The sequence below is a fragment of the Streptomyces sp. NBC_01506 genome (assembly GCF_045040295.1).
Lineage (GTDB): Bacteria > Actinomycetota > Actinomycetes > Streptomycetales > Streptomycetaceae > Streptomyces.
In genome coordinates this window covers 4828149-5057325 of record NZ_CP109422.1, presented here as the reverse complement: position 1 = coordinate 5057325, position 229177 = coordinate 4828149, and the positions used below count along the sequence as shown (strand labels likewise).

Below are 229177 nucleotides of genomic sequence, written 5' to 3'. Positions count from 1 at the left end.
CGGCGCCCGAGAAGCCCGCGCCGAAGCCGGAACCGAAGCCGAGCCCCACGCCGACGAAGGCCGAGCCGGCACCCCCGAAGCCCAAGCCCAGACCGCCGACGTCACCGCCGCCCGCCAAGCCCGAACCGCCCGCCCCGAAGCCGCCGCCTCCGCCCGCGCCGGAGGTCTACCAGGTGAACCAGCTCCGGTTCGACGTGACGGGTGACGGGTCCGGTCCCGAGGTGCTGATCGGGCAGAGCAGTTGGCTCTGGCAGCGCCCCGGCATGTCGATCGGCGGCACGCACTACGGGCACGGGGCGTCCATGCACGCCCACGGTTCGGTGACCATCCAGCTCAACCGCCGGTGCGCCACCTATCAGGCGTTGGTCGGCGTCGACGACATGACGCTCGGGCTGGGCGCGCTGCGCTTCTCCGTGTACGGGGACGGCGGCCGGCTCTGGCGCTCCCCGGTGGTGCGCGGCGGCGAGGCTGCGGTGCCGGTGAGCGTGGGGATCGGCGGCGAGAAGCGGATCCGGCTGGTGGTCGAGCCGTACAAGCCGTTCGGCTCGGTGGCGTTGGCCGACTGGGCGCAGTCCAGGATCAGTTGCGGCTGAGGGGCCCGGTGCCGTGACCGGTGGGCGGTGACGGGTTCCGGTGCCGTGACCGGTTCCGGTGCCGTGACCGGTTCCGCGCGGCGGTGGGTTCGTGCTCGTGCTGAAGGGCCGGACAGACCCCGGGTGTCTACGGATGCAGCGTCGGGCGGCGCGGCACCACGCCGCCCGCCACCGCGCGTTGGCGCGGGGCCGCAGTCCCCGTCCAGCAGGTGCCTCGGCGGGAGAGCAGCCGTCTGAGCCACAGCTCCGTGGAGACGAGGTCGGCGATGCCGTCCAGCGGGATCGGCTCGCCCTCCGCCGCCTTGCGCAGCGCCTTGCGCACCACGCGCGCCTCGATCAGTCCGGCGTCCGCCAGCAGCGGCGCGTCGAACAGGGCCATCAGATCGCCGACCGCCGCCCGCATCCCGGTGCGGGTCGCGGCTGCCGCCGTCGCGTGCGTCGTGGCGCCCCAGCCCGGCGGCAGGTCGTGGATGCCCGCCCCGGCGAGGACGGCGCGCAGGACGTCGGCGCGGGCGCCGGGCTGGACCCGTAGCGCTTCGGGGAGTTCCCGGCAGGCCCGTACGACCTGGTTGTCGAAGAACGGCGCGTGCAGCCGCTGGCTGCGGATCTCGGCGGCCTGCTCGAAGATCCGGTGGTCGGCGGCGTGCCGGGCCAGCGCGGACCGTGCGCGGGCCTCTCCGGGGCGCTGGACGGACGTGGGGCGGATCGCCGCCGATGTCAGACGAACCGATACTTCTGCCAGAGCCTCCCCCGTGAGCCAGCGCGCCGCCGGTCCGGGACGCGACCAGGTGAGCGCCGCGAGGGAGGCGCCCAACGGCCCGTCCGCGGCGGGCGCGTCGCGGTCCCGGTGGGCGCCGGGAAGCTGGGCGGCGGCCTCTTCGAGGCCGGTGCGGTACGGCGTACGGGCGAGGCGGCGGGCCGCGCGGTAGACGGTCAGCGGCACGAACAGCGAGCCCGCCGAGGGCCGTTGGGCCTTGGCGAGCGCGGTGGCCGGCCGCAGCAGATCGCGCCGGCGCCGGTCGATCAGGAGGTCGGCCAGGCGCGCGGGGTGGGCGTCCAGGACCTCGCGGGCCCCGGCCCCGGTGAAGTGGTCGGCGCTGCCGGCCGCGAGCCGGCGGCGGTGGCGTTCGGCGGTGACGAGGGAGGGGCCGGGCTCGTCGGTCAGCGGGCCTTCCAACTCGGCGTACGGCAGGGCCTCTTCGCCCGCCGCGACCACCACGTGGTGCAGCCGGGGGTTGGAGGCCATGGCGCGGGCCCGTTCCAGCTCGGCCTCGCGTCCGCCGGTGGCCAGGTCGTTGAAGGTGACGGCCAGGAGCCGTTCGCCGGCGCCGGTGCCGTGGCCCAGGACGGTGCCGGGCGCGCCGGGCAGTCCGGCGGCGAGCAGGGCGAGCGTGCCCGACGCGCTGCCGCCCGACAGGTCGGCGCCGATGCCGGGGACGGGTCCGCCCCGGGCCGCGCGCCGGTCGGCCGGTCCCATGCCCGGGACGGGCCCGGGGTCGGGCGGCGTCGTGTCGGGGGCGTGACGGGGCGCCAGGAGCCTGGCGCGTACGGCTTCGACAAGGGCGTCCCGGACTCCCTCGACGGCCCGCTCGGGGTCGACCTGGGGCGCGGCGACGGCGAGCGAGGCGACCTGTTCGTATCCGGTGATCTCGCGGGAGCCCTCGCGCAGGACGAGCGCGTGGCCGGGCGGGACGCGTTTGACGCCCTGGTAGGGCGTGGAGTCGCGCAGTGCCTCGGGTGTCTCGGGGCAGGCGAGCAGCGCCGCGAGGTGCCCGATGTCGAGTTGTGCCTCGATGAGGTCGGCGAGGGGCAGGGCGGCGGTGGCGTACGCGGTGCCGCTCGCCCACGGCGTGTGGAAGACGGGTCTCGCGCCCGCCAGGTCACCGGCGACGGTGATCCTGCGGCCGATCTGGGCGACGGCCGTGTAGCTGCCGGGCCAGGCGGTGAGATGGCGCAGGGCGCCGCCGCGGGCGGCGAACAGACCGATCTTCAACTGCTCGTCGGTGGCCCCGCAGCAGCCGAAGACGGCGAGCCGGGTGAAGGGGTCGACGCTGACGACGCGGATCTCGTCGTCCCGCCAGTCGCCGACGGCCCACAGCGGATCCGGGTCGCCCCACAGGAGTTGGGAGCCGACGGGGTGGACCGTGCGTCCCTCGGACCGGTCGCCCACGGAGCCCGCCGTGCCCGCCGTACCGGCCGCGCCGTTCGCACCGACCCCACCGGCCCCACCATTCCCGCCGTTCCCGCCCACCGCACCCACCGTGCCGAAGCTCGCGGCGATACTGCTCCACCCCACCAACCAGCGCATCGCCGCCTCCACAGCCTGTGGACAAGAGTCGTACCCGTCGTCACATCAGTCGTTCGTGAACATGCTGCCACGACAACGGCGCACAGGAGTGGCCCACGGGAGGGAGCGCGAAATGCGAACGCGCCCCTGGCAAAGGACAATTGGTGCGGCGACGGGCTCAGGTCGGACAGACAGCATTCAGCCAATCTCCGAGCCCGGTCCACCGACAGAACGTCAGCAAACGTACAGTCCGGGAGGCGCCCTCGCCTCCCGGACCGATCCGCCACCCGCGGGGAAATGAGGCGGCGGTGTCCCCCAGCCCACTGGTTCCAGTACGCAGTGGGCCGACCCACGCAGCACTCATGGAAGCGCTCCCGGCCTCTTTAGGCCAAGAGCGCACGGCCGGGCGCACGGCCACACACCCGGAGCACGTTCGATCCGGGGCGGGTTTCACACGTACTCGCGTACGGACAACAATCCCGCCATCCGGACCACCGCCCCTTAACGGTAGGGATGCGGCGAACTACGCTGGGTTTACGAATGCCACGAGGTTCCTCACAAGAGGAGTCGGCGGGGCGGCCGTCTGTGTGTCGAGGGGTGGCGCATGTCCAGGGAGCTACGCGGGCCGAACGAGAAGCTCGGCACCGTTCTCGCCCTCGCGGGAATCAGCAACGCCGGTCTCGCCCGGCGGGTCAACGACCTCGGGTCGCAGCGCGGTCTGACGCTTCGATACGACAAAACCTCAGTGGCGCGATGGGTTTCGAAGGGGATGATTCCGCAGGGTGCGGCTCCCCATCTGATCGCCGCGGCCATCGGTGCCAAGCTGGGCCGACCCGTACCACTGCACGAAATCGGCCTGGCCGACGCCGATCCGGCGCCGGAGGTGGGTCTCGCCTTCCCGCGCGACGTGGGCGAGGCGGTGCGGTCGGCGACCGATCTGTACCGGCTGGACCTGGCGGGCCGGCGGGCGGGCAGCGGCGGCATCTGGCAGTCGCTGGCCGGTTCCTTCGCGGTCAGCGCATATGCCACGCCCGCCTCACGGTGGCTGATATCGCCCGCCGACTCGTCCGTCGCGCGGGACGCGGCGATGGCCGAGGCGGCACGCAGAGCGCACGCGGCGCACGGCGGACCCGGGTTGACCGCACCGACGGGCGCGCCGGGCTCACCGGGCGCCACAGGGCCGCCGGGGAGCGATGCCGGGGGCGAGCTGTCACCCCTGCGCGTGGGCCACAGCGATGTCGCCAAGCTGCGTGAGGCGGCGGCCGACGCCCGGCGCTGGGACTCCAAGTACGGCGGCGGGGACTGGCGTTCGTCGATGGTGCCCGAGTGCCTGCGGGTCGACGCGGCGCCGCTGCTGCTCGCCGCGTACAGCGACGAGGTCGGGCGCGGTCTGTTCGGCGCGACCGCCGAACTGACCCGGCTGGCCGGGTGGATGGCCTTCGACACCGGTCAACAGGAGGCCGCGCAGCGCTACTACATCCAGGCGCTGCGCCTGGCCCGCGCGGCGGCCGATGTGCCGCTCGGCGGCTATGTGCTGGCCTCGATGTCCCTCCAGGCGACCTACCGCGGCTTCGCCGACGAGGGTGTCGATCTGGCCCAGGCGGCGGTCGAACGCAACCGGGGGCTGGCGACGGCCCGCACCTTGAGCTTCTTTAGGCTGGTCGAGGCACGCGCGCACGCGAAGGCGGGCGACGCGGCGGCGGCCGGCGCCGCGCTCAAGGCGGCGGAGGGCTGGCTGGAGCGCTCGCGCGCGGGCGACGCGGATCCGAGCTGGCTGGGCTTCTACTCGTACGACCGCTTCGCCGCCGACGCCGCCGAGTGCTACCGCGATCTGAAGGTGCCGCATCAGATGCGGCGCTTCAACGAGCAGGCGCTGTCGCGGCCGACCGAGGAGTTCGCGCGGTCGCACGGGCTGCGTCTGGTGGTGAGCGCGGTCGCCGAGCTGGAGTCCGGCAATCTGGACGCGGCGTGCGCGGCGGGCACGCGTGCCGTGGAGGTGGCGGGGCGGATCTCGTCGGCGCGCACGACGGAGTACGTACGCGACCTGCTGCACCGCCTCGAGCCGTACGGCCACGAGCCGAGGGTCGCGGAGCTGCGGGAGCGGGCACGTCCGCTGCTGGTGGCGCCCGCGTAGGCGGTACGGGGGGGGGACCGGTCCCGTCCTCCTTGAAGGACGGTCGTCGGGCCCGCTGCCCGAATGCTTGGTGAACGATGAGGGACACGCGTGGTACCCCGGTGGTTTAAGGGCATTGTCAGTGGGCCAGTGCACTATCGGGGCGGGAGGTTGCGCGGGTGAACGAAGACGGCTCGGGCCGCGTGGGTGGCCGTGGCTACGACTGCGACGTGCTGGTGATCGGCGGCGGCATCGTCGGTCTCTCGACGGCCTACGCCCTGACCCGGGCCGCCCCCGGCACCCGCGTGACGGTCCTGGAGAAGGAGCCCGGCCCCGCGCGGCACCAGACGGGGCACAACAGCGGCGTCATCCACAGCGGTGTGTACTACCGCCCCGGATCCCTCAAGGCGCGATACGCGATCAAGGGCGCCGCCGAGATGGTCAAGTTCTGCGCGGAGTACGGCATCGCGCACGAGGTCACCGGCAAGCTCATCGTCGCCACCGGCCGCGACGAGCTGCCCCGGCTGCACGCCCTGGTCCAGCGCGGCAGGGAGAACGGCATTCCGGTCCGGGAGCTGGGCCCCGCGCAGATCATGGAGTACGAGCCCGAGGTGCGCGGTCTGGCGGCGATCCATGTCGGCTCGACCGGGGTGTGCGACTTCAAGGCGGTCGCGGCGCGGCTCGCGGATTCGGCGCGGGCGTCGGGCGCGTCCGTGCGGTACGGCGCGGAGGTCACCGTCATCGACCGGCGGGCCTGGGGTGTCGCCGTCCGTACGGCCGCCGGCGAGGTGGTCAGAGCGCGCGTCCTGGTCAACTGCGCGGGGCTCCAGTGCGACCGGGTGGCGCGGCTCGCGGGCGACGACCCGGGCATGCGGATCGTCCCGTTCCGGGGCGAGTACTTCGAGCTGGCCCGGCCCGGTCTCGTCCGGGGTCTGGTCTATCCGGTGCCGGATCCGGCCTTTCCGTTCCTCGGGGTGCATCTGACGCGCGGTATCGACGGCGGCGTCCATGTCGGCCCCAACGCGGTGCCCGCGCTGGCCCGCGAGGGCTACTCCTGGTCCGCCGTGCGCCCCCGTGAGCTGGCGGGCACGCTCAGTTGGCCCGGCTCCTGGCGGATAGCGCGCAGACACTGGCGTTACGGCGCGGGCGAGCTGCGCCGCTCGCTGTCCAAGCGCGCCTTCGCCACCGCCGTACGCCGGCTGCTGCCCGCCGTGACGGACGCGGACCTGCGCCCGGCGACGGCCGGGGTGCGCGCGCAGGCGGTGCTGCGGGACGGCACGCTGGCCGACGACTTCCTGATACGGCGGGCGGCGCGCACGGTCCATGTGCTCAACGCGCCCTCCCCGGCGGCGACGGCCTCGCTCCCGATCGGCCGCGAGGTGGCGAGACGGGCGCTGACGATGCTGAGGGACGTGGACGTGGACGGGGACGTGGACGGGGACGGGGTCTAGGTCCTCTCCGGCGGACCTGGGTCGCGGTTCCGTAGAATCGACAGGGTGACCAGCGAACGCGCCGTCGGCGAAGGCGACCGCACCGTCCCCCGGAGCCGGATGTTCCCCGAGGGCACGGGCCCGGCCGCCGATCCCGCCGGATCGCACTTCGAGCGCCGTATCCGCAGCTTCCAGCCGCGCCGCAGCCGTGTGACGACCGGCCAGGCCGATGTCCTGCGGCGGCTGTGGCCGTCCTGGGGCCTGGACATCGACGGACAGCGTGTCCTGGATCTCGACGCCGTGTTCGGCGGGCTGCCGGTCGTCCTGGAGATCGGCTTCGGCATGGGCGAGGCGACCGCGCGGATGGCGGCCGCCGACCCGGGCACCGGGATCCTCGCCGCCGATGTCCACACCCCGGGGCAGGGGAACCTCCTGCGTCTCGCCGAGCGGAACGGGCTGTCCAACATCCGGGTGGCCAACGGCGACGCGATCATCCTGCTGCGGGAGATGCTGCCGCCCGGATCGCTGGCGGGGCTACGCGTCTACTTCCCCGACCCGTGGCCCAAGACGCGCCACCACAAACGGCGGCTGATCCAGCCCGAGTTCCTCGATCTGGCCGCGCCCAGGCTGAGGCCCGGTGCCGTACTGCACTGCGCGACCGACTGGGAACCGTACGCCGAGCAGATGCTCGACGTGCTGACCGCGCACCCCGCCTTCGAGAACACCTCCCCGGACTCCGGCTACGCGCCGCGTCCCGGCTTCCGACCGCTCACCCGCTTCGAGGGCCAGGGCCTCGACAAGGGGCATGCCGTGCGCGACCTGCTCTTCCGCCGGATCGCACCGTCGCGGGTCGCACCGTCGCGGATTGTCAGTGGGGCTCGTTAGAGTCAGTAGGTGTCCGAACCGTCCCAATCACCCCCGCACCCGGCGATCCCCGCGTACGAGCAGCAGCAGCGGCTCGGTGACATGTGGGCCGCCGTGCCGGAGCGCTCCCGCTGGCGCTACCGGCCGCACCGCTCGCTGTGGCGGCACCCCGCCGTCCGCGCGGGTGCGGTGATCATCCTGCTCGCCCTGTGCGGTCTGCTGATCCTGTCGCTCGTACGGGAACAGACCGGCACGCAGGGCTTCCTGGTCGGTCTCGGTCTGGCACTTCTGCCCGTTCCGCTGCTGATGGCGGCCTTCCGCTGGCTGGACCGGGTCGAGCCGGGCCCCTGGCGGAATCTGATCTTCGCCTTCGCCTGGGGCGCCTGTGCCGCCGCCCTCGTGGCGATCACGGCGAACTCCTTCGCGACCGAGTGGATAGCCACCGCCACCGCCGACCCCGGCGGCGCGGAGTCCCTGGGCGCCACGGTGGTCGCGCCGATCGTCGAGGAGAGCGCGAAGGCCGCCGCGATCCTGCTGATCTTCCTCTTCCGGCGGCAGTCCTTCACCGGTCTCGTGGACGGGGTGGTCGTCGCCGGCTTCACCGCGACCGGCTTCGCCTTCACCGAGAACATCCTCTATCTCGGCAGCGCCTTCGGCGAGGACCAGCAGATCGGCAACTCGGGCCTGGTGTCCGTGACCGCGGCGACCTTCTTCGTACGGGTGGTGATGTCGCCCTTCGCGCATCCGCTGTTCACGGTCCTGACGGGCATCGGCTTCGGCATGGCCGCGCTCGCCACCCGGCGTCAGCGCGTGCGCCGGTATGTCCTGCCGGTGCTCGGCCTCGCGCTGGCCATGGGCACTCACGCCCTGTGGAACGGCTCGTCGTCGCTGTTCGGCCCGTACGGCTTCTACGCGGTGTACGCGGCCTTCATGGTGCCCGTCTTCGCCCTGCTCACCTGGCTGGCGATCTGGAGCCGGCAGCGTGAACTGCGCACGGTCTCGGCCGAGTTGCCCGCGTACGCGGCGGCCGGCTGGCTCGCCGAGACCGAACCGCTCGCCCTGTCCTCGATGCGGGCGCGCTCGATGGCGCGCGCTGTCGCGCGGCGGACGTACGGCCCTTCGGCGGCCCGCACGGTCGGCGAGTACGAGGCGTTCGCGACCTCCCTGGCGTTCCTGCGCCACCGCGCGGGACGCGGCACGGCCGGCCCGGACTATGTGGAGCGCGAGCAGGAGCTGCTTCACCACCTGTGGCAGCGCCGGGAGATGGCGTCGCCCGCGCTGGCGTATGCGGCGCGGGCGACGGGGCGGGTGTGGACGCCGCCGCCGTACATCGACTACGGCGGCTACAACCCGTACAAAACCTAGGGCGTGAGGCCCTTGCCGCGCAGCCAGCTCAGCGGGTCGATCCCGCTGCCGCCCGCGGTGTGCACCTCAAGGTGCAGATGCGGACCGGTGACGTTGCCGGTGGCTCCCACGCGTCCGACGGTCTCGCCGGTGGTGACCTTCTGGCCGGTGCTGACCGTCATCGAGGACAGGTGGGCGTACCAGATCTCCGTACCGTCCTCGAGCTCCAGCACCACGCGGTAGCCGTACGACCCCGACCAGCCGGCCGACTTGACGGTCCCGCTGTGGACGGCCTTGGTGGGCGTGCCCGTGGGGGCCGCGAAGTCCAGGCCGGTGTGCTGGCCGGAGGACCACATGGAGCCGGCCTGGCCGTAGGTCGAGGTGAGCGTGTACGAGGAGGTGGGGAGCGAGAAGCTGGCGGCCAGCTTCTCCAGGCGCTCCTTCTCGGCCTTGGCCTCCGCCGCCTCCTTGGCCTTGCGCTTCTCCTCGGCGGCCTTCTCCTCGGCCTCGGTCTGCTGCTTCTTGGCGTCGGCCGCGGCCTTCTCGGCGGCTGCCGCCTCGGCGCTCGCCTTCTGGGCGGCGTCGGCCTCGGCCTGCTGCTGCTCGGCCTGCTGGAGGATGCGGGCGCGCAGCGCCTCGCCGGAGTCGGTGGTGCCCTGCTGGGCGTCCGCGGCGGTGAGGCCCGCCGTGGTGAGCGGGGCGGGCGCCGCCTCTTCGCTCATCTTGTCGCCGTCGGACATGAAAGACCCGACGCCGGGAAGGGACTTGGCGTCGGGAAGATTGTCCGAGATCGCGTCGGGAAGTGATATCGAGACCGCGGGCTTGTCCTGGGCGGAGGCGATGCCTCCCGCGCCGACCGCGGCGATGACACCCACTCCGAGGACCGTGGAGCTGCGGGCGAGAGCGTTGCGCTGTTTGGCGACACGGTGCTTGCCGCGTACGGGACGGATGGAGTCCGCGGTGGGATTCCACTCCTCCCAGTCCCTGTTCGCCTCGCCGTCGGTGAGATCGGAGCCGGCGAACCGGCTTCCGGGGCCGAAACGGGCCGGGGCGGAGGTCTCGGGGGCAGGACTGTTGGACGCCACTGGGGCGCTCTCCTTTCCTTCCTTCTCGCCTACCGGGTTAGCTGACGGGTTCGGAGCAGGAAGGTCTCCTACGAGCGTTCCTTGGCCGCACGAGGCAGCAAGAGACGCCCGATTCACCCCAATTGGTGGTTCCCCGGTTTCCTTGCGGAATTCGGCGCGTGCGCACGGTGCCGTCTCTTTCGACGGCTGGGACAACCGCGCTGCGTTATCGAACGTTAATAGACGACCGGGGCTTATTCCAAGCTGTTCCGGGTGATCGTTAGCGATGACGGCCGGGACCAACCGGGGCACAAGCGGGTGTAATCGGGCGAGTTGATCGACTCTCGGGCCGTGTGCGATCACACACTCGAACTGACGGTGCGTCAAATGTTATGCGGAGGGGTGCGCCTCAACTACGCAGCGTGCCGGGCGAGATGACGTCACGGCACGACCCGCATCGTCCTGCGCCGTTCCGGCTGCCTCGCGGTGGGCCGGCTGACGGCCAGCAGCGCCATGTCGTCCGTCCTGCGGCCACCGGTGTGCCGCCGTACGTCCCCGACGATCGCCTCCAGCAGCTCGTCGGGGCCGGGGAAGATCCGTCCCGCCAGCCGTTCGCGCGGGTTGTAGAAGACACCCGCCGCGTTGCGCGCCTCGGTGAGCCCGTCCGTGTAGAGCAGCAGCGTCGATCCGGAGCTGTACGGCACCTCGTCCGCCCGGTCCGGCCACGCCCCCAGCTCGCCCATCCCCAGCGGCAGCGTCGGGTCGGACGGGGCCAGCACCGTCAGCCCGCCGTCGGCGGCGAGCATCAGCGGCTCCGGGTGCCCGCGGTTGACCACCCGCACCATGCCCTCGACATGCGGGATCTCCGCCAGTACGGCGGTGGTGAAGCCCTCGAACAGATCGATCCCGTTGCGCCGTGTGCCTTCGCGCGCCAGCGCCCGCTCCAGCCGCTGCGCGACCCCTTCGAGTGAACTCTCCTGCTCGGCGGCCTCGCGGAAGGCACCGATGACGACGGCCACGGTCTCGACGGCCCCCATGCCCTTGCCGCGTACGTCACCGACCACCAGCCGTACCCCGTACGCCGTGTCCTGGACGGCGAACAGGTCACCGCCGATGAACGCGCCCTCCTCCGCCGCCTCGTAGCGCGCGGCGACATGCAGCCCGCCGATGCGTGGCTCGGGCGTGGGCAGGACGGCGCGCTGGGCCGCCTCGGCGATGACCCGCGCCGAGGCGAGGCGTTCGCCGCTGCGGCGAACGACACCGTTGATGGCCAGCGCGAGGGCGGAGACCGTGAAGACGGTCAGCGAATCGGTGACCGTCGAGACCTGGGACGCCGAGTTGTAGAGGTGGAGTCCGACCGTGGCGGCGGTCGACAGGATGGCGATGACGAGGGTGCCCGCGAAGGAGAAGAACGGGGCGGCGACCAGCGGTGCCGCCGCGAAGAGCGGGGCGGAGGTGAAGGCGGTCGGGGTCGCCTCGTCCAGGATGATCGCCATCACGATGATCAGGCCGGGCAGGATCTGCACGACCGGATGCGGTGAGCGGGCGGCGTGCCGGCCGCGCCGCCCGGACGGACGGGGGGCGCCGGGGCCGAAGCCGGGTGGATGCTTGTCCGCGGAGCGCGAACCGTTCTCCGTGAGGTCGTCCGGGAGCAGGTCCGCCTCGCGGAAGCCGGCGTCGGCGCGCCGGAAGCCGCGCCGGACCCCGCGGTCGACGCTGTCCTTGAGGTTGCGGAGCCTGGCCCCGGCGGCCAGGCGGGAGCGGACGGCTTTACCGGCGGAACGGTTGTCGCCCGCTCGTCCGCTTCCGCCACCCGCCGTCCCGTCGTCTCCGCTGCCTCTCTGGTGCCCCACCAGTGGCCTCCTGCCCGGTCCGTCGACGGCTGCGGACGGTACCCGCACCCTTCCCAGGCTGGCCCCTTCCGCGCCGGGCGGCTACCCGCCGTCGACCGACTGGGCTATCCGCCCCACTGTCCGCCCCACTGTCGGCCGCACTGTCGGCCGCGCCGCCGAGCGGATTTCCCGGCCCGCCGTACGAGGCGCCGTCAGTCGGTGAGGTGGCGCTCGGCGTACACCTTCATCGCGTCCCGTACGAGGACGGCCGCGCCCTGCTCGTACTTGTCGTAGTTCCGCCCGAAGCGCGCGTCGTCCACGTACATCGCGGTGACATTGATGACGTACGACCTGCCGGGGCTCGTCGTGGCCGCCGACAGCCAGTCGCAGTGCCGGGCGGCGACGGCCTGCGCCCCGTCGCTGTCGGCGGCAAGACCGTCCTTCTTGGCCTGCCCCCAGTCGCGGGCGATGTCCTCGTGCCGGCCCATGAACTCCCGGCGCTCGCCCTCGCTCAGCGACCGCCACCAGCGGTCGCTCTTCTCGTACGCGTCGCGGCCCCACCGCTCGGTCACCTCCTGCTCGTACCGCGTGTGATCGAAGCCGTCGAGAATTTCCTCGGCCATCAGCTCTTCTCCCTTCTCGGTCTTGTGGAGAGTGGTCCGCACCGAGGCGATGAGACGGCCCACCCGCGCGCGCTCCTGTTCGAGCAGCGCGAGGTGGGTGCGCAGGGCGGCGGCCGTGTCCTGTTGGCCGTCGAGGATCCCGGCGATCGCGGGCAGACCGAGACCCAGCTCACGCAGCAGCAGAATCCGCTGCAACCGCACCAGGGCGTCCTGGTCGTAGTAGCGGTAACCGTTGCCGCCGACCCGGCTCGGGGTCAGCAGTCCCAGCTCGCCGTAGTGCCTGAGCGTGCGGCTCGTCGTGCCGGCCTTCTTCGCGATGTCCTGGATCGACCACTCCATGCTGGAAACGGTAAATCTTGACGTTACGTAAAGGTCAAGCGTGTAGGCCCGCACGCGCGCACGACGAAGGCCCGGATCCACTGGATCCGGGCCTTCGTCTTCTGCCAGTAGCGGGGACAGGATTTGAACCTGCGACCTCTGGGTTATGAGCCCAGCGAGCTACCGAGCTGCTCCACCCCGCGCCGTTGAATGCAACATTACGCCATCCGGACCAAGATCATCTCCATTTACCGCCGGAGACTCGTCCAGGGCCCTCGATCGGCCTAAGCGGCCTCCACCACATCCGCGTGGACCGCCGCCGCCCACTCGACCAGGAGCCGCTGATACTCCTCCTGCTCGGCGGGAGACAGCGCCCTGCCCGCCCGCGCCCACAGGGCACGGATCTCCGTGTTGACGACGGCGGCGGGACGGACGGAAGCACGGGCATCAGAGGAAGCTGACATGGAGTAAGGCTACGGCCCGCCACTGACAATCGGCAGAGCGTGTACCCCCACGGCCCCGTATGGCCACCGTCCGAAGCCCCTCAGCACCTACGCTTACACCGGTGATCGAAACCATCGTGTTCGACGTCGGCGAGACTCTCGTCCGCGACGACCGCTACTGGGCTTCCTGGGCCGATTGGCTCGGCATCCCCCGCCACACCATCTCCGCGCTGGCCGGCGCCGTCACCACCCAGGGCAGGGACAACGCCGACGCCCTGCGCCTCATCAAGCCGGGCATAGATGTCGGTGAGGCGTACCGGGCCAGAGAGGCCGCGGGCCGGGGCGAGCATCTGGACGAGTCCGACCTCTATCCCGACGTACGGCCCGCCCTGGCCGGTCTGCACCAGCTCGGCGTACGCGTCATCATCGCCGGCAACCAGACCGCCAAGGCCGGTGAGCTGCTGCGGGGCCTGGATCTGCCCGCCGATCTGGTCGTCACGTCCGGCGAGTGGGGTGTCGCCAAGCCCTCGGAGGAGTTCTTCGCCCGGGTCGTGGAGGCGGCGGACACCGCGCCGGAACGGATTCTGTACGTCGGCGACCACCCCATGCACGATCTGTTCCCCGCCCAGCGGGCCGGTCTGCGGGCGGCGCATCTGCGGCGGGGGCCCTGGGGCTATCTGTCGGCGGACGATCCCGACGTCGTCGCGGCGGCGGACTGGCGGATCGACGCGCTCACCCAGCTCACACCGATCGTGGCGGAGCGGCGGCAGTTGGCCTGAGCGGGCGGACGGCCTGAGGGCGGTTGACCTGAGGGCAGTTGGCCTGAGGGGCGGGCGGCGGCCGGGTCACTCGGAGCCGTACTCGTGCGGCTGCCCGCCCTGCCACTCCACCCAGGCGGGGTCGTCGAGCAGTTCCCACGCGTCGGGCAGCCCGGCGATCCGCAGGAATTCGATCAGATGGTCGTCGCTGTGGGCGAGTCCCATGATCCGGCCGCGGACGGTGACCCGCCGGCCGCCCGTCCCGGACGGCCGGTGCACGACGATCGGTGTGTCACTCATACGGTCAAGAGTGCGACTCCCGGAGCCCGAGCGCAGCCTCGGGGGCCGGTCTTTGCCCGGAGACCTCCGCGAAATGGACCGGTTACCGACTCTTCCACGTGCTTTGTCACCGCCCGGATGCGGGATACGACACACGCCGCGATGCTGGAGGTGAACCCACAAGGGAGGACGAGTCATGTCGATGCTCGACAAACTCAAGGGTCTGCTCAAGGGCCACGAGGACACCGTGCGAAAAGGTGTCGACAAGGCCGGTGACGCCGTGGACAAGAAGACCGGCAACAAGCACGAGAGCCAGGTCGACACGGCCCAGCAGAAGCTCAACGAACAGCTCGGCTCCCAGCAGCGGCCCACGCCGGGCGACGACCGCCCGCCACAGAGCTGATCCGAGGGGTCAGCCGCGTACGGCGACGGCGACGGCGACGCGCGAAGGCTCCGACCGGTCCCCTGCTCCGGTCGGAGCCTTCGCGTGTCGCGGACCGGCCGGCTGACCGGCTGACCGGCGGGCCGCGTCGGCTACGTACCGAAGATCTCGGCGTACTGCTCCGTGAAGTCCCCCACCGGCTCGATCGGCGTGATGATGTCGATCAGCACCCCGGAGGGGTCCGCCACGATGAAGTGCCGCTGCCCGAAGTCCTCGCTGCGCAGGGCGAGTACGGGGGCCAGCCCCTCCTCGTCGACGAGCCGCCGCCACTCCGCGTCCACGTCCACCACCTCGAAGTTGAGGAGCAGCCCCTGGACGGGCTTGCCGTAGCCCTCGGGCAGTGTCGGGTGGGTGGGGTCGAGGAGCGCCAGCTCGTACGGGACGGTGCCCGGCCGGCGCAGGCTTACGTACCAGTCGGCCGCGAACGTCGTCTCGAAGCCCAGAAGCCGGGTGTAGAAGTCGCGGGACTCCTGGAGCCGCGTGGTGGCGATCACGGGATAGAAGCTGGTCAGCTCCATGACGGATTCCTTTCGCATACCATCGGTACGCGAACGACGTTATTCGCATACCACTGGTATGTCAATCGGAGGGGACCGCCATGCCGCAGCAGCACGGAGCCAGGGCCCGGCAGCGGGAGCAGACCAGACAGACCCTGCTGCGCGAGGGCCGCAGGTACTTCGCGGAGGTCGGTTACGGGGCGGTGAGCCTCGCGGAGATCGTCACCGCCGCCGGGGTGACCAAGGGCGCGCTCTACCACCATTTCGACAGCAAGGCCGCTCTCTTCCGGGCCGTACTGGAAGACGTACAGGAAGAGGTGGGCCGGCGCGTCGCGGCGGCGGCCGACGCGCGGGACGGCTCCTGGGACCAACTGGTCGCGGGCTGCCAGGAGTTCATCACGGCGACGACCGCGCCGGACATTCAGCGGATCATGCTCATCGACGGGCCCGCCGTACTGGGCTGGACCGAGTGGCGGGCGATGGACGAGGAGTCGTCGGCCCGTCATCTGACGGAGGCGCTGACCGCGCTCGTGGCCGAGGGCGTGATCGCCGCGCAGCCGGTGGCGCCGCTCGCGCATCTGCTGTCGGGCGCGATGAACGAGGCGGCGCTGTGGCTGGCGACCTCGGCCGACCCGGCGGATCTCACCGACACCAGGGCCGCGCTGGGGCGGCTGCTCGAAGCGCTGCGGACCGGCTGACGGACGACGGACGACAGCAGGCGTTGAGGCCGACCGCGGTCACCGCACCAGGTCGAGTACCGCCTTGGCGACGACGTCCGGTGCCTCCTCGGCCATGAAGTGACCGCAGGAGACGGTGGCGTGCCGCAGGTCCGGCGCCCAGGCGCGCCAGCGCGCGGCGGCGTCGAAGCCCAGGGCTGTACCCCAGTCCTGCTGGAGCACGCTCACCGGCATCCGCAGTCGGTTCCCGGCGTCGCGGTCGGCCTGGTCGTGGGCGACGTCGATCCCGGCGGAGGCGCGGTAGTCCGCGACGATGGACGGGACGGCGGCGCGGGAGGCGGCCAGATACTCGGCGCGGATGTCGGCCGGGATCGCCCGCGGGTCACGCGTCCAGATGTCGAGGAAGTAACCGAAGAACTCGTCCGCGCTCGCGCTGATCATCCGCTCGGGCAGACCGGGCGGCTGGGCCATCAGATAGAGGTGGAAGCCGACAGCGGCGCCGGTGCCGTGCATGACGTCCCACATGTCCAGGGTGGGCAGGACGTCGAGCGAGGCGAGATGGGTGATCACGTCCGGGTGGTCGAGGGCCGCGCGGATCGCCACGAGCGCGCCCCGGTCGTGGCCGACCAGCGCGAACCGGTCGTGCCCCAGGGCGCGGGCGAGCGCGACGGTGTCGGCGGCCATGGTGCGCTTGGCGTACGTGAGGTCATCGGCCGCGTTCTCGGCGGGCTTGTCGCTGGCGCCGTAACCACGCAGGTCGGGGCAGATGACGGTGTGGTGGGCGGCGAGTTCGACGGCGACGTGCCGCCACATGAGATGGGTCTGCGGGAAGCCGTGCAGGAGCATGACGGGGCTGCCCGAGCCTGCGACGGCGACATTGAGGGTGACGTCGTCGGCGACGGGGACGCGCCGGTAGGTGAAGCCGGGGATGGTGGGGGTGGTGGGGTGCATGGTGCGCCCTTCCTAGGGTGACGTACGCGGTGGTGTGCGTTGCTTCGAGCATGTGGGCCGCGAATCAGCAGCCGGTCAGCGCGGGCGGAGGAGGTCGGATGGAGCGGGAACGGTCACCGGTCGTGTTCGGTGTGCTCGGCCCCGTGAGTGCCGGACTTCAGGAGAGCCCGATCGCCCTCAAGGGGCCGCGGCACCGCGCCGTACTCGCCCGGCTGATCGTCGCCCGCCGCCGTGTCGTCCCCGTCGACCGACTGGTCGCCGACCTGTGGGCGGATTCGCCGCCGAAGGGCGCGGTCGGCGCCGTACAGACCTTCGTCGCCGACCTGCGCCGCGCCCTGGAGCCGGACCGTCCGCCCCGCGCTCCCGCCCGGCTGCTCGTCACCGAAGGCCCCGGTTACGCGCTGCGCGCCGAGCCGGACGCGGTCGACGCCTGGCGTTTCGAGACGGCGGTCGGCGAGGCGGCGAAGCTGCCGCCCGCGCGGGCGCTGCCGCGACTGGACGGGGCGCTGGAGCTGTGGCGCGGGCCCGCGTACGCCGACTTCGCACATGAGGAGTGGGTACGGGGCGAGCGTGCCCGCCTCGCCGAGCTGCGGCTGCGTTCGGTCGAGCGCCGGGCCGACGCCCAGTTGGCCCTCGGTCTCGCCGCCGAGGCGGTCCCCGACCTGGACGCCCATCTGACCGACCACCCCTGGCGCGAGGACGCGTGGCGGCTGCTGGCGCTGGCGCTGTACCGGACGGGCCGCCAGGGCGACGCGCTCGCCGTACTGCGCCGGGCCCGGTCGACGCTGGTGGAACAGCTCGGCCTGGATCCGGGGCCGGGGCTGCGCAGGCTGGAGGCGGACATCCTGGCGCAGGATCCGGCGCTCGGCGCGGCAGCCAAAACGGCCACCGAGACGGCTGGTCCCACCGAGACGGCGTCGCGTCTGTGGACGCAGGCAGCGGCGGCGTACGACCGCACGGTCGCGGCCGGCGCCCGCGCCCGTCTGGAGACGACGGTGAGCCTGCTCCGCGACCTCGCGGTGACCGGCGGCGGCGGACTGACCGCCGCCCGTGAGCACCGCATGGCGGCCGTCGCCGCCGCCGAGGAGTTCGGCGACCCGGCACTGACCGGCCGGGTGATCGGCGCGTTCGACGTCCCCGCGATCTGGACCCGGGGCGACGATCCGCAGTTGGCGCGGCAGATCGTCGCCGCCGCCGAACGGACCCTGGCCGCCCTGCCGCCGCCCGGGGGCACCGCCTCGTACGACGCGTACGACGCGGTGCGCTGCCGTCTCCTCGCGACCGTCGCGGTCGAGACGCGCGGCTCGCACTCCGCGCGCGGCCCGCAGGCCGCGGGCCAGGCGGAGGCGATCGCCCGGCGGCTGGACGATCCGGCGCTGCTGGCGTTCGCGCTGAACGGGGTGTTCATGCAGTCCTTCACCCGTGCGGGCCTCGCGCCCCGCCGCGCCGAAATCGGCGCGGAACTGGTCGAGTTGAGCGCGCGCCGCGGTCTGGCGACGTTCGAGGTGCTGGGCCGGCTGATCCTTCTCCAGGCGTACTGCGCGCTGGGCGACTTCGCGTCGGCCGACACCCACGCCGCCGCGGCCGACCGTCTGGCGGACCGTCACGAACGGCCGCTCGTGGGCGTCTTCACCCGGTGGTACGGCGCCCTGCGGCTGTCCGCGTCCGGGGATCTCGCCGGGGCGAGGTCGGCGTACGAGTCCGCCGCCGCCGACCTGCCGCAGGCCGGTATGCCGGGCCTGACCCACGGCCTGCTGCCCCTCGCGCTGCTGTCCCTGCACTTCGCCGACGGCCCGCGCGTCCCCCCGCGTGACGCGATCGACCCGGCGGCGGACTGGGGCCCGTACCGCCCCTGGATCACCCCGCTCGCGGCCCTGGCCACCGACGACCGCGCCACCGCACGCACCGCGCTGCGCGCGCTGCCGGAGCCGGCCCGCGATCTGCTGTACGAGGCGTGCTGCTGCCTGGAGGCGACGGCGGCGCTGGAGCTGGGCGACGACGCCGTACTCACGCGCGTACGCGAACGCCTGCTGCCCGCGTCGGCCGAACTCGCGGGCGCGGGAAGCGGGTTGCTCACCCTCGGCCCGGTGGCCGGCTACCTCACGGCGATGAGCGCGGCGCTACGGAACTGAGCCCGGTCGGCCGCTGGACACCCGGCAGCCCGGCGAGACGCCGGTCGCCCGTACCGTACGGAAGACCCGGCCGTCCGCCGCACGGGCGGTCAACCGGGCCCGCCTCACAGCCAAGGAGAGCACATGGACGACGACCGTACACAGCGCGCCGGCCGTGAACTCGCGGAAGCGAGCGCCGAGGTGCGGGCGCGGGTCCGGGCGAGCTTCGAGCGGCAGGGGCTGATGAGCCATCTCGGTGCGCGGATGACGCTGATCGCGCCGGGGCGTGTGCACATCGTGCTCCCCGGACGGCCCGAAGTGACGCAGCAGCACGGCTACTTCCACGCCGGTGCCACCAGCGCGATCGCCGACACCGCCGGGGGCTACGCGGCTCTCACGCTGTTCGGGCCGGACAGCGACGTACTCACCGTCGAGTACAAGATCAACCTCCTCGCGCCCGCCACCGGCGACCACATGGAGGCGGTGGGCACGGTCCTGAAGTCCGGACGCACGCTGACCGTCTGCCAGTTGGAGGTGTTCGGCGTCCAGGAGGAGGGTCGGCGGCGGACGCTCGTCGCGAACGGGCAGCAGACGCTGATCCGCACGCGCCGTACGGACGCCGCCGCCGCGGACTGACGCGCCGAACGGGCCAATTGCCGCCCGGTCAAACGGCGTTGGCGAGGTTCTTCTCGAACGCGGCCAGATAGTTGGCCAGATGGTGGTCCTTGATCGCGTCGGTCTCCGGGGCGAAGAGATCCGCGCTCAGCCCCTTGGCCCGGTCGAGCAGCCGCGCCGTCAGGGGAAGGGACTCGTGGAGTCCGCCGTCCGCGTCGAAGTAGCGGAGCGAGTCGACGTGTGTGAACACCGGCTCGGGCGGGAGATGGGGGACGATGTCGTTGTTGTTGACGAAGCGGTAACAGCGGCCCTTGAAAGCCTTGTTGTGCATTCCGGCAAGCAGCCGCTCGCAGGTACGCGGCTGGCCGAAGGTGTAGACGCCGTCCGGCAGCAGCCGCGGCTCCTCGAAGTACCAGCGGGCACCGGCGAGCATCGCGAGGGCCCCGCCCAGGCTGTGGCCGGTGAACCAGACGCTCTGCCCGTCGGTGCGCAACTCCTCGACGGTGTCGCGGAGTTGCGGATAGACGGACTGGAGTGCCTGGTTGAAGCCGTAGTGGACGAAGCCCTTGTTCGCCGGTCCGGGGACGGGCGGGGTGTCGACGTCGGTGAGCCAGTCGTAGATCTTCAGGACCTCCGTGCCCCGGAAACCGGCGACGATCATGCGGTCGCCGGCCATCACGTACGCCTGGGTGTCCTCGATCGGGAACGGCATCCGGTGCGTCGACTCGAAGTGCCGCACCTCGTCGAAGCCCCACGCGGTGGCCTGCGCCTCGATGGCGTCCCGGTCCAGCGGGGCGAGCCCGGCCGCGCGGGCCATCCAGTAGGCGTGCGGGAGGGAGTAGCGGGTCGTGGAGTGGTCCAGGGCGGGGATGGCCATCGGTGTCCTCCGGGAGCGGGCGAGCGGGCGAGCGGCGGGGGTCGGGGGTCGGGGTCGTACGCCCGGCAAACGACGACGTGCCGCGCTCCGGCACGCGAAGTCCGCTCCCGGGGCCGCGCGCCCGGTAGGCGCCCGGCGCACTCGTCCTCGCGTACGCGCCCACGTACGCGCCCACGTCCACGCCCACGTCCGCGCCCACACCCGCGCTCGGCTACGTCACGGCGGCGAGCGCCGGGTGCCGCTGGGTGAGCACCGCGGAGCGCACTATCGCCTCCTTGTAGAACGCGGCCGCACGCCCGGTGAGCACCGTCTCCACAGGAGAGTCGTCCGCCCGGACGAACTGGATGAGCCCGTCCCGGCGCCCCAGACTCACGCACTGGTTGAGATAACGGAACCGCAGCGGCCCCGGCTCACGCCCGGCCAGCCGGTCGGCCAGCGCCCGCGTGGCGTGCTGCGCGACCGGCAGACCCGTGGCGCACGCCATACGCAGCGGCTGCCCGTCCACGCGGCGGGCCGCGGCGGCGTCGCCGACCGCGTACACCTGCGGGTGGGAGACCGAGCGCAGTGTCCCGTCCACGAGGATCCGGCCCGTCTCGTCCACGGCGAAGCCCGCGTCGGCGGCGAGGACCGGCACCTCGAAGCCGGTGGTCCATACGACGGTGTCGGCCGCGACGCGCTCGCCCCCGGCGAGGATCAGCCCGTCGCCGTCGACCTCGGCGACGCGTACCTCGTCGGTCACCCGCACGCCGAGCCGGCCGAAGGCGCGCCGTACGTGCTGTCCGCCGCGCGTGGAGAACGCCGACGCGAACGCGCCGCCGGTCACCAGCCGCACGGGGAGGCCGGGGTGCGAATCGGCCAGCTCCGCGGCGGTCTCGATGCCGGTCAGCCCGCCGCCCACGACCACGACGGACCGGCTTTCCCGTAGGCGCCGCCGCAGCCTGTCGGCGTGCGCGACGTCGGCGACGGTCTCGGCGTACGTGTCGACGCCGGGGGTGGTACGCAGGTCGGCGCGGCTGCCGAGGGCGTAGATGAGCACGTCGTACGGGACGCTGTCGCCGCCCGTCTCCAGCGCGACGCTCTGGTCGTCGGCGTCGATGCCGACGACGCGGTCCTTGACGAACGTGATGTCCGTGCCGTCGAGCAGCCGCCGCAGGGGCAGGTCGCGCAGCCGCTGCCCGGCCGCGTGCTGGTGCAGCCGGATGCGCTCCACGAACCGCTCGCCCGCGTTGATCAGCGTGACGCGCGCGTCCGTGCGCCGGGCGGCCAGTTTCGCCGCGAGGAGCCCTGAGTACCCGGCGCCGAGGACGACGACGCGGGTGGTCCGGTTCGACATGGTGAACTCCCTTTGCTGTGCGTGCTTTCGCTACGTCGGCGTTCACCCTCTTCACTTCGCGGGACGGTGGAATGTGACGGGGTGTGACGACGGTCACGCCGTCGTCACGGCGGTCAGTTGCCCGGACACCGCTCCTCGCTCTTGACCACCGTCAGCGAGACCAGAGTGGTCACGGAGTGGCTGCCCGGCGCCGGTATCTGGGAGCACACCTTCCAGTTGTCGCCCAGCAGTTGGGCCCGGTCCTCGCTGGTGGCGTCCTGGGACTCGATGCGGTTGAAGCCCTCGGCGCGGGCCCGGCTCTGGGCGTGGGAGAGGGTGAGGCCGTGCAGGTCGGGCAGGGTCGACTGTTGTTTCTTGGTGTGGTTCGACAAGGTGACCAGGGCGGCGATGATCACCGCGGCGACGAGAAATTTGCGCATCGGGCGCTCTCCCAGTGTTCATCCGGCGGGGTGACGAGACGAGGCGTGGGCGTAGGCGTGGGCGTGGGCAGGCACCGCGACCGGCCGGACGCGGTGACTTGACGGCGGAACGGGCGCGCGCGGTGGGGTGTCCCGTGGTGGGGCGGGAAGCGGTCGAGGGGGAAGCGGTCGGTGGGGAGCGCTCAGCAGTCGGCGGTCAGTGTTTGGGCCGGACGAGCCCGGCGTCGTACGCGAGGATCACGGCCTGGATGCGGTCACGCGCACCGATCTTCGCGAGGACCCGGCTGACGTGTTTCTTCACGGTCGACTCGGACAGGACGAGGCGTTCGGCGATCTCGGTGTTGGTCCATCCGTTGCCGATCGCGATCAGCACCTCGCGTTCGCGGAAGCTCAGCGCGTGCAGCCGGGCGTCCTCGGACGACGCGCGGTCGCCCGGCGCGAGTACCTGATGGGCGTACGCGTCCAGCAGGCGCCTGGTCAGGCTCGGCGCCACGACGGCGTCGCCGGTGGCCACCGCCTGGATGCCCGCCACCAGCTCCTCGGGGTGGGCGTTCTTGAGCAGGAAGCCACTGGCTCCGGCCCGCAGCCCTTCGTACGCGTACTCGTCGAGATCGAAGGTGGTCACGATGAGGACGCGGGTGCGCCCGCCGGTGGCGACGATCCGGCGGGTGGCCTCCAGCCCGTCCATGCCGGGCATACGGATGTCCATGAGGGCGACGTCCGGGCGCAGTTCGGCCACCAGGCGTACGGCCTCGGCCCCGTGCGCCGCCTCGCCGACCGGGGTCACACCGGCGGTGCCTTCGAGGAGCATGCGGAAGCCGAGGCGCTGGAGGGGCTGGTCGTCGACGATCAGCACGGTGGTGGTCATAGCGCGGGTCCGTCCTGCGTCCGGTGAGCGGGATCGCTGGTGTCGTTGAGTTCGACGTCGACGATCCAGCCGGGCCGGTCGTCACGTGGGCCGATGGTGACGGTGCCGCCGTAGAGCGCGGCGCGCTGGCGGATGCCGATCAGGCCCTGGCCGGGCCAGTTCGGCTCGTCGGGCGCCCTCCGCGCCCATGCCCCCGCCGCGACCAGCGCGGGCGACGGCCCCGGCGCGTCGGGCGGCCTGCCGGTGTCGGTGACCCGGATACGTACGGTGCCCGCGTCGGCCGTCACGGTGACCTCCGTGCCGGCGGCCGTACCGGCGTGTTTGAGGGTGTTGGTCAGGGCCTCCTGAACGATGCGGTACACGGCGAGTTGCAGCCCGCTGCCGAGCGAGCCGAGGGGGCCGGTGGTGCGGTAGGTCACCGCGAGGCCCGCCGCGCGGATCCGGGCGAGGAGCGCGTCCAGGTCGCCGATGCCGGGCTGCGGGCTGAGCCTGGGGTCCGTCTCGCCCTCGTCGTCACGCAGGATGCCCAGGACGCGCCGTAGCTCACCGATGGCCTGCCGGCCGGTGTCGCCCAGAATGCGCAGGGCCGGAGCCGAACGCTCGTCGTCGCGGGTGGCCAGGGTCGCCGCGCCGTCGGCGAGGGTGACCATGACGGACAGGCTGTGGCCGACGATGTCGTGCATCTCGCGGGCGACGCGGGTGCGTTCGGCGGCTGCGGCGAGGCGGGCGCGCTGATCCCGCTCTATGTCCAGGCGCCTCGCCCGGTCTTCCAGCGCCGTCAGATACATCCGGCGGGTGCGTACGGTCAGACCGCTGGCGATCACCGCGACCGCCGCCACCAGCGCGGAGATCAGCTCGCTCACCCGGTGGTCCGCGGGCACCCTGACGAAGGTCCACAGCAGACTGTCGGCGACGAACACCGCGCCGGCCCAGCCCAGCAGGACGAGTGAGCCGTGCCGGGCCAGGGCGTACAGGGCGACCAGCGAACTGATGACGGCCGAATTCCCCAGGCCCAGTCCCATCTGCGCCAGGGACACCGCCACGGTCACGCCGAACACGACGGCCGGGGCCCGGCGGCGCCACCACAGCGGTACGACGAACGCGGCTGTCACCAGGTACGGGACGGCGTCCGGCAGCCGGTCGCGGGCCCCGACTTCCTCGTAACCGGTGTTCGTGCCGCCGGAGAGCAGGTCGGGCAGGCTCAGAGCGGCGACGCACAGCACCACCGCGGTGTTCAGCAGCCAGGGATACCGCCCGTCCAGCTCCCGCAGGCGGTGGCCGAGGCGCAGCAGACCGCCCAGGACCGGGTGGCCCGAGGCGCCCTCGGACCCGAGCGGCGGCGGTGCCGGCAAGGGGGGCTGGTCTGCGGCGGAGGTGGTGGCCGCGCGGTCGGGGCGCATGGACCCCATTGTCACCGTTGTCATCCCTGTCATCTCTGTCATCGCCCCCGTCGTCGCCCTGCTCGTCACCCTGCTCGTCAGACGTGTCAGATGTGTCAGACGTGTCAGACGTCGGTCCGCTTCAACCGGACGGCCGCGGCGGTCAGGGCGATGGCCACCCACACGGCGAACACCATGAGGCCCGCGCCGGGCGACAGCGAGTCCGCGCCCTTGTGCAGGGCGTAGATGGCCGAACCGGCGTTGCCCGGAAGGTAGGGATCGACCGAGTCCTGGAGGTCTCCGGGCAGCACCGCCGTCAGACCGGGCAGCAGCAGCACGACACCGACCAGGGCGGCGATGCTCCCGGAGGTGGAGCGGACCAGCGATCCCAGGGCCACACCGAGCACGGCGAACAGCCCGAGGTAGACACCGGCACCGGCGAGGCTGCGCATGACACCCTCGTCGCCCACCGCCATCGCGATCTTCTCGCCGTGCAGACCCGCCTTGCCGAGGCCGAAGGAGATCAGCGCGCCGAGCGTGGTGAGGACCAGCACCAGCGAGCCGATCACGGCGCTCTTCGACGCCAGGACCAGTCGGCGCCGGGGCACGGCGGCGAACGTCGAGCGGACCATGCCGGTGCTGTACTCGCCCGCCGACATCATCACGCCGAGCACGCCGACGATCAGCCCGGCGATGGACGCGCCGACCAGGGCCAGGCTCACGGCATCCGGCGCCCCGGCGCCGGCCGAGCCGCCGGTGGGGGGCTTGTAGACGGCTGCGGCGATCACGCCGAACACGATCATCACGAGGACCGAGGAGGCGACCGTGACCCAACTGGAGCGCAGCGACCAGAACTTGCTCCACTCCGAGCGCAGTACCCGCCGGCCGGTCACCTTCCACCCGCTGCGATCGACGGATACGCGGGGTTCGGCGGATACGGGGGTGAGCGTGACGGGGGCCATCAGGCTGCCTTCCGATCGGCGCCCACGGGGGCGCTCTGGTACTCCACGGCGTCGTGGGTCAGCTCCATGAAGGCCGTCTCCAGCGAGACGGACTGCGGGGTCAGCTCCTCGAGCGCGATGCCGTACTGGGCCGCGACCAGCCCGATGTCCCGGGTCGTCCACCCGTGGACCACCAGTTCCGTGGCGGAGGGGGAGCTGATGGTGACTCCCGGTGCGGTCAGCAGCTCCCGCAGCTTCACGGCCGCGTCGCTGGTGACCTTCACCCCGCCGCCCCCGGCCTGGTGGGTGAAGTCCTTGAGCGAGCTGTCCGCGAGCAGCCGCCCGCGCCCGATGATCACCAGGTGATCGGCGATCAGCGCCATCTCGCTCATCAGGTGCGAGGACAGCATCACGGCACGGCCCTCGTCGGCCAGCCCCGACAGCAGATTGCGCACCCACAGGACGCCTTCCGGGTCGAGACCGTTGACCGGCTCGTCCAGCAGGATCACCGCCGGGTCGCCCAGCAGGGCCGCGGCGATGCCCAGCCGCTGGCCCATACCGAGCGAGAAGGCACCCACCCGCTTCTGGGCCACGCTGCCCAGACCCGCCAGCTCGATCACCTCGTCGACCCGCCGGCGCGGAATCCCGTGCGTGTGGGCGAGCGCCATCAGGTGGCCGAACGCGCTGCGCCCGGGGTGGACGGACTTGGCGTCCAGCAGGGTGCCGATCTCGCACAACGGCGCGGGATGGCGGTCGTAGGGGCGCCCGTTGACGGTGACGGAACCGGCGGTGGGGGCGTCCAGACCGACGATCATGCGCATCGTCGTGGACTTTCCGGCGCCGTTCGGCCCCAGGAAGCCCGTCACCTCGCCGGGCTTCACGGTGAAGGACAGTTGGTCGACGACCGTCTTGTCCCCGTACCGCTTGGTCAGCTCACGTGCCTCGATCATTTACTCGGTCCTCTCGTTCCTCGAACGCGGGCCGCGTACCGCCCGCGACCTGCACTTACGAAGGTACGAGCGGCAGGAGCCCGCTCCCTGGGACCGCGGGTGCCACTTCGGCGCGGCACTGGTACCCCGGTACCAGTGCGCGCTCATCCTCGAGACCGGGGGGCGCACGAACCTCCCGGCGACGGCGGGGCGCCGACCGGTCCACGCACCGTGCGCCGGGCGCGACCCGCCGAGCCGTACGAATGCCTCGTCCGCTCCCAAACGCCTCCCGTACGCTGCCCGTTGTTGGACTGGGGAAGGTTGGCCCCGAGCGATCGGGGGAGGGGGACGACTCCATGTACAGCCTCATCATCGTGCCGCCGTCGTGCGGCGAAGTGGCCGAACAACTGCGGATCGGCGCCGGCGAGCGCGTCGAGTTCGGCAGGGCCGAATGCAGGGCCGGCGCACTGGTCATCGCGCACGCGGGGGTGCCCCGGATCGCCGGGGAGATCACGGCGCACCGGACGTTCTGGCTGCTGAGCAATCTCAGCGAGGACCAGACCTACGTGGTGGAGAACCCGGAGGGCGCCGGCGAGCATGTCAAGGTCGCGCCGGGGCGTGTGGACGCGCCCGTGCCGTTCGAGCTGTCGCGGGTGACCCTGCCCGCCGCGGGTGATCTGCTCGCCTTCGACGTATGGGCGCCGCGGCACGCCTTCCGCAGCGCGGAGCGCCGGGGGCTGGAGGGGGCCGGCACCGTCCCGGCGTTCGCCCTGGACCGCACGAAACGGTACTTCGCGGTCCTGGCCGCCCTGTGCGAGCGGCGGCTGCGCGGTGAGCTGAGCGCCCCGCTGCCCGCCGTCGAGGAGATCGTGGAGCGGCTGCGCCCGAGCTGGCCCAAGGTCAGCCGCTCCGCCGTCTACTGGAACATCGACTATCTGTCCGTCAAGCTGCGGCTGAGACCGGGCCCGGACACGGCCGTGCCCGGCCGGCGCACGCACGGCAAGAAGGAGTCCCTGGCCTCGCTGGCCCTCCGTTTCGACCTGGTGCGCGAGGACGACCTCGTGGTGCTCGCGCCGGTCCCGACCGAGGCGGCGCGATGACGGCGCGGCCGTACGTGGTCCCCGTGCCGAAGGGCTATCGGATCGGGCCGTGGGAGGTCCGCGAGCCGGTCGCGTCGGGGGCGTTCGCCACGGTCTACGAAGGGGTCCTCCGTACCTCTGACGGCGGCGGCAGTGGCGGCGGGCTGCCGCACCGGGTGGCGCTGAAGTTCCTGCCCACCGGCACCCGCACCCCGCGCCAGTTGCACCACCTGCGCGACCTGGCCGAACGCGAGGTGCGGTTACTGCGGCGGCTGCGCTCCCCCCGGCTGATCCGGATGTACGACACGCTGACCGTCGACGACCCGGACCGTCCGGAACTGGACGGCTCGACCGTCCTCGTACTGGAACGGGCCGAGGGCTCCCTGGACGCCTTGCTGGCCCGGACCCCGACCCCGCGGTCCGGACCCGCGCTGCTGGCGCAGATCTGCGAGGGCCTGCGGCAGTTGCACCACGCGGGGTGGGTGCACGGGGACCTGAAGCCGGCCAACGTACTGCTCATGGCGGACGGTTCTGCCCGGCTCGCCGACTTCAACATGGCCGCGGAGATGCAGGGCACCCACGCGTACACGCCCGCCTTCTCCACCCCGGACTACACACCGCCCGAACTGCTGTGGCCCGAGGTCGACGAGCGCGGGACGCGGATCCGCCCGTCCGCCGACGTGTGGGCCTTCGGGGTCCTCGCGCATGTGGTCCTGACGGGGGAGTTCCCGCTGCCCGGCGGCACCTCGGAGGCGCGCTCCGACGCGGCGATGCGCTACGCGCACGGCCGTGAGGAACTGCGCCTGTCCCCCGCGCTCGCCGACGCCTGGCAAAGCATCCTGCGCGACTGTCTGGCCCCGGCCCACGGCGAACGCGCCGCCGCCACCCTCGAGTTGCTGCGCCGGGTGGAGGAAGCGGCGGGCACCTCCCGCTCACCCCGGCTGCCGAGGCTGCGGCCCCGGAGCCGGCGCCCGGCGCTGGTGGCGGCGCTCACGGCGGCCGTGGTGGGGGCGGCGAGTCTGGCGTACGCGAGCCCGTGGGAGTCGCCGCCGGCCGTCGCGGCGCCACCCACCTGCGAGAAGCCGGTGGTGTACGAGGACGCGGCCCACGGCGGCGGATATATGGCGGGTCACAGTGGCACCTGGGACTTCACCGTCAAGCAGGGAGACGGCGGCAGCCAGGTCAGAGAGGTGCAGTGCCTGCTCAGATATCTGCACGGCATCGAGGAGGTCGGCGAAGTGGACGGCGACTTCGGCCCGTTGACCCACGGAGCCGTCGTCACCTTCCAGAAGCGGGCGGGCCTGGACGCGGACGGGATGGTCGGCCCGGACACCTGGCGCGCGCTGCGCGAGGGCGGGGAGTCCTGATACGCACCCTCGCACCCTCGCACCCTCGCGCCGGGGCTTGTGCCGTCCGCGGCGCGCTCACGCCGTCACGCCGTGGGGATGGGCTTGACCTTGCTGCAGTTCTTCCAGTCCACCCACGGGCGGGCGCCGCCGTTCTTGGGCCCGGTGGCGTAGGTGGGATTTCCGGTGATCGTCTGCGACTTCTCCTCATGCGTGATGTCGATCCCGAACAGCTTGAACCCCAGGGTGAACTGCCCGGCGGAGATACCGAAACCGATGCCCAGTGAGGCGTTCCACCAGTCGGTGTTGGCGTTGTAGTCGAGCCTGCTGAGCTTCCCCTTCTCGTACAGGAGCCGTTCGAGCGGGCTCGCGTCCGGGCCCGGTACCTTGGCCGCGTCCGTGGGGGAGGGCAACGGGTTCTTCGCGGGCTGGTCGCCGTTCCCGCGCAGCCAGTCCTCCACGAGGACGCTGTCGGCGTCGTTGTCCAGGACCAGTTCGGCCGTCTCCGTATGGATCTGCGATTGGGTGGATCCGCCACCGCCGCCGACATCGATCGTCACGGGACCGGCGTTGGCGCCTGCTTCGACCTTGACGCCGCCGCCACCCCCGGCCTCCTCGCTGGTGGTGATCACCAGCTTCTCCGGGCGGTGCGCCTTGCCGTCCGCCTCCTCCTGGTCGTACGTCGCCGCGTCGTAGGTGACAGCCACCTGCTGCATCCGCTCGCCCGTGGCGATCCCGCCCGCGCCGCCCGCCCCCTTGACGGTGAAGGTGTAGACGAAGGTGACCTTCCCGGCGTTCGGTCCGGAGTGTGCCCGCATGACGACGACGTCCTCGGTCATCGTGCCGTTGGCCAGCTCGCCGGATATCTTCCCGAGGTCCTTGGGGCCGTCGCCGGAGTCCTTGCCGCCCTTGCCGCCGCTCTTGAACTTTCCGCCGAAGTTGGCGTTGCCGGACGCCTCGACGGAGGTCTTGGTGATGTCGACGTCGGGGGCACGCTCCGGCGGCAGGTCGGGCTTCTTGTTGCCGGCGTGGTAGCTGCAGATCATCTGCAACTCGGACCGTCCGGAGCGCGAGTTGCAGTCGTCCTGCGCCTTCAGATACTCGGTGAACTTCTTGGCGTCCTCAAGATTCAGCTCCAGATCCTTCTGCGGGTCACCGGTCTTGTTCCCGGAGAACAGCCACTGACCGCCGCTGCCGCTGCCCGCCATGTACGTACCGCTCAGTTTGGCGCTGCCGCCCCAGTCCTCGAGGCCCCGAATACCCGCGGAGACGCTGGCCGTGACCCCCGCGCCCGCTTCCTTGACCCGCTCCAGGGTGACGGTCCCGTCGGACCACTGCTGGAGCTTGACCGTCTCCGTACTGCTGATCTTGATGAAGAGGATCTGGACCACGATCGTGGTCTTGGTCTGATCCTGGGACAGCAGGCACCTCGCGGGCTCGAACGGGTCTCCGTTGGGTACGAAGGGCTCCCCGCCCTCGCCACCACCCCCGCCGCCCTCTCCCCCGTCCCCACCGTCCGCGAAGTCGCCGGTGGCACACGCCTCGTCCCCGCTCATGGGGTGCAGGACCCGGCACACCGCGCTCTTGAGCCCGGTCGCCTCCTCCTCGGGCAGGCTCAGCCCGACGATGGCGGCCACGATCATGGCGACGATCCCGAACACCGCCGCGTACTCCGCGCCGCTCTGCCCCCGGTCGCGGTGAAGCGGGTCCCGCCCTCCGCGTTCGTGCGGATGCCACTGCCACCACTGGAACTTACGGACCTTCAGCACCTGTTCTCCACCTCACGCGGTTGTCGCCCACCCCCGAGCGCGAGCAGCGTAAGGACAGGTCAGGGCCCACAGGGCAGGGCCCACGGACCCAGTCGAGGCGTCAGAACGACCGAACCGGCATGCGTTCATCTGCTGGTTGACCAGCGACTCCCGGAAGACCGCCTGAAGTTCCCCGTACGGCCGCGAAGCCCTCCCCGCCACCCGATTCCCCCGCGCACCCCACCCTCACCGACGCCGACCAGCGACCCGCTTGCCTGGGCCCGCGTGGGCCCCCGGGGCCCACGGGCCGGAACCGATCGAGGCATTAAGTGACGGGTCGGCAGGGGTTTCCCCGCGTCATTTGGCGGCAGGCGAATGCGCCCACGCAATCTTCGTTTCCCGGGGGCGGCCACTTCACAATCTGTCTCTGCCACCATGGAGGTATGCGGACAAGCTTCAGTCAAGCAACGGCAAAGCCCTTCTAACACCGCAGCTCGGGAAGGGTGTTCCCCGCGCAGGCGGGGGTGTTCCGTCCTGACCTGTGCGGCGGTTGACCGGAAGGGAGTGTTCCCCGCGCAGGCGGGGGTGTTCCGGTGAAGGGCGCCGCGGTACCGCCGGGCGCAGGCGTGTTCCCGCGCAGGCGGGGGTGCTCCGGCGGCCCGGCGGTGTCTCCACGAGCGTAGGGACATGTGGTCCCGCCCCCGCAGCGAGCACTCTCCTGAAACTGGGTTAGGAACGGTTTGCCATTTCCTCGTACTCCTCCGGGCGGAAGGCGACAAGGGTCAGACCGTCGAAATCAGCCAATGCTCTGCGGCGTTCGCCGGCCGTTTGGAGCGCGTAGCCCTGTTCGTTCGCCTCCGGGTGGATAAGTACAGCGGCACCCGGGCCGATCGAAGCGCTGACCACACGCCAGAGTTCATCGCGGACGCGGGCCGAGAGTGTCCCGACGTACAGGCCGGGGGTGGGTTCGATCATCCAGCGGGTGAGTGCGCCGCGGACGTGGTCAGGGACGGATGTGGTGGAGAGAACCGTCATGGACGGCATGAGTCACCGGTTTCCTCGGGGCGGGCAGAAGTGTCGTTGAAGCCGCGGCTCACGAATGCGTGGGGCTCACCGCGTCTGGCTGGTCAGGGCTCCAGGGATGTGTCCGCCTGCCGGGCGTAGTTGACGCCCGCCGGAACGGAACCGGCGTCCGGATCCCAGAGGTTGACCATCTCCACCGCATTCCCGTCCGGCAATGGTTGCGCCTCGCCCGGTGCCAGGAGAGCCTGTACATCCCGGACGATCCTCGGCATCAGCTTGTAGAGGCGGAGCCCTTCGCGGAAACCTCGGCGAGCCATGGCCTCGGGGTGGGTCGAGTCGTGGAGGGAGAACGCCAGCGGGATCGTGAGTTCCGCTTTGTAGAGGTCGGCGATGTCGTACACCATGGCGTGCTGCTTTCCCTGATGTACGAAGCCGAGCGCCGGTGAGCAGCCGAGGGCGACGAGTGCCGCGTGCACGATGCCGTACAGGCAGGTGTTGGCGGAGGACAGGGCCAGGTTGACCGGGTCCTGGTCGTCCCACGCCGCAGGGTCGTAGTTGCGCCGGAACCGGCCGATGCCGTGCTGCTGGGCGAGGAGCCGGTAGAGAGCCTTGACGCGCTGTCCTTCCAGGCCACGCAGCGTGTTGAGCGGCGTCGCCGCAGGGACGGCCTCGTTGAAACGCATGAGGTACATCTGCCTTGCCACCGCGAGCCGGCGTTCGGGGTCGCTCCACTGGTGAACCTGGTGTTCGAGCCACCGTGTGCTGAGCGCGTCGGACGTGGTCGCGGAGTAGCAGCGGACACCGCCGGATCCCGCGCACACCACTGTGGTGCCGTGCCGGGCGAAGGTGGCCATGGCGGGTTGGGTGATGGAGGTTCCAGGGCCGAGAAGTACGCAGGACAGAGCCGATGTCGGCAAGTAGACGCGAGTCGTCTCGCCGTCCGCGGAGGTCGTCTCGGCGCAGACCCCGGTGTCGTCCTGGACGATACGGACCACGTCCGCGTAGAGGAACGACAGGGAGTCGCCCACCCGGGGAAGCATGGCGAGCGTGGGTGCGGCGATGCGGCGGCGCGCTGTGCCCTTGTCGTGTGGAGAGCGGGAGTCGTTGGAGTCGGTCATGGCGTGCGTCGCCTCACCCCTCCTGGCCGCCGGGCGCGAGGCTGAGCAGCCCGCACCCGTACGACTTGCTGCGGCCGATGCCGTTGAGCAGCGCGTTCCGCAGCGACTGCGCGTCGCGCACGACCGCGGTCCCTTCGAACCGCGTGGCCTGACGGGGCACCAGCACCTGCCCTTCGCGTGAGCGGCGTCCACCGACCACGCCGGCAGCCGCTGCCGACGGGACCTCGCCGCCCTCTTCCTCCTTGCTCCGCACGGCGCTTGGGTCGCGGGCGTCCACGTGCCATGTGCTGAGCGTGTCCGCCGAATCGGAGAGGATCGTACGAAGCGCCAGACCGGCGGCCGTCGCGCGCTCCGTCCACCAGCGGTCGGCATCCTCGCCGTGCAGCGCGATGGCCTGTTTCCACCTGCCCGCCGTGCTGTTGGGACCGCACCGGCGGACCGTGTTGCCGAGAAGCCGGTAGCGCACGACGAGCCCGGGGCGCAGCGCGCCGAAGAGGGCCTGCATCTCCCTGGCATGGACTTCCGCGTATCCCTGGGGAAGCCGGGTCTGGTCCGGAGCGACGCGGCTCTGGACCAGCAGGACCGGAGCTCCGGTGCCGTCCGTGTCGAGCCGGAACAGCACACCGGCCTGAGCGCGCGGGCTTTCGCCGAGCCCGTCCGGCACCAGGCTCATCGCGCGGCGGTGCAGAGCGACGGGGTTACGGAGGTCGCGTTGCACCGGCCGACTGGCGGGGTTGAGTCGCAGCCGGGTGAGCCACGCGCTTCCTGTCGGCGGGGCAGATGTCGCGGGCGCTGCGGTAGTGGTGGTCACGGCACGTTCCGTTCGGGCTGGGACGGGTGGAGATACTTGTCGAGGCGGTCGATGTAGGCGAGGCCGTGCCCCGCGCACAGATCTGCCGGGAGACGGCGACTCGTCGCGTACGCCGGTCGGCTGCGGTAAACCCGGTCGCGGGACATCAGCCGCACCGGCTCGTCGTTCAGCGTGCTCACCGACGATCTGCCGGACGGCGCGGACGGCGCGGACGGCGCGGACGGCGCGGACGGCGCGGGCGGCGCGGGCGGCGCGGGCGCCGATTCAGCAGAGAACTCGGCGCCGAAGTCGGGCGGAAATGGCGTGTCCGCCGTGAACCGCACCACGACCGTGGCAGGTACGTCGGCTGCGTCCCCCGGCTCGTCGTCCCCAGGGCGTACGAAACCCGGCCGGGGCCGGGCCAGCGGGACGGCACCCAGCTCACGGACGGGATCCGGCACCTCGGCGCGCAGCAGGAACAGCGCACCCGGGGGGCAGGATCGTCGCCCCAGGTGGAGCGGCCAGCGTGGGGCGGCGAGCGCCTGCGCGCATTCGGCCGCGAGACCTGGATCGTCCGGAGCTGTGACGGCGACGGTGAAGACGGCGTCGGAGAGATAGCCGCGGTGCGAAACGATGGTGGTCATGCCAGGGCCGCGTCGACCACCCTTGGCTGTCGGCACCGTTCGGTGGGCCGGGTAGCCTCCGCCGACCGTGTGGAAGTCACGCAACCGGGTACCGGGCCGGTCGCACCGCACCGTAAATCGCAGACGGGTCAAACGCCCGAACGCCGTGGGCTGCGCGGAGCCCCCCTCGGCGTCCGTCACATCCGTCACATCCGTCACATCCACGACGGCCTGGTCACGGGGAATGCCGAAGGCAGAAGCGATCATGCCGATGAGCCCCGAACGAGTGGGGTGGGACACCGTATCCCTGTCGGTGAAGGCGCTGTGCTCGCCCCACGACTGGAGGGGGCCGCCGAGTTGCAGCAGGAAGCCGCTCACGACAGGTCGCTCCCGCTTTTCGGCCACGCGGCGGACACAGCGCCGTCCACGAGCGCGGTGTAGGAGTCGACCCGGGTCCCGAGCCCCTGCCACTCGTCGTCATCCACACTCGCGTACGCGCCGTAAGTGACCCCGGCGGTACCCAGCAGCTTCCCCACCCGAGCCGCGTAGGCGTCGAGGGCGACGCGCGAGGGCCGCCCCCACCCGGTGGATTTGGCCCGTACCGGCTCCTCGAAGGCGGCTGCCAGCGACACCGGCCGGTCGGAGCGTACGACGGCGTGAACGAGGTCCGGGATGCTGTGAGGAGCGGTCGACGTCTTCTTCGCGGACGGAAGGCTCTGGATGAACGCGGTGGCGAACTCGGTGGCAAGCTCCCGTGCGGTGTCGGCGTCCGAGATGTTCTTGGCCAGGTCGTGGAGGTCGAGGGTGGCGTAACGGTAGAAGACGCCGCTGCTGTACTCAGCGGTGTTCATATGGGCGCTTCCCGCGTCCGTGGCCCACTGGTCGACGTCGTCCACCGCCGTGAAGAAGTCGGCCTGCACCGAGGTGCCGTGAGTGGTGAAGGCATGGGCCACCTGTACGGCTCCGTCGACCCCCGCCCCGGGAATCTCGGCGAGCATCCGGCCGAAGAGCGCGATGGAGCCGTTGCGCGACCGCAGAACATCATGGATGGGCTCCTTGGGCAGCAGGGGCTTCTCCGCCGCCTTCGTGCCCAGGGCCTTTGCGAGCTTGTCCCTGCTCTCTTCGGCGAGGGTGACCAAGGATCCCACCGCCGTATCGGGCAGGAACAGCAGGGACGCCGTGGACCGGTCCCCCTTGTCCAGGCCCAGCTTGGACTCGGTGGACCGGATGACCTGGGCGCCGGCGAGTTCGGCCAGATCCTCGGGCCAGCCTCGTTCCATCAGGGCTTTGGCGATCTGAAGAGGAAGCCGCCGGGTCCGTTGAGCCCGCTCACCGATCCGGGTCTCGACGGCAAGGCGCGTGGGACGCTTCCATGCCTGGCTGGACACCCTGGTCCTGGTGGCGCCGCCGTAGGTAACCGTCTTCGGTGAACCCAGATCGTCCCTGTTGACGTTGCTGAACGGGAGCGTCTGGAGGATATGGAGGTCGAGGAAGCGGGGACGGGGACTGCCGGGGTCGGCCTCGGCCACCGTAGTCACGGTGGCGGTTCCGTTCGTCGTCATGGTGTGGTTCCTGGTTCTGTGCGGTGGACAAGGGTGGTGAGCGGCAGGAAAAGGGCCGGGACGAGCGCGATGCGCGATGCGCGATGCGCACGATGCCTGCGATGTTCAGTTCTGCGTCTGGCGCGCTCGTCGCAGGACGCGGTAGTAGTCCTCCAGCCAGCGAGTGGCCGTCGTATCGCGGTCGTACTGCCAGCGCCGGACGTCGTAGAGGAGTCGGCCGTAGTCGGCCATGAGCCCGGCCGAGCCGAGTTGGCGGAGTACGGCGGGCAGCATGCGATGCAGCCCGTCGGTCTCCTGCCGCACGAGCAGGTGCAGCCGTGACTCGACGCCGTCCTCCTTGACCGCTTCCTGGCCCCCGCGTGTCACAGCCTGTGCCAGGCCGGCACCAAGGCTGGTCCCCCAGGTGAAGCGGGGCCGACCGTCGGGTTCGTCCGCCGGGTTGTCCACCTGGGTGTCCGCCTGGCTCTCCGCCTGGGCGGGGTCGTCGCTCGCGGCTTCCCGTGTCGCGGTGTCCAGGTCCCGTTCGGCGCGGGGACGCGCCGCGATCAGCGCGGCCACCGCGTAGTAGGCACGGCGTGTGGCTCCGCCGGCTGCGTCGGGAACGAGACCGTTGCGCAGCAGCGCCGCGTGTGTGCGGGCAGGGACCTCGTCCACGTCCTTGGCCAGTCCGCGGCGAAGTGCCTGCTGCGTACCGGAATTGGCGCACGCCTCACGTACTCGGCCGACGAACACGTCACATTCGGCGAGCGCGGGGTGGCGTGGCGCCGGGTCCGTCCCGGCTTCCCGAGGCGGGGCGGTGTTCCTCTCGTCGGAAAGGCTCATCGGTGAGTCCCTTACTGCTTGTTGTCGAGCGGGTGTGTACGGCCCGGCCGTGGCACGCGACAGCGATTCCACGCTGTACGGGGCGGTCGGCCGGTGTGTTCGGACGTGAAGGAGTCGGGTGGTCGGACGGTGGTGATCCGGTCGGGCTCTATCGCTCACGGGCGTGATCGAGCAGGCTCCGTACCAGGCCCCGTGCGCTCTCCCGGGCCTTGGCACCACGTGGCTGGGCGGCCACGGAAGCGGTTACGTCATCGAAGGCGCGGAGCGCGATCCGGCCGAAGGCGGGGACGGCCTGTGCGAAGTCACCCGCGTCCAGCAGTTCCCAGAAGCGTTCTTCGGCGGCCGGCCAGTAGGTGGCCAGCGCGGCTTCGGGCCAAGGCCCGGTCCCCTTGCCCTTCTTGCCGTTACCTTTCATACCGTTCATTCCGCTGTCTCCGCTCTGCGCCCCGGCCGAGCGGTCACCGTGTCGGTCCTCGGGTCGGTCCTCGGCGAACGGTGTCGTATAGCTCCGCCACGCGGTTCGCAAGGCGGCGGTGAGGTGCCACGCTGCCTTCTCGGCCGCCTCCCGCGCTTCCTTCGCCCCATTCGCCAGTGTCGAATCCGCCGCCGTCCGGGACGGGTTGAGCAGAGCGAAGAGCGGCGGGGTCACCGCGCTGAAGTAGGTCCGGTCCCGGGTCTGCCCGTCCTGGTCGAAGCCGTAGGCCATGACCCGCAGCGCCCGGAACACAGGCTCGGGAAGTTCTTCGCCGGCCAGCCCGTCGAAGATCAGCGGCCTGCGGCCGCCGCCGGCCCTGTTCAACAGGACCAGAGAGTCAAGGTCCCGCCACAGCGCCCTCTCCGCCTTGGCGTCGCGGGGATAGAGGGTGCCGTCCTTCTTCTCGTCCCAGATCAGGTACGGGTCGCGGCACGCCGACCGGTTGTAACGGAAAGCCCAGGTGATCACGGCATCCGTGACGCTGTCGCCGTCCGGTCCGGGCTCCAGGAGTACCGCGTGCTGGTACTGCTCCGTCAGCATGGAGAGCGGGCCGGTGGCAGGAGCCGGAGGGGACAGCGGCACGGGCAGTTCCGTACGTTCCCAGGGGCAGCCGTCAGCACTCCGATCGGCGGCCTGGGGCCAGGTGCCGGGTTCTGGGACACCCAGCACCAGAGTTTCGTACAGCGTTCGTCCCACGGGGTGGCAGGAAAGGACCCGGCGTAAGGGCCCGGCCATCGTGTTCCCGTACCGCCGCCCCTCGACGGTCCGCGGTGTGCACTGTCCGGACGGCCCGTAGTAGAGCTGCGCGATCAGATGAAGTACGGCCTCCTCGGGGGCGAGGGCCATCTGCTCGGCATCGCTGAAGTGCCCGAAGAACACTTGATTGTTGCCCGCCGGACGGGCCATCACCAGCTTGTTCACGCCGGACGACCCGGAGCACTCGGCGCTCAGGCGGGGATCTTGAAGAAAGGGGCGAACCGGGTCGTGCAGCCACAGACCGTCCACGTGCCGGTCGAAGTACTCGTGAACCGCTTTGGAGTTGAACCCGGCCCCGTCCTCAAGCAGGTCGTAACGCCGGTCGAACCACTCGCCGCTGTCCGCTGCCTCGTACAGGCCGGTGATACGGGCGGCCATGGCGCACAGTATCCGCATCAGGCCGGAGGCGGCCGGAGGGAGAGCGATGGCAAGGCCATCGAACTCGCTTGCGCGGAGGAAGAGTTCACGAAAGCCGACTCGCTCGGTGGCTCCGCCCGCGAACACGGGGATCCACGGCCTTACGTCAACGGGGAAACGGTCATTGCCGGTCGAATCTGACGGCATGGGATAAGACCTCAATCAAATGAAGACGTACTGAGGGTGAAGACGGATCAGCAGGGTCGTAGCCTGGAAACCTCCGCGACAGGCGGAGAAACGCTCCGCGCAGGCGGAGGTGAACCCGTGACCGGGTGGGCTGGGATGCCCAGCCTCAACCACTCCTCGCGCAGGCGGGGGTGAGCGTGACCCGTCTGACCTGGCCGGCTGTCAGGTCAGACGGGCTTCGCGATCGCTGGACCCGAGCGTAGTGCCAACCACGGTGATTCCGCAGCGAGTTGGAGAAGGTGACTGGTTGCGCTGGCAGGCAAGGTGACTGGATGTGTTGGAGCCCCGCTCGCAGGACACGCTATGAGCGCTCTTCACGGCGAACGACCAAGCCCAACACCCGATCACAGGTGATCCGGGTCTCCCCCAGCAACGCTCCCTGAGCGATACCGCCCCCAGTTGGGCGATGCGGCAGAACGACGAGACGAGCCAGCCGGGGTTCGTCGCGCCAAGCGACGGGCGGCACGTTCGCCGGTCCGCACTCGGCACGCCACGGGCCGTGTGCGAGAGGAGCGACGTAACCGAGCAGGGCACGGACCTCGGCAGTGGTGAAACGGCCCGCCGGGCCGCACCCAGACTCCGGCAGCGCGACGCTGCACGCGTCGTCCAGCCACAGACCGGCCTCGTTCTCGAAGACCGGCAGCACCTGAACGGACTCCGCACCCAGACGGGTACGGATCAGTTCCTCGTCGGCGTCACTGGTCGTCAGAGCGTGCAACGACCTCACCAAGCGAGGAGGAGGCAACGCGACCATGCCGGCCAAGGCATGACGGGCCATGTCATCGGCCATACGACGGAGGTCCCGCTCCATCAGTTCTTCCGGAGCCGCTGAGGCGAACTCGGGGTCGTACACGGCGTCCACCAACTCCTGGACATCCCCGGGCACGGCCAGGCTCGCTCCGTTCCGTCGCCCCAGCAGTTCCAGTGTGCGATGCAGGAGCGACTGCGCGTAGACGTCGCCCCACGACGCCGGAACCGACAGCTCGCGATCCTTCCCCACGGGCGCCAGCACCACGAGGCGTGGGCCCTCGGACCAGTCGGGCCGCGCCGGTGCGGGGGCGGCGTGACGCCATACCCGCCCCGCTCGCTGAAGCAACATGGCCATGGGGGCAAGGTCGGAGACAACCAGATCGAAGTCGAGGTCGAGGGACTGCTCGATCACCTGGGTGGCGACGAGCACCGCACCCCGTGGGCCGGTCGGCCGACGCACCTCGGGCTTGTCCGTACGCCCGAACCACCTCTCGGCTTCCGCGGTGATCTCCGCCCTGCGCGCGGCAGGGAAACGTGCGTGAAGCAGCCGCAGCCGAGGACCCGCGCCGGCGTCCTCCTGGGCTCGGTCCTCCTCGGACCGGTCGTCCCACCCGAGGTAGCCCTCACCGTAACGGGAGCAGTAGTGGGCACGCAGGGCGTCGTACGTCTGCTGAGCTTCGGCGACCGTCGTACAGATGACGGCCGCGCATCCGCCACTGCTCGCCACGTCGTCGAGAACATCGAGCACAGTGGCCAGACGGCCGCCCTCGACGGTCGGCTCGTAAGTGTGCGTGACGCGTCGAACGTCCACCGCGAGATCGCGCTCCCGCTCGCTGCGCAACGGCTCCGCGGGCTCCAGGACGCGATCGCTGTGCGCGGAAGCGAAAAGCCAGCCCGGGTACGAAGGTGCGGGTACCTCGCGTACCCCGGCATCGGCATCTGCCCCGGACAAATATGCCCGCACCATGCCCCGTGCCGTCTCACCGGTGAGAGTGGCCGACAGCAGCACTACCGGGACCTCCATGGCTCCGAGCCACTCCAACAGCCTGAGCAGCAGGGCATGGGTGTAGGCGTCATAGGCGTGGGCCTCGTCGATCACCACCGTCTTCCCGGAGAGCCCGAGATGACGCAACGCATTGCGCTTCAGCGGCAGTACGCCCATCAAAGCTTGGTCGATCGTGCCGACGGCCAGGGGGGCGAGGATGCCCCGCCCACGCTTCCGCAACCACTGGCTCGCCTCGACGGAGATCTGGCGCGCCCGGTCGCCACCGGACTCGTGGTCGGACAGGACGCGGGGGTCAACGCCGCCGTGAGCTATGCCGTCGGCGGGCTCGATGTAGGGGGCGTACAGATCGGCCGCACCGTGCAGCAGAGTCAACTGAGCCGATTCCAGCAGGTTTTTCTCGGCGAAGCGGACGAGACGCCCGTACATCTGATTCGCCGTGGCCTGTGTGGGCAGAGCGAAGAACAGTCCGGCGGTCCCGCATGCCGCGCCCATCACGGACGCCGCATACAGAGCCGTCTCCGTCTTACCGTCCCCCGTCGGCGCCGTCACCAGCAGAATGCCTGGACCCTCCACCGCTCCGCCCAGTCCTGCCTCGACGCTCAACTGCAGCGGATAGGGCGAGGCGATCTCCGGAAACATGTCACGAAACGCGCCATTACCGAAGGTGGCCCGGCCAAGGCCGGCTTCCTCGACGAGCGCGGGCGCCATACTTTCCGCGCTCCGCGCGTGGGCATACAGCGCGGTCGAGGAACCGACATCCGGGTGGGCGTCGAGAGATTTCTGCTGCTGCTGAATGACATGTTCCTGGCTGGCGATCCAGTCGGAGACAATAACCACTCCGGCAATCCGGACCGCCAGGTGCACGGGCAAAGCACCACGGTCGGGAATCACGGGCCGCCCCAACACCTCATAGAGCGCGGCGACATGCTCCCTCCGTTGTTCGTCCCACGCACCGGCACCGAGCTCCCGCAAGTTGATCAGCGGGTCGCGCAGATCCTGCGGCTCGATCCCTTCGGGATACCGCCCGTGGTGCCCCCCGAGCATCTGTGCCACCTGGGCGAGCAGCAGCCGCGCGATACGCCCTCCCGGCACCGGATAGCCGAGCTGGGCAAGTAACTGTGGAAGTGCGCGATGAGTGGCGTACTCGTGGCGGATCTTCTTGACCTTGCTGTCATTCACTCGGTCATGCGCGTAAGCGGCCTCACGGAGAAAGCCACAGTGGGTCGGCCTCGCCCGGACGGCCAAGTCCTGAAACTGCGGCATGATTTTCCCGAGATCATGAAGCCCGGCCCAGAACATGACAATCCGCCGGGCCTCCTCCAACTCCACATCCAACGACTCCGCGACACGACGGCGTAGACCGGCAGTCAGGACACCATCCCAAACAGCCCCGCAGACCATCGCCGAATCCACGAGATGCCCGATGAGCGAGTACGGCTTCGCAAGCCCGTCGGATTTCCCCCAAAGACGCGCATCGATCACGCTTCACCCTCCACAGTGCGATTTCTCAGTCGTGGGTACTTCACCACACACCTCTGACAACATGGAGTGGTGAGAGAGAACGATGGTCAAGTAACGGCAAAGTCGCTGTAACGTCGCAGCTCAGGAAGAGTGTTCCCCGCGCAGGCGGGGGTGTTCCGCGCCTCGACCTGAAGAAGGCGCGTGCTGCGGCGTGTTCCCCGCGCAGGCGGGGGTGTTCCGGCGCTGTGCGCCAGGACCGGCCGGTCGTCGTGGTGTTCCCCGCGCAGGCGGGGGTGTTCCGAGGGCCTTCATGCCGATGCGTGTTGCTCAGGCGTGTTCCCCGCGCAAGCGGGGTGTTCTCGTTGTGCCCAGCAGCCCCCACTCGCCCGTAAACAACGGAGCGCCCCTGCCGATCGGGACCGGGAGAGGCGCTGCGTAGCAGGTCAGGCGGGGAAACCTCCGCCTGCGAGGAGTAGGCCGTGTGGGACTCGAACCCACAACCAACGGATTAAAAGTCCGCTGCTCTGCCAATTGAGCTAACGGCCCTCGGCGAGTCATCCACGAGCATAGCCCGCCGGGGATGGCGAGCCGATCGGGTATCCCCCGGATCGGGGGTACGGGGCGGGGCCCGTACCGCGGTTGGTCTGTGCGGTACGGGCCCCGTCGTGCGTGGGCCGGGGAGTCCGGGGTGGCGGACGGTCAGCCGTTGCGCTTCCAGCGCGGCTTGTCGTCGCGGCGGCCGAACGAGCCCGTGCTCGTGCCGGTCGTGCCTCCGCGGTGGTCGTCGCGGCGGCCCGAGGGGCGGTCGTGGCCGCCGGAGCGGAAGCCGCCCGAGGGGCGGTCGTCGCGGCGGTCGCGGTTGAACGGGCGGTCACCGGTGGGACGGTGCTCGCGGCGCTCGAACGGGCGGGCGCCGTCGCGGCGGTCGCCGCCCGAGGGGCGGTCGTCGCGGCGGTCACGGTTGAAGCCGCCTTCCTTCCGGTCGTCGCGGCGGAAGCCGCCACCGGCCGGGCGGTCGTCACGACGCTGGAAGCCACCGCCCGCGGGACGGTCGTCCCGGCGCTGGAAGCCACCGCGGTCGTCACGTCGGTCGTCCCTGCGGAAGCCGCCCGAGGGCCGGTCGTCCCGGCGCTGGAAGCCGCCACGGTCGCCGCTGCCGCCGTCGCGAGGGGTGTAACCCTTCGCGCCACCACGGCCACTACGCTCACCGCGGTCGTCCTTGCGGTCGTCCCGACGGCCGTAGTTGCCGCGCTCGTCGCGCGACGCCTGAGCCGGTACGGACGGGGCTGCCGCCGCCGCCTCGATGGCCGCCGCGGCCTCGGCCGCGACCTCCGCCACCGCCGCCTGAGGGTCGTCCCCGCGCTCACGCGCGGCACGGGCGACGAGGCGGTCGGCCTCTTCGCGCAGCTCGCCGGCGCGGCGCTGAAGGCGCTCCAGCTCCTTGGTCAGGTCGGCGACCTCGCGCTCCGCCTGCTTGGCGGAGTTGTTCGCGGAGTCGGCCTGGACCTCGGTCAGCGAACGGGCGCCGGTGATCTCGGCGACCTCCGGCTCGAACGCCCCGGCACCGGCGACCATGTGACGCGCGGCGTCGACGCCCGCGTCCTCCATCAGCCGGAAGATCTGGCGGCGCTGGTGCGGCAGGGCCAGCGACACGACGACGCCGGACTTGCCGGCCCGCGCCGTACGGCCCGAGCGGTGCAGGTAGTCCTTGTGGTCACCGGCCGGGTCCACGTTCAGGACCAGGTCGATGCCGTCGACGTGGATACCGCGGGCGGCCACGTCGGTCGCGACGAGCGCGTTGACGTAACCCTCCTTGAAGTCCGCCAGCGTCCGCGTACGCGCGCCCTGCGTCATGCCGCCGTGCAGCGCGTCCGCCTTCACGCCCGAGTCGCGCAACTGCTCGGCGATACGGTCGGCGCCGAGCTGCGTACGGACGAAGATGATCGTGCGGCCCTTGCGCGCCGCGATCGCGGCCGTGACCGGCGCCTTGTCCTTGGGCTTCACGACGAGCACGTGGTGGCTCATGGTCGTGACGTTGCCCTGCGCGCTGTCGACCTCGTGGTGCACGGGGTTCTTCAGGTAGCGCTTGACCAGCGTGCTGATCTCGTTCTCCATCGTGGCGGAGAAGAGCATGCGCTGGCCGCCGGCCGGCACCAGGTCGAGCAGTTCGGTGACCTCGGGCAGGAAGCCCAGGTCGGACATCTGGTCGGCCTCGTCCAGAATCGCGATCTGAACGTTCTCCAAGGAGCACGCGCCGCGGTTGATGATGTCGCGCAGCCGGCCTGGGGTGGCGACGAGGACGTCGACACCGCGCTCCAGCGCGTAGATCTGGTTGCCCATGGACGTACCGCCGCAGACGACCTTCATCTTCAGGCCGAGCACGTCGCCGTACGGCTGGAGGGCGTCGGCGACCTGCATCGCCAGCTCGCGGGTCGGGGTCAGGATGACGCCGCGGGGCTTCTTCTTCTCGGTACGGCCTTCGGCGAGCGTGGCCAGCAGCGGCAGACCGAAGGCGAGGGTCTTGCCGGAGCCGGTACGGCCGCGGCCCAGGATGTCCTTGCCGGCCAGGGCGTCCGGGATGGTCGCGGCCTGGATCGGGAAGGGCGCGACGACGCCGTTCTGGGTGAGCTTGCGGACGATGCCTTCGGGCAACCCCAGGTCGCCGAAGGTGATTTCGGGGGTCTTCGGAGCCTCGGCCACCTCAGCCACCTCAGCCACCTCGGTGGTCTCGGCGGTCTCGGCGGTCTCGGTGGTCTGCGCCGCGATGCTCTCGATCGAGTCGTCGGAGTCGTTCTCGGGCATGACGGTGTGGTCAGTACTGGAAATGGACATGCGAAATGCGAAACCTTCCGGAGTCTCGGCACGCGCCCAAACTCCGTGATTCGCAATTCGACCGCCTCAATGCGGTCTGCCACGGCAAGGGAGAGTACGCGCCACGCGGCGCTCTTCTGTGTCGGCGCCGGGCAATGATCAAACGATCTACTACCATACGCACCGCTCCCCCTCCCTGGCAAACCGCTTCCCCCGATCCGCCTCCCACCTGCCCATTCATCTTCATCAGCCCTCACACCGGCCCCAACTGCGGCGACGCCATCGGCTCCTTCCGCATCCCGGCCCCGTCGCCCGCCGACAGCGGGTTCATCCGTAGGTCCGCCATCGGCGAGGCCGACGGCGGGTCCGGCGGGCCGCTCGGCTCGGGCGGTGTCGGGGGCTCCGGCTCGGGGTCCGGGTCCGGCGGTGGCTCCGAGGGCGGCGGCGGGGTCCTGGTCGGCTGTTCCGCCGGCGGTACGTCGCCGCCCGGCGGCCTCGATGCGGGAGGCAGCGGCTTGCCGTCCGGCGCCCCGGGATCGCCCGGCTTCGCCGAGGGGCCGCCCGACGCCCGCGGATCGCCCTCCTTCCCCTTCTGGCCGTGCTCGCCGCTGTGCTCGGCACCGTTCGGCCCCGCGCCGCCCCGGCCGTCCTGCGGCAGACCCACGCCGGCGTCCGCCGCCGTACCGCCGTCCGGCTCGGCCACGGCCCCGCGCGGCGCGGCCGATCGTGAGGGGGCCGGCTTCCCTCCGTCGTCGCCGACGCTCACGCAGCCTGTGGAGGTGGCGACCGCCACCGAGGTGACGATCCAGACGGCGAAACGGCCGGGGACGGACAACTGGCGCACGCGGGGCACCTCCGGGGGGCGTGGAACGGCTCACCCCGCCGACGACTGCGCGACAGCGGGGGAATGATTGCCCTGCCCAACTTCCTTTTCCCCACGAGGGACACGCCCCCCAGGGCCCAACTGCGTCACAGCGCGCCCAGCTCCCAGCCCGCCCACACCGCGCCCAGCCCCACCAGCAGCGACGCCGAGACATACGCGCCGGCCAGCAGCGCCTTCCCGCGCTCGGCCAGCCGCAGCGTCTCGTACGAGAAGGTCGAGTACGTCGTCAGCGCCCCGCACAGCCCCGTACCGACAACGGCGTACGTCGCCGACGACACCGTCGCCCCGGCGAGCACCCCCAGCACCAGACTGCCCGCCACATTCACGGCGAACGTCCCCCAGGGGAACAGGGTTTCGTGCCACGTCTGCACCGTACGGTCCGTCAGATAGCGCAGCGGCGCGCCGATCGCGCCGCCCACGACCACGAGAAGCCAGTTCATCTCGGCACCAGCCGCCGCGTCACCTCGGCACCAGCCGCCGCGTCACCGTGGCCGTCAGCCACACCGCCGCCATCGCGCCCACGAGCGTCATCGCCGCGTACCCCAGCGCCGCGGGCGCCTCCCCGTGCCGTACGAGCCGCAGGAAGTCCAGCGTGTACGTCGAGAACGTCGTGAACCCGCCCAGCACCCCCACCCCGAGGAACGGCCGCACCAGCGGATGCACCGACCAGCCGCCCTCGGCGACCAGCACCATGAGCACGCCGATCAGCCCGCAGCCCAGCACGTTCACCGCGAACGTCGTCCAAGGAAAGACCCCGTCGCCGCCGTCTGCCGTGGACCACAGCCGCTCGGCGCCGTACCGCGCGGTCGCGCCCGCCGCGCCGCCCGCCGAGATGACGGCCAGCACCTGCCAGAGCCGGTGCCCGGCCGTCTCGGCGCGCTGACCGGGCACCCGCAGGTCGACATCGGAGTCGACCGGCTCGAGGGAATGAACGGGATCGACGGGATCAACGGGATCAACGGAATCGACGGGATCGTCCCCCGGATTCGCGCTCACCCGTACCCCAGCTCGTGCAGCCGCTCGTCGTCGATCCCGAAGTGGTGCGCGATCTCGTGCACCACCGTGATCTCCGTCTCGGCCACCACTTCCTCGCGCGACTCGCACATCCGCAGCGTCGGCCCCCGGTAGATCGTGATCCGGTCCGGCAGCACCCCCGCGTACCACTCGCCGCGATCGGTCAGCGGAGTCCCCTCGTAGAGCCCGAGCAGATCCGGGTCGAACTCCTCGCCCGACTCCCTCGCGGCGGCGGGATCCGGCTCGTCCTCCACGAATACCGCGACGTTGTCCATCAGCCGCATAAGCTCCGGCGGGACCCGGTCCAGCGCCTCGGCCACCAGTTCTTCGAACTCCTCGCGCGTCATCTCCAGCACCCCGCCATTGTCACGCAGGTCACCAAGATCGGGGAAAGGCGGTGCCCACGCATGACCGCCCGTCGCTCTGGGCATACGCGCCCAATGGCCCGCGACGTACGCCGTGTCCCGTTCCGTACCGCGATCACCGCGATCAGCCGATTCCAGCGGCACTACCGGTCCCGCGGTGACGGCCCGACGAGCACGCTGGTCAGCTCCCCGCACCCCTACAGCCGCGCGCTCGGTCTCGTCGCCGTCGTGCTGATCGGCGCCTGGCTCGGGCTGCTGGTCGTCGGCAGTGTGCGGACGCCGGTCGGCCCCATGGACACGAAGATGACCCTGCGCCCGTCCCTCACCGGCGGCACGAAGATCAACGTCTCACCCCTGGGCGCGCTGGAACTCGACTCGCACACGGCCCCGATCCGCCTCGACGTCGACGTCGACCAGCTCGACCCGGTCCGCTCACAGGCCCTCGTCGAGCACCCGGAACGCCTCTCCGGGCTCCAGGAGGAGGTCGGGCAGGACGTCGCGTCCGGGACGACCGATCTGGCCGTACGGTCCTGTGTCGCCGTCGTCTCGGGCGCCACCGCCCTCGGTCTGGTCGTCTACCGCCGCCCCCGCCGCGCGCTGGCCGCCGGCGGGCTCGCGCTCGTACTGCTGGCCGCGGCCGGCGTCACCGCGTTCGCGACCTTCAACCCGAAGTCCGTGCTGGAGCCCCGCTTCTCCGGGCTGCTCTCGTCGGCCCCGCAGGTCGTCGGCAGCGCCCGCTCGATCGTCACCGAATTCGACGTCTACCAGAAGGAGTTGGCGCGCCTCGTCACGAACGTGACCAAGCTGTACGACGCGACGTCGACCCTGCCCTCGTACCAGCCGGACCCCGGCACCCTGCGCGTCCTCCAGGTCTCCGACATCCATCTCAACCCCGCCGCCTGGGCCATCATCGGCTCGCTCGTGAAGCAGTACAAGATCGACCTCATCATCGACTCCGGCGACACCATGGACCACGGCTCCGCCGCCGAGAACACCTTCCTCGACCCCATCCCCGACCTGGGCGCGCCGTACGTCTGGGTGCGCGGCAACCACGACTCGGCCGACACCCAGAAGTACCTGTCCGGCCTGAAGAACGTCCATGTCCTCGACAACGGCCGCGCCGTCACCGTCGCCGGGATCCGGGTGGCGGGCACGGGCGACCCGCAGTTCACCCCCGACCGCTCACTGGCCACCGGCGGCGACCCCGCCGAGGAGATGGCGGGCATCCGGCTCGCGTCGGCCATCCGCGACCAGGAGCGGGCGGGCACCCCGGTGGACATCGCCGTCGCGCACAACCCGACCGCCGCCAGGGAGACGGACGGCACGGTCCCGCTCGTGCTGGCCGGCCATATCCACCACCGCGAGACGGAGATCATGCCGTTCGGCACACGGCTGAAGGTCGAGGGCTCGACGGGCGGCGGCGGGCTGCGCGCCGTCCAGAACGACGAGCCGGAGAAGGTACGGGCGTCGCTGCTCTATCTGGACAGCACGACGAAGCGGCTCCAGGCGTGGGACGAGATCACGCTGGGCGGTCTGGGGCTGACGACGGCCGAGGTCAGCCGCCATCTTCCTAAGGAGGCGGGGGTGCCGGGCACGGACCCGTCGCCGTCCGCGCCGCCGTCGGGATCGCCGTCCGGCACACCGACGGGATCCCCCTCCGCACCCGCGTCCGGCTCCCGTGCCCCCTCCGCCCCCGCGGGCCCGTCCCCCGCCCCGTAAACCGTTTTGGCGATAGCTCCCCGCATCCCATATGCTTCGGACGTCCCCGACGCGCTGCTGCTAAGCGCCCAGGCGGGCCCTTAGCCCTCATCGTCTAGTGGCCCAGGACGCCGCCCTTTCAAGGCGGTAGCACGGGTTCGAATCCCGTTGGGGGCACGCAACACTGTGTGCGAGACTCGTCTCGCACATTGCTTGGTCCTGTGGAGCAGTTTGGAGTGCTCGCCACCCTGTCAAGGTGGAGGCCGCGGGTTCAAATCCCGTCAGGACCGCTGTGGCTCGCGAGGGCCGCGTGGCTGGGTAGCTCAGTTGGTACGAGCGATCGCCTGAAAAGCGATAGGTCGCCGGTTCGATCCCGGCCCCAGCCACTCTTCTTCTTCCGTACGGATTCCGTACAGATTCCGTACAGCCACCCCTGTCGAGACCTTCGGCAGGGGTTTGCGCGTACCGCGCCGCGAAATGGGTTCGCCACTCGCCGGGCCCGGGTGAGACCCTGGGCTCGGTATGTCTACTTCCCTCGCCGACCTTCAGTCCCTGCTGGCCGAGGTGTCGCTGCGCGACTCGCAGCGCCTCGGCCGCCGTCTCGAAGGCGTCCGGCGCATCCGTAAGCCCGAAGCCCGGCAGGCCGTCCTCGACGAGATCGCGGCCGAGGCCGGCAAGTCCGCCGAGCGTGTGCGCGCCCGCGCGGCCCGGATGCCGGCGATCACGTACCCCGATCAACTGCCCGTCAGTCAGAAGAAGGACGTGATCCTCGAGGCGATACGCGACCACCAGGTCGTGATCGTCGCCGGTGAGACCGGATCGGGGAAGACCACCCAGATCCCCAAGATGTGCATGGAGCTGGGCCGGGGCGTCCGGGGCATGATCGGGCATACGCAGCCCCGCCGGATCGCCGCCCGCACCGTCGCCGAGCGTGTCGCCGACGAGCTGCGGACCCCGCTCGGCGAGGCCGTCGGCTGGAAGGTCCGCTTCACCGATCAGGTGAACCAGGACGCGACCTTCGTGAAGATCATGACGGACGGCATCCTGCTCGCCGAGATCCAGTCGGACCGCGACCTGCGCGCGTACGACACGATCATCATCGACGAGGCCCATGAGCGCAGCCTCAACATCGACTTCCTGCTCGGCTATCTCGCCCAGCTCCTGCCCCGGCGCCCGGATCTCAAGCTCGTCATCACCTCGGCGACGATCGACCCCGAGCGCTTCTCCCGCCACTTCGGCGACGCCCCGATCGTGGAGGTCTCCGGCCGTACGTTCCCGGTCGAGGTCCGCTACCGCCCCCTCCTCGAAGAGGAGGGTGATGAGGGCGACCGCGACCAGATCACCGCGATCTGCGACGCCGTGGACGAACTGAAGTCGGAGGGCCCCGGCGACGTCCTGGTCTTCCTCTCCGGCGAGCGCGAGATCCGCGACACCGCCGACGCGCTCGACAAACGCAAGCTGCGGCACACCGAAGTGCTCCCGCTGTACGCGCGCCTCTCGCACGCCGAGCAGCACCGCGTCTTCCAGAGACCCGGCGGCGGCGCGACCCGCAGGATCGTTCTGGCAACGAACGTCGCGGAGACGTCACTGACCGTGCCGGGCATCAAGTACGTGATCGACCCCGGCACCGCCCGGATCTCCCGCTACTCCCACCGCACCAAGGTCCAGCGGCTGCCGATCGAGCGGATCTCGCAGGCCAGCGCCAACCAGCGCAAGGGGCGCTGCGGCCGTACGTCGGACGGCATCTGCATCCGGCTGTTCTCCGAGGACGACTTCGAGGCGCGGCCCGAGTTCACGGACGCCGAGATCCTCCGTACGAACCTGGCGTCGGTCATCCTCCAGATGACGTCGGCTGGCCTCGGCGAGATCGAGAAGTTCCCCTTCATCGACCCGCCGGACCACCGCAACATCCGTGACGGCGTCCAACTCCTCCAGGAACTGGGCGCGTTCGACGCCGCGCAGAAGGATCCGCGCAAGCAGCTCACCCAGCTCGGCCGCAAGCTCTCGCAACTGCCCGTGGACCCGCGCCTGGCGCGCATGGTCATCGAGGCCGAACGCAACGGCTGCGTACGCGAGGTGATGGTGATCGCCGCGGCGCTGTCCATCCAGGACCCGCGCGAGCGCCCCTCGGAGAAACAGACCCAGGCCGACCAGCAGCACGCCCGCTTCCGGGACGAGACCTCCGACTTCCTGGCCTTCCTGAATCTGTGGCGCTACATCCGCGAGCAGCAGAAGGCGCGCGGCTCCTCCGCCTTCCGCCGGATGTGCAAGGCGGAGTATCTGAACTTCCTGCGGATCCGCGAGTGGCAGGACATCTACTCCCAACTGCGCACGGTGGCCAAGCAGATGGGCATCAAGTTCGAGGAGAGGGACGACAGCGCCCCCGCCCCCGACCAGTCCGTGCACATCTCGCTGCTGGCCGGGCTGCTGTCGCACATCGGCCTGAAGGATGTGAAGGACGGCGCGAAGAACGAGTACGTGGGCGCCCGCAACGCCAAGTTCGCGGTCTTCCCCGGCTCCGCCCTCTTCAAGAAGCCGCCGCGCGTGATCATGTCCGCCGAGCTGGTGGAGACGTCCCGGCTCTGGGCACGGGTCAACGCAAAGATCGACCCCGAGTGGATCGAGCCGCTGGCCCAGCATCTGATCAAGCGCACGTACAGCGAGCCGCATTGGGAGAAGGACCAGTCGGCCGTGATGGCGTACGAGAAGGTCACGCTGTACGGCGTACCGATCGTCGAGCGGCGCAAGGTGAACTTCGGCCGAATCGACGCGGAGGCGTCGCGGGACCTGTTCATCCGCAACGCGCTGGTCGAGGGCGACTGGCGGACGCACCATCAGTTTTTCCATGACAATCGCAAACTTCTCGGCGAGGTCGAGGAGTTGGAGCACCGCGCGCGGCGCCGCGACATCCTCGTGGACGACGAGACGCTGTTCGACTTCTACGACGAGCGGGTGCCCGACCATGTGGTCTCCGGCGCGCACTTCGACTCGTGGTGGAAGCACAAGCGCACGGAGGAGCCCGAACTCCTCGACTTCGAGCGCTCGATGCTCATCAACGAGGCGGCCGGCGCCGTCACGAAGGACGACTATCCGGACTCCTGGCGGCAGGGCCGCCTCAAGTTCCGGGTGACGTACCAGTTCGAGCCGGGGGCCGACGCGGACGGTGTGACCGTCCACGTACCGCTCCAGGTGCTCAACCAGATCACCTCCGAGGGCTTCGACTGGCAGATCCCGGGACTGCGCGAGGAGGTGGTGGTGGAGCTGATCCGCTCCCTGCCGAAGCCGATCCGCCGCCACTACGTCCCGGCGCCGAACTACGCGAAGAAGTTCCTTCAGCGCGCGGTGCCTCTTCAGGAAGCGCTTCCTGTGACGCTGGCGCGCGAGCTTCAGCAGATGGTCGGGGTGCCGGTCACGGCGGACGACTTCGACCCGGACCGGGTGCCGGACCACCTCAAGATCACCTTCCGGATCGTCGACGAGCGGCGCCGCAAGATCGCCGAGGACAAGGATCTGGAGGCGCTGCGGATCGCGCTGAAGCCCAAGGCCCGCCAGGCGCTCTCGCAGGCCGCGGCGGCGGTCGCGGGGCCGACGGGCGAGTCGGTCGAGCGCTCGGGCCTCACGGACTGGACGATCGGCACGCTCTCGCGCACCTTCGAGACCAGGCGGGCCGGCCAGCCGGTCAAGGCGTACCCGGCGCTGGTCGACCAGGGCGCGACTGTGGCCGTACGGCTCTACGACACGCAGGCCGAGCAGCAACAGGCCATGTGGCGCGGCACGCGGCGGCTGATCATGCTCAACATCCCGGTCAATCCGGCCAAGTTCGCCTCGGACACCCTCACCAACAAGCAGAAGCTGGCCCTGTCCCGTAACCCGCACGGTTCGATCCAGGCGCTGTTCGAGGACTGCGCCACGGCGGCGGCGGACCGGCTGATCGCCGAGCACGGGGGCCCGGCGTGGGACGAGGAATCGTTCCGCAAGCTGTACGAGTCGGTCCGCGCCGACCTGGTCGACGTGACCGTGCGCACCATCAGCGACGTCGAGCAGATCCTGGCGGCCTGGCAGGCGTGCGAGCGGCGCCTGAAGACCACGAACAGCCTGGTCCTGATCAACAACGTCCAGGACGTGAGGGACCAGCTCGCGGAGCTGATGCCGGCGGGCTTCGTGACCCGTACGGGACTGCGCAGACTGCCCGACCTGATGCGCTACCTGCTCGCGGCGGACCGCCGCCTCCAGCAGATGCCGACGAACGTCCAGCGCGACACCACGCGTATGGACAAAGTCCACGAGATGCGCGACGAGTACGCGTGGCTGCTCGAACAGCTCCCACGGGGGCGGCCTGTGCCGCAACAGGTCCTGGACATCCGCTGGATGATCGAGGAGCTGCGGGTGAGCTACTTCGCGCACGCGCTGGGCACGGCGCAGCCGGTGTCCGACAAGCGGATCGTGAAGGCGATCGACGCGGCGGCGCCGTAGCCCCCGGCAGGGCCAGGATCCGGTTCGACCGCACCCTGTGAGCTGCTGTACAGTCTGACTTCGCAGCCGCCGGTACGGATCGCACCGGAGCCGCGAATTCTGGTCCTGTGGAGCAGTTTGGAGTGCTCGCCACCCTGTCAAGGTGGAGGCCGCGGGTTCAAATCCCGTCAGGACCGCGTTCGTACGACACGGAGCCCGCATCCTTCTGGATGCGGGCTCCGTCGCTGTGCCCGGCAGACCGAGGCCGCGCCCGCGGCGGAGCCGCAATCGGATACAGCAAATCCCGTCAGGACCGCCTTCCGCCGACCATCCGCATCTTTCTGGATGCGGGCTCCGTCGCTGTGCCCGGCAGGGAAGCCCCGCGTTCCTCGGATGCGGGCCGCGTTGCTGTCCGTTGGGTTGACGGGTCTTCGTGGCGCGGGTAAGCCATCAGCAGGGCCCGAATCCGGGGGTGGCGCGCATGGCGGCATCGGCAGCGACGGCGAAGCATGAGACCCGCGCGCTTCTGCGCGCCCATCTGGCGGCCTCGACGGGCTATCGACATGTCACGCGCCACTGCGCGGTCTGTCATCGCCTCCAGCGGCTCGTCATGGAGCCCGCCGCACCCGCCCCTCCGGACGCCGGGGTGACAATCAACAGCTCCGCCCCGAACCGCACACCAGAAGCGGACACCGACCCCCATTAGGCGCTACGGGGGGAGTTGGCAAGGGGTTGGCGCTGTGACGGGTGTCACCGTCGATGATTCCGGAACGGTTGTACTTACACCCCGCCTACAGGCCACGAATTTTATATGTGCAATTGCACTGCTCCGTAAGCGCTTCCCGGCGACCGCCGACCCAGCCCCCATTCCCACCCCAACTCCCGCCCCACGGCACAAAAAAGATCGCGCTGGACCCGGCGGAGTCCAGCGCGATCAAGATGACTTGCCCCTGTTGCGGGAGCGTGGGACCTGTTGGGGCAGGTGCCCGTCGTGTGGAGCGTTGTGAAGCTATGTGGATCAATGTGGAGCTATGAAGCGGGACGACCGGATTGGGGACCCGGGTGCCCAGTTGGGTTGATTGGTTGTCAGTCGTGCCCTGACGAGGCTTTTACGCCTCGCTGCGCTGCTGCGGAATACCCGCGAGCAGTGCGCGTACCTCTGCTTCGCGATACCGGCGATGCCCACCGAGCGTGCGGATGGACGTGAGCTTGCCGGCCTTTGCCCAGCGTGTGACCGTCTTCGGGTCCACGCGGAACATCGTGGCAACCTCAGCCGGGGTCAGCAGCGGCTCGGCATCAGGGGTGCGAGCGGTCATGAGCGGCCTCCTCGGGAGAACCGAACCATCTCGGTTCTTTCCTCTAAATTCTGCACCTTGACCCACGTTGCCCGAAATGGCGGACGCGGGCCGAGTCGGTTATAGGACGAACGGCTTGTCCTCGGCACTACAACTACACCATCTGTCCAGCCTCGTCGGCCAAACCGATGGAATTGCCCTCTCAGGTGTTCATCAACGACGGAAGCCGATGGACCATGCCATAGCGGACAGTTACGCCGCAGTGACGATCAGTCACAGGAGCAATCAGGCGTCACGACAACCCCCATAGAGTGCAAGGGTGAGCATTCAGCACTTACTTGGACGGAAGGAGCCCTCCCCGGACTCCTTGTCCTATTTTGACACGAGGGTGGGTGATGGGCGCAAGAGCCCCGTAAGTGCGGTCCGTCACCCTTGAGGCTTAGAGCCGGATAGAGGTCTTAAGTCCCGCGTGGTGGGACACAAGACCCCGGACTCCCGTCCCCGCGTGCCCCAGGTCCGTCCTCAGTTGGCGAACTGGCGGTCCCTGACCGCCCGCCAGCGCTCCGCCAGCCGTTCGTACGCCTCGCCCGCCGCCTCGCCGTCACCGGCCCGCAGCGCGGCGATCCCGGCCGCCACGTCCGCCGCCGAGCGGTCGTCCGCGAGCTGCGGCCCGGTCAGGGCGTGCACCAGCCCGCCGTAGTCCAGCTCGACCAGCGAGCGCGGGTGGAACTCCTCCAGCCACCGCCCCACGTCTATGAGGCCCTCGATGAGCGGCCCCTCGTCGACCGACTCCCGCAGCGCCTTCAGCGCGCGGGCGATCCGCCGGCGCGCCTGCACCATCGGGGTCCGGTAGCGCAGGGCGGGCGCCGTGGGGCCCTCCTCCTCGTACGCCCGGTACTCACGCTCGTCGTCGGCGAAGAGCGTGAACCAGCGCACCGGCACCTGCCACACCGCCGTCCTGATCCACGGCCGGGCGTCCGGATTGCGCTCGCGCCACTGCTCGAAGTCGGCCGCCGCCTGCCCCCGGACCACCGGCGGCAGCACCGCGTCGAGCAGCGGCGCCGGCAGCGTGTCGGCCAGCGACTCCAGGGCCAGCCAGCCGCGCAGCCGGGTGCGCCACGGGCAGACGCACACGACGCCGTCGACCTCCGTGACGAACGCGTCGGCGCTCTCGTGGACCGGCACCGGGACGGGCGGTGTGGGCAGCAAGTCGGCCAGGGAGCGCCGGAGTTCGTCCTGCGCGGTGGGCGTACGCTCCCGGGCGGCGTAACGCGCCCAATGGCTTCGCTCCGGCTCCGGAAAGGCCGCCAGGGGCTCGTACACGCGCAGGTAGGAGGCGTAAGGGACGAGGAGTGCAGACACCGCTGGCATGCGCCGAATCGTCCCATGCCCGCACCCCTCGGAAGGGTGATCCTCGGCACTGCGTCGGATCTACGTCGCGGTAGGACTTACCCTCATGCGCAAACAGTTCCTCCCCACCCCCAGGAGGGGCTACTCACCGCTTCGTACTTGGGAGTCACCACCGTGACCGATGTGACCGGAGCCCCTGTCGCAACCGTCGATGTACTGCACACCCTGTTCCACTCGGAGCAGGGTGGCCACGAGCAGGTCGTGCTCTGCCAGGACCGCGCCAGCGGGCTCAAGGCAGTCATCGCCCTGCACTCCACCGCCCTGGGCCCGGCCCTGGGCGGCACCCGTTTCTACCCGTACGCCTCCGAGGAAGAAGCCGTCGCCGACGCGCTGAACCTGTCGCGGGGGATGTCGTACAAGAACGCCATGGCCGGTCTCGACCACGGCGGCGGCAAGGCCGTGATCATCGGCGACCCCGAGCAGATCAAGACCGAGGAGCTGCTGCTGGCGTACGGCCGGTTCGTGGCGTCGCTGGGTGGCCGCTACGTGACGGCCTGCGACGTCGGTACGTATGTCGCCGACATGGATGTCGTCGCCCGCGAGTGCCGCTGGACGACGGGGCGCTCGCCCGAGAACGGCGGCGCCGGCGACTCCTCCGTACTGACGGCCTTCGGCGTCTTCCAGGGGATGCGCGCGAGCGCCCAGCATCTGTGGGGAGACCCGACCCTGCGGGGCCGCCGGGTCGGCATCGCGGGCGTCGGCAAGGTCGGGCACCATCTGGTCGAGCATCTGCTCCAGGACGGCGCCTCCGTGGTGATCACGGACGTACGGGACGAGTCCGTGCTGCGGATCACCGACCGGCACCCCGAGGTCACCGTGGCCGCCGACACCGACGCGCTGATCCGCTCCGAGGGTCTGGACATCTACGCGCCGTGCGCGCTCGGCGGGGCCCTGAACGACGACTCCGTGCCCGTACTGACCGCGAAGGTGGTGTGCGGGGCGGCCAACAACCAGCTCGCGCACCCCGGCGTCGAGAAGGATCTCGCCGAACGCGGCATCCTCTACGCGCCGGACTACGTGGTGAACGCGGGCGGGGTGATCCAGGTCGCCGACGAGCTGCACGGATTCGACTTCGAGCGGTGCCGTGCGAAGGCCGCGAAGATCTTCGACACCACGCTTTCGATATTCGCACGTGCGAAGGACGACGGGATTCCGCCGGCCGCCGCGGCCGATCGGATCGCCGAACAGCGCATCTCGGAGGCCCGCGTCCGCTGACGCCGCGAAGGGGTCGCCTCTCCCCCGCCGCCGCCGCGCGGCCCCGGGGGAGACGAGACTCACCCTGGTCGGCGGGTCGCCCCTCAAGAAGAGGTTAAAATCGCAGTTGACCAGCGAGGACACCCGTTCTCGCCGGTCCCGCGCCGAGGCGCGTCATGCGGGCGGCGTACCGTATGGCCGCGGAAGCAGGTACCGTTGAAGTCCTAAGGACGGGTCTCTTTACGGAGAGCTCGTTCTGAAACATGAACGCGTGTCAAGACTCTGGGGCCGTGGAGCCCCGTCACCGAGGGGGTCGAGCCATGGGGCGCGGCCGGGCCAAGGCCAAGCAGACAAAGGTCGCCCGCCAGCTGAAGTACAACAGCGGCGGGACAGACCTGTCGCGTCTGGCCAACGAGCTGGGCGCATCGCCTTCGAGTCAACCGCCGAACGCTGAGCCGTTCGAGGATGACGACGAGGAAGATGACCCGTACGCACAGTACGCGGAGCTGTACAACGACGACGAAGAGGACGAGGAGTCCGGCCCGTCGTCACAGCGTCGCGGCGCTTGACGTACGTACACCTCAAAAAGAAATCACCCATGTGACCCGGTCCGGGCTCCCCGGACCGGGTTTCACCATGACTCCCGTGCCCCGTCGGCACCGGACACCGCCTAGCGCGCATAGTCCCCGGTGAGCGCCGCGCCCGTGGGCGCCGTGCTCGGCCGGTCGACGATACCGCCGGCCACCCAGGCGTCGACTCCTCGGTCCGCGAGGGTGGTGAGCGCCGTGTCGACCGACTCCTGAGGGACGACGGCGATCATGCCGATGCCCATGTTGAGCGTCTTCTCCAGCTCCGTACGCGCCACCTGGCCCGCCGAGCCGATCAGGTCGAAGACCGCGCCGGGCGTCCACGTCGAACGGTCCACCGTCGCGTGCAGATGGTCGGGGACGACCCGCGCCAGGTTGTTGGCAAGACCGCCGCCGGTGATGTGGCTGAAAGCGTGCACCTCGGTGGTCCTGGTCAGCGCCAGACAGTCCAGCGAGTAGATCTTGGTGGGCTCCAGCAGCTCCGCGCCGAGCGTGCGGCCGAACTCCTCGACCTCGCGGTCCAGCGACCAGCCGAGCCGGTCGAACACGACGTGGCGCACGAGTGAGAACCCGTTGGAGTGAAGCCCGGAGGACGCCATCGCGATCACGACGTCACCCGTACGGATACGATCCGCGCCCAGCAGCCGGTCGGCCTCGACCACACCCGTACCGGCGCCGGCGACATCGAAGTCGTCCTCACCGAGGAGACCGGGGTGCTCGGCGGTCTCACCGCCCACGAGGGCGCAGCCGGCCAGTACGCAGCCCTCGGCGATGCCCTTGACGATGGCGGCGACCCGCTCGGGGAACACCTTGCCGACGCAGATGTAGTCGGTCATGAACAGCGGTTCGGCGCCGCACACCACCAGGTCGTCCACGACCATGCCCACGAGGTCGTGGCCGATCGTGTCGTAGACGCCCGTCCTGCGGGCCAGGTCGACCTTCGTACCGACGCCGTCGGTGGCGGAGGCGAGCAGCGGGCGCTCGTAGCGCTTGAGCGCGGAGGCGTCGAAGAGGCCGGCGAAGCCGCCGAGACCGCCGACGGTCTCGGGGCGCTGGGTCTTCTTCACCCACTCCTTCATCAGCTCGACGGCGCGGTCGCCGGCCTCGATGTCGACGCCTGTGGCGGCGTAGGAGGCACCGGAGGATTCAGCTTGCATGGCGGGAAGCTTTCATGTCATCGCCGCGTGTGTCGACGCTGCGGGGCTTGGTTCGGGGGCGGGGGCGCGGTCCGTGGGCCCTGGGACGTGGCTGGGGGCCGTCGCGACCGGGGGCGGTCGCGACGGGCCGTCGCGGGCACGGGCACGGGCACGGGCACGGGCTCTCACAGCCGTGGCTACGGCCGCCTGAGGGCGTCGGCGGCGTCGGTGCCGCCCGCCAGTTCGGTCTCCAGGAGCTGCTTGCCGAGGAGTTCCGGATCGGGCAGGTCCATCGGGTACTCGCCGTCGAAGCAGGCGCGGCAGAGATTCGGCTTGGCGATGGTCGTCGCCTCGATCATGCCGTCGATGGAGATGTACGAGAGCGAGTCGGCGCCCAGTGACGCGCCGATCTCCTCGATGGACATGCCGTTGGCGATCAGCTCCGCGCGGGTCGCGAAGTCGATGCCGAAGAAGCACGGCCACTTCACCGGTGGGGACGAGATCCGGATGTGGATCTCGGCGGCACCGGCCTCGCGGAGCATCTTGACCAGGGCGCGCTGGGTGTTGCCCCGGACGATCGAGTCGTCCACGACCACCAGGCGCTTGCCCCTGATGACCTCTTTAAGAGGGTTGAGCTTGAGACGGATGCCCAGTTGGCGGATGGTCTGGGAGGGCTGGATGAAGGTCCGGCCCACATACGCGTTCTTCACCAGCCCGGAGCCGTACGGGATGCCGCTCGCCTCCGCGTAACCGATCGCGGCGGGTGTGCCGGACTCCGGCGTCGCTATGACGAGATCGGCGTCGGCGGGCGCTTCCCTGGCGAGTTTGCGGCCCATCTCCACCCGGGAGAGGTAGACGTTGCGGCCGGCGATGTCGGTGTCGGGGCGGGCCAGATACACGTACTCGAAGACACAGCCCTTGGGCTTCGCTTCAGCGAATCGGGAGCTGCGCAGGCCGTTCTCGTCGATGGCGACCAGCTCGCCGGGCTCGATCTCCCGGACATAGGTGGCGCCGCAGATGTCGAGTGCGGCGCTCTCGGACGCCACGACCCAGCCGCGTTCGAGCCGGCCGAGGACCAGCGGGCGGATGCCCTGCGGGTCGCGGGCCGCGTACAGGGTGTGCTCGTCCATGAAGACGAGCGAGAAGGCGCCCTTGGTGTGCCGCAGGACCTGCGGGGCGGCCTGTTCGACGGTGAGGGGCTTGCCGTCGCCGTCCGTCTGGCCGGCGAGGAGCGCCGTGATCAGGTCGGTGTCGTTGGTGGCGGCGACGCGGGTCGCGCGGCCGTTCTCCTTGGGGAGGTCGGCGACCAGTTCGGCGAGTTCGGCCGTATTGACCAGATTGCCGTTGTGGCCGAGCGCGATGGAGCCGTGAGCGGTGGCCCGGAAGGTCGGCTGCGCGTTCTCCCACACCGAGGCTCCGGTGGTGGAGTAGCGGGCGTGACCCACGGCGATATGGCCTTGGAGTGAGCCGAGGGAAGTTTCGTCGAAGACCTGTGAGACAAGGCCCATGTCCTTGAAGACAAGGATCTGGGAGCCGTTGCTCACTGCGATGCCCGCGGACTCCTGTCCGCGGTGTTGCAGTGCATACAGTCCGAAGTAGGTGAGCTTGGCGACCTCTTCCCCGGGGGCCCAGACTCCGAAGACGCCGCAAGCGTCCTGGGGGCCCTTCTCACCGGGGAGCAGGTCGTGGCTGAGTCGTCCATCACCACGAGGCACGCCACCGAGTGTAGGCGAGATCGACCGCTGGTCCGAATGCGGTACGCGAGTGGGCCGTGAGGTGGACGGTGGGGCGGGCCGGCGGCGTGTCGCCACCGGCCCGTGCGGACGGGCCCCCGCTCACCAGGGGGAACCGCGCCGCTACGGCTTCGCGGGGGTGCCGGGGGCGGCTTCGAAACCGTTGTGGTCGGCCGCCCTGATGGTCAGCGAACGGTGGTGCACCTCATACGTCGTCTGCCCCTCGAGCGCCTTCATGAGCTTGCGCTCCACGGACATCGCCGGCTCCGGGCAGAGCTTCTTGGTGGACCTGAGCGGTCCGAAGGTGATCGTGGAGTCGGCGGTGGTCTTCGCGGTCGCGGAGAACGAGTTGCAGCCGAGGCTGCCGCTCACGGTGCCGTCCTTGGCGAAGGTGAGCGTCGCCTTGCCGCTCTCGCCCTGGGCGTCCTTGGGCAGCGAGCTGGTGGTCCGTCCGGTGACGAGGCCGGTCACCGTCCACTCGGTGCCCACGAGCGGGGGCACCTCCTCGGCGGTCATGACGATGGAGTCGCCCCCGGCACCGGTGAGGGTGAGCTTCTTGTCCTCGATCTTGGCCTTGAGCTTGCCCGAGAAGGCGTCGCCGAGCGCGCTCTCGAACGCCCTGATCTCGTCCGGGCAGCCGATCAGTGTCGTGTCCTTCTCGCCGACGGTGATCGTGTCGCCGTCGACGGTGACGTGGCCGCCCATGGAATTGCAGCCGCTGGACGCACGGGCTTTGCCGCTGGATTCGATCTCGATGCTGGCCGCGGCGGGTGCCTCGGTGGTCTTTCCGTCGACGCTGAGGCTGTCGATGCTCCAGGTCACATCGGTCAGGGGCAGATCGGTCCGCACCGCGTCGCCGGCCTCGGCCGCGCCGTCGGATCCTCTGCCGGATTCGGTGCCGCAGCCTGCGAGGGTGAGGAGGGCCAGGGCCGCGAGGGCGGTGACGGTGGTGACTGGCTGTTTCCGCATACCGGTGGGACGGAGCGGCCCCGGGTCCGGTTCCGTGCCGGGGCGCTCGGCGACCGGGCGGCGGGCCCGGCTCAGCTCATGACCGGCAGCAGGGCGGCGAGGTCCGCGCGTTCCCCGCCGGCGCTGACCTTGGCCGATGCCAGCGCCTCGGCCCATGTCGTACGCCCGGTGGCGAGCCGCAGCCAGGTCAGCGGATCCGTCTCCACGACGTTCGGCGGGGTGCCACGGGTGTGCCGGGGGCCCTCCACGCACTGGACGACGGCGTACGGCGGGATCCGCACCTCCGTCGACGCGCCGGGCGCCTTCTGCGCCAGCGCGTCGGCGAGCAGCCGGGTGCAGGCGGCGAGCGCCTGCCGGTCGAAGGGGATGTCGAGCCCGGCGGCGCGGTTCAGGTCGTCGGTGTGGACGACGAGTTCGACGGTCCGGGTGACGAGGAAGTCGCCGAGGCGCATCGCGCCGACCCGGACGGCGATCAACCGGTCGGCGGGGGCGTCGGGCAGCAACTCGGTGATCCGGCCGGCCGTGCGCTCGAACAGCTCGGCGGGTTCGGCGGACGCCGCGTACACCTTGACGTCCTCCGAGATCGGGGCCGCCAGCGCGGCCGTCGCGAACGCCCACTCGGGCAGTCCGATCTCGGCCACCGGCGGGGCGGGCTGCTCCAGCGCGCGGCTGACGTAGTCGACCCCGAAGCTCATGTGCGCGGTCAGCTCGCGCACGGTCCAGTCGCCGAGGCCGGCGGGGAGCGCGAGCTGTTCGGGGGTGAGGGTGGCGACCGCTTCGCGCACGTGCGCGAATTGGGTGAGGACGGCGGTACGGGTCTTGTCGGAGTCGTAACCGCGTTGTCTGCGCTTCTTGGCCGGGGGCATAGCCGGGAGGCTAATCGAGCCGCTCGGCGGGGGCGGCTTCTTTTTCCGGGGTGGATTCGGCTTCCGGGGTGGATTGTTCCGGGGTGAACGACTCGCCGTTGGCCGGGACCCCGATGCCGCGCCAGGTGAAGGGGATGCCGCGCGCCGTGTCCAGGTCGGGACCGTCCATGAGCTGGAAGTGCAGGTGCGGCTCGGTGGAGTTGCCGGTGTTGCCGCAGTCGGCTATTCGCTGTCCGGTGCGCACGGTGTCGCCCACGGCGACGGTCACCGAGCCCTGCTTGAGGTGCGCGTACGCGGCGTACGTACCGTCGCCGAGATCCAGGATCACGTGGTTGCCGACGATCCACGAGGGGCCCGTGGCCTCGCGCACCATGCCTTCGATCAGCATCATCCAGGCGAGCGCGGGAAACGAGGTGCGGGTGAGGTGGTCGCGGCGCCCGTCCAGGACATGGACGACCGTCGCGTCGGCCACGGCCAGCACGGGGGCGCCGAAGGCCGGGTAGCGGCTGTTGCCGCGCGCGAGCGGCCACAGCATCGCGAACGGCGGGCGGGTGTCGGGGTCCGGCGCGACGAGGATGTCGATGGCGTACGTCTGGCCGTAGCCGTGGAGTCCGTGGCTGGGCACCTTGTCCGCCGGGCTGTTGTGCGCGAGCCAGCGGCCGGACACCGGGGCCGCCACCTCGACGGGGGTGCGGGCGGTCCGCTTCAGGGCGGCGGAGGTCAGCCGCCCCAGGGTCACGAACGTCACGATCGGGAACACGGCCAGACCGGCGGCCGGCCAGGGCGGCAGGCGCAGATCGGCGAAGATCATGCCCAGGACGATGACCAGGACAACCAGGAAGCAGCAGCGGGCCAGGATCATGGCGAGCTTGCGGACGGGCATGGTGCGTGTCACCTCGTTCGGAGTGGGAGCGCTTCGGGTGCGGGAGGGGTCAGTTCCTGGCCGCCGACAGCATCACCAGCAGCGGTACGACGCGGGCGGCGGGCACCTCGTAGCGGCCCCGCGCCGTGGTTCGCAGCCAGCCCGCGCCGGTCAGTTGGCGCAGGTGGTGGTAGATCTGGCCGGTGGTGCCGATGTCGTCCAGCTCGGCCAGCTCGGCGGCGGTGCGCAGGCCGCCCAGGATCTCGCGCAGCAGCCGTAGCCGTACGGCGTGCCCGAGCGCCGCGAAGGGGTCGGCGGCCACCGACCAGTCGGCGTCGAGCAGGTCGTCGGTCAGCTCGGTGAACTGCCAGCGGTAGGGGTGGCCGGTCGGCAGCAGCACCGAGCCCGTGTACGTCACGCCGCCGGCGTCCGCCCCCGCCGCCGCGAGCTGCTGCTCCAGGTGCTCCAGCGGCAGGAAGACGTCGTCCGTGGCCCGGCCGCCGGGCCGCTCTGCTCGCGGTGGTTCGGACGGCGTCCCCGTACGCTCCAGCGCCGCGAGCCGGCGCTCCAGCTCGGCGACGCGCTCCTCAAGTTCCATGTGGGGAAGTTACGTAATTACGTAATCAAAAGCAAGCAATCGCCGGAGGGGCTGCCTGCGCAGTCCGTCCGGCGATTGCTTGAGATTGCTTGAAGGTGAGGCCGCTCAGGCCAGCAGCGCCTCGATCGTCCCCTCGTGCGCCGTCCGCAGCTCGCTCAGCGCGATGCTGAACTCGCCCTGGACCTCGACCTCTTCACCGTCCACCACACCGATGCGCGTCGCGGGCAGCCCCCGCGCCCCGCACATGTCGGTGAAGCGCAGCTCCTCGCTGCGCGGCACCGCGACGACCGCGCGCCCGGCCGACTCGCTGAACAGCGTGGTGAACGCGTCCAGCCCGTCCGGCACGACCAGCCGCGCGCCCTTGCCGCCCCGCAGACACGACTCGGTGACGGCCTGGATCAGACCGCCGTCGCTCAGGTCGTGGGCCGCGTCGATCATGCCGTCGCGCGATCCCGAGATCAGGATCTCGCCGAGCAGCTTCTCCCGGTCCAGGTCCACCTTCGGCGGCAGCCCGCCCAGATGGTCGTGGATCACCTGCGACCACGCCGACCCGCCGAACTCCTCGCGGGTGTCGCCCAGCAGATAGAGGAGCTGGCCCTCCTCCTTGAAAGCGATCGGCGTGCGGCGCGTGACGTCGTCGATCACACCGAGCACGGCCACGACCGGCGTCGGGTGGATCGCCGTCTCGCCGGTCTGGTTGTAGAGCGAGACGTTGCCGCCGGTGACCGGGGTGCCCAACTTCAGGCAGCCGTCGGCCAGTCCGCGTGTCGCCTCGGCGAACTGCCACATCACGGCCGGGTCCTCGGGCGAGCCGAAGTTCAGGCAGTCGGAGATGGCGAGCGGCTTGGCGCCGGAGGCGGCGACATTGCGGTACGCCTCCGCCAGCGCGAGCTGTGCGCCCGCGTACGGGTCGAGCTTGGCGAACCGGCCGTTGCCGTCCGTCGCCATCGCCACACCGAGATTCGAGTCCTCGTCGATACGGATCATGCCCGCGTCCTCGGGCTGCGCGAGCACCGTGTTGCCCTGGACGAAGCGGTCGTACTGGTCGGTGATCCATGCCTTCGACGCCTGGTTCGGCGACGCGACGAGCCGTAGCACCTGCTCGCGCAGCTCGGCCGAACTCGTGGGCCGGGCAAGCTTGTTGGCGTCGTCGGCCTGGAGCGCGTCCTGCCAGTCGGGGCGGGCGTAGGGACGCTCGTACACCGGGCCGTCGTGGGCGACGGAGCGCGGCGGCACGTCCACGATCTGCTCGCCGTGCCAGTAGATCTCCAGCCGGGTGCCCTCGGTGACCTCACCGATGACGGTCGCGATGACGTCCCACTTCTCGCAGATCTCCATGAACCGGTCGACGTTCCCCGGCTCCACGACCGCGCACATGCGTTCCTGCGACTCGCTCATGAGGATTTCCTCGGGCGAGAGCGACGAGTCACGCAGCGGTACGGTGTCCAGCTCGACCCGCATACCGCCGGAGCCGGCCGACGCCAGCTCGCTCGTCGCGCAGGACAGCCCGGCGCCGCCGAGGTCCTGGATACCGGCGACCAGCTTCTCGGCGAAGATCTCCAGGGTGCACTCGATGAGGAGCTTCTCCTGGAAGGGGTCGCCCACCTGCACGGCGGGCCGCTTGGCCGGACCGGTCGACTCGAAGGTCTCGGAGGCCAGCACCGACACCCCGCCGATACCGTCGCCGCCGGTGCGGGCGCCGTACAGGATCACCTTGTTGCCGGGGCCCGACGCCTGCGCGAGGTGGATGTCCTCGTGCCTCATCACGCCGATACAGCCCGCGTTGACCAGCGGGTTGCCCTGGTAGCAGGGGTCGAAGACGACCTCGCCGCCGATGTTCGGCAGGCCCAGGCAGTTGCCGTAACCGCCGATGCCGGCGACGACTCCGGGCAGCACGCGCCGGGTGTCGGGGTGGTCGGCCGCGCCGAAGCGCAGCGGGTCCACGACGGCGACGGGGCGGGCGCCCATGGCGAGGATGTCGCGGACGATGCCGCCGACGCCGGTGGCCGCGCCCTGGTAGGGCTCGATGTACGAGGGGTGGTTGTGCGACTCGACCTTGAAGGTGACCGCGTACCCCTGGCCGACGTCCACGACGCCCGCGTTCTCACCGATGCCCACGAGCATCGCGTCGCTGGCGGGGGCCTTGTCGCCGAACTGCTTGAGATGCACCTTGCTGCTCTTGTACGAGCAGTGCTCGGACCACATCACGGAGTACATGGCCAGCTCGGCACCGGTCGGCCGGCGCCGCAGGATCTCGCGGATGCGCGCGTACTCGTCCTCCTTGAGGCCGAGTTCCTTCCAGGGCTGGTCGACGTCGGGCGTCCCGGTCGCGTTCTTGACGGTGTCCAGGTTCTTGATCGTCATCAGGCGCTTACCAGCTTCTTCAGGATCGAGGTGAAGAATCCGAGCCCGTCGGTACGGCCCGTACCGATCAGCGGTTCCACGGCGTGCTCGGGGTGCGGCATCAGACCGACGACGTTGCCCGCCGCGTTCGTGATGCCGGCGATGTCACGCAGCGATCCGTTCGGATTGCCGTCCTGGTAACGGAAGGCGACCCGGCCCTCGGCCTCCAGCTCGTCCAGGACCGGCTCGGCGGCCACGTACCGGCCGTCGATGTTCTTCAGCGGTACGGAGATGGACTGGCCCGCCGTGTAGTCGCCGGTCCACGCGGTCGTGGCGTTCTCCACGCGCAGCTTCTGGTCACGGCAGATGAAGTGCAGATGGTTGTTGCGCAGCATCGCGCCCGGCAGCAGATGCGTTTCGGTCAGGATCTGGAAGCCGTTGCAGATCCCCAGGACCGGCATACCGGCCTTCGCCTGCTCGATGACCGTCTCCATCACCGGCGAGAATCGCGAAATGGCGCCGGCCCGCAGATAGTCGCCGTAGCTGAATCCGCCCGCCAGGACGACGGCGTCGACCTGCTTGATGTCCTTGTCGCGGTGCCAGAGCGAGACGGGCTCGGCGCCGGCGATCCGTACCGCCCGAAGACTGTCCCGGTCGTCCAGCGTGCCGGGAAAAGTGACGACTCCGATACGAGTGGTCACGACTCCACCTTTACGACGAAGTCCTCGATGACGGTGTTGGCGAGGAACGTCTCGGCCATCTCATGGATGCGGGCGAGGGCGGCCTCGTCGACCGGGCCCTCCACCTCCAGCTCGAAACGCTTTCCCTGTCGGACGTCCGCGATCTTGTCGAAACCCAGCCGGGGCAGTGCGCGCTGCACTGCTTGTCCTTGCGGGTCGAGGATCTCCGGCTTGAGCATGACGTCGACTACGACGCGTGCCACTGGCACTCCCGGTGGTGTGGTGCGACTGTGTGGTGCGGCTTGTGCAGCTTCCGCGTGTGTGGTGCGGCTGTGTGCAGCTTCCGCGGCTGTGGTTCCGCCGGGGAATCCCCCGACCCCCCGAGTGCCTTCAGCGTACCCGTACAGAAAATCTACGCGGGTAGATATCCACTCAGTTCGGACTCTCCACCGATCTCCGCAGATATCGCACCGTGAGACCACTCGGAAAAATCCAGGAAAAAACTCGCCCTCACCATTGCAGACGGACACGCTCATGCAATTGGCTGGGCTTCACAATGCGCGGCGGTTCGCTGTACAAAGGAATAGACACGAAAGTCGCATTGCCCCTAAACAGCCGGAAGGCCGGTATCGCCGCACGTCAGCCATGTTCTCGAAGCATGGCCCCGGCACGGCGGTGCCGCATGAAAGGACCGATATCCGTGGCGCAGCGCGTAGTGGTCACGCTCTCCGACGACATCGACGGCGGAGAAGCGGCGGAAACGGTCACGTTCGGCCTCGACGGGAAGTCGTACGAGATCGACCTCAATCCCGCCAACGCAAAGAAACTGCGCAAGGCCCTGGCCCCGTACCTGGAGGCGGGCCGGCGGCAGACCCACGCCGGCAAGAACCGTAAGTCGTTCCGGCACACGGCCCTCGCCCCCGACCCGGCCGCCGTACGCGCCTGGGCGCTCTCGCACCGGATGGAGGTGCCGGCCCGCGGCCGGATCCCCAAGCGGGTCTACGAGGCGTTCCGCGAGGCGAGTTGAGGAATCCTCCGGCCGACGCCGTACGGCCGGGCTCGCCGGGCAACGGAGTTGCACAGCACCCCCGGCCATCGGCTAGAGTCTGGAGCACGCCGAAGGGCAAGGCCGAAAAGCCGAACCTGACGCAGCGTGCGGGTGTAGTTCAGTAGTAGAACGCCCCCTTTCCAAGGGGGAGGCGCAGTGTGCGATCCCTGTCACCCGCTCTGCATCACATCGAAAGCTCGTTGCTTGTTGTTGGTGGACGATGCACTGCGGACGTAGCTCAGTTGGTAGAGCGCAACCTTGCCAAGGTTGAGGTCGCCAGTTCGAACCTGGTCGTCCGCTCCGTATCGAAGGCCCCGGTCACTTGTGACCGGGGCCTTCGTCGTGTTCTCGCGTGTGTGGCGATGACATTTGTCATGAGCAGTGGTGACAGCGCGCACTGCTGCCGGCCCCGATCCGCCGGAAGTCTTGTATCCATGACAAGAACTCGGGGAGACCACGCGGCACAAGCCGCGGACATGGGCTGGAACGTGATCGAGGTGGACCGGCTCCGGCGCACCTATGCCGGAGGGTTCGACGCGGTGAACGAGATCTCGTTCACCGTCGGGGAAGGGCAACTCTTCGCGCTGCTCGGTACGAACGGGGCGGGCAAGACCTCCACCGTCGAGGTGCTGGAGGGCCTGGCCCGCCCCAGCGGCGGCACGGTGCGGGTGCTGGGGCAGGACCCGTACAGCGACCGGGCGACGGTACGGCCACGGACCGGGGTGATGCTCCAGGAGGGCGGCTTCCCGACCGATCTGACGGTCAGGGAGACCGTACGGATGTGGTCGGGCTGTACGAGCGGGGCGCGGCCCGTGGACGAGGCGCTGGGTCTCGTCGGGATGGGCAAGCGCGCCGGGGTGCGGGTCAAGCAGCTCTCCGGCGGTGAGCGGCGGCGCCTGGACCTGGCGCTCGCGCTGCTGGGGCGGCCCGATGTGCTCTTCCTGGACGAGCCGACGACCGGTCTGGACGCGGAGGGGCGGCGCGACACCTGGGAGCTGGTGCGGGCGCTGCGCGACGGCGGTACGACCGTCCTGCTGACCACGCACTATCTGGAGGAGGCCGAATCCCTCGCGGACCAACTGGCGATCATGCACGCGGGCCGGATCGAGGTCGCCGGAACGCCGGCCGAGGTGACGGCGACCAGGCCGTCCCGGATCAGGTTCAGGCTGCCCGAGGGGACGGAGCCGGGGCAGTTGCCGCTCACGCTGCGGGCCGCGGCGGACGGCCGGCAGATCGAGATCCGCACCCCGGAGCTTCAGCGGGATCTCGCCGAACTGCTGCGCTGGGCCGAGGAGTTGGACGTACATCTGGAAGGGCTCGACGCGCGTTCGGCCTCGCTCGAAGAGGCGTTCCTGGACATCGCGGCGCGGCGCGCGGAACCGGCGGGCACGGGAGCGGGGGTCGCCGCATGAGCGCGACGGTCGCACAGAAGCGGGAAGCGGAGCCGGTGGGCGGGACGACGACCAGGTCGGGGCGGCTGGGCGCGCTCGCGCGGGCCGAGCTGACGCTGCTGGTACGCAACAGGACGACGCTGTTCGTGGCGCTGTTCGTGCCCGTCGGGTTGATCGCCTCGGCCCAGTACTCGTTGCGGAGCGCCGATCTGGACGACATCGCGATGAGCGGGCTGGAGATCGCGCTGACGGGCGGGATCGGCATGGTGCTGCTGATGGTGGTGTACTCGAACCTCACCTCTGCGTACACGGCCCGGCGTGAGGAACTGGTACTCAAGCGGCTGCGTACGGGCGAGGTGTCCGATCCGGAGATCCTGACCGGGACCGCGCTGCCGGCCGCCACGCTGGCGCTCGCGCAGTGTGTGCTGCTGGTCGTGGCCGGGGCCGCGTTCCTGGACGTGAGCGCCCCGCAGCGGCCCGAGCTGCTGGTGCTGGGTGTGCTGGCGGGGATCGGGCTGATGGCCGCGCTGGCCGCCGCGACGGCGTCGTACACCCGCACCGTGGAGAGCGCGCAGATCACCACACTGCCGCTGTTCCTGCTCTCGGCGGTGGGATCGGGTCTGTTCCTGCCGCTGGAGGTGCTGCCCGACAAAATCGCCTCGATCTGCGAGCTGCTGCCGATGACCGGGGTCGTGACCCTGGTACGGGTGGGCTGGCTGGGCGACGCGGCGAGCGGCGATCTGGTCGGGGCGGGACTGAATACCCTGGCCTGGGCGGTACTGGCGGTGTTCGCTGTGAAGCGGTGGTTCCGCTGGGAGCCGCGGCGCTGAGCGCGGGTGTTGTAGCGCGGCGCTGGGCGGTGCCGTAACGCGGCGCTGAGTGTGGTGGCGTCACGCCGCGCTGGGTGTGATGGCGTAAGGGAGCGCGCCGGCAGAGGCGGGCGGGAGTGGGAAGGACGGCATGGCGAGCGTGACGGGCAGGCCGCTCGGGTGGGCCGGGAAGAGCAAACCGGCCAAGGTCGAGATCTACACCCGCTGGTCCTTCCACCTCTTCGCGATCGGCGAGATGGTGGTCATGGTGACGGGCACCTTCGGGCGCGCCGACTCGCCGGCCGACGGCTGGTTCCTGCTGCTGGGCTGTGCCCACGCGCTCGTGTCCGCCGCCTACATCTCGTACGCCCTCGACTGGGCGCTCGGCAGGCGGGCCCGGCCGACCCGGCTCATGGCCGCGACGGCCGCGCTGTCCGCCGTCGGTGCCACGGCGACCATGGGGCTCATCGCCGCGAACCCGCCCCCGAGCGAGGGCCAGGCCCAGAGCATCGCCTATCTGCTGGTCGCCTTCGCCGGATTCGGCGTCGGCTCGCTGGTCGTCGGCGTGCGGCGGGTGCGGACCATGCTGCTGGTCGTGCTGGCCGCCGTCGCGGTCGTGGTGCTGTCGGGGGCGGCGTTCGGCATGCCGCTCGGCGCCGTCGTCGGCTCCTCGCTCGGGGTGCTGATCGCGGGTGTGGTCCTGACCATCACCAGCGGCTTCTCGGTCTGGCTGGTCAAGGCCGTGTGGGATCTGGACAGCGCCCGTGAACTCCAGGCCCGGCTCGCCGTCGCCGAGGAGCGGCTGCGGTTCGGGCGGGATCTGCACGACGTCATGGGGCGCAATCTGGCGGTGATCGCGCTCAAGAGCGAACTCGCCGTGGAGCTGGCGCAGCGCGGTGGTACGGAGCGGGCCGCCGAGCAGATGGCCGAGGTGCAGCGGATCGCGCGGGAGTCGCAGCGGGAGGTGCGGGCGGTCGTGCGGGGGTACCGGGAGGTGGATCTGCACACCGAACTGGAGGGCGCGCGGGGGGTGTTGGAGGCTGCGGGGATCGGCTTCCGGCTGGAAGGCGCGGACGGCGCGGACGGGGCGGACGGCGCGGACGGGGCGGACGGGGCGGACGGCGGTGCGGGGTTGGCGGGCGACGTGCAGTCGGCCCTCGGGTGGGTGGTGCGCGAGGCCGCGACGAACGTGCTGCGGCACGGGGACGCGCGGCAGTGCACGGTGCGGCTGACCGTACGGGAGGGGTGCGACGCGGTGCTGATCGTGGAGAACGACGGGCTGCCGGACGCGGAGGGCCCGCCCGGGACGGCGGGGGCCGGGCTCGCCGGGCTGCGCGAGCGGCTGGCCACGCTGGGCGGCACGCTCGACGCGGGCCCGGTGGACGGCACGCACTTCCGGCTCACGGCCCGGGTGCCGCTGTCGGCGGCGGAGTCCGGCGGGACGACGCGGGCGACTGCGGCGACTGCGGCGACCGCGGAGACGGAGGTGACCGCGTGAGTCGGGTGGGCGATCCCGTACGCATCCTGCTCGCCGACGACGAGCATCTGATCCGGGGCGCTTTCGCCGCGCTCCTCGGGCTCGAGGAGGATCTGACCGTCGTCGCCGAGGCGGCCACCGGGCCCGAGGCCCTGGCGATGGCGCTGGCGCACCGCCCGGACGTCGCCGTGCTCGACCTTCAGATGCCGGGCGCCGACGGTGTGAAGGTCGCCACATCCCTGCGTACCGAACTGCCCGACTGCCGGACGATGATCGTCACCAGCCACGGCCGGCCCGGCCATCTCAAGCGCGCCCTGGCGGCGGGGGTGCGCGGCTTCGTACCGAAGACCGTCAGCGCCCGGCAGCTCGCCGAGATCATCCGTACCGTGCACGCCGGAAACCGGCACGTGGACCCGGAGTTGGCCGCCGACGCGATCTCGGCCGGCGACTCGCCGCTGACCGCGCGCGAGGCCGAGGTACTGGAGCTGGCCGCCGACGGGGCGCCCATCGCCGACATCGCGGCCTGGGCCTCGCTGTCGCAGGGCACCGTACGGAATTACCTGTCGTCGGCCGCGTCCAAACTGGGGGCTTCGAGCCGGCATACGGCGGTGCGTCTCGCCCGCGAGCGAGGTTGGGTATAGTGGGCTGCGCGCCATGGCACACGCGGACGTAGCTCAGTTGGTAGAGCGCAACCTTGCCAAGGTTGAGGTCGCCAGTTCGAACCTGGTCGTCCGCTCAGTGTGAGAACCCCCGGCCGGATCATCGGCCGGGGGTTCTTCCGTCTTTGGGGGCGGGGCTACCAGCGGGTGCCGGTGAGGAGTTCGTACGCCTCCAGATACTTGGCGCGCGTCGCGTCCACGATCTCCTGCGGCAGCTCCGGCGGCGGCTGCTCGCTCGCGCGGTCCCAGCCGGAGGCGGGGGAGGTCAGCCAGTCGCGTACGTACTGCTTGTCGTACGACAACTGGGCGTGGCCCGGCTCCCAGGTCGCCGCAGGCCAGAAGCGCGAGGAGTCCGGGGTCAGCACCTCGTCGGCGAGCACCAGCCGGTCGTCGGTGTCGAAGCCGAACTCGAACTTCGTGTCGGCGAGGATGATGCCCCGGTCGCGGGCGATGTCGCGGGCGCGGCCGTAGATGTCGAGCGTCGTACGGCGCAGCAGCGCGGCGGTCTCCGCGCCGACCTGGCGGGCGACCTCCTCGTACGACACGTTCTCGTCGTGGTCGCCGACCTCGGCTTTGGTGGCGGGGGTGAAGATCGGCGCGGGCAGCTCGGAGCCGTCGACCAGCCCCTCGGGGAGGGCGAGTCCGCACACGGTGCGGGTCTGCTCGTACTCGGCGAGGCCGGAGCCGGTGAGATAGCCGCGCGCGACGCATTCGACCGGGGTCATCCGCAGGGGCTCGCAGATGAGGGTGCGGCCGGCCCAGTGGGCGGGGGCGCCGGCCGGGAGGTCGGTGGAGATGACGTGGCTCGGCGCGAGATCGGTGAACTTGTCGAACCACCAGAGCGAGAGCTGGGTCAGGACCCGGCCCTTGTCGGGGATTTCGGTGGGCAGGACCCAGTCGTACGCGGAGATGCGGTCGCTGGCGACCATCACGAGATCGCCCGCCTCGTTCCGGTACAGGTCGCGCACCTTGCCGGTGTGCAGATGTACCAGGCCCGGGACCTGTAGCGGCTCGGGCTTTTCTACGAATCCGGACACGGTTCCTCGTTCCTCGCCGCGGGTGCTTTCCGCTTCCGATTCTCGCGTACGCGAGAAGGGTGGGCGGGCGCGGGGGCGCGGGGGCGCGGCGGGCGGCTGTCAGTCGCGCTTGCAGATGCGGTCGAGGAGATTCGCGGTCGCCCGCTGGACGCGCGGGTCGACATGGCCGGGCCGGTCCAGCGCGGGTGACCAGGCGAACGTCCCCGAGGCGAAGACGAGGGCGCCGGAGGGGGCCCGGTAGAGCGAAGTCTCCTGGTGGCGAAGGGCGTTGGCGCTGTCCCGGTACGGCGAGTGGGCCAGCAGCATCCGCTCATCGTGCTCGGGCAGCGCCGTACGTGGGAAGTAGCGGTCCGCCTCGCCGGCCACCAGGCCCGGGATCTCGTCGCCCTCGATGGCGCCGGTGGCCTCCCAGAACCAGTGCTCCGCGTTCCGCACGACCATCGGGTGCGGCTCGGGGACCCGGCCCACGTACTGGATACCGAGCAGTTGCTGCTCCGGCTTGTCCACCTCCCGCCACAGGGCCGGGCGGCCGGGGCCGTGGCGCTTGCGGCAGGTGAGGAGGCGGTCGGGGACGCCGGAGGGAGACGGGCCCAACTCGATCTGCCAGTAAAGGGTGTTGGCGGAGAGGAAGACCAGCGAGGTGCCGTGCTCGCGCGCCCGCTCGACGGTGCGGCGCATGGGAATCGACCAGTACTCGTCGTGGCCGGGGAAGACCAGGCCCCGGTAGCGGGTCGGGTCGATCAGTCCGGCGTGCAGATCGCGGGCGTCGGCGTAGGCGATGTCGTAGCCGTAGCGCTCGGCCCAGCGGATGAAATCGTAGGCGTGGCCGACGTGGATGGGCAGACCGGCATTCGCGTACGGGCGGTCGAAGGAGACGGTGATCGCCGCGTCCTCCTCACCGAGGAGCCGGCCCTGCTCGTCCCAGGCGTGGTAGAGGCTGGCGCCGAGATGGCCGTCCTCCGGATAGAGGTTGTACGCCTGCCAGGTGATGTCGGGGAGCAGGAGCAGCAGATCGGCGGGGTGGCTGTCGCGGACCGTGAAGGGGATGTGGGAGCGGTAGCCGTCGGTGGTGGTGAGGACGGCGACGTACGCGCCCAGTGACCAGTACGACGGGATCTGGAGCCGCCAGGACATCCACCAGTGGTGGCAGGAGACCGTGCGCTCGGCGGCCAGCGGGGCGGGCTGGACGATGCCGGAGAGACGGGGGCTGGTGGTGATCTTGCGGGCGCCTTCACCGCCGTAATGCCCGATCCGGTAGATGTCCACGGCGAACGGCTGGGGCGGATCGACGGTGACATGGAAGTCGATCGACTCGCCGGGCGCGGCGGCGCCGGCGGAGGCGAAGCCCTTGATCTGGCGGTGGACGTCGTCGGCGGTACGGGGGCCGCCCCGGTCGCGCCCGAGCGTCGGGTCCGCGTACCAGGGGACGACCTGGCCGGTGTCGTCGAAGTAGGTCTCGCTGCCGCGCAGCCAGGGCACCGGTCCCTGGCCGAAGGGGTCTGAGACGGCGTGGGCGAGCGCGCCCGACTCCCACCGCCGGATGTGATCGGCGCACATTGGCGCGCCCCCTCCCTGGAATCCCCGCTCGGGTCTTGGTAGTTGACCGACTGCCGGTGGGCGGACCGCCGTTGGGGCGGACCGTGTCAGCGTCGGTCTCCAGCACATCACATAAAGCACGCACTCCGTCACCGTTCGTCGCGAATGGAAGGAGACGGAAGGAGACGGAAGCGGACGGAACACCCGGCTCCGGATGGGGGGTTGGGTGCGGTGGGGGCGTGACCGGGCTGTTCGCGGCGCTGCGCGGCGGCTCTCGCGGGGCCGCTGGCTGGGCCTTGGACAGGGCCTCGGGCAGGGCTTTTCGCGGTGGTTTTCGGCGGGGCCCGGTACGTCTCGGGCGTGTCCCCGGGGAATCGCGGCGCGCCTTCGGCGCGATTCGGCGTGATTCGGCGTGATTCGGTGGACTTGGGCGGGCTTCGGCAAGCTTGTCGGCGTCTCTTCCGTCCGGTCGGTGGTGACCGACTTCACACCAGACGGACCGGTTTCTCCGGCCGTACGCCCGTGGCCGCCAGCCATACCCGCAGCGGCTCCACGTCGCCGTCCTCCACCAGGCTCAGCACCCCGCCCGCCAGGTCCGTACGGCGCTTGCCGTCCATCAGCAGGGCCGGGCCGTCGAGCCAGTCGAGGCCGGGGGCCGCACCCGCCGTGTCCACGGCGGCGCAGCAGACCATCGCCGTGACATGGTCGGCCAGCAGCTCACGCCCCGTACGCGGCGGCACGAGCGGGAACAGCGGCAGCGGGTCCGTCCCACGGAGCGCCGGGGCGGGCGCGGGGACGGACGGCACGGCCTCGGCCTCCTCGCGCGCCACCTCGGCGCTGATCCCGGCCGCCAGGGCGTCGCCCGTCTCCTCGCCCTGTCCGGCGAGATGGTCGATGACCCGGTCCAGCGTGGGGCCGAGCACGGGGGCGGCCGAGGAGTCGTCCGCGGAATCGGTCAGGGAGCCTGCCGGGGAGCCGGTCATCGAGCCGCCGGGCCGCGCGGAGCGGCGTACGCCCATGTCGTCCAGAACGCGGTGGAGCCTGGCCGCTTCCGTACGCCACTTACGGTCGACGACCTCTTCCGGATACTGCTGCCAGTCGACCGGGGACCAGTCGGGACCGGACACGGCCGGGCCGCCGTGGAACAGGCGCGCGGCCAGCAGGGACGCGGCTTCGTCGATCGCGCCGGGCTCCTCGAGCAGATCGCAGGCGGGCCGCTCGCCGAGCCGGGAGGTGAAACCTTCCGCCAGCCGGTCGCGCCGTGACAGCTCGGTCAGCGCCGATACGACTCCGACGTCGAGCCGGGACGGCCAGCGGCCCATCCGCCAGGCGGGCAGGGCGACGCGCGTCAGCAGCCGGTCCCAGCCCGCGTAGGCGAGACCGACCTGCTCCTGGGCGACGATCCGCAGGCCGTAATCCACACCCTGCGCGCGCTCGGACGCGGCGGAGGCGACACCGCGCTCCATCAGCGCGGCGTGCTCGCCGCAGGCGCGCAGCATCAGACGGGCGATCCGGCCGACGAGGCCGAGCGCGGCCCGGCGTATCAACCCGAGGTCGGGGCGGCCCGAGAGCGCCACCGCGGCGTCCAGGCCCCGCACGAAACGACGGGCGGCGGCTATGTCGGGGTGCGACGCAGGGCCCGTACCGGCCACGACGGGGGCCAGCACGGCGCGCAACTCGGCGACCCGCATCCACCACAGGAAGGGGGAGCCGATGACGAGGACGGGGGCCTGTGCGCGGGCCTGTCCGGAGGACCGTGCGGAGGTCCGTGCGGTGCCGGCTCGGGTGCCGGTCGCGGACGGGCCGGTCCGGGCGTCGGTGCCGGTGCCGGCGTCGGTGCCGGTGTCCGCGAGGGCGTGCGCGGGGTGCGTACGGTCCTCCAGCCAACTGTCGCAGTCGGGTGTCAGCGCTATGGACGAGGGCGCGGGCACATCCAGCCGCTCGGCCAGATCCCGCACCAGCCGATACAGGTCGGGGGCGGACCGCTCGGCGATCTCCACGGTGGGACTGAGGGCAGGTCTGGCCCTGGCGATCACGGCGGCGACGGCCACCGCGCACAGCAGCACGACCACGGCGACAGCCGTCACGACCCAGCGCGCGATGTCCCAACTCGCGCCGTCGAGACGGCCCGTGACACCACCCGCGAGCAGGACCACCGCCACCGCGGCGGGCAGCAGCGCGACGGCCGACGCCCTGCCGCGCACGCGCAGCACAGCGAGAGCCCTGGACCTGGCGCCCTGGGCGCCGATCTCCTCACCGACACCGGAACCGGACACGTCCGGATCTCACCCCCTCTGCCAGCACTGCGGCGGATTTGCTCACTCCCCCACTGTGGCACCCGCCACTGACATCGCAATGCCGGTGAGCCAAGTGCCCGAACGCTTGCGCCGCACCATAGTTGGGGCCCCGGCGGGGGTCATTCGGATGGCCTAACCGTCACTCGATGGAATGGCTTTGGGCAAAGGTGCTGACGCGCCGGTGTTCCGGGGTCCGGGGTCCGGTTTCCGGTTTCCGTAGACGCCGGTTCGGAGTCGGCCCCTTCCCGGCGTCAGGCTTCGGCGGCCTCGCAGGCGATGTCCGTACGGTGCTGGGAACCGTCCAGGCGGATCCGGTCCACGGCCGCGTACGCCCGCTCCCGCGCCTGCCCGAGATCCTTGCCGGTCGCCGTGACCGACAGCACACGGCCGCCGGCGCTCAGGACCGTACTGCCGTCGTCGGCCAGTCGCGTCCCGGCGTGCAGGACGTACGCGTGGGGCGCATCCTGCGCGACGACGTCCGCCAGGCCCTCGATCGGGTCGCCGGTACGCGGCGTGCCGGGGTAGTTGTGCGAGGCGACGACGACGGTGACCGCCGCGTCGTCGCGCCAGACCAGTTCCGGCAGGTCGGCCAGCCGGCCTTCGGCTGCGGCCAGCAGGACACCGGCGAGCGGGGTCCTGAGCCGGGCCAGGACCACCTGGGTCTCGGGGTCGCCGAAACGGGCGTTGAACTCGATGACCCGCACACCGCGGCCGGTGATCGCCAGGCCCGCGTACAGCAGCCCGGAGAAGGGCGTGCCACGGCGGCGCAGTTCGTCGACGGTCGGCTGGAGCACCGTCTCCATGACCTCGTCCACCAGCTTGGGATCGGCCCACGGGAGCGGGGAGTACGCGCCCATGCCACCGGTGTTGGGGCCCTCGTCGCCGTCGAGCGCCCGCTTGAAGTCCTGGGCGGGGCGCAGCGGGAGCACCGTACGGCCGTCGGTGATGGCGAAGAGGGAGACCTCCGGACCGTCCAGGAACTCCTCGATGACGACACGGCCGCAGGCGAGCGCGTGCTCGCGGGCGGCGGCGAGGTCGTCGGTCACGACGACGCCCTTGCCGGCGGCGAGACCGTCGTCCTTGACGACGAAGGGGGCGCCGAAGGCGTCGAGGGCCCTGTCGATCTCCTCGGGGGTCGTACAGACGTAGCTGCGCCCGGTGGGGACGCCGGCCGCGGCCATCACGGCCTTGGCGAACGCCTTGGAACCCTCCAGTCGCGCGGCCTCGGCGGACGGGCCGAAGCAGGCGATGCCCGCGTCCCGTACGGCGTCGGCGACACCGGCGACGAGCGGCGCCTCGGGTCCGACGACGACGAGCCGGGCCTCCAGCTCGGTGGCGAGCCGGGCGACGGCGGCACCGTCCATGGCGTCGACGGGGTGCAGCTCGGCGACTTCGGCGATACCGGCGTTGCCGGGGGCGCAGTGCAGAGCGGTGACGTCGGGATCGAGGGACAGAGAGCGGCACAGGGCGTGTTCGCGGGCACCGCCGCCGATGACAAGGACCTTCACGGGGGGCAGCCTAGCGGGGAGGGGGTCGGCGACCGACCTGGCGTCCGGCGGCCGGACGGCGGCGGGCGTGTGTGTGAGGGACCGCGAGCCCGGCAGGACACTCCCTGGTCGTTCGGGCACTCAGTCGTTCGGATACTCCTCGACCACGGTGGCGCCCAGCTCGCGGACGATCAGGTCGTGCCCGGAGAGGGCGGAGTCGACGAGGTCGGCGTCGTCCTCTTCAGGAGTGTCGTCCTCGGGGGCGACGTGCCGGGGGGGCACTGCTGGCGCGTCCGAGGGGCGGCGCTGTTCGGGCGGCGTGGGGCCGGGGACGGCGGGTGCCTGGGCGGCGGGCGCGTAGGCGCCGTTCATCGCGGAGCCGGAGCCGGAGCCGCCGGAACCGGTGCCGGTGCCGGAACCGGGTCCGGCGGTGGACTGGGCGGGCGGTGCGGGCCGTTGGGAGGGGCCGGGTGCCTGGGGTCTGGCGCCGCCGTCCCCGCCTCCGTAGCCTCCGCCACCTCCGTAACCCCCGCCGCCGCCAGGGGTGTTGCCGCCGTTACCGCCACCACCGGCGCCGTTGCCAGGCGGCTGCGGGGTGCCGCCGGACGGGTCGATGATCGCCTCGATCTTCCACTGCACGTGGAACTGCTCCGAGAGCGCCTGCTTGAGCACTTCCTCGCTGCCGCTGCTGGCGAAGTTGTCGCGGGCGCCCGCGTTGAGGAAGCCGAGTTGGAGGGTCGTCCCGTCGAAGCCCGCCACCTGCGCGTTCTGACTGAGCAGGATCCAGGTGAAACGGCGGCGGTTCTTCACCGCCTCCAGGATGTCCGGCCACATGTTCCGCACCTGTCCGGCGCCTTGCGTCATGACGGGACCGGCGGGCTCCTGGGCCGGTGGGGCCACGGCGGGGGCGGGGGCCGCCGGCTCGGCGGCCTGCGGGCCGCGCCCCGGGGCCGACGCGGTGGGCCACCCACCGGGCTTACGGGCGGGCTCGGGGGCAGCGGGGGCGGGCGTGGCCGCGCCGGGCCAGGCGCCGGGGCGGCCGGCGCTCGGGGGCGGCGCGGGCTCGGCGGCGTGAGCGGGGGCGGGAGCAGGTGCGGGGGGCGGGCTCGGGGCGGGCGGGGGCACCGCGCCTGTCTCGCCTGCCTGTACGGCGGCGCGCGCCGCGGCGGGTCCGTTGCCGGGTGCCACCGCGTGGGCCTCGGGGCCGGGGACGTATCCCATGGCGGGCGCCGGGCCCCCGGTCGAGAACGCCGCCGCCGACACCCCCCGCTCCAGCCTGTCCAGCCGCGTCTGTACGGACCGCTCGTCGTCGAAGGCCGCGGGCAACAGCACGCGCGCGCAGATCAGTTCGAGCTGGAGCCGGGGCGAGGTGGCGCCCCGCATCTCGGTCAGCCCGGTGTTGACGAGGTCGGCGGCCCGGCTCAGCTCGGCGGCCCCGAAGACCGACGCCTGGTCCTGCATCCGCTGCACGACGTCGTCAGGGGCGTCGATGAGCCCCTTCGTACCGGCGTCCGGAACGGCGGCCAGGATGACCAGGTCCCGCAGCCGCTCCAGCAGGTCGGCGACGAACCGCCGCGGGTCGTTGCCGCCCTCGATGACCCGGTCCACGACCTCGAAGGCCGCCGCGCCGTCGCCCGCGGCGAAGGCGTCGATCGCCGAGTCGAGCAGCGAACTGTCCGTATAACCGAGGAGGGCCGTCGCCATGGCGTACGTCACACCGTCCTCGGCGGCACCCGCGAGGAGCTGGTCCATGACGGACATCGAGTCCCGCACGGACCCCGCACCGGCCCGCACCACGAGCGGCAGCACCCCGTCCGCGACCGGGATCCGCTCCTTCGCGCACACCTCACCGAGATAGTCCCGCAGCGTCCCGGGCGGCACCAGCCGGAACGGATAGTGGTGCGTACGCGACCGGATCGTGCCGATGACCTTCTCGGGCTCGGTGGTCGCGAAGATGAACTTCAGATGCTCCGGCGGCTCCTCGACCACCTTCAGCAGGGCGTTGAACCCCGCCGGTGTGACCATGTGCGCCTCGTCGATGATGTAGATCTTGTACCGACTGCCGGCCGGCCCGAAGAACGCCTTCTCGCGCAGATCACGGGCATCGTCCACACCACCGTGCGAAGCGGCGTCGATCTCGATGACATCGATCGACCCGGGACCGGTCCTGGCCAGGTCCTGACAGGACTGGCAGACCCCGCAGGGGGTCGGCGTGGGCCCCTGCTCGCAGTTCAGACAGCGCGCGAGGATGCGCGCACTGGTGGTCTTCCCACAGCCCCGCGGCCCGCTGAACAGGTACGCGTGATTGACCCGGTTGTTGCGCAGGGCCTGCTGCAGCGGGTCGGTGACATGCTCCTGCCCGATGACCTCGGCGAACGACTCGGGGCGGTAACGGCGGTACAGCGCTAGGGACGACACACCTACGACGATATCGGCCCGCTACGACATCCCACCCCCGCGAACGCGAACGCCCCCCACGTACCCGCCAGAGCCAACCTACCCTTGCTGCCTTCCGGCCCTGGGGGAGTTCAGTCAGATAGCGCCACGTGAGGGGCTGCGCCCACAGTACCCGATCCCCACCCCCACGAACGAGTTCGCGAGCACCGCTCCCGGTCTTGTATGGTTCGTCGCGGAGGATTCGCCTAGTGGCCTAGGGCGCACGCTTGGAAAGCGTGTTGGGGGCAACCCCTCACGAGTTCGAATCTCGTATCCTCCGCCATTGCTCTCACCGGGCAATAGTTGAAGGCCCGCCCTCGCTAGCGAGGGCGGGCCTTCGACGTCCGTAGTCTCATCCACAGTCTCAACGAGACTTGGCGGTCCCCTCCCGATCATCCTCTTCGGAGTCCTTGGCGACCTCCCAGATGAGCCCTCCGACGCGCTTCGCTACGTCGCTGAGGATGCCGCCGGTCACATGCTGGTAGCGGGCGGCCATGGCGGTGGACGACCACCCCATGATCTGCATCACGACTCGTTCGGGGACACCGAGGATGAGCAGGACCGTCGCGGCTGTGTGCCTGGCGTCGTGCAGGCGCCCGTCACGAACCTTCGCGTCCACGAGTAACTGCTTCCACGCGTCGTAGTCCGTGCTGGGCACCAAAGGCGCCCCTGCTGGAGACGTGAAGACGAAACCGGTCTCGCGCCATTCCTGCCCGGCAAGCAGGCGTTCACGTTCCTGCTCCTTCTTGTGGAGCTCCAGCAGCCGAACCAACTCACCCGGCACGCCGATGACGCGGCGGCCGGCGCGTGACTTCGTATTGGCCGTGTCCTCGTTCTTCCGAATGCGCTGCTTGCAGTACCCCGGTTTCCGACCACACTCGCCCCCGCAGCCGTGAAGGTAATTCGGTCGCAGCCGATTCTTCCTCACACGCAGAACACCGCTTTCGAGGTTGAGATCCGCCCAGCGGAGCCCCAGGGCCTCCCCCTGGCGCAGGCCAAGAGCGAGGGCGACGGACCACCGAGCGCTATTGCGGAGCTTGGCCGCCTCGGCAAGCAGGCGCTGCACCTCCTCAATGTCGTACGGTTCCACCTCCTCATCCTCAATTCGCGGAGGGACCGCGAGAGAAGCAACGTTCCGAGTGACGTGGCCGCGCCTCAATGCGTGGTTGAGAGCCGTGCGGATCGTGCGGTGAGCTTGATGAGCCGTCGCGGGCTTGCTGCCGTTGGCCTGCATCTTCACGTAGAAGCGGTCCAGGTGCTCGGGCTCCAACTTGTCGAGCCGGTGCGCGCCGAGGCCGGGGATCAGGTGAACTCGAACGGCCACCTCGTAGCCGGCGTAGGTGTTCTCCCGGACCGACGGATAACTTCCGCTTCACTGACCTTGCTCATGACGTGGCGTCGGTCGGGGTTACCGTCATCGCAGACACCGACCGTGACTCGGCCGTGCCAATAGCCGTCTTTACCGAAGTAGATGGACGATGCGCCGTCAGGGCGCTTGGCGCGCTTGGCCATTGCTTCTCCTTATGCGGCTGTGTGCTCGGTGCGGAACTGCATGCGGGGGCCGAGGTATTCGCTGAGTGCTTGGACGGGGACGCGACGTGACCGTCCGATCGGCACGGTCTGCACTGCTCCGTCGCGAATGAGGGCGTACATGGTCGTCCGGCCAACGCTCAGGCGACGGGCGGCTTCCTCCACCGTCAGAGCGAGGAGGGTCGGATCGAAAGTGAGTCCTTCAGGAAGCTCGCGCGGCTGGTCGCCGGTCATGGCTACGACTCCTTGACGAATGGCGAAAGGCAGGGAGAAGAAGACGGACGGGAAGTGTCAGCAGCGTCAGCGGAATTCGTTGACCTGCGGGTTTGATGTGGTGCGGGGCGTCAGCGGGTGTCAGCGGCGTCAGCAACGGAGTGGGGCGTTGCTGACTGTGCGGACGGGCGCTGACCGCGCGTTCACCGGTGGGCTTGCTGGTCGGCGGATTGTGCTGACGCTGCTGACGGTCAGCGGGCATCGGCGCTTCCCTTCTGGAGGGAGGGGTGGACGCGGTACGTCGCCGAGGCGGGTTGGCCGACGCGGCCGGTGCGGTGCGGTTCGTCCGCTCGGAGGTAGCCCTGGGCTTCGAGGAGGGTGAGCGCCGGTTCGACCTGGGCGACGGTGCGGAAGCGGCGGGAGGCGGCGACCGCGTCGCGGCGCTTGATGGCTGTGCGCCAGGTGCCGTTCGTCCTCGGCCGTCGTAGCCAGTCGAGGATCGTCTGGGCGGCCTCGGTGGCGGGGTCAGCGGCGATCAGGTCGAAGACCGCCAGGGCGTGCTGGGTGTAGTACGCGGTGATTTCCGCTGCCCGGTCGATCGTCGTCGCTTCGACGGGCCGGCCCCAGTTGTCGCTCGTGGCTCGGTCCGCGAGGTGGAGGAGCAGGGCGACGCGGGCCGTGTGGCCGACGAGTTTGCCCGCCCAGTCCGGGAGGTGGGCGAGTGGCTGGTCCGGGCGGAGTGAGGCTTCGAGCGTGTCCTGGAGTGCTTCTACGGCTCGGTCGGCCTGTGGTGTGAGGGTGACGGTCGCTGGCTCAGGGAGGGCGTAGAACGTGTGCAGGAGTCGGGTCAGACGGCCGTGGTATCGCTGGGCGACGGATGCGGGGACGGGTGTGGTGCGGGTCTTGCGGTAGCCGAGGTTCGAGGGCGGAAGCGCGTACAGGAAGCGGGCGAGTAGTCCTCGGTCACGGGCGCCCGGTGTGCTGGCGAGGTCTTGCAGCACCGCCGGTTGGGGCGTGATGCCGATGGTGAGCGCGGGCTTGTCGACACTGGGCTGTTCGCGGGTGATGCGGTCCGTCTGCAACCGCTCGCCCTTGTGCGCCTGGAGGAAAACGCCGAGGTTCGGCTTGGCGCTGTAGCGGCCGGCGATGATGTCGAAAAGGTCGCCCTCGGGGGACAGGGCCGCGAGGTAGCGGTGCACGGCGAGTTGCTGGGCGAGCGGTTCGGGCGTGATGTCGCCGGAGACCGTCAGGCGGGGCCGTGGCGGTACGCGGATCTCCTCGGCGAGTAGTTTCGCGGCGGACGCCTCGGCGACGAGCGACGCGCGGTCGATCGAACCGCCGGGCTTACGGGCCTTCGCCATGAGCCCTTCGGCCTCGGCAAGTGCCGCCTCCTTCGCGGTCTCGGCCTCGATGATCGAGGCGCGTGTCTCTTCCTGGAGCTGCCGCTCGACGTCGTAGATCGGCTCGGTCATCGCGGCGAAGACGTCCGACTTGCGCGAGGCAGGGGGCATCGCGCAGACGAGGTAGAGGTTCGACTGCTCGCGCCAACCGGGCCGTACCTCGACCTGGACGCGACCGCCCGCCGCCGTGGCGACGGCCGCGAGCGCCATCGTGGCCGCGAGATCCGGCGGCGTCTGCGTGAACTCGGCCACGGCGGCAACGTGTTCGGCGATCCACGGTGTCAACGCGGCGACGGGGAACGCGGGCAGCGAAGCGTGAGTACCGAGGGGAATCGGGGCGGGCCAGCGTTCGGCGTTGCCGATGGTGGCCAACTCGGAGGTGGCGCGGGCGGCGAGTTGCGCGATGTCGGGCGTGCCTTGACGGCTGTGTGCGACGAGGCGCGTTCCGGTTTCGATCAAGCGGCGCTGCCTGGCCGTGCCCGCAACGATCTGCGCGTAGTACGAGCCGTTCGCCGCGGTGGGCGTGGCCTGTACGAGCGTGTGCAAGTAGCTTGCCCCACCGACGCGTTCAAGGTCGCCGGTCTCGCGCAGGTGGGCGGCGAGGGTGATGGGGTCGACGGGCAGCTCCGCCGAGTGCATCGTCGTGATCGCGGCATGGATGGTCGCGTGCGCCGGGCGGTAGTAGTCGTGCGCGGTGATGAGCGCGGTGACTTCGCCGAGGACGACGTGCGACAGCAACATGGCGCCGAGCGCTGCCTGTTCGGCTTCCTGGTCGTTCGGCGGTGCGGGGCTCGGGTCCTCGTGGTCGGGGAGCGGATCGTTCACAGCGCGAGTGCTGTGGATGTGGTGCATTCTGAGGGCACCTCCTGTGTCCGTGGATGGGATGGGAGGCACCGGGGCAGCGGGCTTCATTGATCCGTCGACCGCTGCCCCGGGCACAGCTACGAGCGCCGGGTGCTACTACCGGCGGGGTGCTCTATTTCGGCGGGTACGACCTTGTGAGTCGCGATGAGATGCACCGGCTCGTCGTCGCTTTGGCCCTCGATCCACTCCCACCGCGTGGCGGCGGACGAGGAAACGTAGCCCAGGCTTGCGAGAACATCTGAGCGTCTGGCCACGCTTGGGATGCCGTCGCCGACGGGGAGCCGCACTTCCGGCCACTCGGACTCGCCGAGGATGACGACATAGATGATCCAGTGGGCCCCGTCGTGAGTACGAGCCATCTGCGCCGCCTGCACTGTGCCTTTGTTCATTGCCGGCCCCCTGCGGTGTCCATCACAGCGGTACCGGTCGCGGCGGAGAGAAGCACGAAGTGCAGGGCGTTTTCGCCGGCCTCTCCATACGCGTACGCACTGTCGGCGAGTCCGGCGGCGCACGCTGTCGCGGTGGTGAGTTCGGCGGTCTCGCAATCCGCCAGATCTTCGTAGAACGCGAAGTCCGATACGAGAGAGCGGGCCCGCTGCCGCTCGATCACGTGCTCTCGGAGCCGGGTAAGTCGCTCGGCACCCGTCCAGTGGTCAAGGGCACTGGGCATCTCGGGAAGGGAACCCGTTGGCAGCTCGTACCGGCCGTCGCGGCGGCCGAGTTCGACGTGCGGCGGACGCTCACCCGCGAGGATGGACCGCACCGCCGAGGTGGCGGCGTACGCGTAGGCCAGCGAGGAGTTCTCGTACAGATCCTTCGTGCCGCTCTCCAGCTCGCTGTACAGGTCCCCGAGCTTCAACAGAGCGTCGTCGTACGGCCGGACGAAGTCCCTTCCAGGGACGTGTAGGGCGCCGTCGACAGGAAGCAGTCGAGCCGGGTCGATGTGCCAGGACGCGACCCGCGCCGCCTGACTGGCTGTTCGGTACTCGCGCGCGGCGGCGCCGAGGGCGTGGACGCTGTCGGTCAGGTGGTGGAACCACGGGATGGTGTCGCTGGTCATCAGTGGTCCCTCTCGCCGAGGCGCGAGGGCCGCCGGGCCGGGTGCGTACTGCTCGTGGTCGTCGAACACGACGGGGGTTCCCTTCTCGTACGTACGAAGTCAGAAGTCAGAAGTCGGAAGTCACGGACGGACGTTGCGGACCGCGTTCGCGAGCGCGGTCATGATCTGGTCGATCGAGTCGGCGGCACCGGTCCGCGAGAGGTAGAAGCCGAAGATCACGGCGACGACAGCGGCGCCGACGCCGAGGGCTCGGAACCGCAGAAGCAGGGCCAGCAAGAGGCCCGTCAAGGCCAGGGCCGAGATGGTGAGAAACACGGGCGGTCTCCTTGAATGCGCGCGGGGAGAAGAGGTCAGTGGGTGCCGTCGCGGTGGAGACGGGAGGCGACGTTGTAGAGGTGTCGGCCGACGCGGATACGCCTGCCGTAACCGCGGCAACGGCGGCAGTCCCGACCGCGCTTGATCCGTCCACGGCGGTTCTGCTTCATGCGGAAGCCCCAGCCGTGGCACTTGCGGCAGATACCGAACGGCGAGACGGCGCACAGCGCCGCGTAGCAGAGAGTGAGGAGTATCAGGGCGGGCATAGCGGTGATCAGGGACGGCATCGAAACCCCTCCCAGGGCAGGAATCAGGGCATGCGCGAGGAAGGCCGCTAGAAGCTAGTGGCCTGCTCAGAGGTGGTTTGTGCTGCTAGCGGGGGTGCTAGACCTAGCGGGTGTCCCCGCTAGGTCCAGCGGCGTCTGCGGGCTACGCCGCGTCGGCCCTTTCGTCACTTTCCGCGACCGCCCGCAGGATGTCGGCGCGTTGGATCCCGCGACGGTTGGCGCCCTTGCCGTCGTCGGTGACGCCCCATACCTGCGTCGTACGGATGCCGAACGGCCGGAGCGCGGACGTCAGTTGCTCGGGTGACCACTGGCCGTAGACGTCCGGCCGGAGTTCGGCGAGCGCGGAGACGAGGGATTCGCCCCACACCTTCGGCTTTCCGGCGGGCATGACTGCGAGGAGATCGGCCAACAGGTCGTACGCGGGGGTTTCGGCGGCTTCGAACGCCTCCCCCAGTGCGTGACCGGAGAGTGTGCCGGCCGCTTCACGGAGAGCGCGGGCGCGCAGGGCGATCCGCTCGGCGGCCACGCCGTCGATGTTCGAGGCGCTGACGATGCGGGCATCGGCGCCTTCACCGACGAAGTAGTGCATGCCCTTGTCGCCCCAGGCGAACATGGTCGCCCGGATGCCCCGGCGGTAGGAGGACGTGCCGAGAACCATGTCGTTCTCCAGTTGGCCCATGACCTTCAGGCACCACCGCGCCGACGCGTTCGCGCTGATGCCGGTGGGCAGTGCCTTGGCGTCCGGGCGCTGCGTCGCGAGCAGAAGTACGAAGCCGAGTGCCGGACCGCGCTTGACCATGTCGGTGCAGATCTCTTCGAACTCCGCGCCATGCTTGGGGTGTTCGAACCACTTCTGGCACTCGTCCGCCCCGATCACGATCGGATGCAGCCCCAGCTTCGCCTTGCTGGCCAGGGCCGAAGTGACCTTCGACTCCGGGCAGATGTCGCGCGGCAGCGACCGAATCACCTTCGCGCGGCGGCGCAATTCCTGCCGCAGCTCGCGCAGGTCCGCCAGGGCGTACTCGAAGTCCTCCTCTTCCTCCCCCGCGCGGTGCCGGTGCGAGACCGCATCGCCCACGGGGTCGAGGTCGCCGGTGCCCTTCATGTCGTACGTATGGAGTTCCGCCCGTACGTCGAGGGCGGCGATCAGCAGCAGGAGCCGCAGGAGGAACGTCTTGCCCATACGCGGGATGGCACCGATGACGCCCGCGATGTACATGAGGGTGATCTCCACCCACCGCCCACGCTGATCGGTGCCGAACCCGACCGGCTTGAACAGGTCGACCGACCCACGCGCGGCCAGTGGCCAGGCGGGTTTCGGCGCCTTGGCCATGTCCTGGTCACCGACCCACAGCCGGAGTCGGCCGGTGTGTGCGTCGGGGACCGCCTCCGGCCATACGCAGCCCAGCGGCCGACGCAGCCTGGATGCCAACTTGTCGCGTCGGTCGACCACGTCCGTCACGGTCACGCCGTACGGAAGGTCCCCCTCCGCCATCCAACCGGGGCCGTCCCGCGTGATGGGCGCGGTGAAGCTGAATCCGGTGCCGCCCTTGGACTGTGCCTGGTTAATGGCAGGGATGCCGAGTGAGCCCAGTGCGCGCAGCACGATGTCACTGGTCAACTTGGTTGCCTTGGGGATCTCGACCGCCCGGCGGATGACCGGAGCGTCGGCCGACTGCCCCAGCCTGCCGAGCGCGAGCGTGGCGGCCGAACTCGCCAGGGCGAGCAGCCAAGCCGGGGCCAGGACGTACAAGGTCAGAGCCGTAGTGAGCCCCACGACCGAGGCGAGGACGGCGACGACCGTACGCCACCGAACCCGCCGGTCCCGCTGACGCGAGAGCTTCAAGTACTCGTCCACGTCCTCGCGGGTGGCCGACGCCTGCCGGAACGGCTCGCCCTCGGTGTCGGCGACCCACCGCAGCGAGCCACTGACGAACTGGCAGGCGCCCCAAGGAGCTTGGAGCGCGAGGCGCATCGTGTACCAGGGAGTGCGCACCGCGTGGTACGCGGCGACGTGCCAGGCGTACGCGGCTACGCCCTTGCCCGCCGACTTGAATTCAGAACGCGACTTCGCCCACGCCGGGACGACCGGTCGCCGCTTCGCACCGGTCACCCGACCCAACAGACCGGAGCCGGTCGGCGCGCCATCGCTGTCGACCATGACGGGCTCGGTCGGGTCGCCCGACTCAGTCGGGTGGTTGGGGTGAGACTCGTCGTCGCCGTTGTCTTCGTGATGGTCGTGCTTCACTGGTTCTTCCTTCCGGAACGGGAGGGAAACCGAGGCCCGGCCCTACCCGCCAAAGCAGCGGCCGGGCCTCAGTTCAAAAGGGCGTTACGGGTGTGGGCTCGGTGCGCGCTCGGACCTCAGTACGTCGCGCAGTTGCCGTGAGCGTTCCTGGCTACAGCCGATGGCCTTGCGGATGGGGTCGGCGTCCAGCGCGGAGTAGGGCCAACTCGCCGTCGCCACACGGGCTTTGGTGACTGCCTCGTCCCAGGTGAGGCGCGAGTTCTTGCGACGGGCTCGGGGCTCTCGCGGCGGCTCCGGTTCCGGGCCAGGGCCAGTCCCGGTCTCGTCCGAGGGCGCCAACTCCCCCAACTTCAGCAACACCAGATCGCGCTCCGGCGCCTTCCTCCGCCACCCTCGGCCGTACCGCTCGCGCAGCTCGGCACGTACGAGCAGTCGCCGCTTCTCCAGCGCGAGCGCTTCGCGGTAGTCGGTGGTCTCCCACAGCACCATCCGGCGCCAGAGCATCAGCGTCGTACGCGGCGCGAACAGCCAGCGCGAGCGCCGGATGCGCTCCATCCGGGCGCCGGTGGCGACGCCGATACGGACCGCGTAGACGTGAGCCGCGATCTCGCTCAGGACCACCCACAGCAGAGGCATGGCGCCGTGGGCGATCTTCGCCGAGAGGGAGGTGCCGGCCGCGATGTTCAGCCAGCACGTGATCAGGGTCAGTCCCCATGGCACGAACCGCACCCACGTCAGCGGCATACCGAGCCGGACCAACAGCAAGTTGGCCGCCGTGAACACGGGGATCGCCAGGTCGATGCCGACCGGCAGCATCCACGCCTCGGTGAAGCCCCAGCGGGTCGCGGCCGTGGACACGGAGTCGTACGAGGCGACGAGCCCGAGGGCGCCCACACCACCGCCGGCGGGAATGACCACTCCCAGCAGCGCCTTGTCGGCCTTACCGAGCGGAGGCGGCGACATCCCTGCCATCGCCACGCTCACGCGGCCCGCCGCACCATCGAACTCGGGCATGGGTTGTTGGCTCGGCGGCTCAGCCGTACGACCGCCATGAGCTGAGCCGCGTAGAGGGCGTTGAGCATCGCGCACTCGTCGTCGTCGCTGCGGTCGATCAGCTCGGCCAGTACGTCGCGGGCCGCCATCTCGCGCGCCGCGCGCTGTTCTTCGGACTCGCCGCTCTCGCCGAGGAAGAGGTCTAGGAAGTCCTCGGGGGCCGCGCCGTCGAAGGCGCTGAAGCCCTCCGGGCCACCGGCGTACACGCGCATCGGTTCTCTCCTCTACGTGGGGATGGGACGGGGGCGGTGTGCTCGGAGGAAGCGCTCAGACGCGGAAGCGCCGGGGGCCGGTCAGATGGCCGCACCACTGGTACGCGGTGAGTACGGCGGTGAAGCCACCGAGGCCGGACAGGAACATCAGCAGCCAGCCGGCGCCCAACGCGTGGGCGGACAAGCAGCCATAGAAGGCGGCGAGCACCGAAAGGACGAGGACGACCAAGGCGAGCACGCGTCGGCCGGTCGAGATCTGCCTGGCGTGACGGGCCAGTAAGTCCAGGTCGTACAGCTCGCTCAGCCGTACCGCATCGCCGGAGACGTACACCGCCACGCGGTTGCCGGTGGCACGGCTGGTGACGCCGACGACGATGCCGACCGCCATGTCGGCGCGATCTCTCACGACATCGCCGATTCCGAGGTACATCGGATCTCCTTCCGGGAGGGAGGCCAGGACGGGTTCGAGATGACCGTTCATCAGGGCAGGGACGAGCGGTCATGACCTCCGACAGCGCCGCACACAGCGGCAGTGCCGAAGATCAAAAACACTCGTTCGTTGAGGCACGCTGTTCAGTTCTCAAGCCACGAGCGCTTCCTTCGAACCCGTTTCACGGGGATCTCCGGGCGCACAGCAAGTCATCAGGAGATGCACTCCTCAACTCCTCTTGAGGAGTTGCGTTGACTATGACCTGCCTCTCCTCCAGTCGTCAAGACCTCTTTATGAGTCGTATGCTGGCGCCGTCATCAGGAACAGGACGGTGAGTGGCTGTGGCCAAGGTGTACGAGCGGATCGCGGACGAGCTACGTCAGTCCATCCGCGCAGGTGAGCTGCTGCCCGGCGACCGCCTGCCCTCGGAGACGAGACTCGCGGCGGAGTACGGGCGCAGCGTGCCGACCATCCGTGACGCGCTTCGGCTCCTCCAGGACGAGGGGCTGATCGAGAAGCAGCACGGCCGCGGCAACTTCGTCCGTCGGTCCCGTACCTCGATTTTCCGGGCGAACAGCAGGCATCAGTGGGAGAAGGAGCGCGTGCGCGCCTCTGAGGCCACGCGGCTGGAGACCGGAGCGACCGAGCATGACACCGGCCTACAGATAGATGATCTCGTCTTCCACGCGGCTTACAGCGACGGCGAGGCGGGCCCGGATCTCGCGGAAGCGCTCGGCGTACCCGAGGGAACGGCGCTCGTGGTGCGTACGTACCGGACGCGGTACGCCGCCGAGAGAGCCCCGTTCAACCTGGTCACGTCCTACCTGATCCGCTCGCTGGTCGAGAAGAACCGGGACTTGCTGGACCAGACGAAAGAGCCGTGGCCAGGGGGCACCCAGAACCAGCTCTACACCGTGGGAATCGAGCTCGACCGCATCGAGGAACGGGTCACGGCCCGGCCGCCGACGCCGGAAGAGGCGGAGGAACTGGACCTGCCGCCGGGGACCTCGGTCCTGCTCCTGCGCAAGACGTCGTTCGACCTCGACAACCGCGTGGTGGAGATGTCGGACGTCACGCTGCCCGGTGACCGCACGGAAATGCTCTTCACCACTCCCCTGGAAAGGTGGTGAGTGCCGTGCGCCGGCGCGTCGCCATCATCACGGCCGTGCACCCACCCTCCGCGCACTTCCTCACTGACGCGTACAAGTCGCTGTGCCAGCAGGAGTTGCCGGACGGCTGGGACTGGCACTGGGTGATCCAGGAGGACGGCAAGAGCGACGAAGTCGCCCCACATGTCCCCGACGACCCGCGCGTGACGTTCCGTCAGGGACGCCCCGGCGGACCGGGCACCGCCCGCACCTTGGCTCTCGCGCACGCAGACGGCGAGTACATGAGGATCCTGGACGCCGACGACCAACTGCCCCCGGGCGCGCTGGCCCGCGACCTGGCCGCGCTGGAAGCCGACCGCACAATCGGCTGGGCGACGTCCCGCGTACTCGACCTGCTCCCCGACGGCACAACGGTCGGCTTCGACGGCGACCCGGAGCACGGACCGGTGGAACGGGGCGCCGTCCTCGACCACTGGTCGTCCCACGACTACCGCGCCCAGGTCCACCCGGCGACGCTTTTCGTCCGCCGCGAACTGCTGCTGGCGCTGGGCGGTTGGATGGCGCTGCCGGCCTCGGAGGACACTGGGCTTCTCCTGGCCCTGAACGCGACGAGCCGCGGCTGGTTCAGCAGCGAAGTCGGACTGCTCTACCGCAAGTGGCCCGGTCAGGCGACGAGCCAGTCGGCTCACACGGACGCGGGCGAACGCGACGCCCGGATGGCAGTGGTGGAGGCACGGGCGCGGGCGCTGGCGTACTTCGGGTGGAAGTACCCGTCTGCAGGGTGAGGCGATCGACGTCGGAGGAACTCGACGTTCACGAGAACGGGCTGCACCCCTGCGAAGACGCTGGCGTGAGTTGTGGCGCTTCCGTGCGTGGAGCGGCCCGTTCCGTCACTTCGCCGTGATCTCGCTCTGGTGAACTCCAGTGCATGGTGCTCCTGCTGTTCCTTGTCGTCGGGCTGATCGCCGTCGTCGGCTTTGTCGGCTACGGTCTCGGCGGACTTGGCCGGGTTGGCCTCCGTCATGCCGACACCGCGGTTTGGCTTCGGAGCCTCACCGCCCTGTTGGGGGGCGTCGCAGCCGCCCTGTATACGTGGGGCTTGATCCATGTCGCCGGCGCGGTCGTGGAGGCGGAGGACGGCGGCACTGGTTCGTCGCCCTCTCCGCCCTGCCGATCATCGCCCCAGGCGGTGCATGTCATCGGCTACACGGTGGACTACATCCCGCTCCGGTTCGTCTGCGAGACGACGGAGTCCGGAGGCTTCGATGCCAAGTCCGTTCCCGGCTACGTCAATCCGGCCGCGCTGGGCTTCGCCCTCGCGTCCGTCCTGTGCGGTGCCACTTTGGCTCTCGGATCGGTCCGTGAGTGATTCGAGGGAGGGCGCGTGTGCGACGCTGCTCGACGCAAGGGCTGAAGTAGCTCTCAGCCCTTGACCGGAACCTCATAGATGATCTCGCAGCTCGCCGCTGGGATGACGATGTCGGCCGTCTCGACCGGGCGGGAATCGTCGCTGTAGTACGTCCTGCGGATGCGCGTGACGAGTGCCCCGCGCTGTACGCCGAGAAGTGTCGCCTCCTCGGCGTCGGCCTGGCCGGGCTCTGGCTGTTCCACGACGTGACTGACCGTGATGCCGATCTCCGCCATGCGGTCGACCACACCCTTGCCCGCGTGGGGTCCGCCCTCCGGCAGTACGACAAGGGTGCCCGACGTGATCTCGTACGGCTCCCAACTCGTCGAGATCTGGGCCGGCTTGCCGTCGACCAGAAACTCGTACGCCGTACGGACACAGAGATCGCCCGCCGAGATGCCGAGCCGCGCGGCGATCCCCGCCGGGGCCGGCACTTTCGCCTCCGTGCGGCTCTCCCACGTACCCCGCTTGCCCAGCGAATCCATGTCGGCGCGGAAGGGCGAGCCGCCGCGCTGCTCGCGGTACTGCGAGCGGACCATACGCAGGCGTTCGCGCGGCTGGGCGACGTACGTGCCCGATCCCGCGCGTCCTTCCAGGACTCCGAGCGAGATCAGAAGCTCCTGCGCGCGCCGGATGACGTTCTCGCCCACGCCGCATTCCTGTGCGAGTTGAGCGCGTGACGGAAGCCGGTCTCCTGGGCTCCACTCCTGGTCAGCGATGCGCCGACGCAGCACGTCGGCGATCCGGAGGTAGGGCGGTTGCTCACGCATGTGGAAAATCTAGTCCACTAGCTCTAATCCAGTTAACCAACTTCACATATAGTGACTGCCTGGCGACGGAGGACATGTGTCCGCACCTGCAATTCGTGCTGGTCGCATGGCCGCGCGTCTCTCCGCCGCCGGGCTCGCACCACACGCGACGGATCTCGCCGACCTCACGTACGTCGAAGCGGACTTACCGGGGCCGATCGACGTCGAAACATGGCGCGAGGTACTGGCAGCGCTGGAGGAGGCCGACTGCTTCGGGCTCGTCACCAGCGCGAACGGTCGCCGGGTGTGGGCCGCTTTCGGCAATGAAGCCCCCGCGACGGTCGACGCCGTCCGGAGGCATGGCCTTCAGCTATAGGGAGCTGATCAGCGTGTTCGACCATATGCGCCGTGCTGCCGTGTGGACCAGACGGCATTTACCGATTCCTCTGCCCAATCCGTCGAAGGGCCGGCATCGCCGCAGGTCCGGGACGAGCACGTACGAAGACCTGGCCTCAACCCCGGCGCTGCGGGTGGGGCGCCCTCTCAGGTACCCGAAGCACGCCGACCCGCTGCGCGCCGAGGACCACGCCCTTGTCCGCCCGTATCTGCTCGCCCACGAAGAACGGGCACGCCAGTGGTACGCCTCGCGCCTCCGAACGCTGCTGGTCAACCCGTACTTCCAGGCACCGAGGGCGAACTGATGCCGCATCCCCGTTGCGACGAGTCGCGGTCGACGGGCCCGCCGGTCGTGCCCCCGCCCGTCGCATTGGGCCCAAGACGAGCCTTCGACACCTTCAACCAGGGGAAAGCAATGGCCAACCGGTACGAGCAGATCGCGGACGACATCCGGAGGCTCATCACGGCGGGAACCTGGCCGGTGGGCGAGCGCATGCCCGCCGAGGCGGAGCTGGCGGCGCGCTACCGCGTCAGTACTCCAACTCTGCGGATGTCACTCGAACTTCTTCACAGCGAGGGCTTGATCGAGAAGCGTCACGGCATCGGCAACTTCGTTCGCCGTCCGGGGCAACGCATCGCGTATGCGAGTGACAGGCGTCCGCCTGACCTCGAGCATGCACCCAGCGTCGGCGACGGCAACAGCGTCAGTCTCGACATCACGATCGTTGAGGCTGATGGGCGGCTGGCCTCGCTCTTGGGACTTCGGGTCGGCAGCCCGCTGACGGAGTACGTCTTCATCAGCCATCAGTGCGCGTCACCGCGGAGTCTGACCCGCATCTACGTACCGCACGCCGTCGCGAGCCCGGGTGTGCCCGAGGCGGGCGGATCTCCCTGGGGCGACAGCGTGCGCGAACTGCTGTCGGCGGACGGGGTGGAGGTGGTGACGACCACCGAGCGCGTCACCGCCCGATTCCCCACGGCGGACGAGGCGCACACGCTCAACATCAGCACCCGCACGCCGGTTCTCGCGGTGGAGCGCACATCGGCCGACGCGAGTGACCGTGTGGTGGAGGGCGCACTCCTGGTGCTGCCGGGCGACCGCATCGAAGTTCTCTTCACCACCCGATCCGAGGCTGACGCGCCTGAAGAAATGGAGACGTCCGGATGACCACACGCACGAACACTCTGCGCCTTCTGCCGTGGACCTCGGATGAGGGGAAGCCGTGTTTCCTCAGCGCGGACGGCGACGGGGGAGTCATGTCGCGGCTCGCCGACAGCGTGGAGGCGTCACAGACGAGTACGGGCACCGAAGTGCTCGGCGGCGCGAGGGCCGTGCTCGCCGATCCGAAGGTGGGCAGCCGTGAACTCCGTTTTGCTCTCGCGCGGGTGACGGAGGTGCTGGGCGACGTACTGCGAGTGGCGGAGAGCCGGGGCGCCCGGCTGTCGGCGCCGGGCGAGTACGAGGACGAGGAGGACCTGGAGGACCTGGAGGACGACGGCGGCGAGGGAGACGGATGAGTACGGTCATGTGACCTCGCAGACGGGTGCGAAGAACGTGACGTACTGCGGATGCTGCGCGGGTCGCGGAGTCATCTGGTGCCCGGACTGCTGCGGCTTCCGAGGCTGCCACACGTGCCGCCGTACCTACCGAGTGCCTTGCCCCGTATGCGCCGGCGGAGAGCTGGACCCCATCCGCTGGTCGTAGTGCCCGCCAACAACCGTGGCCCGGCTCCTCACTTCAAAGAGCCGGGCCGCGGTGCGTTCGCAAGCGCGTCAACCGAGCGTTTCCGCGTCGATCCGGGAGAAGATCAGATCACTCTCTTCGACAACCGGCCCGCGCCAGCGCACCGGTAGTAGCCGTGCCCCTCGAATTGCCGCAGGGTAGGACTCGGGGGCGTAGTCGTTGGCGAGCCGGTAGACGTGGAACCCGTGCTCGAGCATTGTTGCCAGCAACTCATCTACGGAGTCGCCGAGTTGCGCCATGCGGTCGAGGGCCACCTCAACGGTGACCTCGGCATCCGGCCGCAGCTTGTCAAGCATGGGCGCCAGCCCGCGCACGACGGGCCCCTCGGCGCCCTCAACGTCAATCTTGATGACGCGCGCACTGGCGATCTCCGCCGCCGTCAGAATGTCCGGAAGCGGAAGTGCCTCGATCTCGAACGACGACTCCGCCGCCCCCTCGTACGGGACGATGCTGTTCGCCCCCATGTTCGCCGAGCTAGCGAGCACGAAAGTCAGCATCTTCCGCTCATCGGATACGGCCCCGTTCACGGCACGCACGTTGCCGCAGTTGTTGAGCCGTACCTGCTGCTGAAGCTTCTGGTGGAACGCCGGCGACGCCTCGACGGCCACCACCCGGCCCCCGTCCCCGACGAGTCGCGAGGCGAGCACGCTGTAGTACCCGATGTTCGCCCCGACATCGATGAACGTGTCCCCTGGCCGCAGGCGACCCCGCAGCCACCGCGTCATGTGCGGTTCCCAGACGCCGAACATGTAGAGATACCGCTGGATGAGGTCCTGGGTGTCGACAACGAACCGCGCTCCGAACCGCGCCCGTACGACTCGCCGACGCGGGCGCTCACGTAACCGAGGGTTCAGATACCGCCCCGCGAGTGGGGGCTTGCCGAGAAGGCCAGGAGCGTAGCGCACGTACGCACGGCCAAGGGTGACCAGTGAGCTTGCGTTCCCGTCACCCATCCAACTACCTCTCCGCCGAGTCCCACGAGCACCGTAGTCCCGACGGCAACACGTTCAGCGTCGAAGGGGGAGAGGGAACACGAGGGGTGGGGGACTCCAGCGCAGCCAACTCCCCCACCCGTCCGAAGCCCTCCGACAGGGCGCCACTTGCCCCGCGTCAAAGAGTCAGTACGAGGATGATGAGCCCCACACCGGCCGTTGCGACGACGAGAGGTTCAGCAACTCGAGGGTGCTGATCCACCACGTACGCGAGGAAGGCGAAGGTCAGGAGCAGCAGAAGATACGTCTTGGGGTCGCTCGGCATCGGGCATCCTTCAGATTTGGGCATGCGTGAGCCACATGCGTACGGCGGGGATAGTTGCTCCGACCTCATGGCGGGGTGGAGCCGAACAGTGCGCATTGTGCAGAGCGCGGCCGCAAGCGGCGCAACCCCAAGTCCCTTGGCTGTTCGGGTGACCTGACCGGGGATGCCACCCGGCGTCGACGGTTACCTACGACCTCACCGAGCAACGAGCGACACCTAGGCAGTTTCGTTTGGATCAGCCGGTCATTGGTCCGGGTGTGCCGTTGACTGACGCGCAGTGGGCGCGGATCGAGGTGTTACTCCCGGACCGGACGCCGAAACGGGGTGGCCGGTGGAGGGATCACCGCGAGGTGATCGACGCCATCGCCTTCAAGTTCCAGACCGGAACTGGGTCCACCTGCCGGAGAAGTACGGCAATTGGCGAGGCGTCTACAACCGGCTGCGGATGTGGGCCATCAACGGCACCTGGGAGCGGGTGTTCACGACGCTGATGGCCCAGGCCGACGCCGAAGACGACCTGAACTGGGCCGTCTCGGTGGACTCCACCATCGTACGGGCCCACCAGCACGCCGCCGGAGCCCGCAAAAAAGGGCCCCAGCCGACGAGCCCGACGACCATGCCATCGGACGGTCCCGCGGCGGACTGACCACGAAGATCCACCTCGCCGCCGACACTCGCTGCCGCCCCCTGGCCTTCGTCCTCACCGCCGGACAGGCCGGCGACGCACCCGCCTTCCTCGACGTCATGGCCAGCCTGCGCGTTCCCAGGCGCCGCGGACGCCCCCGGACCAGGCCGGACGCGGTCCTGGCCGACAAGGCATACTCCTCCCGCGCGATCCGCGAGCACCTGCGCAAGCGCGGCATCCGAGCGGTGATCCCCGTCCCGGCCGACCAGCAGGGTCACCGACTCCGTCGCGGCAGCCGAGGCGGCAGACCACCGGCCTTCGATCGTGACGCCTACAAGCAGCGCAATACCGTCGAGCGGTGCATCAACCGCTTGAAGCAGTGGCGGGGTATCGCCACCCGCTACGAGAAGACCGCCACCATCTACCTGGCCGGACTCCACATCGCAGGCATCTTCCTCTGGTCCGCCCGGTGATCCAATGGGGACTACGATCTGGCGATCTCTTGCCGGAGCTGTTGGGTAAAGCGACGCAGGAGGTCCACCGTCTCTCGGAACTCGGCCCGGCGGTCGTCCCTGCCGTCGGTGGGCCTGGTGCTCCAGACCCGATGCGCGAGAGCATCGGCGAGATCGACCGTGTCGCTGGCACAGAGCAGGTAGAGAGCTGAGCGTGCTTCCTGCATCTGGTTCGCCAACTCGTTGGCTCCGGGGCCATCGTCACTCAGCTGTGTTTCCTTCAGGTAGTCCAGTAGCTGAACTACGGCCGTGTTGAAGCCGATCCCGGCTTTGAGCTTCTGTTCGCGGAGCCACATGCGGTCCTGTCGGCGCGCGCTGAACCACGAACCGAACACCGCACCTATGAGGCCGATAGCGGCCCCGATGGCCACGGACAGGATGTTCTCCACGGTCAGCTCCCCCCGACATACAGCGCCGCCAGGCTACAGAAGCCGCCCGAGGCGCCGCACTCGACGAGTGCCCTCACATGCCAAGGGTTCGGTGATCCGAACGAAACGGCCTAGCCGCGCAACTGCGCCTTCAGCGCTCTTCCTCACTCTCCTAAGATCCTCTAGAGATGTAGATGACTTCTTTCTCTGGGGGACGAGTTGGGGACCGGCGAGCAACTGGTAACTGTCGCTGCGGTGTTGCTCGGTGCGCTGACGACGCATCTGACCAACTACGTGATGGAGCGCAGCCGCCACCGGCGGGAACTGCTGACGCGGTGGGACGATCGGAAGCTCGACGCGTACGGCGGGTACGTGGACCGGGTGCGGGCCGGCATCTTCCTGGCGGTGCGGCTGTACGAGCATCGGGAAGGGATACGTACGAGCGAGCTGCCCGAGTCGGAGATGCTTGCAGACCTGGCCGAGGCCGAGCGCTACCAGGGGCAGTCGTTCGAGCAAGTCATGCTGCTCGGCGGCGATGTCGTCGTAGAGGCCGCGCACGAGCTGCACAGCGCCGTCCGCGCGATCGACTGGCAGGCGACCGGGAAGACCACCGGCACCTTGGAGGAGTGGCGGGAGCTGCACCGCGTCGCCTTCCGCGAGATCAACGAGTTCCACGAGGCGGCTCGGGTGGACCTCGGCGTGCAGGGGAAGGTGTCTGGCGAGCGGCACCTGGAGCGGGACCTCCTTCTGCCCTCGGCTCGTCGGCAGGGGAACAACACCTCTGGCTAACCCAGAGCGTGCGTATCCTCCGATGCGCTCTCCCCGAGGAGTCCCCCACCAGGGTCCGGGCAGCAGACGTTGGGGGATTTCGTGCAGGTCATCGGCGTACGCCGTCAGACGGATGGATCCTCTTGGAAGCCGTTGAGTTCCAACTACTTCTAGACTTTCAAGTCGTCTCGCTCCGCTCGCCGCGCTCCTCGGCTTCCCGCCGCGCTTGTCTCCGCCCCACTCTGAGGGCGTCGCGCGACCTAAACGAACACCAACGCTGAGGAGAGACCCGCTGTGGCTGAGACGGTCGGCTCGCCTCGACGACCGGTACGGCGGGCTGTAGCCGAGGCGACACAGTCCGCCGTACCATAGTCGAGTCCTGAGCAATGAGAAACTACATGATGAACAGGACGTAATACCCAACGATTGCGACGATGGCAGTCGTCACAATCAGGGACTTGAGGCGGGCGGTCCGGGACTCATCGGCGATGGCGAACCGGACCGTCTGTCCTACTTGGGTGAACATTTCGCGCACTATCAACCTCCATATATTTTTCGGCGGAAAAACCTTCTAACCTTTAGTGCTTGAGACAACAAAAAAGCCCGACTTCTATCAATGTGGGCAAAATCCGGCCACACAAATAGAATCAGGCTTAATTCGTCTTGACTGCATGCAGTTATGAATCTTCGAGCTCTGATACATCGACCATTTACAGGTGAACGCCTGCCAGCGAGTATGAGACCTCGATGTTCGGAAGATGCCGAGCGGGATCTAAGGTACCACAAGGTGATGCCTTGTCAAGAGGCCTGCTCAATGGGGCTCTTGGGAGCTTGTCAGTCTGGTCGTAGGGGCACGAGCCGCAGACTGTGCAGCACCGAAGTACAGCAACCTGAGCAACCGGTGGCGCCCGTCAATGACCCGTCCGCCCTCGACAAGCGGGTGTGACCGCCGTTGACCGATCTGGTTTGGGCTACGGACTAAGGAGCTTGTCGAGCGCGTCCACAGTCTCATCGACAGTCTCGTCCGTGCCTGTTCGCAGCCGTTCAGCAGGAGGCCCTTCCACTGGAGAACCGCTGCCCCGCACGGCTGCGAACCCCGACGAACGGGTCCATGCAGAGTTGGAAAGCGTGTTGGGGGCAACCCCTCACGAGTTCGAATCTCGTATCCTCCGCCATTGCTCTCACCGGGCAATAGTCGAAGGCCCGCCGTCGCTAGCGATGGCGGGCCTTCGACGTACGCGGTCGCAGTTGTGGTTGTGGTTGTGGTTCCGGTTGCGGTTGCTGTGATCGGACTGGGGCCTCGGTGAACGCGGGCAGCCCATGGGGGCGTGGGCATCCGATCGCGGATCGTCCGCACGCCGGCGGCCGTCGGCACGACAGCTCCAGGGACGGAAGCCCGAGGGAGCGGTACCGGGGTCAGCAGGTTTTCGTCGCGGTCCTTCCGGCGAAGCGGTCGGCGAGCCAGGGGATGCCCTCGGCGCTGGTGGCCTCGGTGGCCGCGATGTGGCCGGGGATGTGGTTGCCGGTGAACTTGACGGTCGTGCCGCGGCGGCACCAGTCGGCGGCCAGGTTCTTGCCGACCTGTTGGGGGACGACGTCGTCCAGGGCGCTGTGGGAGAGCAGGACGGGTACGGCGGGCTTGCGCTTGCCGAGTTGTTGGTCGGCCACGATCCTGTCCCACGGGGCGCGCTTGAGGCGTTCGGTGAGCGGGCGCCCGTCCACGGTCAGGAAGCGCGAGTTGAGGAAGGGGTACTTGGCGAGGGCCTGTGTGGTGCACAGGTTGTCGCGCAGGTCGTTCGTCACGCGTCTGCCGTGGGCGGTCAGGTACGGGTCGATGTCGATGCCGTACGCGGTGGCCAGGCCGGACAGGGCGTAGTTGAAGAACGCTCCGTAGGCGGAGCCGTCCATGCTGTCGGCGACCTTGTTCATGTCCGCCGGGGGAGCACCGACGACGGCGCCCTTGATCTTCAGTTCGGGGGCGTAGGTGGGGGCGAGTTCGGCGGCGGACGCTGTGGCGCCGCCGCCCTGGGAGTAGCCGTAGAGCGCGACCGGTCCGGCGTCGGGGAGGTGGGCGGCGTCCAGGCGCTGGGCGGCGCGGACGGAGTCCAGGACGGCGCGGCCCTGGGCCTCGCGGGTCATGTAGGTGTGGACTCCGGGGGTGCCCAGTCCCTGATAGTCGGTCACGACCACGGCGTAGCCCTGGTCGAGGAGTCTCTTGATGGGCAGCGCCTCGTACTCGGTGCCTTCGGCCAGTTGGCGGGAGGGGGCGCACTTGTCCGCGAGGCCCTGGGTGCCGGGGGCGAAGGCGACGATCGGGCGTTGGGCGTGTGGGGAGGTTGTGGGGTTCAGTACGGTGCCGGTGACGGCGATGGGCTTCCCGGCGCGGTCGGTGGTGCGGTACATGATCCGGTGCGCGGTCGCCTTGGCCTTGAACGCCTTGAGCGGATCCAGGTGGAAGACGCCCGGCTCCGAGCTGAGCACGTCGCCGTTGGCGGCGGGCAGGGCCATCGGCCGCTGCTGCGGGCGCGGTTGGCCGGCGGCGACCGCCTCGCCGCACGGCACGGTGAAGGTGAGCACGGCGCAGGCCGCGGCGGTGAACGATGCCGCAGCCCGCCCGCCCAGGACACGACGACAGACCACGAGGGCTCCTCGGTCGGGGAATCAGGAAGATCCCATTCCTATCCGAGGCGCGGCACTCAACGACGCAGATACGCCGAAGCCGCACTTATGGCCTCAATTGCTCCCGCCCTGGCTGCGCGGTGGTGGCCGCTCAGACGGCAGCGGCCGGCGTCGTTGTCGACGCGCCCCTGTTACGCCGTTCACCGGGCGACCGGCTCGCGCTTCAGCTCGATGCCCGCGACGAGGAAGTGCGAGCCGCGCAGTGGGAGTTGGCCCAGGTGAGCGCGGCCGGCGCCGCTGTGAGGAGCACCATCACCATGCCGCCGACCGTCTCGGTCCGCGGCGCCCGGCGACGGCCGTCCGCGCGTGAAAGGGAGACCTCCCGTGTCGCCGAACGGACTTCCCGGCACTCCGGGAGCGTAACTCGCCGTATGGATGACCCTGGTGGCCGAAGCCGTCCGCCGCAGCACAACCGGCAGGTAGGAGCCGGGGCGGCTCCCGGAGAACAGACAGGCGCGGCCGGCTCCGGAATCGGAGCCGGCCGCGCCGGAGCACCGTGAGGGGTCAGGATTCGGAGACGGCCGGAGTCTTCTCCGCGGCCGGGTCCTGGGCTTCACCGCTGTCGCGCCGGCGTACGTACGCGAGGAACGTCTCAAGTTCCTTCTTGACGAACGGGGCCAGGAAGTAGAGGCCGATGATGTTGATGACGGCCAGCGTGAACAGGACGGCGTCGGCCATGTCGATCAGGGTCTGGAGGGTGAGCAGCGAGCCGGCGACGGCGAACAGGGTGTAGATCACTTTGTACGTGGTCTCGCTGGCCCTGCTGCGGCCGAAGAGGTACGACCACGCCTTGAGGCCGTAGTAGCCCCAGGTCAGGACGGTGGAGATCGCGAAGAGCAGCACCGCGACGGTGAGGATGTAGGGGAACCAGGGCAGTACGGTCTCGAAGGCGTCGGAGGTGATCGTCACGCCGCCGATGTCCTGCCCGGTCCGGGCCTCGGCCCAGCTCGCGGGGTTGGCGATCACGATGGTGAGTGCCGTCATGGTGCAGATGATCACGGTGTCGATGAACGGTTCCAGCAGGGCCACCAGGCCCTCGCTGGCGGGGTGCTTCGTCTTGACGGCCGAGTGGGCGATCGGCGCCGATCCGAGCCCGGCCTCGTTGGAGAACGCGGCGCGCCGGAAGCCGATGATGAGTGCGCCGAGCACGCCGCCCGCGACGCCCTCGGGGTTGAAGGCACCCTCGATGATCGTGACGACGGCGGAGGGCAACTCGCCCACGTTGACGAGAATGACGGTCAGGCACGCGGCGATGTAGATCGCTGCCATCGCGGGCACCAGACGGCTGGTCACCGAAGCGATCGAGCGGATGCCGCCGAGCAGGACGACACCGACAAGAACCGCGACCAGCAGACCGAACAGCAGCGCGCCGGCCGAGGAGCCCAGGGCGCCGTCCTCGCCGCCGGTGACGGATACGAGCTGCGCGTAACTCTGGTTGACCTGGAGGAGGTTGCCGCCGAAGAGGCCGAAGAAGAGGATCATCGCCGAGGCGAGCACGGCGAGGATCTTCCCGAAGGAGGCGCCGCGGCTGCCGAATCGTTCGGCCAGGCCCTTGGGGAGGTAGTGCATGGGGCCACCGGAGACGGTGCCGTCGGCGTGCACCTCCCGGTACCTCACGCCGAGGGTGACCTCGACGAACTTGGTTGCCATGCCGAGCAGCCCGCAGAGGATCATCCAGAACGTCGCGCCGGGCCCGCCGATACTGACCGCGACCGCGACGCCGGCTATGTTCCCCAGCCCCACGGTGCCGGAGACGGCCGCCGTGAGCGCCTGGAAATGGTTCACCTCGCCTGCGGCCGACTCGTCGTCGTACTTGCCGCGCACCACGGCGACGGCCAGCCGGAACCGGCGGAACTGCACGAACCCGAACCAGCCGGTGAAGACGAGGCCCGCGATCACCAACCAGGCCACGATCAGGGGAAGTTCCGTGTTCCCGACGGGGACGGCGTAGAACACCACCTCGCCGAGCCAGGAGGCGATCGGTTCGAAGAATCCGCTGACGGATTCGTCGACCGACTCGGTGAGTGAATCAAGTGACATCTGGCTACCTCGGGAGCGCAGGCCGGCGCGTAAGCACACGCCGGGTGGGGGCAGGCATGGGGAGACAGCCATGTCCGGGACCGTCAAGGGTGACCCCGATCCGCGGACCCGGACCGGACTCACCCGGTGGTGTGTACCGGTGCGCACCGGTGAAACCGCCACCGGAAAGAGCGCTTCCGGAAGCGGATTTGTGCAGTCCTACCATGCCCTTTACGCACTTTTTAGTGATGCACGTCACAAGATCGGGCCCATTTGCCGGGCCCGTGGGCCCACTGGGCGTGATCGTTACACGGATCTGAGCCTCAGTTGAGAAAGGACCGCACCATGCGCGCGAACGGTGCGCGGCGCAGGTGAGGGAGGCGGGGAAGGCTGCGACGAGGTCGCGCTCCGACCGGCGGACCGGCGGACCGGCGGACAACCCAAGGACGGCGGCCGAGCGGAGGCCGGGCGGAGGCCGGGCGCGCGCCGGCACGGACACATGGCGTTGCCGCCGCGGAACCGACGAAACCGGCGCTGGAGTAGGGCACTTGGTCCCCGGGTTCGGGACGCGCCCGGTTCCACGGGCGGGTGGTCACGGGTTCTGATGAGTGCCGACAGCCCTTCCGCCTCTGGTCCTGAGTGCGGACGGGACCAGAGGCGGCCGGCTTCCTGTCAGACAATTCAGGCGGTTCAGACGGTGCTGGCCACCCAGCCGACGGTCTCGTTCACGTGGCGGCCGTCGCTTCGTACGCCGGCGTTGACGTTGACCTCGTTGAGACGGATCAGGAATCCCGTGGGGGTGACGTCATGGAGGCGGATGCCGGGCGTCTCCGCGCCGTTGAACGTCTGGGTCTGGGCGAGCACGATCACCTGGGATCCGCTGGGAAACGGGCTGGGGAAGGTGACGCGGGTGAAGGTGGAGGTGTTCCCCCCGGTGGTCTCGATGGGCTGGCCCGACGACAGCTCGAGCTTTCCCGTCTGGAACATGGACATGTGTGACTCCTCGCGGCTTCGGCTTGCCAACGTCACCGACGGTGGCCAGAGGCGTCCTCCCCTGGGCGACATTCACCCATTCGCCCGTCACTCCATCGGATGATCGCTAATCAGTCAACGCGTGTGCTTTCGACGCAAAGCGCGTGCGGAGCTTCCTCTCGAACGGCCCGCGAAATGACGGCAGTTCTCGGGCTCTGGCTCAACTTCTGTGGTCCGTGACTGTAAGTCACCGATTAGATCTCGAACAGGGCTTCCTCTTGTGGCGGGATTGGAGGGTCAAGGACGTTGCGGAGGCGGGTGATGTCCTGGCGCCACTTCGACCAGTTCGCGGCTTCGGCCCACAGCTCGGCGAGTTCAGACCGGTTGGAGATCACTTGGTCCAGGGCGTCGACGGCGAGCATCCGAAGGTCTGCAGGCAACTCCGGTAGCGGCTCTGATGGGCCATAGTTCGAACACGCCGGATCGCCGTCAGGATGCTGGGCGGCGACCAGGGCCGCCGCGCCCACGGCTCGCTCGCCGTCGGAGATTCCCAGGAAGTCCGCAGGCCCGGCGGCGCGCTTGAGCACGCCCCGGATCATGGCTTCGCGTTCTTCCAGTGCTGCCTCGTCCAGGTCACCGGCGAAGTCGGCGGCGGTGTCGTTGTCGAAGGGGCCGATGTCCCAGGTGCCCATGTCTCTCCTCGCGCGGTCGTCTGGGGATCGTCGCACTGGTCACTGACAGTGCGCTCAGGAGGCAAGCAGTACCCGCTTGCGCAGGAGGTTGAAGCCAGCGCGTCCGTACATCTGCCGCTTGATCATTTTGATGCGGTTGACATGGCCTTCGACTGCACCCGAGCTCCAGGGCAGGGTGAGACCGGCGATGACGGCATCGCGGTCGCGGTCGATGCCGGCGGCAAGGGTATGGAGGCTGGGCAGATCGTCTTGCCGGACGGCGGCGAGCCAGTCAGGGAGACGCTCGCCCTGGCGCTCGGTCAGCATGACCGCGAAGGCGCGGACGTGCCGGGTAAGCGCGTCGATCTCGGGGCACTGGGTGCGCACGGTTTTGAGCAGCAGTTGTTCGGCCTCGGGAAGAGTTTCCGGTCGCCGGAGAATCCAGCCGGCGACCGTTCGGGGCGAGGGCGGCCGGGCGACTACCGGTCGCGGTGAGGTGCGCTTCTTGTGCAGGTAGGCGCGGACGCGCTGGTAGCTGCCCTTGTAGCCGAGCGGCACGATCTCTTCCCACAGCTTCCAGGCGTTGGTGCAGCCCTCGTTCCACCGGTCGTCCAGGTAGGGCTTGTAGTCATCGAGGACCGACGGTCGGTTCTGCCACTGCCCGGTGAAAAGCTCCTCCGGCCTCGCCGCGTCGGCGAGTTGCTTGACGGTCCGCCAGGTCATACCGAGCTGCCGCTGGACCGAGCGACGGCTGTGTCCGGCCTCCAGCAGTGCGTGGACGTCGGCGTGCCTGGCGCGGGTGCGGTCGGCGAAACGATGGCCGGTCGGCCATGGTGAGCCAGAGGAATCTTCCTCCGGCGCAGGATCCGGATCGGGTTCGGGGGCGGCCGTGACCAGGGCGCGGAGGCAGCGGCGGTGCTGAGCGACGGCCCGTTCGGCAGCCTCGCTCACGTTGTGCCAGAGGTGTCAGCGGTCCGCGACCTGGACCGCTTGTGGAGCGCCGGCGGTGGCACCTTCGGCGAAGAACGGCGCCCGGTCTCGGCAGATGACCTCAACGCCCGGCCGCGCGGCGAGCCAGGCCGCCAGGCTGGACGCCTCCCGGTCGGGCAACAGGTCGACGGGGCGGCGGGGCGGCGGGTTTCGATGTCGATGAGGACGGTGCCGTAGTGGCGGCCCTTCCGGGTCGCGTACTCGTCGACACCGACCACCCGCGGTGCGACCATTTCGGGCTCGGGAAGCGCGTCCACCAGCCGAAGCACCGTGCTACGGCTGACGGAAACGCAGAGAACGCCGGCGATGCGTGCCCCGGCCCGGCCCGCGAGGGCCAGGCCGACCGACGCCAGGGTCGAGCGCAACCGTTCGGTCCTCTGACTGTGCCGGCGCGTCAGGCCCGGTATCTGCTCGACGAAGGTACGGCGTGCGCAGCTCTGGTTTCCGCAGGTGAATCGCCGGACCCTCAATTGAAGGACGACCCGTCGGCCTCCGCTGGGAACATCAGCGGGAAACCGCAGGTAGGAACCGTAAAACCGGTTCGACCGGGTGCCACAGACCGGGCACACGGCGCCGTCGGCCGTGCATTGCGCATCAACGCGCACTATCGCGATGTTCACGTCTACCGACAGCACCGCGACGTCCGCGATCGACGGGAACAACAACTCCTTCAGCCGGAGCAGGACCTCTTCCACGGCCCTGAACATTCAGCCCGACTGCGTTACCCAGGGATCATTTTCAGGCAACTTCACCCCAGCTCGAAGAGGCCCAGTAGTCACTGAGAGTGGCCGCTTCACAGAAGTTGAGCCAGAGCCGGTTCTCGCGAACATTCGCGTCGTCTCGGACCGCCCGGTGCCACCCGAACGGAAGGACGAACGCTGCCGCTCGAAGTGAAGAAGCCACCCCCGAAGTCGGCGGGTGGCCGTCAGTCCAGAGCGGTGAGGATGTGTTCCAGAGGGATGGGGAGTTCGCGGACGCGGATGCCCGTCGCGTGGTGGACCGCGTTGGCGACGGCCACTGCCATGCCCACGAGGCCCAGTTCGCCGATGCCCCGGCTGCCCAGGGGGTTGTAGCGGGTGTCCGGGTGGTCGAGGAAGTGCACGTCGATTTCCGGCACGTCGGCGTTCACGGGGATCAGGTAGCCCGCCAGGTCCGCGTTGACCAGGTGGCCCGAGGGGTCCAGGTGCAGCCCTTCGTGCAGGGAGGCGGACACACCCCAGATCATGCATCCCAGGCCGACCCCGAAGGCACGCAACAGGTCGCGGACACCGGCATCCCCATGCGCCGGGTCGGAACCGGCGAGGAGATCGCCACCGTCGTCGCGTTCCTGCTCTCCGACGACGCCTCGTACGTCAACGGCAGCCACCTCGCCGTCGACGGCGGCTTCCTCGCGTAACCGCGCCATCAACCGGCGCCCAACCGGCTCGAGCGCCCGGCCCCGCGCGGTCAGGACGTAGCGGAGGCGGGGAGGCCAACCGGCGGTGCGGTGACGTTCGCGGTTCGCGGTCCGGCGGAACGAGAGCGCTGTCCGGGACACTCGGGCTTCGCCGTACGCAACGGCGAAGGCAGCGACGGACGGTGGCTGCTGCACGCGGGCGACGCGTACGTGTACCACGGCGCGATCGAGCACACGCCGCCCTTCTCGCATCCCGTCCACGATCCGGTTCAGCGGGGCGCGCAGACCGACGCCGAGGCGCGCGTCGCGACCCGCGACCGGCTGCGCGCCCTGCGACGCGACCACGCGGATGAGATCACCGTCTTCAGCGCACACGACCCGTGGGAGTTCGCCCGCCTCACCGCCGTCGCGAGGTAGGGATGTGGGGTCGGTCCGCCATTGTTCACCGGGTGGTGGTTGAAGGTTCCGCCGCCGGCGGCGAGCGTCTTCCACGTGTCTGACTACCGGCTTTGAGGAGTGGGTTGATGAGTGAGCCGCCGACCGGCGCGGGGATGGGCGGCGCAGGGCCGGCCGGGGAGTTGCGGCGGCGGTTGGGGCCGGCCGATGCCGTGGTGATCGGTCTGGGGGCGATGATCGGCGCGGGGATCTTCGCCGCGCTCGCCCCGGCCGCGCGGGCCGCCGGTTCCGGGCTGCTGCTCGGGCTGGCGCTGGCCGCCGTGGTCGCGTACTGCAACGCCACCTCCTCCGCCCGGCTCGCGGCCCGCTATCCGGCGTCGGGCGGTACCTATGTGTACGGGCGCGAGCGGCTGGGCGACTTCTGGGGCTATCTGGCCGGCTGGGCTTTCGTCGTCGGCAAGACCGCGTCCTGCGCGGCCATGGCGCTCACCGTCGGCGCGTACGTATGGCCGGGCCAGGCGCACGCGGTGGCGGTCGCCGCGGTCGTGGCGCTGACCGCCGTGAACTACGCGGGGGTACGGAAGTCCGCCCTGCTCACCCGCGCGATCGTGGCCGTCGTCCTGGCGGTGCTCGCGGCGGTGGCCGTCGCCGTCTTCACCTCCGGCGCCCTGGAGGCGGGCCGTCTGGAGATCGGCGGCGACGCCACGGCCGGCGGTGTGCTCCAGGCGGCGGGGCTGCTGTTCTTCGCCTTCGCCGGGTACGCGCGTATCGCCACCCTGGGCGAGGAGGTACGCGATCCGGCCCGCACCATCCCCAGGGCGATCCCCATCGCGCTCGGCATCACGCTCGTCGTCTACGCCGTCATCGCCGTCGCCGCCCTGACGGTCCTGGGCCCGAAGGCGCTGGCGGACGCGAGCGCGCCGCTGTCGGACGCGGTCCGGGCCGCCGGAGCCGACCAACTGGTGCCGGTGGTCAGGGCCGGGGCTGCGGTCGCCGCGCTCGGCTCGCTGCTGGCGCTGATCCTCGGCGTCTCGCGCACGACGCTCGCGATGGCCCGCGACCGGCATCTGCCGCCCGCCCTGGCCGCCGTACACCCGCGCTTCAAGGTGCCGCACCGGGCCGAACTCGCGGTCGGTGCCGTGGTGGCGGTGGTCGCCGCGACGGCGGACGTACGCGGGGCGATCGGCTTCTCGTCCTTCGGGGTGCTGGTCTACTACGCCATCGCCAACGCCTCCGCCTGGACCCTCACTCCGGAGGAGGGCCGCCCGCCGCGCGTCGTCCCCGCTCTCGGGCTGGCCGGCTGCCTGGTGCTCGCCTTCGCCCTGCCGGCGGCCTCGGTGATCTGGGGGGCGGGCGTGCTGGCTGTCGGAGCCGCCGCGTTCGCGGTACGCCGGGCGCCGGGCGCCCGCAGGCCGTAAGCCGTAGGCCGTAGCCGTAAGCCGTCGGTACTTGTGTCACAGATCATCGACAGCGCCAACCGAACAAGCCGGTACCTCTCTCTTGCAGTGCGGATCGCGAGCCCCGTCCGTCACCCCCGCACCAGCCCCAGCCGAGGAGACATCTGCCATGTCCGAGACATCAACTTCCCTGATCCGGCGCCTTCGTGGCCGCGTCATGGGACTCGCCGTGGCCGGTACGGCTCTCGTCCTCGCCGCCCCGATCTCCGCGACCGCCGCGACCGATCCCGTCTCCGTACTGAAGTTCACCGCCAAGGAGCGCCAAGAAGCGCTCGCGTACTGGACTCCCGCCCGTATCAAGGCCGTGGGCAAGTCCGTCGACCTCGGTCCCACCGGGCCCAAGGCCAAGCCGTGGCCGGGCACCGCCATCAAGACCGTGGGGCGCCTCTTCTTCGTCAACTCCAGGGGCGCCGACACCTGGTGCACGGCCACCGCCGTCAAAAGCGCCAACCGTTCCGCCGTGATGACCGCCGCCCACTGCGTGCGCCGGGGCTCCTCTCCCGACAACACCAACTTCTCGATGGTGTTCGTCCCCGGTTACAGCCAGGGCAAGATGCCGTACGGCGCGTTCGCGGTCCGCACCGCCGCGACCCCGCGCACATGGGAGACGGACTCCACCAACGACATGTCCGCGCTGGTCGTCGACAAGGACAAGAACGGCCGCAAGCTCACCGACGTCGTGGGCAGCCAGTCCATCGCCTTCAACCGCCCCGTCGGCGGCTCCGTCTCCGCCTTCGGCTACTCCGCCACCCGCCCCCAGCTCGGCGAGAAGCTTCTGCGCTGCGTCGGTACGGCGAAGAAGGAGCACGGCACACAGGTCATCCCCTGCGACATGACCGGCGGCGCGAGCGGCGGCCCCTGGCTGGCCGACTTCAACGCCACCACCGGCAAGGGCGTCCTGATCTCGGTCAACGGCTCGCTGGACTCGATGACACCGACCAAGATGTACGGAGAGGTGCTGGGCGCCACGGCCAAGAAGGTGTACGACCGGGCCCAGAACGGCTGACGCGCGGACGCGCTGACACGGGGATACGGGGATACGCGGTCCTAGGGGCCGCAGGACGGGCACAGCCCCCGGTACGTCACCTCGGCCCCCGACACCGTGAAGCCGAACCGCTCCTCCGCCGGGAGGGCGGACAGGGGATCGTTCGTCGGGTGGACGTCGCGGATCGTGCCGCAGTCGGAGCACACCAGGTGCTGGTGCGGGTGATGGGCGTTGGGGTCGTAGCGCATGGCGCGGCCCTCGGCGGAGACCTCCATCACCTCGCCCAGGGAGACCAGTTCGCCCAGGGTGTTGTAGACGGTCGCCCGGGAGATCTCGGGCAGCCGCCGCGCCGCGAGGGCGTGCACCTCGTCGGCCGTGAGGTGTACGTGGTCGCCGTCGAGGACCTGTGCGACGACCCGGCGCTGGGAGGTCATCCGCCAGCCGCGCCCGCGCAGTCGCTCCAGCAGGTCACTCATGTGGGTTCACCTGTTCACGTTCAAGTTCAAGTTCATGGTCATGGTCATGGTCAAGCTCGCGAGCGTCCGCGGGCGTTGAAGGACATCAGAGGATGTTGATGGGGCGTTGATGGGGCCGTTGACAGGGCATTCATAATGCATTCGCCGGATATTCGGCGAATATCCGCTTACATCCCGATTGACCCTGGATGTGCACTTAGTGCGCTTCTTGACTTGGACTCTGTCCATCGTAGGATCAGTTCCGGCGAATAGCCAAAGGAACGTCGCGTACAGAGCCGGTCGGCGGGGGCCCCGCCCGACTGCGTCCGACGGCCACAGCCTCCCCCTGAGTACCCTGCTCCGCCTGGTCCGGAAGGATTTCCATGTCTGAGAACCATGATGCAATCGTCGTAGACGCGAAGTCGGAGGACGCGGGTGGCTGCCCCGTCGCCCACGGGCGGGCCCCGCACCCGACCCAGGGCGGTGGAAACCGCGAGTGGTGGCCCGAACGGCTCAACCTGAAGATCCTCGCCAAGAACCCCGCCGTGGCCAACCCGCTCGGTGAAGAGTTCGACTACGCCGCGGCGTTCACGTCCCTCGACCTCCCGGCCGTCAAGCAGGACATCGCGCAGGTCCTGACCACCTCACAGGACTGGTGGCCGGCCGACTTCGGCCACTACGGCCCGTTCATCATCCGGATGGCCTGGCACAGCGCCGGCACCTACCGGATCAGTGACGGCCGCGGCGGCGCCGGTGCCGGGCAGCAGCGCTTCGCGCCGCTCAACAGTTGGCCGGACAACGGCAACCTCGACAAGGCCCGTCGTCTGCTGTGGCCCGTGAAGAAGAAGTACGGCCAGAGCCTGTCGTGGGCCGACCTCATGATCCTCGCCGGCAACGTCGCCCTGGAGACGATGGGCTTCGAGACCTTCGGCTTCGCCGGCGGTCGCGCGGACGTCTGGGAGCCCGAGGAGGACGTCTACTGGGGTCCCGAGAAGATCTGGCTCGACGACAAGCGCTACAGCGGTGACCGGAATCTGGAAAGCCCCCTCGGCGCGGTCCAGATGGGCCTCATCTACGTCAACCCGGAGGGCCCCAACGGCAGTCCGGACCCGCTCGCCTCGGCCCGCGACATCCGTGAGACGTTCCGCCGGATGGCGATGAACGACGAGGAGACCGTCGCGCTCATCGCGGGCGGCCACACCTTCGGCAAGACCCACGGCGCGGGCCCGGCGGACAGCGTCGGCGCCGACCCGGAGGCCGCCGCGATCGAGGACCAGGGCCTCGGCTGGAAGAACAGCCACGGCACCGGCAAGGGTGGCGACACGATCACCAGCGGTCTCGAGGGCATCTGGACGAACACCCCGATCACCTGGGACAACAGCTTCCTGGAGATCCTTTACGGCTACGAGTGGGAGCTGTTCCAGAGCCCCGCCGGCGCCAACCAGTGGCGGCCGAAGGACAGCGGCGGCGCGGGCTCCGTCCCCGACGCCCACGACGCGTCCAAGAGCCACGCCCCGACGATGCTGACGACCGACCTCGCGCTGCGCGTCGACCCGGCGTACGAGCAGATCTCCCGGCGCTTCCTTCAGAACCCGGCCGAGTTCGCCGACGCCTTCGCCCGCGCCTGGTTCAAGCTGACCCACCGCGACATGGGCCCGGCCTCGCTCTACCTCGGCCCGGAGGTCCCGGCCGAGACGCTGCTGTGGCAGGACCCGCTGCCCGCCGTCACCCACGAGCTGGTGGACGCGGAGGACGTCGCGACCCTCAAGGAGCAGATCCTCGCCTCCGGCCTGCCGGTGTCCCAGCTCGTGTCCACCGCGTGGGCGTCGGCCTCGTCCTTCCGCGGCAGCGACATGCGCGGCGGCGCCAACGGCGGGCGTATCCGCCTCGAGCCGCAGAGCGCCTGGGAGGTCAACGACCCCGACCAGCTCGTGACGGTGCTGCACACCCTCGAAGCGATCCAGGCGAGCTTCAACGCGCAGGGCGGGGAGAAGCAGATCTCGCTCGCCGACCTGATCGTGCTCGCCGGATCGGCGGCCGTCGAACAGGCCGCCAAGACCGCCGGCTTCGACATCGAGGTCCCCTTCACACCGGGCCGCGCGGACGCGTCGCAGGAGCAGACGGACGTGGAGTCGTTCGCCGCGCTCGAGCCGGCCGCCGACGGATTCCGCAACTACCTCGGCAAGGGCCACCCGCTGCCCGCCGAGTACCTGCTGATCGACCGGGCGAACCTGCTGACCCTGAGCGCCCCGGAGATGACGGTCCTCGTCGGTGGCCTGCGGGTCCTGGGCGCGACCTACCAGCAGTCGTCGCTGGGCGTCCTGACCGCGACCCCCGGGTCGCTGACCAACGACTTCTTCGTCAACCTGCTCGACCTGGGTACGCAGTGGAAGGCGACGTCCGAGGACCAGAACACGTTCGAGGGCCGCGACACCGCCACCGGCGAGGTCAAGTGGACCGGCAGCCGCGCCGACCTGGTCTTCGGGTCGAACTCCGAGCTGCGCGCGCTCGCGGAGGTCTACGCGAGCGACGACGCGAAGGAGAAGTTCGTGAACGACTTCGTCGCGGCATGGACCAAGGTCACGAACCTCGACCGGTTCGACCTCGTCTGAGCGTCGACTGAGCGTCGTTCGAGTGATGCGGCCAGGTCGCCCGTACTTCACGGGCCGGCCTGGCCGTTTCGCGTTCCACGGTTACGTGCCCGCGTGCACGTACGCCGCCCAGACGTGCGGACGGTCCGGAATCCGGCGGCGCAGCTCTCGTACGGTGTGGTGCAGGGCCTGCGCGGAAGCGGCTGCGGCGGTGGCGGTGGCGGTAGCCGTCTCGGTGCCGTCGTACGTCATACGGCGGTAGAAGTCCCGCGTGACCTGCTCCGCGTGGGTGCTGTCGATCTCCCAGAGCGTCCCGACCGCGGAGGGGAATCCGGCCAGCAGAAAGGCGCTGGTGATGTGGATGGCCTCGTCCGAGAGACGTTCGGACGTACGCGCCGTACCGCAGGCCGCGAGAAACGCGAGCCGCGCCGACAGGGGCCGGGTGCGGCAGATCTCCAGGACGGACAGCGTCTCGCCGTTCGGCAGATGGAGCAGAGCACCGGAGGGTTCGGCCGGATCGGTGGCCGCGTGGCAGCCGAAGTGCACCCACGAGGTGCTGCCGAGCGCGTCCAGCACGGCCTCGCGCGTGGCGGCGGCGCCGATCAACGGCTGGTGCGCGCCGAGGAGTTCGGCGGCGTAGCCGGCCGCGGCCGCGACGCCGGGCAGCTCGTCCTCGGGCGAAGCGACCAGCAGGGCAGCGCCGTTGTGGGCTCCGTTGTCGGTTCGGTTGTCGGCTCCGCCACGGTGCTCGGCCCGGCCGCGCGCGTACGCGAGGGTCTGGAATCCGGGGACGTACGACGACATCACCACGTCCAACGCGGCGCCGCAGCCGCCGAGTTCGCACTCGGGCCGGGTGCACTGCGCCGCGTGCAGCGGCAGGGTGTTGAAGTCCCCCGTTGGCACCCACCAGATCCGTGGCCAGATGCCTTGGTCGGGGACCGGGCCGTACGACCCCGCGATATCGAGGACGGGGCGCACGATGGTGTGCCAGGTCCACGCGAGCGTTTCGCGGATCGTAGCTCCGGCCGTGACGAGTTGTGCCGGGGACGGCCGCGACGAGCCCCGTGCGTTGACGGCGTCGACGGCGTCGCGTAATCGCCGGGTCATGTCGGCGATCTCGTCCGACCCGGTCTGGAGGAGCAGGGCGGTGATCGACCGGTCTGTCACCACCAGGGCCTGGCCGTGGCTCGCCGCCTGGTTGAGCACGACGACCGGTCCGTCGGCCGCGAGTGCGCGCAACTGCTCGGCGGACAGCGGACGCAGGAAGCCGTCGAAGCCGGGGCGGGTACGGATGGTCCCGACCAGCTCGTCAAGCTGGCGTGAGGCGCGGAGCCGGGCGAGCCGGGACCACTCGGCGTGACCTGCGGGGGGCGGGTCCGGCGGGTTCGGCGGGTCCGGATCGGCCGCGAGCTGGTCGGTCAACCGCTCGAACTCGCGGCTCAACTCGGGGTGCGCCGCACGTAGTTCGTCAATATCCGCCCTGGCCTCGATCCGCCGTGCCAGCAGCAGCCCACGCCCGCGCTCCAGCACCGCGGCGGCGCGGTCGATGTCGGGTCCCGCGACCGTGGAGCCGCCGTTAGCACGGTTGAGGACTTCCAGGAGGACCATGGCGACACTCAGCCGGACGCCCCCCTCGTACGTCCGCAGGCCGTACTCGGCGGACTCCTGGTCGCTGCCCCGGTCCGTGATGTCCGCCATGGCGTCGACGGCCGCTTCGAGGTGGTCCAGGGCGACGTCCGTCCTGCCCTTCTCCAGCGCGGTGTACGCCGACACGATTGCCTGACCGACCCGGAACGAGGCCGGGAACGAGGCGGGGCGGGCGGAATCGGCGGAATCGGCGGAATCGGCGATGCCCGGGAAGCCGGCTTGCAGAATCACCGACCAGGCGACCAAGGCACTCTCCGGGGATGGGTACGGGTACGGGTACGGAAGTCGGTCCGAGGAGGCGGCGGGCGAAGACAGGCTTCCCTCGATGGCCCCCACACCCAGGAGGCCCATGGTGGTGCGCATCAGATCGACCCAGCGGGCGGGAACTCCCTCCTCAAGCCCAACGGTGTCGATCAAGCTCTCCGCCTCGCCCACGAGGCCCGCCGCACGCTCCGGCTCGGTGCCGTGGATCGCGACGGCTCGCTGGGCGAGCGCCCACACGAGAGTCATTCCGCTCACCGACCGCGCCTCGTGGGCGACGGGGCACGCCATGAATGTTCGCCGGTACCGGTCGATCTGGTCGTCGGTGATGTCGGACGCCAAGTCACTGCCCAGTCCCGTGGATTCGAGCACGTCGGCGTAGATGTCGCCCACCATGTGCAGCTCCGGCAGCTCCGGCAGCTCCGGCAGTTCGTCCTTGGCCCCGGCGACGCCTGCATCACCGGTGAATTCCCGCAGCCGCCCGGCGATTTCCCGGGCGCGTACGAGCTGGCCCGGTTCGTGGCCCAACACGTAGTTCTGCAAAGCGTTCTGAAACTCGGTAAAGAACGACAGCGTCGCCAGGCCCACGTCGGCGGGCGGCCCTTCCGTCGCCGCTGTGGCGAGCAGGGCAGCGGACTCCCGTGCCGCCTCCGCGTCGAAACGTTCAGCCGACCGGCGAGTGAGCACGAGGGCGAGCTGCTGATCGACACCCTCGACCAGTTCGGACCGGTGCGCGTGTGCGTAGCGCAGCAGTTGGACGATCTCATCGTGGAAGGCGGAATCATCGTGGGCGGAGAGCGCGCCTGCCAGCATCGCGGACAGCGGCGCCCGTACGGAGGACTCGTCCTCACCCACCTCCTCAAGCAGTTCGCGCATGATCACGATGTCGGCGTCGAGCTGTTCGGGGTCTTCGAGGCGGAGGTCGGCCAGACGAGACATCTGGGAGGCCAGCTTGACCATCTCGGCATCCGGTGCACGGGTGGGTACCGACATGACGGCGACCACCAGTGCGCCGTCGTAGAGGCCGGGGCGCAGCAAGCCGAGCGGCAGGAAGCCGGCGGGGGCTTCGTCCGCCACCTCGTCGGTCAACGAGCTTGCCTGAGCGAGGAGTTGATCCGCACGGGCGGGTTCGGTCTCGCGCAGTTCCTGCGCCCGCGCTCCGGTGAGAGCGGCCAGCACGGCGACGTACGCGTAACGGTGCGGGCTGTCGGCGGGGAGGGCGGCCAGCGCCGTTCGGTAATGGGTGATCTGCTCGTCGGACACAGATACATCGGCGTCGGGCTCGGAGTGGAACGACGCTGCCAGGGCCAGGATTTCGAGCTCGATGTCCGGCGGCTTCCCGTCGCGCGCGGCACCCTCCCTGAGTTGTCCGACGATGCCGAGCAGCCTCTCGGGGTCCGTCTCCATGGCCGCCGCGAAGAGTTCGGTCGCCTCCCGTGCCGCCTCCCGTCCCGCCTCGTCGTCGCCCCGCTCCTCGGCGAATGCCTCGAGCGCCTGGCTCAGGGCGACGGCGACGAGAGAACGCGACGGATGGTCGACGGGAGTACGGGTGAGAGCGACACGCAGCCGTCGTATGCCGCAGGCGATCTGGCTCGCGTCGTGCTCGCTCGTGCCCGCCTCGACGATCGACTGGCCGGCCAGCAGGTCCAGTTCCCCCGGCCAGGAGACCGGTTCGGCCGCCATCTGGCGCAGGAATCGCAGCGCCTCGGCGATCTGGGGCGGGTGCGTCGTGTCCGGGGCAGCGTCCGGCACCGCCGCGATCAGGCGCTCGACCTCGGGGAGCGAGGGTTCACCGAGCAGCCACGCCGCGTCCAGCACCGCTCCGAGGGCGATCGCGGGCGCGTCGGTGCCCGCCGGGCCGATGGCGGTCGGTTCGACGTACGGCAGCCGCACGTACACCGCCGCCGCGTTGCGCGCCGCGACCGCCAGCGAGTCCGGGTCGGCGGCGAGCCGGAAGCGTGCCGTGTGAAGACCCAGGGCGTGCAGTCCCAGCTCCACGAACCCCTCGTGGCCGTCCGGCAGGCTGCCCTGTGCCGCGTCGGACCACAGAAGCGCGCGGTCGAGGGCGGCCAGTTGTCCGGACTCGGCGAGATCCGGATCCGTGAGCGCCGAATCGCCGTGGACGGAGCTGATGAGGAACGCGAACCGCGCGTCGTTCGTCGGGTCGGCGGGGTCGAAGTCGTCCACCAGGGGCGGGGGAAACGGGGTACCGGCGGGCACTCGCGGAGACAGGAATCCGAAGGTGCTCAGCACGATCATCACGTTCCGCGCGGCGTCCGGGTCCTCGGTGCCCTCATGACGGAGCCAGAACGTCCAGAAGACGGCGGCCACCGCGTCGAGGTCTATCGCGCCCTCGGGTGACGGAGCGGCCTCGCGCAGCAGGTCCAGCGCGTCGTGCACCGCGTCGTCCCCGCGCAACGGCGCCCGGTCCTGGGCGTTCTGAGCTGATACGAGACGGGCGACAACTCGCTCATGAAGCTCAGTCATCGTCTTATTATTGATCTGATCACTCGTGAGGCGGCAGTGTTTCTTCGGACTTCGGGAGTCTGCGTGGGCGGCGACGGAGCACCGGCGCGAAGGGTGTACGAGGACGCCGTCGAATACGTGTGCCGCAACGTCGACGCGTTGCGTGACCTGATCGGCCCGGCGCGGTGGGACGCGCCCTTCGCCGTGATCCGGGACGGCGATCCCGAGACCGGTGAATGGCGGGACGCCGTACGCGAGTTGCAGGACGCGGCCGAGGCGGCCGGCATCCCCGGCGGCATCGGTCTGCGCGCCACGATGGGTGTAAGTGACTGGCCGTCAGGGGCCCCGGCCCGGTCGGTCGGATGGGTCTGCCCCACGGGCCGCTGCGCGCGGGTGGATCTACGGAACGGGCTTGCCACGCCTCCCACCCTCGATCCCACCCCCGATCCCGCTCCTACGTGTGCTCTGACCGCCCGGCCGATGCGCCTCGTGGGGGACTGAGCCCGTTGGAACTGCTCGTCGAACTCCAAAAACGCATCCCTGATGGCTGGTTCCTGCGGCGGCTGCTGCCCGCCGCGCTGTTCGTCGTCGTCGCGATCGTGGGCGGCGGGCAGCTCGGTCAGCGCCACTGGAACGACCTCGGGCTCGCCCGCGAGAGCATCGCCGACGGGCTGCGGCTCGGCGGCGGGCTGTCCGCCGACGGCGTCGCGTCCCTCGTACTCGTCGCTGTGGCGATCACGGCCGCCGCGTTCGCGGTGCCGTTCGCCGCAAGCGCCGTCGGCGCGCTGGCGTCGGGGGCCTGGCCCTGGTGGCTGATGCCGGCGGCGCGGCGCGTGACCGCGTGGCGGGTACGGCGCTGGGCGCACCCGGACGAGATCGGCCGGGAGTCCGTACGCGCCCGCGCCGCCGGTCGGGAGTTCCGGGCGGACCGGCTCGACGCGCGCAGGGCCCGTACGAGGCCGGTCAGCCCCGGCTCGCCCACCTGGTCGGGCGACCGGCTCCGCGCCACGGAGGCGCACGTCGCGGAGGCGGCCGGGACGGACATCGCGAGCGAGTGGACCAAACTGCTGCTCGCGGCCCCGGACGTCTCCCGCGCCGCACTGAGCGACACCCGCACCGCGTACGACGCGGCGTGCGAAGCCCTCGCGTGGGGCGCGGCGTTCACGCTGCTCGGCGCCTGGTGGTGGCCGGCGGCGGTGGCCGGGGTCGTGATCTGGCTGGTCGGCTGGCTGTCGTTGCGCGGCGCGGTGGAGGCGCTGTGCCGTACGACGGAGGCGGTGTTCGCCCTGCGGGACGTACGGGACACGGACGGGCCGACGGCGGCGTAGGCGCCGTGGAGGTCCGGGGTGCGATCGGGGTGCGATCGGGGTGCGATCGGAGTGCGATCGGGGCCGTCGATAAGCTGCCCGGCATGGCCGCGACGAGGAAGCCCGGACGAGCACCGAGGCCCCTCACCGAACTGCCGGACGTGTACGCCTTCTTGGACGAGATCCGGCTGCGACCGGGCATGTGGGTACCGCGTGGTTCGCTTTCGCATCTCGAATCGGTGCTGCTCGGCTACCGAGTGGCGCTGGCCGTCCATGACATCGATGAACCTTTCGACTTCTGGAACTCGGGAGGCACCACCCCCTTCGCCGACTGGCTGTGGACCCGTCCGGGCATGCCGGACCAATCCTCCCTGAGCTGGGCGACGGAGATCGAACGGGCGGCGGAGCGGACGGGCAGGCCCGCGATGGAGATGTTCTTCGAGCTGCTGGACGAGTTCCGGGCCACGGGCGCCACCGGGACCGGTTGAGCCGCGACCCGGGACGGAATCGTCAGTGGCGGGTTCGCAGGGATTCGATCGCTCGGGACAGGCTTTTCGATCCGTGGCCCTGTGCGAGCTGCCTTTCGAAGAGGGTCTGGAGCGGGGCCAGCAGGTCCACCCCGATGCCCTGGGCCTTCGTGGCGGTCAGGATGTTGGCGAGGCCCACCGTGTTGATGTCGAGGTTGGACGTCTCCGTCGTGTAGTCGCCGGAGTCGATCTCCGCCGCGAAGCCGGGCAGCGCCGCGGCTGCCCCGTTCAGCCAGGGGACCAGGAGGCTGGTGATGTCCGTGGCCTTGATCCGCGCCGAGTCGGCCACCGCGACCGACTGGAAGAAGCCGGCGAACATGCCGTACATGCCACTGAGCAGCGCGACGTCGTACAGCGACGCCAGGCCGGGATCGGTGCCGACGAAGGTGGGGGCGCCCAGCAGGTCCAGTTGCGGGCGGTACGTCTCGAAGACGGCGGACGAGCCGCTGTAGAGGACGAACGCGTCCGGCGTACCGATCGTCTGCGGTACCGCGTAGACCGCCCCGTCCAGATACTCGGCGCCCTGCGCCGTCGCCCAGTCCGCCAACTCACGGGCGGGCTCCGGCGTTCCGGAAGTCACGTTGATCAGGGTCCGGCCGCGCAGCGCGTCGGCGGCGGGCGTAAGGACCTCGCGTACGTTGTCGTAGTCCAGCACGCAGACGATGACGAGGTCCGCCGCCGCGATGGCTTCGGCGGCCGTCGCCGCCCGGTTCGCGCCTCTGGCGACGAGGTCGTCGGCCTTGGCCGGTGAGCGGTTCCAGACGGTGGTGCGGTGGCCGTGGTCGAGGAAGGCGGCGGCCAGGGCTCGGCCCAGATTGCCGAGGCCGATCACCGCGACGGACGGCGGGGTGGGCTGTGAGGTGGTCTGCGGGGTGGGCTGCGGGGTGGGCTGCTGTGCTGCGGGCTTGGTGTTCATGGGGGAACCTTGGCCGGTGGGACTGCCGATCGGCTGTCGGTCCGCTGTCGGTCCCCGGCAGTCGGGCGTCGTTTCGGTCCAACAGGGCTGGTGAGCAGCCGCGTTAGGGTGAGGCGTATGCGATTCGGGGTGCTCGGTCCGCTGGCCGTGTGGACGGCGGACGGCGATCCCGTGCCGATCCCCGGCGCGAAGGTCCGCGCGCTCCTCGCCCACCTGCTCGTCACCCCCGGCCGTGCCGTACCCGTCGGCCGGCTCGTGGACGACCTGTGGGGGTCGGCGCTGCCGGACGACCCCGGCAACACGTTGCAGGGAAAGGTTTCGCAGCTTCGCCGCGCGCTGGAGCGCGCCGAGCCGGGCGGCCGGGCCCTGGTGGCCGCCGGGCCCGGGGTTTCGGGGTACGTCCTGCGCAGCGGCCCCGGCGCCGTCGACGCGGAGCGCTTCACCGCGCTGCTGGACCGGGCGCGGGCCGAAGCCGTACCCCGTACGAAGGCGGAGCTTCTGTCCGAGGCTCTGGGGCTCTGGCGGGGCGAGGCGTTCGCGGACTTCGCCGGTGAGCCGTTCGCACTCGCGGAGATCAGCCGTCTGGAGGAAGCGCGGCTGACCGCGCTGGAGGAACAGGCCGAGGTACGGCTGGAGTTGGGCCGCCACGCGGAACTGGCCGGTGAACTCGGCGCCCTGGTCGCGGCGCATCCGCTGCGCGAGCGGCTGCGGGCCGTACATCTGCGCGCGTTGTACGGCGCGGGGCGGCAGACCGAGGCGCTGGCGAGTTTCGAGGACCTACGGCGCCGGCTCTCCGACGAGCTGGGGCTGGAGCCCGGCCGCGAACTGGTCTCCCTCCAACAGGCGGTCCTGCGGCAGGACTTGGCGCTCATTGCGACGACCCGCCGCCCCGGACCCCGCGTCCGTACGAATCTGCCGTCGCCCATCACGGGCATCGTCGGCCGGGACGAGGCCGCCGCGAGCGTGCGCGACCTGCTGGCCGCCTCCCGGCTGGTCACGCTCACCGGCCCCGGCGGGGTCGGCAAGACCCGGCTGGCCGTGGAGGTCGCCCGGCGTTCCGCCGAGGCGTACCCCGACGGCGTATGGCTGGTCGAACTGGCCGCGCTCGCGCCGTCGCCCGGTCCTCGTGCCGATCCGGACGTGGTGAACGCGGTGGCCGAGGCCGTGATGAGGGTCCTGGACATCCAGGAGGCGGACGGCGCGGGTGACCGTGACCCTGACCGTGACCCGGCGGTGTCCTCGCCGGTCCGCAGGCTGGCCGGCGCGCTGCGCGACAGACGGCTGCTGCTGGTCCTGGACAACTGCGAGCACGTCGTGGACCCGGTCGCCGAGCTGACCGGCGCGCTGGTCCCGGACGCCCCCGGACTCACGGTGCTGACGACCAGCCAGGAACCGCTCGGTATCAGCGGTGAGCGGGTGTGGGCGGTCCCGCCGCTGCCCCTGTCGAGCGCGGTCGAGCTGTTCACCGAGCGCGCCGGTGCCGGTGCCGGTGCCGGCCCCGGTGAGGCCGAGACCGACGCCGTCGCCGAGCTGTGCCGCCGTCTCGACGGGATTCCGCTCGCCCTGGAACTCGCCGCGTCGCGGGTACGGACCATCGGCGTACACGGTCTCGTCGCCAAGCTGGACGACCGGTTCAGACTGCTCGCGGTCGGTCCCCGTAACGCACCCGACCGCCAGCGGACCCTGCGCGCGGTGATCGACTGGAGCTGGGGACTGCTGACACCGGCCGAGCGCGTCGTACTGCGCAGACTGGCTGTCCACAGCGGGAGTTGCTCCCTGGAGGCGGCCGAGACGGTCTGCGCGGGGGACGACGTGCGGCCGGCGGATGTCATCGAACTGCTCGCCCGACTCGTGGACAGGTCCCTGGTCGTGCTGGCCGACCGGCCGCAGGGCCCCCGCTACCGGCTGCTGGAGTCGGTGCGGGCGTACTGCCTCGAACAGCTCGGCGCAGCGGGCGAGTTCGACACCGTACGCGAACGGCACAGCCGGTACTACACCGAACTGGCCCTGCACGCCGCCCCGTTGCTTCGGGGCCCGGAGCAACGGCGCTGGCTGGAGAGGCTGGACGCGGAAGCGGCCAATCTGCGGAGCGCGCTCGATTTCGCCGTACGGCAGGGCGCCGGGGATGGAGCCGGCGAACGGGCCCTGCATACGGTGAACGCGCTGGCCTGGTACTGGGTGCTGCGCGGCCGGCCGGCCGAGGCCCGCCGGTTCCTTGACTCGGCGCTCGCGGCCGCATCCACGGCCGCCCGGCGGCCCACACCCGATCGCGCCCTTGCCCTGGCCTGGCGGGCGGGAGTCGGCCTGCTGGAGGGCGAATCCCACGGCGCGGAGGGCAGGTTCCGCACCGCACTGGCGGCGTACGAAGGCGAGCACGCGGGCGACCACGGCCTAGGGGCGGGCGATCCCGCCGGCCGCGCCACGGCCCTGTGGTTCCTGGGTTTCGCCCAGATGGGATCCGGCGACGTCGCCACCGGGGAGAGCCTGGTCAACCGGTCCCTGGAGGCGTTCGACGCCATCGGCGATACGTGGGGGACGGCGGCGGCCCTGAGCGTACGGGCCCGGCACGCGATGGCCCGTGGCGACCTCGACGCGGTCGAACGCGACGGTGAGCGCAGCGCCCGCCTCTTCGAGGAGACCGGCGACCGGTGGGGGCGGCTCCAGACCGTGTTCCCGCTGGCGACGCTGAGCCAGATCACCGGCGACTACGGGCACGCCGCCGACCTCCACCGCGAGGGGCTGGCCATCGCCGAACAGCTCGGGCTGTGGACCGAGGCCGCCAAGCGGCTGACCGGTCTGGGCCGGATCTGCCTCCTCACCGGCGACCACGCACAGGCACGCGTGTACCACGAGCGGGCGCTGAAGCTGGCGCGGGAACAGAACTTCCGGTCCGGAGAGGTCGACGCCGAGATCGGGCTGGGACTCGGCGCCCGGAAGGAGGGCGCGTACGAGCAGGCCGAGCGCCATATGCGCGGACTGCTTTCCTGGTTCCGCGAGGTGGGTTACGGCCCCGGCAGCACGCTGGCACTGGCGGAACTGGGCTTCGTCGCCGAACTGCGCGGCGACGCGGCGACCGCCCTCGCCCTGCATCTGGAGGGCTTCGACGCGGCACGCGAACTCGGCGACCCCAGGGCCATGGCGCTGGCGCTGGAGGGGTTGGCGGGAGCGCGGGCGGCGGCCGGCCGGTACGGGCAGTCCGCGACGCTGCTGGGCGCGGCGGCGGCGGCCCGCGAGTCGGTGGGGGCGCCGCTGCCGCCCGCCGAACGCGGGGACGTGGACCGCGTGTCGGCGGCGGCGCGGGACGCGCTGGGCGGGGCGGGCTTCGCCGCGGAGTTCGACCGGGGCGCGCGGCTGGACATGCAGGGGGCGCGGGCGTTGGCTACGGGGACGGTGTGACGGGCGCGCGGCGCCGCTCCGCCCCCAGGTCCTGACCGCGCCTCACTCACCACACCCTCATCTCGCCCGCTGCGCGCTGCCCGCCATCAGACTCTCCCGGAGCAGCAGACCGAATTCGTCCGGCCGTTTCGCGTAGCCGACATGCCCGCCGGGGAACAACACCAGCTCCTTGCCCAGGCGTTCGGCCAGCACCACCGCCGGGCGGTGCACGTCGTGCGTACGCGAGTCCTCCCCGCCCGCCACCACGATGCGCCCGGTCAGCGGGGTCATCGCGGCGAGCGCCGCGAGGTCCGGCACGAAACGCGTGAACGGCCGCATCACATGGGCCAGGAAGAAATCGGTGTTGTCGTTCGCCTCAGGCAGCACCGGCGCGGGACGGCCGCCGAAGACCGCGCTGAACTGCTCCGCCGCCGCCGGGATCCCCGCACGGCGGTACGTGGCGTGGACGGCGTCGATGAAGGCCAGCCGCTCCACGCCGTCCGGCAGCAGCGCGAAGGCGGGCGGCTCGTGCACGACCAGCGCGGCGATCCGCTCCGGCCGCCGGACGGCGAGTTCCAGCGCGAGCTGGAGCGCGATGAGCCCGCCCGAACAACTGCCGAAGACCTGGACCGGCTCGCCGGGAACGGCCACCCGGTCCAGCAGACGGGCCGCGTCCTCGGCGTGGACCTCGATGCGCTGGTCGACCGGCGGGCCGACGAGCGGACTGCGGGAGTTGCCGCGCGGGTCGAAGGTGAGGACGCGGTGGTCGACCGCGAAGTGGGCGGCGAGCCGGTCGAATACGGCGGCGTCGGAGTTGCCGCCGCCCATGAGCAGCAGGAGCGGGCCGTCGCCGTGTACTTCGTAGTACAGGACGGCGCCGGGCACGGCCAGCGTGCCGGTTTCGGAGTTCAGGGTGTCCATCGCGCTCCAGATCGGGATCGCCGTAACGTCGTTGAGTCATCGATTTTCCACTCAGGGTAGCCAGCTCCCGTATCGTGCGCCGAGACCGAGCGCACCGTTCCGTCCCCCAGGGGGAGCCGGCATGGCAGACGACATGGCAGACGACGCGGCAGACCCCGGCGCGCCCAGACCGCGCCTCCTGCTCAACGCCCAGCCCTTCGGCTTCGGGCCACCGGCGGCGACGGCGGTTCTCGCCCGCGAACTGGCGCCGCTGTGCGACGAGTTGGGCTACTTCGGGGGCGGCCACACGCTGGATCTCCAGCATCGGCCGCCGTATCACGCGGTGTACGGGACGACCGGCCTGTCCGACGGCGAACGGCTGGCGTGGCTGCGGCGACTGGCGCCCCGGTACGACCTGTTCGTCACGGCGATGGATTTCGCCGAGGCCGCGCTGGCCCGGCGCGCCGGGCTGAACGTCGCGGTCTACGACGCGCTCACCTGGTTCTGGCCCGAGATCCCGGCGGTGGCCGGGGACGCCGCGCTGTACATCGCGCAGGACTTCTTCGGCGTCCGCGAGCGGATCGCGGCGGACCCGGCGCTGCGGCGCAACGCCGTGATCGTGCCGCCGATCATCCCGCTCCTGCCGCCCCGGCAGATCTGGCGGGGCGGGAGCGACGGCGGGCGGCAGCACGTCCTGCTCAATCTGGGCGGTCTCCAGAACCCGTACTGGGAGCCGTCCGACGCCGTCACGTACGCGCGCCTGATGCTCGACGCCGTACGGGCGGCGCAGCCCGCCGGCCGGCCGGTCGTCGTGACGACGAGCCGCGCCGTGGCCGCCGCGCTCGACGACCGGGACGTCCGCACCGACGACCCCGACACCGTGCTCGACCTGATGAGCGGCGCCGCGTACGCCTGCATGACCCCGGGCCTGGGCAACATCTACGACGCGGCGGCGACGGGCGTACCGACCCTGTGGCTGCCGTCCGCCAACGAGACCCACCACCTCCAGGCCAACCTGCTCTCCACACACGGCTTCTGCGACGCCCGTCTGGACTGGCCGGACATCGGCGGCCCCGCCGACTACGCCGTGGGCTCACCCGCCGCCCCGGAGTCGATCACGAAGGCGATCGTGTCGGTGATACGCCAACTCTCCACCGCACAGAACCTGCCGACCCTGCGCGACCGCCTGTCGGACGCGGTGGCCAAGTCCACGGCGGGACTCGGCCTCGCTCCCGGCAGGGCACGGGCCCTGACGGGCCGCTTCGGCCACGGCGGCACGGCGGAGGCGGCGTCGGCGCTGACGCGGTGGGTTGGGCGGAACGGGGTCCGCGGTACGCGCTGATCGTTACGGCCCTGGCGTACGGACGGTCGATAAGCCACGGTGGGACTCCGGCGAGCACGTACATTCGTCGTCTCTGCGAGGAGTTGACGACATGGAAGCGCTACGGGCGTCGGCGATGGGTTTTGAGGTGCGATGGTCAACGCTCCGCCGAAGATAACCATCCCGGCAAAGAGCTGGTGGGCTACTGAGATTGATCGGTGCCCAGTCGTGCCGAAGGACCGCCAGTTCTTGGAACTTCGGCGTGATCTTGCAGGATCGTGGAACCCGGCCACACGCCTCTGACACCATGGAGTGGTGACAACGAGCTGTGGTCAAGCATTGGCAAAGCCCCTCTAACGCCGCAGGTCAGGAAGAGTGTTCCCCGCGCAGGCGGGAGTGTTCCACGAGATCACCATGTCCGACTTCCCTCTTCTGCCCGATGCCGAGACCGTCGTGAAGACCGCGGCCACGTACGGGCGTGACCTCCTCGAGCGCGTGCTGTCGACCGCGCTCCAGGCGGGTATCGCCGGTGTCGTCGTCGCCACCCCGCTCGACGGCAGTATGTGGCACGCCGCCGGGGCCGCCGCCGTCGGCGCCGCGCTCTCCCTCCTCAAGGGCCTCGCCGCCAGGATCCGCGACATCACGAACAGCGCCTCGCTCGCCAAGGGCGTCTGAAAGTAGGAGCACCACGTGTCTGATGAGCCGTCGAACGGCGAGCTGGGGCGGCTCATCCAGTCCTTGCGCGAGGACTGGCGCGAGGATCTGGGGCAGCTCAACCAGCGCCTGGACGCCGTTGTCCCACGCGACGTCTACACCATCGAGAAGACGCAGTTGGCCGACCGGGTCACCGCGTTGGAGACACAGCGGGAGAAGGACGCGGAGCGCCTGATCGCGACCCGCCGGTGGATGATCGGCGTCGTCATCACCGTGTGCCTGGCCCTGCTCCCGTACCTTGCGGCGATCGTGACGGGGGCCTCGGCATGAAGCACAGGGTAAAGGGCGCGGGGCGCCAGTCGTGGCGGGGCAACGCGCTCGCCGTGGCGGGCGCCGTGCTGGCCGGCGGCGCGTTCCTCACGGTCCAGGACCTCAGCCACGACCTCCGGGAAGCGAACGAAGCGCGCGACGCGCTGGCGGTCCAGGTGCAGCGCCTCGGCGCCAAACCCGTGGCCGGGCCCCCAGGGTCGCGCGGGCAGCCCGGCGAGGGCATCGTGGGGCCGACCGGCCCGCAGGGCGAACAAGGGCCCATCGGCCCAACAGGGCCTGAGGGCCTGCCCGGTGACGACGGGGCGGCGGGTAACGACGGAGCGAACGGCGTAGGCGAGCCCGGTACCCCCGGAGCTGACGGCGCCTCAGTCGTCGGCCCGGCAGGCCCCCAGGGTGAGCCGGGTCCGGCTGGTCCTCCGGGGGCGGACGGCGCCGACGGCGAGGATGGCCGCGATGGCGCCGACGGCCAGACGTGCCCGGCCGGCTACTCGCTCCAGCCGCTACCCACCGACCCGGACGCGCTCGTCTGCCGGCGGGACAGCGCGCCGGATCCGGAGCCGAATCCGGGCCCGAGCGGCATGGCGATGGACCCGTTCCGCCGCCAGTACCCATAACCGGTCAGGTCACCGTTTCACCACTCCCTCTTCACGTGGGTTGCACAGGCCGGATGATGCTCCTCACGATCCGTGCCCTTGGGGGGACCATGCGTACAACCACCGCCGCGATAGGCGCTGTTCTACTGCTCGGCGCACTCACCGCCTGCTCAGGTGGCGAGGAGAGCACGACGGAAGCGAAGCCAAGCCCGACGCCCACATCGTCGCGCGCCTACGACGTCCACGACTGCAAGGCCCTACTGGAGCGCAACTACGAAGCGGAAGCGCTCCGTGACGCCACCGGAGATCCCGAGTGCGAGCACCTCACCCAGGACGAGTACACCGAAGTCGTGGGCGAAGTCCTCTCCGGCCGCAAGGACGAGATCATGGAGGACGCCACCTATCAGGTTGTGTGGGATGAGGCGTGGGACAGCACGGATGCGGATCAACAGCAGGTGGTCTGCGATCGGCTGGCCAAGGACGGGGCTGTTGCCGTGGGGCAGGAGATGATGGACGACGCTGCGGGGGCCGACGACGAGTCGGGCAATCCGATCGACATGGTGCAGTACTTCCTTGATGAGAAGTGCTGACCGCCCGAACCGGCTCGCGACGAAGTCCACACCGGGATCGCCCACGGTGGGGTCGTAACACCCCCGCCTGCGCGGGGAACCGCAAGAAACTGGCCCGTGAGCGGGAGGCATACTTCCTACTCACGCAGCAGGGGGTCAGCAGCCGGGAAGCGTGCAGGATCGTCGGAATCAACCGCCGGCCGGGACAGGGGGCGCTTCTGTGTGTCTGCGTCGACACCCCATGCTCGCTGTACAGGCTCTGGCCATATCCGGGAGGGGAACCATCAGGTGGGAATCGTGGGCGGGCACTACAGGTCGGACATCGCAGCCGCCTTGGAGTTGGCGACGGATCTGGAGGACTCGCGCTCAGTGCGGCGACAAATCCGCTACATATCGGAACTCATATGGCCGCAGGAGGCGGTGAAACTCCTCACAGTCGGGCGCGAGGACCGCCAATTCGCAAAGAGCCCAGGCGTTGTCGTGCTGACAAACCAACGGGTGGTCTTCAACAGGTCCAGTCTGCTCGGGTACCTTGTGACGGCTCCCGTGGACGCCATCTCCTCCGTGGACTGGGCGGGCGGAACACTGAAGCTGAAGTGGCCGGTGGACGAGTTCATACGGGTCAGGGACGTACCGGAAGGCTCCGGAACCCTCCTGGCCAGCCGGCTCCGGGCACAGCTGGAGGAACGTCGGGTGAGTGAGCGGCTGGAGGAACAGCGGACGGCGCGGAGGAGGCGGGGGCTGCCCGAGGGCACGGAGAACTCCGCCGAGGACGTGACCACTCGCCTCTCGACGCTGGACCGGCTCCGGGAGGCGGACACGATTACAGAGGCGGAGTACCAGGAGCGCCGAGCGGCGATCCTGGGCACCATCTGACAGCCACGCCCCTCCACAGACACTGACGTGACGTGGGAGGTCGCCTCGTAGCTGCTCTTCGTCTCGCCCCTCTCGCCTCCGGGTGGGAGGGGCGCCGTCGTGCGTCCGAGTCGGGCCGGCGGGTCAACGGCCTTCACGACCAACGCTCTGAGACGCAGCAACACGCCCCCACCCCCGCCCGCGACTCCGGTCGCGAGCGAGGGCGCTTCATCATGCCCACTGAATCGAACCTGCGTCTGGCGGGCTACAGCAGTCTGCTCCGCGCTGCCGCTGGGCCTGATGCCGACCGTCGGCCCCGAGCGCGACGCCCCGGCCGAGGGCGCCGGGGCTCCTCACCGACCATCCCCGCAGCGCGACGCGCCCACAGCGCCAGCATGTCGGCCGGCACACGGATCCCCTCCAGGATGGGCGTCACGGCGTCCCGGCACTCCGGGGTCGAGCAGTGGACCGGGCTCGCCTCCAGGTTGAGCCGGGGATAGGTCATCGACTCGGGCGGCAGATAATGCGCCGCACAGGCGAGGCATACGTACCATGTGCGCATATTGGGCTCCTAGTGGGAGACGCTGGTTCCGCTGCAAGTGCTGCATGCCCCGGTCCATGTGCGTGTCACGGGTTTCTGCGTTCCGTCGGGCTCGGTTTCGACGGTGTGCTCGGTGTGCTCCGTCAGCCCGGTACCACCGCATGGACCGCAGGACGTGTCATCCATTCCCCAAGCATGACGGATCCAACGTCTTGCGGAAGGAAAGTGAGCCTTTCCGGTAGTGGTCGGATCGCGAGAGTTTACGTGGACGTACGCCGCCCGCCCACTGCCGCCGCCGGTGACCTCAGTCCCACCCACGGCGCCCCGCCCTCCTCGAGGGCGGGGCCGCCTTCGTCATGTCCGGGGGTGCCGGTTGTCGAGCAAGGAGAAGGGCCTCGCGGCCAAATCCGCGAGGCCCTTCCACGTAGCCCGGCCATCTGACGGGGGTACATTTCCCAGTGGATGCTAGGAATTGGAGCCAGTATGCCCCACCACAGTGACACAGTGGGGGGCGCTGAGAGCAACGGACAGAGGCTGTCTCGTTTGCGCATGCGCCTCCGCTGGACACAGCAACGACTCGCGACCGAGGCGGGGTACAGCCTCGCCGCAATCAAGGCGTACGAGCAGGGCCGACGCTCACTCGACCAACCCTCGGCCATCCTCGCCATGTGCCGAGCGCTCGACTGCCACCCCACCGAAATCACAGGCGGACCGATCATCCCGCATCAGAACGACCACGCCTCGCAGGCGGCCATGGCCGGGGTCGCCGCAGTGCGGCGCGCGCTGATGCGCCACGGGCGACCCACGCGCCCCACGGAACAAGAGCTGGCCGAGGTCGGCGTGCCCGAGCTGCGCGCCCGCACCGCCAGGGCCAACCAACACCGGTCGGCAGCATCGTTCACACGCTCCGGCCAAGCGCTGCCCGCGCTGCTCCGTGACCTCCAGGTCGCCGCCGAGACGTGCGCGGGAGACGACCGCCGGGCGGTATATGACCTCCTGTCGTCCGCCTACGAATGCGCCATGATGTACCTCTACAAACTGGGGCACGTCAGCGACGCGACGCTGGCGACAGAGCGCGTTGTGTGGGCGGCACAAGAGACCGAGAATCCGCTGCGGATCCTGGCCAGCCGCTGGTCGGAGGCGGGTGAATTCCTCGCGATCGGCGAGCACGACGAGGCCGGTGCCATCATCGAGGACGCCCTTTCCAGTCTCGGCAAGATCCAGGCACCCGGCCCCGAAGCCGTCTCGCTGACGGGCGCGTTCGAGCTGAAAGCAGCTCTCAACGCGGCGCGCGCTGCCGATGCGAAGCGTGCCGACCGTCACTGGCACCGGGCCGTGAAGGTGGCCGATCAGCTCGGCGCGGACCGGAACGACTGGCAGATGCACTTCGGGCCGACCAACACGGCGATCTGGGGCGTCTCCCTACCGGTCGAGTTGGGCGCCGGCCGCGCCGCCGTCGACCGGGCCCAGCGGGTGAAGCTGCCCGAGGGCTACTCTTCCGAGCGCGCGAGCCACCATCACATTGATGTGGGGCGCGCCCACTTCTACAACGGGCAGCGTGACAAGGCACTGGAAGCCTTCCTGACCGCCGAGCGCCTGGCCCCGCAGGCAACCCGGATGCACGCCGGTGTCCGAGAGACAGTCGGGACCATGATCCGCACTCAGAAGTGGGGCCAGCTCGCCGAGTTGGGTATCAGGCTCGGCGTCGTCTGACTCAAGAGGGATACAGACTGTAGCCCTAGTGTCACCCCTCGGTCTCTAACGTCAGTGGCTCAGATCACACACTGACCGTGAGCCGAGGGGGCGCCGTGCGCCAGGAGACAACCGCCGAGGAACGTTCGCCGTTGGACACCGAAACCATGCTCGGCAGAGCGGGCGGGTTACTCGATGGCAGCGCGTTCCCTCCGGATGTTGAGGGTCTGGACCGTCTCACGCTGCAACTGCGCGGCCACGTGGACCTGTTGATCACCGAGCTTGAGCAGACGATGCGACAGGGCGCCGGTCGCGGCGACCCGCGCGCGCTGGCGGGTATCGGCGAGGCACGCCGCAGGTTGTCGGGCGGCCCGAGCGCGCTCGGACCGATGCGGCACGCGCAGTGTCTGGCCCGCTCCGTGCAGGCGTTGTGCGCGCACCTGGAGCGTCTGGCGGTGTCGCCGTGACACGGCCCGTTGCCCCGTGGCTGCCCCCGGCGGGAACCACCGTCGAACTCACCGCCGCCGGGAACTCCTGGGACGCGGTGCGTGTCCCGGCCCGTTACGCGCGCAGCATCCTCGACCGTCTCGGCGACACCAACGGCGCCGTTATCGAGGACCTGGCCAGCCAGTGCCTGTACTGGCTCGTACGGCCCGGATCGGCAGACGGGTGGGGACTGTCCCCGCTGTACGCCTCCGTCCTCGGAGGGTCCACCTACGTGGCCGTCCCGCCCATCAACCGCACCAAGGGCTACCGCCTGCAATGGGCACTCCCGCCGGCGCCCACCCGGTACCTCACCCCCGCCGACGCGCTGCACGACGCACTCGATACCGAGATCGAGGCGGTGAGCGGCCCCCGCACCCCGCCGGCGCCGGTCGCGCTGTACCGGGGCGACCCCATCACCCCGACACCGGGCGAGGCGGCCCTGCACACGCTCATGGACCACACGTACAACTGCACCCCGTGCCGCGTGCGTACGGACGGCGGATACTGCCCGACCGCCGCCGAGCTGGTACGCGCAGAGAGGGAAGCACGACGATGACGCTGCTCGGAACCGGCACCAAGACCGGCCTCAAGTCTCTGTGCTGGGCACTCAAGCCGAAATCCGCGATCCGGTGTGTGCTGATCGGGTGTTCCCCGCGCAGGCGGGGGTGTTCCGGTGGGCTGGATTGGGAGTTCGGTCTGGCCGGGGTGTTCCCCGCGCAGGCGGGGGTGTTCCGGCGTGACGAAGCCCCCGGCCATCAGGTCGGGGGCCGGTCGTACGCGGGCTACAGGTCCAGCACCGCCCACAACCGGCGGCCATCCTCCGCAGTGTCCGCACCACACGACGACGCACCGAGGGCCGCGACCCCGGGCAGCACCTGTTCGTCGGTCACTGCGAGCCCCGTCCGGTGGGAGAGGACCACGATGAGGGCCTGCGCGCGCTGGTCCGCGAGGTGGAGACTGACACGCTTCCCGCCGTCGTCAACGGCAGTGCGGATGAGGAGCGCTGTCACGTCCCCCGCGATCTCATCGACCTCCCGGTACCCCCACGTGTGCAGTTGGTCCACCACGTGCGTGCGGGCTTTCGTTACGGTCCACGGGGCGGACTCCAGGCCCCAGGTTGCGGCGCGCCGGTTGCTGATGTTCATCCGATGGCGCCCCCGTACGGCCACGGTCGCGGTCTTCGTGTCCGGTGTCGGGCGCGGTGGCTGGACCGGGCGTTTCGGCGGCGGCGGGGTCTTCGGCGGGTAGTCCGGGTGATGCTCCATGCGCGCTCCCTGAGCCGTGGGGGTTACCCATCGTAGGCCGCCTGCTACGGGGAGCGCGGGGAAACGACAAAGCCCCCCGGCCATTACGGTCGGGGGCTCGTTCGCAGTGCTCCCCGCGCAGGCGGGGGTGTTCCGTGCGTGCGCATCAGGTCGGGGTCCATCCAGGTGGGTTCCCCGCGCAAGCGGGGGTGTTCCGGTGACAAGGCCGGGCCGCAAGGAGTCGCAGCGGGGCAACGCACTCGCCGTCGCGAGCCTGGCCGAAAACGCTTTCCTCTCTGTCCAGGACCTCTCACACGATCTGCGAGACGCGAACGAAACCCTGCGACGCGCTCGTACATGGTCGCGATGAACAGCGACCCCCGTAAGGCGGAAGTCGCTGCGGCGCAGACCTACTTCGCTGTCCAGACTCGGAAGGCCGAAACCGCCGCCGTGGTCGCGCCCGCGCTGCCGCAGGATTACGAGGAAGCCCTCGTGGCGCTCCTGGACAGAGAGAACAAGGCGCAGGAGGCCACGAACAAGGTCGGGCCGGGCATAGGGGCGCCTTCGTCGTGCCCAGCATCAGCCGCGGCGCGCCGCACCCTGCGGCCATACGACGTCAACGGCCAGCCCGGCCGCACGCGCCTCCTCGACGGCATCGGCCGTGCCGCCACCCTTGCCCGAAGGCGGGGTGCCGTCCCATACGGCCACGAGCCGCTCGGCGCGCGCAAGGAGCGTGCGGTTGGCGGCCTCGTAAGCGGCTCGGTTCGCGGTCCCCTGCGGCATGACCAGCACTTCGGCCGCACCCTCCACGAGTTGATCGAAGACGGCGGCGTGGTCCGGCTTGACCTTCGTCTGCCGGTAGTCCTGGGAGGGGATCACAACGACGAGCCGACCACCGAGACCGATGACCTCTTCGGCGAACAGCGCGTCGGCCCCGGCCGCGATGCACGAGATGCCGGTCAAGTCCTCGCGGTACGGCTCCAGAAGTTCGCGCAAGGCGGCCCTTACGAGCGGCACGCTCTCCTCGGTCAGGTCCATGTGCCCCGTCACGGCCAGCTTCGTCATGTCCGCCCCTCAACTCGACAGCAGGTCGCGGATACTATCTCCGGCGTGGGGCGTCAGTCAGGCATCTGACCAGGGATTTCCTGTTCAACCCAGATGGGAACAGGAAACCCGCAGCGCAGCGGCACGTTTGTTATGCCTGCCCGGCGACGGCATCCACAGCGTCGAGCGCCCGTTCCCACGGGTACGCCGCCGCGTTGCCCTGCTTTGGGGGATGCGCCTCGTAGCCGTTCGGGCCGTCAAGGAACGTCACGCCTTGCGCGCGCAGATCCGCGATGCTCCGGGCCACAGCAGGCTGTGCGCCCTGGGCCCGGTTGAAGAACGGCATCGCCAGCACCGGGACTCCCATGTGCACGGCCTCAGACGGCAGCCCGATGGCGAGCGTGTCCGAGATCCCGCCACCCCACTTGTTCAGCGTCGTGCATGACATCGGAGCGACCAACATCACGTCCGCCTTCGGCAGCGCGTCAGCCTCGCCGGGCAGCTTGTACTGCGAGCGCACGCGGTGCCCCGTCAGCTCCTCAAGTTCCTTCATGCGTGGCTCCCACCAGCGCGCCGCCGAAGGCGTCAACACCAGGCACACGTCCCAGCCGCGCGCCTGCGCCTGGCGAACCCCGTAGTCGGCGAACTGAGCGGGGCCGGCCGCGCACGCGATCAGATACAGGACTCCTCGCGTCGTCATGCGGGAAGTCCACATCGCAGGGTCAGCTTGCGCAACTCTCCGCCGGAACCGCCATTGCCCCCAACACAGATGACGCCGTGTGCTACGGGCGACCGCTACGTCATCCTCACAGCGGCCTGACTCGACCCCCGGCGACCCGCGTCCAGACCAGCGCCGCCCTCGCCAGGGGGTTAGGTATCGCTACCGGCGTCCTCGCCTTACTCCGCTGACGCACAGCAGAACGCCCCCACCCGCGACTCCAGTCGGAGGGGTCGGACGGGGGCGCCTTCGTCGTGTCCGGGGGCGTCAACGAGGAGCGCTCCGACCCCACTTGGGGATGGGGGCGATGCCGCCCGGTCGGCTCCGGGCGTACCGTTCTGAGTGTTGAGGTCAGAACTGGAGCCATTATGCCCGAGCCCGCAGACATTCATATTGGTGCGCGGATGGCGTCGCGCCGGAAACTAGCCGGATATACACAACGTCAGCTCGCTGAGCACTCCAATTTATCCCTTGGCTCGATCCGCAAGGTTGAACGTGGAGAACGCCCCCCCACCCCCAGTGTCCTCGCAGGCGTGGCCCGCGTCCTGCACGTCACCGTGGAGGACCTGACGGGTCAGCCCTACCGGCAGCTCCCGCAGGACGAACAGGTACACGCCCCCATCACAGAGGTCCGGGCAGCGTTGCGGCACTGGGACCTGCCTGCCGACTGGTTCGAGCAACCTCGTGCGATTTCCGAACTCCGCGCCGACCTTCAAGCCGTGACGAAACACCGGGTCGACGGCCGTCTCACCCGGCTCGGTAAGGCCCTGCCGGCGCTGCTTGAGGAACTAACGGCAGCGGTTCACCTGCGCACAGGCCGAGAGCAGCAACAGGCTGCGCGTCTGCTGACACTGGCCTACGACTTGGCGCATACGCTCACCTACCGACTCGGATACCCAGACCTGCGGGGTCAAGTCGAGGACCGCCTACGGTGGGCCGCCGGCCTCGCAGGTGACCCGCTTCTCGTAGCTCTGGCCGAGTACAAGCGGGTTGAGACGTTCAAGTCCGCGCACGAGTACGGGGCAGGTCTTCGCGTACTGCAAGCCGCGCGTGAGCAGCTTGCGGATTGCGGCCGAGGGCGGGGCGCAGAGTGGGTGACCCTCCTTGGCGGCATGCGACTGAGAGAGGTCACCCTGGCGTCCAGGCAGCGTGATACGGCTGCCACCGAGCACCACCTGGACGCGGCCCGGTCACTGCTCCACCAATCGCCTCGCGTGGCCGACCAGCGGCATCACAGCGTCGTGTTTGGCGTAGGCAACTTGGCAATTCACGAGATCCAAGCCCGGCTTGAATTGCAGCAGGTAGGGGAGGCGGACAAGGTGATCCACAAGAACCAGCAGCTACCTGCGTCGGTCCCCCCAACCCGAGTGAGCGCTTATCACATCAATGTCGCTCGGGTGCACATCGCAGCGGACAGACGAGAAGACGCCCTTTCGCATTTGCAGTCCGCACGCCAAGCCGCGCCACAGGTCACCCGGTACAAGCCGATGGCCAGGGACGCAGCCCTACTGCTGACGATGAAGTATCGACGGACGACAGAAGAACTGCGTTCGCTCAGTACTTGGTTCGGGTTGGACTAGTCAAGCTCATGGCGCCGCTGAAGTACCCCAGGCTGGGGTACTTCAGCCCTTGCCCTGTCGGAACGATGTGACGAGAGCAAAACACACCGTCACGTGGAGCCGACCATGGTCCGAATCAGCCAGCCCGTCCCCCTCGACATCGAGACGATGCGCACAGCAACGGGCGGATTACTCAGCGACGGGGCGGCCCCTCCGGCCGACGAACTCGATCTGCTCATCATCCAGTTGCGCGGCCACCTGCACTTGCTGATCCCCGAGCTGGAGCACCGGTTCGGCCAGAATGACGATGCCCGCGCCAGAGCAGGTATCGGCGAGGCCCGGCGCAGGCTGTCCGCCGGCCCCACTTCGCTCGGCCCGATGCGGCACGCGGAGTGCCTGGCACGCTCCGTCGTGGCCCTGTGCGCGCACCTGGAGCGTCTGGCGGTGTCCCCGTGAGGCCCGTCGCGCCATGGCTGCCCCCGGCCGGGAGCGGTGTCGAGCTCACGGCCGCAGGTGACTGCTGGGACGCGGTCCGTGTCCCGGCCCGGTACGCGCGCGGGATGCTCGACCGGCTCGGCGACACCAGCGGGGCCGTCATCGAGGACCTGTCCAGCCAGTGCCTGTACTGGCTCGTACGGCCCGGCTCAGCGGACGGGTGGGGACTGTCACCCTTATACGTCTCCGTCCTCGGGCAGAACACGTACGTCGCCATCCCGCCCATCAACCGAACCGAGGGCTACCGCCTGCAATGGGCAGTTCCGCCCACGGCCACCCGCTACCTCACCCCCGCCGACACGCTGCACGAAGCGCTCGACACCGAGATCCGGGCCCGAACCCCGCCCGCGCCGATCGCCCTGTACCGGGGCGGCCCCATCACCCCGACACCGGACGAAGCCGCCCTCCACGCGCTCATGAACCACGCGGACAACTGCACCCCGTGCCGCGCCCGCACAGACGGCGGATACTGCCCGACCGCCGCCCAACTGGTACGCGCCGAGAAAGAAGCACGACCATGACGGCACTCGGATCAGGGGCCATGCCCCTCGGCCTCAAGCCCCTGTGCTGGGCACTCAAGCCGAGGACGGAAATCCGGTGCGTGCGGATCGGCCCCGACCACGCTGACGACCACACGAGGGGCCCGGCCCGGATCAACCCCTCCGGGACCCCGCCGACCCCACCGCCTACCCCACCGCCGACCCCGGCGTGAACGCCTCCCGGGCGTCCAGCAGTTCGTCCCAGTGCTGCCCCGTCCAGGCGCACGCCGCGTCCATCGGGACGAGGAGGCTGCGGCCCAGCGCAGTGAGCGCGTAGTCGACGCGGCGGGCCGGGCCCGCGTGGGCCGTGCGGGCGATCAGGCCGTCGCGTTCCAGGGCGCGGAGCGACTGCGTCAGCACCTTCGCGGTGATGCCGCGCAGCGGGATCCGCAGCTCCGAGAAGCGGCGCGGGCCCCGTTCGAGGCAGCGGATGATCAGGCCGGCCCATTTGTCGCCGAAGTGGATTGGGGAGAGCGTGGACGGGCACACCGGGTCGAACATCTCGGGGTCCAGCGGCTCGGGCTCGGTCACCGTTCCAGCGTAGCCGCAGCCCGCCCGGTACCCCGTTGGTAACCAGCCTCTTCCCTATCGTCCGGGATACACGGCCGGCACATCGGTACCGGCCATCGGACTCGGGAGAACCCATGAGCCGGATCATCGTCTTCGGCGCGGGCGGCAGGGGCGGGCGCGCGGCCGTCGCGGAGGCGGTCGGGCGCGGTCACCAGGTCACCGCGGTCGTACGCGACGCGGCCAGGCACGCCGACCTCACCGACCTCACCGACCTCGCCGAGGTCGTCAAGGTCGTCAAGGTCGTCGAGGGCGATGTCACCGACGCCGCGACCATCGCGCGGCTCGCGCGGGGCCACACCGCCGCGATCAGCAGCGTCTACGACCCCGCCGCCGCACCCGACCTCTTCTACCCCGCCGCCTCCCGCGCCCTCCTCGACGGACTGGCCCGCGCCGATGTCCGCCGCCTCGTGAGCGTCGGCCTGGCCTCGAACCTGGAGACCGCGTCCGGCGCCCTCCTCCTGGACACCCCCGGCTACCCCCAGGAGCACCGCGGCTTCCTCCTCGGCCACGCGGCCGGCACCGACGTCCTGCGCGCCGCCCCCGCCGACGCGTGCGACTGGGTGGTGCTCAGCCCCTCCGGGGACTTCGACCACACCGGCGGTCGTACGGGTGCGTACCGTACGGCTCCCGGCGACGCCGCCTCCCGCATCTCGTACGCCGACTTCGCGATCGCGCTGATCGACGAGAGCGACGAGAGCGACGAGATCGACAGGCCGCGCCATCACCGCACTCACATCGGCGTCGAGACGGCCTGAGCCCGATCCATACCGCAACCGCCGCCGATACGTGAGGATGGCCTGGCAGGTACGAGGAAGGGAGAGCGGGTCGTCGTGCTTCTGCGGCAACTGGAGTATCTGGTCGCGCTCGCCCGCGAGCGGCACTTCGCGCGGGCCGCCGACGCCTGCTTCGTGTCGCAGCCCTCCCTCTCCGCCGCGATACGCAAGCTGGAGCACGAGCTGGACGTGCCCATCGTGCGGCGCGGCCGGCGCTTCGAGGGGCTGACGCCCGAGGGTGAGCGGGTGCTGCTGTGGGCGCACCGGATACTCGCCGAACGCGACGCGCTCCACCACGAGTTGTCGGTCATGCGCGGCGGTCTCACCGGCACGCTGCGCCTCGGCGCCATCCCCACCGCCCTCACCGCCGCGTCCCTGCTCACCTCGCCCTTCTGCGAGCAACACCCGCTCGTCCGCGTCTCGTTGGAGTCGCTGTCGTCGCGCGACATCACCCGGCGGCTGACCTCCTTCGAGCTGGACATCGCGCTCACGTATCTGGACGACGAAAGCCTGCGCCAGGTGCGCAGGACACCGTTGTACGAGGAGCGGTATCTGCTCCTCACGCCACACGACAGCCCGCTCGCCGAACAGCGCTCCGTGCGCTGGGCGGAGGTCGCCGGGCTGGCGCTGTGCCTGCTGTCACCGCAGATGCGCAACCGCCGGATCATGGACGAGTACTTCGCCGCCGAAGGCGCGACCGTCACCCCGGCCATCGAGACCGACACCGTCGCGGGCCTCTACACGCACATGGCGGTGGGCCGCTGGTCGAGCGTCATCTCGCACGCCTGGCTGCATATGTTCGGCGTGCCCGCCACGATGCGCGTTGTCCCGCTGGAGCACCCCGCGCACGGTCCGCGCGTGGGGCTGGTGATCGCCGACCGCAGCCCCGAACCGGTGCTGGCGAAGGCGCTGTTGGAGACCGCGCGCCGGGTGAGCGTACGTGAGGTGCTGGACGGCCTGCTCGACACGTATCTCACTCAGCCGGAGCCGGACCGGGACCCGGACCGGGACCCGGACCGGGACCCGGAGCGATAGCCCGCGTCTATCCCGGCATAGAGAGGATTGCTTTGACCAGGCCGGACGCCGGCCAGCACCGTAGGAGGCACCTTCCGAAGCACTCCCGCAGCAACGGACGAGGAGCCGCAACGTCATGGCCAAGATCCTGTGTGTGCTGTACGACGACCCGACCGACGGCCAGCCCACCACCTACGCCCGCGACGACCTCCCGGTCATCGACCACTACCCGGGCGGCCAGACCACCCCCACCCCCGAGGCGACCGACTTCACCCCCGGCCATCTGCTGGGCAGCGTCTCGGGTGAACTCGGCCTCCGCTCCTTCCTGGAGAGCCGCGGCCACACCCTCGTCGTCACGTCCGACAAGGAAGGCGCGGGATCGGTCTTCGACCGCGAGCTGGTCGACGCGGACATCGTCATATCCCAGCCGTTCTGGCCGGCGTATCTGACCGCCGAGCGCATCGCCACCGCCAAGAACCTGAAGCTCGCCATCACGGCCGGCATCGGCTCCGACCACGTCGACCTGGACGCCGCCATCTCGCAGGGCGTCACCGTCGCCGAGGTGACGTACTGCAACAGCATCAGCGTCGCCGAGCACGTGGTGATGACCATCCTCGGCCTCGTACGCAACTTCATCCCCTCGCACCAGATCGTGCTCGACGGCGGCTGGAACATCGCGGACGCGGTCAAGCGCTCGTACGACCTGGAGGGCATGCAGGTCGGCACGGTCGCGGCAGGCCGCATCGGGCTCGGCGTGCTGCGCCGCCTCGCCCCCTTCGACGTGGGCCTGCACTACACCGACCGCCACCGTCTGCCGGAGGCCGTCGAGCGGGAGCTGAACCTCACCTGGCACGAGTCGACCGCCGCCATGGTGCCGCACGTCGACGTCGTCACCATCAACGCGCCGCTGCACCCCGAGACCGAGGGCCTGTTCGACGACAAGCTCATCGGCACCATGAAGCGGGGCGCGTACCTGATCAACACCGCGCGCGCGAAGATCGTCGACCGCGACGCCGTCGACCGCGCGCTGCGCAGCGGACAGCTCGCGGGTTACGGCGGCGACGTCTGGTACCCGCAGCCCGCGCCGGCCGACCACCCGTGGCGCACCATGCCCAACCACGCGATGACGCCGCACATCTCGGGCTCGTCGCTCTCCGCGCAGGCGCGCTACGCGGCGGGCACGCGGGAGATCCTGGAGTCGTACTTCGCCGGGAACCCGATCCGTGACGAGTACCTGATCGTGGAGGGCGGTGCGCTCGCCGGGACGGGCGCGCACTCGTACTCCACGAAGGAGGGCTGACCCCCGGCCGGTTCCGGTCCCCCCGGCCGGTTCCGGTCTCCCGCCGTATGGGATCGTGCGCGCCATGACAGCGTTCCAGGCGCACATGCGGCGGGCGGGTGAGCGGGCACTGGAGGCGCTTCCGGTGCCGCTCAGGGGCGAGATCTACGTGATCTCCTTCCGGATCTGGCGGCACGACTCGTTCGACCGGCGGCATCCGTACCTCGCGATCGGTTACAACACCGAGAGCGAGGTACGGCGCGTACTGGGCCAGGGAGGGGGGCTGGACCCGGCGGAGGTGCGCTGGAACTACGCGTACTGGCCGCTGGACGAGACGACGGGCGTCGTCGGCCACGGTCCCGAACCGGCGAAGGACGACCCGGCCGGAGCCGCCCTGCATCTCGCGGAGATCAAGGAACTCGGCCTCTGGTACGAGGAGTTGGACCCCGGGACAGAGGACGAGGACGACGACGAGGACGAGGACGAGGAGGACGACGACGACGAGCAGGAGCGGTCGGACGAACTCCTGACCGCCCACTTCGACGCCGCCTGCGTCGATCTCGCCCGCCACCTGCACACGAGCGGCAGACTCACGGCGATCCTCGGGCGGCCCGTACCGATCGTGCCGTTCGACATGTACCGGCCCGGATACGAGGCCGACCTCACCGAGGCGGCCAACCCGCCCGGAGTGATCGTGGACTACCTCGCCTGGGCGAGGGCGGAGGAGGGTTGAATCCCCCTCAGGGAGGGGCCGGGAGGGGCTACTTCACCTCGCCGATACGGCCCAGGAAGTGCGCCGCGCCGTCCTGCACCCGTTGCAGGAAGAGACCGTTGGTGAGGACGAACGAGCCCGCCGCGTCCTCGAACTCGACGGTCCTGGCCAGGCCCTTGAAGGTGATGTCGCGAAGCCTGGTCACCATCGCGCCCCGCTCCACACCCGTGGCGACCAGTTCGCGCATCCCCCGTGCGACGAAGTTCAGCGCGTCGTACGCCTCCACGGCGTAGGGCTCGACCGCGAACAGCCCACCCGCGTCCGCCTGTTCGCCCCCGCGCGGACCGTAGCGCTTCTCGTACGAGGCCACGAACCCTTTCGCGGTGGGCAGTTCGGCAGGGCCGACGTACGTCGTCACGAACACCCAGCCGTCCGCAGCCGCAGCCGCCGCCCCCGCACCGGCGACGAACTCCGCGTCGAGCACCGGCTCGCGCGCGATCCGTACGCCCCGGAATCCCGCGTCCGCCAGCGCGCGGGCGCAGAGCGCCGCCCGGCGCGGCGACGTCCCGCCGTACGCCACCGAGTCGGCGCCGAAGTCGCTCACGGCTGCGGCCACCGGCCCGAAGTCGTCGCTGTCGGCGGGCACGGTGCGGGTGGTGGTCGTGCCGTTCGCGTCGCGCAGGGCGCCGGACAGGTCCAGGACCAGCAGCTCGCCGGCTCGCCCCGCCGCCCGGTCGTCCACCAGAACGGTCCTGCGGACGTCCTTGGCACGGACGAGGTAGTCGACGAACCCCACCCACAGGCTGTTCCCGTCCGGTCTCAGCTCGAAGAACGCCCGCTCGCCCGCCGAGCTGAACGCCTCGGTGTCGCAGGAGACGGTCACGAGCGGCAGCAGGGCCTTCTGGTAACGCGCGACGACCGCCTCGACCCCGGCGGTCCCGGTCGGGCCGATCACCGCGTGGACGTCGCGGTCGGCGGCGAACGTGTCGGCCACCTCCACGGCCCGCTTCGCCTCCCCGCCGTCGTCCAGCACCCGCAGCGCCAGGTCGAAGGGGCGGTCCGTACGGGAGTTGTGGTCGGCGAGGGCGAGCCGTGCGCCTCGCTCCTGTGCGCGGCCGGCCGCCTTGTCCCGGCCGGACAGGTCGGCCTGGAGTCCGACGACGTAGCGGGGAAGGGAGCCGGCGGCGTCGGAGCCGCCGCCCGATCGCCGGGACGCCGCCCAGGCCGCCAGGCCCCCGCCGGCCGCGACGACCCCGGCCGCCGAGGCGAGGGTGAGCAGCCGGCGGCGCGAGGGTCGCCCGGACGCTGCGGGTGCTTCGGGTGCGGGGGCGGGGGCGGGGGCGGCCGATGCTGTTTCCCCGTCCGGCTGGTCACGCAGGGCCAGTACGGCGGCGGAACGCCCGGCGACCAGCCGCGTCAGCGCGCCCGGCAACCAACCACCCGAGTCCAGCTCCCCCGCACCCGCCAGCAGCGCCTCCCGCACCTCCCCCGAACTCGGCCTGCCTCCTGGGTCCTTGGCGAGACAGGCCGTCAGCAGCCCCAGCAGCTCGGGCGGTACGCCGTCGAGATCCGGCTCCTCGTGAACCGTACGGAACAGGACCGCCGCCGCCGACCCCGTACCGAACGGTCTGCGCCCCGTCACCGCATACGCCAGCACACACCCCAGCGAGAACACGTCGCTCGGCGGCCCGAGTTCACCGCCGCCCGCCCGCGCCTGCTCGGGCGACAGATAGCCGGGCGAACCGATCACCACATCGCTCGCGGTCAGGGCGGTGGCGGTGGCGCCGGTGGACCGCGCGATCCCGAAGTCGATGAGCCGGGGGCCGTCCAGGGTCAGCAGGACATTGCCCGGCTTGACGTCACGGTGCACGAGCCCCGCCTCGTGCACCTCGGTCAGCGCCTCGGCCAGCCGGGCGCCGAGGACGCGGACGGTTTCCGTCGCCAGCGGCCCGTACGACGTGACGGCCTCCGCCAGCGAGGGGCCTGGCACGAAGGCCGTGGCCAGCCACGGTTCGCGCTCCTCGGCCGCCGCCGCGACGACCGGCACCACCCAGCGGCCGGTCAGTCTGCTCGCCGCCGCCACCTCGCGCCGGAAGCGGACGCGGAAGCCGTGGTCGGCGGCGTACTCGGCGCGGATCACCTTGAGCGCGAGAAGTCCGCCACCCGGCGAACGCGCCAGATACACCACACCCATACCGCCCGCGCCGAGCCGGCCGAGCAGCCGGTAGCCGCCGACGACGGACGGGTCGGCCGCCTTCAGCGGCTTGAACGGCCCGCTCCCGGCCATGCGTTACGCCCCGGTGGGGGCAGGGCCCAGGAAGCGGAACGCCCCGTCCTTGACCTCGTACAGGAACACGCCCTGACCGGCGAAGGTCCCTTCCTCCGCATCGAACGCGTACGTCTTCGTGATCCCCGCGTAGGTGCTCCTGCGCAGCAGACCCACCAACTCCGCCCGCTTCGGCGGCGTCCGCACGCCCTTCACACTCTTCGTCCCCTTCACCAGCTCTCGGATCACGAGATTCACGCTGTCGTACGCCTCGGCCGCGTAGTACGGCGGCGGGCCCCCGAAGCGCTCGCGGAACGCGGCGCTGAAGTCCGCCGCCTTCGGGGTGTCGGCGGCGGAGACGAAGGACGAGGTCAGCAGCCAGCCTTCGGCCGCGTCGCCCGCCAGCTCCAGGAACCGCGGGTCGAGCACGGCCTGCGACGCCAGTCGCGGCCCGTCGAATCCGGCCGCCGCCAGCTCGCGCGCCACCTTCGCCGCGCCCGGCGCGTAGCCGGCGTAGACGAAGGAGCCCGTACCGGCTTTCAGGATGTCGGTGACGACGGGCTTCATGTCCTCGACGTTCGCCGGGATCACACGGGGGTACGCCGGCATGCCGGACTGGCGCAGCAGGAGCGAGGTGATCGTGGCGGACTCCCAGGCGTACGTCTGCGCCGTACGGTCCTGGAGCAGTCCCGGTCGGCCCATCTCCTTGTCCTTCGCGGCCTGTTGGGCGAGGTGGACGGCGATCGGGACGGACAGCGCGGCGTCGCCCGGCCGGCAGAGCACGAGGGATCGGGGCTTGTTCGACGTCATCATCATTCCGCCGGCCGAGAGGGTCAGCAGCGGCAGCAGGCTCTCGTCGTACGCGCCGACGACCTGTTCCGCCGTCGTGTCGGTGGTGGGGCCGAGCACGGCGAGTACGTCGGGGTCCTCGATCAGCTTCTTGGCGGCGGCCGGGGCCCGTTGGGCGCTGCCGCCGTCGTCGGCGGTCCTGAGCGCGAGTCGGAAGGGCCAGTCCGGCCCGCCCGTCGCGTCCTTGCCCGGCTTACGGGCGTTGTACTGCTCGATCGCCAGCCGCGCGCCCTGCTCCTGTGCCCGGCCCGCCGCCCTGCCCGCGCCGGAGAGGTCGGCCTGGATGCCGATGGCCCAGCGCGGGCCGGACTCCTCGTCCGTACCGTCCGTACCGTCCGTACGGGAGTCGTCGCCCCGCAGGACGGCCCAGGCCCCGCCGCCGCCCGCGACGGCGAACAGCGCGGCACCGGAGAGGACCAACAGGCGCCGCCGGGAAGGTGATTGACGATCACCGTCATCGCCCGCCCCCGCCTCCCCCGCCACGGTCGGCTCGATGTCCGGCAGCGCCAGCATCCGCGCCGCGTGGTCGGCGATGCCCCGTACGACGTCCTCGGGCAGCCAGTCGGCCGGGGCACCTGCGGGGACGGCGTCCTCGACAAGCTCCGCGCCGATCCGCTCGGTCGTGGGCCGCTCCGCCGGGTCCTTCGCCAGACAGGCGAGCAGGAACCGGCGCAGCTCGGGGTCGTCGTCCCCCCACGCCCCGTCGATGTCCGGGTCGTCGTGGACCGTGCGGTAGAGCAGCGCGTCCGCCGAACCGCCGCCGAACGGTGGCCGTCCCGTCAGCGCGTACGCGAGCAGACAGCCCAGCGAGAACACGTCGCTCGCCGGCCCCACCTCGGCGCCCCGCGCCTCGGCCTGCTCGGGCGCGAGGTAACCGGGCGTGCCGACGACGATGCCGGGGGAGGTGAGCGCGGTCTCGTCGGTCGCGCGGGCGATGCCGAAGTCGATCAGACGCGGGCCGTCCACGGCGAGCAGGACGTTGCCCGGCTTGACGTCACGGTGCACCAGACCCGCTTGGTGGACCGCGCCCAGCGCCCCGGCGAGCATCCGGGCCAGCGCCCGCGCGCTGCGCGCGGGCAGCGGCCCGTGCCGGGTGACCGCCTCGCCGAGCGACGGGCCGGGCACGAAGGCGGTGGCCAGCCAGGGCTCCGCCGCGTCCGGCGCCGCGCCGGTGACCGGCACCGCCCACGGGCTCGACACCCGGCGCGCCAGGTCGACCTCGCGGCGGAAGCGGGCGCGGAAGCCGGGATCGTCCGCGTACTCGGCCTGGATGACCTTGACGGCGGCCAGCGCCCCCGCCTCCGTACGGCCCAGATAGACCACGCCCATGCCGCCGGCGCCGAGGCGGGCCAGCAGGCGGTGGCCGCCGATCGAGGCGGGGTCGGTGGGGAGCAGGGGCTCGCTCATTCCGCCGCCTCCAGTTCCGTCTGGATGTCGACGAGCATGGCGCCCGTTCCCTCGAAGACGGCGGTGTCGATCTCTTCCCGGGTCCGGCCCTCGGAGCCCTTGCCGACCACCGAGACCGTGACCTGACCGAGCCGGTTCTGGCCCCATATGTAGTAGTGGGGGCCGCCGAGTTGGTCGCTGTGGTACTCGCCGTGCTCGGAGATCACGTCGTCGCTGGCGAAGTTGCCGACGCCGAACGGCAGGCCGGCCGACAGCAGTCCGGTGATGCGCTCGCTGCCGCTGAGCCGCTGTTCGGGGCAGCGCAGCGCCTCTTCGAGCGTGCGCGCCATCTCCCACTCGGCGTCGGCCACTTCGCGGTGCACGACGACGGTGGCGGCCATCCGGATGGGGCCCTTTCCGCCCTTCGCGGGCAGTTCGCTGTAGCGGGTGAAGCTGGTCAGTACGGAGGGCGGGAGCGGTTCGCGCTGCCAGACACAGTCCCCGTCGAGGACGGCCAGGAAGTCGGGGTCGCTCTCGTACGGGCTCCGCTTCACGTAGCCGCTCCCCCATCGGCTGGGCTCGGCGGCGACGTTGCGGGCCAGCCGCAGGGCCTGGGTGCGGGTCCGGGGCCGCTTGCTGTCGTCGGGCGTCCAGTCCAGCCCGGTGGTGACCGACGCCGACGGACTCGGCGCGGGCCCTCCGTCGCCCTTGGCTTCGGCGCCCGGCTCGGTCGACGCGCCCTTCGTGGAGGGGGTCTTCGCGCCCGTGTCGGAGGCGTCACCGCTGCCGGAACACCCCGCCAGCAGCACCCCCACCACGAGAGCGACGGCCGCACCGCGCCGCCACCGATCGGACCCGCCACGCACCATGAACTCCCCTGCCGCACACCCCACTTGTGGCCCTCCATTCACCCCGAGCGTATCGAGTGGGACGCACGGCGGCCACGGCCCAGTTCTCCTCAGAAGACCCTCACCCTCAGGCCCCGACCTCGAACGAACGCAGCCACAGCTCCAGCGTGAGGACCAGCCACAACTTGCCTCCCTGGCGCGGCAGCAGCGTCCCTTCCCTCCGCAGCCACGAGCGGATCGTGTCCTCGCGGAACAGGCCCCGGGCGCGCGCCGAGCTGCCGAGCAGCAGGTCGTGGCCCAGCTCGCGCAGGGGTCCGTCCAGCCACTGCTGGACCGGGACCCGCATCCCGCTCTTGGGCCGGTCCACGATCGTCGGCGGCAGCAGGTCCCGTACCGCCTCCTTGAGGATCCACTTCTCGCTCGTACCGGCGAGCTTGAGCCGGGGCGGCACCCGGAAGGCGTGGTCCACGACCGCGCGGTCGAACAGCGGGGCCCGGCCTTCCAGCCCCTGGGACGCGGTGATGCGCTCCACCTTGGTGAGGATGTGGTGGGCGCCCTTGGTCCGCAGGTTGGTGTGCAGCAGTTGGTTGAGCAGGCTCGTCATCCGGCCCTGCGCCAGATACGGCGCCAGCAGCTCCGTCACGGGCGGCGCCTGGTCCAGTTCGGCGAGGACACCGGGCGTCAGCAGAACCGGCAGATCGGAGTGGCACTTGCGGTACGAGTCGACGTAGGCCCGCGCCCTGGAGTCCACGCCCGGCTCGTCGCGGTGCAGTTCGTGGATGAGCATCGGCAGATTCTTGGGGCCGCCGAACACCGGGTCGCCGCCCTCGCCGTTGAGCACCACGCTCATGCCGTCCGCCGCGACGGCCTCGGCGAGCATCAGGTTCGGCACGGTGAGCGGATCGCCGACCGGGCTGTCCAACAGCGCCACGGTCTGCGGCAGTTGTGCCGCGACCGCCTCGCCGGGCACGGTGAGGACCCGGTGTTCGGTGTGGCAGTGGGCGGCGACCAGTCCGGAGTAGGCGAGTTCGTTGGGGGCGTCGGCGCCGAAGCTGATCGAGTACGACCTGACGGCCTGGTCGTGCAGCTTGGCGGCGAGCGCGGTGACCAGGCTGCTGTCCACACCGCCGGAGAGCAGTACGCCGACCGGCTCGGCGACCGGCAGCCGCCGTGCGGTCGCGGACTCCAGCAACTCCCTCAACTCACGGGCGTGTTCGGCGGCCGGGCGCTCGTCGATCGCCTCGGCCGGCTCCCAGTACGTCTCCTCCACCGTGGAACCGTCGGGCCTCAGCCGTACGCACCGCCCCGGCAGCACCTCGTGAATCCCGCGCAACAGGGTCTCCCTGCCCGGGAGATACGCGAAGGTGAGGAACGACCGGACGGCGGGCAGATGCAGGCCGGTCGCCAGCGCGGGCCAGCGCTGGAGGGCCCGCAGGGAGGTGGACGCCGCCCAGGCTGCGCGGTCGCCCGTGCCGGCGCGGGCGTGGAAGAGGGTGCGGGCGCCCATGTGGTCGCGTACGAGGACGAGTTCGTCGCGCTCGGCGATGGCGAGGGCGAACATCCCGTCGGCGGCAGCCAGTCCGGCGGCACCGAACCTGACGTAGGCGCGCAGGAGCAGTTCCCCGTCCGAGCAGTCACGGGGGACGGGGTCCGTACCGAGCCGGGCGCGGAGTTCGGGCGCGTTGTGGAGCGTCACCTCGCCTATCGCGTACACGTCGCCCACCCGGTACGGCCCGGCGGCGGTGCCCGGACCATCAAGCAGGCCCAGCGCGTGACGCCGCCCTGCCCGCGCCGGCACAGGGCGGCCACCCATGGCCGCCACCTGCCCGGCCGGATCGTCGGCGGTCAGACACGCACACCAGCGGGACATGGCGCCCCCTCTCTCTGTATCTCTCTCAACTCCGCTGTTCTCAAGGCCGGTTGGACCGGCTTACTCCACCCCGGTCCGACCCGCTCCAACCCAATTCCGCTCAGCCGAAGTCGTCGTCGGTATCGCCGGACCCGTCGCCCCAGCCGCCGTAGCCGACGTCGCCCCCGCCCGCGTCACCGCCCCCGCCCGACGCGCTCGCCTCGGCCTGCCTGCGCAGTTCCTCCTCCTCTTCCGGGGAGAGGAAGGCGGGTGGCATGGCCAGCCCGCCGATGACGGCACCGGCGGTGACCGCGCCCAGGACGGTGCCCAGCTTGCCGCCGAACGACGTCCGGTTCACCGTCAGCACCCCGTCGCTCCACAGCGTCCGGCCGTAACCGGCCTCCCTGCCGTACAGCGCCCGGCGCCCGTTGTCGTACACGCGCTTGACGATCCGCCGCCCCAGCAACTCGTCGCTGCCCGAGCCACCGCGCTCGTCCCGCCACCGCACGACGCGACGGCTCCCGCCTTCGACCGCGCTGCGCCACTCCTGGCCGCCGTCCGAGTAACGCCGGTGGACCGTGCGGTCGGCGAGCAGTTCGTCGGTGTAGGTGATCTCCCGCCTATGCGGCTGCTGCGGCACTGCGGTTCCTCTCATGCGGTGGGCCAACTCAGGAAACCCGCTCGGCGTACCTGCCGAAGCTCGGTCAACTGCGAGCGCGGCGTGCGCACTTCCCGTACGAGACGGTGCACCGTACGGAGCAGTGACGCCGGGTTCACGGCAGCGACCTCCACGAACCTGCCGCGCCGCAGCCAGTCGCGCTCCCAGCGACTGAGCGCGACCCCGGCAACACCCGCACCGGCGCCAGCACCGGCACCGGCACCCGCACCCGCGGCACCGGGGGCGGGAAGGGTGGCCGGAACGGCCGCGTACGCCGGACCACGGCCGTGCACCAGATGCAGCGCCCCCGCCTGCCGGGGCCGCAGCCCCAGCGGGACGACCCGCACTCCGTCCGGTATGCCGGCGGACCGGACGAACCGGGCGGGGAAGGTGAGCCCCCGCGCGCTCGCGTCGTGCAGGAGATAGACCGTCGCCTGCTCCGCCAGCGCGAGCATCCTCAACACGCCCTGGTCGAGGGGAAGTTCGGAGGCCCCGTACACCGGGCACGCCGACTCCGTCGGCACCCCGTTGGCCCGCAGCATGGCGGCAATGTCGTCGGACTCGCACACCAGCAGCCTCGGCAGACCGTAGTCGAACAGGTCGGGCTCCGGGGTGTGCCGTCCGGCCGTCCGCCGGGGCTTGGGCACGACGGGCGGCAGGAGACCGTCCACCGAGCCGGGACCGTGACGCCACAGCACGTCACGGTAGGCGTCGTACGTCAGCGCGGGGGCCGCGGTGAACTGCGTACGCCGGGGCGCCCGGTGCCAAGGCGCCAGCACCCGGCACACCTCGTAGTACAACTGCCGTTCGGTGAAGCGCAGTTGACCCGGTGCGGCGGCCCTCGCCGCCGCCGTCCGCAGGACGCGGTCAAGCATCGCGTCCCTCATGACGCCGTCGGCCAGGTGAGGAACCCGACCTGCTGCGCGCGGCCCCGGTCGGGGTCGGCCAACCCCTCCGCCCGGTCCACCGCCCGCGCGACCACGGCCAGCAGCTTCGCCGGCGGTACGGCCGCGAGCGGGGACCACCAGCCACGGGCCAGCCAGTCGGCCTCCGCGGCCGTCAGCCCGGACGACGTACGGATGGCGTCCAGGTCCCCGGGGCCGAGCGGCTTCCGCAGCCGTACGGCGTTGTCCTTGTCCATCACGGTGCGCGGCAGCATCCCGGCGACCACCACCCGCTCACCGAGCGCGGCCCTGGCGGCGGACGCGAAGGCGAGCCCCGCCGGACTGGCGTCGTGCATGACTATCCCCACCAGTCCCGCCGCACCGGGTATGTGCTGGAGTTGGTCGACCGACTGCGCCAGCGCGAGCGAGTGCGTCTTGTGCGCGCCGTTCAGCGCGAGGCAGGCCAGCACGGTGCGGTCTGGGCAGATCAGCGCCAGCCCCGGCCCCGGCCCCCCGCCGCCGGGTATCACGGGGTACTGGGTGCGTCCCTCACGCGTCAGCCCGGCCGGCGGCCCGCCGTGGACGGCGACCCAGCGGTCGATGATCGCGCTCAGGAAGATGTCGAGCGACATCGGCACCTCAACGGTGCCGGTCCGCTTCGCGCGCCGCGAACTGCGCGCCACCAGCAGGAGAGACAGCACCAGGAAGGCCCCCGCCACCCCGACGGTGGGCCCCACCACGTCCGGGTCGAACTCGGAGATACCACTGATCAGCACCACGAGGAAAACCGTCACCACGACGAGAAGGGCGGCGGTGCATCCGGGCGGCACGTCTCCGGTGGACAGCCGGTTGCGCGCGGCGGCGTACCAGAGCTGGGTGGGTGTGTAGCGCAGGCCCTCGCCGTTGCCGAGCTTCTCGATGAGCTTGCGCATCCGGACGTCGTGCAGGCGGAGCGTGTTGTCCTTCGGCTCGAGCGCGAAGACGCGCTTGCAGGACGAGCAGGTCCTGCCCCCTCGCTCTCGGTGGCGCAGGTTCTTCTGACAGTGCGGGCAGATCACGGCGGCCCCCTCCAACTGCCCCGACAAGCACGTGGTTTCGTTATGTCGACCGGACAGATCCTAGACGACGGAGCTTGATTCACATGTCCAATTCCCGTACAAGAATGAAACGCGAGGCGAACGCGGAGAACGAGGTCCACGACGTCGCCGAATTCACGGACGCGGCGAGAAATGTCGTCACGCCCGTCCTCCAACTCCCCGAAGACATCGCCCTGGCCGTGGTGAACGCCTTCACCAAGGTGGTGAGGGACGCGAAGAGAAGCGAACGGGCCACGACGCCGGACGGCGACGGGATAACGCGCTTCCAGACTTTCGAGGAGGGCGATGTCTATATGCTCGAAGCGCCCTTCGACGACTTCTTCGCCGATCGCTATCTGATGGATTTCTACAATGTTCAGGAACGTGGCGTCTGTTCTCGTATGCATATGCACACCGGTCTGCGATTCGTACGGATGATGACAGGCCCGGAGACACGGATCCGGGTGAGCAGCCTCTCCCCGTTCGAGATCACCGGTGTCGCCGGAGTAACTTCCTTCACCTTGCGGTCCTTCGAGGACACGCTGCCCGACACCCCACCGGGTGTGGTGCGGACGCGGTACAACCTGGTCGTGCCGCCCTGCTCGTTCGTGGACATGCAGATCCCGCGCGGGGTGAGCCACCAGTTCAACGCCGTCGGCGAGCACGCCGTGATCGATTCGGTGCACCCCGAGGAGTCCGTGGAGACGTTCCGCGAAAAGATGTCCGGATTCAAGATGATGGCCCAGACGGTATTCCTCGCGGACGAACTCCCCGTTTCGGACACCTGCGCGGATCTGCCCACCTGACGGGACGGCTCACGCCGTGCCCCTGAGCGCGGAGGGGGAGCGGCTACTCGCCGTCCTCGGAGGTCGTGGTGGTCGTGGAGGTCGTGGAGAGCCGGCGCAGCCACTCCGTCATCAGCGCCACCTCCGCGGTGCTGAGCCCCGACTCCGCCGACCGCCCCAGCAGGACGTTCAACTGAGCTGCCGCCGCCGGCAGTTGGGTCCTGGCCGTGGCTCGCGGCCCGCTCCGCGCCATCACTTCCGGGGTGAAGACGGTGGCGTGCACGGAGTCACGGACGCGCCGGGAGGTGTCCCTGTCGGTGAAGGTCGAGGGACGGGCGACGAGCATCAGCGCCACTCCCACGTTGGCCGACATGACGACCTGCGCGGCGGCCTCGGGCGCCAGCCGCAACTTGCCGTCCGCCGCCGCCCGTCGCAGATCCCTGGTAAGGATCTCGTGCGACTCCAGGGCCGCCGCCGGCGGCGTACGCATGGCGGGGGAGTACATCAGCCGGTACAGATTCGGGTTGTCCAGCGCGAACTCCACATGGCTGTCCCAGCCCTTGCGCAGATCCTCTATCGGGTCGTCCTCCCCGTCCTCCGCGGCGCGCTGCCGCTTCGTCTCCAGATATCTGTCGAAGCCGTAGTCCACGACGGCGGACAACAGCCCTTCCTTGTCCCCGAAGTACCGGTAGAGCGCAGGGGCACCCACCTGCGCGGCATCGCACACGGCCCGCGTGGAGACGTCACCGTTGGGCGACTCGGCGACCAGCCGGGCCGCGACTTCCAGGATCCGCGCTCGTGTGCTCATGGCGGACGACCGTATCAAGTGCTCCGTAGCGCTGTTACGCATGACAGGACTCTCGTTCAGACGACGCCTTCAGACGATGCCGCCGTTGGCACGCAGCACCTGACCGTTGACCCAGCGCGCCGGTCCGGCCAGGAAGGAGACGACCTCGGCTATGTCCTCCGGACGCCCGAGCCGCTCCAGCGGCGCCTGGGCGGCCAGCTTCGAAACGGTCTCCTCGTCCTTGCCGTCCAGGAACAGGGCGGTGGCGGTCGGTCCGGGCGCCACCGCGTTGACGGTGATGTCCCGTCCGCGCAACTCCCTGGCCAGGATCAGCGTCATCGCCTCGACGGCACCCTTGCTGGCCGCGTACGCCGTATATCCCGGGAAGGACAGGCCCAGCACCGAGCTGGAGAAGTTGATGATCGCCCCGCCGCCGCGCAGCCGGCGCGCGGCCTGCTGGTCGACCACGAACGTCCCGCGGATGTTGGTGCGGTGCATACGGTCCAGCGCGTCCAACTCGGTGTCGACCAGCGGCGCGGTCGACATGACACCCGCCGCGTGCACGAGAACATCGACACCGCCGCCGCCGAATGCCTCCTCCGCCGCGTCGAACAGAGCCGATACCGCGACCTCGTCGGCCACATCGGCGCGGAAGGCCATGGCTCTGCCGCCCGCGTCGGTGATGGCGGCCACCGTCGCCTCCGCCTCGGCCTGATTTCCCGCGTAGTTGACGACGACCGCGTGTCCGTCCGCCGCCAGGCGCTCCGCGCTCTCCCGGCCTATCCCGCGGGACCCGCCAGTGACGATCGCCACTCGACGCGCCGGGCTCGGCTGCTCGCTCATGACACTGCCCCCTTGAACCTGGATAGCGGTCTTCACCTTCCGACAACAACAACGCTAACACAGTCGACGTAGCGACGCTACCCTCTTCCGTAACATCGCTACGCTCCACGCCAAGACCACCGCCACACCCCCGCTCCCCGGGGCCGACAGAGTGATTCGAAGAAAAATCCCGAGAGCTGTCGAGAAGCCGTCATCGGCTCCGACGTCCCCTGTGAGAGTTGCCCAGCAGGGGCGACAGCAGACAGCAGGACACAGGGAGTGAGCGACATCATGAAGTATCTGATGATGGTCCAGGGTTCGCAGGCCGACTACGACGCGATGACCGGCAAGGCGAACGAGCACGGCGCGACCTGGAACGAGAAGGACATCCAGGCGATGTTCGCCTTCATGGGGGAGATCAACAACGATCTCGCCGAGTCGGGTGAGCTGGTCAGCGCGAACGGTCTGAGCGCGCCCTCGCAGACCCGCCACGTCGGCGTGGACAAGGACGGCAAGCCGGTGATCACGGACGGTCCGTACGGCGAGACGAAGGAGCTGCTGGCCGGCTACTGGGTCCTCGACTGCGCGAGCCTGGAGCGGGTCACCGAGATCGCCGCGCGCGTCGCGGCATGCCCGCAGCCCGAGGGCGTCCCGGTCCACCCGGTCGTCATCCGGCCCATCCAGGAGGGCCCGGACGTCGACGCCTGAGCCACCGTGCACGCCTCGTTCCGACGAGGTGTAATACGCGGTGTGAACGACGGCACGGACAACAGCACAGACAACGGCACGAACAACGGCACGGACAACGGCACGGACAACAGCACGACCGAGGCCACGAACAACGGCACCGACAGCGGCACGGGCCCACCGACCGGCCCCACCGCGACCGAGGACCTGCTGCGCCTGAACGCGCCGCAGGTCCTCGGCGCGCTCGTCCGCCGCTACGGCCACTTCGACCTCGCCGAGGACGCCGTCCAGGAAGCCCTCATCGCCGCCGCCCAGCAGTGGCCGGCCACCGGGCTGCCCGACAACCCCCGCGGCTGGCTGATCAAGATCGCCTCCCGCCGGCTCGTGGACCAGCTCCGCAGCGAGGAGGCCCGGCGCAGACGCGAGGAGAGCGCCGCCGCACTGACACCCCGGGACGGCCTCACCGCGCCGCCGCCCGGCGAGAGCCGCGCCCCCTCGCAGGACGACACCCTCACCCTTCTCTTCCTCTGCTGCCATCCCGAACTGCCCGCCGCCGCCCGTACCGCACTGACCCTGCGCGCCGTGGGCGGTCTGACCACCGCCGAGATCGCCCGCGCGCATCTGGTGTCCGAGTCGACGATGGCGCAGCGCATCAGCAGGGCGAAGCAGAAGATCAAGGGCGTGCCCTTCCGGCAGCCGGGCCCCGACGACCGCGACCGCCGGCTCGCCACCGTGCTCCAGGTGCTCTATCTGATCTTCAACGAGGGCCATACGGCGACCTCCGGCAGCGAGTTGCACCGCGCGGATCTCGCGCAGGAGGCGATCCGGCTGACCCGGGCGGTACGGCGGCTGCTGCCGACGGACGGCGCGGTGACCGGCCTCCTCGCGCTGATGCTGCTCACGGAGGCGCGGAGCGCGGCGCGCACGGGACCGCACGGCGAACTCGTTCCGCTGGACGAGCAGGACCGCACCCGCTGGGACCGCGCCGCGATCGCCGAGGGTACGGCGCTGGTCGAGGAGTCGCTGGCCCAAGGACCCGCCGGTGGCTACCAGTTGCAGGCGGCGGTCGCCGCGCTGCACGACGAGGCGCCGAGCGCCGAGGAGACCGACTGGCTCCAGATCGTGGCTCTGTACGACGAGTTGGTACGCCGGGCTCCCGGGCCCGAGCCGATGGCCGAGCTGAGCAGGGCGGTGGCCATCGCGATGGCGCGCGGCCCGGAGGCCGGACTGGCCGAACTCAAGGGTCTTGAGGAGGAGTTGGCGGGCAACCACCGGCTCGACGCGGTGCGGGCCCATCTGCTGGAGAAGGCGGGCGATACGGAAGAGGCCCTGGCCGCCTACCAGTTGGCGGCCGGCCGCACGCTCAGCGTGCCGGAGACCCGCTACCTGATGATGCGAGCGGCCCGCCTGCGTGACCGCGCCTGAAAGCTCAGCCGGTCAGACTGCCGACCGTCCCCAGTTGCTTCCACTCGCCCTTCTCACGGACATCGATCCACACCGGCCGGCCCAGCGCCTGATGCTCCTTGAAGCGGTACCGCCCCAGCAGCCCCTCGACATCGACCCCGTCCACCGCCTCCCGCAGCGAGGCCCGCACGAGACCGGGATCCGCGTCCGGCCCGTCCGGCTCCGGCAGCGCCCCGGCCTTGCTGACCTGCCCGATCCCGGCGGCGAGCACCAGGCCCGCGTCGTACAGCTCGACCCCGCCCCGCGCCTCGAACATCTTGCGCAGCGCGGCCGGACTCGTGCATACCTTCGGGAACAGCTCGCAGTCCGCCTTCGGCTGCCGCTCGTCGTGGAAGGACCGGAAGCGCAACGTACCGTCCGGCACCAACTTGTCGGCGCTGTCGGCGTATTCGTGATCCCTCTCGGTGGCGCAGGACGCCCGGTAGCCCTCCTGAACAACCATCAACTGCCCGGATTTCTTGAGCGCGTCGACCCAGCCCTCGCGTACCCCGTAGCTGGGCAGCGTGACCGTGTCCGGCCGCTGGTCGGCGACGTCCCGCGCGACGTCCTCCTCGTCCATGCCGTCCGGGTAGGTCGCGGACTCGACGGCGTCGATACCGGCCTCGCGCAGCCCGTGCCCGAGCGCGCGATCGTTCGGGTCGTACTCGACGCTGTCGGTGTCCCAGTGGTATTCGGAGCCGACGATCACCTTCTTCACGTCGTACGCGCCCGTCAGATAGCGCCCTTCCTGCGCGCCCATGTCGAACTCCGACGGCATCATGCCGAAGGCGAAGTCCGTACCCGAGCTTCCCTTGCAGGTGTCGATGGCGGCCATGATCCGGTCGAGTTCCGCCTCGACACCGTCGACGCTGCTGGTGTCACCGATCAGCGCGATCATGCCCGGATAGTTCTTCAGCATCTCGGTCGCCGGGGTCTCCCGGTCGTCCTTGACCGGGACGACGCGCACCGGCACCTTCTCGCCCGACGTGCGCTCGGCGTCCTTGAACGCGGCTTCCACGATCGCGACGCGCTCCCGCGCGTACTGCTCGTCCAGGGACCAGTCGTACGCGACACCGACGACGTACTCGTCCACCGCTGCCGAGCTGGGGCCACCGACCGGCGCGGGCCCGCCGGACGACGCGGAGGGAGACGACGAAGACGAGGAGATCGCGATCCCGGTCGGTATGGCGAGTACGACGAGCGCCACGGCGGCGGCGATGAGAGCGTTACGCGGGCGGCGCCGTGCGGGCGCCGGAGGCGGGGGTGGGGCGGGAACTTTCGCGACGACGTGCGGCCGACGAGCCGGGACGACGGGAGCGGCAGGACGTACGTCCTCGGGCTCGGGGAGAGCGACAGCGGCGCCCCCAACCTCATCCGCGACGTCAGCAACCTCAGCCGCGCCTTCAACTTCAAGCCCGGCGGCCTCCGGCTCATCACCGGCCCCACCCGGCGACGGCACCCGCACCCGCCCCCGCACCCGCTCCAGTTCCTCCCGCGCCGCCCGCGCGTCCGACGGCCGGTCGTCGGGGTCCTTGGCCATCAGCGAAAGGATCAACCGGTCCATGTCGGGACCGAGTTCGGCACGGGCACGGCTCGGGCGCAGCGGCTCGTCGTTCAGGTGGTTGTACATGATCCCCGCCGCGTGACCCACGAACGGCGGTCGCCCGACGAGGAGTTCGTACAGGACGCAGCCCAGCGCGTAGAGATCCGTACGCCCGTCGCCGTCCCGCTGCTGAAAACGCTCCGGCGCCATGTACAGCACACTGCCGAACGGCGCCTGCCCGGTCTGGGTGAGCTGCGGATCGCTGGACCGCGCCTCGGTGTACTTGGCGATGCCGAAGTCCACGACCTTCGCGACGCCCTCGCCGGTGACCATGATGTTGGCCGGCTTGATGTCGCGGTGCACGATGCCCGCCGCGTGGGCGACCTCCAGCCCCCGGCACACGTCGACGGCCCAGCCCAGCGCGTCCGCCACCGCCGCCCGCCCGCTCTCGGCGAGAACCTCGTGCAGCGTACGGCCGTCCACCAGCGCCATCACGAGATACGGACTGCCGCCGTCCGTACCGTGATCGTGTACGGCGACGATGTGCGGGCTGTCCAACGAGGCCACGGCGCGCGCCTCCCGCCGGAACCGCGCCAACTGCTCCCGCCGCTCGGGCCGCTCCTCCCGGTCTCCGTCACCGCCGGGTCCGAGCAGCAGCTTTACGGCGACCTCCCGCCCCAACTCCCGGTCCCGCGCCCGCCAGACCTCCCCCATCCCGCCGGCCCCGAGCAGTTCCCCCAACTCGTAGCGCCCGCTCAGCAACCGCCCCCGCACGATGCCCCTCCCCCACACAGACGTCGAGCCGAGACTATCCCCCGCCCCGGACCCAAGCCCGGGGCGGGCGGTCACGGTGTCAGCACCTCCGTCAACGCGTCCGTCAGCGCCCCCGGTGACGTCGGCGACGTCGGCGACGTCGGCGACGTCGGCGACGTCGGCGACGTCGGCGACGTCGGCGACGTCGGCGACGGAAGGTGGATTCTCGTCGCCGACGTGCCCGGACCCCTCGGGGTCGGTGGAAGCCAGCGCGTGATGCCCGCGCGGTCGTGGAGCAGGTCCTCCTCCTTGTAGCGGTGGCAGCCGTGGTGCCAGGTGAGGATGCCGGAGAGCCAGTTCTCCAGCTCTTTCACGTAGCCGTCCAGAACCTTGCGCACCTCGTCATCGAGCCCGAAGTCGTCGTACAGGACAGGGAGTTCGTTGGCCACAACGTGCTGGAACTGGCGCATCCGGCCGTTCATCAGGTCATGGACGATGGCAACGCCCGTCGGGTAGTCGCAGTTGAAGAAGGTCTGCACGACGAGGACACCGTTGTGGACCTCGCCCTCGAACTCGATCTCTTTCTGGTACGAGAAGAGGTCGTTCATCAGACAGGCGTAGTCCTGCGCCGCGTTCTCCAGGGACTTCATGGGACCGCTGCGGTAGATCTCCGGCGGCACGACGTCGCCGTGGCCGATACGGCACAGGCTCATCGTCATGTTGGAGCCGAAGGTCGCGCGGCGCATCTCGATGTAGTCGACGGGGTCCGGGACGCGGTTCTGGATCTGGTTGGTCAGCTCCCAGACCCAACTCGCCGTCATGTCCTCGACGGACGCGCGGAAGGCCCGGCGGCCGGCCTCGTCCATCGGGCCGGCCGTACGGACCCAGAGGTCGGCCAGGCCGCGCTCCAGCGCGCTGATCGGCGGCGGGGTGACGAGCGTGTCGACCGGCATGAACAGCGACAGCCGTTCGTTGCAGACCTTCGCCGCCGCCAGATTGCGGGTGTTGCCGTACACGACGGGGAAGAAGTCGTCGCCGTACGTCCCCCAGGCCAGCCAGTCCGACGTCAGGTCGAGCCCTTCGGGGGTGGCGTCGGGGTGGATGCCGGCGGCGCACAGCGGCAGGTCGATACGGCGGATCCGGTCCTCGTCCCACACGTCCGAACCGGGGATGCCGGGCTGCCCCTGAAGGATGCCCATCCGGTGCGCCCACTGAACGACATGCTCGCGCGACGCCTCCAGGTGCGGACTGAGCGTCGCCTCGAACGGCATCTCGAACGCGGGCAGGATCGAGGGCCCCACCCGCTGATACGGAACGTGGCTGTGGCTGCGCGCCCTGGCGGGGGAGCCGTTGGTGAGGCTCTTGAGATAGTCCGACGCCGCCGTCCCGCGCCCGACCGGGGTCAGCGAGAACAGCGGCCCCGCAGTCTCCCCCGCCCCGACCCCTGCGCCACCGCCGACATCCGAGCCGCCGCCCGCGTTCGCCCCGTTCATGTACCGGCTGGAGCGCATGTGCCACTCGTGGCCGCCGGACTGCCAGTCCTGGAGGCCCTTCACATACGCCAGGGTCCCCGCCGCCGCGACCGGGTCGATGCCCTTCTCCACGAACAGCGGGCCCAGCTCCGTCAGCGCCGTGTTCTCGAACTGGTGGAGACGCGACGTCAGCAGGTCGTTGACCGCGTCGGCCGCCTCCTGCGTCGTGCATTTCAGGAAGGTCTCCAGGACGAGCACGCCGTTGCTCAGCTCGCCCTCCTCCTCGATCTCCCGCTGGTAGGAGAAGAGGTCGTTCCGCAGATGGACCCCGTCGGAGAACGTGTCGCGCAGGACGCGCATCGGGCGCGATTCGGCGATCTCGGCCGGTACCTCCGCCCCCGCCGCGTACTCGATGAGTCCGGCCGACCACGGCGCCCCGCCGACCTTGCGGCGCATCTCGATGTACTCGACGGGATTCGACACCCGCCCGGCGTTGATGTTGGCGAGTTCCCAGAGGGATTCGTTGAGCAGATTCTCGGTGCTCTCGGCGAATCGGGCCCGCCAGTCCAGGGACATCGAAGGGACCGTGCGCTTCCAGAGATCGGCGAGCCCCGCCTCGACCGGATTCGTCGGCTCGGGAAACCCCTCGGCGAGATCCAACGGCATGAAGGCCGCGAGCCGGTCCAGATACGCCTTGCCGCCCTCGCGGTCCGGCGTCCTCTTGAAGATCTCCAGGAAGTGGTCGTCGAAGAAGAAGACCCACACATACCAGTCGGTGACCAGCGACAACTGCGGCCCTGTGCAGTCGGGATGGGTGTACGAGCACAGCAGCGCGTAGTCGTGCGCGTCAAGATCGCTCTGCTCCCAGATGCCGGAGCCCTCCAGCATCCCCATGTCCCGGGCCCACGTCCGGGAGTGCTCCCTGGCCTCCTCGAGACGCGGATTGATGCGCGCCGGATATGGCATGTAGAAATCCGGCAGTTCAAAGGGCTGTGTCACTGGTGCGCGGCCTTTCCCGAGGTTCCCGGAGGATTCCGGCAGTTGTCCGTGTCCAGCTCTACCCCTCGCCACGTACCGCCATCCGCGCCATAAAACAGTCATATGAACACACCGTCAGGGCGTGGCCTCCCTCAAACTTGAAGCCTCCCGGTCCACCATCGGCCCATGAGCACGACGATTCGCATCGCACAGCAGCCCGAGGCAGACGAACTTCTCGGCCGCAGCCCGTTGGCCGCGCTGATCGGCATGCTGCTGGACCAGCAGGTGCCCATGGAGTGGGCCTTCTCGGGGCCGTACACCATCGCCGTACGCATGGGGGGTGACGATCTGGACGCGCACGCGATCGCCACGTACGACCCCGAGGCGTTCGCCGCGCTGCTCTCGGAGAAGCCCGCGGTGCACCGCTACCCGGGCTCCATGGCCAAGCGCGTACAGCAGCTCTGTCAGTTCCTGGTCGCGCATTACGACGGCGACGCGTCCGGGGTGTGGCGAGATGCCGCCACCGGGGCCCAACTGTTCAAGCGGCTGACCGAACTCCCCGGCTACGGCAAGCAGAAGTCGCAGATCTTCCTCGCGCTGCTCGGCAAGCAGTACGGCGTACGGCCCGAGGGCTGGCGCGAGGCGGCCGGCGCGTACGGCGACGAGGGCTCGTACCGCTCGGCGGCGGACATCACGGGGCCCGAGACCCTGGCCAAGGTCCGCGCGCACAAGCAGGAGGCCAAGCGTGCCGCGAAGGCGGCGAAGACGGCCGAGAGCCCCGGCGGACACGCGAAAACCTGAGCGGACGGCCGGCGAGTGTGGATGCCGACACCGGGCGGAAGACCATGACTTGTGGCACATCTGTTCCCCTGAGACACCCCAGGTCGCTAACTTTCCTTAGCTTCACTCCACACCGCTCGCGCTCGTTCCAGCTTGTTTCGCACTCGTTCGCATCGGAAGGACCCCTGTGAACGCAACGTCCCGCAGACTCATGGCAGTCGCAGCCGCCACCGCGCTCGCCGCCCCGCTTCTGCTGTCCGCATCCTCCGCCTCCGCGCACAACCGGCCCGACCCGGCGAAGGACGCGGCGAAGCTTTCCAAGAAGCTCGTCAAGGAGGCGTCCGGCAAGGACGCCTACAAGCACCTCCAGAAGTTCCAGGACATCGCCGACGCCGCCGACGGCCACCGCGCGGCGGGCTCGCTCGGCCACGACGCCTCCGCCGCGTACGTGTACAGCCTCCTTAAGAAGGCCGGTTACGACGTCTCGTACGAGACCTTCCAGTTCGCGTACATCGAGACGCAGGCCGAGACGCTGAAGGTCACCGCGCCGACGCCGCGCGACTCCGAGATCAAGGCCATGTCGTACACGAAGTCCACGCCCAAGGGCGGGATACAGGCCGGCCTCGCCGTCGTACCGGTCGACGCGACCACCGGCTGCGAGCCCACCGACTACGCCGCCGGAGCCTTCACCGGCAAGATCGCGCTCATCCAGCGCGGCGGCTGCGACTTCGCCACGAAGCAGCAGACGGCGGCCGGCGCGGGCGCCGTCGCCGCGATCGTCTCGAACAACACCACGGGCGTCCTCAGCGGCACCCTGGGCGACCCGGCCGCGGCCAGGATCCCCACCGGCGGTGTCACCCAGGCCGAGGGCGCGAAGCTCGCCGCCGAGGCCGCCGCGGGCCCCGTGACGCTCTCCCTGGACATCCGTCAGCTCCAGGAGCAGCGCACCACCCGCAACGTCATCGCCGAGACCAGGGGCGGCAACGCGGCCAACACGGTGATGCTCGGCTCCCACCTGGACTCCGTCACCGCGGGCGCGGGCATCAACGACAACGCGTCGGGCTCCGCCGGTCTGCTCGAAGTCGCCCTGGATCTCGCCAAGTCCCGCGAGAAGCCCGCCAACAAGGTGCGCTTCGCCTGGTGGTCGGCGGAGGAGCTGGGGCTGCTCGGTGCCGAGGACTACGTCAAGGGCCTCAGCCCCGAGCAGGCCGCACAGATCAAGCTCTATCTGAACTTCGACATGATCGCGTCGCCGAACTTCGGCCAGTTCGTGTACGACGGCGACAACTCGGACGGCGTGGGCGAGGGCCCGGGGCCGGAGGGCTCGGCGCAGTTGGAGAAGGGCATCACCGACTTCCTCGACAGCAAGGACCAGCCGCACGAGGGCACCGACTTCACCGGCCGCTCCGACTACGGACCGTTCATAGAGGTCGGCATCCCCTCCGGGGGAACCTTCACCGGCGCCGAGGGCATCAAGACCGAGGCCCAGGCGGCGAAGTTCGGCGGCGAGGCCGGGGTCGCGTACGACCCCTGCTACCACGCGGCCTGTGACGACCTGGACAACATCGACAAGAAGGCGTTCGACGTCAACATCGACGTCATCGCCGACGCCGTGGGCCACTACGCCCACGACCTGAGCCCGCTCACCGCGAAGGCCCCGGCGCAGGCCGCCACGGCGAAGGTGGAGCGCACCACGGGCGGCGACACCGGCGTCGGCGCGTCGAACGCGCACGATCACGAGCACGGCCAGGAGACGAGGGCCTGACGGCCTGACCGACTGACCGACTGACGGCCTGACAGCCACGCACGGCGGGCGTCGGAGGGAGCAGGTTCCCCCGGCGCCCGCTGCGCGCGCTCACACCTCCTCAGGAGGCTGTGACAGAAGGCGAAAGGGGCTGCTACGTCACCGGACGGGACGGTTCCACTCTTACACCGCCCCTACTTTGACCCGTATGCATCCTTTTGCACCACCGCGCCATGGCTGCGCCCGAAGGCGCTCGCCCGGTAGGCTTTCCGTGTGATCTTCAAGCGCATCGGAAATGGGCGACCGTATCCCGACCATGGCCGGGAAAGTACCCGGCAGTGGGCGGATGTCGCGCCGCGCCCGGTCCGCCTCGACCAGCTCGTCACCACGAAGGGCCAACTGGATCTGGAGACGCTGCTCGCCGAGGACTCGACCTTCTACGGAGACCTCTTCGCGCATGTCGTGAAGTGGCAGGGCGATCTGTATCTGGAGGACGGACTGCACCGTGCCGTCCGCGCGGCACTCCAGCAGCGGCAAGTGCTGCACGCACGCGTGCTCGAAATGGGCTGACGGCCCCTCAACCGGCGCGGGACTGAGCCTTTCGGGGTCTTTCCGGCCCCCATGGGCCCAACCTATTGATCATTTAGTAGGAATCACTACCGCCGCGCACTACGCTGCGGCCATGAGCATGCTCACCCCCCCTGGCATGGGCGGCAAATATCGCATTACGGGTGCCAAGTACCCCCGCATGCGTCCTCCCCGTCACCGCCGCAGGATCGTGCTCGCGGCCATCGCGGGTGTCGTCGCCCTCGGCCTGGTCGGCTGGGGGACCGTACAGCTCGTCGACGTGTTCACAGCGGACGACGGATCGAAGAAGAAGACCACGACCGCCTCGGGCCGCGAGCCCGACTGCAAGCCGTCCGCGTCGGCGGCTGCGGTCAAGACGCTGCCGAAGCCGGCCCAGATCAAGGTCAACGTCTACAACGCGACACCGCGCGCCGGACTGGCCAAGACCACCGCGGACGAGCTGAAGAAGCGCGGCTTCGTCATCGGCAAGGTGGGCAACGCGCCGGCGGCGTTCGACAAGAAGATCCCGGGCACCGGAATACTGCTGGGCGCCCCGGCGGCGGCGGACGGGTCCTTCACGGTGCTCGGCGCCCAACTGAAGGGCGCGAAGCCCCAGCACGACGCGCGAAAGACGAAGGACGTCGATCTGCTGCTCGGCACGGCGTTCAAGAGCCTGAGCGTGCAGAAGGACGCGGACCGCACCCTGGCCACCCTGACCACGACCAGGCCCACCCCCGGCGGCCCCTGCTGAGCAGGCTCCAGGACCTGCCCTAGGTCCTGTCCGGCGGATCTTCGGGGGTCCGGGACGCCTGGCACGGCACCTCCCTGCGTTGTCGGAGTCATCCAAGTACGTCCAGTACGAGAATGATCCTCCGCCTTGCGATGCACCGCACCAGCCGCCCCGGCCTGATCCCCGAAGATCCGCCGGACAGGACCTAGACGACCGTCCCGTACATACGGTCACCCGCGTCGCCCAGCCCCGGCACGATGTACCCGCGCTCGTTCAGCCGCTCGTCCACCGCCGCCGTGACGACCGTCACCGGCGTACCCGCCAGCTCGCGCTCCATCACCTCGACGCCCTCGGGCGCCGCGAGCAGCACCACGGCCGTCACGTCGTCGGCGCCGCGCTTGATCAGCTCGCGGATCGCCGCGACCAGCGTGCCGCCGGTGGCCAGCATCGGGTCCAGTACGTACACCTGCCGGCCCGAAAGGTCCTCGGGCATCCGGGTCGCGTACGTCGACGCCTGAAGCGTCTCCTCATTACGGATCATCCCGAGGAAACCGACCTCGGCGGTCGGCAGCAGCCGCACCATGCCGTCGAGCATGCCGAGACCGGCCCGGAGGATCGGCACCACGAGAGGCCGCGGGTAAGACAGCTTCACTCCCGTGGTCGGCGTCACCGGAGTCTCGATGTCGACCTGCTCGGTGCGCACGTCCCTGGTGGCCTCGTACGCGAGCAGGGTGACCAGCTCGTCGGCGAGGCGTCGGAAGGTAGGGGAGTCGGTGCGCTTGTCGCGCAGCGTGGTGAGTTTGTGCGCGACCAGCGGGTGGTCGACGACATGAATCCGCATGCCACCACAGTAACCGTGGCCCGGCCGGCGGCCTCCGCTGGCATCAATCCCCCGTCGGCAGGGAAGTGAATGGACACACGCACAGGGGACACCGGGGACACCGAGGACACAGCCAACCGAGTCGTGGGGTGGTGGGGCGGCGATGCCGGACGGGCAGCGGCGCAATCCGCAGGAGCGGGACGGCGGCGGGGACGGGGACGGGGACAGGGAGGACGGGCGGGCCGACTCGAGCCCGTACAAGGGGACCACCCCGACCCCCGATCTCGTGTCGGACGAGAGCGGCGCGGCCCGCCGGCGGCGGCGTGCGCAGTTCCTGCGGGAGTTGAACGAGGCCAAGGCCCTGCGCGAGCGGGTGAAACCTCGCCAGGCCCGCGCGGCCCGGATGCGCCAGCAGATGCGGATGCGGACCTTCCGCTGGTAGTCGCCCGCAGGTCACCCAGCGGCCCTCCGGCCGTCGTGGGACCGCCACTTGGGCACCGTCCGCCCCCCGCCCCACGGGCCTGCCACCCACCGGCCCCGGCCCGCGTCCGGCCCCGGCCAAAAAAATGCCTGCACGACGCAACGGTGGAAGACCTCTCGCAATCGCCTGCTTTCTGCCACGATTCCGAGTAAGTGGGCGGGGCAGAGCGCAGCGCACCGCCGAATCGTTCACCTCTGACCAGTGGGAGAGTCACGGTGTACTTCGCCGCACTGCTCGCGCGCACCGAAGACGGGTGGGAAGCGAGCGACACAGAGCTCGATGACGTGGAGACCTTGTCGGATCTGACCGACCTGGCTCGCGAAGCCTCGGTGGACGAGGACACGGTGCTCGTCTTCATCGAGCAGGAGGACGCCTGGTTCGGCGTGCTCCGCGTGGAGGGCGAGGAGGATCCTCGCATCTACGTCTCCGACGCGGCCATGGCCGCACGCTCCTCGTACGGGGAGATCCTCACGGACGAATTGCTCGGCGGGGACGATGACGACCTCGCCGACGCCTTGGACACGCTGAACCTCGACGGAACCGAGGACGGCGAGACTGAAGATCAGGAGGACACGGAGGACACCGACGACAGCATCGGCTCCGCCGTCGCGACCGGTCCCGGAGCCGTACCGGCGGGACCGGCGGGCGACCGCGCGATCCTCGCCGACCTGGGTCTGCCGGAAGCGGAGTTGCTGGCGCTGGAGACCGACGCCATGTCCGAGATCGCGGACGCGCTCGGCGCCTCCGAGGTGCTGGAGACCGCGCGCTAGTGACCGAGCACGACCCGGTGAGCGAGCCGGTGAGCGAACCGGAGGCAGATCCGGCGACCGACCCGGTGCGTGACCCGTGGCGGGCGCCGATGCGCCTCGCCCTGGACCAGGCCGCACGCGCGGCGCCGGCCGGCGATGTGCCGGTCGGTGCCGTCGTGCTGTCCCCGGACGGCTCGGTGCTCTCCACGGGCCACAACGAACGCGAACTGACGGGCGACCCCACCGCGCACGCCGAGATCCTGGCCCTGCGCAGAGGGGCGGCGAGACTCGGCGCCTGGCGGCTGACCGACTGCACGCTGGTGGTGACCCTGGAGCCGTGCACGATGTGCGCGGGCGCCCTCGTACAGTCGCGGGTGGCACGGGTCGTGTACGGAGCGCTCGACGAGAAGGCGGGCGCGGCGGGCTCGCTGTGGGACGTCGTACGGGACCGCCGGCTCAACCACCGCCCGGAAGTGATCCACGGCGTACTCGCCGACGAGTGCTCACAACTGCTGACGGACTTCTTCCGGGACCGCCGCATTATCGATTTCTGAGCACGGGCCACCTTGGGCTAAGCTCTCTCTCGGTAGCGTGTCCGAGCGGCCGAAGGAGCTCGCCTCGAAAGCGAGTGTGGCGTAACCCGTCACCGTGGGTTCAAATCCCACCGCTACCGCTGGTAGGACGAAGGGGCGGACCTCATGAGGTCCGCCCCTTCGCGTGGGGCCGGTGGGTCAGCGCAGGGCGTTGATGACCTCTGCGAAGTCCGTCATGTGCTCGGCGCGGACCGAGAAGTAGCTCAGGCCGTGTGTGTCGCGGTAGCGGTGCAGGGTCTCGGTGATCCGGGGGACCGGGCCCGTCAGGATCTGGGGGAGGCGCAGGACCTGGTCCTCGGTCAGGTTCGGGGACTTCCGGCGGACGCGGGTCAGGGCCGCGGGGGTGGGGGTCAGGATGACCGCCGCCACGAACAGGTTCAGTTCCAGGGCGCCGAAGCGGGCGCCCGCCTCGGCGCGGACGTAGGCGACGCGGTCGGTGAGGGTCTGCTGGGGGTCCGCGCCCGGTGGGGTCGTCAGTGCCATGACCGGGAAGCCGACGATGTCCGCCTCGCGGGCCGCCAGGCGCAGTGTGGGGTTGTCGAGGCCGGCCACCAGCAGCGGTGGGGTGGGGCTCCGGTGGATCTTGGGGAGCTGGTCCGGGGTCGCGAACATGCGGTGCAGTTCGGCGACCGTGTGCGCCAGGTTGACGGCGCGTTCCTCGGCCGGGGGGTACGGCAGCTCCGCCGTACGGAACTCGTCTTCCACGTATCCGTCGCCGAGGCCGACCTCCAGCCGGCCGTCCGTGAGCAGATCGGTGTCCGCGATGTCCCTGGCCAGCAGCGCGGGCCGGTAGAAGCCGGCGTTGAGGACAAGGGTGCCGAGCCGCAGGGTGGTGGTGGCGTCGGCGGCGGAGACCAGGGCGGGGAACGGGGCCGGCGCGCCCAGGTGGTCGGGGACCTGGAGTACGTCGTACCCGAGGTCCTCGGCCTGCCGGGCCTTGGCCTGCCAGGCGGAGCGCGATCCGATGGCCGGCACGCTGACGCCGAAACGGAAGGGGCGGGTGGGCATGGCTTCCTCCCGGTGAGAGCGATCCGATGAGAGGGATGTCTCGGGAAGGGTACTTCGGTGGGTTTTGTTCCGGTAAGCGGCGCGACGCGATCAGAGGCCGGCCCCTGATCGCGTCGCGCCACCGGTTACGGGAAGTTGACCACGTTCGACGGGACCGTCGAGGTGCCCGACGTCGGTGATCCGGTGCTGTTGATCACGTGGTTGTACTGGCCCATGCCGCCGAGCGAGACCACCAGGATGTTGTGGAACTTCACCCCCGGCTTCACCGGCGTCTGGAATCCGTGCTCCTGACGGATGTTCGGATCCGATGTGTAGTTGCAGTAGCTGCCCATCGCCCAGCCCTCGTGGTTGACGACCGAGTCGTCCACCTTGTACGCGGCGAAGCCCTGGATGGAGCCGTTCTGGATGGCCGCCTGGTTCGGGGCGTCGTACGCCTTCTCGTTCTGGAAGAAGATCGTCCGGCCGTTCTCGCCGCTCCACCGCACGTCGTACTTGTTGAAGTGTTCGACGAACAGCCCGGTGGCGAGCACGTTGTCGCCGTTCACCTGGAGGCCGTAGTCGGCGCGGTTGGTCTCCCAGCCCACGCCGTCACCGTGGTCGGCCCGCCAGATCCAGGTGTGGTCGATGATCGTGTCGTCGCTGTTGACGACCATGCTGGTGGTCGCCTTGCCGGGGCCCGCGCCGCCGATGCGGATGAAGACGTCCTGGACGGTCGTGGGGTTGGCGGTGTGCGAGGCCGACGCGTTCGGGGGGCCGACCTCCAGCAGCGTCGGGGAGTTCACCGGTCCGGCGTCGATCAGGAAGCCGGCCAGTTTGACGCCGTCGACGTCGGCGACCTTCATCGCCGTCACGCCGTTGTCCGGGATGATCGTGGCGTAGCCGAGGCCGAGGACCACGGTGTTCGCCCGGTTGACGTTGATGGACTGGTCGACGTGGTAGATGCCCGGGGTGAACAGCAGGTGCAGGCCCTGGGCGAGCGCCGCGTTGATCGTGGCCGCCGTGGCGCCCGGCTTGACCACGTAGAACTGGTCGAGCGGCAGGGACTCGCCCTGCGGGGTGCCGTTCCAGGAGACGCCGCGCGCGTTGGTGCGCTTGGCGGGCACGAAGACCTTGTACGTGTTGCCGTCCAGGTACAGGAACGGCTTCTCGCGGGAGGTGGGGGTGTTGTTCAGCGTGGTGTACGGCGGGTTGGGGAAGGTCTGCGCGGGCGCGCCCTCGACCCCGGAGAACGCCATGTTCCACACGCCGTTGCCCCAGCCGCCGATGGCGCTGTCGCGGGTGTACCACTGCTGCTGGGAGTAGGGCGTGATCTGGCCGTCGACCTTGCTGTCGGCGATGTAGCCGCCGCTGGCCCAGCCGTAGCCGTTCGGTGCGAGGTTGAGCCCGCCCTTGACGTGCATACGGCGGAACGGGGCCGCCTGCGCGACCGCCCAGCGGTTGCTGCCGCTGACCGGGTTGAGGGCCAGGTTCTCGGCCGAACGCCAGAAGTTCTGGGTGGCGTTGCCGTTGAACCAGCCGGCGTCGACGGTCACGTCACCGTTGATGTTCGTGTCGTCGGGCTTGAGGCCGAGACCGGAGATCGAGGTGTAGAAGCCGAGTTGGGCGTTGAGATTGTTGTACGTGCCCGGCTTGAACAGCAGTTGGTAGCGGCCGGTGCCGAACTGGGCCTTCTCCTGCTGCGCGAAGATCTGGTCGAGCGTGCCCTGGATGTTGGGCGTCGACGGGTCGAAGACCTTGACGTTCGGGCCGAGGTCACCGCCGCCCTGGATCGGGCCGCCGGGGCCGCCGCTCTCGCCGTACACCTGGAACTCCCAGAGGGAGTAGCCGTACTGGGTCGCGCGGGCGGTGCCCGTCAGCCGTACGTAGCGGGCGTCGCCGGAGATGGTCAGCGTCTCGTTGCCACCGGGTCCGGTGGTGGTGGAGTACGCGCCGGTCCAACTGGTGCCGTTCGTGGACAGCTCTATCGTGTACGCCTTGGCGTACGCGGCCTCCCAGCGCAGTACGACCTGGCTGACCGCGACCGTGGAGCCGAGGTCGATCCGGATCCACTGCGGGTCGGCAGCGGCGCTCGACCAGCGGGTGCCGTTGTCGCCGTCGACGGCGGCGCCGGCGGGGGTGCCGCCGTTCTCCGTGCTGGAGACCGTCACCGGCTTGCCCTGCGAGAGCAGGGTCGGTGCGGCGCTCGCGGCGGTCGTGCCGGGGATGAGCATCAGCAGGGAGGCGATCAGGGTGGCGGCGACTGACGCGGCGATGCCGCGGCGGCGGACTGGGGCTGATCTCCTGAACACCGGTGCAACGGACGGCGGAGCGTGCATGGGCGGATCTCCTGAAGTCTCGGACGACGAGGGGGAGTTCGGGACGCACGGTGGAGAGGTACGGCAGAATCAGGCGTAGCAGAGAGCGCTCTCTCGTTACGGCAGATGGTTCTCCCGTGTTTCGTACACGTCAAGAGTTGTGCACGTACCGGCCGTCCTCGGTCGCCGTTCGATCAACAACTAACCGACTTCACGGGGCATTTGATCCGGTTCGCGATATGTCTCGCGGAGTATGCGTTCAGGTCCTGACGGCGTGAGTGCGTCATATGTCGCGTACGGCCGCCCTGTTCGAGCGGCGCCGACCGCACATCGATCCGGTCTGGCCGGAAGCGGTCACGCGGGTGATCGAAATCGGTCTCAGGGGCGGCCTGTTCGTATGGTTAGACTCACGCGATCGCACCGATCGCACCGGGGACGGCAGGGGAGGCAGCGCTGATGGTGCAAACGAAGAAGATCTTGCTCTATCTGGTCATTGTCTTCGTGCTGTATACGATCATCACCTCACCCGAACGGTCCGCCGATCTTGTCCAGGTGGGGTTCGAGGGCATAGCGAGCGCGGCCGAGGGTGTCGGCGACTTCATGACCGAGCTCGTACAGTAACGGCGGCCGAAAGCGACACCCGCCGCACTTAGGAGATCCCCTTGATCCGCCACCTGGTCCTCTTCAAGCTCAACGAGGGCGTCTCGCGCGACGAGCCCCGGGTGGCCGCCGGCGCGCGGGCGTTCGCGGAGCTGGGCGGCAAGATCCCGGAGCTGGCGTACTGGGAGTGCGGCTGGAACATCAGCGACCGGCCGATCGCGTACGACTTCGCCATCAACTCGGCGGTCGCCGACGCCGACGCGCTGACCCGGTATCTGGAGCACCCTGACCATCAGGCGGGCGTCGGGCAGTGGCGAGAATTCGCCACCTGGGTGATCGCCGACTACGAGTTCTGATCGCTTCCGACCGGATTTCGAGCCGACGGCGCTCCTGACGCTTCGCGGCCGTCCTCCCGTCACCCTCCAGCCCCACGCCTCGGCGGTGTGGGGCTTTTCGCGCGTGAGCAGGGCGTGAGCAGGGCGTGAGCAGCGGCCTCACCGTCAACACGGAGTTTTCTGGTGCTTGCACACAGTGGGCATGTCTTGTGATGCTATGACCGCTTTTGAACGGATGAGTTGACCGTAGTTGACCGCAAAGGGGTGGCGTGACCGTGCCGGCCAGTACAACGCCTCAAATGCCGCCCCAGATCGAACCCCGTACCGAGTCACGAGCCGAACCCCGAGCCGAGTCCCGAGCCGCGGCACCCCTCGTCGAGACCCCGAGCGAGACCGAGCCACGGCCGTCGACGCCGCAGACCCGGGGCGCCGACACCAGGGCGCTGACACAACTGCTCTTCTCCCAGATCAAGGATCTGGAGCGCGGCAGCCCGGAGCACACCCGGGTCCGCAGCGCGCTCATCGAGGCGAATCTGCCGCTCGTGCGTTACGCCGCCGCCCGCTTCCGCAGCCGTAACGAGCCGATGGAGGACGTCGTCCAGGTCGGCACCATCGGTCTGATCAACGCGATCGACCGGTTCGACCCGGACCGCGGCGTGCAGTTCCCGACCTTCGCGATGCCGACCGTCGTCGGCGAGATCAAGCGCTACTTCCGCGACAACGTACGGACCGTGCACGTGCCGCGCCGGCTCCACGAGCTGTGGGTCCAGGTCACCGGTGCCACCGAGGACCTGACGACGGCTCACGGCCGCTCGCCCACCACCGCCGAGATCGCCGAGCGGCTGAAGATCTCCGAAGAGGAGGTCCTGGCCTGTATCGAGGCGGGCCGCTCCTACCACGCGACATCTCTGGAGGCCGCGCAGGAGGGCGACGGGCTGCCGGGGCTGCTCGACCGGCTCGGCTACGAGGACCCGGCGCTGGCCGGGGTCGAGCACCGCGATCTGGTCCGGCATCTGCTCGTACAACTGCCGGAGCGCGAACAGCGCATCCTGATGCTGCGCTACTACAACAACCTGACGCAGTCACAGATCAGTCAGGAGCTGGGCGTCTCCCAGATGCATGTGTCAAGGCTCCTCGCGCGCAGCTTCGCGCGTTTGCGATCCGCAAACAGGATCGAGGCGTAGCTCTTCCGGGTAGTAACCCCGCAGGGCTCCCACCAGCAGCAAATTCGCATACCCCCATATTCCGGTGCAGATATGTCGACTTGGCGCTACAGCGTGTTGACGACATGTGACATTCTGCTGGAACCGCGTTTGCCGCAGTCCCACCGCCGGTATTCAGGTGGAGGCTGCGTTCCTTCGACGGGAGCGGCCACCGCGACCGTCAGCGACCTCAAGGGGGTGGCATGTCCGTAGAACAGGGCAGCTCGAAGGTGCTCACGCTCAACAAGGGCGACCAGGCACCGGATGCACCGGATGCTCTCGACCGTGCGGCCGAACCGCGCGTGTCCCAGCCGGAAGCCATCGACACCCGCACTCTGTCCCGCTCCCTGTTCCTGCGCCTCGCGGTGCTGGCCCAGGACAGCCCGGAGCGCACCTACGTACGTGACACCCTCATCGAGCTGAATCTGCCACTGGTGCGTTACGCGGCGGCCCGGTTCCGCAGCCGTAACGAGCCGATGGAGGACATCGTCCAGGTCGGCACGATCGGCCTGATCAAGGCGATCGACCGGTTCGACTGCGAACGGGGCGTGGAATTCCCCACGTTCGCGATGCCGACCGTCGTCGGCGAGATCAAGCGCTTCTTCCGTGACACGTCGTGGTCCGTGCGCGTGCCCCGCCGGCTCCAGGAGCTGCGCCTGGCGCTCACGAAGGCCAGCGACGATCTGGCGCAGAAGCTGGACCGCTCGCCGACCGTTCCCGAACTCGCCCTGGTGCTGGGCGTGTCGGAGGAGGACGTGGTCGACGGCCTCGCGGTCGGGAACGCGTACACGGCCTCCTCGCTGGACTCGCCGTCCCCCGAGGACGACGGCGGCGAGGGCTCGCTCGCGGACCGGCTGGGGTACGAGGACACGGCCCTGGAGGGCGTGGAGTACCGGGAGTCGTTGAAGCCGCTGCTGGCCAAACTCCCGCCCCGCGAGCGGCAGATCATCATGCTGCGCTTCTTCGCGAACATGACGCAGTCCCAGATCGGCGAAGAGGTCGGCATCTCGCAGATGCATGTCTCACGCCTGTTGACCCGCACGCTCGCGCAGTTGCGGGAAGGGCTCATCGCGGACTGATCGCAGCCTGATCGCGGGCGTCACCGCGAGCACGACACCTCGTCGGAGTCACCGGAGTCACCGGAGTGTCGTCGCAGCGGTGGCGCCCCGCATGGAGCGGGGCGCCACCGTCACGAGCGAGACGTACCGGTTACGGGGCCTGTCGGCCCCCCGTCGACCTGCTTGTCGGCGGTCAGGCGAGCGCGAGCCAGGCGACCGCGCCCAGGATCACGATCACGGCCACGACGCCGACGATCAGTCCGGTCTTCGATCCGCTCTGCTGGGGCGCCTGCCGACGCTGTGGCTCACCCTCGTCGACAAAGGCGCGGAACATCTGGGTGTTGCCCGCGGGGTCGGGATTTCCCTCGGGGCCCTGCGGGGCATGGGGGTTGTGTGCCATGGGCCAGGACCCTAGCGAACACGGTGACCCCGCCCAACCCCCGGGGGCGTCCCAAGGCCCTCTCCGGGCCCGTACGGCGGCGTTTTCCGGGCCGATCCGGCCCTGCGCACGGCATTGACCTCGCATATGCGAAGCCTTTTGGGTTCCTTTACCGCCGATGCCCTCTTTTAGTTTGCCTTCAGCAACCAACCGCTTCTATGGTTGCCCTAAGCAACAACATGGGGAGGGGCAGGGGCATGGCCGCCAAGAGCCAGTACGCGGAACTGGCCCGTCAGCTCAGCGCCATCGGGGCCGTGAAACGGGGACTCTCCCGCGTCCTGCCACCCGACTGTCCGGGCGGCGCGGCCGCCGTACTCACCGTGCTGGAGCGACACGGCGAGATGCGGATGAGCCGCCTCGCCGAGCTGATGGCCGTGGACATGTCCGTGACCAGCAGGCATGTGGCGCACTTGGCGGAGCGCGGCTGGATCGAGCGCGCACCCGACCTCGCCGACCGGCGGTCCCGCATCCTGCGGCTCACACCGGCGGGCCACGACCTGCTCGACGAACTCGCGCGACGGACGACCGAGGTCTTCGCACGGACGCTCGCCGACTGGACCGACGACGAGGTCGGACAACTGAACACCATGCTGGCGCGCCTGCGCGACAACTTCGGCGACTGCCGGCCCGGCCGTTACGCCGCCGACCCGGCGCCCGAATCCGATCCCGTATCCGCGCCCGTATCCGATCCCGTATCCGATCCCGCCCTCTGATCTTGTATCTGATCCCGTATCTGATCCCGCCACCCGTACCTGAGCCCGCGTCCGCGCCCGTACAGCGAGAAGCGCCCGCGCGGCGACAGACGTAAGAGACATAAGAGACGTAAGACAAGGAACTCAATGGCTACGACCACCACACCAACGGGTGTACGGGGCGGCCACGCCAAGCACGGCGGCGGCTCCCCCGCCTCCGCCGACCCCGGCACACCGATGACGCACCGTCAGATCATGGAGGCGCTCTCCGGTCTGCTGCTCGGCATGTTCGTGGCGATCCTCTCCTCGACGGTCGTCACCAACGCCCTGCCCGAGATCATCTCCGACCTCGGTGGCGGACAGAGCGCGTACACCTGGGTGGTGACCGCGTCGCTCCTGGCCATGACGGCGACCACTCCCCTGTGGGGCAAGCTCGCCGACCTGTTCAGCAAGAAGCTGCTGGTCCAGATAGCACTGACCCTCTATGTGGTCGCCTCGGCGGCGGCCGGACTGGCCCAGAGCCCGGGGACGCTGATCGTCTTCCGCGTCGTCCAGGGCATCGGCGTCGGCGGTCTGACCGCGCTCGCCCAGATCATCATGGCCGCGATGATCGCCCCGCGTGAGCGCGGGCGCTACAGCGGCTACCTCGGCGCGACGTTCGCCGTCGCCACCGTCGGCGGCCCGCTCATCGGCGGTGTCATCACCGACACGTCGTGGCTCGGCTGGCGCTGGTGCTTCTACGTCGGCGTCCCCTTCGCCGTCATCGCGCTGATCGTGCTTCAGAAGACCCTCAAGCTCCCGGTGGTCAGGCGCAAGGTCAAGATCGACTGGACCGGCGCGTTCCTCATCAGCGCGGCCGTCTCGCTGCTGCTGCTCTGGGTCACCTTCGCCGGTGACAAGTACGAGTGGGTCTCCTGGCAGACGTACGCGATGCTCGCCGGCACGGTCATGCTCGGCGCGTTGTTCCTCTTCACCGAGTCGCGGGCCAGCGAGCCGATCATCCCGCTGCGCCTCTTCCGCAACCGCACGATCACCCTCGCCTCGCTGGCGTCGCTGTTCGTCGGTATCGCGATGTTCGCGGGCACGGTCTTCTTCAGCCAGTACTTCCAGCTCGCGCGCGACAAGTCGCCCACGATGTCCGGCGTGATGACGATCCCGATGATCGGCGGGCTGTTCCTGTCCTCGACGGTCTCGGGCCTGGTCATCACCAAGACCGGCCGCTGGAAGGCGTGGCTGGTCACCGGTGGTGTGCTGGTGACGGCCGGTCTCGGGCTGCTGGGCACCATCCGCTACGACACCGAGTACTGGCACATCGCGGTCTTCATGGCGATCATGGGGCTCGGCATCGGCATGATGATGCAGAACCTGGTCCTGTGCACGCAGAACCAGGTCTCCCCGCAGGACCTGGGCGCGGCGAGTTCCGTCGTCACCTTCTTCCGCTCCCTCGGCGGCGCGATCGGAGTCTCGGCGCTGGGCGCGGTGCTGGGCAACCGGGTCGCGTCGTACGTCAAGGACGGTCTGGCCGATCTCGGCCCGGAGGCCGCGGCGGCCGGTCACGCCGGTACGGGCGGCGGGGGCATCCCGAATCTGGACACGCTGCCCGGACCGATGCGGACCGTGGTCGAGGCGGCGTACGGGCACGGCGTCGCCGATGTCTTCCTCTTCTCGGCGCCGGCCGCGCTGCTCGCGTTCTTCGTCACGCTGTTCATCAAGGAGGTCGCGTTGAAGACGCGGGCCGCGGGGGACGCGGTGGAGAGTCTGGAGAGCACGCCGGCCGTTCCGGTGACTGTCGGTCTCGGCGCCGAGGCACCTGCCGGCGTCACCGCAGTCGCCGTCGCCGTCGAGACGGCGGCACCCGCGCCGGACGCCACCGGCGGCATCCCCGTCCACGGCGTCGTACGCGGCGGCCAGGGCGGTGCCGATGGCGGGACCGTCCCACGGGCGGCCATCACGCTCATCTCCGCGGCCGGGCGCCAGTTGGGCCGCGCGGTCGCCGGGGACGACGGCGGGTATGTCGTGGACGCGCCCGAGCCCGGCTCGTACGTCCTCATCGCCTCGGCGGACGGTTTCCAGCCGCAGGCCGCCACGGTGGCTGTCGGGACGGGGCCGCTGGCGTACGACATCCTGCTCGCCGGTACGAGCGGCCTCACCGGGTCCGTACGCAGCGCGGAGGGCGATACGCCCGTCGAGGGCGCGATGGTCATCGTGACCGACGTGCGCGGCGATGTGCTGACGACCGGCAAGTCCGCCGAGGGCGGCGAGTTCGCCTTCGCGGAGCTGCTGCCCGGCACGGTGACCGTCGCCGTGAACGCTGCCGGTTTCCGGCCGCTGGCCCTGCCGGTGGAGATCGGCGCCCAGGGCGTGACCCGCGTCGCGGCCGTCCTGCGGGCGGGCGCGCTCGTCCAGGGCACGGTCCGGGCGGGAGCCGACCGGCGTCCGCTGGCGGACGCGCGCGTCACGCTGATCGACGCGGCCGGGAACGTGGTCGCCACGGCGACGACCGGGGACGACGGGGCGTACGGCTTCGCGGACCTGGACGCGGGCGAGTACACGGTCATCGCGACCGGCTACCCGCCGGTGGCCGGCGCCCTGACCGTGGCCGGGCACGGCGTCGACGGCCACGACATCGAGCTCACGCACCCGGGCGAGTAGGTCCTGTCCGGGGCGTGATCCGAAGCCCCCGGGCGGGGTGCGCTCCCGAGCGGAGGCGTGCCCGGTCCGGTGGAAAGGGGCCCCGGTGGCGGTGGCGGCAGCCTGGGGACGGCGTGCCGCCACCGCGCCGGGGCCCGATTCTCGGCCGGACGGCCGGACGGCCGGACGGTCGAAGTGACCCGACCGTCGAAATGACCCGACCGTCGAAATGACCCGACCGTCGAAATGACCCGACGGTCGAGTGACCGAACGGCCGAACTGGCCGCGCCGGTCGGCCGGATGGGCCTCAATGGCGTCATGAGAACTGCGACCGGGAAGAGGGACAACGGGATGGGACTTCACGCACAGGTACGGACATCGGACGGCTGGGCCGTCCGGCACGCCGTCGTGACCCTGACCGACCGGACCGGCGCCCAGGTGGCGCGCGGCGAAGCGGACGACCACGGGACGGTGGCCGCCGAGGTGACGCTCGCGCCGGGGCCGTACACCGTGATCGTGACGGCCGTCGGCCACGCGCCCGCCGCCGCCACCGCGTTCGTCACCTCCAGCGGTGTCGCCGACGCCGGGACGGTCGTCCTGGAGCGGCAGGGCGGTGTCGAACTGCCGCCGCCCGGTGTGTGGGACCTCGACCCCGCGCACTCGTCGGTGGCCACCGTCGTCCAGCACCTCGGGATCTCCAGCGTGCGGGGCCGTTTCACCGAGTTCGGCGGGCGGGTCGAGATCGCGGCGGTGCCCGAGCACTCCCGTGTCGACGCGGTCATCGACGCCGCGAGCATCGACACCGGCAACAGCATGCGCGACAAGCACCTGCGGTCGCCGGACTTCCTGGACGCGGAACGGTTCCCGGAGATCACCTACCACAGCACGGGGGTCAGCCGGTCCGGTCCGGACCGCTGGACGGTACGGGGCGAGCTGTCGCTGCACGGAGTCGTACGGAAGGTGCCGCTGGACCTGGCGTACCTCGGGACCGGGCCCGACCCGTGGGGCGACGTGCGGGCGGCGTTCCGGGCGACGACGGAGCTGCGGCGCGACGATTTCGCCATGAACTACAACCAGGTGGTCCAGGCGGGGATCTCGGCGATCGGCGCCACGCTTCGGGTGGAACTCGACATCCAGGTGGTGCGGGAGGCCGGACCCGGACCGGCGGACGCGGTCGCGTCGTAGGCTGCGAGACATGGCACCGAACATCGCTACCAACACCACCGTGGCGCTCGCCGAGTTGCTGGAGTTCGTCCGGCCCAGGCACCACGCCATCCTGCTGACCACCCGTTCGGACGGCCGTCCCCAGGGCTCCCCGCTGACCTGCGGCGTGGACGACTCGGGCCGGATCGTCGTCTCCACCTACCCGGAGCGCGCGAAGACGCGCAACGCCAAGCGTGACCCGCGCGCGAGCGTGATCGTCCTGTCGGACACCTGGGACGGGCCGTGGGTGCAGATCGACGGTACGGCGGAGGTCCTGGACGTCCCGGAGTCGGTGGAGCCGCTGGTCGAGTACTTCCGCAACATCTCGGGGGAGCACCCGGACTGGGACGAGTACCGCGAGGCGATGGTGCGGCAGGGGAAGTCGATCATCCGCGTCACACCGGAGCGCTGGAGCCCGATCGCGACGGGTGGGTTTCCGGCCACGTTGGCGCCGCCGGAGTAGGGGGTCCGTCCGGCCGCGGTGCTAGGTCCTGTCCGGCGGATCTTCGGGGATCAGGCCGGGGCGGCTGGTGCGGTGCATCGCAAGGCGGAGGATCATCCTCGTACTGGACGTACTTGGATGACTCCGACAACGCAGGGAGGTGCCGTGCCAGGCGTCCCGGACCCCCGAAGATCCGCCGGACAGGGCCTAGCGCGCCCGCATCGCCTCGATGCCCGCGATGAGGAGTTCGAGCGCGAACGTGAAGTCCCGTTCGCGCATCTCCTCGACCGTGTCGCCGCCGCGCGCCTCCATCAGCTCCTCGGCCTGCTCGAACCGGCCCCGGTACTCCGGCCGTTCGTTGATCCGTCCCATGGCGTGCCGGTAGTACTGGTCCTGGGTCATGCCCGCCTCGGCGCAGCGCTGGACGAAGTGGCCCTCGATCGTGCCGAAGCCGTAGACGAACTGGAAAACGGCGCCCAGCGCGCCCATCTGGCCGTGTGCGGGCAGGCCCGTGCGGCGCATGACCCGCTGGACGGCGGCGGAGAACTCCATCGAGTTCGGGCCGATGTTGAGGAACTTGCCGACGAGCGGCGAGACCCAGGGGTGGCGGACCAGGAGGGCGCGGTAGTTGACGGCGAGGGCGCGCAGGTCGTCGCGCCAGTCGGAGGCGGTGTCGGAGGCCGTGTCGGGGTCTGATTCCGCGTGGGCGTCCGCGTCCGCGTCCGTCCCGTCGTCCGCCGCGCGGGCCGTGTCGATCTCCGTGTAGACGGAGTCCAGGGCGAGTTCGAGGAGGTCGTCCTTGGTGTCCACGTACCAGTACATGGACATGGCCGTCACGCTCAGCTCGGCCGCCAGCCGCCGCATCGAGAACTTGGCCGGGCCCTCCGCGTCGAGCAGTTGTACCGACACCGCGATGATCCGGTCCCGGTCCAGCCCGGTGGGATGGTCGGAACGCTCGCTCTTACGGCCGCGCGCGGCGGGCTTGCCCTCCAGCCAGACACTGGTCCGCGGGGGCTGCTTGGCCTTGTCGGCCGCCGACTCCATGGATGAGCCTCCTCGGTTCCTCGCCGCGTTCTTGCGGGTCCGATGCTATGCCGCGGATACCTCGGGTCTGTCCGCCCGCTCGGCACGGCGGAGCAGCAGCGCGGCGAGCAGACCGCCCGCGAGCACCGCCACCGCGCCCACCAACTGGCTTGTCTCCAGGCCCGTGGCGAAGGCGTCGGAGATCAGCGCACGCTCCGTGTCCCCGCCGGGGCCCGTCTCGACGGCCGCGAGCGCGGCGGGCAGCGAGGACGCGCCCACGGCGGCGGGTACGAGCGCGGCGAACCGGGAGTTGAGTACGGCTCCGAGTACGGCGACCCCCAGACCGTTGCCGAACTCGGCGAGCGTGCCGTTGACGCCCGCGCCGACGCCCGCCTTCTCCGGGGGGATCGCGCTCATGATGGCGTTGGCCATGGCGGGCATCGAGACGCCGACGCCCGCGCCCATCACGACGAGTCCGGCCAGCATGCCGCTGTAGCCGCCGGCGCCGAGGACCGCGATGGCCGCGAGGCCCGCGGCCACCAGGGACATGCCGACGGCGATGGTGCCGGGTGTGCCCAACTTCTTTACGAGCCAGGCTCCGAGGCCCGCGAGGTTCAGCAGGATGACGGTGACGGCGAGCGGTGCCGTACGCAGACCGGCGTCCAACGGGCCGTATCCCAGGACGAATTGGAGATGCTGGGTGAGCAGGAACAGCGAGCCCGTCATACCGAAGGCGACCAGGAGCGTGCCCGCGACGGCGCCGACGAAGCGCTGGTCGCGGAAGAAGTGCATGTCCAGCATCGGGTAGGGGACGCGCAGTTCCCAGTACGCGAAGGCCCCCATGACGAGCACGCCGACCGCCGCGGGGAGCAGCACCTGGCCGGACGTCCAGCCGTGGTCGGGGCCGGAGATGATCGCGTACACGACGGAGGTCATGCCGATGACGGAGAGCAGCGCCCCCAGCAGGTCGGGGCGGGCGCCCTGCTTGGTCTTGGACTCCGGTACGAGCGCGACGACGGCGATCAGGCCGAGGACCACGACCGGGATGTTGATGAGGAAGATCGCGCCCCACCAGAAGTGGTCGAGCACGGCGCCGCCGAGCAGCGGTCCGGCGGCGAAGCCGAGTGAATTGACCGTCGACCAGAGGCCGATGGCCCTCACGCGCTCCTCCTCGTCGAAGATCTGGACGACGACGGCGAGTGTGGTGGTGATCAACAGGGCGCCGCCGACGCCCATTCCGGCGCGGGCGGCGATCAACTGGCCCGAGGACTGGGCGAGTCCGGCGGCCAGCGAGCCGATGCCGAACAGCACGAGGCCGGAGACGAGCATCTTCTTGCGGCCGTAGCGGTCGGCGGCGTTGCCCGCGGTGAGCAGGAGGCCGGACTGGACGAGCGAGTAGGCGTTGATCATCCACTGCACGTCGGCGGTCGACGCGTGCAGTTCGGTGGTGAGGGAGGGGATGGCGACGCTGAGGACGGTGTTGTCGATGAGCACGGTGAGCTGGGCGAGACAGATGACGCCGAGGATCAGCCAGCGCTGGGGGTGGCGGCCGGGGACCGGCGAGAGAGGGGTGGTGCCGCGGGTGCCGGTGGCCGACGCCTTGGCCTTCGCCTTCATACGGAAAGTCCTTTACGGTGTACGGGACCAGGTGGCCCCGTACACCGTACAAGAAACTCTCTTACGTCGTATAGCTACTTGGTGGCGGTCAGATCGTAGAGGGTCGTGCCACCGATGGTGACCTCCTTGTACGTCTCCTGCACCCAGGTGGAGATGGACGACGCCGATCCCTCCTGATCGCCGCCTCCGCCGCCGAACCCGCCGCCTCCGAAGAAGTAGTGGATCTTGCCGTCGGCGACGTACTGCTTGAACTGGTCGAGCGTCGGGGACGGGTCGCTGCCGTTGAAGCCGCCGATCGCCATCACCGGTTCCCCGGTGGCGAGTTGGTTGGTCGCGGCGTTCTGGGAGCCGGTCGTCGCGGCGACCCAGGTGTAGTCACCGGCGTCCTTCTTCAGCGCCGTGACCACCTCCGAGCTGACGGCCTGGCCTTCGAGCAGACCGGCCATACCGCCGCCGGCGCCGCCTCCACCGCCGCCTTGTGCGGGCTTCTGCGCGGTGCCACCGGGCTGCTGCCCCGCCGCGGCCGGGGGCTGCTGGCCACCGCCGCCGCCCTGCTGGGGAGCCTGGCCGCGACCGCCACCGCCACCGCCTTGGCCACCGCCGGGCCGCTGGGCGCGGGCGGTGTCGTCGCCGGCGCCTCCCGGAGGAGTGCCGCCACCACCGCCACCACCGCCACCGCCCTGGCCACCGCCGCCGCCGCCGCGCGCCGCCGCCGGGCCCGCCGTGACGATCGACCCCGAGTGCGGTGTGTTGACCGTGGACAGCGTGAACGCGAGCGGAGCCGCCAGCGAAGCCGCGACCGCCAGCACGACGGCGCCCACCGCCAACCGTGGCGCCAGCGTGCGGAACCGCCCCTCCCGCCCGATCCGGCCCACGACCGTCAGCGCGAGAGCCGCGATCAGCCCGCCGATCAGTACGGCCCAGCGCAGCCACGGCGCGTAGTCCGGCGTCCGGCCGAGCAGCACGAACGCCCAGATCGCCGTCCCCGCCACCGTCACACCCAGCGCGGCGGACGCGAGGACCTTGCCGCGCTCCTCCCACAGCAGCGTCACGCCCATGCCGACGAGAGCGGCGATGTACGGCGCGAGCGCCACCGTGTAGTACTCGTGGAAGATCCCCGCCATGACGGAGAAGACGCCCGCCGTCATCAGCAGCGCACCACCCCAGACGAGGAACGAGGCGCGGGCGACGTCCGTACGCCTGGCCCGCCAGGTCAGCACCAGACCGGCGACCAGCAGAAAGAGCGCGGCGGGCAGCAGCCAGGAGATCTGACCGCCGACGCTGTCGCTGAACAACCGGCCGATACCGGTCTCACCGCCACGGCCTCCGCCGCCTCCGCCGCCTCCCCCGCCACCGCCGACGCTGCCGACCTCGTCACCGCTGATACGGCCAAATCCGTTGTAACCGAAGGTGAGTTCAAGGAAGGAGTTGGTCTGCGAGCCGCCGATGTACGGGCGGGACGCGGCGGGCCACAGCTCGACGATCGCCACCCACCAGCCACCGGCGACCACCAACGCGAGCCCGGCGGCGGCCAGTTGGCCGATCCGGCGCCGTACGGTCGTGGGCGCGCACACCGCGTACACGAGCGCGAGCGGCGGCAGGATCACAAACGCCTGGAGCGTCTTGGTCAGGAACGCGAATCCCATCGCGACCCCCGCCCACAGCAGCCAGCGTGTCCGCGCCCCCTCCAGCGCGCGCAGCACGAAGTAGACGGTGGCCGTCATCAGCAGCGCGAGGAGCGCGTCCGGGTTGTTGAAGCGGAACATCAGCGCGGCGACGGGCGTCAGCGCGAACACCCCGCCCGCGATCAGACCCGCCGAAGCGCTGAAGCGGCGGCGGACCGCCGCGTACAGCACGGCGATCGTGCCGACGCCCATCAGCGCCTCGGGCACCAGGATCTGCCACGAGCCGAGACCGAAGAGGCGTACGGACAGGGCCATCGGCCACAGCGCGGCCGGGGGCTTGTCGACGGTGATGGAGTTCGCCGCGTCGGACGAGCCGAAGAAGAACGCCTTCCAGCTCTCACTGCCGGCCTGGACGGCCGCGGAGTAGAAGGAGTTGGCGTAGCCGGTGTCGCCGAGGCTCCACAGGTTGAGGACCAGCGCCGCGAGCAGCAGGGCGAGGAAGGCGGGGCGTACCCAGGGCGCGTCCTCGGGCCTGCCTCGGCGCAGCCGCAGCAGAAGGGCCGCGGGGGTGGTGCGCGGACTGCCGGAGCGGTGCGCGCGGTGGGGGTGGGCGGCCGGGGCGTGGGGGGCGGCGGGCACCGCGTGGAGGGTGGCCGGCGCGCCGGGGTCGAGAGGCTGGGTCATCGGGCGTTCCGTTCCTGGGCGGGGGCCTGGTCCGGCCGGGCCGCGAGTTGATCGTCACCGTGTGCGGGGACCTGGTCCGGCCGCGCGGCGAGTTGTTCGTCGCCGCGCCGGTCGGGGAAGACCCAGGCGCGGAAGAGGAGGAAGCGCAGCACCGTCGCCGCGAGGTTGGCGGAGATCAGGACGGCCAGTTCGGTGGCGTGGGCGGGGGAGCCGGAGGCCGTGTCGAGCGCCGCCAGCGAGCCGCTGGTCAGGGCGAGACCGATGCCGAAGACGACGAGCCCCTGGGCCTGGTGGCGTACGGCGCGCTCCCGGCCCCGTACCCCGAAGGTGAGCCGCCGGTTGGCGGCGGTGTTCGCGACCGCCGACACCAACAGCGCTCCGGCGTTGGCGAGTTGAGGCCCGGCCGCCGACCGGAAGACGGAGTAGAGCAGCAGATAGAAGAGGGTGGACAGCGCGCCGACGACGCAGAAGCCCACCAACTGGCGGGCGAGTCCGCGCGGTACGCCGCTGATGCCCCGGTCGCGCGGGTCGTCGCCGAAGGGCCGGGCGAGCCGGTCGAGCGGCAGCGCGCCGACCGCGAGCGCGCGCCCGACCCGCCAGACGCCCTTGAGGTCCGCGACGGCCGTACTCACGATGTGCACCCGGCTGTCCGGGTCGTCCACCCAGTCGACCGGCACCTCGTGGATCCGCAGCCCGGCCCGTTCGGCGAGCACCAGCATCTCGGTGTCGAAGAACCAGCCGGTGTCCTCGACCATCGGCAGCAGCCGCTCGGCGACCTCACGCCGTATGGCCTTGAAGCCGCACTGCGCGTCGCTGAAGCGCGCGGAGAGGGAGGACTTGAGGATCAGGTTGTACGCGCGCGAGATGAACTCCCGCTTGGGGCCGCGTACGACGCGCGACGAGCGCGCGAGGCGCGAGCCGATCGCCAGGTCCGAGTGGCCCGAGATCAGCGGCGCGACGAGCGGCAGCAGCGCGTTGAGGTCGGTGGACAGGTCGACGTCCATATAGGCGAGGACGGGCGAGTCGGAGTGCGACCAGACGGTACGCAGCGCCCGCCCCCGCCCCTTCTCCTCCAGCCGGTACGCGGTGACCTCGGGGATCGACGCCGCGAGCCGGGCCGCCACGGCGGGGGTGCGGTCGGTGCTGGCGTTGTCGGCGACGGTGATGCGGAAGCGGTACGGGAAGGTGCGGGCGAGGTGGTCGTGGAGTCGCCGTACGCACGACTCGAGGTCCTGCTCCTCGTTGTAGACGGGGATGGTCACATCGAGCACGGGGACGCCGGTGGGGCCCCTCGCGTCGAGCGCTTCGACCGGGAGATGTTCCCGGGCCGGGAGGCTGCCCCACGGGGTGTCGGTGTCGGTTCGCATACGGCAGACACTCGACGGTCAGGCTGTCATGGCCGTGTGGTGAGCCTGTGGTGCGGCTGTGAGTCCACGGGGGTGGTGAAAGTGGCTGCCCGGACGGGAGGGACGGGGGTGGTGTCGGCCGGGAAGCGCACGGTGAAGACGGTCCGGCCGGGCTCGCTGCGTACGTGGACGTCGCCGCCGTGCGCGGTGACGACGGCCTGCACGATGGCGAGGCCGAGACCGGTGGAGTCGGCCGCCGGGCCCGCCGTACCGGCCGAGCGTGAACGGGACGCGTCGCCGCGCGCGAAGCGTTCGAAGACATGCGGGAGGAGGGCGGGTGGGATACCGGGCCCGTCGTCCACGATGTCCACGAGGACGTACGGATCCAGGCCCTCGGTGGTGGTGCGCACGCGCGCCGTGACGGTCGTCCCCGGCGGGGTGTGCGTACGGGCGTTGGCCAGCAGGTTCACCAGCACCTGATGGAGCCGGGGCCCGTCGCCGTACACGTTCGCGGGCTCGTCCGGCAGCTCCAGCCGCCAGTGGTGGTCCTGCCCGGCCGCCCGTGCGTCGGCGACCGCGTCCACGACGAGCGGGGAGAGGTCCGTCGTCCCGTACGCGAGCGGCCGTCCGGCGTCCAGCCGTGCCAGCAGCAGCAGATCGTCGACCAGCCCGGTCATCCGCCGCGCCTCGGCCTCGATCCGGCCCAGCGCGTGCCGGGTGTCGGGGCCGATCTCCTCCCGGCCGCGCCGGGTGAGTTCGGCGTAACCGCGGATGGAGGCGAGCGGAGTCCGCAGCTCGTGGCTCGCGTCGGCGACGAACCGCCGTACCCGCGTCTCGCTCTCCTGGCGCGCCTCGAGCGCCGAACCGACGTGCCCCAGCATCCGGTTGAGCGCGGCGCCGACCTGACCGACCTCGGTACGCGGATCGGCCTCGGTGTCCGGCAGCCGCGTCAAGGGCGCCACCTCGCCGCTGTGCAGGGGGAGTTCGGAGACGAGCGTGGCGGTCGTGGCGACGCGCCGCAACGGCCGCAGGGCCACCCCGACCAGCACCCCGCCCGCGATCCCGGCGGCGACCAGACCGGCGACGGTGACGCAGATCTCGACCACGATCAGGGTCGAGATCGTGTCCTCGACGCCACTGAGCGGGACGCCGACGAGGAAGGAGCCGTTGCCGCCGTCGACGTACTCCGCGCGGTAGTCGCCCAGGTCGGCGAGGGTCACGGTGTGCGAGCCGCCGTCGCGCGGGACCGTGGCCAGGGCGGCCGTCTCGGCATCGGTGAGCGCGTGCCCGGTGACCTGCTGGCCCTGGTCGTCTCCGCTGGTCTGGGCGCTGATCATGCCCCGGCCGATGTCGCTCGGGCCGGTGCCGGTCAGCTCCAGGCCGACCGTACCGATCGGGGCGCCGCCGCCGGTGATGGTCCGCAGCGGCTCCTTGCCGTCCGGGAGCCGGGGCGGGGTGACGCCGTCCGGCGGGGTGGCCCGCTGGTGGGGGCCGCCGGCCCGTTGGGCGATCGCGTGGAGCTGGGAGTCGAGCTGGTCGTACTGGTACGAGCGGAACGCGATCGTCGTGACCGCGCCGATGACCGCCGCGACGACCGCGATCAGCGAGACCGCCGACACGACGAGGCGGGTGCGCAGCGACCAGCGCTTCGAGGCCGTACGTGTCGAGGCCGTACGTGCGCGCCGCCCGCGTACTCGTTCCCGCACCACTGCTCTCCTACTCTCCGGACTACTCTCCGGGCTTGATCAGATACCCCGCCCCGCGCCGCGTGTGGATCATCGGCGGCCGGCCCGCGTCGATCTTGCGTCGCAGGTACGAGATGTACAGCTCCACGACATTCGCCTGACCGCCGAAGTCGTACGACCACACGCGGTCGAGGATCTGGGCCTTGCTCAGCACGCGCCGCGGGTTGCGCATCAGAAAGCGCAGCAGCTCGAACTCGGTGGCCGTGAGATGGATGGACTGCCCCGCCCTGCTGACGTCGTGGCTGTCCTCGTCAAGGGTCAGATCGCCGACGACCAGTGCCGATTCACTGCGCGCGGCGGCGGTGCCGGAGCGCCGGATCAGCCCGCGCAGACGTGCCACGACCTCCTCCAGGCTGAACGGCTTGGTGACGTAGTCGTCACCGCCCGCGGTGAGCCCGGCGATCCGGTCCTCCACGGCGTCCTTGGCGGTGAGGAAGAGGACGGGCACCTGCGGCAGCTCCTCGCGGAGCCGTCCGAGGACGGCGATGCCGTCCATGTCGGGCAGCATCACGTCCAGGACCACCGCGTCGGGCCGGAACTCCCGCGCCGAACGCAGGGCGCCGGCGCCGTCACCGGCGCTGCGGACTTCCCACCCCTCGTAGCGCAGGGTCATGGACATCAGCTCGGCGAGCGAGGCTTCGTCGTCCACGACAAGGACCCGGACGGGGCTCCCGTCCGGCTTGATCATTTCGGTACGCCCCCTGGGCGAGGTGACGGTCATGGTGCCCACACTGCGCAGGCCCTCTGAGAACGTCCTTGCCGGTTCCTGTGAATTCCCTGAGAACGGGGATGGAGGGCTGGGGGCCAGGCGGGACTTTGGAGACACGGCCTAGAGGGAGCCCCCCGCCCCCAGCCCGAAGAGGCGGACCCCGTTCCCGTAACAGACGGCGCGTGTCCAGTCGTCGCCCAGCCCGAGCCGTTCGAGGACTTCGAGTTGGTGGAGATAGGGATACGGGATGTTGGGGAAGTCCGTACCGAGCAGGATCCGGTCCCCCAGATCCGCCAGCCGGGCCTTGGCGTCCGCCCCGGCCGGGAAGGGCGCGAACGCCTCGCTGAAGTCGGTGAAAGCCATCGTCGTGTCGAGCAGGACTCCGCCGTACCGGTCCGCCAGGTCCAGGAAGTCCCCGTACTCCGGCATCCCCATGTGCGCGACGACCAGCCGCAGTCGCGGGTGGCGCGCGAGCAGTTGGCCGACGGGCTCGGGCCCGGTGAACTTGCCGGGCTGCGGGCCCGATCCGCAGTGCATCACCACCGGCACGGCGGCATCGGCGAGCAACCCCCAGGTGTGGTCGAGGAGTTCGTCGTTGGGGTCGTAATTCCCCACCTGGAGATGGGACTTGAAGATCCGCGCGCCGGACTCGACGGCCTCGCGTACGTACGTCTCCACGCCCTCCTCCGGGAAGAGGGTCGCGGTGTGCAGGCAGTCGGGGGTCCGCGCGGCGAATTCGGCGGCCCAGTTGTTGAGCCAGTCGGCCATGCCGGGCTTGTGGGGGTAGAGCATGGAGGTGTACGCGCGGACGCCGAACGCGCGCAGGAGCGCGACGCGCCGGTCCTCCTCGTGGCGGTAGGTGATGGGCCACTCCATGCCGGTGAGGGGCCCGACGCTGTCGAAGTACGCCCACACCTTCCGCAGGACGCGGTCGGGCATGAAGTGCGTGTGTACGTCGACGAGTCCGGGCAGCGAGAGCCGGTCCCGGAACTCCCGCACGGCCTCGATCTCCGCGGCTGCTTGATCGTCCATCCCTCTAGCTTCTGATCCGGTCGGCGCGCTGTCCAGCGGCGGTCGGCGATCAGAACAGCCCGTCCTGTACGGGGTGCGCGTCACGTACGGGGTGGGCGTCACGTACGGGCACGGTCACGCTCCCCGAGCCTGCCGCCGCGTGGAGTTCCCACCCCCGTACGAGCCGGGTGTCGAGCACGAGCACCGCACCGTCGCCGCAGTCCAGATGCAGATCGGGCCCGGCGGCGGCCAGGAGCCGCCCGGCGACGCGCCCTCCGTCGACCAGTTCGCCGATCACCCCCGTCACGGGCGGGGTCCCGGCCAGCCCGAACACGCCCAGGTGATCGACGGGTTCGAGTTCCACGCGCTCCAACGACTCGGGCCAGCCAGCGAGTTCAACAGCACGCCCGTACAACTCCCGTACCTCCTCGGCCCGTTCATCCGCCTCGGTCGGCAAGGTGGCGCGTACGGCACGCTTCGCGGCGTACGGCACGCGGTCCGGCACACCCAGCGCCGTACGCAGCAACTCCTCTGTCCGCCGCGCCGCCATCAGCGGCCCGCGCCCGAGCCGGGTGAACACCACGGCGCCCTGCTCGAGCAGCCGCGCCGGCCCGCGCGCCTCGGCGGTGATGCCGACCTTGACCATGCCGGGCCCGAACCACGCCAGATAGACCGTGTACGGCCGCGGATCGTCCGCGACGGTGTCGGCGGCCACCGACCGCGACCGGTCGAGCCGCGCGCAGTCCGGGCACTGCCCACCGGTACTCCGCCCGCCCACGACGGCGCCGAGGGGACAGACCTGCCCCCGCACCCCGGCGCAGTGCCGCTCCCCGACGACCCGAAACCCCAGGTCACGCCCGTACACGAGCGCGGCTAGCCGCTCCCGCCGCCCGTCGCGCCACACCAGCTCACCCCCGCCGGCACTCCACCGCACCCCGTCGCACCGCCATCCCACAGGTGCACCCCGATCTGCTAGAAGTACGCAATGCCTCCCCCCGCGCCCGCCACCCCCACTCTCCACTACATCCACTACATCCGCTTCCAGTCCCCGACCCGGAGCCCAGGCGGCGCGGGGCAGCGGCCTGACCCCCGAGCGGTGGAGTTTCCGGCGTACGGACAACGACTGGTACGACGCCACGTCCCCGCAAGTGCGACGGCGTGGTTCAAGTCGACGGCGGACGAACTGCTCGCGCGGGTGCCCGGCTATCTCGACCTGCTGGCGGCGCACGACGTCGCGTGCGTACGGCTGACGTCCCCGGTGGTGCCCGGCAGGGTCGTCCACGAGGACGAGCACCAGATCGTGACGGTCCCGACACGGCCGGCCTGAGCGGTCAGGTACTCACGTACTCACCCCGAAGCGCACATCGCCACCCCGCGCGACGATCTCGACCTCGTCCCCGAGCGCCCACTCGGCGACCCGCGACACGGCCGCGGCCGGGACGACGTCGCTGATGCCCTCCGCGGCCGGGACGTCGTACGTCGCGTGGGCGTCGTGGGGCAGTACGACGCGGTACCCGCGCGCCAGCGCGGTCCGCGCGGTGGCCGACACGCACATCTCGGACATCACCCCGCACACGGCGATCCCCTTCACCCCGGCGGCCACCAGCAGCCGGCCGAGCGACGTCCCCGCGAACCCGTCGTCGTGCTCCTTCCGCACGACCACCTCGCGGTCCCCCTCCACGACGGGCAGGGCGAGCTCCCATCCCGCGGTCCCGACCTCGTCGTCGGCGCCGGCATCCCCGTCGTTCTGGAGATGCACGACGAGCACGCCACCTTCCCGCGCCCGCCCGAGCATCCCCTCAATCGCTGCCCGCACCGAGGGGGCCCCGGGCACGGCCCCCTCCCCGGCGAAGAAGGCGCGCTGCACATCGACAACAACCAGGGCCTGCACGGCCGCCACATCACTCATCCCGCGATGATCGCGGCCCGCCACCCGTCCTCACAAACGTTTATGCCCGCGGCCACGGGCGGCCGTCGCTCAGGCGCGCGGAATATCGCGACCGGTCGGGCGGTACTCGACCAGCAGCACCCGGCCGTCCAGCGCACGGTGCCCGACCAGTTCCAGCTCGGCCGACTGAACGTCCACGAAGAACCGCTCACGACCCGACTCCCCCACGAGGAGGGGAAACGTCATCAGCCGCAATCGGTCGACCAGGCCCGCGCCGAGAAGCTGTCGCACCACGGAGAGACTTCCCATGGTCCGCAGCGGAACGTCGCTCCCGGCTTTGAGTCGTTTGATCTCCCCAACCAGGTCGTCACGGCAGACGCGCGTGCTCGGCCACGTGGCCGTCTCCAACGTCGTCGAGAACACGACCGTCTCCAGCTCACTCATCCGCCGCCAGCCCGCGTCCCGCGCCTCCTCGGGCAGTCCCGCGAGCGCTTCGTAGGTGCGCCGGCCGAGAACGACCAGTTGCGGCAGGGCCGACTCGGCAGTGATCCACTCCTCCAGATCGGGACCGAAGTACCCGAAATACCCGGGCGACGTCTCCCCGCCGGCCCATCCGTCGGCCGAGATGAACACATCGGCAGTCAGTGTCTGCACGGTTGCCCCTTTCGCGGCTCCACGCCCCGGGCCCTCACGGTCCCGAATCCCTGCGTGAGCCTTCCACAAGAGACGTCGGAGCCACACCGCACTTCTCGACACGGGCCCGGAAACACGAGAAGGGCAGGTCCGCCACCATCCTGGCCGGGGATGGATGCGGTCTGCCCTGTCTCGTGAGAGTGGGTCCGGGTCGGTTACTCGCCGCCGCCGAGGATCTCGTCGACCGTGTTGGTGAGACCGTCGGCGATCGCGGTGTCGACCTCCGAGCCGACGATCGCGGCGATGATCAGCGCCACCAGCACGATCACACCGACGTACTCGACCGCGCCCTGACCCTTGTCGCTGCGGCGCTTGATCGCGGAGACAGCGGTGTTCGCCCAGGTGCCGACGTAGAGCTTGACGTTGGTGGCGGCCTTCAGCGTGACGTTCGACATGAGCTTCCCCTTATGTGTCGGCCGGCCGACAACCGGCCGACTCGTACGAGTCGTTGGTGCCACCCGCGCTTCCGACTTCCTCCCGGTCGGTCTCGCTGGCGACATGAGAAAAGTACGACGCCACCGGACCCCCCAGCATGGGCCCCAAGACCCAACCCCAGGCCCAACCGACGAACTGGGCCCGCAGGCCCAACCGCTGGGTCGGCGGGCCCCGTCGGGGACATGACCAGGGCGGCCGACCGCCCGCTCGGACAACCCTCAAGGGCGTCAGGAGACGTTCTTCGCCCCGTCGTTCACCGCAGGGTCCACCCAGGGCTGCCAGTCCGCGCTCCCGGCGATCCCGGCGAGCTGGGACAGGGTCAGCGGCGGGGCGGCGATTTTGGCGGGGCCGCCCTTGCTGTCCGTGCTGTTGGAGGTGATGAGCATGATGCGGGTGCCGTCCTTGCGGAGCAGGTCGGCGGTACGACGGATCAGGGTGCCGGACCTCTCCTCATAGCTGATCAGCACCGAACCGTCGTCGAGGTTGCGGGCTGAGCAGGAGGAGAGACCGGCCCCAACCACCGCCCGGTCGGCGCAGGAGTAGAAGGTCTTGAGCTCCGCCTTGGTCGCGGGCCGTACCTTCTTGTCCGTCCCGGTCTTGTCCGTCCCGGTCTTGTCCGTCCCGGTCTTGTCCGTCCCGGTCTTGTCCGTCCCCGTGGCCCCTTTCGCCGCCGCGGACTTGTCCGGTGCCGTCTCGCCGCTCTTGTCCGGTGCCGTGGCTCCGGAATCCGTGGCCGCCGCCCGCGCCGCGTCCTTGCTCAGCGCGTCGAACGCGGTGAGCTGGAAGTTGCCCTGGAGGCTGACCGTCGTCTCCGCCTTCCCGCCGCTCGTGAGCAGCCGGCCGCCCGCGCTGACCGTGTCGGCGCCCTCCTTGTTCTCCCACCACTGGTACCCGCTGGTCGTCGGCTTGTCCGGCAGCAGGTCCCGCAACGTGGCCACGGTCGCCTTGCCCGTGACGGAAACCTTGCCGTCCGGTGCCGACGTTTCACTCGCCACGAGCGAGAAGTCCGGGATGGTGAGGGCGGCCTGGTTCGCCCTGTCCCCGGTCGAGTCGCCCGGGAGCATCCCCGTAAGGACCATCGCACCCGTCAGTCCGGTCGCGACGGTGAAGGCCGCCGCACCCCACAGGGTCTGCCTGCGCCGCTTCAGCCGCCGCCCACGGGCGAGCCCCCCGCTCACCAGGTCCGGCGCCGGACCGTACGCGTCCGCGTGCGCCTCCAGCAGGTGTCCCAGCCGCGGGCCGAACTCCTGCTCGTCCCGCTGCATCTGTTCTGTGTCCTTCATGGGTTCTCCAGCCCTTCCCCGGCGGCGGTGCTGCCGCGAAGATGATGTGGTGCCGGTCAGCGACGGGCGAGAAAGTCGTGCTCGCCGCCCAGCGACGTCCGCAGACTCGACAGCGCCCGCATGCTCCGGACGCGGACGTTCCCGGCGCTCATTCCGAGCGCCTTCGCGGTCTGCGCGACGCTTCGGTCCTCCCAGTAGCGCAGGACCACAACAGCCCGGTCCTGCGGCGTCAGCCGCGCCAGCGCCTGGGCCAGCGCGAGCCGCAGGGCCGGGTCGTGGTGGGCGGCCGGCTGCTCCGGCAGCTCGTCCACGGGCTTCTCGTACGTCCGGTGCAGCCGGACATGCGAGAGGTACGTGCGCATCAGGATGGTGCGCACGTAGGCGTGCGGACTGTCGGCCGTGCGGACCCGTCTCCACGAGACGAACACCTTGCCCAGAGTCGTCTGGACCAGGTCCTCCGCAAGATGCCAGTCACCGCAGACCAGCAGCGCGGCACGGAAGAGACCGGGGCTCACGGCCTGCATGAACGTCTCGATCTCCGCCGACCGTTGTGCCGATCCGGCCATGTGGGTTTCCCTCCTCGTAACGCGTCTGCGCTCACATGTCCTTGACGCCTCGCGACCGTCGTTCTGTTACGCCCGCGACGAAGAATGTGAGGCACAGAGACTCGGGCCCACCGATAGCGGGGCGCCTGCGGGGAAATTCACCTCGGGCACCTGAGAGCGAGACGAAGAGAAGGAGACGACGTCAGGGAGCGGCGAACCAGCCGAGACAGACCGCCGTCACGGCATACGCCGGAGGCCCCATCGATTCCTCGATGGGGCCTCCGGCCTGCTGTGCACTCGGCAGGATTCGAACCTGCAACCTTCTGATCCGTAGTGAACCGATTCGGGTCCAAGTACCCCAAAGCGGCTCCACGGTAGTGCCCTTGAATCCATCAGGTCTGTCCCTGGTCCATCCCGCGACATGCCGTCTGTGAGACGGATGTGAGACGGGGCGGCGTCGCCCGGTGTGCAACCACCGGACGGCGCCTTGATCCAGACACCTTCCGATCAAGGAGTCCAGACCCATGCATGACCCTATCCAGCCCGCCCCCGTACGCGACTTGCTCGCTACGGTTCTCGAAGCGCTCGACATCCCGCACCCCGCAACGGTGGGCGACGGTGACGCGCACGCGAAGGTGCTCGCCGACCGCGTGATGCACACCGTGATCGCGCTCCGCAACACGCTGGACGGCTGCTCGCTCGGCATCGAGTGGACCACCGAGTATCTGCGTGAGCGCCTGGCCGAACACCCCCCGACCGGATACCGCGCGTACGGCGCCCCGAGGACCGAGGCCGGCCAGTGAGGGGCGTCCGCTGGATCACGATCCAGACCGCCGACCACGGACTGATCCATGTCCTGTGTCCCGACTGGTGCACCAGCCGCCACGACCACCGCCCCGGCTACCGGTCGGACATCCTCCACACCGGGCCCGACCACATCGCCGTGTTCCGGGGCCAGGACCTCGCGTTGGCGTGCCTCGTGCAGGCGCCGTTCGCCGACACCGCCGAGCGGCGCGGGATCTGGGTCAGCTCCGACGACGTCGGGATCGAACTCGACCCGGCCGGCCTGGACGAACTCGCCGCCGTCTACGTCGAGTACGCCGCGCACCTGCTCCAGCTCTCCCGTCAGCTCACCGCCCTGCGGGGTGAGGGCCAGTGAAGCGCGATCCGCTCCTGTGGGGCGCCCTGGTGGCTGTCCTCGTCGTTCTCGCCTCGGCTGAGTACGAGCTGGCCCGCGCGTGCGGGTTCGGCACGTACGTCGCCGCCGGGGTGCCGGCCGCGCTCGACATCTACGCCCTCAAGGCGTTGCGCGTACGCCGCGACGTCATGGTGGTGGTCGCCGCGCTGATCGCGGTGAACGCCGCGTCGCATCTCGTGGCGTCCGGCATCCTGCCCGTCGACTGGCCGCTGATCGTTGCGGTGTCGGCTATCGCCCCGCTGGTGCTGTGGCGCGTCCACCGACTCAGCGAAGAACCGGTTGTTGGTCAGCAGGCAACGACTGCCGAGGCCAGTCGTAGGGATATCCCCACGACTGCCGAGCGGTACGGCGACCCCATTGTCCGGCCCGTACCGGAACCGATCTACGCGGCACCGGAACCAGCGGAACCGCAGGCGGAACCGATCACCGTGGAGCGGGCCCCCGAGCCCACCCCGGCGGCCCCGAAGGTGCCCGTCCTCGGCGCGTTCGTGCCCGTGGCGGAACTCCTCGGCGGAACCACCGGAACCACGACCGGAACCGGCCCTGACCTGCTCGGTGATCACTTTCGAGGAGTCTCGAAAGTGATGGACTGCCCGTCACCGGAACCACCGGAACCGACCATGGTTCCGCCGGTTCCGCCCCACGGTTCCGCCGGTTCCGATCTTGAGTCCGAGGACACCGGCAACACCACGTTCGCCGGCCAGGTGGCCACCGTGCGGAACTGGTTGCTCGCCAATCCGACGCTCACCGGAACCGACATCGGAACCAGGCTCGGCAAGTCCGACGCGTACGGCCGGCGCCTGAAGCGGGCCGCCGTCGAAGCGCTGGCGAGCGCCTGATGTTCGCCGCGTTCTTCGCGGCCTCCGCGCTGCTCGCGCTCCTCGGTCTCGCGCTCCTGGCGCTCCCCGACGTCCCCCGCATCACTGGGACTGTCGCCTTCATCCTCACCGCCGCGGCCTTTGTCGCCGCCCTGTTCCACTGAGGACACAGCACATGAACTACGTCACGTACGGCGGCGTCACCATCGGTCTCTGCATCCTGATGTACCAGGCCGTCACCTGGTGGCCCGGCCGCAAACCCCTCATGAAGGACCCCGTCAAGCACGCGTCCCGCCTGCTCCCGTTCGTCGCCGCCTGGTGCTACGGCTGCCTCACCACCCTCGGCGTCGGCGGCATCGTCGGCACCGCCGCGAGCGCCGCACTCGGCCTCTCCAACTGGCTCGGCGACGTCGCGCTCGTCTGGGGCGTCGGCGGAACCGCCGGCACCCTGGCCGCGCGGCCCACCTTCGTACCTCTCACCGGGCCCGGTGTTGCCCTGATGCTCATCCTCACCGTGGTCGTCATCGCGGCAGTGAAGAAGTTCAGCAGCGGGTCGGAGATCAAGCGCGGCGCCTGGTGCGGCGTCACCCTCGGCACATCGTCCGGCGTCGCAGGGTTCGCCGCGGTGCCGCTCGCGCAGGCCGTGAACTGGCTCGGGAACACCGTCTTCGGGGCGTTCTGATGGGAGCCAAGAAGCGCGCCCCGGAGCCCGTGGAGTCGTCGCGTGCGGCCGGGGCCTGCGTCCTCGTGGTCCTCGCGGGGGGCGCCACTGGGGCCGTGTTCGCCGCCTCCCCGGCTGCCGGGATCCTCGGGGTCTGGGTGGTCGGCACAGCCGCCCTCTGGCGGTACGCGCGACGCCGGGTGTCCGATATGCCCGCCACTCCCCCACCGCCCTCCCCGGAAGGGGTTGACGACGTTCCCGCAGGTGGGACCGAACGCATCGCGAGAGTGGAGTACGACCCGAGCGGGGTTCGATGCACCATCCACGTAGTTCGTGGTGAGGTGAACGAACCATGATCCGCTCCCTGTTGACGGTGCTGCGGATCGACCACGCCACCTACTACTGCGCGAGCTGCGGGGGGTGGTACCCCATCAGCCACTTCAGCGGGTAGCCCCGCCTCCTTGCGCAACGAGAACGGCCCCCAAGACGCGATGTCTTGGGGGCCGTGTGCGTGGTGCAGCAGACCACACGGGCGCGCGTAAGCCCCGGCCACGCGCTGGCAACCGGGGCTCCGCGCCCCCTCCGGCCGGCGCACCTGGGGGACAGATACCGGCCGAAGGGGTGCAGCCCCTCGTCCCGCTGGAGCTCCCCAGCATCAGCGGGACGAGGGGGTCTCAGGTGGCCGTGGTGTTGGTCCGCGGTGTGGCCGGGCATTCCGCCGGATCGGCGTGAACGACTATCCGTACGTCCGGACCCGACATGCGCGGAATGTGGTGGACGACGCCGTTGTCCGTGTGGATCCCGCAAGAGGCGCACATGCCGGGCGCGCGCTCGGGATCGGCGTCCCACATCGGGCTCACCGCTCCGGCCCGCGAATGCAGCGGAGGCACTGGCAGGGGGGATAGGCGCTCGATGCCATCGGCTCGGTGGCCGGGGCGAGAGTCCGTCTCGCGACTGGAGTTCGCTCATGCGTCGTCGGGTTGATCCGGTACACGTGGATGGTGAGCCCCGGCTGATCGTTCCCTGTAGCGGTCACGCATTCAAGATGGCGCGACCACGCAGAGTTGCGCGGCGTCGGTAGGGGCGTCATACCGGCGACACACGGGGCGTCAATCCGGTGTCATTCCTCACTAGCGGCGCCTACCGTGGACGGCATGACCACACCGAACGCCACGCTTCGGGCCGTGCGCATGGGAATGCTCATGTCCCAGGACGACTTCGCCCGCGCCGTACGCGACGCAGGCACCCGAGCCGGTCAACCCAACGACGCCAACAAGCGGCTCGTACAACGCTGGGAGTCCGGCTCCACCGCCTCCCCCCGCCCCGTCTACGCGCGCGCCCTCGAAGCCGTCACAGGACTCCCCATCGAATCCCTCGGCTTCGCCATGTCCGTCCCCGTGGCCCGCGTGACCGGCGACGGGCACGGCGGCCACGACATGGAGCCCACCAACGGCCACATCGCCCCCGCCGGCCCGGCCGCCGAGCCCAGGCCGAACGGCAGCAACTACTCAGGCGTCTGGCTCAGCAGGTACGAGTACTTCTCGTCGGGCCGGGACTCCTCGTTCACCGGCCTGCACTACGTCGTCCTGCTCCAGCACGGGAACCGTCTCTCGGCCCGGAGCCTGCCCGGCTCGTCGGACTCCCCGCTCACCATGGACCTGGAGATCGACAGCCACGTAGTCACGGGCACCTGGACGGAGCAGACCGCAACCGAGGGGTACTACCTCGGTGCCCGCTACCACGGGGCAATCCAGTTGCTTGTTGAGCCGACCGGCCGCCGCATGACGGGGAAGTGGGTGGGGTTCGGTAAGGAGTTCGACGTGAACACCGGCCCGTGGGAGTTGGTTTTCCAGAGCGCGTCCACGAACAAGGCCACGCTGGAGGCGTACAACCACCGGCCCGTGTAGGGCTCCGAGCACGCCGAAGGGGTGGGCACTGATGCCCACCCCTTCGCGCCTCTGATCGGGCCGTCAGCCCTCCGCGTCCTCGGAGATCAGCTCATCCACCCGCAGCGGCCGAACCTCCGCGTACGCGGCCAGGAACATGCCCCCCGCCGCGTCGAGGGTCTCCAGCCACTCCCACGCCTCCGGGCCGCCGCGGACGACCGCGTACCCGAGGACGGCGAGCGCGTCGTACCGGTCCAGCAGCGTCGGCGGACAGAGCGCGTCCGGCCACCGCGCGGTCATGAGCGACACCTCGGCGGAGTCAACCAGGATGTGCAGCCCCCACGACGGCTCGGTGTCTCCGTCGTCCACGCACCACCGCATCGCGGCCCTGGTCGGCTCGATGCCACTCATCAGTGACCAGCCCCCAATACGGTCTGCACGCTGCCGCCCTTGGCCCGGACGTTCTCCTGAATGAGGCTGACGATGGCGTCCCCGGCCTGCCCGCCGTCGGACGTGATGACGACCTTCACCAGTTGTTCGCCTCGGTTCCTGCCGCTGGACCCGTACGAGCCACCGCCGCCGTACGCCATGCTCCCGACGGCCGGCGGGGTCACCAGGTTGGACATGGTCGTGTTCAGCGCGGGCGTGCCCGCGTCGATGCCCTTCACGATGCCTGCGGGGATCCACCGGCCTACGCTCTTGGCCATCAGCTTCGACGGTGACGAGATCCCGAGCGCCTTGGCAATCGGGCCAGGGATCATCCCCTTGGCGAATGAAATGAGCTGTCCTTTGAGCCAGCCGCCCATCGACTTGATGCCGGACAGCAGGCCCCTCACCACGTCCTTCCCCTTGTCGATCAGCAACGAGCCCAAATTCCCGAGGGCGCTGGTGATCTTGCCGGGCAGGGACTTCACCCACGCGATGAAGGAGACTGCCTTGTTCACTGCGGAAGTCCGGAATCGCTGGAACGCGGTGGCCGCCGTGGTCGCCAGCCGCCCGGCGAGCGAGGCGATCGCGCCGATGATCCGCCCTGGGAGACCGGTCAGCCACGAGACCAGTTCGCCCATTTTGAGGACGGCCCAGTCCTTGGCCTGTCCGAACCACGTTGAGATCTTTCCGGGGAGCTGTCCGAGCCAGTCGAGAGCCGTCATGATGCCGCTGACGGCCGTGGAGAACGCGGTCTTCACGGCAGTCCACACCGCGGTCCAAGCGGTCTGGAACCACGTCGTTTTGGTCGCGATCAGCACGATCGCGGCGATGAGCGCGATGATCCCAATGACGATCCACGTGATCGGATTCGCGAGCATCGCCGCGGCCCACGACCACGCTGCGCGGCCGGCCGCGGACGTCGCCGCCGTGTAGATCGCGGAGTACACCGAGTACAGCTTCATGCCCGCCACGATCAGACCGATCGCGACGCCCACGCCCGTGAGCACGTCCACAGGGGTGTTCGCGATGATCTTCGAGAACACCCCGGACACGGCCAGGAAGCCCATGATCAGCGGCTTCGCTGCCTCGGCCATCTGCATGACGGCCTTGCCCACGTTGGCGAGGATCTGCCCGCCCTGCTTGGCCGTGTTGAGGAACTTCTCGAAACCGGCGGAGCCCTTCAGCCCGGCGGCCCACTTCGCGAACGACTCCGTCATCGAGGCCAGGCCGCCGGTCATCTTCCCTGACGCGGGCAGGAACGCCTGAAGCAGGCTCCCGAAGCCCTTGCCGATGTTCAGGATGGCCGTGAGGAAGTTCTTCAGCGCCGGGCCGGACGCCGTGGCCATGTCGGCGGCCCACTCCTTGAACCCGGTGCCCTTCACTCCGGTAGCCACACGGTCGAGCATGTCGCCGAGCGCCCCGGCTGCGGCCTTCACGAACGGGGTGAGCATCGGCAGAAGGTTCCGCAGGATCTCAATGCCCTTGGTGAAGACGGGCATGGTGGTGCCGGACAGGCCATCGGACCAGGCCTTGAAGTCCGATTTCAGGCCGATGAACGACTTCGCGGTGGCCTGTGTTGCCGAAGGCAGCTTCGCGAGCGCGTCCTGATACGCCTTCGTCGCCTCGGCAGCCTTCTCCCCGCCCTCCGCAGCCGCCTCTTCAGCAGCGGCCGCAAGGTCCGCGACGTTCCGCACGGCCTCCATCTGGGGGTTCGCCGCCATGGTGAACGCCTTGAACGCCAGCCCGGCCGCGACCGCCCCCGCAGTGAGCGCGCCCACGGCCGTGACGACCGCAGCGACGACCGGCAGCCCGGCGCCCATGCCGAGGATCGCGGGGGTGACCTTCTTCAGCGCGCCTACGGCCTGGCCGGCGCCGCGGCTGATCCTGGATCCGAGGGTGCGGCCCATGGCATCGGACTGGCTGGTCACGCGGCCGTGCATGTCCCGCAAGGATCCGTCCGCGTCCCGGGTGAAGCCTGCGAGGCGGAGCTGTGCCTCTCGCAGGCCCGAGCGCCAACCCCGGTCGTCGGCCCGGATGACGCCGACCAGCTCGCCGATGTTCAGGGCCACGGATCAGCCCTCCGAGACCGGCCGGCGGCCCTGCCGTGCGGATTCGTTCCGCACCTTCTCCGGGAGCTGGTCCCACGCCTCACGGTCGTACCGCAATGCGGCGACCAGACCGGGCACGCCCTCCAGGACACGCTTCGTACTCTCGCCGGGAAGACCGAGGATCTCCCCGGCCCGGTGCTGTGCGTCCGACTGGCCGGCCAGAGCAGCGGACAGGATCGCCCCGAGGACAGCCCCGGCGTGGACGGACTCGGCACGCCCCAAGCCCACGGCTGTGACGCCTACGGGCGGGAAGTTCTGCGCCATGAAGCCGTACTCCCGCGACGGCCAATGGTCGTTCGGGTCGCGCTTGAGCTGGTCGTTGACGGCGACCCCCTCGCTGGCCACCTCGCGGATCGTTTCGTCTCGCGCGGCCGACACGGCGACGAGGCGCATCGTGGCCTCCAGGACGTCCCCGGCGGCGGCCACCAGGTCGTCGGTGGAGTCCTCGGCGACGAGGGCGCGGGCGCGTTCGCCTACGGCCCGTGCACGGGCGTCGAGGTCCGCGCGCTGCGCTTCGGCCTGCTTCCGCTCGGCGGCCGTCACCCTCAGTTCGGCGAACTTGATCAGCTCGCGTTGTGTGGAGAGCTGCGACGCGGTGACGTTCGGATCCCCGGCCTTCACCCGCTCCGTGAGCGAGTCGAGGGTGGCGCGCGCCTCCGCGGCTTCCTGCTGTGCGGTGGTGACGATGTCACGCGGCATCGGAGCCACCCCCGGCCTGCTGTGCGCGAACGTACGCGGCGGCCAACTCCCGGCGGCGGTCGCCCAGGGTCTCCCACCCGGCGGTGCCGTACAGCGCGGCGTCGGCCTTCTGCTGCTGCTCGCGCGCCTCACGCTCCGGGGCGGCGGCCTCGTCGGCGACCCTCTGGCGCTCGGCCAGGTGGTTACCGATCGCCTCGGTCAAGTTCGGTCGGTCCGTCATGCGCGTCTCCCACGCCGTAGCGGTAGGCGTCGAGAGACGCCCGGTCGATGAGCCAGACCGGGCCGGCCTTATGCCCTTGCAGGTGGCCCGATCTGGCGAGTCGCCGCACGAATCCAGGCGAACAGGCCAGGAGGGCGGCGGCCTGCCGTGCGGTGACAGTCGCCACGCTGGCAGGCTCGGGCTCGGGGGTTCCGCCGCTGGAACTAGCGGTGCCCTGTGCGGCCTTGTGCAGGTTCCGCAGCAGCGTCCGGGCCTCGGGGGTCAACGCCCCGCCGTTCGTCCGTGTCTGGTCCGCGAGGTACCGCGTCAGGCCCGCGAACACGGTCGACGCCAACGACGGGGGCACTACAACTCCGTCAGTCGTCGTCACCGGTCATGCCGTCCAGCCGTGCCAGCATCTCGACCGCCCGCGGGTTCGGCTCCCGGCCGCGCTGCTCGGCGGCGTGGATCGCCTTGCGGATGGTGGCGCTGCCCTTCTGCGCGCGCTTGCGGAAGTCGGCCTTGTTCCGTGCAGAGTTCGCCTCGGCCTGCTCCGCCCGGCCTGCCAACTCCGAGAGCACACGGGCCGCCTCAGCGATGATCGGCGCCAACTGGTTCGCGACGTCGGGGGAGCGCTGCGACTCCTTCCACAGGCGGGACAGGGCGCGGCGGAAGCGCATGTTCGCCGTGTCGAGCTGTTCCCTGTCCGGGTACGAGCTGCCCTTGCGTACGAGCCGCGCGGGGAACGGCTCACGGGGTGTGGTGGTCACGGGGTTGTCCTCTCTCGTACATGTGCACAGGCGCCATGCGCGGGGCGCCGAGAACCGGATCCCCGCACACTCGCACTACGGGTGTAGTGGGTCAGGTGCGCGCGGCGCGGAGGGTGTCGGGGATGGAGCTGACGGCTCCGGTGAGGACGGGGCATCCGTCGTCGTGGTGGATGAGGAGGTGGGGGTTTCCGTGGTGGTCGGCGATGTGCTTGATCGCTTCGGGGAGGGTGAGGAGTTCGTTGGTCTTGATCGGCATGGGGCTCTCCATTCGGTGCGAGCTGTTCCCTGTTCCCTCCCTAGACAGAGGGGGGAGGGAACAGGTCACTAGGTACGGCTGTAGAAACAGGTGAGAACAATCGGGGGAACAGGTCTGACCTGCGGTTATGTCTGTTCGGGGAACAGGTTGAAACAGGTGGGGGAACAGGTCTGGTAGCGGATACGGACGGGAACAGGTTTTCTGGTGCAATTCGGGCTCACTGCTGTGACGCCTTGAACGCCCGGACGACTTCGGCAAGAACGGTCGCGTTGCCGGGGAGGATGAGGCCCTTCGTTGTGGCCCAGTCCTTGAGCTTGTCGCGCCCGAGGTTGGGTGCTCCGAGCTTCACGAGCTGGTCGACGTAGTGCTGAACCTGCTGTGCCTGCTGCTGTACGACTCCGGGATCGGACAGCTCGTGACGGGTCTGCCCGGGGAGCCACATGCCCGTGGTGACGCTCTTACGGCCGCGCCGCGTGATGTGCAGGAGGTCGCTGCCGACGCCGGTACGGGTGTGGGTGCGCTTGAACTTGATCTGTGTGGTGACGGTCTCGACATCTCCGTCGTACGCACTGTCCGCGGTGAGTCTGGTCATCTCCCATACGTGGTCGACGTCCTGGGACTTGGCGGATGAGCCGCGGCTGCCCTTGTCGGTGTCCTTGCCCATGTGGTCGAGGCGGGTGCCGGCGATTCCGCGTGACTTCAGCGGCGCGTGAACACGGCTGTAGAACTGCAACCAGGTGTCGGAGTCGTTCTCTTTGCCGCTGATGAAGCGGCTGACGGTGTCGAAGATGACGACGTCGGGGCGGACTTCGTCCACGATGCTCATCAGCTCGGCGACGGCCAGGGGCGCGGCATCGAGGCCGCCACTGAACTTGGGGAACATGCGGTAGTCGAAGCGTTCCGTCAGCTCGGCGGCGGTGGCTCCGAAGCCCTGCATGCGGGTGACGATGTCGCGGAGCCCGTTCTCCCGGTCGAAGTAGAGGACGTACAGCGGGGCCCGGCGTTCGTCGCCGAGGAAGCTGCGTCCGGTGACTGCTCTCCACAGCCAGTCGTGGACGAACAGGGTCTTGCCGACCTTGCCGTCTCCGACGATTGAGACTTGCTGGCCGCGTTCCATGAACTTCCCGGGGAGCCATTCGATCTTTGAGAAGTCGGTGGCGAACGCTTGGTGCCAGTCGAGCCGGACGAACCGGTTCGGCGGCTCCTCTTCGGCCTCGGGCTCCACGGCTGCGGGCGGCTCTGCGGGCGTTGCGGCTTCCGGCTCGGGGGCGATCAGGCCGCTGAAGTCGTTGCGGTCGTCTACGCGGCCCACGGGCGGCCAGGGGGTGCGGGGTTGGGCCATGCCCGCAGTGAGCCCTGACGTGATGGTGGCGAGGGCTCGCCCCTCGGGGTGGTTGCCCGCGCGGGCGGCGGAGAGCAGCGTCTCGCGCGCCTCGCCCTCGCTCAGTGCCCCCGCTCCAACGAGGGTGCCGACGCTGAACGCGGCCCGGTTGATCGTGTCGTTCTGCGTTCCCTCCGGCGCGCTGGTGATCGCGTCGCACTCGGCTTGTACGGCCTTGTTCGTGTACGCGTCCTGGCTGCCCACGGGCGCCGTGTACGTCCCGGGCGGAAGCGGTTCCGGCAGCGGCGGCGGGCGAAGCATGTCCACCAGCCAGGCAGGCGCCTGGACTGGGTCGGGGCCGCCGCGCGGGCTGTATGCGCCCTTGACCGAGACCGAGGGCGGGGCGACGACCTGCCCGCCGTCGGCGCGGATATCGAGTCCGGGACCGAGCTTGCCCGAGCTGTTGCGCGGGTTGAAGCCGGGCCAGGCGAAGAAGAAGTGCAGCCCGCCCGATCCGGTCTCGTGCCGGCGGGTCTCGGGGAGCGGACCGTGTTCGGTTTCGAGCGCGGTGAGGCTGTCGAATCCGCCGTTGTCCGGGTCAACGTCGAGGACGAAGATCCCGGAGGCTTCACCGGTGGCGATCCCGATGTTCGCGCGCGGGCGCTCGGCCCACCACGTCGCGATCTGGCCGGGGTCGGTGGTGGCGTTGTCCTGCCACGCGGGGTAGACGGGGTGCTTGCCGCCCTGCTTGTAGTCGTGCTTGGCGTCCCGTCTCGGGTTGCCGCAGGTGCAGCGTCCGTCTGCTGCGTGATGCAGGGGCAGCACCCGCCAACCGCGTTTCGCGTACCACCGTGCGAACTCGATCATCGGCGGCAGCGCGGGCGTTGGGGCCGCTGTGCGCTGGTCCTGGTGGGTCACGGGCGCGGTCACGTGCTCTCCGTCTTGTTCGTGACGACGTCTTCGGTGATGCCGAGGATGTCGGCGACCCAGCGGCGGGCACAGGTGCGTGTGCACGCGGCGTTGGGCTGTTCGGTGAGGCTGGCGCGGATCGATCCGAGGACGAGCGTCCGGCGGGCGCGCTCGCGCTGGAACTGGAGGTACAGGGCGTCGCTGTACGGGGTGTCCGGCCACTGGCCGGGAGGGCGCCCGGAGGCCCCCGAAGCCGTGATGGCCTCGGGGGTCCCGGGGTGGTGCCGGGTGTTCACGCGCGGCGGCCCTTGGTGATGGCCTTGATCCGCCGGTCCTCGGCCTCGGTGTCGAGGCGGGCGATCTCCGGGTCGCCCTCGAAGTCGTCGGCGGCGACCTGGTCCGCGAAGTCGAGAAGCGCCTCGTACCGGTCGGCGAAGTCCCGCATGGCGGCCAGTGCCTCGCGGCCCCGAGCCGGGGTGAGTTCTCCGGTGTGGACCCCGTAGTGAGTCCAGACCGTGGTCTTGCGCCCGTATGCCTGCGACCGCTCGGCGTGGACGACCACCTCGGCGGCGAGCCACGGAACGTTGGTGTTGTCGCTCAAGCCGTCGGCGTCGATGTCCCGCAGCTCGGACTCAAGCGGCTCCGCGGTGCGCAGGGCGCCGAGACCCACGTCGCGGATAAGGGTGGTCTGTGCCTCAGCGAGGAGGCCGACGGGCGGGTCGGCGATCGTGCTGACGGCCTCGGTCAGTGCCTCGCGAAGCGCGCCGGGGCTGGTCTCCTTCGCGACGTACGCGGGATCGAGGCGGGCCAGGATCGCCGCAACCGTGTCGGTGACGACCGGGGCGGGGTGCTCGCGGGCGGCCTCGGCGACGATGTACGCCTCGTGGCCGAAGGTCTCGGTCTCGATCTGCGGGACGGCGATGACGTGTGCCATGATGGGACTTCCGTTTCTGTTGTAGAAGCCCTGGGTCGCTGGCGAGCGAAAAGCCCGGGGCTTCTGCATGTGCGGGATCGGATAGGGCCCCTGCCGCGTGGGTGTTAGAGCACCTGCGGTCTGGTGGGGGCCCGAACTATGCGGCTTCGAGGAGCCGTACGAGCGACGCGGTGACGACGCGCTTGGCGCCGTAGTCGAGCACCTTCACGGGTGCCTCGCCGCGCTTGACCAGGGCGTACATCTGGCTGCGGGAGATGCCGAGGGCGAGCGCCGCCCGGGGCAGGTCGACCGTGGCCGGCCAACTCCGGACCTCGGTCAGCGTCGGCGCTTCCAGTACGACACTGCGCGGAAGTTCATCCACGACTTCACTCCGATTCGAGACGCGATCACGTGGCGCGAGTTCGCGGTTATGTGCCGCTCGTTCGCTGTCTTAGAGAACCTACCTCAGTCCACTGGACGCGCGCTAGTCCATGCCGTAGATTCCATGTCATGGCGATTCTGGAGTCTGGTCCGGCTGCCGCTCAGGTAGCCAGGAACATCCAGCGGGTACGCAAGGCCCGCCAGTTGAAGCAGTCGGACGTGTCCGAACGGCTGGCCGCGGCCGGGCGCCCGACGCTGCCCACCGTGGTGAGCAAGATCGAGCGCGGGGAGCGGCGCATCGACGTCGACGACCTCATCGCATTCGGTCGCGCGCTCGATGTCCCGCCCGCGCTGCTGCTCTTTCCGCTGGGTGAGGACCAGAACGTGGAGGTTCTCGCCGGGCAGCTAACACCCACCTGGGACGCCTTCCGCTGGTTCGTGGGAGAGGCGCCGTTCCCGGGCGACGCCGGCACGCCGCACGGCGAGCGTGACCCTGAGACAGGACTCGCAGAGTGGTACGAGAACCCCTGGCAGGAGGGAGCCGCGCCGGTCGTCCTCTGGCGCGAGCACGCCGAGCGCGTACGCGAGTGGTTCGCCGTCCCCGGTCGCGTACGCCGCCTCCGGTTGGACGAGGAAGGCGAGCGGGAGCAGCGCGCCCGCGAGTGGGAGCAGGCTGAGGCTGCGTTGAGGCAGACGAGGAACACCATGCGCATGCGCGGCCTCAAGCCGCCGCGGCTGCCAGAAGAACTAGCCGAACTGGAGCAGTAGCAGGGAGGGGGAGGCATGGCCGAGATCAAGAAGGTGACGGCGCGGGGCAAGACCCGCTACCGGTTCGTCGTCGACATCGGCGCGGACCCGGTCACGGGGAAGCGGCGCCAGCTCACGGTCACGACGGACACGAAGACCGAGGCCGAGAACGAGCAGGCGCGCATCCGGCACCAGCGCGCCACCGGAACGTTCGTCGCCCCGTCGAAGGCCACCGTGGCTCAACTGGTGGCGCTGTGGCTGGCGTCGGCGACCCGTGACGTAGAGGTGGCCACCAAGCGGTCGTACGAGGACGCGATGCGGTACGTCGTCGCCCACCTCGGCACCAAGCTGGTGCAGAAGCTCACCGAGGAAGACGTTGAGTCGCTGATCGACTGGATGCTGACCAGCGCGCGAAGGATCGGCGGGAAGCCGGGCACCGGGCTGAGCGTCCGTACGGTGAGCCTCACCCTCGGCCGGCTCCGGGCCGCGCTCAACTTGGCGATCCGCCGGGGCCTGGTGGCCCGGAACGTCGCCGACCACGTCACCATCCCGAGGCAGGCCAGGAAGGCGGACAAGGTCCGGCGGAAGGCGCGGACGCCGTGGACGGAGGACGAGGTAAAGGTGTTCCTCGCCCACGTCTCCACTGACCGCCTGTACGCGGTGATGCTGCTGTCCCTCATGGGCCTTCGCCCGGCCGAGGTGTGCGGCCTGCGGTGGTCGGACCTGGATCTCACCACGGGGACGCTCAGCGTGGAGATCACGCGCACGCTGGTGGCCGGGGAGGTCATCGAGAAGGACACCAAGTCGGAGGCGGGTGACCGTGCGCTGCCGCTCCCCGACATCGCGCTGAAGGCGCTGAAGGCGTTCCGGAAGCGTCAGGCGGCCGAGCGGCTCGCGGCCGGCGAAGGCTACGAGTCGTCAGGGCGGGTTGTCGTGGACGAACTCGGTGCTGCGGTGAAGACGGACTGGCTCCGTCGCCGGGCGTACGAGCGGATGGCCTCGGCCGAGGTGCGCAAGGTCCGCTTGTACGACGCGCGGCACGCCTGCCTGTCCTGGATGGCGAACAACGGGGTGCCGGACACGGTGGTCTCCGCGTGGGCCGGACACGCCGATCTCGGCTTCACCAAGCGGATCTACGTACACCCCGATCCGCAGTCGTTGAAGGCCGGTTCGGACAAGCTGGCCGAGTTCCTCGGCTGACCAAGATCAAGACGGATGTGAGAAATTGTGAGACGACACGACGAAGGCCCCGATCCTCCGTGAAGGAATCAGGGCCTTGACCTGGTAACTCTTGTGCACTCGGCAGGATTCGAACCTGCAACCTTCTGATCCGTAGTCAGATGCTCTATCCGTTAAGCTACGAGTGCTTGTCGTGCTGGGCTTTTCTGGCCCGGCCGCGTTGCGAGAACAACATTACATGACCTGCGGCGTCACGTGAAATCCATTAGCCGGACCATGCCTGAGCTGCGGAAACAGCCCGAAACGGCCGAAGCCCCGGCCGGGTGGGCGGGGCTTCGGTGGATCGTGCGCGGAGGCGGAGGGATTTGAACCCTCGATGGGCTTTAAGACCCAAACCGCATTAGCAGTGCGGCGCCATAGACCGGACTAGGCGACGCCTCCAGCACACCCGCGCGGGCGCGGATGGTGCGTGTCAGATGATGACACAGCCGAGCGCGGTGTCACCAATCGCCGCCCACGGTACTAGGCGGGAAGCCCGCAGGGCAAAGCGCTTCTTCGCGCCCCCGGCCGGAGCGCAACGACTGGGGCTCACGCGCGTTAGTGATGGCGGGCGCGCACCGTCGGGCCCCTTGGAATCGTCTGCCGTCAGGAGCCCCCATGTCGCGTCGTTTCTCCCTCGCCACCGTCTTCGCCGCCTCGGTCGCCGCCGTGGCCGCCTTCGCGCCCACCGCGTCCGCCGGGGTCCTCGATCTGGCGCCGCTGCCGTTGCCGCCGCTGTTCCAGGAGCAGGAGCCGGACCGGCTCACCGTGACCGTCGCGCAGACGAACATCACCCGTGCCGACGGTACGTACGAGCTGACGTGCGGCCCCTCCGGCGGTACGCACCCCGAGGCCGAGTCCGCGTGTGCGCGGCTGGACGAGTTGGCCGGTGAGCGGAAGGACCCGTTCGCGCCGGTGCCCGAGGGGCAGATGTGCACCATGCAGATGGGCGGGCCCGCCACCGCGCGGGTCACCGGGACGTGGCAGGGGCGGAGCGTCGACGCGACGTTCAGCCGTGAGAACGGCTGCGAGATCTCCCGCTGGCAGAACCTCGTACCCGTACTTCCCGCCGCCAGGGGCTGACGCCACGGGTGCGCGGATGCCATCGGTACGGGGTCCGCACACAACCTTGGTGAGAGCTCCCCCTCATCCGCCGTCCCGCCCCGCCCCCCAGCCCTTAGACTCCCTCCAGTGACAGGCTGAGACTCAGAGGGGCAAGATGGGACCGGCCGTCCGCAAGGTGCAGTGGTTCAGGGAGGAAGCGTCGTCGTGAGCAGCAGGCCATCCCGAGGCGCTGCTCGCCTCGCGGCGATACTTGACGCACTTCCCGACGGTCTGGTGCTCGTCAACAGCAACGGCACCGTCGTCAACGCCAACACCATCGCCCTCGAAACCTTCGAGACTCCCGGTACGGCCCTGGTCGGGCGCGGGCTGCTCGATCTCCTGCCGCAGTTCGACCCCCGGCTGATCCCCGGTTCGATGCGCCGGCCGGAGGCGAGTGACGAGCGGGGCCGTACGAAGCCGACCCGGATGATCGCGCGGCGTACGGACGGCAACGAGTTCCCCGTCGAGGTCACCAGCGCCAATCTGGAGGACGGCCAGCAGGCCCAGGCCTACGACCCGCACAACTACACCGGCGACGAGCTGCTGATGCTCGTCGTCCGCGATCTGTCCGGGACCGTCGACACCGAGGCGGAGCTGGCGCGTTCGCAGCGGCAGACCGAGATGATCCTGCGGGCCGCCGCCGAGGGCGTGGTCGGTACGGACACGGACGGCCGCGTCGTACTCGTCAACCCCGCCGCCGCGCAGATCCTCGGCTTCCGGGCCAGCGATCTGGGCGGCCGGGAGCTGCACCCGCTGATCCTGCACTCGCGCGGGGACGGCGAGCCGTTCCCGTACGAGGAGTCGCCGCTGGCCGACACGCTCAAGTCGGGCCGCAAGCACCGGGTGCGCGGACAGGTGCTGTGGGCGAAGAACGGCAAGCAGGTGCCCGTCGACCTGACCACCGCGCCCGTACGGGACGGGGAGCAGTTGGTCGGCGCGGTGATGACGTTCACCGACCGGCGGCCGTACGAGGAACTGGTCGAGGCGCACACCACCGAAGCCACCGAGACCGCCCAGCGGCACGCGGCGGAGCTGGCGGAGACGGCCGAGCGGCACACGGCGGAACTCGCCGCCGCCGTCGAGCGGCACACCGCCGAACTCGCCGACCGCAGCGACCGGTACGCAGCCGAGATCGAGGAGTTGGCGGAGCGCTACGACAACACGGCCCGCCGGCACCACCAACTGGCGGCCGTCCTGGGCGGCGCGCTGCGCGGCCCGCTGGAGGAGCTGCGCGGTGAGCTGACGACGCTCGCCGCCGACCCGGCGGGGCAGCTCTGGCCCGAGGCCAACCAGATGCTGCACCATCTGTCGGCCGGCTACGCCCGGATGACGACGCTGGTGGACAACGTCCTCGGCTACCAGCGCCTCGACGAGGGCCTGGAGCAACTGACCAAGGTGAACGTGCTGCTCGACGGGGTCGTGGCGGCCGGTGTCGAGGGCGCGATCGAGCTGATCGGCCCCGGCCGAGCGCAGTTCGCCGTGCACGCGCCGCCGATCGAGGCGGAGGTCGACCCGGTGCGGCTGGCGACGGCGCTCGCGCATCTCACGGCGGACGTGGCGGGCGTCGACTCGACGGGCCGGACACGGGTGGTGCCGGACGGCGGTTACGTCGACTCCACGATCGTGGTGGCGGCGGCGCAGCGCGGTGATGTCGTACGGATCGAGGTGCGCGGGCCGTTCGCCGGGGGCGATCCCGTGCACGAGCCGATCGTGCGGGGGATCGTGCGGGCGCACGGCGGGGTGTTGCAGACGCACGAGATGCCGGGCATGGGCGGCAGCGCGTACGTGCTGGAAGTGCCGCTGGGGGAAGGGGCGGGTACGTTCCACGCGGCCGCGCCCGAGGAGAGCCCGAGCCAGGTTCCGGCGGAGCCGGCCGCCGGGGGGCCCGGGTCGACCGGGGGTTCCGGCCGGCCGGGCGGTGGGCGGCGGCGGGCACGGCGGGCGTCCACGGACGCGTTCCTCGGTGCCGAAAGTGCGGGGACCGCTGAGCCCGCCGAGCCCACGGGGCGGCGCAGGGCCCGTACGGAGTCGGGGCCGGGGGCGGAGGCGGGGACGGGGACGGGGACGGCGTCCGATTCGCAGCAGGAACTCATCCCCGCGCAGGACTCGGGCGAGAGCACGGGCGGTGGTACGGGCCGCAGGCGCGGCCGGCCGAGCCCGGCGGAGAACGCGGCCGGGGTCGTACCGGGCGCCGAACTCGCGGTGTCGGCCCCTCCCGCGGCTTCCGAGGGTTCGGTCGTGACGGCCGCCGAGGGCGCGCATCCGACCGGGCGCGCGGCTCTCGGCCAGGCCGTGCCGCCGCAGGGCGTACCACCGCAGGGCGTAATGCCACAGGATGCGGCGGAGGCGGAGGGTACGGGGCGCCGTGCCCGGCGCGGTGGGCAGAACGCCCTCCCCCCGGCCCTGCCCTCCGGCCCGTCGCCCGCCGTCCGTCGGCCCCGGCGTGCGCTGGCGCCCGCGCAACAGCGGCCCGAGCCGGCGCCTGCCCGCGCGCAGTTCGCGCTTCCGCCGGCCGACGCCGACCGGGCGTCGCCCGACGCGTCGGTGCCGGGGCGCCACGACACCGCGTCGTCGGACCCGCGCGCGGACCATACGCCGCTGAAGCCGCACCCGGTCTCGCACCCCGTCACGCACCCGAACGAAGCGCCGGCACCGGCCAAGACCCAGGCCGAGGCCCCTGCCACGGACCCGGACCCGGACCCCAACGGCTGGGCGCCCGCGATGCCCACCGCCTCGGGCGTCGGCGTGATGCCCGGCGCACCCGGCCAGCAGCCCTCATGGCCCGCACCCGCACCCGCCGCCGAGCACACGCACACGCACACGCACACGGACGACGACACCGTAGACCCCCGCGCCGCCCAGCCCCTGCCCGAGGAGGAGCCGATGCCGGCCGACTCCACGCAGGGACGGGCGTTCAGCGTCCGTACGCTCGGCCAGGGCGTGCCCTTCTCGCAGCAGATCACCAAGCAGCAGAACCAGACCCTCGGCGCCGGCCGCCGCCGCAGACTCGCCGCCCCCCACGACCCGCAGGAACCACAGGAACCCCAAGCCCCGCACGCCCCCAGCCCCTCCGGCCCCTCCCACGGCGGCCAGGGCGGCTCCCTCGGCCACGGCCCCCACCCCGAGGGCCGCGCCTACGCCATAGGAGCCCCCGACGAGGGCGCCGAAGGCCCCCAGCCGCTGGACGGCCCCGGCGGCGCGGTCGAGGTCGCGAACCGCCCCCAGCCCCGCCCCGTCGACGACGAACTGCCCCCCGAGCCGCTGGACAACCCGCGCCGGCTGCTGGTCTGGCCCGCCCCCGACGTCTCCACCCAGCAGGCCCTGAGCGACCGCGGCTACCGCCCGGTGATCGTGCACTCCCGCGAGGAGGTCGACGCGCAGATCGCCGCCTTCCCCGCGGCGCTGTTCGTGGACCCGCTGACCGGCCCGATCACCCGCACCGCGCTCCAGTCGCTGCGCCAGGCCGCCGTCGCCGCCGAGGTGCCGGTACTGGTGACGGCCGGGCTCGGGCAGGCGACACGCGAGGCGGCGTACGGCGCCGACCCCGCCGTGCTGCTCAAGGCCCTGGCACCGCGCGACAGCGAACAGCACCCGTCGCGCGTGCTGTTGATCGAGGAGAGCGAGGAGATCGCGCTCGCGCTGACGGCGACGCTGGAGCGGCGCGGCATGCAGGTGGCGCGCGCGGGGACGGACAGCGACGCGGTCACGCTCGCGAGCCAGATGCGGCCCAATCTGGTGGTCATGGACCTGATGCAGGTACGGCGCCGGCGCGCGGGCATCATCGACTGGCTGCGCGCGAACGGCCAGTTGAACCGTACGCCGCTGGTCGTCTACACCTCCACCGGCATCGACCGCTCCGAACTGCCGCAGTTGTCCGCCGGGGAGACCGTGCTCTTCCTGGCCGAGCGGTCCACGAGCGAGGACGTGCAGTCGCGGATCGTGGACCTGCTCGCCAAGATCGGCACCAACTGACCCTGGGGGAGGTCCAGTTGGTGCCGTCGAAATTGATCTAGAGGCGCGTGACGTCCAGCTCCCCGTCCGCGTACTGCTTGCGGATCACCTTCTTGTCGAACTTGCCGACGCTGGTCTTCGGCACCGACTCCACCACCGACCACCGTTCCGGCAACTGCCACTTGGCGATCCGCCCGGCGAGGAAGGTCTTGAGCGCCTCGTAGTCGGCGCTCGCGCCCTCCCTCAACACGACTGTCGCCAGCGGCCGTTCGCCCCACTTGTCGTCGGGCACGGCGACGACCGCCGCCTCGGCGACGTCCGGATGCGCCATGAGCGCGTTCTCCAGCTCCACACTGGAGATCCACTCGCCGCCGGACTTGATGACGTCCTTCGCGCGGTCGGTGAGGGTGAGATAGCCGTCGGGGCTGATGACACCGACGTCGCCCGTCTTGAGCCAGCCGCCCTCGCTGAACCTGTCCTCGGGCTTGAGCGGTTCGGCGCCGGCGCCGCCGTAGTAGGAGGCGGCGATCCAGGGCCCGCGTACCTCCAGCTCACCGGCCGACTCGTTGTCCCACGGCAGCGTGTCGCCGCCGGGGCCGGTCAGCCGTGCCTCGACGCCGACGGGGAAACGGCCCTGCGTGACGCGGTACGGCCACTCCTGCTCGGGGGTCAGACCGGCGGGCGGGTTGGAGGTCGTGCCGAGCGGCGAGGTCTCCGTCATGCCCCAGGCGTGGCAGAGCCGTACGCCGAGCTTGTCGTACGCCTCCATCAGCGCGGGCGGACAGGCCGAGCCACCGATCGTCACGCGGACCATGGAGCTGAGATCGCGCGGCCGGGCGGTGACCTCGGCGAGGAGCCCCTGCCAGATCGTCGGCACGGCGGCGGCGTGCGAGGGCTTCTCGCGCTCGATCATGTCGGCCAGCGGCGCGGGCTGGAGGAAGCGGTCGGGCATCAGCATGCTGATGCCGGTCATGAAGGTGGCGTGCGGCAGGCCCCACGCGTTCACATGGAACTGCGGTACGACGACGAGGGTCGTGTCCTTGTCGGTCAGCCCCATCGACTCGGCCGTGTTGATCTGCATGGAGTGCAGATAGATCGAACGGTGCGAGTAGACGACGCCCTTCGGGTCGCCGGTGGTCCCGGAGGTGTAGCACATGGCGGCGGCGCTGCGTTCGTCCAGCTCGGGCCAGTCGTACGTGGTGGGGCGCCCGGCGATCAGGTCCTCGTACTCGTGCACCTGGACGCGCCCGTCCGTCGCGGCGACGGCTTCGGCGAGCGGACCCCGGTCACCGGGACCGGAGACGACGACGTGCTCGACGGTCGACAGGTGGGCCAGGAGCGGCGCGAGGAGCGGCAGCAGGGAACCGTTCGCGAGGACGACGCGGTCGGCGGCGTGGTTGACGATCCAGACCAACTGCTGAGGCGGCAGGCGCAGGTTGAGCGTGTGGAGGACCGCCCCCATGGAGGGAATCGCGAAGTATGCCTCGACATGCTCGGAGTTGTTCCACATCAACGTGGCGATCCGCTCGTCACGCGTGACACCGAGTCCGTCGCGCAGGGCGCCGGCGAGCTGTGCCGCGCGTGCCCCGACCTCGGCGAAGCTTCGGCGCTGCGGCTCACTCTCCCCGGTCCAGGTGGTGACCTGCGACTTCGCGTGGATGGTCATCCCGTGGCGCAGGATGCGGGTCACAGTCAGCGGTACGTCCTGCATGGTGCTCAGCACGGCGTCCTCCCGGTGGGCGCTGGCGCTGCGCGACACGAGCGCGGCGCTCGGCAGAAAAGCTCTGCGGCGATTCTGCTCACATACCACGTGGTATGTCACTACCCGGGATACAAGTGCGCTCCTGTCTCGGTGGCGGGCGCGGCGTGCTTCGCGCGTCCGCCGGTCAGCGGACGGGCAGCAGCTCCGGGTCCTCGCGGAGTTTGCCGAGCGCACGCGACACCGCGCTTTTCACCGTGCCGACCGAGACCCCCAGCACCTCGGCGGTCTGGACCTCGCTCAGGTCCTCGTAATAGCGGAGCACCACCATCGCGCGCTGGCGGTCCGGCAGCTTCATCACCGCGCGCCACATCGCGTCGTGGAGTACCCGCGCCTCGGCGGGGTCGGGCGAGGGAAGACCGGCCGGCTCGGGCAGCTCCTCGCAGGCGAACTCGTCCACCTTGCGCTTGCGCCACTGCGAGGTACGGGTGTTGAGGAGAGCCCGGCGGACGTATCCGTCGAGGGCGCGGTGGTCCTCGATCCGGTCCCAGGCGACATACGTCTTGGTGAGCGCGGTCTGGAGCAGATCCTCGGCGTCGCTCGGATTCGCGGTGAGCGAGCGCGCGGTACGCAGCAGTACGGGCCCCCGCGCCCGTACGTACGACGAGAAGGACTTGTAGGGCACGTGCGGTCGCGGGTGCGGGTGCGGGTGTGCGCTCGGGTGCGAGTTCGGGTGCGAGTTCGGGTGGTACGGCGAATACGAGACGGCCTTGGGGGCGCTCGCGCAGACAGGCGTGGTCATGGCTCCCACGCTAGGAGCGGGCCCCTCCCAGGGGATCGGCCCCAGGTCCCGAAGCCGCGTCCGCCTCAGGGAGTAGGGGTGGTGCTGGGCCCACCTCCTGTAGGTGGAGGAGCGGCGCACGCTCGTCAGGGTCGGCGCAGGTGACGGGGGGCCGTTGTGGATCTTCGATCCCTCGTCGCGCGGTGGCTTCGAGCCCTGGTGGGGGCGATTGCCGCAGGTGGGAGCCGTGCGGGCCGCGCACGCGAGGGCGGTGGTGTCGGAGCCGTACATCTCAATGAGGACGGAGAGGCGTGGTACGGCGGGGTACAACCACAGGTGGGGCGGGTGCGGGGGCAGGTGCAGCCCGCGGGTGCGGGGCCGCAGACGTAGGCGCATACGTAGGCGCATACGTGGGCGCATACGAGGACGGTCCGCGCGACGGCACCGAAGTGCTGTCGCGCGGACCGTCGCTCACCCCTCAGCAAGGTCCCCCGTCGGGCCGCGTATCACCAGAGATTGACGAAGTTCACCGCGACGGTCTCCTTGGACTGGTCGATCACCGTGAACCCGGAGCCGTTCACACTGGCGGTGCTGTTCTCATTCGACGCACCCGGGCCCGTCGCGACCTGCTGGGTGGTCGTGGAATTGCCGGAGTTGCCGTTGCCCAACACGCCACTGCCCACGATCGCGGCCACGCTGGCGTTCGATCCGTCGTCCACGAGGCCGTCCGCCGATGCCGAGCCGGTGAAAAGAGCCGCGGCGAGCGGCAGGGCGGCGACGGCGGCGAGGACGCGGGCGGTACGGAAGCTAGCCATGTCAGTTCCTCCAGGAACGAGATCTACGTGAACGAGAAGTACGGCCTTTGTCAGGGCAGTTGGCCGACCGCCCCGACGTTGTGCTCGACGTCGCGGATCAAGAATTGCCCACCGAATCCCCGGCGAACCAGCCCTGAGGGTGTTATTCCCTCGCAAGCGTGAGGACTTGTCGATAAACCCCCTTCGTGACATCAACAGGCCAGTTCGGTTGGTATGCGCCCGTACAGACCTCGTCACGACCCCGCTCCCGCAAGGGGCGAAGCGTTTCCGCACCATTTTGGCCAATCTTTCCCACTCCCGTTCCTCGAACATCAGTGCGAACATAGAGCCATGGCCATCACCGCCCCGCACACAACCACCCTGGCCCTCGCCCACGCCCTCTCCGCCGCCGAGAGCGGGTTCCCCGTCATCCCGCTGTCCCCCAGCAAGCTCCCCGCCCTGCGCTCACCACACCGGGACGAGCCCGGCGGCGGGGCGAGTGGGAGCCTCTGTCGCGGGGAGTGCGGCCTCCCCGGTCACGGCGTGCACGACGCCACGACCGACCCCGCCGCCGTACGGGCGCTGTTCGCCGCCGCGCCCTGGGCGACGGGTTACGGCATCGCCTGCGGACGGGCACCGCACCATCTGATCGGCGTCGACCTGGACGTGACACCGACGAGCAGCCGTCAGGGTGGTTCGAACGCCACGCCGGACCCGACGCCCGATTCGGTCGTCGCGCTCCAACAGCTCGCCTTCCAGCATCTGTTCACGCTGCCCGAGACCGTCGTCGTACTCACCCCGAGCGGCGGCCGGCACATCTGGCTGTCGGGTCCCGCCGGGATCACCGTCCCCAACTCGGCGGGGCGCCTGGCGCCCGGCATCGACGTACGCGGCGCGGGCGGCTATCTCGTCGGACCCGGCTCCGTCACCGCCCGGGGCGCGTACCGCCTCGCCCCCGGCTCCGCCGGACTCACCCCGGCGCCCTGCCCGCGCGCACTGCTGCGCCTGCTCACGCCCCCGGAGCGCGGACTCCACGCGGGGCCGGGCGGACACCGGGGGCGCCCGGCGCAGGGGCACGGCCTGGTCCAGTTCGTCCTCGCCGCGCACGCCGGACAGCGCAACACCCGGCTGTTCTGGGCGGCCTGCCGGGCGTACGAGCACGGCTTCGGCGACTCCCTCGCGCAGGCGCTTGTCGACGCCGCCGTACGGACGGGGCTCACCGAACGCGAGGCGCGCGCGACGATCGCGTCGGCGTCACGCCTGACGGCCGGGCCCGCGTAACGACCCGCGCAACAGGACGCCGGCGCCCCCGCCTGATAAACGGGGGGCGCCGGCGCGTCGTACGGCGCGGCAGCCTGTCAGCACACCTTGTAGTCGACCCGTGCCGAGTTGTACGAGCAGGTGTCCACCCTGGCCCCGGTCCGCTTCTTGAGCGTGGCCGTATCGCGGTCGTTGTTCCAGACGTACGCGGCACGCCCCTGATAGCGGTTGGTGGCGGTGTTCGTCCCCGTCCCCGTGCGCACCGTCACGGTCTTGCCCCGGCCGAGGGAGTAACTGCCGAACGTATACGTGTGACTCGACCCGTCGACCACGGTCCAGCCCGTCAGACTGACCGCGCTGGTCGTGGTGTTGCGGATCTGCACGTACTCACCGTTGAGGCTGGCGTTGGAGCGGCTGTCCGTGCCGGGGCTGTCGTAGTAGATCTTGTACAGATGTACCGATCCGACGGCCTGCGCCTGCGAAGGCAGCAGAACCGTTCCGGCGACCACCGCGGCGGTCGCGGCGACGGTGGAGAGCGTGCGGGAATAGCGCATGTACGTCCTCTGATCGAGTCCGGGCACCCCCCAAAGGGCCCGGCAGGCGCCCAGAGTATGACCAACTGGCTACTACTGGTTACCTTTTCCGGAACAAGGACATACCGACCGGTAGAGCCACCAACTCCCGTACAGTGAAGCCCATTTCGCCCGAAGTGGCCCGATGGTCCCCAAGACCGGCGCACCCTAGGGCGATCGGCGGGAGAAGTGGCGCGCGCTGGGGACGAGGGCGGCGGCGGCCGGGGCTATGAAGCAGGTCAGCGCGCACACGGCGAGTACGGGTCGGGGGCCGAAGGTGTCGATGGCCGGGGCGATGAGTGCGAGGCCGGCCGGCGCCAGCCCGTACGACAGCATGAAGTCGAGCGACGAGACGCGGGCGAGTTTGTCGGGCGCCACCTCGCGCTGGGTGGCGGTGAACCAGGGGACGTTGAAGAGTTCGATGCCCACTCCGGCGACGGCGTACGCGGCGATGACGACGGCGGGGTGCACCGGGAAGAGCAGGCTCAGCGGTGCGAAGCCGTAGGCGGCCAGTCCGGCGAGTGCCGCCCAGCCCTGGGAGGGCGGGCGCCAGCGGGCGATGAGCAGGGCGGCGGCGAGGGCTCCGGCGGTGTAGGCGGTGGTGGCCGCCGCGAGGACCACGCCCGTGTCGTACCGGTCCCGGCTGACCAGGGGCAGCGCGACGCCGGTGGCGGAGTAGCCCGTGGCGATGACGGCGGTCAGCGCGGCGAGGGTGGCCATGAACCAGGGGTGGCGGCGCGCCTCACGTACGCCGTCCGCGAACTCCCGCAGGAGTGACGCGCGTTCAGGCGCGGGTACGTCGGCGGGCACGGCGACCCGCGCGTTCCGTGTGCCGCGCCCGGGGGTGAGCGCGGCGACGAGCCAGAGCGCGCCGATGCCCAGGAGCAGCGTCCCGGTGCTGAGCGCGACCGCGAGCAGCGCGGTGAGGGCCGGGCCCGCGAGGGTGCTGACCCGGACGGAGAGCGTCATGGCGGCGTTGGCCTGCTGCCTGCGCCCGGCGTCGACGACCTCGGCCGTGAGCGCCTGGAAGGCGGGCCGGCAGGCGCCCTGCCCGGCTCCGGCGAGCGCGGCGGCGAGCGCCATCAGGGGCAGCGAGCGCCCCAGTCCGGCGGCCAGCAGCGGGGCGGAGGCCCCGGCCACCAGACCCGACCACAGGACGACTCCGCGCCGGGAGTGCCGGTCGGCCAGCACCCCGCCCACGGGGACCGCCGCGAGGAATCCGGCGGTGCGGGCGGCCAGGAGCAGGCCGAGCGCGGTGGGGGAGATCGTACGGTCGAGCACGGCGAGGCCGAGCACGAACGGCAGGGCCCAGGTGGCGAGCCCGGACGCGGTGGCGCCCGACCACAGCCGCAGGAAGGCGGCGTCCCGCAGCACGGAACGCGCTGGCGGCGGGGCGGACTTGGCGAGATCTGTGGTGCGGGGTGCGGTCGGCACGGTGTGACGCTCCTGACATCGAGGGCCGGCTGATACGGCTCCGCCACCGTCAAGTGCCCGGTGAGCGGGGCCTCGTGACATCGGACGGCGGCGGAGAACGGAACGGCGTGGCCGCCCGTGGCTGCCTCAGGGTAGCAAGATGAAAATGATTATCGTTATAGTCCAGGCTGGCTTGCCCTTCCCCACCAGGGACCAGGGGCGTGGCCATATCTCTGCCCCGTCTCGGACCGGAGGACCTGATGGACCTGACAGCGACCGGACCCGCCGCCCACACCCCACTCGCCGCGCGCGACTCCCCCGACCACCCCCGCACCGTCGACCACCTGATGTCCGGCGTCCTGGCCGGAGAGTACGGTCCGGATCCCGCCCGCCTCACGGCCACCAGCGCGTTCTGGATCCACCACGGCACGCGCCTCGCCGGGGGCGACACCACCTACCTCAACCAGTACGTCCTCATCAGGCTCGGCGGATCGTTCGGCGCCTGCGCGTTCGAAGCCGGTGAGGTCGACCCCGCCGTCTGCCGGGAAGCCTCCGGGGTGCCTCTGGACGTACTGCTGCGCGAGGCCCCCCGGCCGATACGGATCGCCGCCCTCGACGCGTACCTCACCGAGGCCGAGCCCCATCCGCGTACGGCGCGGGCCGAGCCGGTGCCGCTGCCCGCCGGGACCCCGGAGACCCGGGCGAAGGCCCGGGACGCGGCAGTGGCCGGTCTGCTGGACATCGCGCCCGGTGCGAAGGTCGGGCTCATCGGCGTGGTCAACCCGCTGGTCGCCGCTGTTCGCGAGCGCGGCGGCGTCCCGCTGCTCTGCGACTTCAATCTGCGTACGACCCAGTGGGGAGACCCCGTCAGCGACAGCGCGGACACGCTGCTGAAGGACGCCGACGCCGTCATCGCCACCGGGATGACGATCGGCAACGGCACCTTCGACACCGTCCTCGCCCGCTGCCGCGAACGCGCCGTGCCGCTGATCGTCTACGCGCAGACGGGCAGCGCGGTGGCACGGGCCTTCCTGGGGGCGGGCGTGACCGCGCTGTCGGCCGAGCCGTTCCCGTTCTCCCAGTTCAGCGCGGAGCCGACGACGCTCTACCGCTACCGCGCCCCCGCCGGGGGCGGCGCGTGAGTGCCGGGGCCTCCCCCGTACCCGCCATGTCCGGTACGGGGTACGCCAGTTGCCACCACGGCGAGATCCTGCAAGGCGTCTTCCTCGACGCCCGCGGCCGACGGTGCGCCGCCCTGGTCACCCTGCCGCTGACCGGCCTCGGCACCCGCGCCGACGCCGTACTGCGGCCGGGCGCCGGGCCCGGGTGCCACTCGGTCGACCCGCCCGACCGGACGAAGGCGCTGCGCGCCGCGGCCCTCGCCCTGCGCGAGTGCCGCGCCCGGCGGCCCCAATCCGCCCTCGGTGGGCTGGAGTTGCGGCTGAGCGGCGATGTCCCGCTCGGGCTGGGGATGGGCTCGTCCAGCAGCGACGTCATCGCCGCCGTGCGCGCGGTCGCGGACGCGTGCGGACTGCGGCTGCCGTCGCGGACCGTGGCCCGTATCGCGGTACGGGCCGAGCGCGCGTCCGACCCGCTGATGCTCGACGGCCGGCCGCTGCTGTTCGCCCAGCGGGAGGGCCGGGTCCTCGAAGTCCTCGGCGACGCGCTGCCGCCCGCCGTGGTGGTCGGCTGCGCCCTGGGCGGCGGGCGGCCCGTGGACACCCTGTCCCTGCCGGTACCGGCGTACGGGGACGACGACGTGCGCGCGTACGAGCGACTGCGCGCGCTGCTGCGGCGGGCGGTCACCGAAGGGGACACCCAACTGCTCGGCCACGTCTCCACCGAGAGCGCCCGGCGCGCCCAACGCGTCCTGCGGCACCGGGAGTTCGACCGGCTGACGCGTGTCGCCGGGCGGACGGGGGCGGTGGGAGTGCAGATCGCGCACAGCGGCAGCGTGGCCGGGCTGATCTTCGACCCGGCGGCCCCGGATCTGGAGGCGCGCCTGCGCCGCTGCGTACGCGCACTGAACCACGAGGCCATTCCCGTGACCCGGACGTTCACGACCTCTACGACCTCTACGACCTCCACGACCAGCAGCACGACCAGCGAGGAGTCCCGCCATGGACGAGCACATCGCCGACGCGATCGGCCGGCCCGACCTGATACGCCTGGACGAAGGGCTCGTCTGTCTGCGCTTTGAGTCCATGAAGGCCGTCTCCGCCACGGCGGCCGTACGGCATCTGCTCGACACCGGCACCGTACGGCCCGGCGACACCCTGCTGGACAGCTCCAGCGGCATCTACGCGTACGCCCTCGCCCTGGCCTGCCACCGCTACGGCATGCGCTGCCACATCGTCGGCTCCACGACCGTGGATCACACCCTGCGCACCCAACTCGCCGTGCTGGGTGCGGAGTTCGAGCAGATGGACCCCAGCGACGACCTGAAGCTCGACCAGAAGCGGCGCGTCGCCCGTGTCCACGAGATCCTTGGCCGGCACCCCGAGTACCACTGGATGCGCCAGTACCACGACGACATCCACTACCTCGGCTACCGCGCCATCGCCGACCGTATCCACCGCGAGCTGAGCGGCGGCGGCCCGCTCACCGTGGTCGGCGGGGTCGGATCCGGCGCGTCGACCGGGGCGCTCGCCCGCCGGCTGCGCGAACACTCACCGGGCGTCGGCCTCATCGGCGTCCAGCCGTTCGGCAGCGTCACCTTCGGCAGCGAGCGCGTACCCGACCGCGACATCATCATCGCCGGTATCGGCAGCTCCATCCCCTTCGCCAATGTCGACCACACCCTTTACGACACCCTGCACTGGCTCGGCTTCGACGCCGCCCTCGCCGGCAGCGTCGATCTGTTGCGCCGGCACGCCGTATTCGCCGGACTGTCCACCGGGGCCGCGTATCTCACCGCCCGGTGGGAACGGGACCGCGACCCCGGTCGGACGTTCCTGTTCATCGCCGCCGACACCGGCCACCGCTACACGGACTCGGTGTTCGCCCGCCATCGCACGGCACAGCCGGCCGACGCCCTCGCCCCGCGCACCGTGTCCACGCTCGACGAGCTGGCCCACCCCTGGTCGCGGACGGACTGGAACCGTGCGGGCGCGCCCGCGCCCAACTCACCTGAACGGCCGCACCGTTGAGACCTTCCGCCGCCGTGTACGCGGCCCTCGCCCTCGTACTCTCCGGCTCGATCCTTCTCGCCATCAGCCTCGGCCCCGCGCCGGTCGCGCCCGCCGACACCGCCCGTTTCCTCCTGGCGGCGATCGGCGGGGGCCGCGTCGCGGCGGCCGACACCACCACGTACCAGATCGTCTGGGAGATCCGCACCCCGCGCGTACTGCTCGCGGCCCTGGTCGGCGCCGGGCTGAGCGCGGTCGGTGTCGCCGTCCAGGCGATGGTGCGCAACGCGCTCGCCGACCCGTTCGTCCTCGGGGTCTCCTCCGGCGCCTCCGTCGGCGCCGTCGGCGTCACGGTCACCGGGGGGCTCGCGGGGCTGGGGCTGTACGCGGTGTCGGCCGGCGCGTTCGCGGGCGCGCTGTTGGCCTCCCTCCTCGTCTATCTCGCCTCCTCGCGCGGCGGCGCGCTGTCCCCGCTGCGGCTCGTACTCACCGGCGTCTGCGTCTCGTTCGGACTCCAGGCCGTCATGAGCGTGATCATCTACCTCGCGCCGAGCGGCGAGGCGACCAGCACCGTCCTGTACTGGACGATGGGCGGTTTCGGCGCGGCGAGCTGGGGCGCGCTGCCGGTCGTGACCGTGGCCGTCCTGCTCGGCATCGCGGTGCTGCACCGGCGGAGCCGTTCCCTGGACGTCATGGCGCTCGGCGACGAGACAGCCATCAGTCTCGGCATCAGCCCCGACCGCCAGCGGCGCTTCCTGCTCGTCCTCGCCTCCCTCCTCACCGGGGTCATGGTCGCCGTCAGCGGCGCGATCGGCTTCGTCGGACTGATCGTGCCCCACCTCGTACGGCTGGTGGCCGGCGCCGGACACGCACGGGTCCTGGCCCTCGCGCCGTTGGCCGGTGCGGTCTTCATGGTGTGGGCCGACCTCGTCGCCCGCACCCTGGCCGCGCCCCGCGAACTGCCCCTCGGTGTGATCACCGCGCTCGTCGGAGTGCCGGTCTTCATCACCCTGATGCGGCGCAAGAGCTATCTCTTCGGAGGCCACTGACATGGAACTCGCCCTCGACGGCGTGACGTTCGCGCTGGACGGCAAGACCCTCGTACGGGATCTGTCCCTGCGTGTCGGCACCGGCCAGGTCGTCGGTCTCGTCGGCCCCAACGGCAGCGGCAAGTCCACGGCCCTGCGCTGCGTCTACCGCGCGCTGCGGCCCACCGGCGGCACCGTGCTGGTCGACGGGCGCGACCTCACCTCACTCACCCTGCGCGAAAGCGCGCGGGCCGTCGCCGCCATGACCCAGGACAGCTCCGTCGACCTCGACTTCACCGTCGAGGAGGTCGTCGCCCTCGGCCGGGCCCCGCATCTGCGCGGCAACGGGATTCCGGGCGTACGGGAACGGGAGCTGGTGACCGGCACCCTGGCCCGCCTCGACATCGGCCATCTCGCCCGGCGCGGGATCCTCACGCTCTCCGGCGGCGAACGCCAGCGCGTCCTGGTGGCCCGCGCCCTCGTCCAGGAACCGGAAATCCTGGTCCTGGACGAGCCCACCAACCATCTCGACATCCGCCACCAGATCGAACTGCTGTCGCTGCTGCGCGGATCGGGCCTGACCGTCCTGGTCGTGCTGCACGACCTCAACCTCGCGGCGGCCGCCTGCGACCGGCTCGCGGTCCTCTCCCAGGGGCGCCTCGTCGCCGCCGGCACGCCCGAGGACGTGCTCACCGCCGGACTTCTGCGGGAGGTGTTCGGGGTCCGGGCGGAGGTCGTACGCCATCCACGCACCGGCGATCCGCAACTGCTGTACGCACTCACACCACGCCCATGAACAGCACACCGATGAACAGCACACCCATGAACAGAGAGACGCCCATGTCCCCACGTACCACCGCTGTGACCGTCACCGCCGCCCTCACCGTCCTGCTCGCCGGCTGCGGCGCCGACATCGAGACCGACACCGAGGCCGACGCCGAGACCACCGTGCGACGGTGCGGCGAAGCCGTCCCGTACACCGTCCCGAAGAGGGCGGTCGCCTACGAAGGCGGCAGCGCGGACAAGCTGTTCAGCCTCGGTCTGACCGACCACGTACTGGGTTACGTCATGCCCCCGGCCAACCCGCCGGTGAGCGAGTCCCCCTGGGCGGCGGAGTACGCCAAGGTCAAGATGCTCAGCGACGACCTTCTCAACAAGGAACTCGTCGTCTCCCAGAAGTCCGACCTCGTCGTCGCCGGCTGGAACTCCGGCTTCAGCGACCAGCGCGGCATCACCCCCGAAATCCTCGACAAGCTCGGCATCCAGAGCTTCATGCACACCGAGAGCTGCTTCAACTACCCCGGCTTCCCGGAGAAGACAGCCCCCTTCGACGGCCTCTACACCGACCTCGAACGGCTCGGCGAGATCTTCCGCGTGGAGGAGAGAGCGACCGAGGTGGTCGACGGTTTGAAGGAGCGGGTGAACACGGTCAAGGAGAGCGCGCCCACGTCCGACCCCCTGCCGGTCTTCCTCTACGACTCGGGCACGGACCAGCCGTTCACGGCCGGAAACCAGGTCCCGCCGAACGACATCATCAAGACCGCCGGGGCCCGGAACATCTTCGACGGCCTCAACGAACGCTGGACGCAGGTGAGTTGGGAATCGGTCACCCGGGCCGCACCTGAGGTGATCATCATCCTCGACTACGGCGACCAGCCGGCGAAGGAGAAGATCGACTTCCTCAAGAAGTCACCCCGCACGAGCGAACTGCCCGCCGTGCGGAAGAACCAGTTCTTCGTCCTCGATTACAACGAGGGCATCAGCGGCCCACGGAACATCGACGGCCTGGAGAAGTTCGCGTCGTACCTCACCTCGCTGAACCGCTGATCTCCCCCGCACCGGGGGCCGGCGCATCCGGTTGCCCCGCCGCCCCACCCGCCGCACGCTGGAAACATGACGTTCGCCGTCTCCGTCCCGGAGACACAGCACTGCTGGGCCGTCGAGAGGCCCGGTCCGATCGAGGTCGGTGCCGGTGCCGGTGCCGGTGCCGGGCCGGTGGAGCGGGTACGGCGGGGTACACCCGTCCCCGGCCCCGGCGATCTGCTGCTGCGGGTGGAGGCGTGCGGGGTCTGCCGTACGGATCTGCATCTGGCCGAGGGCGATCTCCCGCCCCGGCGGCCCTCGACCGTCCCCGGCCATGAGATCGTCGGCCGCGTGGTCGCCGTCGGCGAGGCGGTGACCTCGTTCCGTACCGGCGACCGCGCAGGCGGTGCCTGGCTGCGCGGCACCTGCGGGGTCTGCCGCTACTGCCGGGCCGGGCAGGAGAATCTGTGCCCCCGGTCCACCTACACGGGGTGGGACGAGGACGGCGGCTTCGCCGAACTGGTGCTGGTTCCGGCCGCGTTCGCCTACCCCCTCCCGGAATCCCACGACGCCGCGTCGCTCGCACCCCTCATGTGCGCGGGGATCATCGGCTACCGCTCGCTGCGCCGCAGCGCCCTGCCCGAGGGCGGGCGGCTCGGCCTCTACGGCTTCGGCGCGTCGGCCCATCTGGCGGCCCAGGTCGCCCTCGCCGAGGGCGCCACCGTCCATGTGCTGACCAGGTCGGCGCGGGCCCGCGAACTGGCGCTGAGCCTCGGCGCGGCCTCGGCGGGTGACGCGTACGACCGCCCGCCCGAACCGCTGGACTCGGCCATCCTGTTCGCCCCCGTGGGTGACCTGGTGCCGGTGGCGCTTCAGGCGCTTGACCGCTCCGGCACGCTCGCGATCGCGGGCATCCATCTCACCGACATCCCCTCGCTGAACTACCAGCGCCATCTCTTCCAGGAGCGCGACCTGCGCAGCGTCACCTCCAACACCCGCCAGGACGGGCGCGAATTCCTGGCCCTCGCCGAGCGGATCGGCATCCGGGTCACCGTGAGCCCGTACCCGATGAGCCGGGCGGACCGGGCGCTCGCCGACCTCGCGGCCGACCGCGTCGACGGCGCCGCCGTGCTCATGCCCGGCTGAGCCGGCCCCCTGTCAGTCTCCGAGCACAGCCTCACGGCAGATCGAGCCAGCGCGCCGTGCCGGGCGCGACAGCCGACTTCCTCCCGTCGAGCGCGACGCACAGCGGCTCCTCCGCCGATTCCGCCACACCCACCCGTACCCGCCGCGTCCGGATCCGCAGCTCCACGTCCCAGTGGTTCCGATAGCGGACGCCGACCCGGAACTTCGACAGTTGAGGCAGCGGCGCCGGGTCGAGCGACAGCCCGTCACCGCGCGTCTCCAGCCCCGTCAGACAGCGCTGTACGAAGTCCAGCGTGCCGGCCATGGCGCCCAGATGGATGCCCTCGGCCGTCGTACCGCCCTGGATGTCCGCCACGTCCCCGACCAGCGCCTCCTCGGCGAAGGCCCACGCCTCGTCCCTGCGCGCCCTGGCCAGCACCCACGCGCTGACCAGGGCGCTGAGCGTCGAACCGTGACAGGTGCGGGGCAGGTAGTAGTCGATGGTGGCCCGCCAGGACTCGTCGTCGAGGCGGTGGCCGAGCTGCCGGAAGAGAGCCGCGAGTTCCGCCGGGGAGAAGAGATAGCCGAGCATCAGCACGTCCGCCTGCTTCGACGCCTTGTACCGGTTGACCGAGTCCCCCTCGGCCTCCAGGATCCGGTCCAGCCGGCGGATGTCGCCGTAGCGTGCGCGGTAGCGCTCCCAGTCGAGTTCGTCGAGGTCCGCGTATCCCTCGAACTGGCTGATGACACCGTCGTGGTACGGCACATGGAGGCGGTGCGCGATGTCGTCCCAGCGCTCCGGCTCGGCCGGATCCATCCGAAGGCGCTCGAACAGCGCCTGGCCGCGCGAGCGCGGCATGGCACGGCTGAGTTCCAGCGCCCGTGCCAGCACCCACGCGGCGGTGACGTTCGTGTACGCGTTGTCGTCCAGTCCCGCCGCCGTGGAGTCCGGGTAGCCGTCGTGATATTCGTCGGGGCCGACGACACCCCGGACGCGGTAGCGCTCCAGCGACGGGTCCCAGACCGCCGAGTCCGCCCAGAAGCGGGCGACCTGGACAAGCATCTCCGCGCCGTCGCCGTACAGGAACTCCGTGTCGCCGGTCGCCCGCGCGTACTGCCACACGTTGTACGCGATCGCCGACCCGACATGGTGCTGGAGGTGGGAGTGGTCGGGCAGCCAGTGGCCCGAGTGCGGGTTCAGATGGAGCCGCTGCGACTCCTCGCGTCCGTCGCTCCCGCTCTGCCACGGATACATCGCCCCCGCGCGCCCCACCTCGCCCGCGGCGCGGCAGGCCGCGGGCAGCCGCCGGTAGCGGTAGCCGAGCAGCGCCCGGGAGACCTCCGGGAAGTGCAGGTTCAGATAGGGCAGGACGAAGAGTTCGTCCCAGAAGACATGGCCTCGGTACGCCTCGCCGTGCAGCCCTCGCGCGGGTACCCCGACATCCAGGTCGGCGGTGTGCGGGGAGAGCGTCTGGAGTACGTGGAACAGGTGCAGCCGCAGGATCGAGCCCGCCTCCCCGGGCACGTCGAAGGCCGTCCGCCGCCAGATGCGCTCCCAGGCGCGGTGGTGCGAGGCGAGCAGCCGGGGGAAGGCCGGCGCCCGTCGTACGGCCTCGTTCGCGGCCGTACAGGGATCGCTGATCGCCGGATCGTGCGAGGTGTACAGCGCGACCGTCTTGTCGACGGAGACCGTCTCGCCGCGCTCCACGGGGATCGTCAGGGTCTGTACGGCCCGCCGGTCAAAGAGCCGTGGGGCGGGCTTGATGCCGGGGCGGCCGGCCACCTGGGTACGCGCGGCCAGCGCGATGCCGATGTCGGAGTTGAGTGTGCGGCAGCACAGCCACACCGTGTCGGCCGGCGCGGAGGAGCTGGTACGAGCCCTGCCGGCCGACACCTTGTCGGCCGGCGCGGTGCCGGTCGGCACCGTGTCGATCGGCACCGTGTCGGTCGGCCCGGTGCCGGTGCACCACCCCGTCAGGTGCCGGTTCGCGAGATCCGCGTAGCGGGCGACCCCGTCGTTCCGTACGTCACCGTCGATCGCGGCTTCGACCTCCACCTCGCCCGCCCAGCCCTCGGCGGTGAACGAGGTGCGCTGCGCGGCCAGATGCGGCTCTCCCATATGGACCAGCCGGCGCTGTTCCACACGCAGCCGACGGCCGCCGTTCTCCGCCACCACCGTG

At 70.4% G+C, this 229177-nt stretch carries 211 protein-coding genes, 13 tRNA genes, 1 other RNA gene, 2 pseudogenes and 1 riboswitch (2 of these 228 only partly in view); of the genes and pseudogenes, 102 read left to right on the top strand and 125 right to left on the bottom strand.

Annotated elements, in window-relative coordinates:
• A protein-coding gene (locus OG329_RS22200; protein WP_405797484.1) for a sigma-70 family RNA polymerase sigma factor crosses the window boundary here: on the top strand, positions 1 to 593 show its 3' end. Its footprint begins 1417 nt before the window's first position; 593 of the gene's 2010 nt are visible here — the last part of the coding sequence; its start codon lies beyond the left edge, outside the window; the stop codon is at positions 591 to 593.
• 127 nt (positions 594 to 720) lie between these two features.
• Here the strand turns inward: OG329_RS22200 and OG329_RS22195 are convergent, their stop codons facing one another.
• Positions 721 to 2901 (bottom strand): asparagine synthase-related protein, encoded by a 2181-nt coding sequence (locus tag OG329_RS22195; protein WP_405797482.1) that lies wholly within the window; start codon positions 2899 to 2901, stop codon positions 721 to 723.
• Between the two features lie 583 nt (positions 2902 to 3484).
• Here OG329_RS22195 and OG329_RS22190 point away from each other — a divergent pair.
• The 4 genes from OG329_RS22190 to OG329_RS22175 all read left to right on the top strand — a co-directional run bounded on the left by OG329_RS22190 (position 3485) and on the right by OG329_RS22175 (position 8652).
• Positions 3485 to 5014 carry a sporulation protein gene (locus OG329_RS22190; RefSeq protein WP_405797481.1) on the top strand — a complete coding sequence of 510 codons (1530 nt, stop codon included), beginning with the start codon at positions 3485 to 3487 and terminating at the stop codon, positions 5012 to 5014.
• A 158-nt stretch (positions 5015 to 5172) separates the two neighbouring features.
• Entirely contained in the window at positions 5173 to 6444 is a 1272-nt protein-coding gene (gene lhgO, locus OG329_RS22185; RefSeq protein ID WP_405797480.1) for an L-2-hydroxyglutarate oxidase, read from the top strand.
• A gap of 99 nt (positions 6445 to 6543) precedes the next feature.
• A complete protein-coding gene (gene trmB / locus OG329_RS22180) occupies positions 6544 to 7308 on the top strand; it encodes a tRNA (guanosine(46)-N7)-methyltransferase TrmB (RefSeq protein WP_405801962.1) in 765 nt (254 codons plus the stop codon).
• Positions 7309 to 7317: 9 nt separating this feature from the next.
• The gene (locus OG329_RS22175; protein ID WP_405797479.1) at positions 7318 to 8652 is read left to right on the top strand and encodes a PrsW family intramembrane metalloprotease; all 1335 of its coding nucleotides are present in this window, start codon (positions 7318 to 7320) and stop codon (positions 8650 to 8652) included.
• Here OG329_RS22175 and OG329_RS22170 read toward each other — a convergent pair.
• The 5 genes from OG329_RS22170 to OG329_RS22150 all read right to left on the bottom strand — a co-directional run bounded on the left by OG329_RS22170 (position 8649) and on the right by OG329_RS22150 (position 12932).
• Entirely contained in the window at positions 8649 to 9716 is a 1068-nt protein-coding gene (locus OG329_RS22170) for a M23 family metallopeptidase (RefSeq protein ID WP_405797477.1), read from the bottom strand. The genes OG329_RS22175 and OG329_RS22170 overlap by 4 nt on opposite strands.
• Positions 9717 to 9727: 11 nt before the next feature.
• Positions 9728 to 9883: riboswitch (cyclic di-AMP (ydaO/yuaA leader) on the bottom strand.
• Positions 9884 to 10135: 252 nt separating this feature from the next.
• A complete protein-coding gene (locus OG329_RS22165; protein ID WP_405801961.1) occupies positions 10136 to 11221 on the bottom strand; it encodes a PP2C family protein-serine/threonine phosphatase in 1086 nt (361 codons plus the stop codon).
• Between the two features lie 518 nt (positions 11222 to 11739).
• Positions 11740 to 12489 (bottom strand): MerR family transcriptional regulator, encoded by a 750-nt coding sequence (locus tag OG329_RS22160; protein WP_405797476.1) that lies wholly within the window; start codon positions 12487 to 12489, stop codon positions 11740 to 11742.
• A gap of 108 nt (positions 12490 to 12597) precedes the next feature.
• Positions 12598 to 12671, bottom strand: a tRNA-Met gene (locus OG329_RS22155).
• Between the two features lie 81 nt (positions 12672 to 12752).
• Entirely contained in the window at positions 12753 to 12932 is a 180-nt protein-coding gene (locus tag OG329_RS22150) for a hypothetical protein (RefSeq protein ID WP_405797474.1), read from the bottom strand.
• A 101-nt stretch (positions 12933 to 13033) separates the two neighbouring features.
• Between OG329_RS22150 and OG329_RS22145 the strand changes: the two genes are divergently transcribed.
• Positions 13034 to 13690 carry an HAD family hydrolase gene (locus OG329_RS22145; protein WP_405797472.1) on the top strand — a complete coding sequence of 219 codons (657 nt, stop codon included), beginning with the start codon at positions 13034 to 13036 and terminating at the stop codon, positions 13688 to 13690.
• Positions 13691 to 13756: 66 nt separating this feature from the next.
• Here the strand turns inward: OG329_RS22145 and OG329_RS22140 are convergent, their stop codons facing one another.
• Positions 13757 to 13969, bottom strand: a complete 213-nt coding sequence (locus tag OG329_RS22140; protein ID WP_405797471.1) for a hypothetical protein — start codon at positions 13967 to 13969, stop codon at positions 13757 to 13759.
• A gap of 175 nt (positions 13970 to 14144) precedes the next feature.
• Here OG329_RS22140 and OG329_RS22135 point away from each other — a divergent pair, with 175 nt between their 5' ends.
• Positions 14145 to 14351: an antitoxin gene (locus tag OG329_RS22135; protein ID WP_405797470.1), complete on the top strand. Its 207-nt coding sequence runs from the start codon at positions 14145 to 14147 to the stop codon at positions 14349 to 14351.
• 131 nt (positions 14352 to 14482) lie between these two features.
• Here OG329_RS22135 and OG329_RS22130 read toward each other — a convergent pair whose 3' ends face one another.
• A complete protein-coding gene (locus OG329_RS22130) occupies positions 14483 to 14908 on the bottom strand; it encodes a VOC family protein (protein WP_405797468.1) in 426 nt (141 codons plus the stop codon).
• An 80-nt stretch (positions 14909 to 14988) separates the two neighbouring features.
• Between OG329_RS22130 and OG329_RS22125 the strand changes: the two genes are divergently transcribed.
• Positions 14989 to 15585: a TetR/AcrR family transcriptional regulator gene (locus OG329_RS22125; protein WP_405797466.1), complete on the top strand. Its 597-nt coding sequence runs from the start codon at positions 14989 to 14991 to the stop codon at positions 15583 to 15585.
• A gap of 39 nt (positions 15586 to 15624) precedes the next feature.
• Here the strand turns inward: OG329_RS22125 and OG329_RS22120 are convergent, their stop codons facing one another.
• On the bottom strand, positions 15625 to 16515 hold the full coding sequence (locus OG329_RS22120) for an alpha/beta fold hydrolase (protein ID WP_405797465.1): 891 nt from the start codon (positions 16513 to 16515) through the stop codon (positions 15625 to 15627).
• A gap of 98 nt (positions 16516 to 16613) precedes the next feature.
• On the opposite strand from OG329_RS22120, the gene OG329_RS22115 reads away from it, so the two are divergent.
• Together OG329_RS22115 and OG329_RS22110 are read left to right on the top strand one after the other, a co-directional pair.
• Positions 16614 to 18647: a BTAD domain-containing putative transcriptional regulator gene (locus OG329_RS22115; protein ID WP_405797463.1), complete on the top strand. Its 2034-nt coding sequence runs from the start codon at positions 16614 to 16616 to the stop codon at positions 18645 to 18647.
• Between the two features lie 123 nt (positions 18648 to 18770).
• Positions 18771 to 19262 carry a PaaI family thioesterase gene (locus OG329_RS22110; RefSeq protein WP_405797462.1) on the top strand — a complete coding sequence of 164 codons (492 nt, stop codon included), beginning with the start codon at positions 18771 to 18773 and terminating at the stop codon, positions 19260 to 19262.
• Between the two features lie 28 nt (positions 19263 to 19290).
• On the opposite strand, the gene OG329_RS22105 is transcribed toward OG329_RS22110, so the two are convergent.
• The 7 genes from OG329_RS22105 to OG329_RS22075 all read right to left on the bottom strand — a co-directional run bounded on the left by OG329_RS22105 (position 19291) and on the right by OG329_RS22075 (position 26008).
• Complete coding sequence (locus OG329_RS22105; RefSeq protein ID WP_405797461.1) at positions 19291 to 20118, bottom strand: lipase family protein; 828 nt, start codon at positions 20116 to 20118, stop codon at positions 19291 to 19293.
• 211 nt (positions 20119 to 20329) lie between these two features.
• On the bottom strand, positions 20330 to 21451 hold the full coding sequence (locus OG329_RS22100; protein WP_405797459.1) for an NAD(P)/FAD-dependent oxidoreductase: 1122 nt from the start codon (positions 21449 to 21451) through the stop codon (positions 20330 to 20332).
• A gap of 113 nt (positions 21452 to 21564) precedes the next feature.
• The gene (locus OG329_RS22095) at positions 21565 to 21870 is read right to left on the bottom strand and encodes a PASTA domain-containing protein (protein ID WP_405797458.1); all 306 of its coding nucleotides are present in this window, start codon (positions 21868 to 21870) and stop codon (positions 21565 to 21567) included.
• Between the two features lie 196 nt (positions 21871 to 22066).
• Entirely contained in the window at positions 22067 to 22738 is a 672-nt protein-coding gene (locus OG329_RS22090; RefSeq protein WP_405797456.1) for a response regulator, read from the bottom strand.
• A complete protein-coding gene (locus OG329_RS22085) occupies positions 22735 to 24138 on the bottom strand; it encodes a sensor histidine kinase (RefSeq protein WP_405797455.1) in 1404 nt (467 codons plus the stop codon). The genes OG329_RS22090 and OG329_RS22085 overlap by 4 nt, the downstream gene beginning before the upstream one ends.
• 104 nt (positions 24139 to 24242) lie before the next feature.
• Complete coding sequence (locus tag OG329_RS22080) at positions 24243 to 25079, bottom strand: ABC transporter permease (protein WP_405797454.1); 837 nt, start codon at positions 25077 to 25079, stop codon at positions 24243 to 24245.
• Complete coding sequence (locus tag OG329_RS22075) at positions 25079 to 26008, bottom strand: ABC transporter ATP-binding protein (protein WP_405797453.1); 930 nt, start codon at positions 26006 to 26008, stop codon at positions 25079 to 25081. Before OG329_RS22075 ends, OG329_RS22080 begins: the two co-directional genes overlap by 1 nt.
• Positions 26009 to 26343: 335 nt before the next feature.
• Between OG329_RS22075 and OG329_RS22070 the strand changes: the two genes are divergently transcribed.
• Both OG329_RS22070 and OG329_RS22065 read left to right on the top strand, forming a co-directional pair.
• Positions 26344 to 27087, top strand: a complete 744-nt coding sequence (locus tag OG329_RS22070) for an FHA domain-containing protein (RefSeq protein ID WP_405797451.1) — start codon at positions 26344 to 26346, stop codon at positions 27085 to 27087.
• Entirely contained in the window at positions 27084 to 28433 is a 1350-nt protein-coding gene (locus OG329_RS22065; protein ID WP_405797449.1) for a protein kinase domain-containing protein, read from the top strand. The genes OG329_RS22070 and OG329_RS22065 overlap by 4 nt, the downstream gene beginning before the upstream one ends.
• A gap of 65 nt (positions 28434 to 28498) precedes the next feature.
• Here OG329_RS22065 and OG329_RS22060 read toward each other — a convergent pair whose 3' ends face one another.
• The 15 genes from OG329_RS22060 to OG329_RS21990 all read right to left on the bottom strand — a co-directional run bounded on the left by OG329_RS22060 (position 28499) and on the right by OG329_RS21990 (position 46213).
• Positions 28499 to 30181, bottom strand: a complete 1683-nt coding sequence (locus OG329_RS22060; protein ID WP_405797447.1) for a hypothetical protein — start codon at positions 30179 to 30181, stop codon at positions 28499 to 28501.
• 708 nt (positions 30182 to 30889) lie between these two features.
• Positions 30890 to 31204, bottom strand: a complete 315-nt coding sequence (gene cas2e, locus OG329_RS22055; RefSeq protein WP_405797446.1) for a type I-E CRISPR-associated endoribonuclease Cas2e — start codon at positions 31202 to 31204, stop codon at positions 30890 to 30892.
• A gap of 83 nt (positions 31205 to 31287) precedes the next feature.
• Positions 31288 to 32301, bottom strand: coding sequence for a type I-E CRISPR-associated endonuclease Cas1e (gene cas1e, locus OG329_RS22050; protein ID WP_405797444.1), 1014 nt, complete (start codon positions 32299 to 32301; stop codon positions 31288 to 31290).
• Positions 32302 to 32314: 13 nt separating this feature from the next.
• Entirely contained in the window at positions 32315 to 33019 is a 705-nt protein-coding gene (locus OG329_RS22045) for a type I-E CRISPR-associated protein Cas6/Cse3/CasE (protein ID WP_405797442.1), read from the bottom strand.
• 89 nt (positions 33020 to 33108) lie between these two features.
• Positions 33109 to 34092 (bottom strand): type I-E CRISPR-associated protein Cas5/CasD, encoded by a 984-nt coding sequence (gene cas5e, locus OG329_RS22040; protein ID WP_405797440.1) that lies wholly within the window; start codon positions 34090 to 34092, stop codon positions 33109 to 33111.
• Complete coding sequence (cas7e, locus tag OG329_RS22035) at positions 34089 to 35276, bottom strand: type I-E CRISPR-associated protein Cas7/Cse4/CasC (RefSeq protein ID WP_405797439.1); 1188 nt, start codon at positions 35274 to 35276, stop codon at positions 34089 to 34091. The genes cas5e and cas7e overlap by 4 nt, the downstream gene beginning before the upstream one ends.
• A gap of 105 nt (positions 35277 to 35381) precedes the next feature.
• Positions 35382 to 36098 (bottom strand): type I-E CRISPR-associated protein Cse2/CasB, encoded by a 717-nt coding sequence (gene casB / locus OG329_RS22030; RefSeq protein ID WP_405797437.1) that lies wholly within the window; start codon positions 36096 to 36098, stop codon positions 35382 to 35384.
• 148 nt (positions 36099 to 36246) lie between these two features.
• On the bottom strand, positions 36247 to 37893 hold the full coding sequence (gene casA, locus OG329_RS22025) for a type I-E CRISPR-associated protein Cse1/CasA (RefSeq protein ID WP_405797435.1): 1647 nt from the start codon (positions 37891 to 37893) through the stop codon (positions 36247 to 36249).
• A 340-nt stretch (positions 37894 to 38233) separates the two neighbouring features.
• The gene (locus OG329_RS22020) at positions 38234 to 41170 is read right to left on the bottom strand and encodes a CRISPR-associated endonuclease Cas3'' (protein WP_405797434.1); all 2937 of its coding nucleotides are present in this window, start codon (positions 41168 to 41170) and stop codon (positions 38234 to 38236) included.
• Between the two features lie 452 nt (positions 41171 to 41622).
• Positions 41623 to 41695, bottom strand: a tRNA-Lys gene (locus OG329_RS22015).
• Between the two features lie 153 nt (positions 41696 to 41848).
• Positions 41849 to 43981 (bottom strand): DEAD/DEAH box helicase, encoded by a 2133-nt coding sequence (locus OG329_RS22010; protein ID WP_405797433.1) that lies wholly within the window; start codon positions 43979 to 43981, stop codon positions 41849 to 41851.
• Between the two features lie 232 nt (positions 43982 to 44213).
• Positions 44214 to 44804, bottom strand: coding sequence for a hypothetical protein (locus tag OG329_RS22005; protein WP_405797431.1), 591 nt, complete (start codon positions 44802 to 44804; stop codon positions 44214 to 44216).
• Between the two features lie 125 nt (positions 44805 to 44929).
• Complete coding sequence (gene crcB, locus OG329_RS22000) at positions 44930 to 45283, bottom strand: fluoride efflux transporter CrcB (RefSeq protein ID WP_405797429.1); 354 nt, start codon at positions 45281 to 45283, stop codon at positions 44930 to 44932.
• Positions 45284 to 45302: 19 nt separating this feature from the next.
• Positions 45303 to 45839 (bottom strand): fluoride efflux transporter FluC, encoded by a 537-nt coding sequence (locus OG329_RS21995; RefSeq protein ID WP_405797427.1) that lies wholly within the window; start codon positions 45837 to 45839, stop codon positions 45303 to 45305.
• A complete protein-coding gene (locus OG329_RS21990) occupies positions 45836 to 46213 on the bottom strand; it encodes a metallopeptidase family protein (protein WP_405797426.1) in 378 nt (125 codons plus the stop codon). Before OG329_RS21990 ends, OG329_RS21995 begins: the two co-directional genes overlap by 4 nt.
• Positions 46214 to 46297: 84 nt before the next feature.
• Between OG329_RS21990 and OG329_RS21985 the strand changes: the two genes are divergently transcribed.
• The 7 genes from OG329_RS21985 to OG329_RS21955 all read left to right on the top strand — a co-directional run bounded on the left by OG329_RS21985 (position 46298) and on the right by OG329_RS21955 (position 53078).
• Positions 46298 to 47941 carry a metallophosphoesterase gene (locus OG329_RS21985; protein ID WP_405797424.1) on the top strand — a complete coding sequence of 548 codons (1644 nt, stop codon included), beginning with the start codon at positions 46298 to 46300 and terminating at the stop codon, positions 47939 to 47941.
• Positions 47942 to 48024: 83 nt separating this feature from the next.
• Positions 48025 to 48097, top strand: a tRNA-Glu gene (locus OG329_RS21980).
• A 38-nt stretch (positions 48098 to 48135) separates the two neighbouring features.
• Positions 48136 to 48210 (top strand) — tRNA-Asp (locus tag OG329_RS21975).
• Between the two features lie 22 nt (positions 48211 to 48232).
• Positions 48233 to 48306, top strand: a tRNA-Phe gene (locus OG329_RS21970).
• A 136-nt stretch (positions 48307 to 48442) separates the two neighbouring features.
• Positions 48443 to 52393 (top strand): ATP-dependent RNA helicase HrpA, encoded by a 3951-nt coding sequence (gene hrpA, locus OG329_RS21965; RefSeq protein ID WP_405797423.1) that lies wholly within the window; start codon positions 48443 to 48445, stop codon positions 52391 to 52393.
• Positions 52394 to 52494: 101 nt separating this feature from the next.
• Positions 52495 to 52569, top strand: a tRNA-Asp gene (locus OG329_RS21960).
• 284 nt (positions 52570 to 52853) lie between these two features.
• Positions 52854 to 53078, top strand: a complete 225-nt coding sequence (locus OG329_RS21955) for a DUF6274 family protein (protein WP_405797422.1) — start codon at positions 52854 to 52856, stop codon at positions 53076 to 53078.
• A gap of 403 nt (positions 53079 to 53481) precedes the next feature.
• Here OG329_RS21955 and bldC read toward each other — a convergent pair whose 3' ends face one another.
• Complete coding sequence (bldC, locus tag OG329_RS21950) at positions 53482 to 53688, bottom strand: developmental transcriptional regulator BldC (RefSeq protein WP_003949541.1); 207 nt, start codon at positions 53686 to 53688, stop codon at positions 53482 to 53484.
• A 501-nt stretch (positions 53689 to 54189) separates the two neighbouring features.
• Positions 54190 to 55038, bottom strand: a complete 849-nt coding sequence (locus OG329_RS21945; protein ID WP_405797421.1) for a hypothetical protein — start codon at positions 55036 to 55038, stop codon at positions 54190 to 54192.
• A gap of 153 nt (positions 55039 to 55191) precedes the next feature.
• On the opposite strand from OG329_RS21945, the gene OG329_RS21940 reads away from it, so the two are divergent.
• Positions 55192 to 56292, top strand: a complete 1101-nt coding sequence (locus OG329_RS21940) for a Leu/Phe/Val dehydrogenase (RefSeq protein ID WP_405797419.1) — start codon at positions 55192 to 55194, stop codon at positions 56290 to 56292.
• 299 nt (positions 56293 to 56591) lie between these two features.
• Complete coding sequence (locus tag OG329_RS21935) at positions 56592 to 56840, top strand: DUF3073 domain-containing protein (RefSeq protein WP_189111161.1); 249 nt, start codon at positions 56592 to 56594, stop codon at positions 56838 to 56840.
• Positions 56841 to 56941: 101 nt separating this feature from the next.
• On the opposite strand, the gene purM is transcribed toward OG329_RS21935, so the two are convergent.
• The 9 genes from purM to purS form a co-directional block, all read right to left on the bottom strand.
• Complete coding sequence (gene purM, locus OG329_RS21930) at positions 56942 to 58015, bottom strand: phosphoribosylformylglycinamidine cyclo-ligase (RefSeq protein ID WP_405797418.1); 1074 nt, start codon at positions 58013 to 58015, stop codon at positions 56942 to 56944.
• Between the two features lie 176 nt (positions 58016 to 58191).
• Complete coding sequence (gene purF, locus OG329_RS21925; protein ID WP_405797416.1) at positions 58192 to 59709, bottom strand: amidophosphoribosyltransferase; 1518 nt, start codon at positions 59707 to 59709, stop codon at positions 58192 to 58194.
• Between the two features lie 141 nt (positions 59710 to 59850).
• Positions 59851 to 60696 (bottom strand): META domain-containing protein, encoded by an 846-nt coding sequence (locus OG329_RS21920; RefSeq protein WP_405797415.1) that lies wholly within the window; start codon positions 60694 to 60696, stop codon positions 59851 to 59853.
• Between the two features lie 71 nt (positions 60697 to 60767).
• Positions 60768 to 61562 carry a sterol carrier family protein gene (locus OG329_RS21915; RefSeq protein WP_405797413.1) on the bottom strand — a complete coding sequence of 265 codons (795 nt, stop codon included), beginning with the start codon at positions 61560 to 61562 and terminating at the stop codon, positions 60768 to 60770.
• A 10-nt stretch (positions 61563 to 61572) separates the two neighbouring features.
• Positions 61573 to 62445 carry a M23 family metallopeptidase gene (locus OG329_RS21910; RefSeq protein WP_405797412.1) on the bottom strand — a complete coding sequence of 291 codons (873 nt, stop codon included), beginning with the start codon at positions 62443 to 62445 and terminating at the stop codon, positions 61573 to 61575.
• Positions 62446 to 62494: 49 nt separating this feature from the next.
• Complete coding sequence (locus OG329_RS21905; protein ID WP_405797410.1) at positions 62495 to 63022, bottom strand: ArsR/SmtB family transcription factor; 528 nt, start codon at positions 63020 to 63022, stop codon at positions 62495 to 62497.
• 105 nt (positions 63023 to 63127) lie between these two features.
• Positions 63128 to 65386, bottom strand: coding sequence for a phosphoribosylformylglycinamidine synthase subunit PurL (purL, locus tag OG329_RS21900; RefSeq protein ID WP_405797408.1), 2259 nt, complete (start codon positions 65384 to 65386; stop codon positions 63128 to 63130).
• Positions 65386 to 66066, bottom strand: coding sequence for a phosphoribosylformylglycinamidine synthase subunit PurQ (gene purQ / locus OG329_RS21895; RefSeq protein WP_405797407.1), 681 nt, complete (start codon positions 66064 to 66066; stop codon positions 65386 to 65388). Before purQ ends, purL begins: the two co-directional genes overlap by 1 nt.
• Positions 66063 to 66308 (bottom strand): phosphoribosylformylglycinamidine synthase subunit PurS, encoded by a 246-nt coding sequence (gene purS / locus OG329_RS21890; protein ID WP_405797406.1) that lies wholly within the window; start codon positions 66306 to 66308, stop codon positions 66063 to 66065. The genes purQ and purS overlap by 4 nt, the downstream gene beginning before the upstream one ends.
• A gap of 437 nt (positions 66309 to 66745) precedes the next feature.
• On the opposite strand from purS, the gene OG329_RS21885 reads away from it, so the two are divergent.
• The 8 genes from OG329_RS21885 to OG329_RS21850 all read left to right on the top strand — a co-directional run bounded on the left by OG329_RS21885 (position 66746) and on the right by OG329_RS21850 (position 71506).
• Positions 66746 to 67072: an Lsr2 family protein gene (locus OG329_RS21885; protein ID WP_405797405.1), complete on the top strand. Its 327-nt coding sequence runs from the start codon at positions 66746 to 66748 to the stop codon at positions 67070 to 67072.
• Between the two features lie 128 nt (positions 67073 to 67200).
• A tRNA-Gly gene (locus tag OG329_RS21880) sits at positions 67201 to 67272 on the top strand.
• Between the two features lie 48 nt (positions 67273 to 67320).
• A tRNA-Gly gene (locus OG329_RS21875) sits at positions 67321 to 67393 on the top strand.
• 176 nt (positions 67394 to 67569) lie between these two features.
• Entirely contained in the window at positions 67570 to 68505 is a 936-nt protein-coding gene (locus OG329_RS21870; RefSeq protein WP_405801959.1) for an ABC transporter ATP-binding protein, read from the top strand.
• Positions 68502 to 69314 carry an ABC transporter permease gene (locus tag OG329_RS21865; RefSeq protein ID WP_405797403.1) on the top strand — a complete coding sequence of 271 codons (813 nt, stop codon included), beginning with the start codon at positions 68502 to 68504 and terminating at the stop codon, positions 69312 to 69314. Before OG329_RS21870 ends, OG329_RS21865 begins: the two co-directional genes overlap by 4 nt.
• 130 nt (positions 69315 to 69444) lie before the next feature.
• Complete coding sequence (locus tag OG329_RS21860; RefSeq protein ID WP_405797402.1) at positions 69445 to 70791, top strand: sensor histidine kinase; 1347 nt, start codon at positions 69445 to 69447, stop codon at positions 70789 to 70791.
• Positions 70792 to 70796: 5 nt separating this feature from the next.
• Positions 70797 to 71411 (top strand): response regulator, encoded by a 615-nt coding sequence (locus OG329_RS21855; RefSeq protein WP_405801957.1) that lies wholly within the window; start codon positions 70797 to 70799, stop codon positions 71409 to 71411.
• A gap of 22 nt (positions 71412 to 71433) precedes the next feature.
• A tRNA-Gly gene (locus OG329_RS21850) sits at positions 71434 to 71506 on the top strand.
• Positions 71507 to 71566: 60 nt separating this feature from the next.
• Here the strand turns inward: OG329_RS21850 and OG329_RS21845 are convergent.
• The 6 genes from OG329_RS21845 to ffs form a co-directional block, all read right to left on the bottom strand.
• Entirely contained in the window at positions 71567 to 72466 is a 900-nt protein-coding gene (locus OG329_RS21845) for a phosphoribosylaminoimidazolesuccinocarboxamide synthase (RefSeq protein WP_405797400.1), read from the bottom strand.
• A gap of 99 nt (positions 72467 to 72565) precedes the next feature.
• Complete coding sequence (locus OG329_RS21840; RefSeq protein WP_405797399.1) at positions 72566 to 74023, bottom strand: N,N-dimethylformamidase beta subunit family domain-containing protein; 1458 nt, start codon at positions 74021 to 74023, stop codon at positions 72566 to 72568.
• 464 nt (positions 74024 to 74487) lie between these two features.
• On the bottom strand, positions 74488 to 76278 hold the full coding sequence (locus OG329_RS21835) for a hypothetical protein (RefSeq protein ID WP_405797397.1): 1791 nt from the start codon (positions 76276 to 76278) through the stop codon (positions 74488 to 74490).
• Positions 76279 to 76550: 272 nt separating this feature from the next.
• Positions 76551 to 77807: a phosphoribosylamine--glycine ligase gene (gene purD / locus OG329_RS21830; RefSeq protein WP_405797396.1), complete on the bottom strand. Its 1257-nt coding sequence runs from the start codon at positions 77805 to 77807 to the stop codon at positions 76551 to 76553.
• A 120-nt stretch (positions 77808 to 77927) separates the two neighbouring features.
• The gene (locus tag OG329_RS21825) at positions 77928 to 80204 is read right to left on the bottom strand and encodes a DNA polymerase III subunit gamma and tau (protein ID WP_405797394.1); all 2277 of its coding nucleotides are present in this window, start codon (positions 80202 to 80204) and stop codon (positions 77928 to 77930) included.
• A 42-nt stretch (positions 80205 to 80246) separates the two neighbouring features.
• Positions 80247 to 80345: signal recognition particle sRNA small type (ffs, locus tag OG329_RS21820), an RNA gene on the bottom strand.
• A gap of 72 nt (positions 80346 to 80417) precedes the next feature.
• Between ffs and OG329_RS21815 the strand changes: the two genes are divergently transcribed.
• Positions 80418 to 80505 (top strand) — tRNA-Ser (locus OG329_RS21815).
• Positions 80506 to 80586: 81 nt separating this feature from the next.
• Here OG329_RS21815 and OG329_RS21810 read toward each other — a convergent pair.
• The 11 genes and pseudogenes from OG329_RS21810 to OG329_RS21760 form a co-directional block, all read right to left on the bottom strand.
• Positions 80587 to 81734 (bottom strand): annotated as a pseudogene (locus OG329_RS21810) (tyrosine-type recombinase/integrase).
• 9 nt (positions 81735 to 81743) lie between these two features.
• On the bottom strand, positions 81744 to 81986 hold the full coding sequence (locus tag OG329_RS21805) for a helix-turn-helix domain-containing protein (protein WP_405797392.1): 243 nt from the start codon (positions 81984 to 81986) through the stop codon (positions 81744 to 81746).
• 230 nt (positions 81987 to 82216) lie between these two features.
• Positions 82217 to 84190 carry a DUF3987 domain-containing protein gene (locus OG329_RS21800; RefSeq protein ID WP_405797391.1) on the bottom strand — a complete coding sequence of 658 codons (1974 nt, stop codon included), beginning with the start codon at positions 84188 to 84190 and terminating at the stop codon, positions 82217 to 82219.
• Between the two features lie 116 nt (positions 84191 to 84306).
• The gene (locus OG329_RS21795) at positions 84307 to 84618 is read right to left on the bottom strand and encodes a DUF6303 family protein (RefSeq protein ID WP_405797389.1); all 312 of its coding nucleotides are present in this window, start codon (positions 84616 to 84618) and stop codon (positions 84307 to 84309) included.
• Positions 84615 to 85289: a hypothetical protein gene (locus tag OG329_RS21790; RefSeq protein WP_405797388.1), complete on the bottom strand. Its 675-nt coding sequence runs from the start codon at positions 85287 to 85289 to the stop codon at positions 84615 to 84617. Before OG329_RS21790 ends, OG329_RS21795 begins: the two co-directional genes overlap by 4 nt.
• Positions 85290 to 85409: 120 nt before the next feature.
• Positions 85410 to 85604 carry a hypothetical protein gene (locus OG329_RS21785; RefSeq protein ID WP_405797386.1) on the bottom strand — a complete coding sequence of 65 codons (195 nt, stop codon included), beginning with the start codon at positions 85602 to 85604 and terminating at the stop codon, positions 85410 to 85412.
• A 35-nt stretch (positions 85605 to 85639) separates the two neighbouring features.
• Positions 85640 to 85891: a hypothetical protein gene (locus OG329_RS21780; RefSeq protein WP_405797384.1), complete on the bottom strand. Its 252-nt coding sequence runs from the start codon at positions 85889 to 85891 to the stop codon at positions 85640 to 85642.
• A gap of 142 nt (positions 85892 to 86033) precedes the next feature.
• Complete coding sequence (locus OG329_RS21775; protein WP_405797383.1) at positions 86034 to 88139, bottom strand: cell division protein FtsK; 2106 nt, start codon at positions 88137 to 88139, stop codon at positions 86034 to 86036.
• A gap of 84 nt (positions 88140 to 88223) precedes the next feature.
• On the bottom strand, positions 88224 to 89153 hold the full coding sequence (locus OG329_RS21770; RefSeq protein ID WP_405797382.1) for a DUF2637 domain-containing protein: 930 nt from the start codon (positions 89151 to 89153) through the stop codon (positions 88224 to 88226).
• On the bottom strand, positions 89120 to 89404 hold the full coding sequence (locus OG329_RS21765; protein ID WP_405797381.1) for a hypothetical protein: 285 nt from the start codon (positions 89402 to 89404) through the stop codon (positions 89120 to 89122). Before OG329_RS21765 ends, OG329_RS21770 begins: the two co-directional genes overlap by 34 nt.
• 55 nt (positions 89405 to 89459) lie before the next feature.
• The gene (locus OG329_RS21760) at positions 89460 to 89834 is read right to left on the bottom strand and encodes a hypothetical protein (RefSeq protein ID WP_405797379.1); all 375 of its coding nucleotides are present in this window, start codon (positions 89832 to 89834) and stop codon (positions 89460 to 89462) included.
• Positions 89835 to 90175: 341 nt separating this feature from the next.
• Between OG329_RS21760 and OG329_RS21755 the strand changes: the two genes are divergently transcribed.
• The 3 genes from OG329_RS21755 to OG329_RS21745 all read left to right on the top strand — a co-directional run bounded on the left by OG329_RS21755 (position 90176) and on the right by OG329_RS21745 (position 92312).
• A complete protein-coding gene (locus tag OG329_RS21755; protein WP_405801956.1) occupies positions 90176 to 90964 on the top strand; it encodes a GntR family transcriptional regulator in 789 nt (262 codons plus the stop codon).
• Positions 90965 to 90969: 5 nt separating this feature from the next.
• Positions 90970 to 91728, top strand: coding sequence for a glycosyltransferase family 2 protein (locus OG329_RS21750; RefSeq protein WP_405801954.1), 759 nt, complete (start codon positions 90970 to 90972; stop codon positions 91726 to 91728).
• A 143-nt stretch (positions 91729 to 91871) separates the two neighbouring features.
• Complete coding sequence (locus OG329_RS21745; protein WP_405797378.1) at positions 91872 to 92312, top strand: hypothetical protein; 441 nt, start codon at positions 91872 to 91874, stop codon at positions 92310 to 92312.
• 53 nt (positions 92313 to 92365) lie between these two features.
• On the opposite strand, the gene OG329_RS21740 is transcribed toward OG329_RS21745, so the two are convergent.
• Entirely contained in the window at positions 92366 to 93121 is a 756-nt protein-coding gene (locus OG329_RS21740) for a GntR family transcriptional regulator (protein ID WP_405797376.1), read from the bottom strand.
• 106 nt (positions 93122 to 93227) lie between these two features.
• On the opposite strand from OG329_RS21740, the gene OG329_RS21735 reads away from it, so the two are divergent.
• Genes OG329_RS21735 through OG329_RS21720 form a run of 4 tightly spaced genes read left to right on the top strand, consistent with a single transcriptional unit; the run spans position 93228 to position 95014 of the window.
• Positions 93228 to 93476: a hypothetical protein gene (locus tag OG329_RS21735; protein ID WP_405797375.1), complete on the top strand. Its 249-nt coding sequence runs from the start codon at positions 93228 to 93230 to the stop codon at positions 93474 to 93476.
• Complete coding sequence (locus tag OG329_RS21730) at positions 93460 to 93801, top strand: hypothetical protein (RefSeq protein ID WP_405797374.1); 342 nt, start codon at positions 93460 to 93462, stop codon at positions 93799 to 93801. Before OG329_RS21735 ends, OG329_RS21730 begins: the two co-directional genes overlap by 17 nt.
• Complete coding sequence (locus OG329_RS21725) at positions 93801 to 94664, top strand: GntR family transcriptional regulator (RefSeq protein ID WP_405797372.1); 864 nt, start codon at positions 93801 to 93803, stop codon at positions 94662 to 94664. Before OG329_RS21730 ends, OG329_RS21725 begins: the two co-directional genes overlap by 1 nt.
• Complete coding sequence (locus OG329_RS21720) at positions 94661 to 95014, top strand: hypothetical protein (RefSeq protein ID WP_405797371.1); 354 nt, start codon at positions 94661 to 94663, stop codon at positions 95012 to 95014. Before OG329_RS21725 ends, OG329_RS21720 begins: the two co-directional genes overlap by 4 nt.
• A 255-nt stretch (positions 95015 to 95269) precedes the next feature.
• Here the strand turns inward: OG329_RS21720 and OG329_RS21715 are convergent, their stop codons facing one another.
• Both OG329_RS21715 and OG329_RS21710 read right to left on the bottom strand, forming a co-directional pair.
• Positions 95270 to 96193 (bottom strand): FkbM family methyltransferase, encoded by a 924-nt coding sequence (locus tag OG329_RS21715; protein WP_405797370.1) that lies wholly within the window; start codon positions 96191 to 96193, stop codon positions 95270 to 95272.
• 157 nt (positions 96194 to 96350) lie between these two features.
• Positions 96351 to 96497 (bottom strand): hypothetical protein, encoded by a 147-nt coding sequence (locus OG329_RS21710; protein ID WP_405797368.1) that lies wholly within the window; start codon positions 96495 to 96497, stop codon positions 96351 to 96353.
• A 245-nt stretch (positions 96498 to 96742) separates the two neighbouring features.
• Between OG329_RS21710 and OG329_RS21705 the strand changes: the two are divergent.
• A pseudogene (locus OG329_RS21705) lies at positions 96743 to 97595 on the top strand (IS5 family transposase).
• A gap of 11 nt (positions 97596 to 97606) precedes the next feature.
• Here the strand turns inward: OG329_RS21705 and OG329_RS21700 are convergent.
• Complete coding sequence (locus OG329_RS21700; protein ID WP_284436843.1) at positions 97607 to 98023, bottom strand: hypothetical protein; 417 nt, start codon at positions 98021 to 98023, stop codon at positions 97607 to 97609.
• A 234-nt stretch (positions 98024 to 98257) separates the two neighbouring features.
• On the opposite strand from OG329_RS21700, the gene OG329_RS21695 reads away from it, so the two are divergent.
• Positions 98258 to 98791, top strand: coding sequence for a hypothetical protein (locus OG329_RS21695; protein WP_405797367.1), 534 nt, complete (start codon positions 98258 to 98260; stop codon positions 98789 to 98791).
• 1395 nt (positions 98792 to 100186) lie between these two features.
• On the opposite strand, the gene OG329_RS21690 is transcribed toward OG329_RS21695, so the two are convergent.
• The 7 genes from OG329_RS21690 to OG329_RS21660 all read right to left on the bottom strand — a co-directional run bounded on the left by OG329_RS21690 (position 100187) and on the right by OG329_RS21660 (position 107314).
• Positions 100187 to 101410 (bottom strand): lipase family protein, encoded by a 1224-nt coding sequence (locus tag OG329_RS21690; protein WP_405797366.1) that lies wholly within the window; start codon positions 101408 to 101410, stop codon positions 100187 to 100189.
• A gap of 543 nt (positions 101411 to 101953) precedes the next feature.
• Positions 101954 to 103489 carry an alanine/glycine:cation symporter family protein gene (locus OG329_RS21685; protein ID WP_405797364.1) on the bottom strand — a complete coding sequence of 512 codons (1536 nt, stop codon included), beginning with the start codon at positions 103487 to 103489 and terminating at the stop codon, positions 101954 to 101956.
• Between the two features lie 669 nt (positions 103490 to 104158).
• On the bottom strand, positions 104159 to 104461 hold the full coding sequence (locus OG329_RS21680) for a hypothetical protein (RefSeq protein ID WP_405797363.1): 303 nt from the start codon (positions 104459 to 104461) through the stop codon (positions 104159 to 104161).
• 233 nt (positions 104462 to 104694) lie between these two features.
• Entirely contained in the window at positions 104695 to 105132 is a 438-nt protein-coding gene (locus tag OG329_RS21675) for a DUF4259 domain-containing protein (RefSeq protein WP_405797362.1), read from the bottom strand.
• Positions 105133 to 105186: 54 nt separating this feature from the next.
• Positions 105187 to 105834, bottom strand: a complete 648-nt coding sequence (locus tag OG329_RS21670; RefSeq protein WP_405801953.1) for a transposase — start codon at positions 105832 to 105834, stop codon at positions 105187 to 105189.
• A 224-nt stretch (positions 105835 to 106058) separates the two neighbouring features.
• Positions 106059 to 106796, bottom strand: a complete 738-nt coding sequence (locus tag OG329_RS21665) for a transposase family protein (protein WP_405797360.1) — start codon at positions 106794 to 106796, stop codon at positions 106059 to 106061.
• A 230-nt stretch (positions 106797 to 107026) separates the two neighbouring features.
• Entirely contained in the window at positions 107027 to 107314 is a 288-nt protein-coding gene (locus tag OG329_RS21660; protein ID WP_405802241.1) for a hypothetical protein, read from the bottom strand.
• Between OG329_RS21660 and OG329_RS21655 the strand changes: the two genes are divergently transcribed.
• The 4 genes from OG329_RS21655 to OG329_RS21640 all read left to right on the top strand — a co-directional run bounded on the left by OG329_RS21655 (position 107198) and on the right by OG329_RS21640 (position 110356).
• Positions 107198 to 107497: an SDR family oxidoreductase gene (locus OG329_RS21655; RefSeq protein ID WP_405801951.1), complete on the top strand. Its 300-nt coding sequence runs from the start codon at positions 107198 to 107200 to the stop codon at positions 107495 to 107497. The genes OG329_RS21660 and OG329_RS21655 overlap by 117 nt on opposite strands.
• Positions 107498 to 107587: 90 nt before the next feature.
• Entirely contained in the window at positions 107588 to 107914 is a 327-nt protein-coding gene (locus OG329_RS21650; RefSeq protein WP_405797359.1) for a hypothetical protein, read from the top strand.
• Positions 107915 to 108021: 107 nt separating this feature from the next.
• The gene (locus OG329_RS21645; RefSeq protein ID WP_405797358.1) at positions 108022 to 109311 is read left to right on the top strand and encodes an APC family permease; all 1290 of its coding nucleotides are present in this window, start codon (positions 108022 to 108024) and stop codon (positions 109309 to 109311) included.
• Positions 109312 to 109459: 148 nt separating this feature from the next.
• Positions 109460 to 110356 (top strand): trypsin-like serine peptidase, encoded by an 897-nt coding sequence (locus OG329_RS21640; RefSeq protein WP_405797357.1) that lies wholly within the window; start codon positions 109460 to 109462, stop codon positions 110354 to 110356.
• A gap of 41 nt (positions 110357 to 110397) precedes the next feature.
• Here OG329_RS21640 and OG329_RS21635 read toward each other — a convergent pair whose 3' ends face one another.
• On the bottom strand, positions 110398 to 110811 hold the full coding sequence (locus tag OG329_RS21635; protein ID WP_405797355.1) for a Fur family transcriptional regulator: 414 nt from the start codon (positions 110809 to 110811) through the stop codon (positions 110398 to 110400).
• A gap of 362 nt (positions 110812 to 111173) precedes the next feature.
• Between OG329_RS21635 and katG the strand changes: the two genes are divergently transcribed.
• The gene (gene katG, locus OG329_RS21630; protein WP_405797354.1) at positions 111174 to 113402 is read left to right on the top strand and encodes a catalase/peroxidase HPI; all 2229 of its coding nucleotides are present in this window, start codon (positions 111174 to 111176) and stop codon (positions 113400 to 113402) included.
• A gap of 81 nt (positions 113403 to 113483) precedes the next feature.
• Here the strand turns inward: katG and OG329_RS21625 are convergent, their stop codons facing one another.
• On the bottom strand, positions 113484 to 117776 hold the full coding sequence (locus tag OG329_RS21625) for a CHAT domain-containing protein (RefSeq protein ID WP_405797352.1): 4293 nt from the start codon (positions 117774 to 117776) through the stop codon (positions 113484 to 113486).
• A 63-nt stretch (positions 117777 to 117839) separates the two neighbouring features.
• Here OG329_RS21625 and OG329_RS21620 point away from each other — a divergent pair, with 63 nt between their 5' ends.
• From OG329_RS21620 to OG329_RS21610, 3 genes are all read left to right on the top strand, one after another.
• Positions 117840 to 118256 (top strand): hypothetical protein, encoded by a 417-nt coding sequence (locus tag OG329_RS21620; RefSeq protein ID WP_405797351.1) that lies wholly within the window; start codon positions 117840 to 117842, stop codon positions 118254 to 118256.
• A 5-nt stretch (positions 118257 to 118261) separates the two neighbouring features.
• On the top strand, positions 118262 to 119083 hold the full coding sequence (locus OG329_RS21615) for a hypothetical protein (RefSeq protein WP_405797350.1): 822 nt from the start codon (positions 118262 to 118264) through the stop codon (positions 119081 to 119083).
• Between the two features lie 83 nt (positions 119084 to 119166).
• A complete protein-coding gene (locus OG329_RS21610; RefSeq protein ID WP_405797349.1) occupies positions 119167 to 119550 on the top strand; it encodes a hypothetical protein in 384 nt (127 codons plus the stop codon).
• A gap of 22 nt (positions 119551 to 119572) precedes the next feature.
• Here OG329_RS21610 and OG329_RS21605 read toward each other — a convergent pair whose 3' ends face one another.
• On the bottom strand, positions 119573 to 120505 hold the full coding sequence (locus OG329_RS21605; protein ID WP_405797347.1) for an NAD(P)-dependent oxidoreductase: 933 nt from the start codon (positions 120503 to 120505) through the stop codon (positions 119573 to 119575).
• Between the two features lie 117 nt (positions 120506 to 120622).
• Here OG329_RS21605 and OG329_RS21600 point away from each other — a divergent pair, with 117 nt between their 5' ends.
• On the top strand, positions 120623 to 123901 hold the full coding sequence (locus OG329_RS21600; protein WP_405797346.1) for a BTAD domain-containing putative transcriptional regulator: 3279 nt from the start codon (positions 120623 to 120625) through the stop codon (positions 123899 to 123901).
• Positions 123902 to 123958: 57 nt separating this feature from the next.
• Here OG329_RS21600 and OG329_RS21595 read toward each other — a convergent pair whose 3' ends face one another.
• Positions 123959 to 124801: an alpha/beta fold hydrolase gene (locus OG329_RS21595; protein WP_405797345.1), complete on the bottom strand. Its 843-nt coding sequence runs from the start codon at positions 124799 to 124801 to the stop codon at positions 123959 to 123961.
• A gap of 121 nt (positions 124802 to 124922) precedes the next feature.
• On the opposite strand from OG329_RS21595, the gene OG329_RS21590 reads away from it, so the two are divergent.
• The 9 genes from OG329_RS21590 to OG329_RS21550 all read left to right on the top strand — a co-directional run bounded on the left by OG329_RS21590 (position 124923) and on the right by OG329_RS21550 (position 132377).
• The gene (locus tag OG329_RS21590; RefSeq protein ID WP_405797344.1) at positions 124923 to 126122 is read left to right on the top strand and encodes a hypothetical protein; all 1200 of its coding nucleotides are present in this window, start codon (positions 124923 to 124925) and stop codon (positions 126120 to 126122) included.
• 354 nt (positions 126123 to 126476) lie between these two features.
• Entirely contained in the window at positions 126477 to 126776 is a 300-nt protein-coding gene (locus OG329_RS21585) for a hypothetical protein (RefSeq protein WP_405797342.1), read from the top strand.
• A gap of 15 nt (positions 126777 to 126791) precedes the next feature.
• Positions 126792 to 127085, top strand: coding sequence for a hypothetical protein (locus tag OG329_RS21580; protein WP_405797340.1), 294 nt, complete (start codon positions 126792 to 126794; stop codon positions 127083 to 127085).
• Positions 127082 to 127699: a collagen-like protein gene (locus tag OG329_RS21575; RefSeq protein WP_405797338.1), complete on the top strand. Its 618-nt coding sequence runs from the start codon at positions 127082 to 127084 to the stop codon at positions 127697 to 127699. The genes OG329_RS21580 and OG329_RS21575 overlap by 4 nt, the downstream gene beginning before the upstream one ends.
• Positions 127700 to 127788: 89 nt before the next feature.
• Complete coding sequence (locus tag OG329_RS21570) at positions 127789 to 128268, top strand: hypothetical protein (RefSeq protein WP_405797337.1); 480 nt, start codon at positions 127789 to 127791, stop codon at positions 128266 to 128268.
• A 276-nt stretch (positions 128269 to 128544) separates the two neighbouring features.
• The gene (locus OG329_RS21565) at positions 128545 to 129123 is read left to right on the top strand and encodes a hypothetical protein (protein ID WP_405797335.1); all 579 of its coding nucleotides are present in this window, start codon (positions 128545 to 128547) and stop codon (positions 129121 to 129123) included.
• A 982-nt stretch (positions 129124 to 130105) separates the two neighbouring features.
• The gene (locus tag OG329_RS21560; protein WP_405797333.1) at positions 130106 to 131356 is read left to right on the top strand and encodes a helix-turn-helix domain-containing protein; all 1251 of its coding nucleotides are present in this window, start codon (positions 130106 to 130108) and stop codon (positions 131354 to 131356) included.
• 95 nt (positions 131357 to 131451) lie between these two features.
• Positions 131452 to 131802 carry a DUF6415 family natural product biosynthesis protein gene (locus OG329_RS21555; protein ID WP_405797331.1) on the top strand — a complete coding sequence of 117 codons (351 nt, stop codon included), beginning with the start codon at positions 131452 to 131454 and terminating at the stop codon, positions 131800 to 131802.
• On the top strand, positions 131799 to 132377 hold the full coding sequence (locus OG329_RS21550; RefSeq protein ID WP_405797329.1) for a hypothetical protein: 579 nt from the start codon (positions 131799 to 131801) through the stop codon (positions 132375 to 132377). The genes OG329_RS21555 and OG329_RS21550 overlap by 4 nt, the downstream gene beginning before the upstream one ends.
• A 226-nt stretch (positions 132378 to 132603) precedes the next feature.
• Here OG329_RS21550 and OG329_RS21545 read toward each other — a convergent pair whose 3' ends face one another.
• From OG329_RS21545 to OG329_RS21535, 3 genes are all read right to left on the bottom strand, one after another.
• Positions 132604 to 133086 (bottom strand): hypothetical protein, encoded by a 483-nt coding sequence (locus OG329_RS21545; protein WP_405797327.1) that lies wholly within the window; start codon positions 133084 to 133086, stop codon positions 132604 to 132606.
• A 558-nt stretch (positions 133087 to 133644) separates the two neighbouring features.
• On the bottom strand, positions 133645 to 134130 hold the full coding sequence (locus tag OG329_RS21540; protein ID WP_405797325.1) for a hypothetical protein: 486 nt from the start codon (positions 134128 to 134130) through the stop codon (positions 133645 to 133647).
• Positions 134131 to 134260: 130 nt separating this feature from the next.
• A complete protein-coding gene (locus OG329_RS21535; protein WP_405797323.1) occupies positions 134261 to 134809 on the bottom strand; it encodes a flavoprotein in 549 nt (182 codons plus the stop codon).
• Positions 134810 to 135195: 386 nt separating this feature from the next.
• Between OG329_RS21535 and OG329_RS21530 the strand changes: the two genes are divergently transcribed.
• The 3 genes from OG329_RS21530 (at position 135196) to OG329_RS21520 (ending at position 137402) form a co-directional block, all read left to right on the top strand.
• The gene (locus OG329_RS21530; protein WP_405797321.1) at positions 135196 to 136407 is read left to right on the top strand and encodes a helix-turn-helix domain-containing protein; all 1212 of its coding nucleotides are present in this window, start codon (positions 135196 to 135198) and stop codon (positions 136405 to 136407) included.
• A 105-nt stretch (positions 136408 to 136512) separates the two neighbouring features.
• Complete coding sequence (locus OG329_RS21525) at positions 136513 to 136842, top strand: DUF6415 family natural product biosynthesis protein (protein WP_405797319.1); 330 nt, start codon at positions 136513 to 136515, stop codon at positions 136840 to 136842.
• Positions 136839 to 137402 carry a hypothetical protein gene (locus OG329_RS21520; protein WP_405797317.1) on the top strand — a complete coding sequence of 188 codons (564 nt, stop codon included), beginning with the start codon at positions 136839 to 136841 and terminating at the stop codon, positions 137400 to 137402. The genes OG329_RS21525 and OG329_RS21520 overlap by 4 nt, the downstream gene beginning before the upstream one ends.
• A gap of 165 nt (positions 137403 to 137567) precedes the next feature.
• Here OG329_RS21520 and OG329_RS21515 read toward each other — a convergent pair whose 3' ends face one another.
• The gene (locus OG329_RS21515) at positions 137568 to 137921 is read right to left on the bottom strand and encodes a winged helix-turn-helix transcriptional regulator (RefSeq protein ID WP_405801949.1); all 354 of its coding nucleotides are present in this window, start codon (positions 137919 to 137921) and stop codon (positions 137568 to 137570) included.
• Between the two features lie 143 nt (positions 137922 to 138064).
• Between OG329_RS21515 and OG329_RS21510 the strand changes: the two genes are divergently transcribed.
• The 4 genes from OG329_RS21510 to OG329_RS21495 all read left to right on the top strand — a co-directional run bounded on the left by OG329_RS21510 (position 138065) and on the right by OG329_RS21495 (position 141789).
• Positions 138065 to 138745, top strand: a complete 681-nt coding sequence (locus OG329_RS21510) for an NAD(P)-dependent oxidoreductase (RefSeq protein ID WP_405797315.1) — start codon at positions 138065 to 138067, stop codon at positions 138743 to 138745.
• A gap of 75 nt (positions 138746 to 138820) precedes the next feature.
• Positions 138821 to 139798, top strand: a complete 978-nt coding sequence (locus tag OG329_RS21505; protein WP_405797313.1) for a LysR substrate-binding domain-containing protein — start codon at positions 138821 to 138823, stop codon at positions 139796 to 139798.
• Positions 139799 to 139913: 115 nt separating this feature from the next.
• Positions 139914 to 141077, top strand: coding sequence for an NAD-dependent formate dehydrogenase (locus tag OG329_RS21500; RefSeq protein WP_405797311.1), 1164 nt, complete (start codon positions 139914 to 139916; stop codon positions 141075 to 141077).
• A gap of 64 nt (positions 141078 to 141141) precedes the next feature.
• Positions 141142 to 141789 (top strand): hypothetical protein, encoded by a 648-nt coding sequence (locus tag OG329_RS21495; RefSeq protein WP_405797309.1) that lies wholly within the window; start codon positions 141142 to 141144, stop codon positions 141787 to 141789.
• A 28-nt stretch (positions 141790 to 141817) separates the two neighbouring features.
• Here OG329_RS21495 and OG329_RS21490 read toward each other — a convergent pair whose 3' ends face one another.
• The 7 genes from OG329_RS21490 to OG329_RS21460 form a co-directional block, all read right to left on the bottom strand.
• Complete coding sequence (locus OG329_RS21490) at positions 141818 to 144055, bottom strand: bifunctional serine/threonine-protein kinase/ABC transporter substrate-binding protein (protein ID WP_405797307.1); 2238 nt, start codon at positions 144053 to 144055, stop codon at positions 141818 to 141820.
• A 3-nt stretch (positions 144056 to 144058) separates the two neighbouring features.
• Positions 144059 to 146290, bottom strand: a complete 2232-nt coding sequence (locus tag OG329_RS21485; protein ID WP_405797305.1) for a bifunctional serine/threonine-protein kinase/ABC transporter substrate-binding protein — start codon at positions 146288 to 146290, stop codon at positions 144059 to 144061.
• The gene (locus OG329_RS21480) at positions 146287 to 147138 is read right to left on the bottom strand and encodes a hypothetical protein (RefSeq protein ID WP_405797303.1); all 852 of its coding nucleotides are present in this window, start codon (positions 147136 to 147138) and stop codon (positions 146287 to 146289) included. Before OG329_RS21480 ends, OG329_RS21485 begins: the two co-directional genes overlap by 4 nt.
• Positions 147139 to 147244: 106 nt before the next feature.
• Complete coding sequence (locus OG329_RS21475; protein ID WP_405797301.1) at positions 147245 to 148987, bottom strand: asparagine synthetase B family protein; 1743 nt, start codon at positions 148985 to 148987, stop codon at positions 147245 to 147247.
• A 100-nt stretch (positions 148988 to 149087) separates the two neighbouring features.
• Positions 149088 to 149606 carry a hypothetical protein gene (locus OG329_RS21470; protein ID WP_405797299.1) on the bottom strand — a complete coding sequence of 173 codons (519 nt, stop codon included), beginning with the start codon at positions 149604 to 149606 and terminating at the stop codon, positions 149088 to 149090.
• A gap of 11 nt (positions 149607 to 149617) precedes the next feature.
• Entirely contained in the window at positions 149618 to 150499 is an 882-nt protein-coding gene (locus OG329_RS21465) for a hypothetical protein (protein WP_405797297.1), read from the bottom strand.
• 8 nt (positions 150500 to 150507) lie between these two features.
• On the bottom strand, positions 150508 to 151566 hold the full coding sequence (locus OG329_RS21460; RefSeq protein ID WP_405797295.1) for a hypothetical protein: 1059 nt from the start codon (positions 151564 to 151566) through the stop codon (positions 150508 to 150510).
• Between the two features lie 104 nt (positions 151567 to 151670).
• Here OG329_RS21460 and OG329_RS21455 point away from each other — a divergent pair, with 104 nt between their 5' ends.
• Positions 151671 to 152390 carry a hypothetical protein gene (locus OG329_RS21455; RefSeq protein ID WP_405797293.1) on the top strand — a complete coding sequence of 240 codons (720 nt, stop codon included), beginning with the start codon at positions 151671 to 151673 and terminating at the stop codon, positions 152388 to 152390.
• Between the two features lie 43 nt (positions 152391 to 152433).
• Here the strand turns inward: OG329_RS21455 and OG329_RS21450 are convergent, their stop codons facing one another.
• Together OG329_RS21450 and OG329_RS21445 are read right to left on the bottom strand one after the other, a co-directional pair.
• On the bottom strand, positions 152434 to 153177 hold the full coding sequence (locus OG329_RS21450) for a TetR/AcrR family transcriptional regulator (RefSeq protein WP_405797292.1): 744 nt from the start codon (positions 153175 to 153177) through the stop codon (positions 152434 to 152436).
• Positions 153178 to 153246: 69 nt separating this feature from the next.
• Complete coding sequence (locus OG329_RS21445; RefSeq protein WP_405797290.1) at positions 153247 to 153999, bottom strand: SDR family oxidoreductase; 753 nt, start codon at positions 153997 to 153999, stop codon at positions 153247 to 153249.
• Positions 154000 to 154269: 270 nt separating this feature from the next.
• On the opposite strand from OG329_RS21445, the gene OG329_RS21440 reads away from it, so the two are divergent.
• A complete protein-coding gene (locus OG329_RS21440; protein WP_405801947.1) occupies positions 154270 to 154686 on the top strand; it encodes a YciI family protein in 417 nt (138 codons plus the stop codon).
• Positions 154687 to 154872: 186 nt separating this feature from the next.
• Positions 154873 to 156090 carry an RNA polymerase sigma factor gene (locus OG329_RS21435; protein ID WP_405801946.1) on the top strand — a complete coding sequence of 406 codons (1218 nt, stop codon included), beginning with the start codon at positions 154873 to 154875 and terminating at the stop codon, positions 156088 to 156090.
• Positions 156091 to 156094: 4 nt separating this feature from the next.
• On the opposite strand, the gene OG329_RS21430 is transcribed toward OG329_RS21435, so the two are convergent.
• Both OG329_RS21430 and OG329_RS21425 read right to left on the bottom strand, forming a co-directional pair.
• Positions 156095 to 158425 carry a protein kinase domain-containing protein gene (locus tag OG329_RS21430; protein ID WP_405797289.1) on the bottom strand — a complete coding sequence of 777 codons (2331 nt, stop codon included), beginning with the start codon at positions 158423 to 158425 and terminating at the stop codon, positions 156095 to 156097.
• A gap of 71 nt (positions 158426 to 158496) precedes the next feature.
• Positions 158497 to 160875 carry a germacradienol/geosmin synthase gene (locus OG329_RS21425; protein WP_405797287.1) on the bottom strand — a complete coding sequence of 793 codons (2379 nt, stop codon included), beginning with the start codon at positions 160873 to 160875 and terminating at the stop codon, positions 158497 to 158499.
• 165 nt (positions 160876 to 161040) lie between these two features.
• Between OG329_RS21425 and OG329_RS21420 the strand changes: the two genes are divergently transcribed.
• From OG329_RS21420 to OG329_RS21405, 4 genes are all read left to right on the top strand, one after another.
• The gene (locus OG329_RS21420; RefSeq protein ID WP_405797286.1) at positions 161041 to 161655 is read left to right on the top strand and encodes an HhH-GPD-type base excision DNA repair protein; all 615 of its coding nucleotides are present in this window, start codon (positions 161041 to 161043) and stop codon (positions 161653 to 161655) included.
• A gap of 190 nt (positions 161656 to 161845) precedes the next feature.
• Entirely contained in the window at positions 161846 to 163399 is a 1554-nt protein-coding gene (locus OG329_RS21415) for a M28 family metallopeptidase (RefSeq protein ID WP_405797284.1), read from the top strand.
• Positions 163400 to 163651: 252 nt separating this feature from the next.
• Entirely contained in the window at positions 163652 to 163948 is a 297-nt protein-coding gene (locus OG329_RS21410; protein ID WP_014155093.1) for a type II toxin-antitoxin system VapB family antitoxin, read from the top strand.
• Between the two features lie 112 nt (positions 163949 to 164060).
• The gene (locus tag OG329_RS21405; protein WP_405797283.1) at positions 164061 to 164696 is read left to right on the top strand and encodes a LytR C-terminal domain-containing protein; all 636 of its coding nucleotides are present in this window, start codon (positions 164061 to 164063) and stop codon (positions 164694 to 164696) included.
• A gap of 184 nt (positions 164697 to 164880) precedes the next feature.
• Here the strand turns inward: OG329_RS21405 and upp are convergent, their stop codons facing one another.
• Entirely contained in the window at positions 164881 to 165516 is a 636-nt protein-coding gene (gene upp, locus OG329_RS21400) for a uracil phosphoribosyltransferase (RefSeq protein ID WP_405797282.1), read from the bottom strand.
• Positions 165517 to 165658: 142 nt separating this feature from the next.
• Here upp and OG329_RS21395 point away from each other — a divergent pair, with 142 nt between their 5' ends.
• From OG329_RS21395 to OG329_RS21380, 4 genes are all read left to right on the top strand, one after another.
• The gene (locus OG329_RS21395; protein WP_405797281.1) at positions 165659 to 165937 is read left to right on the top strand and encodes a hypothetical protein; all 279 of its coding nucleotides are present in this window, start codon (positions 165659 to 165661) and stop codon (positions 165935 to 165937) included.
• 254 nt (positions 165938 to 166191) lie between these two features.
• A complete protein-coding gene (locus OG329_RS21390; RefSeq protein ID WP_405797280.1) occupies positions 166192 to 166746 on the top strand; it encodes a hypothetical protein in 555 nt (184 codons plus the stop codon).
• Between the two features lie 89 nt (positions 166747 to 166835).
• Positions 166836 to 167279 carry a tRNA adenosine(34) deaminase TadA gene (gene tadA, locus OG329_RS21385; RefSeq protein WP_405801944.1) on the top strand — a complete coding sequence of 148 codons (444 nt, stop codon included), beginning with the start codon at positions 166836 to 166838 and terminating at the stop codon, positions 167277 to 167279.
• 31 nt (positions 167280 to 167310) lie between these two features.
• Positions 167311 to 167398, top strand: a tRNA-Ser gene (locus OG329_RS21380).
• Positions 167399 to 167456: 58 nt separating this feature from the next.
• On the opposite strand, the gene OG329_RS21375 is transcribed toward OG329_RS21380, so the two are convergent.
• Positions 167457 to 168326: a TIGR03621 family F420-dependent LLM class oxidoreductase gene (locus tag OG329_RS21375; RefSeq protein WP_405797279.1), complete on the bottom strand. Its 870-nt coding sequence runs from the start codon at positions 168324 to 168326 to the stop codon at positions 167457 to 167459.
• A gap of 125 nt (positions 168327 to 168451) precedes the next feature.
• Positions 168452 to 170641, bottom strand: a complete 2190-nt coding sequence (locus OG329_RS21370; RefSeq protein ID WP_405797277.1) for a discoidin domain-containing protein — start codon at positions 170639 to 170641, stop codon at positions 168452 to 168454.
• Between the two features lie 435 nt (positions 170642 to 171076).
• Here OG329_RS21370 and OG329_RS21365 point away from each other — a divergent pair, with 435 nt between their 5' ends.
• The 4 genes from OG329_RS21365 (at position 171077) to OG329_RS21350 (ending at position 173836) form a co-directional block, all read left to right on the top strand.
• Positions 171077 to 171241, top strand: a complete 165-nt coding sequence (locus OG329_RS21365) for a hypothetical protein (RefSeq protein ID WP_405797275.1) — start codon at positions 171077 to 171079, stop codon at positions 171239 to 171241.
• 41 nt (positions 171242 to 171282) lie between these two features.
• A complete protein-coding gene (locus OG329_RS21360) occupies positions 171283 to 171576 on the top strand; it encodes a Dabb family protein (protein WP_405797274.1) in 294 nt (97 codons plus the stop codon).
• A 278-nt stretch (positions 171577 to 171854) separates the two neighbouring features.
• Complete coding sequence (locus tag OG329_RS21355; RefSeq protein ID WP_405797273.1) at positions 171855 to 172739, top strand: RNA polymerase sigma factor SigF; 885 nt, start codon at positions 171855 to 171857, stop codon at positions 172737 to 172739.
• Between the two features lie 221 nt (positions 172740 to 172960).
• Entirely contained in the window at positions 172961 to 173836 is an 876-nt protein-coding gene (locus tag OG329_RS21350; RefSeq protein WP_405797272.1) for an RNA polymerase sigma factor SigF, read from the top strand.
• Positions 173837 to 174008: 172 nt separating this feature from the next.
• On the opposite strand, the gene OG329_RS21345 is transcribed toward OG329_RS21350, so the two are convergent.
• On the bottom strand, positions 174009 to 174215 hold the full coding sequence (locus tag OG329_RS21345; protein WP_405797270.1) for a hypothetical protein: 207 nt from the start codon (positions 174213 to 174215) through the stop codon (positions 174009 to 174011).
• A gap of 236 nt (positions 174216 to 174451) precedes the next feature.
• Between OG329_RS21345 and OG329_RS21340 the strand changes: the two genes are divergently transcribed.
• The 4 genes from OG329_RS21340 to OG329_RS21325 all read left to right on the top strand — a co-directional run bounded on the left by OG329_RS21340 (position 174452) and on the right by OG329_RS21325 (position 179243).
• Complete coding sequence (locus OG329_RS21340) at positions 174452 to 174967, top strand: MarR family winged helix-turn-helix transcriptional regulator (RefSeq protein ID WP_405797268.1); 516 nt, start codon at positions 174452 to 174454, stop codon at positions 174965 to 174967.
• Between the two features lie 126 nt (positions 174968 to 175093).
• Positions 175094 to 177598, top strand: a complete 2505-nt coding sequence (locus OG329_RS21335) for an MFS transporter (protein WP_405797266.1) — start codon at positions 175094 to 175096, stop codon at positions 177596 to 177598.
• A gap of 330 nt (positions 177599 to 177928) precedes the next feature.
• Positions 177929 to 178762, top strand: a complete 834-nt coding sequence (locus OG329_RS21330; protein WP_405797264.1) for a YceI family protein — start codon at positions 177929 to 177931, stop codon at positions 178760 to 178762.
• Positions 178763 to 178772: 10 nt separating this feature from the next.
• On the top strand, positions 178773 to 179243 hold the full coding sequence (locus OG329_RS21325) for a PPOX class F420-dependent oxidoreductase (RefSeq protein ID WP_405797262.1): 471 nt from the start codon (positions 178773 to 178775) through the stop codon (positions 179241 to 179243).
• A 186-nt stretch (positions 179244 to 179429) separates the two neighbouring features.
• Here the strand turns inward: OG329_RS21325 and OG329_RS21320 are convergent, their stop codons facing one another.
• The 8 genes from OG329_RS21320 to OG329_RS21285 all read right to left on the bottom strand — a co-directional run bounded on the left by OG329_RS21320 (position 179430) and on the right by OG329_RS21285 (position 189916).
• Positions 179430 to 180266 (bottom strand): TetR/AcrR family transcriptional regulator, encoded by an 837-nt coding sequence (locus tag OG329_RS21320; protein ID WP_405797260.1) that lies wholly within the window; start codon positions 180264 to 180266, stop codon positions 179430 to 179432.
• A 45-nt stretch (positions 180267 to 180311) separates the two neighbouring features.
• Complete coding sequence (locus OG329_RS21315; RefSeq protein WP_405797259.1) at positions 180312 to 181862, bottom strand: MFS transporter; 1551 nt, start codon at positions 181860 to 181862, stop codon at positions 180312 to 180314.
• Between the two features lie 74 nt (positions 181863 to 181936).
• Positions 181937 to 184171, bottom strand: a complete 2235-nt coding sequence (locus tag OG329_RS21310) for an ArnT family glycosyltransferase (RefSeq protein WP_405797258.1) — start codon at positions 184169 to 184171, stop codon at positions 181937 to 181939.
• Entirely contained in the window at positions 184168 to 185538 is a 1371-nt protein-coding gene (locus OG329_RS21305; protein WP_405797256.1) for a glycosyltransferase, read from the bottom strand. The genes OG329_RS21310 and OG329_RS21305 overlap by 4 nt, the downstream gene beginning before the upstream one ends.
• Before the next feature lie 26 nt (positions 185539 to 185564).
• Positions 185565 to 187223 (bottom strand): sensor histidine kinase, encoded by a 1659-nt coding sequence (locus OG329_RS21300; RefSeq protein WP_405797255.1) that lies wholly within the window; start codon positions 187221 to 187223, stop codon positions 185565 to 185567.
• A 22-nt stretch (positions 187224 to 187245) separates the two neighbouring features.
• Positions 187246 to 187983, bottom strand: coding sequence for a response regulator transcription factor (locus OG329_RS21295; protein ID WP_405797253.1), 738 nt, complete (start codon positions 187981 to 187983; stop codon positions 187246 to 187248).
• Between the two features lie 108 nt (positions 187984 to 188091).
• Entirely contained in the window at positions 188092 to 189003 is a 912-nt protein-coding gene (locus OG329_RS21290) for an amidohydrolase family protein (protein WP_405797251.1), read from the bottom strand.
• 49 nt (positions 189004 to 189052) lie between these two features.
• Positions 189053 to 189916, bottom strand: coding sequence for a DUF2797 domain-containing protein (locus OG329_RS21285; protein WP_405797249.1), 864 nt, complete (start codon positions 189914 to 189916; stop codon positions 189053 to 189055).
• 51 nt (positions 189917 to 189967) lie between these two features.
• Here OG329_RS21285 and OG329_RS21280 point away from each other — a divergent pair, with 51 nt between their 5' ends.
• Positions 189968 to 190309: a hypothetical protein gene (locus OG329_RS21280; protein ID WP_405797248.1), complete on the top strand. Its 342-nt coding sequence runs from the start codon at positions 189968 to 189970 to the stop codon at positions 190307 to 190309.
• A 12-nt stretch (positions 190310 to 190321) separates the two neighbouring features.
• Here OG329_RS21280 and OG329_RS21275 read toward each other — a convergent pair whose 3' ends face one another.
• The 5 genes from OG329_RS21275 to OG329_RS21255 all read right to left on the bottom strand — a co-directional run bounded on the left by OG329_RS21275 (position 190322) and on the right by OG329_RS21255 (position 193847).
• Positions 190322 to 190891, bottom strand: coding sequence for an isochorismatase family protein (locus OG329_RS21275; protein WP_405797246.1), 570 nt, complete (start codon positions 190889 to 190891; stop codon positions 190322 to 190324).
• 69 nt (positions 190892 to 190960) lie between these two features.
• Positions 190961 to 191524, bottom strand: a complete 564-nt coding sequence (locus OG329_RS21270; protein ID WP_405797245.1) for a dihydrofolate reductase family protein — start codon at positions 191522 to 191524, stop codon at positions 190961 to 190963.
• Between the two features lie 194 nt (positions 191525 to 191718).
• Positions 191719 to 191958, bottom strand: coding sequence for a hypothetical protein (locus tag OG329_RS21265; protein ID WP_405797243.1), 240 nt, complete (start codon positions 191956 to 191958; stop codon positions 191719 to 191721).
• A 267-nt stretch (positions 191959 to 192225) separates the two neighbouring features.
• Entirely contained in the window at positions 192226 to 193281 is a 1056-nt protein-coding gene (locus tag OG329_RS21260; RefSeq protein WP_405797242.1) for a hypothetical protein, read from the bottom strand.
• A 56-nt stretch (positions 193282 to 193337) separates the two neighbouring features.
• Positions 193338 to 193847 (bottom strand): SigE family RNA polymerase sigma factor, encoded by a 510-nt coding sequence (locus OG329_RS21255; RefSeq protein ID WP_405797240.1) that lies wholly within the window; start codon positions 193845 to 193847, stop codon positions 193338 to 193340.
• Positions 193848 to 194350: 503 nt separating this feature from the next.
• Here OG329_RS21255 and OG329_RS21250 point away from each other — a divergent pair.
• The 6 genes from OG329_RS21250 to OG329_RS21225 all read left to right on the top strand — a co-directional run bounded on the left by OG329_RS21250 (position 194351) and on the right by OG329_RS21225 (position 198410).
• Complete coding sequence (locus OG329_RS21250; protein WP_405797239.1) at positions 194351 to 194629, top strand: hypothetical protein; 279 nt, start codon at positions 194351 to 194353, stop codon at positions 194627 to 194629.
• Positions 194626 to 194985, top strand: coding sequence for a DUF6907 domain-containing protein (locus OG329_RS21245; protein WP_405797237.1), 360 nt, complete (start codon positions 194626 to 194628; stop codon positions 194983 to 194985). Before OG329_RS21250 ends, OG329_RS21245 begins: the two co-directional genes overlap by 4 nt.
• The gene (locus tag OG329_RS21240; RefSeq protein WP_405797236.1) at positions 194982 to 195863 is read left to right on the top strand and encodes a hypothetical protein; all 882 of its coding nucleotides are present in this window, start codon (positions 194982 to 194984) and stop codon (positions 195861 to 195863) included. Before OG329_RS21245 ends, OG329_RS21240 begins: the two co-directional genes overlap by 4 nt.
• Positions 195863 to 196006, top strand: coding sequence for a hypothetical protein (locus OG329_RS21235; RefSeq protein ID WP_405797235.1), 144 nt, complete (start codon positions 195863 to 195865; stop codon positions 196004 to 196006). Before OG329_RS21240 ends, OG329_RS21235 begins: the two co-directional genes overlap by 1 nt.
• Before the next feature lie 11 nt (positions 196007 to 196017).
• Positions 196018 to 196524, top strand: a complete 507-nt coding sequence (locus OG329_RS21230; RefSeq protein ID WP_405797234.1) for a hypothetical protein — start codon at positions 196018 to 196020, stop codon at positions 196522 to 196524.
• 1133 nt (positions 196525 to 197657) lie between these two features.
• A complete protein-coding gene (locus tag OG329_RS21225) occupies positions 197658 to 198410 on the top strand; it encodes an XRE family transcriptional regulator (protein WP_405797232.1) in 753 nt (250 codons plus the stop codon).
• A 63-nt stretch (positions 198411 to 198473) separates the two neighbouring features.
• Here the strand turns inward: OG329_RS21225 and OG329_RS21220 are convergent, their stop codons facing one another.
• The 11 genes from OG329_RS21220 to OG329_RS21170 all read right to left on the bottom strand — a co-directional run bounded on the left by OG329_RS21220 (position 198474) and on the right by OG329_RS21170 (position 206375).
• On the bottom strand, positions 198474 to 198800 hold the full coding sequence (locus OG329_RS21220) for a DUF6303 family protein (protein ID WP_405797231.1): 327 nt from the start codon (positions 198798 to 198800) through the stop codon (positions 198474 to 198476).
• The gene (locus OG329_RS21215) at positions 198800 to 200887 is read right to left on the bottom strand and encodes a hypothetical protein (protein WP_405797229.1); all 2088 of its coding nucleotides are present in this window, start codon (positions 200885 to 200887) and stop codon (positions 198800 to 198802) included. The genes OG329_RS21220 and OG329_RS21215 overlap by 1 nt, the downstream gene beginning before the upstream one ends.
• 3 nt (positions 200888 to 200890) lie before the next feature.
• Complete coding sequence (locus tag OG329_RS21210) at positions 200891 to 201625, bottom strand: hypothetical protein (protein WP_405797228.1); 735 nt, start codon at positions 201623 to 201625, stop codon at positions 200891 to 200893.
• Complete coding sequence (locus OG329_RS21205) at positions 201615 to 201845, bottom strand: hypothetical protein (RefSeq protein WP_405797227.1); 231 nt, start codon at positions 201843 to 201845, stop codon at positions 201615 to 201617. Before OG329_RS21205 ends, OG329_RS21210 begins: the two co-directional genes overlap by 11 nt.
• Entirely contained in the window at positions 201808 to 202011 is a 204-nt protein-coding gene (locus OG329_RS21200) for a helix-turn-helix domain-containing protein (RefSeq protein ID WP_405801942.1), read from the bottom strand. Before OG329_RS21200 ends, OG329_RS21205 begins: the two co-directional genes overlap by 38 nt.
• A 190-nt stretch (positions 202012 to 202201) precedes the next feature.
• Positions 202202 to 202594 (bottom strand): hypothetical protein, encoded by a 393-nt coding sequence (locus OG329_RS21195; RefSeq protein WP_405797225.1) that lies wholly within the window; start codon positions 202592 to 202594, stop codon positions 202202 to 202204.
• A gap of 91 nt (positions 202595 to 202685) precedes the next feature.
• A complete protein-coding gene (locus tag OG329_RS21190; protein ID WP_405797223.1) occupies positions 202686 to 202850 on the bottom strand; it encodes a hypothetical protein in 165 nt (54 codons plus the stop codon).
• A gap of 217 nt (positions 202851 to 203067) precedes the next feature.
• Positions 203068 to 205101: a bifunctional DNA primase/polymerase gene (locus OG329_RS21185; protein WP_405797221.1), complete on the bottom strand. Its 2034-nt coding sequence runs from the start codon at positions 205099 to 205101 to the stop codon at positions 203068 to 203070.
• Entirely contained in the window at positions 205098 to 205376 is a 279-nt protein-coding gene (locus tag OG329_RS21180; RefSeq protein WP_405797220.1) for a hypothetical protein, read from the bottom strand. The genes OG329_RS21185 and OG329_RS21180 overlap by 4 nt, the downstream gene beginning before the upstream one ends.
• Positions 205373 to 206014 carry a hypothetical protein gene (locus OG329_RS21175; protein ID WP_405797218.1) on the bottom strand — a complete coding sequence of 214 codons (642 nt, stop codon included), beginning with the start codon at positions 206012 to 206014 and terminating at the stop codon, positions 205373 to 205375. Before OG329_RS21175 ends, OG329_RS21180 begins: the two co-directional genes overlap by 4 nt.
• A 136-nt stretch (positions 206015 to 206150) precedes the next feature.
• Complete coding sequence (locus tag OG329_RS21170; RefSeq protein ID WP_405797216.1) at positions 206151 to 206375, bottom strand: DNA-binding protein; 225 nt, start codon at positions 206373 to 206375, stop codon at positions 206151 to 206153.
• 128 nt (positions 206376 to 206503) lie between these two features.
• Here OG329_RS21170 and OG329_RS21165 point away from each other — a divergent pair, with 128 nt between their 5' ends.
• Together OG329_RS21165 and OG329_RS21160 are read left to right on the top strand one after the other, a co-directional pair.
• Positions 206504 to 207142, top strand: coding sequence for a helix-turn-helix domain-containing protein (locus OG329_RS21165; protein ID WP_405797214.1), 639 nt, complete (start codon positions 206504 to 206506; stop codon positions 207140 to 207142).
• 15 nt (positions 207143 to 207157) lie between these two features.
• Positions 207158 to 208321, top strand: a complete 1164-nt coding sequence (locus tag OG329_RS21160; RefSeq protein WP_405797213.1) for a tyrosine-type recombinase/integrase — start codon at positions 207158 to 207160, stop codon at positions 208319 to 208321.
• 94 nt (positions 208322 to 208415) lie between these two features.
• On the opposite strand, the gene OG329_RS21155 is transcribed toward OG329_RS21160, so the two are convergent.
• Positions 208416 to 208488, bottom strand: a tRNA-Arg gene (locus tag OG329_RS21155).
• Between the two features lie 162 nt (positions 208489 to 208650).
• A tRNA-Ser gene (locus tag OG329_RS21150) sits at positions 208651 to 208741 on the bottom strand.
• Between the two features lie 216 nt (positions 208742 to 208957).
• Between OG329_RS21150 and OG329_RS21145 the strand changes: the two genes are divergently transcribed.
• Positions 208958 to 209422: an SSI family serine proteinase inhibitor gene (locus tag OG329_RS21145; RefSeq protein WP_405797211.1), complete on the top strand. Its 465-nt coding sequence runs from the start codon at positions 208958 to 208960 to the stop codon at positions 209420 to 209422.
• A gap of 186 nt (positions 209423 to 209608) precedes the next feature.
• Entirely contained in the window at positions 209609 to 213415 is a 3807-nt protein-coding gene (locus OG329_RS21140) for a PAS domain-containing protein (RefSeq protein WP_405797210.1), read from the top strand.
• 37 nt (positions 213416 to 213452) lie between these two features.
• On the opposite strand, the gene OG329_RS21135 is transcribed toward OG329_RS21140, so the two are convergent.
• The 3 genes from OG329_RS21135 to OG329_RS21125 all read right to left on the bottom strand — a co-directional run bounded on the left by OG329_RS21135 (position 213453) and on the right by OG329_RS21125 (position 216689).
• Positions 213453 to 215117 (bottom strand): long-chain fatty acid--CoA ligase, encoded by a 1665-nt coding sequence (locus OG329_RS21135; protein ID WP_405801940.1) that lies wholly within the window; start codon positions 215115 to 215117, stop codon positions 213453 to 213455.
• Positions 215118 to 215280: 163 nt separating this feature from the next.
• Positions 215281 to 215895, bottom strand: a complete 615-nt coding sequence (locus OG329_RS21130; RefSeq protein WP_405797209.1) for a SigE family RNA polymerase sigma factor — start codon at positions 215893 to 215895, stop codon at positions 215281 to 215283.
• 485 nt (positions 215896 to 216380) lie between these two features.
• On the bottom strand, positions 216381 to 216689 hold the full coding sequence (locus OG329_RS21125; protein WP_405797207.1) for a hypothetical protein: 309 nt from the start codon (positions 216687 to 216689) through the stop codon (positions 216381 to 216383).
• Between the two features lie 330 nt (positions 216690 to 217019).
• Here OG329_RS21125 and OG329_RS21120 point away from each other — a divergent pair, with 330 nt between their 5' ends.
• Complete coding sequence (locus OG329_RS21120) at positions 217020 to 217949, top strand: bifunctional DNA primase/polymerase (protein ID WP_405797206.1); 930 nt, start codon at positions 217020 to 217022, stop codon at positions 217947 to 217949.
• Between the two features lie 77 nt (positions 217950 to 218026).
• Here the strand turns inward: OG329_RS21120 and OG329_RS21115 are convergent, their stop codons facing one another.
• Together OG329_RS21115 and OG329_RS21110 are read right to left on the bottom strand one after the other, a co-directional pair.
• A complete protein-coding gene (locus OG329_RS21115; protein ID WP_405797204.1) occupies positions 218027 to 218482 on the bottom strand; it encodes a lamin tail domain-containing protein in 456 nt (151 codons plus the stop codon).
• A 186-nt stretch (positions 218483 to 218668) separates the two neighbouring features.
• Positions 218669 to 219853 carry an MFS transporter gene (locus OG329_RS21110; protein WP_405801938.1) on the bottom strand — a complete coding sequence of 395 codons (1185 nt, stop codon included), beginning with the start codon at positions 219851 to 219853 and terminating at the stop codon, positions 218669 to 218671.
• Between the two features lie 407 nt (positions 219854 to 220260).
• Here OG329_RS21110 and OG329_RS21105 point away from each other — a divergent pair, with 407 nt between their 5' ends.
• The 7 genes from OG329_RS21105 to OG329_RS21075 all read left to right on the top strand — a co-directional run bounded on the left by OG329_RS21105 (position 220261) and on the right by OG329_RS21075 (position 227018).
• Positions 220261 to 221055, top strand: a complete 795-nt coding sequence (locus OG329_RS21105; RefSeq protein WP_405801937.1) for a Rossmann-like domain-containing protein — start codon at positions 220261 to 220263, stop codon at positions 221053 to 221055.
• Positions 221052 to 222113 carry a GHMP kinase gene (locus OG329_RS21100; RefSeq protein WP_405797203.1) on the top strand — a complete coding sequence of 354 codons (1062 nt, stop codon included), beginning with the start codon at positions 221052 to 221054 and terminating at the stop codon, positions 222111 to 222113. The genes OG329_RS21105 and OG329_RS21100 overlap by 4 nt, the downstream gene beginning before the upstream one ends.
• Complete coding sequence (locus tag OG329_RS21095; RefSeq protein WP_405797201.1) at positions 222034 to 223062, top strand: pyridoxal-phosphate dependent enzyme; 1029 nt, start codon at positions 222034 to 222036, stop codon at positions 223060 to 223062. Before OG329_RS21100 ends, OG329_RS21095 begins: the two co-directional genes overlap by 80 nt.
• Positions 223059 to 224090 (top strand): FecCD family ABC transporter permease, encoded by a 1032-nt coding sequence (locus OG329_RS21090; RefSeq protein ID WP_405797200.1) that lies wholly within the window; start codon positions 223059 to 223061, stop codon positions 224088 to 224090. The genes OG329_RS21095 and OG329_RS21090 overlap by 4 nt, the downstream gene beginning before the upstream one ends.
• A 1-nt stretch (position 224091) precedes the next feature.
• Positions 224092 to 224865, top strand: coding sequence for an ABC transporter ATP-binding protein (locus OG329_RS21085; RefSeq protein ID WP_405797199.1), 774 nt, complete (start codon positions 224092 to 224094; stop codon positions 224863 to 224865).
• A 44-nt stretch (positions 224866 to 224909) separates the two neighbouring features.
• Entirely contained in the window at positions 224910 to 225896 is a 987-nt protein-coding gene (locus OG329_RS21080) for an ABC transporter substrate-binding protein (protein WP_405797198.1), read from the top strand.
• A gap of 66 nt (positions 225897 to 225962) precedes the next feature.
• A complete protein-coding gene (locus tag OG329_RS21075; RefSeq protein WP_405797196.1) occupies positions 225963 to 227018 on the top strand; it encodes a zinc-binding alcohol dehydrogenase family protein in 1056 nt (351 codons plus the stop codon).
• Between the two features lie 31 nt (positions 227019 to 227049).
• On the opposite strand, the gene OG329_RS21070 is transcribed toward OG329_RS21075, so the two are convergent.
• Positions 227050 to 229177 carry the 3' portion of a glycoside hydrolase family 65 protein gene (locus tag OG329_RS21070; RefSeq protein ID WP_405797195.1) on the bottom strand. The gene runs 368 nt beyond the window's last position, so 2128 of the gene's 2496 nt are visible here — the last part of the coding sequence; its start codon lies off the right edge, out of view — the gene reads right to left on this strand; the stop codon is at positions 227050 to 227052.

Bases quoted from the DNA above. Each gene is read 5' to 3' on its own strand.
- OG329_RS22195 (WP_405797482.1), bottom strand. From the start codon at position 2,901: ATGCGCTGGTTGGTGGGGTGGAGCAGTATCGCCGCGAGCTTCGGCACG.
- OG329_RS22190 (WP_405797481.1), top strand. From the start codon at position 3,485: ATGTCCAGGGAGCTACGCGGGCCGAACGAGAAGCTCGGCACCGTTCTC.
- trmB (WP_405801962.1), top strand. From the start codon at position 6,544: ATGTTCCCCGAGGGCACGGGCCCGGCCGCCGATCCCGCCGGATCGCAC.
- OG329_RS22160 (WP_405797476.1), bottom strand. From the start codon at position 12,489: ATGGAGTGGTCGATCCAGGACATCGCGAAGAAGGCCGGCACGACGAGC.
- OG329_RS22150 (WP_405797474.1), bottom strand. From the start codon at position 12,932: ATGTCAGCTTCCTCTGATGCCCGTGCTTCCGTCCGTCCCGCCGCCGTC.
- OG329_RS22140 (WP_405797471.1), bottom strand. From the start codon at position 13,969: ATGAGTGACACACCGATCGTCGTGCACCGGCCGTCCGGGACGGGCGGC.
- OG329_RS22135 (WP_405797470.1), top strand. From the start codon at position 14,145: ATGTCGATGCTCGACAAACTCAAGGGTCTGCTCAAGGGCCACGAGGAC.
- OG329_RS22130 (WP_405797468.1), bottom strand. From the start codon at position 14,908: ATGGAGCTGACCAGCTTCTATCCCGTGATCGCCACCACGCGGCTCCAG.
- OG329_RS22125 (WP_405797466.1), top strand. From the start codon at position 14,989: ATGCCGCAGCAGCACGGAGCCAGGGCCCGGCAGCGGGAGCAGACCAGA.
- OG329_RS22120 (WP_405797465.1), bottom strand. From the start codon at position 16,515: ATGCACCCCACCACCCCCACCATCCCCGGCTTCACCTACCGGCGCGTC.
- OG329_RS22115 (WP_405797463.1), top strand. From the start codon at position 16,614: ATGGAGCGGGAACGGTCACCGGTCGTGTTCGGTGTGCTCGGCCCCGTG.
- OG329_RS22110 (WP_405797462.1), top strand. From the start codon at position 18,771: ATGGACGACGACCGTACACAGCGCGCCGGCCGTGAACTCGCGGAAGCG.
- OG329_RS22105 (WP_405797461.1), bottom strand. From the start codon at position 20,118: ATGGCCATCCCCGCCCTGGACCACTCCACGACCCGCTACTCCCTCCCG.
- OG329_RS22100 (WP_405797459.1), bottom strand. From the start codon at position 21,451: ATGTCGAACCGGACCACCCGCGTCGTCGTCCTCGGCGCCGGGTACTCA.
- OG329_RS22095 (WP_405797458.1), bottom strand. From the start codon at position 21,870: ATGCGCAAATTTCTCGTCGCCGCGGTGATCATCGCCGCCCTGGTCACC.
- OG329_RS22090 (WP_405797456.1), bottom strand. From the start codon at position 22,738: ATGACCACCACCGTGCTGATCGTCGACGACCAGCCCCTCCAGCGCCTC.
- OG329_RS22085 (WP_405797455.1), bottom strand. From the start codon at position 24,138: ATGCGCCCCGACCGCGCGGCCACCACCTCCGCCGCAGACCAGCCCCCC.
- OG329_RS22080 (WP_405797454.1), bottom strand. From the start codon at position 25,079: ATGGCCCCCGTCACGCTCACCCCCGTATCCGCCGAACCCCGCGTATCC.
- OG329_RS22075 (WP_405797453.1), bottom strand. From the start codon at position 26,008: ATGATCGAGGCACGTGAGCTGACCAAGCGGTACGGGGACAAGACGGTC.
- OG329_RS22070 (WP_405797451.1), top strand. From the start codon at position 26,344: ATGTACAGCCTCATCATCGTGCCGCCGTCGTGCGGCGAAGTGGCCGAA.
- OG329_RS22065 (WP_405797449.1), top strand. From the start codon at position 27,084: ATGACGGCGCGGCCGTACGTGGTCCCCGTGCCGAAGGGCTATCGGATC.
- cas2e (WP_405797446.1), bottom strand. From the start codon at position 31,204: ATGCCGTCCATGACGGTTCTCTCCACCACATCCGTCCCTGACCACGTC.
- cas1e (WP_405797444.1), bottom strand. From the start codon at position 32,301: ATGACCGACTCCAACGACTCCCGCTCTCCACACGACAAGGGCACAGCG.
- cas7e (WP_405797439.1), bottom strand. From the start codon at position 35,276: ATGACGACGAACGGAACCGCCACCGTGACTACGGTGGCCGAGGCCGAC.
- casB (WP_405797437.1), bottom strand. From the start codon at position 36,098: ATGAGCCTTTCCGACGAGAGGAACACCGCCCCGCCTCGGGAAGCCGGG.
- casA (WP_405797435.1), bottom strand. From the start codon at position 37,893: ATGCCGTCAGATTCGACCGGCAATGACCGTTTCCCCGTTGACGTAAGG.
- OG329_RS22010 (WP_405797433.1), bottom strand. From the start codon at position 43,981: ATGTCCATTTCCAGTACTGACCACACCGTCATGCCCGAGAACGACTCC.
- crcB (WP_405797429.1), bottom strand. From the start codon at position 45,283: ATGAACTGGCTTCTCGTGGTCGTGGGCGGCGCGATCGGCGCGCCGCTG.
- OG329_RS21985 (WP_405797424.1), top strand. From the start codon at position 46,298: ATGGCCCGCGACGTACGCCGTGTCCCGTTCCGTACCGCGATCACCGCG.
- hrpA (WP_405797423.1), top strand. From the start codon at position 48,443: ATGTCTACTTCCCTCGCCGACCTTCAGTCCCTGCTGGCCGAGGTGTCG.
- OG329_RS21955 (WP_405797422.1), top strand. From the start codon at position 52,854: ATGGCGGCATCGGCAGCGACGGCGAAGCATGAGACCCGCGCGCTTCTG.
- bldC (WP_003949541.1), bottom strand. From the start codon at position 53,688: ATGACCGCTCGCACCCCTGATGCCGAGCCGCTGCTGACCCCGGCTGAG.
- OG329_RS21945 (WP_405797421.1), bottom strand. From the start codon at position 55,038: ATGCCAGCGGTGTCTGCACTCCTCGTCCCTTACGCCTCCTACCTGCGC.
- OG329_RS21935 (WP_189111161.1), top strand. From the start codon at position 56,592: ATGGGGCGCGGCCGGGCCAAGGCCAAGCAGACAAAGGTCGCCCGCCAG.
- purM (WP_405797418.1), bottom strand. From the start codon at position 58,015: ATGCAAGCTGAATCCTCCGGTGCCTCCTACGCCGCCACAGGCGTCGAC.
- OG329_RS21920 (WP_405797415.1), bottom strand. From the start codon at position 60,696: ATGCGGAAACAGCCAGTCACCACCGTCACCGCCCTCGCGGCCCTGGCC.
- OG329_RS21915 (WP_405797413.1), bottom strand. From the start codon at position 61,562: ATGCCCCCGGCCAAGAAGCGCAGACAACGCGGTTACGACTCCGACAAG.
- OG329_RS21910 (WP_405797412.1), bottom strand. From the start codon at position 62,445: ATGCCCGTCCGCAAGCTCGCCATGATCCTGGCCCGCTGCTGCTTCCTG.
- OG329_RS21905 (WP_405797410.1), bottom strand. From the start codon at position 63,022: ATGGAACTTGAGGAGCGCGTCGCCGAGCTGGAGCGCCGGCTCGCGGCG.
- purL (WP_405797408.1), bottom strand. From the start codon at position 65,386: ATGACGATCAAGAACCTGGACACCGTCAAGAACGCGACCGGGACGCCC.
- OG329_RS21870 (WP_405801959.1), top strand. From the start codon at position 67,570: ATGGGCTGGAACGTGATCGAGGTGGACCGGCTCCGGCGCACCTATGCC.
- OG329_RS21865 (WP_405797403.1), top strand. From the start codon at position 68,502: ATGAGCGCGACGGTCGCACAGAAGCGGGAAGCGGAGCCGGTGGGCGGG.
- OG329_RS21860 (WP_405797402.1), top strand. From the start codon at position 69,445: ATGGCGAGCGTGACGGGCAGGCCGCTCGGGTGGGCCGGGAAGAGCAAA.
- OG329_RS21840 (WP_405797399.1), bottom strand. From the start codon at position 74,023: ATGTGCGCCGATCACATCCGGCGGTGGGAGTCGGGCGCGCTCGCCCAC.
- OG329_RS21805 (WP_405797392.1), bottom strand. From the start codon at position 81,986: ATGACCGGCGACCAGCCGCGCGAGCTTCCTGAAGGACTCACTTTCGAT.
- OG329_RS21795 (WP_405797389.1), bottom strand. From the start codon at position 84,618: ATGAACAAAGGCACAGTGCAGGCGGCGCAGATGGCTCGTACTCACGAC.
- OG329_RS21790 (WP_405797388.1), bottom strand. From the start codon at position 85,289: ATGACCAGCGACACCATCCCGTGGTTCCACCACCTGACCGACAGCGTC.
- OG329_RS21780 (WP_405797384.1), bottom strand. From the start codon at position 85,891: ATGCCGTCCCTGATCACCGCTATGCCCGCCCTGATACTCCTCACTCTC.
- OG329_RS21770 (WP_405797382.1), bottom strand. From the start codon at position 89,153: ATGCCCGAGTTCGATGGTGCGGCGGGCCGCGTGAGCGTGGCGATGGCA.
- OG329_RS21765 (WP_405797381.1), bottom strand. From the start codon at position 89,404: ATGCGCGTGTACGCCGGTGGCCCGGAGGGCTTCAGCGCCTTCGACGGC.
- OG329_RS21760 (WP_405797379.1), bottom strand. From the start codon at position 89,834: ATGTACCTCGGAATCGGCGATGTCGTGAGAGATCGCGCCGACATGGCG.
- OG329_RS21745 (WP_405797378.1), top strand. From the start codon at position 91,872: ATGGTGCTCCTGCTGTTCCTTGTCGTCGGGCTGATCGCCGTCGTCGGC.
- OG329_RS21740 (WP_405797376.1), bottom strand. From the start codon at position 93,121: ATGCGTGAGCAACCGCCCTACCTCCGGATCGCCGACGTGCTGCGTCGG.
- OG329_RS21735 (WP_405797375.1), top strand. From the start codon at position 93,228: ATGGCCGCGCGTCTCTCCGCCGCCGGGCTCGCACCACACGCGACGGAT.
- OG329_RS21730 (WP_405797374.1), top strand. From the start codon at position 93,460: ATGGCCTTCAGCTATAGGGAGCTGATCAGCGTGTTCGACCATATGCGC.
- OG329_RS21725 (WP_405797372.1), top strand. From the start codon at position 93,801: ATGCCGCATCCCCGTTGCGACGAGTCGCGGTCGACGGGCCCGCCGGTC.
- OG329_RS21720 (WP_405797371.1), top strand. From the start codon at position 94,661: ATGACCACACGCACGAACACTCTGCGCCTTCTGCCGTGGACCTCGGAT.
- OG329_RS21715 (WP_405797370.1), bottom strand. From the start codon at position 96,193: ATGGGTGACGGGAACGCAAGCTCACTGGTCACCCTTGGCCGTGCGTAC.
- OG329_RS21710 (WP_405797368.1), bottom strand. From the start codon at position 96,497: ATGCCGAGCGACCCCAAGACGTATCTTCTGCTGCTCCTGACCTTCGCC.
- OG329_RS21685 (WP_405797364.1), bottom strand. From the start codon at position 103,489: ATGTCACTTGATTCACTCACCGAGTCGGTCGACGAATCCGTCAGCGGA.
- OG329_RS21680 (WP_405797363.1), bottom strand. From the start codon at position 104,461: ATGTCCATGTTCCAGACGGGAAAGCTCGAGCTGTCGTCGGGCCAGCCC.
- OG329_RS21675 (WP_405797362.1), bottom strand. From the start codon at position 105,132: ATGGGCACCTGGGACATCGGCCCCTTCGACAACGACACCGCCGCCGAC.
- OG329_RS21670 (WP_405801953.1), bottom strand. From the start codon at position 105,834: ATGACCTGGCGGACCGTCAAGCAACTCGCCGACGCGGCGAGGCCGGAG.
- OG329_RS21645 (WP_405797358.1), top strand. From the start codon at position 108,022: ATGAGTGAGCCGCCGACCGGCGCGGGGATGGGCGGCGCAGGGCCGGCC.
- OG329_RS21640 (WP_405797357.1), top strand. From the start codon at position 109,460: ATGTCCGAGACATCAACTTCCCTGATCCGGCGCCTTCGTGGCCGCGTC.
- OG329_RS21635 (WP_405797355.1), bottom strand. From the start codon at position 110,811: ATGAGTGACCTGCTGGAGCGACTGCGCGGGCGCGGCTGGCGGATGACC.
- katG (WP_405797354.1), top strand. From the start codon at position 111,174: ATGTCTGAGAACCATGATGCAATCGTCGTAGACGCGAAGTCGGAGGAC.
- OG329_RS21625 (WP_405797352.1), bottom strand. From the start codon at position 117,776: ATGACTGAGCTTCATGAGCGAGTTGTCGCCCGTCTCGTATCAGCTCAG.
- OG329_RS21610 (WP_405797349.1), top strand. From the start codon at position 119,167: ATGGCCGCGACGAGGAAGCCCGGACGAGCACCGAGGCCCCTCACCGAA.
- OG329_RS21605 (WP_405797347.1), bottom strand. From the start codon at position 120,505: ATGAACACCAAGCCCGCAGCACAGCAGCCCACCCCGCAGCCCACCCCG.
- OG329_RS21600 (WP_405797346.1), top strand. From the start codon at position 120,623: ATGCGATTCGGGGTGCTCGGTCCGCTGGCCGTGTGGACGGCGGACGGC.
- OG329_RS21595 (WP_405797345.1), bottom strand. From the start codon at position 124,801: ATGGACACCCTGAACTCCGAAACCGGCACGCTGGCCGTGCCCGGCGCC.
- OG329_RS21590 (WP_405797344.1), top strand. From the start codon at position 124,923: ATGGCAGACGACATGGCAGACGACGCGGCAGACCCCGGCGCGCCCAGA.
- OG329_RS21575 (WP_405797338.1), top strand. From the start codon at position 127,082: ATGAAGCACAGGGTAAAGGGCGCGGGGCGCCAGTCGTGGCGGGGCAAC.
- OG329_RS21570 (WP_405797337.1), top strand. From the start codon at position 127,789: ATGCGTACAACCACCGCCGCGATAGGCGCTGTTCTACTGCTCGGCGCA.
- OG329_RS21560 (WP_405797333.1), top strand. From the start codon at position 130,106: ATGCTAGGAATTGGAGCCAGTATGCCCCACCACAGTGACACAGTGGGG.
- OG329_RS21545 (WP_405797327.1), bottom strand. From the start codon at position 133,086: ATGGAGCATCACCCGGACTACCCGCCGAAGACCCCGCCGCCGCCGAAA.
- OG329_RS21540 (WP_405797325.1), bottom strand. From the start codon at position 134,130: ATGACGAAGCTGGCCGTGACGGGGCACATGGACCTGACCGAGGAGAGC.
- OG329_RS21535 (WP_405797323.1), bottom strand. From the start codon at position 134,809: ATGACGACGCGAGGAGTCCTGTATCTGATCGCGTGCGCGGCCGGCCCC.
- OG329_RS21530 (WP_405797321.1), top strand. From the start codon at position 135,196: ATGCCCGAGCCCGCAGACATTCATATTGGTGCGCGGATGGCGTCGCGC.
- OG329_RS21525 (WP_405797319.1), top strand. From the start codon at position 136,513: ATGGTCCGAATCAGCCAGCCCGTCCCCCTCGACATCGAGACGATGCGC.
- OG329_RS21515 (WP_405801949.1), bottom strand. From the start codon at position 137,921: ATGTTCGACCCGGTGTGCCCGTCCACGCTCTCCCCAATCCACTTCGGC.
- OG329_RS21510 (WP_405797315.1), top strand. From the start codon at position 138,065: ATGAGCCGGATCATCGTCTTCGGCGCGGGCGGCAGGGGCGGGCGCGCG.
- OG329_RS21500 (WP_405797311.1), top strand. From the start codon at position 139,914: ATGGCCAAGATCCTGTGTGTGCTGTACGACGACCCGACCGACGGCCAG.
- OG329_RS21495 (WP_405797309.1), top strand. From the start codon at position 141,142: ATGACAGCGTTCCAGGCGCACATGCGGCGGGCGGGTGAGCGGGCACTG.
- OG329_RS21490 (WP_405797307.1), bottom strand. From the start codon at position 144,055: ATGGCCGGGAGCGGGCCGTTCAAGCCGCTGAAGGCGGCCGACCCGTCC.
- OG329_RS21485 (WP_405797305.1), bottom strand. From the start codon at position 146,290: ATGAGCGAGCCCCTGCTCCCCACCGACCCCGCCTCGATCGGCGGCCAC.
- OG329_RS21480 (WP_405797303.1), bottom strand. From the start codon at position 147,138: ATGGTGCGTGGCGGGTCCGATCGGTGGCGGCGCGGTGCGGCCGTCGCT.
- OG329_RS21475 (WP_405797301.1), bottom strand. From the start codon at position 148,987: ATGTCCCGCTGGTGTGCGTGTCTGACCGCCGACGATCCGGCCGGGCAG.
- OG329_RS21465 (WP_405797297.1), bottom strand. From the start codon at position 150,499: ATGCTTGACCGCGTCCTGCGGACGGCGGCGGCGAGGGCCGCCGCACCG.
- OG329_RS21455 (WP_405797293.1), top strand. From the start codon at position 151,671: ATGAAACGCGAGGCGAACGCGGAGAACGAGGTCCACGACGTCGCCGAA.
- OG329_RS21450 (WP_405797292.1), bottom strand. From the start codon at position 153,177: ATGAGCACACGAGCGCGGATCCTGGAAGTCGCGGCCCGGCTGGTCGCC.
- OG329_RS21445 (WP_405797290.1), bottom strand. From the start codon at position 153,999: ATGAGCGAGCAGCCGAGCCCGGCGCGTCGAGTGGCGATCGTCACTGGC.
- OG329_RS21440 (WP_405801947.1), top strand. From the start codon at position 154,270: ATGAAGTATCTGATGATGGTCCAGGGTTCGCAGGCCGACTACGACGCG.
- OG329_RS21420 (WP_405797286.1), top strand. From the start codon at position 161,041: ATGAGCACGACGATTCGCATCGCACAGCAGCCCGAGGCAGACGAACTT.
- OG329_RS21415 (WP_405797284.1), top strand. From the start codon at position 161,846: ATGGCAGTCGCAGCCGCCACCGCGCTCGCCGCCCCGCTTCTGCTGTCC.
- OG329_RS21405 (WP_405797283.1), top strand. From the start codon at position 164,061: ATGAGCATGCTCACCCCCCCTGGCATGGGCGGCAAATATCGCATTACG.
- upp (WP_405797282.1), bottom strand. From the start codon at position 165,516: ATGCGGATTCATGTCGTCGACCACCCGCTGGTCGCGCACAAACTCACC.
- OG329_RS21395 (WP_405797281.1), top strand. From the start codon at position 165,659: ATGCCGGACGGGCAGCGGCGCAATCCGCAGGAGCGGGACGGCGGCGGG.
- tadA (WP_405801944.1), top strand. From the start codon at position 166,836: ATGCGCCTCGCCCTGGACCAGGCCGCACGCGCGGCGCCGGCCGGCGAT.
- OG329_RS21375 (WP_405797279.1), bottom strand. From the start codon at position 168,326: ATGCCCACCCGCCCCTTCCGTTTCGGCGTCAGCGTGCCGGCCATCGGA.
- OG329_RS21370 (WP_405797277.1), bottom strand. From the start codon at position 170,641: ATGCACGCTCCGCCGTCCGTTGCACCGGTGTTCAGGAGATCAGCCCCA.
- OG329_RS21365 (WP_405797275.1), top strand. From the start codon at position 171,077: ATGGTGCAAACGAAGAAGATCTTGCTCTATCTGGTCATTGTCTTCGTG.
- OG329_RS21355 (WP_405797273.1), top strand. From the start codon at position 171,855: ATGCCGCCCCAGATCGAACCCCGTACCGAGTCACGAGCCGAACCCCGA.
- OG329_RS21350 (WP_405797272.1), top strand. From the start codon at position 172,961: ATGTCCGTAGAACAGGGCAGCTCGAAGGTGCTCACGCTCAACAAGGGC.
- OG329_RS21345 (WP_405797270.1), bottom strand. From the start codon at position 174,215: ATGGCACACAACCCCCATGCCCCGCAGGGCCCCGAGGGAAATCCCGAC.
- OG329_RS21340 (WP_405797268.1), top strand. From the start codon at position 174,452: ATGGCCGCCAAGAGCCAGTACGCGGAACTGGCCCGTCAGCTCAGCGCC.
- OG329_RS21335 (WP_405797266.1), top strand. From the start codon at position 175,094: ATGGCTACGACCACCACACCAACGGGTGTACGGGGCGGCCACGCCAAG.
- OG329_RS21330 (WP_405797264.1), top strand. From the start codon at position 177,929: ATGGGACTTCACGCACAGGTACGGACATCGGACGGCTGGGCCGTCCGG.
- OG329_RS21325 (WP_405797262.1), top strand. From the start codon at position 178,773: ATGGCACCGAACATCGCTACCAACACCACCGTGGCGCTCGCCGAGTTG.
- OG329_RS21320 (WP_405797260.1), bottom strand. From the start codon at position 180,266: ATGGAGTCGGCGGCCGACAAGGCCAAGCAGCCCCCGCGGACCAGTGTC.
- OG329_RS21315 (WP_405797259.1), bottom strand. From the start codon at position 181,862: ATGAAGGCGAAGGCCAAGGCGTCGGCCACCGGCACCCGCGGCACCACC.
- OG329_RS21310 (WP_405797258.1), bottom strand. From the start codon at position 184,171: ATGACCCAGCCTCTCGACCCCGGCGCGCCGGCCACCCTCCACGCGGTG.
- OG329_RS21305 (WP_405797256.1), bottom strand. From the start codon at position 185,538: ATGCGAACCGACACCGACACCCCGTGGGGCAGCCTCCCGGCCCGGGAA.
- OG329_RS21295 (WP_405797253.1), bottom strand. From the start codon at position 187,983: ATGACCGTCACCTCGCCCAGGGGGCGTACCGAAATGATCAAGCCGGAC.
- OG329_RS21290 (WP_405797251.1), bottom strand. From the start codon at position 189,003: ATGGACGATCAAGCAGCCGCGGAGATCGAGGCCGTGCGGGAGTTCCGG.
- OG329_RS21280 (WP_405797248.1), top strand. From the start codon at position 189,968: ATGCCTCCCCCCGCGCCCGCCACCCCCACTCTCCACTACATCCACTAC.
- OG329_RS21275 (WP_405797246.1), bottom strand. From the start codon at position 190,891: ATGAGTGATGTGGCGGCCGTGCAGGCCCTGGTTGTTGTCGATGTGCAG.
- OG329_RS21265 (WP_405797243.1), bottom strand. From the start codon at position 191,958: ATGTCGAACGTCACGCTGAAGGCCGCCACCAACGTCAAGCTCTACGTC.
- OG329_RS21260 (WP_405797242.1), bottom strand. From the start codon at position 193,281: ATGAAGGACACAGAACAGATGCAGCGGGACGAGCAGGAGTTCGGCCCG.
- OG329_RS21255 (WP_405797240.1), bottom strand. From the start codon at position 193,847: ATGGCCGGATCGGCACAACGGTCGGCGGAGATCGAGACGTTCATGCAG.
- OG329_RS21250 (WP_405797239.1), top strand. From the start codon at position 194,351: ATGCATGACCCTATCCAGCCCGCCCCCGTACGCGACTTGCTCGCTACG.
- OG329_RS21235 (WP_405797235.1), top strand. From the start codon at position 195,863: ATGTTCGCCGCGTTCTTCGCGGCCTCCGCGCTGCTCGCGCTCCTCGGT.
- OG329_RS21230 (WP_405797234.1), top strand. From the start codon at position 196,018: ATGAACTACGTCACGTACGGCGGCGTCACCATCGGTCTCTGCATCCTG.
- OG329_RS21225 (WP_405797232.1), top strand. From the start codon at position 197,658: ATGACCACACCGAACGCCACGCTTCGGGCCGTGCGCATGGGAATGCTC.
- OG329_RS21220 (WP_405797231.1), bottom strand. From the start codon at position 198,800: ATGAGTGGCATCGAGCCGACCAGGGCCGCGATGCGGTGGTGCGTGGAC.
- OG329_RS21210 (WP_405797228.1), bottom strand. From the start codon at position 201,625: ATGCCGCGTGACATCGTCACCACCGCACAGCAGGAAGCCGCGGAGGCG.
- OG329_RS21205 (WP_405797227.1), bottom strand. From the start codon at position 201,845: ATGACGGACCGACCGAACTTGACCGAGGCGATCGGTAACCACCTGGCC.
- OG329_RS21190 (WP_405797223.1), bottom strand. From the start codon at position 202,850: ATGCCGATCAAGACCAACGAACTCCTCACCCTCCCCGAAGCGATCAAG.
- OG329_RS21175 (WP_405797218.1), bottom strand. From the start codon at position 206,014: ATGGCACACGTCATCGCCGTCCCGCAGATCGAGACCGAGACCTTCGGC.
- OG329_RS21165 (WP_405797214.1), top strand. From the start codon at position 206,504: ATGGCGATTCTGGAGTCTGGTCCGGCTGCCGCTCAGGTAGCCAGGAAC.
- OG329_RS21160 (WP_405797213.1), top strand. From the start codon at position 207,158: ATGGCCGAGATCAAGAAGGTGACGGCGCGGGGCAAGACCCGCTACCGG.
- OG329_RS21145 (WP_405797211.1), top strand. From the start codon at position 208,958: ATGTCGCGTCGTTTCTCCCTCGCCACCGTCTTCGCCGCCTCGGTCGCC.
- OG329_RS21130 (WP_405797209.1), bottom strand. From the start codon at position 215,895: ATGACCACGCCTGTCTGCGCGAGCGCCCCCAAGGCCGTCTCGTATTCG.
- OG329_RS21125 (WP_405797207.1), bottom strand. From the start codon at position 216,689: ATGGCTAGCTTCCGTACCGCCCGCGTCCTCGCCGCCGTCGCCGCCCTG.
- OG329_RS21120 (WP_405797206.1), top strand. From the start codon at position 217,020: ATGGCCATCACCGCCCCGCACACAACCACCCTGGCCCTCGCCCACGCC.
- OG329_RS21115 (WP_405797204.1), bottom strand. From the start codon at position 218,482: ATGCGCTATTCCCGCACGCTCTCCACCGTCGCCGCGACCGCCGCGGTG.
- OG329_RS21105 (WP_405801937.1), top strand. From the start codon at position 220,261: ATGTCCGGCGTCCTGGCCGGAGAGTACGGTCCGGATCCCGCCCGCCTC.
- OG329_RS21095 (WP_405797201.1), top strand. From the start codon at position 222,034: ATGGACGAGCACATCGCCGACGCGATCGGCCGGCCCGACCTGATACGC.
- OG329_RS21085 (WP_405797199.1), top strand. From the start codon at position 224,092: ATGGAACTCGCCCTCGACGGCGTGACGTTCGCGCTGGACGGCAAGACC.
- OG329_RS21080 (WP_405797198.1), top strand. From the start codon at position 224,910: ATGTCCCCACGTACCACCGCTGTGACCGTCACCGCCGCCCTCACCGTC.
- OG329_RS21075 (WP_405797196.1), top strand. From the start codon at position 225,963: ATGACGTTCGCCGTCTCCGTCCCGGAGACACAGCACTGCTGGGCCGTC.